The sequence below is a fragment of the Parvibaculum sp. MBR-TMA-1.3b-4.2 genome (assembly GCF_053628815.1).
Map to the genome: position 1 here is coordinate 2,358,839 of NZ_JBRJHC010000001.1, position 222,356 is coordinate 2,581,194.

Here is a 222,356-nt window from a genome sequence, read left to right on the forward strand (position 1 = left end):
TCGACCGCGAGATGCCCGAGGGCAGTCGCGAGACGGCGGACTACGAAAAGGCGGCGCCCTTCCGCGCGCTCTGCGCGAAATGGGGCGAAGACCCGGCTGTGATCGCTCATCGCTATGCGCTTGCCGTTGACGGCGTCGATACGGTGGTGCTCGGCGTCAAGAACCGCGCCGAACTCGACCAGCTCATCGATGCGGCGGAGAAAGGTCCGCTCGACCTCGCGCAGATCGAGGCGATCGAAGCCCTCGGCCTGCGGCGTCAAATTCCCCGGATACCGCTCGATGCGCCTATCTGACCGCGCGCGGTTCCGCGCCCGCCTTACCGGCTTTTTCCTCGTGGTGCTGACGATGGTAGCCATCATGCCCGCAGCGCAGGCACGAGACGGGCGCGTCGATGGCGGCATGGCGCGCTGGCCGGTCGGCGAAATGGCGCGCGCGCTGGACGACTATCTGCCGCGCCGCATGGCGGAGGAGAACGTGCCGGGCCTTGCCGTGGCGGTGGTCCGCAAGGGTGTGCTGGTTTTCGAGAAGGGCTATGGGCTTGCCGATGCGGTGGGCGGCCGCAAGGTGAGCGCCAATACGCTTTTCGAGGCGGGGGCGCTTGGCAAGTCGGTGGCGGCCTATACCGCGATGCGCATGGTGGGCGCGCGCCTTCTGACGCTCGACGAGCCGATTACCGAAGACGGGCAGGACGTTCCGCTCCGGCTGGTGCTGGAAGGAAAGGGCCGGCGCGCCGGTATCCTCTCCGGTATTTGGAAAAGCCGCGGCCGCGTGGCAGGCGCCGATCTGGTGATGGCGGGCGGCTATGGCGGTCTTGCCCGTGTCATGGAAGACAGGGTGGACGCGCCCTTCGAGCGCATCGTCACGGCCTATGTGTTCAAGCCTTTCGACATGCTGTCGTCAGGCTATCGGCTGCCGCAGGCACTGACGCGCTCGGTGGCGCGGGGATACGTGCCGCTCTGGCAGGCGCTTGCCGCCGTCTTCCTGCCCTGGTTCGCCATGCTCGTCATCGCGCTACCGGTTGCCTTCGCGGTCGTTCATTTCGTGCTCGACCGGATCCGGATGGTGCCCCGCGATTTCGTCATCGCGGTGGGCGGGGCCTTTGTGGCGGCGATGGTGCCGACGGGGCTTTTCATCGGCTGGCCTATGCTTGCCGTGGTGCTGGCCTATGCCGTCACTTTTCTGGTCTGTCTCGGGCTTGCGGGATTTCTTTTCTGGCGTTTTTTCGCACTTGTTTACCGGCCCGGCCAGGGCGTTCTTCGCCGCGGTCATCGAGGAGAGGAGCGCGCGCTGGTTTTCGGGCTGCTGCTGGCGCTGTTTGCGGCGTTCCTGTTTCTGGGGCGCAATGTGCCGGTGCCGACGCTTGGCGGAAACGAGCCGCGCGTGGCGCTGTCGCTTCGAACCAGCGCGCATGATCTCGGTCTCTTCGCGGAAGGTTTTCTGGCGTCGAAGGGTCTCGATCCGACGCTGCGCGACATGATGATCGGCGACGGGCGCGAACCGGCGCTGGGCTTTCACACGCGTTCGACGCGGGAAGGTTTTACGTTGTGGCAGTCGGGCGACCGGCCGGGCTTTACGAGCCTCGTCGTCATCCACCCGTTACGTGGCGACGCGGTGGTGCTGCTTGCCAATACGAACAAGGCGGCGGACCTCGTTCAGGAGGCCGCCGCCCAGATCATGGGGATGGAGGCAGGCTGGCGCCTGCCCTGAATAGTCTCGGATATCGTCAGGCCGCCTTGCTGCCGGCCTCGATTGCCTTGACGATCAGCTCGCGTGCCTTGTCGGCATCCTGCCAGCCATCGACCTTCACCCATTTGCCTTCCTCGAGGTCCTTGTAGTGCTCGAAGAAATGGGTGATGCGCTGGAGCAGGATGTCCGGCATGTCGGTGTAGTTGTGCACATCCTTGTAATAGGGATTGAGCTTTTTCACCGGTACGGCGAGGATCTTTTCGTCCTGACCGGCTTCGTCATGCATCATCAAGACGCCGATGGGGCGCGAGCGGATGACAGCGCCCGGCACGACCGGGATGCGGCTGACCACCAGCACGTCGATCGGGTCGCCATCGTCGGAAAGCGTATGCGGCACGAAGCCGTAATTGCACGGATAGTGCATTGCCGTATGCATGAAGCGGTCGACGAAAAGCGTTCCGGACGCCTTGTCGAGTTCATACTTCACCGGGTGGCCGCCATGCGGCACCTCGACGATGACGTTGAGGTCTTCGGGCGGATTTTCCCCGATCTTGATGGCATCGATACGCATCTGACTTCCGTTACTGACTGTTTCTTACGAGTGCTGGTAGGGGGTGGTTACTTGCCGACCCGCTTGTTGCGTGCGGCAAGAAGGCGAAGGCGCAATGCGTTGAGCCTGATGAAGCCCTCCGCGTCCTTCTGGTCATAGGCGCCAGCATCGTCCTCGAAGGTGACGTGCTGCTCCGAATAGAGCGAATAGGGCGATTTGCGGCCGATGACGCTGACGGACCCCTTGTAGAGTTTCAGGCGCACCGTGCCCGTCACCATTTCCTGGCTCTTGTCGATGGCGGCCTGCAGCATTTCGCGTTCGGGCGAGAACCAGAAGCCGTTATAGATGAGCTCCGCATAACGCGGCATCATTTCGTCTTTCAGATGCGCGGCGCCGCGGTCGAGTGTCGCCTGTTCGATGCCGCGATGGGCAGCAAGCAGAACGGTGCCGCCCGGCGTTTCGTAGATACCGCGCGACTTCATGCCGACGAAGCGGTTTTCCAGCAGGTCGAGACGACCGATGCCGTTTGCGCCGCCCAGTTCGTTGAGCTTCGTCAGCAGCGTCGCGGGGCTCATCTTCTCGCCGTCGACGGCGACCGCGTCGCCCTTTTCGAAATCGATCTCGACGATGGTCGGCTTGTCGGGGGCCTGTTCCGGAGAGACGGAGCGGCTATAGACATATTCCGGCGCTTCCTCGAAGGGGTCTTCCAGCACCTTGCCTTCGGCGGAGATGTGCAGAAGGTTCGCATCGACGGAGAAGGGCGCTTCGCCGCGCTTGTCCTTGGCGATCTGGATCTGGTGCTTCTCGGCGAATTCGATCAGCTTCGTGCGGGAATTCAGGTCCCATTCGCGCCAGGGCGCGATGATCTTGATGTCGGGATCGAGCGCGCCGTAGCTCACTTCGTAACGGACCTGGTCGTTGCCTTTGCCGGTCGAGCCGTGGCTGACGGCGTCGGCGCCCGTCTCATGCGCAATCTCGATCTGGCGTTTGGCGATCAGCGGCCGGGCGATGGAGGTGCCCAGCAGATAGACGCCCTCATAGACCGCATTGGCGCGGAACATCGGGAAGACGTAGTCGCGGACGAATTCCTCGCGGAGATCTTCGATATAGATCTCCTTGATGCCCAGCATCTCCGCCTTCTTGCGGGCGGGCTCCAGTTCTTCGCCCTGGCCGAGATCGGCGGTGAAGGTCACCACCTCGCAGCCATAGGTCTCCTGCAGCCATTTCAGGATCACGGATGTGTCCAGCCCGCCGGAATAGGCAAGCACGACCTTTTTCACGTCTTTCACGTCGTTCATCGACGCCGCTCCGATAAATTGGGATTTGCAGCCACCGATCTGACGGGGCCGAGCGGTATCTTTACCGCTTTGCGGCGCACTATAGGCATATTGAGAGACCGCACAACCGGGGCGTTTATTCGTCCTCTCCCCGTCGTCTAGTCCTCCGCGGGGCCTCTGAGAACCCGGCCCATGCGGCGGACCAGCAGATAGATCACCACGATGAAGAGCGGGCCCAGAACGGCCTTCCAGGTGAGCGGGTTGCCGGGCAGGGTCTCTCCGAAGGGGGCCTCATGCAGGGCCTCCAGCGGATAGGCGAGGATGCTCAGCAGATAATAGGCGATGGCGACGGCGGAGAGGCCTTCCACCATCTCCTGCAGGCGGAGCTGGAGCCTCACGCCCCGCTCTACGGAGCCCAGAAGCCGCTGATTTTGCTCCTGAAGGGCGATATCGACCCGCGTCCGCAGCAGTTCGGAGGCACGCCCGATATGCTCCGACAGCGTGTTGAGACGGCGGCTGACCGCCTCCACGGTGCGCATGGCAGGGCGGAGGCGCCGGGTCACGAAGGTCGAAATCTGCTGGTATCCCTCCATTTTCGCCTCGCTGAGTTCGCCGAGGCGGCGCTCCACCAGCTCGTAATAGGCCCGCGAGGCCGAAAAACGGTACTCGGTCTGGGCCGACAGCCTTTCGGCATGGGCGGCCATCTCGGTCAGCCGCGCCAGCTGCTTCTGCTCGCCGTCCAGCCCCCGGATCGTGGCGGTTTCGGCGGCGATTTCGGCCAGAGCCGCTTCCATATCGCCGATTTCGGGCGTGACCTCGCGGGCCAGCGGAAAGCCCAGAAGGGCCGTCATCCGGTAGGTTTCGATTTCGATCAGGCGCTGCAGCATGCGGCCCATCCGGCCGGGGCGCAGGCTTTCATTGGCAATCAGGATGCGGCCGAAACCGTCCTCGTCGAGGCGGAGATCCGTCCAGGCGGTGGCCAGGCCCTGCGCGAGGCGGGAGCCGGTCAGCTTGTTTTCACCGAAAACCGAGGGCAGGAGCGGCTCCATTTCGGCCTCGGCGCGCGGGATGACGGCGATTTTCACCGCGGTCAGGATTTCCCCGTCGAAAAGCCCCGCGGCGCTGTCGGGCAGATCGGAGAGCGGTGCGCAGGCGAAGACCTCCTCGGGCGTCATCCCGCCTGCCAGCGGCTTGAAGAAGGTGTAGGTCGAGAATTCGGTATGCCGCTCCCAGACGAGGCGGACGGGCCCCAGATCGTGCGACAAATGATTGCCGAAATCGCGCGTCAGGGGCGCGTCCATATCCTCGGCCAGTTCGCCGATCCGTTCGCGTTCGGCCTGTGCGCCACGCTCGCCGGTCAGTACGGCGAAATGGGTGCAGAGAATCTGGCCTTCCACATCGGTGGGCGGGCGGCTGTGAACCTCTTCATGGAGGTTGCGGCGAAGCGAATATTCGGTGAGGCTCTTGAGGGAGAGCGGCATGAGGGTCTTTCCGGCCGTTCGTTTGGCGCGATCATAGGCGATAAGCGGCCCTGGCGGAAACGTGGGGTAGAAGCGCTTATGTCAGCGCGCGCCACAGCTCGGCGGCGAGCACGATCATGCTGAGCGCTGCGCCCAGAACGGGGACGATAAGCGGCACCCGGAATGCCGCCGGCGTTTGCTCCCGCAGCCGGAGCGCGATGAGGGAGCCGTTCACCAGCGCGAAGATGGTGAGCACGATATAGGATGTGGTGCGGGCAAGGCCTTCCAGCGGGAAGAAGAGAGCGAGCAGGACGGTGATCGCCGCCACCAGCCCCGTGGCGATGAGCGGCGTGCGGGTTTTCGGATGCACCATGCCGAACAGGGCGGGGATCGCGCCCTTGCCCGCCAGCCCGTAAATCACGCGGGCACCCATCACCATCTGTACCAGTACCGTATTCACCGTGGCGATGACGGCGATGCCGGCGAAAAAGGCTGCGTCATGTCCCGTCGCCCGCTCGAAGACCAGCGCCAGCGGCGCGCTGCTTGCGGCAAGATCGGCGGGTGCCACAGTGTGGAGTGCGACCGCCGCGGTGGCGATATAGAGAAGCGTGGTGATGCAGAGCGTCAGGATGATGGCGCGCGGCATGGTTCGCTCCGGCGCCTCCGTCTCTTCCGCCATGTTCACCATGTCCTCGAAACCGATAAAGGCAAAGAAGGCTAGCATCACGCCCGCCGCGACACCTGCGAGGCCGAAAAAGGGCAGGCCGTCCGATGAGAGGAAGGGCAGGAACATTTCCGTCAGCGTCGCACCCTCGCCGGGCGAGGCGAGCCCCGCCGCAATAATGAGAAGGAGACCGCCTGTTTCCACCAGTGTGAAGAGGATGGCGACGGTAACCGTCTGTACCACGCCCCACATGGCGACGCCCATGAGCAGTGCCACAAAACCGACCTTGATGATGAAGGGCGGCAGGGGAACCATCGCGCCGATATAGCCGGCCGCGCCATTGGTGACGGTTGCGGAGGAAACGATGCCTCCCGCCACCACCATCAGGCCGATCAGAAGCGACAGCCATGAAAGCCTGAAGCCCGCCAGCACATAGGCCGCCTCGCCCGCCGCGAAGGGCATGCGCGAGGACAATTCGCCGAAGCTGAAGGCGGTCGGTGCGATGAGCAGTGCGGCCAGGAGAAACGACAGCGGTGCCGCGGCGCCCGCCGTTCCGGCGACAGCGCCTGTCAGCACGTAAATGCCTGCGCCCACCGTGACGCCGACGCCATAAAGCGCGAGCGGAACGAGACGGATGGAACGGCGAAGGGGGGTGGGCGTGTCGCGCTCGGTCATGCGGTTCTCTGGTGTGGTGCGCCTCTGGCGCCGCAGGGGGGGCGCATGATTGTGCCTCAATCGGGTCTTGTGTTCACGGTCTCTGTGCTAGGCTTTGTGCATATTGGAGAAGGGGCCACACATGTTCACAGTCGGAATCATCGTCCTCATCGTTCTCGTGGCCGGGTATGGCTGGTATGTCAGCCTGATCTCGCGGCGCAACAAGGCGCGGGAGGCGATGTCCTCCATCGATGTGCAGCTCAGAAAGCGTTTCGACCTCGTGCCCAATGTCGTGAAGCTCGCGCAGAATTTCATGACGCATGAGAAGTCGCTGCTGACGGAGCTGACCGCATTGCGTTCGCAGGTGGAGCAGCCCTACAAGCGCGACGACCCCGACGATGTGAAGGCGCATCTCGACGCCTCGAAGAAGCTCGATGCCGGTCTTCGGCAGCTTTTTGCCGTGGCGGAGAATTACCCGCAGCTTCGTTCGTCCGACACGATCGTCCGGGCGCAGGAAACCTTCGAGGAGGTGGAGGCGAATATCGCGGCGGCGCGGCGCTTCTACAATGCCTCGGTCACACAGCTCAACAATGCGGTGGAAATCTTCCCCGGCAGCATCATCGCCAATATGGCGGGTGTGCGCTCCATGCCCTTCTACGAAGTGGAAGAGGCGGCCCGTGCGCCTATCGACGTCGACGATTACATGAAGCCGGCCTGATCCGATGTCGCGGGAGATGCTGGATGCGGTGGCCGACGAGCGGGCGCGCGCGTTTGACGGGTTTCTGACCGCGGAGCTGGAGCCCTGGCTTGTGGTGAAGGAAGGCGAGCGCGCAAAGATCGCGCAGCGCTCCTACATCCTCGCGGGCGCGGCCATTCTCTTCGCCATCGCCATGGCGCTGGCCCTGTCGACATCGATGGAACTTCAATTCGGCCTTTTCGCAGGCGGTTTCATCGGTATCGCGGGAACGGGGCTAGCGCTCTGGCCGCTCAGCTCCTGGGGCAAGAAATTCAAAGCGGACCTTTTCTCCCGCATCTTTCAGTGGTTCGGCTACGAATACAGTCCCGATGCGCCGGTAACGCTGATGGAGCCGCTGCGCCGATGCGGCATTCTTCCCGGATATGACAAGCGGCATCTGGAAGATCATGTCTGGGGTGAGATCGACAAGGCGCGTTTCGAACTTGCCGACTGCAAGCTCATCGAAGAGCATCGCGACAGCAAGGGCCGCACCAGCGAGACCACGGTGTTCCACGGGCTCATCGGCTATTTCACCTTTGCGAAGCCCTTCTCGGGCCGCACCGTGCTTCACAGCGATCACGGTACGATCTTCAATGCGCTGGGCAGCATCGGGCGCGAGGGCGAGCGCGTGGTGCTGGAAGATCCGAAATTCGAGGATACGTTCGAGGTCTATTCCACCGATCAGGTGGAGGCGCGCTACCTGCTGACGCCTGCCTTCATGGAACGACTATTGGCGATGCACGATCGGCTGGGCGGACGCATGCAGGCGGCCTTTATGGACGAGAAGCTCTATCTCTCCGTTCATCTGGGTAAGGACCATTTTCGCAACCCGTCGGTCTTCACCCGGGTGGACGATCCGCAAAAGGTGGAACGTCTCGTTGCGCCCATCCTCTTCATCGCGTCGGCCGTGCGGATATTGAAGCTCAATCAGGAGACGAGAGTGTGAGTGAAACAGTCGATTTCTGGTACGAATTGGCGAGTACCTATTCCTATCCGGCGGCGATGCGGCTGGAGGATGAGGCTCGGAAACTGGGCGTCGCTCTTCGCTGGCGGCCTTTTCTGCTCGGGCCGATTTTCGGCGCGCAGGGGTGGAATGACAGTCCGTTCAACATCTATCCCGCCAAGGGCAAATATATGTGGCGGGATATGGAGCGTATCTGTGCCGCGCAAGGCCTGACGCTGAAGGAGCCGGTGCGTTTCCCGCAGAACGGGCTTCGCGCCGCGCGCATGGTGCTGGCGCTGCCGGAAGCGCTGCGGCCTGCCTTCACGCGAGAAGTCTATGTCGCGAATTTCGCGGGACAGAAGGACATTTCGGACGGGGATGTGCTGGCGCGTATTCTCGTCGCGCTGGAGGTTGAGCCTCAGCCGGTGTTGGAGAAGGCCGGCAGCGACGAGGTGAAGGCCGCACTCAAGGCGCAGACGGACGAAGCCATCACGAAGGGTATTTTCGGCGCGCCGAGTTTCACCGTGGGAGATGAACTCTTCTGGGGGAACGACCGGCTGGAACAGGCGCTGGCATGGGCGGTGCGCTGAGCGCTAGTGAAACCGGTCGGGCAGGTCGGCTTCGGGGATCAGCAGATCGTCCACGATATCGAGCCAGACTTCCTCGATGAGTTCCGCCTTGCCTTCGCCCTGCGGGGTGCGGCCTTCGCGCTTCTTCGTCACCTGCTCGAAAGCCTTGTCGCGGTCTTCCTTGCGAGACCAGCGCGCATAAGCGACCCAGTCGCCGTCCTCGGTCTTGTGAAGACGCGAGCCGCCACCGCCATAATGTTTCATCACGTCTTCGGTGATTTCGTGCCAGCGGCGCTTGAAGTCTTCTTCATGTTCCGGCGCGACGCGCCAGCGATAGATGACGGTGATCATGGGTGCATTCTCTACTTCTTACCCTTCATTTCGTCTCGGACTTAAGAAGCTGGGTCGTCATTTTCCAGTAGGTAAACCCAGCTGCCAAGCCTCCGCCAGTTGCAAAAAACATCTCACATGTCGAGATGTCGGCGGAAGGAGCTGTGCTGACGAGCGATGAGAATATAAATCCGCTGACAGCTCCGTTTGCCATGCCGACCACCAAATAGAAGGCCGGATGGCGAATTACGAGTATTTCGTCCAATGCGATGAACGCGAGTGCACCGGGCAGGGCAAAGGTTGCGACGATCAACCAGGCAGGGACGGTGGAAAGATACGCTAAGAGCAAAATTCCCGGGATTTCGCTATTGCTAGCCGCTACGAGAATGTCGACGACATTCGCTACCGATATGAAAATGGCGGCGGCCGCACAGGCGGCGCCATAGGTCAGAAGTAGGCGCCGGGCTCTAGTCATACTCACTCATGCTTCACTTGCGGCTGTTTCGCTGTGAGGAACGAGTAGCTCCATCCAGCTACAATACCGCCGATGCCAAAGAATGTGGCCACGTATGGAGCGGGTGCCAACGTCATGTTGAGTTTCAGCGCCGATATGAGTCCCGCTGAACCCAACGCGCAGACAAACAAGCCCGTAGCGACGAATATCAACCTGCTTGTGTCGCCGCGCCATTCTGTGATGGGCAGGAGAATGAGCGATGCAGGGAGAGTGATGGCAATAAGCAGGCTAAGGAAAATAAGGCCCATTAACATGTAAGAGATCAATAGGCGCCCAATGTCGGCGGTATGCCAAAGATCGAGACTAAAATTACCAAGGGTGAGTTCGACACCATTGTTGATGTGAAATGAAAAATTGTCGGCCGCCAAAATGAGAGTCATCACCAGAGCAGCGGCCGTGCAGGCGGTCAGATAGGCTCCTGCAATGCGAAGGAGCCGTCTCATGCTCAAGCCTCTTCGGCTTGCTTTGCTTTCAGGCGCTCGCTTGCGCGGCGTTTGACGCTTTCGCTTTTGAGCTGGCCGCAGGCGGCCATGATGTCGCGGCCGCGCGGGGTGCGCACGGGACTGGCATAGCCGGCCCGGTTCACCACATCGGCGAATTTCTCGATCTGACCCCAGTCGGAGCATTCGTAAGGCGAGCCCGGCCAAGGGTTGAACGGAATGAGGTTGATCTTCGCCGGGATGCCTTTCAACAGGCGGACAAGCGCTTTTGCATCTTCCACGCTGTCATTCACATCCTTCAGCATCACATATTCGAAAGTGATGCGCTGCGCATTGCGCAGGCCCGGATATTGCCGACAGGCGTCGAGCAGTTCGGCGATCGGGTATTTCCTGTTGAGCGGCACGAGCTTGTCGCGCACTTCATCGTTCGGTGCGTGGAGTGAGATGGCGAGCATGCAGCCGATCTCTTCGCCCGCGCGCGGAATTTCCGGCACGACACCCGAGGTCGACAGCGTGATGCGGCGCTTGGACAATTGCAGACCTTCGCCGTCGGAGACGATGTTCAGCGCGTCACGCACATTCTCGAAATTATAGAGCGGCTCGCCCATGCCCATCATGACGATGTTCGTCACCATGCGGTCGTCCGAATTGCGGATGCGGGGCTGGTCGGCGCTTTCCGGCCATTCGTTCAGGCTGTCGCGAGCGACGAGGAGCTGGCCGACGATTTCGCCGGGGGTGAGGTTGCGCACCAGCTTCTGCGTGCCGGTATGGCAGAAGGTGCAGGTGAGCGTGCAGCCGACCTGCGAGGAGATGCAGAGCGTGCCGCGGCCTTCTTCGGGAATGTAGACGGTTTCGATTTCGGGGCCGGGCTGGCCGGGTTTTTCCGGCGCCAGCCGCATCAGCCATTTGCGGGTGCCGTCCACCGAGACGAGTTCCTCGACCACTTCCGGCCGGGCGATCTCGTAGCGCTCGTTGAGTTGCGCGCGCAGTTCCTTCGACAGCGAGGTGATGCCCTCGAAGTTTTTCAGGCCGCGATTATAGATGCCGTTCCAGAGCTGGTTGACGCGCATCCGGATCTGCTTTTCCGGCAGGCCGAGCGCTTTCAGCTCGTCGGCAAGCTGCTCGCGGGTGAGGCCGACCATATTGATCCGGCGCGGGCGCGCGGCTTCCGTCCCGCCGGTCTCCTGACCGTCGAGCGAGGGAGCGTTTGGGTTTGAACGCGCAATGTCGAGCTGGGGCGCCATGGCCGATGCCCTGTTTCGTGTCTGTTCCGGAAAATCATATCAGACGGCTGCCCGTTCCGCCCGTGTTGGGGCGAGGTCGCGGGGCTAGCCGCCTTTGGCCGGTCTCATATCACAGATGAGGCCGGAATTCCTATATGGGGCGCCGGCAAACGGTAAACGGCCTATTTCGGGCAGGCGGCGTCGATCTTGCTGAGCGCGTCGGAGCTGCCCTTCAGCGAATAGGTGTCCGTGGTCAGCGTATCGCGCGTGGAGGTGCCCTTGATGACCATTTTGTAGCCCTTCTTCAGGGCGTCCACCATGGCGGAAGACCGCTTCACATTGTCAAGCCATGCCCAGAAGCGGTGCTCGCCGCCTTCCTTCACGCCCGTGAAAAGCTGGAACTTGTCCTTGTCGATGGTCGCAAAGGGATGGCTGGTCGGGGAAAAGGGATAGCCGACGCGCATGCTGATCTCGTTGCGCGTGCCGCGGGCCGGGCGGTGGGTGACCATGAAATAGACATCGCCCCGGTTGGCTCCCCTGGGCAGCATCTGCTTGGGCTCGGTCATCGCATAGCAGATGCGGTTCTTCCCGGTGCCATAGGTATAGGCGGCCCAATCGCCATATTTTCCGAGCAGCTTCAGCTCATCCGCGGCCTTCGCAGGCGCGGTAGAATAGGCAAACAGGGCAAGGGAAAGACTCAGGAATACAAGGCTCCCGGGGAAACGCATCGCTTTTGGCATCATGTTCCACTCAGATTCGTCCGACCGACGGGCGGCGTTCGACCATAACGGGACGGGGGACAGATTTCCAGAGAATCACCCTCAGAGAATCGCCCCCGTATCATTATTGAAAGCCTAGGGAGCAAATCCGGCAAAATTTGGAAGGCGCTTCCGTCGCGTGTTCTCATCCTGTGTCCTCCTTCCTGTGTTCTGGCGGCTTTCGGGGGCCTTGTGATAAACAGGGCCATCGCAACCGATCCAATCCAGTCCAGAGAGACAGATTCAATTACAAGTTCTAAGGGGACGCTCATGAAAGCCGTTTTGTGCAAGGAATACGGACCGCCGGAGACGCTCGTTATCGAGGATGTGCCGAGCCCGGAGCCCGGTAAGGGGCAGGTGGTGCTCGAAGTGCATGCCGCGGCGGTGAATTTCCCCGACGTGCTCATCATCGAAAACAAGTACCAGTTCAAGCCGCCGCTGCCCTTTTCGCCGGGCGGCGAGGTGGCCGGCAAGGTCATCAAGGTCGGCGAGGGCGTGACCCGGGTGAAGGTCGGTGACCGCGTGATCGGCTCTTGCGGCTGGGGCGGTTTTGCCGAAGAAATCGCCATCGACGAGGGCCGGGTGACGCCCATCCCCGATGAGATGGACTACACCACGGCTTCCGCCTTCCTGATGACCTATGGCACCTCGCATCATGCGTTGAAAGACCGGGCCCATATCCAGCCGGGCGAGACGCTTCTCGTGCTGGGCGCGGCGGGCGGCGTTGGTCTTGCCGCCGTCGAACTCGGCAAGGCGATGGGCGCGAAAGTGATCGCGGCGGCGTCCTCCGAGGACAAGCTTGCCGTCTGCAAGGAGCATGGCGCCGACGAGACGCTGCTCTATCCTTCGGGTCCGCTCGACAAGGATGCGCAGAAAAAGCTTTCTGAACAGATCAAGGAACTGACGGGCGGACAGGGCGCCGATGTCGTTTACGATCCGGTCGGTGGCGACTATTCGGAAGCCGCGCTGCGGGCCACCAACTGGGAAGGCCGTTTCCTGGTGGTCGGTTTCGCTTCCGGCCCGATCCCGAAGATCCCGCTCAATCTGGCGCTCCTCAAAGGCTGCCAGATCGTCGGCGTTTTCTGGGGTGCTTTCACGGCGCGCAATCCGGAAGGCAACCAGAAGAACCTTCAGGAGCTGATGGACTGGTTCAAGGCGGGCAAGCTGCGCCCCCATGTCTCGAAGACCTACAAGTTCGAGGAAGTTGCCGAGGCGCTGAACGACATGGCCGCCCGCAAGGTGAAGGGCAAGATCGTGCTGGTGCCGTCGCGCTGACGGCGCGCATTCGAAGTCGAGGCGGGGCGGTAACGCGCCCCGCCCGTTTTGGGCTGGGGGAGAATAGCGTTCCATGAATCGCCTGATCGTCATTCTTGGCGGAGGCTTTCTTCTCCTCCTTCTCGCCCTTTTCGGTTTCCTCATCCACGTGCTGCTCGCCTCGGGCGATGCGACCTATTGGGAAACCGAGATCGCTGCTTTCGAGCGGCGTGACGTGTCCAATCCGCCGCCGCAGGACGCCGTTCTCTTTCTCGGCGGGCGCAGCCTTCGCCGCTGGTCGACGCTCGAGCGCGACATGGCGCCCTATATCACCATCAATCGCGGTTTCGGCGGTGCGCAGGTTGCGCATATCACCCATTACGCATCGCGCATCGCCGCGCCTTACAATCCGGCCGCCGTCGTCATCATCGTGGGCGCGGACGATCTGGCCGATGTACATGGCCGTCGTCCGGAAGACGTGCTGAAGGATTTCGTGGAGCTGTTGCAGACCCTGCGCAAGGACGGGGTCGGGGCGCCGGTCTTCTTCGTTTCCATTCCGCCGCAGCCCATGCGCACCTCGCGCTGGTACGGCATGGCGCGCGCAAACGAACTCGTCGAGAAATATACGAAAAGCGATCCGAGCGTTCATTTCATCGATGTAACGAAGGATCTCCTGCTGCCCAACGGCAAGGTGAATATCGATTATTTCCGCTGGGACGGGCTGACGCTGTCCGGCGCCGGATACCAGGTGCTGTCGCGCCATATCAAACCGGCACTCACGGCCGCGGGGATCGAGCCGCAGAACCGGATGAATGCCCCGGTTGCGGATGGTGAGGCGAGTGACGAAGCGGCGAAAGATGGGGCGGCAAACGATAGCACGCCGCAGGCAAATGCCGCCGCGAATGAAAATGCAGAACAAGGGATACCCGCTTCGACTGAAAACGGGGAAGCGGCTCAATAATCCCGATACGAATTAAAAACAGGGAAGGATGTTTCAGGAAATGACCGGGAATTTTTCGCGCGAGACCAGCGCCGGCAAGGTGGAAGGCATTTGCGACCCGAAGTTCAAGGGTGTCGCGGAGGCGTTTGTCGAGAATTTCGAAAAGCGCGACGAGGTGGGCGGCAATGTCTGCATCACGCTCGAAGGCAAGACGGTGGTCGACCTGTGGGGCGGAAAGAAAGAGCGCAACGGGGATGCATGGGAGAAGGACACGGTTTCCATCGTCTTTTCCTGCACCAAGGGCGCGACGGCGCTCGCCGCCCATATGCTGGCCGATCGCGGCAAGCTCGATCTCGACGCCAAGGTCACCGACTACTGGCCGGAATATGGCGCGAATGGCAAGGAGGAGACGCTTGTCTCCATGATGCTCGACCATTCCGCCGGCGTGCCGCATGTGCGCGAAAAGGTGAAGTCCGGCGGCTATTGGGACCATGACTATATGTGCGGGCTCGTTGCCGGCGAAACGCCCTTTTGGGAACCCGGTACGCGTAATGGCTATCACGGCGTTACCTTCGCCTGGACGGTCGGCGAGATGGTACGGCGCGCGTCCGGCACGTCGCTGGGGGCGTTCTTCCGCGACGAAATCGCCGGGCCGCTCGGTCTCGATTTCTGGATCGGTCTGCCGGAAGACAAGGAACCCCGCGTCGCGAAAATGATTGATGCGGAAATGCCCGCCGATGCGGCGACCTCGCGCTTCACACAAGCCGTGATGAACGATCCGCAATCGGCCTCGCATCTTTTCCTGCTCAACAATGGCGGCGCCAATTTCAATTCGCGCGAGTGTCATGCCGCGGAAGTCGGTTCGGCCAACGGCATCACCAATGGTCGCGGTCTTGCGGGCATGTATCAGCCGCTGGCGAATGGCGGCGGCAAACTCGTCTCGGCCGATACGCTCAATCGCATGGGGCGCGTTGCCATGGCGACGCATGAGGATGCGACGCTGCTCATCCCGTCGCGTTTCGCGCTGGGCTTCATGAAGTCGATGGACAATTCGGCGGTGCCGAACGCGGTCAATTCAAGCTGCGTGCTGTCGGAAGACGCTTTCGGCCATGTCGGCATGGGCGGCTCCATCGGCTTTGCCGATCCGCGCGCGCAGATGAGCTTCGGCTACAACATGAACCGGATGGGCTTCGGCATCCTGCTCAACGATCGCGGTCAGGCGCTGGTCGATGCCGCCTATGAGGCAATCGGTTACAAGCGGTCGGGCGGCGTCTTCGCAGGGTAAGGATCAGTCCTCTTCCTTGAGGTCCTCGCTGGGCGGCATGTGCAAGGCCTCCCGCGCGTGTTTGCGATGGGTCGGTTTGATGTGGCTCGACACGAGCCCCATCGCCGCCATCAGCACGGTGGCATCGTCGGTGAAGCCGAAGCCTGCCACGACATCGGGAATGAGGTCGGCAGGCGTCACGAAATAGGCGAGGGCGGCCAGCAGGATCGCCTTCACGCGCACCGGCGTTGCAGGGTCCCGCACACAGTAATAGGCGGCGCCCGCTTCCTCCGAGAAGGGGATGCGGCCGGCCACTTTCAGGAGCTTCTTCCAGAAGCCCTTGCGGACCTCTTGCTCATTGCGGTGCATCACGGCGGGCAGCATGAGCCGGGAGCTTTCCAGCTCGCGCTCTACGCCGTCCGGGCCGGAATGTGAGCCTTGCGAAGGGGCCATGTCGCTCTCGTCGCCTTTCCTGCTTATGCCATTTCGTGCATGTAATAGAAAAATGGGGGCGGAAAGGGGGCGTTGCAAGCGCAAGGCGCCCCTGCGTCAATCGTGACGCCGCTTTCATTTTGCGTAGTTTCCCTGCATTTTCGGGCATTTAACGCTCGCGTAAAGGGGCCGGAATTTGCTAAATCCCTAATCCGAGCGCCGGTGCCGGGGTCCCCTTACGGGGCCGGTACGGGACATACAAAGCGGGGCGGATGCGCCGAATTACCGGCGGCATCGAAGCTCCGATCCATTTCCCGTAGGGGGAAAAACAGGGAGAGCCTAATGAAACTCGACTCCAATATTTCCGCCGTGATCACGGGCGGTGCGTCCGGCCTCGGCGAAGCGACGGCCCGTGCGCTGGCTGCGCAGGGCGTGAAATGCGCGCTGTTCGACCTGCAGGAAGACAAGGGCGAAGCGGTCGCCAAGGATATCGGCGGCGTGTTCTGCAAGGTGAACGTCACCGACGAAGAGAGCGTCGATGCCGGTTTCGCCAAGGCCCGCGACGCGATCGGTCAGGAGCGCATCCTGGTGAACTGCGCCGGTACCGGCAACGCCATCAAGACCGCTTCCCGCAACAAGGAAACGGGTGCGGCCGAGCACTTCCCGCTCGACAAGTTCAACCTCATCATCCAGATCAACCTCGTCGGCACCTTCCGCTGCATCGCCAAGTCGGCGGCGGGCATGCTGTCGCTCGATCCGCTGGAAGACGGCGACCGTGGCGCCATCGTCAACACGGCGTCGGTTGCGGCTGAAGACGGCCAGATCGGCCAGGCTGCCTATTCCGCGTCCAAGGCCGGTGTCGTCGGTATGACGCTGCCGATCGCGCGCGACCTTTCCCGCGAAGGCATCCGCGTCAACACCATCCTGCCGGGCATTTTCGACACGCCGCTTCTGGCCGGCGCGCCGGAAAAGGTCCGTCAGGCGCTGGGTGCGCAGGTGCCCTATCCGTCCCGTCTCGGCCAGCCGGCCGAATATGCCAACCTGGCCATGACCATGATCCAGAACGGCTATTTCAACGGCGAAGACGTCCGTCTCGACGGCGCGATCCGCATGGCCCCGCGCTAAGCGACAAAGCCTCACGGCAAACAAAAGCCCCGGCGGAAACGCCGGGGCTTTTTCGTTTGCGCTTACACCTATGCCTATTTTTTCTTTGCTGGCTGGGGACGTCCCGCGGCGCCGGCGTAACGGTCCATCGCCTTTGCCATGGCGATGTCCTTTTCGCTCACGCCGCCCGCGTCATGCGTCGTCAGCACGACTTCCACGCGGTTATAGACATTGGCCCATTCGGGGTGATGGTCGGCTTTTTCGGCGACGAGCGCGATGCGGCTCATCCAGCCGAAGGCTTCGTTGAAATCCTTGAAGCGATAGCTTTTCTCGATGGCGTCGCGTCCGCGCACCTTGCTCCAGCCCTTGAGCCCGGCCAGCGCCTTGCGCCGCGCCGCATCGGACAGCTTGTCGGTCATATCCCTATCCTTTGCCTCTGATATCCGCCGCAATATTTCATGTCGATTGGGCGATTGATGCGCGACCTTCGCGCACCTACCTTTGCCATGCAAGTCAGGGAGAGACATTTGGACTGGTCGAGGATGAAAGCGCCGCCCATAGAAGAATTCGAGCGTATCGCACGAGCCGCATTCGACGAGCTGCCGGAAGAGTTCCGCGCGCGCTGCGCGGATGTCGTCATCCGGGTGGAGGATTTTCCGGATGCGGAAGTGATGGCGGAGATGGAACTCGACAGTCCGTTCGACCTGCTCGGCCTCTATCACGGCGTGGCGGAGACGCATCGCAGTGTCTTCGAGACCACGCATATGCCCGACATGGTGTTTCTCTACCGTCGCCCCATCCTCGACTACTGGACCGAGTATGACGAGAAGCTGGCCGACATCATCCGCCATGTGCTCATTCACGAGATCGGCCATCATCTGGGCTTTTCCGACGATGACATGCACGCCATCGAACGCGGTGCGTCATGAGTAAAGGCAAACGCCCTGCCGTGCTTTTCGTGTGTCTCGGCAATATATGCCGTTCGCCGACCGCGGAGGCTGTGTTCCGCACCCGTGCGGCGGCGGCCGGGCTCGATGTGGAAATCGACAGCGCGGGTACGGGCGCATGGCATGTCGGAAAATCGCCGGACCCGCGCGCACAGGCGGCGGGGGAGGCGCGCGGCTACGATCTCTCGTCCCTTCGGGCGCGGCAGGTGAAAGCGGCCGACTTCCAGCGTTTCGATCTCATCCTTGCCATGGATGAGGACAATTACGAGATGCTTTGTCTGAAAGCGCCCGGCGATATGCGCGAGCGGATCGTCATGATGATGGATTTCGCGCCGGACCATCCCGAGCGCTCCGTGCCCGACCCCTATTATGGCGGGGATGACGGGTTCGCCCATGTGCTCGACATGCTGGAAGAAGCATCCGACGGGCTCATTTTGCATCTTGCGGGCTAGTCTTCTTCCGCCCATTCCTCATCGGGTTCGAAGGCGTCTTCCGGATAGGTTTTCTCGATTACATAAGGTCCGCCGCCCTTGCTGGCGCGCGAGGAAAAGAGCGCGAACCGCGTGGCCGTGAAGCCGGGCGTCGCAAACAGGTTATGGGCCTGAATGAACTGTGCGATCTCGGCGGGGTCGGCGCGGCGCGTTCGCGCCAGCGTGATATGAGGCAGGAAAGTCCGTGTTTCGGGTTTCAGGCCGATGCGGCGCATGGCGCTTTCATGCCGCCCCTGCAGGATGCGCAACGGTTCCGACGGTTTCACCCGCGCCCAGACGGCATGAGGCGAAGCGCCGCCGAATTCGCCAAGTCCCTCGATCTCGACGGGGAAGGGCGTCATCGGAATGCGGGAGAGCGCCTCATCCGCGTCGTCGGCCAGGTTTTCGGGAATGTCGCCCAGAAAGCGCAGCGTGATGTGGAAGTCATGCGGCTCGATCCAGCGCGCGCCATCGAGCCCGCGTTGAAGCTGGACGAGTTTCTCCGAAACTTCCGGCGGAATTTCCAGCGCTGTGAAGAGGCGGATCATGGCCTTGTTCCTTGTCTGTCATACCCGGATTTGATCCGGGCATGACAGGGCGGTTTCGTTCTGGATTGCCGGTCACGCCCTGCAATGACATTGCAGAGTGAAGAACCCTTTCACGCTCCTCAAGGGCAGGGGTTGGGCTGGCTCTGGTGAATCTCGTGGATTTCCTTTTCCAGTTCCTCCGTCCACTCCAGATCCTTCGAGGCGATGTTGAGCTTCAACTGCTCCATCGTCGTCGCGCCGATGATGTTCGACGTCACGAAAGGACGCGTGGTGGCGAACTGGTTGGCAAGCTGAGAGGGGTCGAGCCCATGCTTTTTGGCAAGGGCCAGATATTTTTCGATGGCCGCGTCGGCCTGCGGGCTTTCATAGCGCTGCAGGCGGTTGAAGAGCTGTTTGCGCGAGCCTTTGGGAAGCGCCCCGTTCTGGTATTTGCCGGTGAGATAGCCCTGTGCCAGCGGCGAATAGGCAAGAAGCCCGACATCTTCCCGATGGGCGATCTCCGCGCCGCCCAGTTCGAAGGTACGGTTCAGGAGATTGTAGGCGTTCTGGATGGAGGCGACGCGGGCAAGGCCCTTCGTCTCCGAGGCCTGAAGGAATTTCATCGTGCCCCAGGGCGTCTCGTTGGACAGGCCGATATGGCGGACCTTGCCGGATTTCACGATCTCGTCCAGCGTTTCGAGGATTTCCTCGATGGGGTGCGTTTCCGCTTTGACGTGGCGATAGGCAAGGCCGCTGCTGCCGAAAAGGGCGACGGGCCTGTCCGGCCAGTGGAGCTGGTAGAGATCGATATAATCCGTCTGCAGACGCTTCAGGCTCTTGTCGACCGCTTCCATGATCTGGGCGCGGCTTTGTTCGACGGGCGAGCCGTCGTCGCGTAGCCAGTCCATCGGTGCGCGCCCCGCGACCTTCGTGGCAAGGATCACCTTGTCGCGATTGCCGCGTGCCTTGAACCAGCTGCCGATGATCTTCTCGGTCGAGCCTTGCGTTTCCTTGCGCGGCGGCACGGCATACATTTCCGCGGTGTCGAAGAAGTTGATGCCCTGGTCGATGGCGTAGTCCATCTGCTCATGGCCTTCGGCCTCGGTGTTCTGCTCGCCCCAGGTCATGGTGCCGAGGCAGATCGAACTCACCTTGAGGCCGGTTCGGCCCAGTTCACGATATTCCATGCGGTTTCCCCCTCTTTCGTGTCTATGACGGTTTCGTCGTTGCGGGTTCGGAAAATTATTCGGCGGTCGCCGGGGCGGCGCTTTCGCGCGCCTCCTTGCGGGATTCTTCACGTGCCTCAGCAATCAGCTTTTCGACATCGGGCATGATGCGGGTCACGATCTCCGCCACGCCTTTGCGTGTCGGGTGCAGGCCGTCGCCCAGATTGAGGTCGGGGTCGGCGGCGACGCCTTCGAGAAAGAACGGATACAGGATGAGGTCGTATTGTTTGGCCAGTTCCGGATAGATCGGGTTGAAGCGCGCCGCATATTCCTTGCCGAGATTGGGCGGCGCATACATGCCGGCCAGCAGGATGGGGAGGTTCCGCTTTTTCAGCCGGGTGATGATTTCGTCGAGGTTCCGCCGCGCAATCGCCGGGTCGATGCCGCGGAGCGCGTCGTTCGCGCCGAGTTCGAGGATCACCGCGTCCGTCTCCGGTCCGACCGCCCAGTCGAGCCGGGAGAGCCCGCCGGAGGTCGTATCGCCGGAGACGCCTGCGTTCCGCACCGTCACATTCTCATATCCCCGGGCTTTCAGCGCGGCCTCAAGCTGTTCCGGGAAGCCGGCATCGGGCGGCAGCCGGTAGCCCGCCGTCAGGCTGTCGCCAAGCGCCACGATCGTCAGCGGCGTTGCTGGCTGTTCGGCCGTCGCCTTTGTCGACCATGAGGCGAGAAACGCCAGTGCGAGAGCCGCCAACGCAATCCGAAACGGGGCTTTTCCGCGACGGCCTTGCTTGTCTCGCGTCTGGAACATGCCATATCCCTTAATTGTTACGTGATGCGGCGGGCGGGACCCGTCTCTGGCCATACGCAGCCGGACGGGGTGAGGATTTGAACGAGAACATCATCGAACTCGAAAATGTGAGCCTGACCTTGCCCAGCGATGCGGGGCCGGTCAACATTCTGCGCGGGATCGACCTTGCGGTCGCGCGGGGCGAGGCGGCGGGTCTGGTTGGGCCTTCGGGGTCCGGCAAATCCACTCTTCTCATGGTGCTGGCGGGCCTGGAGCGGCCTTCGGGCGGACGGATTTCCGCGGCGGGCGAGGATCTGACGGGGCTTGGCGAAGATGCGCTGGCGCGCTTCCGCCGCGATCACATAGGGATCGTGTTCCAGAGTTTCCACCTCGTTCCCACCATGACGGCTCTGGAAAACGTCGCCATCCCGCTCGAATTCGCCGGACGCGCCGATGCGTTCGAGCGCGCGGAGGCGGAACTTGCCCGTGTCGGGCTCTCCCATCGCCTCAGCCATTATCCGGGCCAGCTTTCCGGTGGCGAGCAGCAGCGTGTGGCGCTGGCGCGCGCCGTGGCCGGCGATCCGGAAGTCCTTCTTGCCGACGAACCGACGGGCAATCTCGACCAGTCCACCGGCTCGGAGATTATCGAGCTCATGTTCGATCTGCATGCGCAGAAGGGCACGACGCTTGTGCTCATCACGCATGACGAGGCGTTGGCCGCGCGCTGCGACCGCGTCATTCGTCTTCAGGACGGACGTATTTCCGCCATCGAAGCCGGGGTGCCCGCATGAACGGCGCCGATCCGGCGCAGGGTCGGGCGGCGCAGGGCTGGAAGCTCGCCTGGGTCTATGCCCGCCGCGAGCTGCGCGGCGGCATGCGCGGGTTTCGTGTGCTGATCGCCTGTCTCGCGCTGGGCGTCGCTGCGATCGCGGCGGTCGGGTCCGTTTCGACGGCACTGACGAGGGGGCTTTCGGAGCGGGGTCAGGAAATTCTCGGCGGCGATGTCGATATCCGTCTCATCCACCGGCAGGCGACACCGGAGGAGCTTGCCTATCTCACCGAGGGAAACCGGGTTTCCGTCAGCGCGGAGATGCGCGCCATGGCGCGAAACGGGGGTGGGGCGCCGGATGAACAACGGCAGAGCCTTGTCGAGCTGAAAGCCGTGGACGGGATCTATCCGCTCTATGGCGTGATGAAGCTCGCGCCGGCGCAGCCTCTTTCATCCGCGCTGGAAAAACGCGATGGCCTGTTCGGCGTGGCGGTGGAGCCCAATCTGCTCGACAGGCTGAAGCTGAAGGTGGGCGACACCCTCGTCATCGGCGACGAGACGTTTCGCATTCGCGCCGCGATCGATCATGAGCCGGACCGGGTGGCGGGCGGCTTCGAGCTGGGGCCGCGTGCGATGATTTCGCAAACGGCGTTGTCCGCGACGGGGCTGGTGCAGCCGGGCAGTCTCGTCAGCTGGCATTACCGCATTCGCCTGCCGGAAAGCGCGCAGGGCGATGTTGCGCTCAAAAGCTGGATCGACGGCTTGCGGGAACGCTTCCCCGATGCGGGCTGGCGGGTGCAGGACCGCACCGACAGCTCGCCGGGTGTGCGCCGTTTCGTGGAGCGTGTGGCGCTGTTCCTGTCGCTTGTCGGGCTGACGGCGCTGCTGGTCGGCGGCGTGGGCGTTGCCAATGCGGTGAAGTCCTATCTCGACGGCAAGCGGAGCGTTATTGCGACCTTCAAATGTCTCGGGGCGCCGGGTTCGCTCATCTTCCGGATCTATCTTCTGCAGGTCATGGCGCTGGCCATGGTCGGCATCGTATTGGGGCTCGCGGTGGGCGCCGTGGCGCCTTTCATCGTCGATGCGGTTGCCGGGAACATGATCCCCGTGCCCGCCGATCTTCGTGTCTATCCGGGTCCCCTCGCACTGGCTGCCGCCTATGGCGTGCTGACGGCGCTGGCCTTTGCCATCTGGCCGCTGGCGCGCGCGCGTGACGTGCCTGCGACAGGGCTTTTCCGTGACATCATCGCCCCGATGCGGCGTTTCCCGCCGCGTCGCTACATTCTCGCGGTGGTGCTTGCGCTGGGTGTGCTCGCCGTGCTGGCGGTGGGGCTCGCGGAAGACCGTTTCTTTGCGATGTGGTTCGTCATCGGTGCCGGTTTCGTGTTTGCGATCTTGTGGCTTGCCGCGCGCGGCATCATGAAACTTGCCGAAAAAAGTCCGCGCGTAAGGCGGCCCGAGCTTCGTCTCGCCATCGCCAATCTGCACCGGCCCGGAGCGCCGACGCCCTCCATCGTGCTGTCGCTGGGGCTCGGGCTCACGCTGCTCGTCACCGTGTCGCTCATCAACGGCAATCTGTCAGGCGAGATCACGGGCAATCTGCCGTCCCGCGCGCCGTCCTTCTTCTTTGTCGATATCCAGCCGGACCAGACGGCGGCGCTGCGCGATCTCGTGACCGCGCATGAAGGCGTCACGGGGTTTCAGGAAGTGCCCATGCTGCGCGGGCGCATCGCGGCGGTGAACGGTGTACCGTCCGACGAGGTGAAAGTCGCCCCCGAGGCGCAATGGGCGCTCAGGGGCGATCGCGGCATCACCTATTCGGCCACCATGCCCGATAATTCGACACTGGTGCGGGGCAAGTGGTGGGCGCCCGATTACCAAGGGCCGCTTCAGGTTTCCTTTGCGGAAGATCTGGCGCAGGGCTTCGGCGTCGGTCCGGGCGACAAGATCACCGTCAATGTGCTGGGCCGCGAAATGACGGCGACCATCGCCAATACGCGGCAAATCGACTGGACCAGCATGGGCATCAATTTCGTGCTGGTGTTTTCGCCCGGCCTGCTCTCTTCCGCGCCGCATACCGATCTTGCGACCGTCACCATGGATAACAGCATTGTGGGTGAAGAAGGGGAGCGCAGGCTGGAAGCCGATGTGACCCGGGCCTTTCCCAATATCACCTCGATCCGGGTGAAGGAGGCGCTTCAGGCGGTGAACGGCCTTCTGGACGATTTCGGGCTCGCCGTGCGGGCAACCGGCATGGTGACGCTCGCCTCGGGCGTGCTGGTGCTGGCGGGCGCCATGGCGGCGGGCTATCGCGCGCGGGTGCGCGACGCGGTCCTGCTCAAGGTGCTGGGCGCGACGAGGGCGCGGGTGCTCGGCATCTTCCTGCGGGAATATGCGGTGCTGGGGCTCGTCACGGCGCTGATCGCAACCCTTGCCGGGTCGCTTGCCGCCTGGATCGTCGTCGTGCGGGTGATGGATCTGCCCTGGCACTTCCTGCCCGGTACGCTGGCGCTGACGGTTGTGCTGGCCGCGCTTGCCACCATGCTGATGGGTCTTTTCGGCACCTGGCGAACGCTTTCGGCGCCTGCCGCGCCGGTCCTCAGGGCGGATTAGGGCTCCGCTGGAGTAACAGCCTGTAAACCCTGAATGAAATCCGGTTCAGAAACGTCCGGAAATGTCCGGTTTTCCTTGAATTTCGATAAGTGTCAGCCAATATACTCACCAACCACTCAGGAGGGTGATTTTTATGTCGAACTATGATCAAGACCGGCTTCAGCAGACGCAGTACGGCGCCAGCGCACGCGCCGGAATTGATGAAGGCCTGCGCAGTTACATGCTGCGGGTCTACAACTACATGGCTGGCGGCCTCGCGCTGACCGGCTTCATTGCCTATTTCACGTTCCAGGCCGCGGTTCAGGAAACCGCGCAGGGGCTGATGCTGACTTCCTTCGGTCAGGTGATTTATCAGAGCCCGCTGGCCTGGGTCATCATGCTGTCTCCGCTGGCCTTCGTGCTGGTGCTGAGCTTCGGCATCAACAAGCTGAGCCTCGGGACGTCGCAGATCCTGTTCTGGGCCTTCGCAGGGGTGATGGGGCTTTCGCTCTCCAGCATTTTCCTGCGATTCACCGGCGAAAGCATCACGACGACCTTCTTCGTGACCGCGGCGGCCTTCGGCAGCCTGAGCCTCTACGGCTACACCACGAAGCGCGACCTCTCGCCCATCGGGTCGTTCCTGTTCATGGGGCTTATCGGCCTCGTCATCGCGATGGTGGTGAACATCTTCCTGCAAAGTTCCGCGCTGCAGTTCGCGATTTCGGCGATTGGCGTGCTGATCTTCGCAGGCCTCACCGCTTGGGATACGCAGCGGATCAAGGAAATGTACTTTGCCGGCGACAGTGCCGTCGTGGCGGGCAAGAAGGCGATCATGGGCGCGTTGTCGCTCTATCTCGACTTCATCAACCTGTTCATGTTCCTGCTGCAGTTCATGGGTAACCAGCGCAGCTGACGCGGACCGGCAGACGAAACGGAAAGCCCCGGTGGAGACACCGGGGCTTTTTTCGTTCGGGCGGAGAGGTTGCTTAGTAGTCCACGACCTTGAGCGAGCGCTTCTCGAAGACCTTCAAGACCTGCTTCAGGTCGTGGCCGCGTTTCAGGATCTGGCCATCGGCGCCGAGCACCGCCCAGGCGCCCTGACGGCGGGCGAGCTTGGGCCGTTTCTCGATGCGATAGAGCGGCATCTCGCTCGTGCGGCGGAAGATGGAGAAGACCGCGGTTTCGCGAAAGCCGCCCATGGCGTAGTCGCGCCATTCGCCCTCGGCCACTTTCCGCCCATAGACGGACAGTATGGCGTCCAGTTCCGCCCGGGTGAAGAAGACATCCGGCTCGCGGTGTTTCGCCGGTTTCGGTGCGTTGGATGAACTGACAAGGGTAAGCCGCGGTTGTGAGTCCTCGGACAGGGCGATGGGCTGGCGACCGTCGATAACGCTGCCGGTGTCTGTCATGGGGCGCGACCACTCCTCTGGACCGAATTCAGTATCAGGCAGTGTAGCTGGCGAAAGCCATGACAGGCCAGTCTTGGTCATGGTTTCGTCATGTAGGACCATGAAAAAATTGTCATGAAAAATGGCAGAAGCCGGCGGAAAATCCGCGAAATGAGAGCAACACAATATTGCCTTTTTTCAGCCCTTGAGCGGCCACACTGGGGGGGCATCTTGTCATCGTTGCCTACATGGCCCGGCTCCTGAAGTTCCGGTTTCATCAGCCCCCCAGCCCCACCGGGATTTAATGGGGGCCGGGCCTCCCTACCCCGGAAGGGCAACACGCCTGACGGCCTTTGGGCCGCAGGCAAAAATCAGAGAGATAACTGCCGTCCAGGACGCCCCCCGCCTGGACGGCTTTTCTTTGGGCGCCCCGCCGCCGTTGCACCGCGCGGCGCAACGTTAAGTGTAAGAGTGGAATGACCTTTTCTTCACTTGATGCGCCGGGATACCTGCCTTACACCCATCATTCGTTTGCGTTGGGAGGCGCGGGCAAAGACGGGCCGCGCAAAGGGTCCGCCTGATCAGGGAGCAGCAGAATTTCGGACATGCAGGGCAAAGCAGGGGCGGGGGATGTCATGGTCTCGATCGAGGCGCTGACCAAGCGTTTCGGTCCGTTCACCGCGGTGGACCATATCGGCTTCGAGGTGCGTCGCGGCGAGGTGCTCGGGTTTCTCGGTCCCAACGGGGCGGGCAAATCCACCACCATGAAAATGGTGACGGGCTTTCTCACGCCCAGTTCCGGGACCGCGAGCATTTGCGGGCATGACGTCGTCAACGACACGCTCAATGCACAGCGGGCGCTCGGCTACCTGCCGGAAGGCGCGCCCGCCTATGGCGACATGACGCCGCTCGGCTTCCTGCGCTTCATCGCGCGTATCCGACGCCTGTTCGGGCGGGATGCGGAGCGCGCCATCGAGGAGGCGGTGGCTGCGACCGAACTCGAAGCGGTACTCGAGCAGCCCATCGATACCCTGTCCAAGGGCTTTCGCCGCCGGGTGGGGCTTGCCCAGGCCATCCTGCATAATCCGCCGGTCCTCATCATGGACGAGCCGACCGACGGTCTCGATCCCAACCAGAAATTCGAGGTGCGCAAGCTCATTGCGCGGATGGCGCCGGAAAAGGCGATCATCATCTCCACTCATATCCTCGAAGAGGTGGATGCGATCTGCTCGCGCGCGCTCATCATCGATCGCGGAGAGATCGTCGCCGACGGGACGCCCGCGGAACTGACGGCGCGCTCACGCTATCACAATGCGGTGTCGCTGACCGTGCCGAGTGCCATTGCCGGCGAGGTGCGCGAGGCGCTTGACGGTGTGCAGGGCGCGGCGAAGCGCGAGGAAGCGCTGCGCGGCGACGATGCGACCTTCACGCTTTTCCCGCGCGACGAAGTAGGACAGCAGGGCATGGAAAGCGATACGACCCTGATCGACGCCGTGGCCACGCTGGCGCGCGCGCGCAACTGGCCGGTGCGGGCGCTGCATGGCGAGCCGGGCCGTCTCGACGAAGTGTTCCGCCATCTCACGCGCAATGACACCGAGCCCGTGGAAGCGGGCGGCCTCAAGGGCAGCCCTTCGGGCCGTCCGGACGGAAGGAGCGCGGCATGAACGAAATGCGCGCCATTTTCCGCCGCGAGCTCGCGGCCTATTTCGCCACGCCCCTGGCATTCGTCTTCATCGTCATCTTCCTGCTGACGATGGGGGCCTTCACCTTCTATCTGGGCGGTTTTTTCGAGAGCGACCAGGCGAACCTGTCGATCTTCTTTTCCTATCATCCCTGGCTTTATCTCTTCCTGATCCCGGCGATTTCGATGCGCCTGTGGGCGGAAGAGCGCCGCACGGGCTCGATCGAGCTGTTGCTGTCGCAGCCGGTGCCGCTCTATGCCGCCGTTCTCGGCAAGTTCCTGGCAGCCTGGGTGTTTTCAGGGCTCGCGCTGGCGCTGACCTTCCCGATGTGGCTGACGGTCAACTATCTCGGCTCGCCGGATAATGGCGTCATCCTTGCCGGCTACATTGGCAGTTTCTTCATGGCGGGCGGTTATCTCGCCATCGGGTCGTGCCTGTCGGCAACCACGCGCAATCAGGTGATCGCCTTTGTGGTGTCGGTGGCGGTCTGCTTCCTCTTTACGGTGTCGGGCCTTCCCATCGTCATCGATTTCTTCAGCGGCTGGGCGCCTCAGACGCTTATCTCCACCATCGCGTCCTTTTCGTTCCTGACGCATTTCAATTCCATCACCCAGGGCGTGATCGACCTGCGCGACATCATCTATTTCGGGTCGCTGATTGCGGTCTGGCTGATCGCCTGCGGTGTGGTAGTCGATATGAAGAAGGCGGGGTAAGCGGATGAACATGCCCATCAGCCGGTCCGCCTACCGGATTCTCACGCTCGTGCTGCTCGCGGTTCTCTTCGTGGCGGTGAACACGTTCTCCAACACGGTGTTCCGTTCGGCCAGGATCGACCTGACGGCGAACCATCTCTACACGCTGTCGGACGGCACGAAGGAAGTGCTCTCCAAAATCGACGAGCCCATCACGCTGCGGTTTTTCTATTCGGAGAAGCTTGCGACCGATTTTCCGCGCATCCGCACCTATGCCAATCAGGTGCGCGATCTGCTGGAGGAAATCCGCGACGAGTCGAACGGCAAGATCATCCTGCGCGTGATCGACCCGGAGCCTTTCTCCGAGCAGGAAGACCTCGCCATGTCGCTGGGGCTCAAGGGCGCGCCGACGACGGAAGGCGATGTCATCTATTTTGGCCTTGTCGGCAACAATCTCGTGGACGGGCTCGAACGCATTCCCTTCTTCACCGATGAACGGCAGGACTATCTCGAATACGACATCATGAAGATGGTGCAGACGCTCTCGCGGCCGAAAAAGCCGGTGCTGGGCATCGTGACCAATCTGCCCCTCGACACCGGCACGGGCGGGCTGATGGCCGCCATGAAAGGCCGGTCGCAGCCCTTCATGATCTATACCGAACTCGTCAACCGCTTCGAGATGGAATTCCTGGAGCAGAAGTTCAATCGCGTACCCGACAATGTGGATGTGCTGATGATCGCGCATCCCAGGGAGCTCGATGAGCAGACGCTTTATGCCATCGACCAGTTCGTGATGCGCGGCGGGCGCGTGCTTGCCTTCGTCGACCCCTTCTCGGAAGTGAGCATGGAGCGCGGCGAAGACGGCAAGCCCGTGCGCGGCTTTACCCAGACCTCCGATCTGCATCGCCTGTTCCAGAGCTGGGGCGTCGATTACGACCCGAGCAAGATTGTCGGCGACAAGGGGCTCGCGCAGCGCGTGCGCACCGGTTTCGATGCGCGCAAGCAGGACAGCGATTATGTGATCTGGCTGAGAGTGCCCAAGGAACACATGAACCAGTCCGATATCGTGACGGCGGATGTGGACCGGATCAATCTGGGGACGGTGGGCTACCTCACGCCGGAAAAGGGCGCGACGACGAGCTTCACGCCGCTCATTACATCGTCGAAGGATTCGCGTCTCTACGACCGCGACTATGTGGCGACCGGGCCGCGTCCCGATCAGCTGTTGGCGGGCTTCAAGCCGGACGACAAGCAATATGTCATTGCCGCGCGCCTGTCCGGGCCGGTCAAGAGCGCTTTCAAGGCCGAGCCGCCCGAGCGGCCCAAGGATGACCAGAAGAGTTCGTCGACCAAGGCGAAGATGCCGGACTACAAGGCCAAGAGCGACAAGCCGGTCAACATCATCGTGGTCGCCGACAGCGACATCTTCGCCGACAGGTTCTGGGTTCAGACCCAGTCCTATAGCGGCGAACGGGTGGCGCAGCCCATTGCCGACAATGCGAACTTCATCATGTCGGCGATCGACAATCTGATGGGGTCCAACGAACTGATTTCGCTGCGCGCACGCGAGCGGGCCGACCGCCGTTTCGAGGTGGTCGAAAAGCTCAAGACGCAGGCCGAGGAGCATTACCTCGCCCGGCAGAAGGCGCTGCAGGCAACCATCGACAAGACCGAGGCGCGTCTTTCCAATCTGCAGACCGGCGAAGACGTAGCGCCGGAAGACAAGGAAAAGGCGGATGCCGAAATCCGCCAGTTCCGCAAGGAGCTGCTGACGGCCCGACAGGAAATGCGCGGCGTGCAGCGCAGCCTGCGCGAGAATGTCGAAACGCTGGGCAGCTATGTGCGTTTCCTCAATGTGCTGGCGATGCCGATTCTCGTGGCCCTTGTCGCGATGGGGCTGGCGGTCTGGCGCTATCGCCGCCGCAAGGCGCGGGTCGCGCACGGTCCTGCAAAGAAGGGAGCCTGACGCATATGGCTGGCAATGGTTCCAACAAGGGGTCCGGGGATTTTCTGACGGCGCTGCGCGAGCAGCGGCCCCTGCGCAATCTCGTCGTGCTGGCGGCGCTGACCGTTATCGTGGTGATTGCCGCGATCGTGGCGGTTGCCGGTGCGCAGCGCAGCGTGGCGACGGATTTCGAGCCGAAGCCGCTGTTCGCGGGTCTCGCCGACCGTCTCGATAAGGTGCAGAGCATCGAATATACGTTCAGCCGGGGGCTTCAGGGCACCGACAAGATCGTGATCACGCGCAAAGGCGACGGCGTCTGGCGCCTGCCCTCGCGCGACGGCTATCCCGCCGATACCAAGCTCGTCAAAAAGGCGCTGCTGGGCCTTTCCGAGATGGAAGCCTATGAGCCGCGCACGGCCAATAAGAAATGGCACCGCAATCTGGGGCTGCTCGCGCCGGAAGATCTCGGTTCCGCGATACGCGTGAGTTTGAAGGATGCGGACGGCAAGTCCATGGCCTCGCTTCTGGTCGGTCATGTGCCGGACCGGACGGTCGACGCGGGCGGACAGGGCGTGATCTATGTGCGGCGCGACGGCGAGGACCAGACTTGGCTCGCTCGTGGCCGGCTGCCGCTTTTCAAGAAAGTGAACGCTTGGCTGGCGCCGGACTTCCTCGGGCTCGACAAGAAGGACATCAAGTCCATGACGCTCTGGTCCGGGACCGACCACCCGGTCGTGCTCAACCGGGAAACGCCGGAGACCGAACATTTCAGTATCGCCAATCTGCCGGAAGGACGCGTCTCGCGTGGCGGACCGGTGCTCGACGGTGTGGCGACTGCGTTGGCGGGGGTGCAGTTCGACGATGTGCTGAAGGCCGATCAGCTGAATTTTCCCGATACGTCGCCGGTGGTGACGCTCACCACCTATGACGGGCTGAAACTGACCCTTGTGATGAGCGGCGCGGGCAGCGGGCTCTGGGCGAAGATCGATGTGGCCACCACCGAGGATGCCGCCGGGGACGATGCCGCCACGGAGCGGGCGAAGGCGCTCAGGGCGCGGGTCGATGGCTGGGCCTACAAGATGCCCTCGAAGGTGACCACGCAGGTGACCCAGACCATGGACCTTCTGACGCGTGCGAACACTGCGCTCGACGATGAGGTGCGGGGTGTCATGGACGGCGCCGGCAGGCCGGGCGGCCAGATCGCCGAATAAAGGCTATTCGTTGGGCTGCATGTCCGGTTCGGCGGCGGCCAGAATGCGGCCCGGGCCGTTTGCCTGCAGCAGGACCACGCAGCGTGCGTTCTTGTCCGGCATGACGTCTTCCTCAGGCAGCATAATACGCATCTTCCGCCCGTCCCACATGCCGATGGGCGCGACACCGCGCACGACATTGGCATAGGTGATCGTCTTGCCCCGGTTTTCGCCGCGCTCGATCTCGACTGTTCTCGATGTCTCGTAGCGGATAAGCCAGATGGTGGCCGGCTTTTCTGGCGCGGGCCCGGCGGCAATCGAGACGGTGAGGCGGCCGTACTCTTCTTCCAGCGACATCGCGACATCATTGGCGGCGGGCGTGCGCGCGGCGATCAGCGCGTCGATCTTGCGGCGGTTGCTGCCGATGCCTTCCGCGTTTCCATCCACCACCATTTGCGGCGTGTAGACGCCGGAGAGCCCGAGGGCGCGGCCGTAGGCGCGCTGACGCGCGGTGTTGTCGGGGCTGGCCAGCGTGTCGCGCCAGCCGAGATAGTCCCAGTAATCGACATTGAAGGAGAGCGGCAGGACGCCTTGCTTGCGGGTGAGGTCGCGCAGATAGGCGTCGGCGGGCGGGCAGCTCGAACAGCCCTGGCTGGTGAAGAGTTCCACGATGACGGGCCGCGTCGTTTCGGCGGCTGCGGCGGGCGCGGTCACGAGCGCGGCGGCGGCAAGCACGGAAAGGGCAGCAAATACGTTATGGAATGGCGTCTTTCTCATGGAAAAAGCATAGGCGGTTGCGCGAACACGGACGAGTCACGATGCGGTGAGCGTTTTGCGGCCCGCGACAAAGCAAAGAAAAAGGGCGGTTCCGAGGAACCGCCCTTTCGCGTTTCGTATGGCGCTTCCGCTTATGCGGCGAGATTGCGCAGCACGTAGCGCAGGATGCCGCCATGCGTGTAGTAGTCGAGCTCGTCCTGCGTATCGATGCGGGCGAGAGCGTCGATCACCTTCTTGGTGCCGTCGGCGAAGGTGATGGTGACCTTGACCGTGTCACGCGGCTTCAGCGTTTCCAGACCGTCGATGCTGACCGTCTCGGAGCCGTCGAGGCCCAGCGTTTCCCAGCTCTCGTCGTTGAGGAACTGAAGCGGGGCGACGCCCATGCCGACCAGGTTGGAGCGGTGGATACGCTCGAAGCTCTGGGCGATCACGGCCTTCACACCAAGGAGTACGGTGCCCTTGGCCGCCCAGTCGCGGCTGGAGCCGGTGCCGTATTCCTTGCCGGCGAAGATCACCAGCGGCGTACCACGGCGCTTGTACTCCATCGCGGCATCGTAGATCGGCATCTGGGTGCCTTCCGGCTGCAGCTTGGTGAAGCCGCCTTCGATACCCTTCAGCATCTGGTTCTTGATGCGGATATTGGCGAAGGTGCCGCGCATCATGACCTGATGGTTGCCGCGCCGGGCGCCATAGGAGTTGAAGTCCTGCTGGCCGACCTGCTTGGAAACCAGATACTCGCCGGCGGGGCTTTGCAGCTTGATGGAGCCGGCGGGCGAGATGTGGTCGGTCGTGATCGAGTCGCCGAAGAGACCCAGCACACGCGCATCGTCCACATTTTCCAGCTTGCCCGGCTTCTTCGTCATGTTTTCGAAGTAGGGCGGGTTCTGGACATAGGTGGAGTTGTCGTCCCAGCTATAGGTGTTGCCGCCGGTGACCTTGATGCTCTGCCACTTGTCGTCGCCGTCGAAGACGTTGGCATAGCGCTCGCGGAACATTTCCGGCGTAACGCAGGCATGGACGATCTCCGCGATCTCCTTGGAGGAGGGCCAGATGTCCTTCAGATAGACCGGCTGACCGTTGGAGCCCGTTCCGATGGGTTCCGTCGTCAGGTTCTTGCGGGTGGAACCGGCCAGCGCATAGGCGACAACGAGCGGGGGCGATGCGAGATAGTTCGTCTTCACATCCTGGCTCACGCGGCCTTCGAAGTTGCGGTTACCCGACAGCACCGACGAGACGACCATGTCGTTCTTGTTGATCGCCTGGCTGATTTCCGTCTGCAGCGGACCGGAGTTGCCGATACAGGTGGTGCAGCCATAGCCGACAAGGTTGAAGCCCATCGCATCGAGGTCTTTCTGCAGCCCCGACTTGGTGAGGTAGTCGGTCACGACCTGCGAGCCGGGGGCGAGAGAGGTTTTCACCCAGGGTTTCACCTTCAGGCCGAGCTTGTGAGCGTTGCGGGCGACGAGGCCGGCCGCGACGAGCACGTTCGGGTTGGAGGTGTTGGTGCAGGAGGTGATGGCGGCGATCATCACGTCGCCATGGCCGATGTCGTAATCCTCGCCTTCGACGGGGACGCGCTTGTCGGCTTCCGACGCCTTGCCGAATTCGCCCGTCAGGGCGTTTTCGAAGTTGTCCTTCACCTTCGACAGGCCGACGCGGTCCTGCGGACGCTTGGGGCCGGCCAGGCTCGGCTCGACGCCGGCAAGGTTCAGCTCCAGCGTATCGGTGAAGAGCGGCTCTTCCATGTCCGGCTCGTGGAACATGCCCTGCGCCTTGAGATAGGCCTCGACCAGCGCGATGCGCTCTTCGGAGCGGCCCGTGGCCTTGAGGTATTTCAGGGTCTCGTTGTCGACCGGGAAGAAGCCGCAGGTCGCGCCATATTCGGGAGCCATGTTGGAGATGGTCGCCCGGTCGGCGAGAGAAAGATGCTGCAGGCCGTCGCCGTAGAATTCGACGAACTTGCCGACCACGCCCTTCTTGCGGAGCATTTCGGTGACGGTGAGCACCATGTCGGTCGCCGTGATGCCTTCGGCAAGCTCACCGGTGAGCTTGAAGCCGATGACTTCCGGAATGAGCATCGAGACCGGCTGGCCGAGCATGGCCGCTTCGGCTTCGATGCCGCCCACGCCCCAGCCGAGAACCGAAAGGCCGTTCACCATGGTGGTGTGGCTGTCGGTGCCGACGCAGGTGTCGGGATAGGCGACTTCCGTGCGGCCTTCCTTCTTCGTCCAGACCGTCTGGGCCAGATATTCGAGGTTCACCTGGTGGCAGATGCCGGTTCCGGGCGGCACGACGCGGAAATTATCGAAGGCCTTGGAACCCCAGCGCAGGAACTCATAGCGTTCGCGGTTGCGCTGATATTCGATTTCCGTGTTCTGCTCGAAGGCGAGCGCGGTGCCGAACTTGTCCACCATCACGGAGTGGTCGATGACGAGGTCCACCGGCACTTGCGGGTTGATCTTGCTCGTCGAGGCGCCAAGCGTCTTCACTGCGTCGCGCATGGCGGCGAGGTCCACCACGGCGGGAACGCCGGTGAAGTCCTGCATCAGCACGCGGGCCGGGCGATAGGCGATTTCGCGGGTAGACGTGCGGTTCACCATCCATTCCTTCACCGCGCGGATGTCGTCGGCGGTGACGGTGCGGCCATCTTCATGGCGCAGCAGGTTTTCCAGCAGCACCTTCAGCGAAAGAGGCAGACGCTCGATACCGTCGAGACCGGCCTTCGCCGCGTCGGGCAGGCTGTAATAGGTGTAGGTGCGCCGTCCGACCTTCAGGGTCTTTTTGGCCCCGAAGCTGCCGCCGCTCTTTGCCGTGCTTTTGGGCGCGGCTTTCTTCGCGGGGGCCTTGCGGGCCGCAGGCTTTGCTGCCGGCTTGGCCGCCGTCTTGCGGGCAGGTGCCGCCTTGCGGGCGGGCGCCGTCTTCGCAGCGGGCTTGCGTGCCGTCGTAGCTTTCTTCGCAGGCGCCGCCTTCCTGGCCGTCGTCGTCTTTTTGGCCGGGGTCGCCTTGCGGGTCGCGGCGGTCTTCTTGGGCGCCGCTTTCTTCGCTACAGGTTTTTTTGCGGCAGGCTTTTTCGCAGCCGCCGTCTTGCGAGCGGCAGGCTTGGCCGTCGCGGTCTTGCGGGTCGTGGCTGCCTTTTTCGGGGCGGCTTTCTTGGGAGCGGCCTTTTTGGGAGCTGCTTTCCGGGCGGCGGGCTTCTTTGCCGCCGTCTTCTTCGCAGGCGCCTTCCTTGCTACCGGCTTCTTGGCGGCGGTCGCTTTTTTCGCCGTGCTCGCCTTTTTGGTGGCCGCGGCTTTTTTCGGTGCGGCTTTCCGGGCGACCGGCTTCCTGGTCGCGGTTGCCTTCTTCGCGGCCGGCTTGGCCGTCGTCTTCTTCGCAGCAGGCTTTTTAGCGGCCGGTTTCTTCGCTGCCGGTTTCTGGGTGGCGGCTGCCTTCTTGGGAGCGGCCTTGCTGGCTACGGTCTTTTTTGCGGGGGTCTTTTTCGCAGGTGCCTTTTTCGCGGGCGCCTTCTTTGCCGTGGTCTTCTTCGCGGTGGCGGTTTTCGCCGCCGCTTTCTTTTTCGCTACGGGCTTCTTTGCGGGGGCCTTTTTACTGGCCTTCGCCACTGCCTTTTTCGCCATCAGTTCGATCCTCGATGCTGCTTGCCGGACCCGGGAATGCGATGCGATACGATGTGGCGCGATGCGTGTTACGCACGCTCTCCAACGCCGCTGTCGATACGCCGCCGATCTGTCGTTGCGGGCCGCTGTTCGTGACGCGGCGGACTATAATGACTTTCATCGGCTAATGCCATGCTTCGCGCGCGGTCTTGAGCCATGATAATGAGCATCACGGAACAGTTCAGGGGAGACGGCGATGAATGCGGTGAGAACGGAGAAAAACGGTGCCGTCACGACGATCGTGCTCAGCCGGCCGGATGTGAAAAATGCGGTGGATCGCGAAACCGCCGATGCACTGGCGCAGGCCTTTCTCGATTTCGAGCGCGACGAGGATGCGCTTGTCGGAGTGTTTCATGGCGAGAACGGAACTTTCTGCGCGGGCGCGGACCTGAAAGCGGTATCCCGGGGCGGTGAAGGCGGCGCCAACCGCATGACGTCGCCGGGGACCGGCCTGGAAGCGGACAGGCTTGCCGCGGACGGGCCGATGGGCCCTTCGCGCATGGTGCTTTCCAAGCCCGTGATCGCGGCGATTTCCGGTTATGCGGTGGCGGGCGGCATGGAACTCGCCTTGTGGTGCGACATGCGCGTCATGGAACGCGACGCCACGATGGGGGTATTCTGCCGACGCTGGGGTGTGCCGCTGATCGACGGGGGCACGGTACGTCTGCCAAGGCTCATCGGTCATTCGCGGGCGATGGATCTTATTCTCACCGGCCGTCCGGTCGATGCGGAGGAAGCACTGCAAATGGGTCTTGCGAACCGGATCGCGGAACCGGGCACGGCGCGGGAGACCGCGGAAGAGCTGGCGCAGCAGATTGCGCGTTTTCCGCAGGGCTGCCTCCGTCACGACAGGATGTCGGCCTATGAGCAATGGGACCTGCCTTACGATCAGGCCCTGGCAAACGAGTTCACACATGGCCGGAAGGTGCTTGCTTCCGGCGAAACGGTCGCAGGCGCCACGCGGTTTGCCGCCGGCAAGGGACGGGGCGGGAATTTTGACGATATTTGAAGATGCGATGGCGGCGCCCGCCGCGCGAGAGATGACATTGCGGGCGTCCGATCTTGCCTGCATCCGGGGCGGACGGCTTGTCTATCAGGGGCTCGGCTTCGAGGTGGCGAGCGGTGAGGCGCTTGTGCTGGTGGGCCCCAACGGGGCGGGAAAGTCGAGCCTGCTGCGCCAGATTGCCGGTCTCGTCGAGCTGGCCGAGGGGCATCTGACGCTCAATGGCGGCAAAGAGGACATATCGGTCGGCGAGCAGGCGCATTATCTCGGCCATCTGGACGCGCTGAAGCCTGCCTTTTCGGTGGAAGAGACGCTTCGCTTCTGGGGCTCGTTTCTGGACGGGGCAGGCGGCGCGCAGGATGTTCTGCCTGCGCTCGATGCCGTGCGGCTCGGCGATCTTGCCGATCTCTCGGTTGCCTATCTATCCGCCGGGCAGCGCAAGCGGCTGGCGCTGGCGCGGCTCCTTGTGGCGCCGCGTCCTCTCTGGCTGCTGGACGAGCCTAGCGTCGCGCTGGACAAGGCCTCGACCGCCATCCTGGCGGAGCTGATGGAGGCGCATCTGGCGCTGGGCGGGCTCATCGTGGCGGCGACGCATCTCGAACTGGGGCTCAAGCGCCAGCTTACGCTCGATCTTTCGCCGCGCCGGCAGGTGGCCTGATGGGACGCGCCATTGCAGCATTGATCGCGCGGGATTTGCGGCTGGCCGTGCGCGCAGGCGGCGGCGGCGGCATGGCCGTCTTCTTTTTCCTGATTACGGTGAGCGTCGTCGCGGTGGGCGTCGGGCCCAACCTGTCGCTGCTGGCGCAGATTGCGCCGGGTATTTTGTGGGTGGCCTTGCTGCTTTCCTCGCTGCTGACGCTGGAACGTTTGTTTCAGGCCGACCTCGAAGACGGAACGCTCGACCTTCTCGCCATGGGACCCTTGCCGCTGGAGGCGATCGCGGCCGCCAAGGCGTTCAGCCATTGGCTGACAACGGGGTTGCCGCTGCTGGTCGCTGCGCCGCTTCTGGGCCTGCTGCTCAACCTGCCGGTGAATGTGTTTCCCCCGCTCATCCTGTCCATGGCCATCGGGACGCCCGCATTGAGCTTTCTGGGCGCTATCGGAGCCGCGCTGACGGTCGGGGTGCGCCGGGGCGGCCTGCTCGCCTCGCTGCTCGTGGTGCCGTTCTATGTCCCGGTGCTGATTTTCGGCGTCGGGGCGGCGGATGAGGCGATTTCGGGCGCGCCGCCCGGCGTTATGATGCAGGCACTCAGCTTTCTCGGGGCCGTGACGCTGGCAAGCCTCGTCATCGGTCCTGTGGCCGCGGCGGCGGGGCTCAGAGCCGCGCTGAAATAGGGAGGGCGTTGGAATGAGGCGCGACCTTATGTCGGGATCACAAATCGCCCCGCTCTCTTGCCGTTTCACGCCCTGCCGGGCTACATCACAGGCATGACCATGCTCACCGCCTCGCAGCGGCTCCAGGCCTTTGCCAATCCCACGCGCTTCATGGCGCTGTCGGGCCGTCTTGTCGCGCCGCTCGGCGCGCTCACGGCTGTGGTCATGGCGGTGGGGCTCTATTTTGCGCTGTTCGCTTCTCCGCCCGACTATCAGCAGGGAGAGACGGTGCGGATCATGTATATCCATGTGCCGTCGGCCTGGCTGTCGCTCTTCGTCTATTCGGTGATGGCGGTGGCAAGCGGCGTGGCGCTGGTGTTCCGCCATCCGATCGCCGATGTCTGCGCCAAGGCGGCAGCGCCCATCGGGGCGGCCTTCACCTTTCTGGCGCTGGTCACGGGCTCGCTCTGGGGCGAACCGATGTGGGGCACCTGGTGGGTCTGGGATGCAAGGCTGACCTCGGTGCTGATCCTGTTCTTCATCTATCTGGGCTATATGGCGCTGCGCGCCACCATCGACGATCCGCATGCGGCGACGCGGCCGGCGGCGGTGCTGGCGCTGGTGGGCTTCGTCAATGTGCCGATCATTCATTATTCGGTGAACTGGTGGAACACGCTGCATCAGCCGGCCAGCGTGTTCCGGATGGACGGGCCGACCGTTGCGTCGTCCATGCTCGTTCCGCTGATGACGCTGGCCATCGGTTTCACGTTGTTCTTCTTCGTGATGCTGCTGGTGCGGATGCGGGCGGAAGTGCTCAGGCGGCGCGTGCGGGCGATGAGCCTGCGCCGGGCCGAAGGGTAGGGCGGACATGAACGAATTTTTCTATATGGGCGGATATGCCGCCTTCGTCTGGCCGAGCTACGGGCTGGCCGCGCTCGTCTTTATCGGCGTGATCTGGCAGAGCGTCGCCGATCTCAGGGCGCAGAAACGTCTTGTGGACAGGCTGGAAACGCGACGCCGGGATCGCAAGCCGGAGGGCGGCGCGTGACCGACGAGCCTTCCACGGGCGGAAGACGGCGGCTGCTGGCGCTGATCCCGGCTGCTGTTTTCTTCGTTCTGGCCGGTTTCTTCCTTGTGGCGTTGTTCAACGGGGATCCGTCCCGTGTGCCCTCGGCGCTGATCGGGCGCGAGGTGCCGGTGTTCGACCTGCCGCCGGTCGAAGGGCTTCCGCACCCGGGACTGGCCGATGGAAATTTGCGCGGGGGCAAGGCGAGCATCGTCAATGTCTGGGCGAGTTGGTGCGTGCCGTGCCGCGAGGAAATGCCGATGCTGGTCGAGTTCCGGCAAAAGCACCCCGAGGTGCCGCTTTACGGGATCGACTACAAGGACGATCCGCGGGCTGCGCGGCGTTTCCTTTCCGAACTGGGTGACCCGTTCGACCGGATCGGCGCCGACGCCAGGGGGCAGGCCTCCATCGACTGGGGCGTTTATGGCGTCCCGGAAACCTATGTGGTCGATGGCGAGGGGCGGATTGCCGTGAAACATGTCGGCCCGCTCACACCGGAAAGTATCGAGAACGATATCCTTCCGGCGCTGCGGGCCGCGAACCCGGCGACTTCAGCCGCCGGGCAGTAGAGGCAGACGGCTTACTTCTTCTTGCGGGGCGTCGTCTTCTTCGCTGCCGGCTTGCGGGCCGGGGCCTTCCGGGCGGCAGGCTTTTTCGCAGCCGGTTTCTTGCGGGCCGGGGCGCGCTTGGCCGGCGCCTTTTTGGCGGGCGTGGCGGCTTCCTCTGCCTTCATGCCTTCCACGGCTTCGTTCAGGTGGCTGAGCGCCTTCATCAGATCCGACTGGACGGTCTTGGGCATGATGTCGAGAAGCGCCTTCTCGGCGGCCAGGGCGCGCGGCATGGCGCTTTTGAGCGAGCGGCGGCCGGCGGCGGTCAGGCGAACGGAATTGGCGCGGGCGTCTTCGGCGGTGCGCTTGCGGGCAAGCAGGCCGTTCTTGATCATGCGGCTGATCATGTCGGCCAGCGTCGAGCGGTCGATGCCTGTGCGGTTCACCAGATCGGTCTGGCTCAGGCCTTCTTCCTCGTTGACGGCGAACAGCACGATGAACTGGCGCGGCGTGAGCGAGCTGTCGCCCATCTGCTGCACGAACTGGTCATAAGCGAACTGCTGCGCCCGGCGCAGCAAATGACTCAGCGAGCTTTCAAGGTCGAAACTTCCGGCAGTCTTCCTCGGGGCCATGCGATTTTTCCTTCAGATGTTTGTCGCCGGAGTGATCCGCGGGAAACGGGCCGCATACGGAAAGCCGACGGCTGGCTTAAGCCATGTTGTGCTTTTGGACGCGTTGCCTCGCCGGATAAACCGAATGCAGACGGCAACGCTGCCCGGCGCGCGATGACCGGCCATGAAAGCACCGCATATATGTATGCCTGCGTGCCGGGATATGGCCTGAACGTCTGCGCCGATCTATCATCATATGCACCTGAGGACCCCTGCCGCGCAAGAGGCAAGGGCGAAAGAATCGTGCTTATGTGTCGCGTATATCTGTAGCCGGAGCAATAAAGCACCGCTCCGGCCAACTATCGCAGCGGAAGTTGTGTAACTCCGTGGGCAGACAGACCATTTTGGGTGCGCGGTAACGATTAGCGGCAATGACGAAAAGTGACATGGCGATGACGAGCGGCAACCAAAACGATAAAGAACATGAACAAACTGCAATGCGCGAAAAAGTGACGCATCGCGTGCCCAAGCCCCAGGAGCCGGGACGGGAAGAGAGCGTCGCCTTTTCCCGCCGCGTGCCGGATGGGGACAATCTCGCGCGCGATGTGTGCGATGCATGCGGTTTCATCGACTACGTGAATCCGCGGATCGTGGTCGGATCGGTGGTCGAACATGAAGGGCAGTTTTTGATGTGCCGCCGTTCCATCGAGCCGCGCCGGGGCTTCTGGACATTGCCGGCTGGCTTTATGGAGCAGGGCGAGACGACCGAAGACGGCGCGAAGCGCGAGGCGCGCGAAGAGGCGAATGCTGAAATCGTCATTCGCGACCTGCTGGCGGTCTACAACATTCCGCGCATTTCGCAGGTGCAGCTCATGTATCGCGCAACGCTGGCGAGGCCCGAATTTTCCGCCGGCGAGGAAAGCCTCGAAGTCGCGCTCTTCGCCTGGGACGATATTCCGTGGCAAGAGCTTGCTTTCCCAAGTGTCTATTGGGCGCTCACGCAATATCGTAGCGTTAAGGACAAATCGGCTATTGCACCCTTCGGCAATCCGGAAGGCGAGAACGGAAATTTCTTCCCCGCCGCCCCCTCCGCGGGCTGAGGGGTTCGTGTTTTCGTCGCTTGGCGATCCTGCCTCGTTTGGGCATGATCTTCGGTGGAGGAGGCCCGTTTCGCGCAGAAGGCGACGGGCCGTTACATCGGGGGAGGAAACGACGTGGCCGAATTGTCGGGCGGTGATCAGGCCTATAAGCACAAGATGACGCGTGAAGAACGGCGGGTGATTTTCGCCTCGTCGCTGGGCACGGTTTTCGAGTGGTACGATTTTTACCTCTACGGGTCGCTTGCCGCGATCATCAGTGTCCAGTTCTTTTCCGGCGTGAATCCGACCGCGGGTTTCATCTTTGCCTTGCTCGCATTCGCCGCGGGCTTCGCGGTCCGGCCTTTCGGGGCGCTGGTGTTCGGCAGGCTGGGCGATCTGGTGGGCCGCAAATACACCTTCCTCGTCACCATTACGATCATGGGGCTGTCGACCTTCATTGTGGGGCTTCTGCCCAATTACGCGACCATCGGCATGGCGGCGCCAATCATCCTGATTGTGTTGCGTTTGGCGCAGGGACTTGCGCTGGGCGGGGAATATGGCGGCGCGGCGATCTATGTCGCGGAACATGCGCCGACGCATAAACGCGGCAATTACACCTCATGGATCCAGACGACGGCGACCATGGGGCTGTTCCTGTCGCTGCTGGTTATTCTGGGTGTGCGGCTCTCCATGGACGGCGCTGCATTCGAAAGCTGGGGGTGGCGTATTCCCTTCATTCTTTCGATCATCCTGCTCGGTATATCCGTCTGGATCCGCGTGCAGCTCAACGAGTCGCCGCTGTTCAAGAAGATGAAGGAGGAGGGCACGCTCTCCAAATCGCCGATCAAGGAGAGTTTCGGCAAATGGCCCAATCTGAAGATCGTGCTGATTGCGCTGCTGGGTCTCACGGCGGGGCAGGCGGTGGTCTGGTATACGGGCCAGTTCTATGCGCTCTTCTTCCTCACGCGGATTTTGAAGGTGGACGGGCAGACGGCCAATCTGCTGATTGCGGGCGCCCTGCTGCTGGCGACGCCCTTCTTCATCGTGTTCGGTTCGCTGTCGGACAGGATCGGCCGCAAGCCGGTCATTCTGGCGGGCTGCCTGATCGCAGCGCTGAGCTATTTCCCGATCTTTACCGCGTTGACCCATTTCGCCAATCCCGCACTTGAAGCGGCGCAGCGCGAAGCGCCCGTGGTGGTCATTGCAGATCCGGCGGAATGCTCATTTCAGTTCAATCCGGTCGGCACGGCGTCTTTCACCTCATCCTGCGATGTGGCGAAGTCGGCGCTGGCGAAAGACGGCATTCCCTACAGCAATGAAGTCGCGCCCGCCGGGACAATTGCGATTGTGAAAGTGGGGGATGCGGAGCTTGCGTCTTTCGACGCCACGCAGGATGGCGCGGCGGACAGGCGCGCGGCTTTTAACGCCACGCTGAAAACCGTGCTGCGCGATGCCGGCTATCCGAAGGCGGCCGACCCGGCGCGTATCAATTATACGATGGTGGTCGCGCTGCTCTTCATGCTCGTGCTGCTGGTGACGATGGTCTATGGCCCGATCGCGGCGGCGCTGGTGGAATTGTTCCCGACGCGGATCCGCTACACCTCCATGTCGCTGCCCTATCACATCGGCAATGGCTGGTTCGGCGGTTTCCTGCCGACGGTTTCCTTCGCCATCGTGGCGGCGACGGGCAATGTCTATTCGGGGCTGTGGTATCCGGTCATCATCGCCGCGATGACATTCGTGATCGGGCTGTTGTTCCTGCCCGAGACGAAAGACCGCGAACTGCATCCGGAAGAGGAGTGAGGCCTACTTCGCGGTCTGGATGGCTTCTGCTGTCTCGTCGTCGGGCTTTTCCGGTGCATGCTTTGTGAGCACGCCCAGCTGCGCCATGCCGAAGACGAGGGTGATGGGCGTCACGCCGAAGAGCTTGAAACTGACCCAGAAGTCGGTCGAGAAATTACGCCAGACGACTTCGTTCACGATGGCGAGAAAGACGAAGAAGAGCCCCCAGCGCACGGAGAGGATCATCCAGCCCGTATCGGTGAGGTCGAACGCGCCGTCGAAGAGCTTCTTCATCAGCGGTTTGCCCATCATCGCAGCGCCCAGCAGCGCGGTTGCGAACAGAAGGTTCACGATGGTGGGCTTCAACTTGATGAACTCGTCATTATGCAGCCAGAGCGTCAGCCCGCCGAAAACCATCACGAAGACGCCGGTGACGAGCGGCATGGTGGGGATATGGCGGAATTTCGCATAGGACACGCCGAGCGAGACGGCCGTCGCGATCATGAACGCGCCGGTGGCCCAGAAAATCGTCTGGTTCTCGGGCACGCCGAACAGATTGTCGGCCTGGGCGTTCATGATGAAGAACACGGCCAGCGGCCCCAGCTCGATGGCCATGCGGCCCCATTGAGAGCCGGTCATGCCCGCATGGGTGTCTTTGGATGTGGTCTTGGCCTTCGTCTCGGTCATTCCGGACTCCGCAGTCATGTATCGAGCCGCCCGTTACTTTCTACGAGACCAATCCGCCTATCGGATCAGTTCGCCCCGGCAATGGCTTTCGCATAGGCGTCCGCCGAGAAGGTCTGCAGGTCTTCCACGCTTTCGCCGACCCCGATCATATGGACCGGCATGCTGAATTTTTCGGCAATGGCAACCAGGATGCCGCCGCGCGCCGTGCCGTCCAGCTTGGTCATCACAAGGCCGGTGACGCCCGCCGTGCTGCCGAAAATTTCCACCTGGTTCACCGCGTTCTGACCTGTGGTGGCGTCGAGCACCAGCAGCGTCGCATGGGGTGCCTCGGGCTCGATCTTCTTGACGACGCGGATCACCTTTTCAAGCTCCGCCATCAAATCGGCCTTGTTCTGGAGGCGGCCCGCCGTGTCGATCAGCACGACATCGGCGCCTTCTTCCTTGGCGCGCGCAATCGCCTCATAGGCAAGGCCCGCCGCGTCGCCGCCGAGCTTGGTGGTGACGACGGGCGCGCCGATGCGCTCGCCCCATACTTTGAGCTGTTCCACGGCCGCCGCGCGGAAGGTGTCGCCCGCCGCCAGGATGACGGATTTTCCTTCCCCGATCAGCTTTGCGCCGATCTTGCCGATGGTGGTGGTCTTGCCCGCGCCGTTCACGCCGACCATGAGAAGCACATAGGGCTTTTTCGCGGCGTCGATCTCGAAGGGCTTTTCCACCGGTTTCAGGATGTCCGCGATCTCGCTGGCCAGCGCCTCGCGTATTTCTTCCGGGCTGACTTCCTTGTCGAAACGGTCCTTGCGGATCTGGGCGGTGATCTTCGAGGCCGCGTCGATGCCGAGATCTGCGGAGATGAGCAGGTCTTCCAGCTCTTCAAGCGTCTCGTCGTCGAGCTTGCGCTTGGTGAAGATGCCGGTGACGCCTTCGGAGATGTTTTTCGCGGAGCGGGAGAGCCCCTCCTTCATGCGGCGAAAGAGGCCCTTTTTCTTTTCTTCCGATCCGGTTTCGCTTCCGGCGTCGTCCTGGGTCTCGCTCTCGCTCATGCAGCCAATAATCCCTTGAAACGCTTGCCGTCATGCCCGGCGAGCTGCACCGGCAGGATGTCGCCTGCCTGCGCCTTGCCGCCTTCGAGCCTGACCGGCGTGAACTGGTGAGTGCGGCCCATCGTGCCGGTTTCCATCAGCACCGGGCAAGTGGCGCCGAGGCCCGATTCCAGATGAGCGCGCAGGCGCTCGGCGCCCTTCTGGCGAAGGCGGGCGGCGCGGGTCTTGATAAGGCCGCGCTCCACCTGCGGCATGCGCGCGGCGGGTGTGCCGGGGCGCGGCGAATAGGGAAAGACATGCAACCAGGTGAGGCCGCATTCATCGACATGCCGCAGCGAGTTCTCGAACATCTCGTCGGTCTCGGTCGGGAAGCCGGCGATGATGTCCGCGCCGAACACGATGTCGGGGCGCAGGCGGCGCGCTTCCTCGCAAAAGGCGATGGCGTCCTCGCGCGAATGGCGGCGCTTCATGCGCTTCAGGATCATGTTGTCGCCGGCCTGCAGCGACAGATGGAGATGCGGCATCAGCCGCTCTTCTTCCGCGATGAGGCGCATCAGTGCGTCGTCGGCCTCGATGCTGTCGATGGAGGAAAGCCGCAGACGCTCCAGTTCCGGCACCAGCTTCAGAATGCGGGTCGCGAGATTGCCGAGCGAGGGCCTGCCGGGCAGGTCCGATCCGTAAGAGGTGATGTCGACGCCCGTCAGCACGATTTCGCGGTAGCCGTTTTCGACGAGGTTCCGGACCTCGGAGACGACTTCGCCGGCGGGCACGGAGCGCGAATTGCCCCGGCCATAGGGAATGATGCAGAAGGTGCAGCGATGGTCGCAGCCGTTCTGCACCTGTACGAAGGCGCGGGCGCGGCCTTCCAGCCCCTGCACGAGGTGTCCGGCGGTTTCGCGCACCGACATGATGTCGTTGACGCGGATCTTTTCATTGGCGTGGAGCGCGCGGGCGGGTGTCCAGCTTGCCGCTTCCATCTTTTCGGCATTGCCGATGACGAGATCGACCTCGCCCATATCGCCGAAGCTTTCCGGGTCCACCTGCGCGGCGCAGCCGGTGACGATGATGCGGGCTTCCGGGTTTTCGCGGCGCGCCTTGCGGATCGCCTGCTTTGCCTGGCGCACCGCCTCGCCCGTGACGGCGCAGGTATTGAAGACGATGGCGCCTTCGAGCCCTGCTTCCGCCGCATGGCCGCGCATCACCTCGGACTCATAGGTGTTGAGGCGGCAGCCGAAGGTCACGATTTCGGTGGGCTTCTTTTCGCTCATGCGGCCCCTCCCGAAAGAAGCGCGGGGTCGAGTTCGCTTTCATAGTCGAGCGTCGCGGGGCCGGTCATATAGATGTGGTTGTCGGCCTCGCGCCATTCCAGCGTCAGGTCGCCGCCGGGCAGGCTTACCGTCATGGTCCGCTCCGTCTTGCGGCGGCGGATCGCGGCGACCGCGCTGGCACAGGCCGCCGTACCGCAGGCGCGGGTGAGCCCTGCGCCGCGCTCCCATGTGCGAATGCGGATATGGGTCGGCGAAAGCACCTGCGCGACGGAGATGTTTGCGCGCTCGGGAAAGAGCGGATGGTGTTCCAGCATCGGGCCGATGCGGCCGAGGTCTATCGCGTCCACGTCGTCGACGAAGAAGATCGCATGCGGGTTGCCGACATTCACCACCGCGGGCGAGTGCATGATCGGGTCGCCCAGCGGGCCGACTTCGAGCTCGATGGCGCGGGTGTCGCGAAATTCTTCGGAGAGCGGGATTTCGTCCCAGCCGAGGCGCGGCTCGCCCATATCGACGGTGATGGTTCCCTCGGGGCCGCGCGTTGCGACCGTGTCGCCGCTCGGGGTCTCGATGGTGACGGCGTCCTTGCCCGTCTCGTCGAGCAGGATCTGGCCGATGCAGCGGGCCGCGTTGCCGCAGGCTTCCACCGCGCCGCCGTCATTGTTGCGGATGCCCATAAAGGCGTCGCCGCCGCTACGCGCCGGTTCGATGGTGATGAACTGGTCGCAGCCCACGCCGTTTTCCCGGTCGGCGATGCGGCGCGCAAGCTCCTCCGTCAGCGCGAGCGGATGCGCGCGCAGATCCAGCACGACGAAGTCGTTGCCGAGGCCGTTCATCTTGCGGAACGGCATGGGAGGGGGTGTTGCGGTCATGGCTGCCATAATGCGCGGATATATGGCGCTTTTGGACCAAAATTGCCAGTGGATTGCAGGCTAGGCCGGCTTGCCCCCATCGCCGGGGCCTCAGGCCTTCTTCAGAAACTCGGTCTTGAGCACCAGTCCCTTGACCTGCTTGGTGCTGCAATCGACCTCGCCGGGATTGGCCGTCAGGCGGATGTTCTTCACCAGCGTGCCGCGCTTGAGGGTCTGGGAGGTGCCTTTGACCTTCAGATCCTTGATGAGGGTGACGGAATCCCCGTCATTGAGTTCCGTGCCGTTGCTGTCGCGCACGATGACGTCGTCGGTCAAAGCCGTGTTCCTTGCCGTTTGGTGGTTGAGGAGGCGTAAAATCGACCCTACCGCGACTAAGGGCAAGCGAATATCCGCGGCAGGCGATAGCCGGGCTCTGAAACTTGACTTAATCGCCTCCAAACCCTAGTTTCCGCCCACGTTTTTCGGGACATTGCCGTTTTCCCGACCGCCCCAGGCGTTTTGCCGGGGTCCCCCTCCGCCGACGATATTCGTTCGCGGAGGCGATTTTGCTTTGTGCCACCGGAACTTGAAGGCTGAAAGGGCCCCATGTTCGAAAACCTGTCAGGCCGTCTGGGCGACGTCTTTACCAAACTCAAGGGCCGCGGCTCGCTGAGCGAGAAGGATGTCGACGAGACGATGCGCGAGGTGCGCCGGGCTCTGTTGGAGGCCGATGTGGCGCTGCCGGTCGCCCGCTCCTTCATCGACAAGGTGAAGGCGCGCGCGGTGGGCGCGGACGTGCTGCGCTCCGTGACGCCCGGCCAGCAGGTCATCAAGATCGTCCATGACGAACTGGTGGAGATGCTGGGCGGCGAGGGGGCCGACAGCTCGATCTCGCTCGCAGCCGCCCCGCCGGTCTGCATCATGATGGTGGGCCTGCAGGGCTCGGGTAAGACGACCTCGACCGGCAAGATCGCCAAACGGCTGACCGAGCGCGACAAGCGCAAGGTGCTGATGGCCTCGCTCGATACGCGCCGCCCCGCCGCGCAGGAACAGCTGAAAGTGCTGGGCGAGCAGACGGGGGTGGCGACGCTGCCCATCGTCGAGGGTCAGCAGCCGGTCGCCATCGCCAAGCGCGCCATGGAGGCGGCCAGGCTCGGCGGCTATGACGTCGTCATGCTCGATACGGCGGGCCGTATCCATATCGATGAAGAGCTGATGGCCGAGGTTGCGCAGGTGCGCGACGCGACCCATCCGCATGAAACGCTGCTCGTCGCCGACAGCCTGACCGGTCAGGACGCGGTCAATGTGGCGGAGAACTTCAAGGACCGGATCGGCGTGACCGGCATCGTCCTCACTCGCGTCGACGGCGACGGGCGCGGCGGCGCGGCGCTTTCCATGCGCGCCGTCACGGGTGTGCCGATCAAGGTGTTGGGCACGGGCGAAAAGCTCGACGCCATCGAGGATTTCAAGGCCGACCGCGTGGCGGGCCGCATTCTCGGCATGGGCGACGTCGTGTCGCTGGTGGAAAAAGCCGCCGAGACGATCGACGCCGACAAGGCGAACAAGATCGCCGAGAAGATGCGGAAAGGTCAGTTCGACCTGGACGACATGGCCGAGCAGCTCAAGCAGATGGGCCGCATGGGCGGCATCAAGGGTGTGCTGGGCATGCTCCCCGGTCTGAGCTCCAAGCAGATGGCCGGCGCCAATATGGACGACAGCGTCTTCAAGCGTCAGGGCGCCATCATCTCCTCCATGACCAAGGCGGAGCGCCGCAATCCCAAGCTCCTCAATGCCAGCCGCAAGAAGCGTGTGGCGAAGGGCTCGGGCACGGATGTCTCGGAAATCAACAAGCTTTTGAAAATGCACCGCCAGATGGCCGATCTGATGAAGCAGATGGGCAAGCAGAAGGGCGGCGGCATGATGAGCAAGCTGTTCGGCGGTGGCGGCGGGATGCCCGAGCTTCCGCCGGAGGCCGCGCAGGATCCGGAAGCGATGAAAAAGCTGATGGATCAGGGTGGTGGCGCGCCCGGTGGCGGTTTGCCGGGGCTTCCCGGCGGCATGGGCGGCGGCATGCCCGGCGGTCTTCCCGGCCTTCCGGGCGGCGGTTTCGGCGCACCGGGCGGTGGGCGCAAGGCGACCAAGAGCCCCAAGAAAAAGCGGCGCAAATAGAATTTCGCGTTTCGGGCCCGCGCATATCGGGCCTTTCAGGATCAACAGGTTATCTGCCGCAGGGTCAATAAAGCGGCGGCAAGGTTCAACGAAGGAAGTAGACATATGGCACTCAAGATCAGGCTTTCCCGTGGCGGCACCAAGAAGCGCCCCATCTACCGTATCGTCGTGGCCGACACCCGGTTCCCGCGCGATGGCCGCTTCATCGAGAAGCTCGGCACCTATAATCCGATGCTCCCCAAGGACGGCGATCAGCGCGTCGTGCTCGACACCGAGCGCGCCAAGCACTGGCTCGACAATGGCGCTCTGCCGACGGATCGCGTCGCGCGCTTCCTGACGGATGCCGGCCTGTGGAACCGCAAGCCGAGCAACAATCCGGAGAAGGCCAAGCCGAAGGCGAAGGCGCAGGAACGCCTCGAAGCTGCCCGTATGGCGGCCGAGGAAGCGGCTGCCGCCGATGCGGCCCCGGCCGAAGAGGCTCCCGCCGAGGAAGCCCCTGCCGAAGAAGCCGCCGGCGAAGAGCAGGCCGAGGCCTGATCTCGTGCCATGTGAGCGCCGCGCGGAGATCGCCTTATGAGCACGGACAAGAGAGTCTGTCTCGGCGTCATCGCCGGCGCGCATGGCGTGCGCGGCCAGGTCCGGGTGAAGTTCTTCACCGAGGCGCCCGACGGCATCGCCGCCTATGGGCCGGTGGAGACGAAGGACGCCAGCCGCAGCTTCGGGATCGACTTCAAAGGCGTCGCCAAGGGCCTTGCCCTGTGCGCGCTTGAGGGCGTCACCGACCGCGACGAGGCCGAGGCGCTCAGGGGCACGGAGCTTTATGTGTCCCGGGAGCGCCTGCCCGAGCCGGATGAGGACGAGGAAGGCTGGTATTACGCCGACCTGGTCGGTCTGGCCGCCATCGGTGCCGACGGGACCCGTTACGGCAAGGTCGCGGCCGTCCAGAATTTCGGCGCGGGCGACCTGCTGGAAATCTCGCCGGAAGGCGGCGGCGCCACGGTGCTGATGCCCTTCACGGCGGAAAATGCGCCGGAAGTGGATATCGAAGGCGGGAAGATCGTGATCGACCCGCCGATCGGCACTTTTGGCGAAGAAGATGATGAGGCGGCGGATGAGTAAGGCCGGCGCCCCCGATCCGGAAAGAGTATGGGAAGCCGATGTGCTGACCCTCTTTCCGGCCATGTTTCCCGGCCCGCTCGGCATTTCGCTGGCGGGGCGGGCGCTGGAAGAGGGCACATGGCGGCTCAGGGCTGTGGACATTCGCGGGTTCGCGAGCGATAAACACCGCAGCGTTGACGATACGCCGGCAGGCGGCGGTCCGGGCATGGTGATGCGGGCCGACGTGGTGGCGGCGGCGGTGGATGCGGTGCATCGGCCGGATAGCGCCAAGCCCTTGATTTATTTGAGCCCTCGGGGTAAGCCGCTGACCCAGAAACGGGTCCGGGAGCTGGCCGCCGGGCCCGGTGTGACGCTTCTGTGCGGGCGTTTCGAAGGGGTGGACCAGCGCGTGATCGAGGCGCGGTCCATGGAAGAGGTAAGCCTCGGGGATTTCGTACTCTCCGGCGGCGAACCGGCGGCGATGGCACTGATCGATGCCTGTGTAAGGCTGCTGCCCGGCGTGATGGGCAGCGGGCTTTCGGGCGAGGACGAGAGTTTCGAGAGCGGGTTGCTTGAATACCCGCACTACACCCGGCCTGCGGTTTTCGAAGGACGGGAAATTCCGGCGGTTCTGACCTCCGGCGACCATGCAAAGGTTAACGCATGGCGCAGAGAGCGGGCCGAGGAGCTGACAAGAACGCGGCGTCCGGACCTTTGGGAAAAATTCCTCACGGAATCGCCCAAAGGTGGTCGCCATACGGATTAAAACGTGATAGTGAACCGCGCTTCCGGAGGCATTTTGCCCGGAAGGCCTTCACATTCGAGGTTGATCGTTATGAATATCATCCAGCAGCTCGAGCAGGAGCAGATGGCATCGCTGGCAGCGACCAAGGACGTCCCGGAATTCGCGCCGGGCGACACGCTGCAGGTCAATGTGAAGGTGGTGGAAGGCTCGCGCGAGCGCCTTCAGGCATTCGAGGGCGTGTGCATTGCACGTTCCGGCTCGGGCCTGCAGGAAAACTTCACCGTCCGCAAGATTTCCTATGGCGAAGGCGTGGAACGCGTCTTCCCGGTCTACAGCCCGCTTGTCGCCTCGATCAAGGTGCTGCGCCGCGGCCGCGTCCGTCGTGCGAAGCTCTATTACCTGCGTGGCCTGCGCGGCAAGGCGGCCCGAATTACCGAGAAACAGGACCATAAAGCCCGTCGCGAAGACAAGAACGGCGCCGCCTGATTTCGGCCGCTCTCACAGAGCAGAAAACCATCTTCGAAAAGCGGGCAGGGCGCCGGAGCGCCCGGGCCCGCTTTTTTCGTTCCGGGGTGCGTCCCATATCCAGCGCATTCCGACATGCCTTTGAAAATAACGGCGCGTAAGTAAACGGCGCCGGAGACGACAGAGAGGATTGGAGCCATGGCGCCCCGCACCATGTACGACAAGATCTGGGATGCCCATCTGGTGGAAGAGCAGAAGGATGGAACCTGCCTGCTCTATATCGACCGGCATCTGGTGCATGAAGTCACCAGCCCGCAGGCGTTCGAAGGCCTGCGTATGGCGCATCGCCAGGTGCACCGCCCCGAGCGCACGCTGGCGGTTGCCGATCACAATGTGCCGACCACCGATCGGGCGCATGGCATTTCCGATCCGGAATCGAAGCTCCAGGTCGAGACGCTGGAACACAATGCCAAGGATTTCGGCGTCGAATATCTGGAGATGTCCGATATCCGCCAGGGCATCGTGCATATCGTCGGGCCGGAGCAGGGCTTCACGCTGCCGGGCACGACCATCGTTTGCGGCGACAGCCACACCTCCACGCATGGCGCCTTCGGCGCGCTGGCGCATGGAATCGGCACGTCGGAGGTCGAGCATGTGCTCGCCACCCAGACGCTGATCCAGTCCAAGGCCAAGAACATGCGCATCAATGTGGTGGGCAAGGCGCCTGAGGGCTTTACGGCGAAGGACATCGTGCTCGCGATCATCGGCGAGATCGGCACGGCGGGCGGCACCGGCTATGTGATTGAGTTCGCCGGCGAGGCGATCCGCGACCTTTCAATGGAAGGCCGCATGACCGTCTGCAACATGACGATCGAAGGCGGCGCCCGCGCCGGCCTCATCGCGCCGGACGAGAAGACGTATGCCTATCTGGAAGGCCGCCCGCGCGCGCCCAAGGGCAAGGCGTGGGAGATGGCGGTCGAGTACTGGAAGACGCTGCCGAGCGACGAGGGCGCGGTCTTCGACAAGGAAATCACCATCGACATCGCCGATCTGCCGCCGCTCGTCACCTGGGGCACCTCGCCTCAGGACGTGGTGAAGATCACCGATGTCGTGCCGGATCCCAAGAGCCAGCCGGACGAGCACCGCGCGCGCGCCATGCAGCGTTCGCTGGACTATATGGGCCTCACGGCAGGTACGCCGATGACGGAAGTGAAGATCGACCGCGCCTTTATCGGCTCGTGCACCAATGGCCGCATCGAAGATCTGCGCGCCGCCGCCGTGATCGCGGAGAAGGCGGTGAAGCAGGGCCGCAAGGTCGCCTCCACCGTCAGCGCGATGGTGGTGCCGGGCTCGGGCCTCGTGAAGGAACAGGCGGAGAAGGAAGGTCTCGACAAGATCTTCATCGAAGCGGGTTTTGAGTGGCGCGAGCCGGGCTGCTCCATGTGCCTGGCGATGAATGCCGACAAGCTGGAGCCGGGCGAGCGTTGCGCCTCCACCTCCAACCGCAACTTCGAAGGCCGTCAGGGCCGCGGCGGGCGCACGCATCTCGTCTCGCCCGCCATGGCGGCGGCGGCGGCGATCGCCGGCCACTTCGTCGATGTGCGCGATTTCGACTGATTGAACGGGAACAGCAGAAGATGGAAAAATTCACCAAACTGGAAGGCGTCGCGGCGCCCTTGGACATGATCAATGTCGATACCGACATGATTATCCCCAAGCAGTTCCTGAAGACGATCAAGCGCACCGGGCTCGGCAAGAACCTGTTCGACGAAATGCGCTATGACGATGACAAGAAGGAAATCCCGGACTTCGTGCTGAACAAGCCGGCCTACCGGAATGCGCAGATCCTTGTGACCGGCGACAATTTCGGCTGCGGCTCGTCGCGCGAACATGCGCCCTGGGCGCTTCTGGATTTCGGTATTCGCTGCATCATCGCGCCGAGCTTTGCCGACATCTTCTATAACAACTGCTTCAAGAACGGCATTCTGCCGATCGTGTTGCCGCAGGAAGAAGTCGACAAGCTGATGGACGATGCCGAGCGCGGGTCCAACGCGGTCGTCACCATCGATCTCGAAGCGCAGGAAATTCGCGGGCCGGATGGCGGCGTCATCAAGTTCGACGTCGATCCCTTCCGCAAGCACTGCCTGATGGAAGGTCTCGACGATGTCGGCCTGACGCTTCAGAAGGAAGGCGAGATCGCCGATTACGAGACGAAGCAGAAAGAAATCCAGCCCTGGGTCTGATCCTGCCGAGCATCGTCCGCACCACGACAAGAAAACGAAAGACCGAGTATGAGCAAGAAGATCCTGATCGTCGCCGGTGACGGTATCGGCCCGGAAGTGATGGGCGAAGTCGAGCGCGTCATCGCCTGGTACAACGACAAGCGCGGTTTCGGTGCCGACATCGAGAACGAGCTTGTCGGCGGCTGCTGCTATGACGCGCATGGCGTGGCGGTGACGGACGAGACGGTCGAAAAGGCGAAAGCGGCGGATGCCGTTCTGCTCGGCGCGGTGGGCGGACCCAAATGGGATAACGTCCCCTATGAGGGGCGCCCCGAGGCGGGTCTGCTGCGTCTACGCAAGGATCTCGAACTTTTCGCCAATCTGCGTCCGGCGCTCTGCTTTTCCGCGCTTGCCGATGCCTCGTCGCTGAAGCGCGAGATCGTCGAAGGTCTCGACATCATGATCGTGCGCGAGCTGACCGGCGGCGTCTATTTCGGCGAGCCGAAGGAAATCACCGATCTCGGCAATGGCGAGCGGCGCGGCGTCGATACGCAGGTCTATACGACGGGCGAAATCCGCCGCATCGCGGAAGTCGCGTTCGATCTTGCCCGCAAGCGCGACAATCGCGTCATGTCGGTCGAGAAGCGCAATGTCATGAAGTCGGGCGTGCTCTGGTATGAAGAAGTCGCGAAGCTCCACAAGGAGAAGTTCTCCGATGTGACGCTCGAAAACATGCTGGCCGACAATTGCGCCATGCAGCTCGTGCGTAACCCGAAGCAGTTCGACGTCATCGTGACCGACAATCTTTTCGGCGACGTGCTGTCCGATATCGCGTCCATGCTCACCGGCTCGCTCGGCATGCTGCCGTCCGCCTCGCTCGGTGCGAAGGATGCGAACGGCAAGGCCTGCGCGATGTACGAACCCGTGCATGGCTCCGCGCCGGATATTGCGGGCACGGGGGCTGCGAACCCGATTGCGTCCATCCTCTCCTTCGCGATGGCGCTGCGCTACACCTTCGAGCTTGGCGCGGATGCCGACCTGCTGGAGAAAGCCGTGGATACCGTGCTGGCCGACGGCTTGCGCACCGGCGACATCATGCAGGACGGCATGAAAAAAGTCGGCACGACCGAGATGGGCGACGCGATCCTCGCGGCGCTCGACAAGCTGAACGGATAATCCAAAAGACAGCCCGACCCGCCGGAAAATCGCCCGGGACGGGCGGTTCTCAGGAAGGAGCCAGATATGGGCTACAAGGTCGCCGTCCTCGGTGCCACGGGTAATGTGGGCCAGGAGATGCTCAACATCCTTGCGGAGCGCGAGTTCCCCGCCGACGAGGTGGTGGCGCTTGCCTCGCGCCGCAGCCAGGGGACGGAAGTCTCTTATGGCGAGCGCACGCTCAAGGTGAAGGCGCTCGATACCTATGATTTCGCGGGCACCGATATCTGCCTGATGGCGACGTCCGGCGAGATGTCGGCGGAATGGGCGCCCAAGATCGCAGCCAAGGGCTGCGTCGTCATCGACAATTCGTCGAAGTGGCGGATGGACCCGGATGTGCCGCTCGTGGTGCCGGAAGTGAATGCCGACGCGATTGCCGGTTACACCAAGAAGAACATCATCGCGAACCCGAATTGTTCCACGGCGCAGATGGTGGTGGCGATGAAGCCGCTGCACGATGCGGCGAAGATCACGCGCTGCGTGGTGTCGACCTATCAGTCGGTTTCCGGCGCGGGCAAGGAGGCGATGGATGAGCTCTTCACCCAGACGCGCTCCATCTTCGTGAACGATCCGAAGGAATCGGAGTTCTTCACCAAGCAGATCGCCTTCAACGTCATTCCTCATATCGACGTCTTCATGGAAGACGGCTCGACCAAGGAGGAATGGAAGATGATGGTCGAAACCAAGAAGATCCTCGATGCGAAGATCAAGGTGACGGCGACCTGCGTGCGCGTGCCGGTTTTCGTGGGGCATGCCGAAGCGCTCAATCTCGAATTCGAGCGGGAGATTTCCGACGATGAGGCGCGCGACATCCTGCGCGAGGCGCCGGGTTGTCTCGTCGTCGACAAGCGCGAGGATGGCGGTTACGTCACGCCGGTCGAATGCGTGGGCGAGTATGCGACCTATATCAGCCGGCTGCGCTCCGACCCCACCGTCGATAACGGTCTCAACCTGTGGGTCGTCTCCGACAATCTGCGCAAGGGCGCGGCGCTCAACGCCGTGCAGATCGCAGAAATTCTCGGGGCGCGCTATCTGAAGAAGGCGGGCTGACACCCCCGCCTTCCGGGTCGCGCAGGCATCGTCTGCACACAAACTGTGCAAATTGCTTTATAAACAGCAGTTTACGGGTGAATTCGGCAGTTTTCGATAAGCGGAAACTTAACGCTTCTCTGCGATGCTCTCTCTGTTGGGACAGTCGGGGGCGTCGAGGTGGAAAGCTTATCTCAGTCGATAGACACGACATGGGTGCTGGTGTGCACCGTGCTCGTGCTGCTGATGCAGGCGGGCTTTACCTGTCTTGAATCCGGTCTCGTCCGGGCCAAGAACTCGATCAATGTGGCGGTCAAGAACGTCGTCGATTTCTGCGTGTCGGGTCTCGGCTTCTGGGCGATCGGCTTCGGGCTGATGTTCGGGGCAAGCCAGAGTGGGCTCATCGGCGCGAGCGAATTCGCGATGGTGGGGCAGGCCGGCAGCAGCGATGTGCTGCCCTGGACCATGGTGTTCTTCTTTTTCCAGCTTGCCTTCTGTTCCACCTCCACCACCATCGTGTCCGGCGCGGTGGCTGAGCGGATGAACTTCCGCGGCTACATCATCACGGCGGCCATTCTGTCCACGCTGATCTACCCGGTCTTCGGTCATTGGGCGTGGGGCGGGCTGTTGTTCGGCGAAAGCGCGGGCTGGCTGGAAAAGCTCGGCTTCATCGATTTTGCCGGTTCGACGGTCGTTCACTCCGTGGGCGGCTGGATCGCGCTTGCCGCGATCGTCGTGATGGGGCCGCGCATCGGGCGCTTCGGCAAGGACGGGCGGCCTATCGAGGCACATGACATGCCGATTGCGACGCTGGGCATGTTCCTGCTCTGGATCGGCTGGTTCGGCTTCAATGGCGGCTCGACACTAGCGCTCAATGCGAGCGTTCCCTTCATTCTCGTGCATACGATGCTGGCCGCCGCCGCGGGCGGTTTTGCCGTGGTGATGGTGACGTGGTGGCGCAACGGGCTTCCCCCCGTCGACCAGACGATCAACGGCGTGCTGGCGGGGCTTGTCGCCATCACCGCCAATTGTCATCTGGTGAACACGCCGTCGGCCATTCTGATCGGCGCGATTGGCGGCATTGTTTCCTATATCGCGTCGGGGGTTCTCGAAGCGCACAAGATCGACGATGCGGTGGATGCGGTGCCGGTGCATCTGGCGGCGGGCGTCTGGGGCACGCTGGCCGTGGCGATTTTCGGCGATCAGGCGCAGTTCCTCGACGGTCACACGCGGCTGGAGCAGTTCGGCGTTCAGCTTCTGGGCGTCTCGGTCGCCGGCGTCTTCGCCTTCGGGGCGGGCTTTGTCGTGCTGAAGATCGTCAATCGCTTCCTGCCGCTCCGCGTCAGCGAGGAAGCGGAGCGGATGGGCCTCAACGTGGCCGAGCACGGCGCCTCTTCCTCGCTGCTCGACGTGCTGGGTGCGATGGAGGCGCAGGCCAAGCGCAGCGACTTCTCGCGGCCGGTGCATGTGGAGCCCTTTACCGAGGCCGGCGAGATTGCCGTGCGTTACAATCAGGTGCTCGAGAAGTTCAACCACGAAGTGATGGAGCGCGAGCGCACGGCGGGTGAGCTGCGCGATGCGCGTGACGCGGCGGAGCTTGCCAATTCCACCAAAAGCCAGTTCCTCGCCAATATGAGCCACGAGCTGCGTACGCCGCTCAATGCGATCATCGGATTTTCCGAGCTTATGAATGGCGAGCTTTTCGGGCCGATGGGCAATGAGCGCTACAAGGAATATGTGGACGACATCCACAAATCCTCAAACCATCTGCTTTCGCTCATCAACGATATTCTCGACCTGTCGAAGGTGGAGGCCGACCGGTACGAGCTCTATGAGGAAGAACTCGAGGTCGACCGGATCGTCGAAAGCTGCAGCCGGATGATCCATCATCGCGCGTCGGATGCGGGCGTTTCGCTCCATGTGGAAGTGGAGGAGGGCCTGCCGATGCTTTTCGCCGACAAGCGGGCCATGCGCCAGATCATTCTCAATCTCGTTTCCAATGCGGTGAAGTTCACGCCGCGTGGCGGCAGGGTGGAACTTGCCGCCTTCCTCGAGCCGGACCGGCGTCTCGCCTTCCGGGTCAGCGATACGGGCGTGGGCATTGCGAAGGAAGATATTCCGCTGGCGCTCGAACCCTTCCGCCAGATCAATCTGGACAGCACGGTTTATGCCGCGGAGGGCACGGGGCTCGGCTTGCCGCTCACCCGCGCGCTGGCCCGCCTGCATGGCGCTTCGCTCGTCATCGAATCGGAACCGAGACAGGGCACCACCATCACGGTCCGCATGCCCTATACGCGCACCGTCGAGGACAACACGATGCTGGCCACCGCCTGAGGCCTTACAGCACGGTCAGGGTCGCCTCTTCATCCGGGCGCTCGATGAATTGCTGGGCTTCCGCCAGCATCAGGTCGCTTCTTTCCCGCGCCACGCTTTCCCGCACGATGGAGGCGGTCGAGGCGGCGGCCTCCCGAGCGGCCTCTGCGAAATTCCCGTGACGGAGCAGTCGGCCTAGCACAAGGGCGCTGAAAAGGTCGCCCGTGCCTTTGGGCGCAGGCTCGAAGCGCGGTGTTTCGACGGCGTGGAAGCTCTCCTCCTCCTTGACGACAATGCCGATCCGCCCTGCCGGAGCGGGCGCGGAGGTCAGGCATATCCGGGCGGGGGCGGCGGCGCGCAGCATCTCCTCCGGCGTGGTCTTGTCCAAGGGGGTGTCGGTCAGAAGGGCGAGTTCGAAGAGATTGGGCGTTGCGATGTCGGCCCGGGCGATGAGCGCTTGCATGGCGTCCACCACGCCCGGGGCGGCATAGAGCCCGGATTCCTCATCGCCCAGCACGGGATCGCACAGAAAAAGCGCCTGCGGGTTGGCGCGTTTCAGCCGGTCATGCGCCTCGAGGATTGCCTCTTTCTGATCCGGCGCGGCGAGATAGCCCGACATCATGGCGTCGCAGCGGCCAAGCCAGCCCTTTTCGTCCAGCGAGCGGATCAGCGCTGAAATCGCCTCTGCGGGCAGAGGGCCGCCCGCCGGGGCCCCGTAGCCTGGATGATGGGAGAGCAGGGTGGTCGGCACCGGCCAGACCTCGTGTTCGAGCCTTTGCAGGGCGAAAACGCCCGCCGAATTGCCGACCGTGCCGTAAACGACCTGGCTCGATATGCTGAGAATGCGTGCCACGCGCTCCTCTCGATCCTTCGTTCCTTTGGCGGGTGAGACCAAATGCGGCTTCACACGTGCCGACAGTCTTTATAGTGTCGCCGCATTCTTCACGCGCTATCAAATGGAAGTTCCCCATGGCAGATTTTACAGCCCGTCCCCGCCGTTCCGTCCTCTATATGCCCGGCTCGAATGCCCGGGCGCTGGAGAAGGCGAAGGAAATTCCCGCCGATGCGCTGATCCTCGACCTGGAGGATGCCGTGGCGCCCGACGCCAAGGAAGAGGCGCGACAGCAGGTTTGCGCCGCCGTGAAGGCGGGCGGTTATGGCAAGCGCGAAATCGCCATTCGTGTGAATGCACTCGATACGGCCTGGGGCAAGGACGATATCGCCGCCGCCGTCGCGGCCGGGCCGGACGCCATTCTGGTGCCCAAGATCAACACGCCCGACGACGTGACGCTGGCCGAAAGCCAGATGGCGGCCGCCGGCGCGCCGGAGACCATGCAGCTCTGGTGCATGATCGAGACGCCGCTTGCCATGCTCAACATCAAGGAGATCGCGGCCAAGACCGAGACCTCGCTGCGCATGAATGTCTGGGTGATGGGCACGAACGACATCGCCAAGGAATTGCGCTGCCAGCATACGCCGGAACGTATGCCGATGATGACCTCGTTGGGGCTTGCGATGCTGGCCGCGCGCGCCTATGGCCTCGTCATTCTCGACGGCGTCTATAACGACATCAAGGATGAGGACGGCTTCTTTGCCATGTGCGAACAGGGCCGCGATCTCGGCATGGACGGCAAGACGCTGATCCACCCAAGCCAGGTCGGCCCCTGCAACAAGGTCTTCTCGCCGGATGAGGAAACGGTCGCGTTTTCCCGCAAGGTGATCGAGGCTTTCGACCAGCCGGAAAATCAGGGCAAGGGCGTTCTCAAGGTCGATGGCAAGATGGTTGAAATCCTGCACGCGGAAATCGCGCGCCGCGTCGTGAACGTGGCCGACCAGATCGCGGAACTGGAAAAGGCAAACGGGTGAGCATGAGCATGACCAAGACGAATGAAGGCAATTATTTCGAGGACTTCTCGATCGGGCAGGTCATCCACCATGCGACGCCGCGCACGGTGACGGAGGGCGATGTCGCGCTTTATCAGGCGCTGTTCGGATCGCGTTTCTCGCTGCAATCTTCCGCGGAGGTCGCGCGCCTTTCGGGCTATGCGACCGCGCCGGTCGATGACCTTCTCGCGTTCCACATCGTGTTCGGCAAGACGGTGCCCGACATTTCGCTCAACGCCGTCGCCAATCTCGGTTATGCGGACTGCAAGTTCCACCGGCCGGTCTTTCCCGGCGATACGCTGAGCGCGGACAGCAAGGTCATCGGGCTCAAGGAAAATTCCAATGGCGAAACCGGCGTCGTCTATGTGCGCTCGACCGGTCGCAACCAGCGCGGCGATATTGTGATCGATTATGTGCGCTGGGTGATGGTGCGCAAACGCGACAAGGCCTCGCCTGCACCGACGCCGGACGTTCCCTCGCTTCCCGACGTGGTGGATCCGCATCACTTGATCCCGCCGTCGGAAACCGATTTCCGTAATTTCGATCTCACCGCCTCCGGCTCCCGGCATCTCTGGGACGATTACGAGGTGGGCGAGAAGATCGACCATGTGGATGGCGTCACCATCGAGGAAGCCGAGCACATGATGGCGACGCGCCTTTACCAGAACACGGCGAAAGTGCATTTCAATCAGTTCACGGAAGGCCAGGGGCGCTTCGGCCGCCGGCTGATCTATGGCGGCCATGTGATTTCGCTGGCCCGTTCGCTTTCCTTCAACGGGCTCGGCAACGCGGTGCTGTTCGGCGCCATCAATGGCGGGCGTCATGTCGCGCCCTGCTTTGCGGGCAATACGGTGTTCGCCTGGACGGAGGTGCTGGAGAAATCGGAACTCGACCGCCGCACCGATCTCGGCGCGCTCAGGCTTCGCACCCTTGCCACCAAGGACGCCCCTTGCACGAACTTCCCCGGTCCGCTGGAGAAGGGCTATGCGGAAGGCGTCATTCTCGATCTCGACTATTGGGTGTTTATGCCGCGGCGCTGATCGCGGTTTGAGGAGGCTGGAATGGCGGAAATCGACGCGGCCGGGCCGAACCCGTTTGACGACGGGATGGGAAATCCGGCGCTTCGCTCCGGGGCGAGCGTGGATTTCGAGGCGGCGTGGCGCGAGGCCTGTCATGGCCGCGCCATTCCCCTGCGCAAGGATATCGGTCTCAAGCCCTTCGCGCGCTTTGCGCCATGGATGGCGATCATCGAGCCGGACAAGGAAAAGCCTGCGCTGCCCTACCGGCTCGTCGGGTCGGGGTTTTTCGATTTCTTCGGCGCGGATCTGACGGGCATGGACTATCTGTCGCTTGTCGACCCGGCGATCGCCAGCGATGCCTATGACAGCGTGCGGGCGCTGATGGCGAAGCCTTGCGGCCTCTGGCAGTTCACGCCGGTGCTGGAAGCGAATGGCCGCCGGACCGATTACGAATATACGATCTTTCCCCTCGCCAGAGGCGAAGGAGAGGCGGACCAGATTCTCGTCTATGTGCATATCGATCTGACGCCCGCAGATGCGATGCCCGAGGTGCGGATGTTCGAGGGAGCCGCTGTCTGGCGCTGGATCGATATCGGGCATGACATCCCGCCCGTGACGTCGCCTTTCTTTTGAACGGCTCTTTCGGGCGGCAAGGTTGTCGCTGCGGTATGCGGTATATGTGAGAATCGTTCGCAAAAAGAATGGGTTACGGCATCACGTGATGTTTGCGTTGCGGCATATCGCGCGGTAAACAACAGCCACGACACACGACTCCACGCCTTGCCCGGGGCCGGACAGTGCGCGGCGCCCGCCGCGCCTCGGCCAGGGAGTTCTAACGAGGACGCGAAGATGGCTGATACGCAACCGGTTTCACGGCCACTTTCCCCGCATCTGCAGATTTATCGCCGCACGATGACCATGATGATGTCGATCGCGCACCGCATCAGCGGGGCGGCGCTCTATATCGGCACGCTGATTCTGGCCTGGTGGCTGCTTTCGGTGGCGGCGGGCCCCAATGCCTATTCGCTCTTCGAGAGCTTCATCTCATGGTGGGTCGGCAAGCTTCTCCTGTTCGTCTTCACCTGGGCGCTGATGCACCACATGCTGGGCGGTATCCGCCACTTCATCTGGGACATGGGCAAGGGCTTCTCGCTGGGCCTGGCGAAGTTCATGGCCTGGATGACGCTGGTCGGCGGCTTCGTGCTGACTATCTTCGTCTGGTGGATCGGCTACAGCATGATGGGAGCCATGTGATGAGCGATATGCGTACCCCTTACAGCCGCGTGCATGGCCTCGGGTCGGCCCGCTCCGGCTCCGGCCATTTCATCCTCCAGCGCGTGACGGCGGTGGCGAACGTCTTCCTGGCGATCTTTCTGATCGCCTCGGTGGTTGCGCTGACGGGCAGCGACTATGAGACGGTTCGCGCCTATCTGGCCAATCCGCTGGTTGTCATCCTCATGCTGGCCCTCATCATTTCCGGCATCCTGCATATGCGGGCCGGGATGCAGGTCATCATCGAAGACTATGTGACCGGTGAGAGCGCAAAGTTCCTCTCGCTGATCGGTAATACGTTCTTTTCCTTCCTGGTCGGTCTCGCCTGCGTTTTCGCGGCGCTGAAGATCGGTTTCGGGGCGTAAAACAAGAGATCGGGCTCATGGCGGCAGCATCCAACGACTACACATTCAACGATCATACTTTCGATGTCGTGGTGGTGGGCGCCGGCGGCGCCGGCCTTCGCGCGACGCTGGGTTGCGTGGAGCGCGGCCTTTCGACGGCCTGCATCTCGAAGGTTTTCCCCACCCGTAGCCACACCGTGGCGGCGCAGGGCGGCGTTGCCGCCTCGCTCGGCAATATGGGTGAGGATAACTGGCGCTGGCACATGTACGACACCGTGAAGGGGTCGGACTGGCTGGGCGACCAGGACGCCATCGAATATCTCTGCCGGCACGCGCCGGATGCGGTGTACGAGCTGGAGCATTTCGGTGTGCCCTTCAGCCGGACCGAGGACGGCAAGATCTATCAGCGTCCCTTCGGCGGCATGACGACCAATTTCGGCGAAGGCATCGCCCAGCGCACCTGCGCGGCGGCCGACCGGACCGGCCATGCCATGCTGCACACGCTTTACGGCCAGTCGGTGCGCCACAAGGCGGATTTCTACATCGAATATTTCGCCATCGACCTCATCATGGACGATGAGGGCGTCTGCCGCGGCGTCGTCGCGCTCGACATGGCGACCGGCGAAATTCACCGCTTCCGCGCCCAGCTCGTCATTCTGGCGACGGGCGGCTATGGCCGCGCCTATTTCTCCTGCACCTCCGCGCATACCTGCACGGGCGACGGCAACGCCATGGTGCTGCGCGCCGGTCTGCCGCTGCAGGACATGGAGTTCGTGCAGTTCCATCCGACCGGCATTTACGGCGCGGGTTGTCTCATCACCGAAGGATCGCGCGGCGAGGGTGGCTACCTCACCAATTCCGAGGGCGAGCGCTTCATGGAGCGCTATGCGCCGAGCGCCAAGGACCTTGCCTCGCGCGACGTGGTTTCGCGGTCGATGACCATCGAAATCCGCGAAGGACGCGGCGTGGGCAAGAACAAGGACCACATTTTCCTGCATCTCGATCATCTCGATCCGGCGGTGCTGAAAGAGCGTCTGCCCGGCATCTCCGAATCGGCCCGCATCTTTGCCGGCGTCGATGTGACGAAGGAGCCGATCCCGGTGCTGCCGACCGTGCATTACAACATGGGCGGCATTCCGACGAACTTCCATGGCGAGGTGCTGACGCTCAAGGATGGCAACCCGGACAGCGTCGTGCCCGGCCTGATGGCGGTGGGCGAAGCGGCCTGCGTGTCGGTCCATGGCGCGAACCGTCTCGGCTCCAACTCGCTGATCGATCTTGTCGTGTTCGGCCGCGCCGCGGGTATCCGCGCTGCAGAGCTCGTAGAGAAGGGCGCCTCGCAGCCGGAACTGCCGGCGGGCGCGGGCGACAATTCGATCGCGCGTCTCGACAAGTTCCGCAATGCGAGCGGCTCCACCCCGACCGCCGAGCTGCGCGACGAGATGCAGCGCGCCATGCAGGAAGACGTTGCCGTGTTCCGCACCGGCGAGACGCTGGAGCAGGGCCGCAAGCGCATTCAGGAGACGGTGGGCAAGCGCGGCGATCTGCGCGTCAGCGACCGCTCGCTGGTGTGGAATTCCGATCTCATCGAGACGCTGGAATTCGACAATCTCATCATTCAGGCGGTCGCCACCGTGGAAGGCGCGGCCAACCGTCAGGAAAGCCGCGGCGCGCATGCGCGTGAGGACTTCCCGGATCGTAATGACGAGACCTGGATGAAGCATACGATGTGCTGGGTGGACGAGAACGGCCAGGCGACGATCGATTATCGCCCCGTGCACACCTACACGCTTTCCAACGACATCGAATACATCAAGCCGAAGGCCCGCGTTTACTGATCGCGGGAAAGGATCGAAAAGATGGTTCAGCTCAGCCTGCCGAAAAATTCCGTCGTCAAGAAGGGCAAGACCTTCAAGGCCCCCAAGGGTACGAAGAAGGTCAAGAAGTTCCGGATCTATCGCTGGAGCCCGGATGACGGCGCCAATCCGCGCATGGACACCTATGAAGTGGACATGTCCGACTGCGGGCCGATGGTTCTGGACGCGCTGATCAAGATCAAGAACGAGATCGACCAGACGCTGACCTTCCGCCGCTCCTGCCGCGAAGGCATTTGCGGGTCCTGCGCGATGAATATCGACGGGCAGAACACGCTGGCCTGTACCAAGGGCATCGACGAGGTCTCCGGCGAGGTGCGCATCTATCCGCTGCCGCATATGCCGGTGGTGAAGGATCTCGTGCCGGACCTGACGAACTTCTATGCGCAGCATGCATCCATCGAGCCCTGGCTGCAGACGGAAACGACCGAGCCTGCCAAGGAATGGCGCCAGAGCCATGAGGATCGCGAAAAGCTCGACGGGCTTTACGAGTGCATCCTCTGCGCCTGCTGCTCCACCTCCTGCCCGAGCTATTGGTGGAACGGCGACCGCTATCTCGGCCCCGCCGCGCTCTTGCAGGCCTATCGCTGGCTGGTGGACAGCCGCGACGAGGCAACCGGCAAGCGTCTCGACGATCTGGAAGATCCGTTCCGTCTCTATCGCTGCCACACCATCATGAACTGCGCGCAGGCCTGCCCGAAGAGTCTGAACCCGGCCAAGGCCATTGCGGAGATCAAGAAGATGATGGTGGAGCGTCAGGTCTGACGGTTCTCGCAATCGACAACGCAAAAGGCCGCTCTTTGGAGCGGCCTTTTTGTTTGGTCAGGTGAGACCCTTGCCCGGTTCACTGTCGCGCCAGCGGAAGAGGAGTGCGCGGTCATCCTGATCCCAGGGATGGAAGCCGGGGCGGTACCAGCGCACATAGTCGCGCAGCATGCGCCGCATGAAGCCCGGATAGACGAGCGTCACGCGCAGCATGACGCGCCAGCTTTTCCAGCGCCACTGGATGCCGTCCGTTTTCAGGAAGCGCCAGGTCACCCAATAGAGGAAAGGCAGCATGAGCCGTGTCGCGGCGAGGATGCCCGCGATGCGCATGCGGTAGCGGCGGAAGCCGCTCACCTGCAGGCAGAAGAGATCGTAGGTCACCGATTTATGCTCGACTTCTTCCGCGCCATGCCAGATCCACATGCGAACGAGCGGCGGGTAGCCGTTGGCGCGGATATGTTCCGGCCGGTCGAGAAGCTGGTGCGCGAGGATCGCCGTGAAGTGCTCGATGGCGGCGGTGAGCGCGAGGTTCTGAAGATCGGTGCGCTGGGCCTCCATCCGCTTCACGCGGTCGCGCAGCACCTGCGTCACCTCTTCGGCGGGAAAGCCCTGTTCCTGCAACTGGTCGTTGTAGCGCCGGTGTTCGCGGGAATGGATCGATTCCTGAAACAGGAAATCCTTCACCTGTGGTTCGAGAGGCGTGTCTTTCGCGGTCTCCGCAAAGCGGCGCACGGAGCGCAGCAGATAGTGCTCCAGCTCCTCGATCGCCAGCGACATGGCGTTGAAGAAAGCCGTCAGGCCCGGATCATCCGCATACCAGGCGCGCGGAATCTCGCCCATATCGTCATGTCGACGATCCCGGCGGATCATTTCCACTGTGGCTGGAGCCTGCGTCACCTGTCGCCCTATCCTCACGCGCCCGAAACTCTGCGCCCAGAATTACACACGGGGCGTGGCTTGGTCACGCATCTATCTTTTTTGGGGGGAGAGGTGCGGCCCGCCTTGTCCTCGCTTCCACACATGGACAGGGCGGACCGCTCGCAGTGTTGAGCTTTCGCGAGCGGCCTTTGGCGATCTTGAGGGATGCTGACCGGCCGGGGGCGAGGGCTCAATGATTCTACGTAGGAATTCCGATATTCCGTCACAAGGGTAAGGTCGGAGGTCTGAAGATCGGGTCAGCGGAACCGTTCGGATTGTGTGATCCGGCTTAACCTTCCCTTCATTATGGAATTTTTCAGGCGCGAGGGATTTCAGGGTTGAAATCATCTTATATTTCTATAATTATCGAAATATGGAAATGAAGCAGACCATAGACGCGCTTTCCGCGCTGGCCCAGGAAACCCGGCTCACCATCTTTCGCGCGCTGGTGCGCGCCCATTCGCCGGAAGACGGCAAGGGCGGGCTCGCCGCGGGTGAGATTGCCGACAGGCTGGGCGTGGCGCCTGCCACGCTCTCCTTCCATCTGAAGGAGCTGGCTCATGCGGGGCTCGTCACCTCGCGGCGTGAAGGCCGCTCGATCATCTACAAGGCCGATCTCGACCGGATGAGCGGCGTGATGGGATTTCTGCTGGAAGATTGCTGTAACGGCGCCTGCGGCACGGTCGCAGCCTGCGCCCCGCAAGAGGAGTGCATCTCGTGAAAAGACTGCATGTGAGCTTCGGCGTCGCCGATCTCGACAAGTCGATTGCCTTCTATACGTCGCTGTTCGGCGAGGCACCCAGCGTGGTGCGGCCGGGTTATGCCAAGTGGATGCTGGACGATCCCCGCGTCAATTTCGTCGTCGAGACAGGGTCGCAGACGCAAGGCTTCAACCATGCGGGCATCCAGGTGGACGAGCAAGGCGAGCTTCACGAAATCTTTGACCGAATGAAACAGGCCGAAGCGCCTTATCTGCCGGAAGGCGTGACCACCTGCTGCTATGCCAAGTCGGAAAAGAGCTGGACGGCGGATCCCGACGGGGTGGCCTGGGAGGCGTTTCATACGCACCGCCAGATGGAAGAATTCGGCAGTGGTCCGGATCTCGCGAAACTCGAGCAGGGCGATGAGCCCCGTCCCGCAGCGCCGCGCGGCGTATGTTGTTCGTAAAGGAGAGGTCGATATGGCCCAGCAAGAACCCCAAGAAAAGTACAATGTCCTGTTTCTCTGCACCGGCAATTCGTGCCGTTCGGTGATGGCCGAAGCCTATATGAATTCGCTTCCAGGCACGCCTTTCCACGCTTACAGCGCGGGCAGCATGCCGACCGGCGAGGTGAACCCCTACGCCATCGAGACGCTGCACTATGCAAAGGTTCCCACCGACGGGCTTCGGTCCAAAAGCTGGGACGAGTTCGCCGAACCGGGTGCGCCGCATATGAGTTTCGTCTTTACCGTCTGCGACAATGCGGCGGGCGAGGTCTGCCCGGTCTGGCCCGGCCAGCCGATGACGGCGCACTGGCCCTTCCCGGACCCGGCGAAGTTCGAGGGGACGGAAACCGAAACGCGGGCGCACTTCCTTGAGGTGTTCCGTCAGATCCGGACCCGGATCGACCTTCTGGTCGCGCTGCCCGTCGCCTCGCTCGACAGGCTGGCGCTCAAGAAGAAGCTCGACGATATGGGCCGCTCTCCGGCGGAGGCCGAGTAATGGCGGCTGGTGACAAGAAGGCGCGGCTCGGCTTTCTCGACCGCTATCTGACCCTCTGGATTTTCGCCGCCATGGCGCTGGGTGCGGCACTGGGCAGCTTCGTACCCGGCCTGCCTGCCGCCATTGAAGGTCTCTCCATCGGGACCACCAATATCCCGATCGCCATCGGCCTCCTGCTCATGATGTATCCGCCGCTGGCGCGCGTGCGGTACGAGGAGCTGCATCTTATTTTCGAGGACAGGAAAGTCCTGGCGCTGTCGCTCGTGCAGAACTGGCTGATCGGGCCGGTTCTCATGTTCGCGCTGGCCGTGATTTTTCTCTATGACGAGCCGGCCTATATGACCGGGCTCATTCTCATCGGGCTGGCGCGTTGTATCGCGATGGTGATCGTCTGGAACCAGCTTGCGCGCGGCAGCAACGAATATGTCGCCGGGTTGGTGGCCTTCAACAGCGTGTTCCAGCTGATCTTCTTCAGCGTCTATGCGTGGTTCTTTCTCTCCGTGCTGCCGCCGCTCTTCGGGCTCGAAGGGCAGGTCATCGATGTGAGCTTCTGGGTGGTGGCGGGCGCCGTGGCGCTCTATCTCGGCGTGCCCTTTGCGGCGGGCTATCTCACGCGGCGGTTCCTGCGTCCGGCCATCGGGGCGGACGCCTATGACAACGGGTTCGTGCCGAAGGTTGCGCCGCTGACGCTCTTTGCGCTTCTTTTCACCATTCTCGTCATGTTCGCCCTGAAGGGCGAGGCGGTATTGGCGCTGCCGCTCGACGCGGTCCGGATCGCGATCCCGCTGGCGATCTATTTCGTCATCATGTTTCTGGTGAGCTTTGCGATGAGCCGCGTGCTGGGCGCGGACTATCCGAAGACGGTCTCGCTGTCCTTCACCGCGGCGAGCAATAATTTCGAACTGGCGATTGCTGTCGCCATCGCCGCGTTCGGCATTGCTTCGCCGGTGGCCTTTGCGACCGTCATTGGCCCGCTGGTGGAAGTGCCGGTGCTGATTGCGCTGGTGGGCGTTGCGCTCAGGCTGAAGGAGCGCTGGTTCCCCGCAGGCGCGGTACGGCCCGCCGACTGACTGACGGTGTTTGGCCGGACAATGAAAAACCCGCGCCCCCGATCGAGGGGCGCGGGTCGTTTCGTTTCAAGCGAAAGCGTTGCAGGCCTTACTCGGCGGGCTTGCTGTCCGGCTTCGGTGCTTCGGTGCCGGCGGGCTCTTCGCTTTCGTCCATGCCCTTGGCGCCCATGGCCTCATTGGCATCTTCGGCGGCGTTCTCCACGGCGTCGCCCGTGGCTTCGGCGGCATCCTTGGCGGCATCCATGGCTTTCTCAGCCCCTTCCTGGATGGCGTCCCCGGTTGCCTTGGCAGCTTCGCCGGCCTGATCCATCATGCTGTCGCCGGATGTTTCTTCCGCTGCGGGTGCGGCTTCATCCGCCGGTGCGGCAGCTTCATCGGCCGGAGCGGCTTCTTCCGCAGGTGCGGCTTCATCGGCCGGAGCCATTTCGCTCGTGCCCTGGTCTTGCGTCATCACATCGTCGGACGGGTTCATCATCTGGTAGCCGATGACGAGAATGATGGCGATCACAATGATCGCGAGTGCGGTCTTTGTGAAATTCGACATGTTTGCGTTCCTCTCGGCGGCGGGGCCGCCCGTTGGTTTCCCCTGGTTGCGGACTCTCCATCGCAACCTCTCAAGGCCCTGTTTCCCCGCTCCAGGGGACCGTTCGGGCGCCAGAACCGAAATCTTAGTAATGATTTGGTGTGGATTGCCACAGGGAAACGATGAATTCCGGAAAAACATGCGGCATGTGTTGCCGCAGGGGCATCGCCGGATAGCGGCGCCTGCGGATCGGGAGGCAATGCAACCGCCCGATATGGCTGTTGAAAATAATCGACGTTGCAGTGCAGCGAGGCGTCCCGCCCCCTTGTGAGCCGGTAACGGGGCGGGCTAAACAAAGGGAGTATCCAAAAATAAGGGAGGCCGTAGCCCTAAGGCATCCCGCATAAGAGGCGCTCATGGCAAAAGAACTGACGCATTTCATCAATGGCGAGCATGTGGCGGGCGCGAGCGGCCGCTTCGGCGATGTGATGAACCCGAATACGGGCGAGGTGACGGGCCGGACGCCTCTCGCCAGCGCGGCGGAGATGGACAAGGCGGTGCAGGCCGCCGCTGCTGCCTTCCCCGGCTGGGCAGCGACCAATCCGCAGCGCCGCGCCCGCGTCATGTTCAATTTCAAGCGCCTGCTCGAAGACAATATGGACGAGCTTGCGGAACTTCTGTCCGCTGAGCATGGCAAGGTGATTGCCGACTCCAAGGGCGATGTGCAGCGTGGCCTGGAAGTCATCGAATTCGCCTGCGGCATTCCGCATCTCCAGAAGGGCGAGTTCACTGAAGGCGCCGGCCCCGGCATCGACATGTATTCCATGCGCCAGCCGCTCGGCGTGGTCGCGGGCATAACGCCGTTCAACTTCCCGGCGATGATCCCGATGTGGATGTTTGGCGTCGCCATTGCCTGCGGCAACAGCTTCATCTGTAAGCCGTCGGAGAAAGACCCGTCCGTGCCGATCCGCCTTGCGGAGCTTTTCATGGAAGCAGGCGCGCCGGCGGGCGTTCTCAATGTCGTCAATGGCGACAAGGAGGCGGTGGACGCAATCCTGACGCATCCGCAGATCCCGGCGGTGAGCTTCGTCGGCTCGTCCGACATCGCGCAATATGTCTATGCAACCGGCGCGGCGCATGGCAAGCGCGTGCAGGCGATGGGCGGTGCGAAGAACCACGCCATCATCATGCCGGACGCCGACATGGATCAGGTCGTGAACGATCTCATCGGCGCAGGCTATGGCTCGGCGGGCGAGCGCTGCATGGCGATCTCGGTCGCGGTGCCGGTGGGCGAGGAAACGGCGGACCGTCTCGTCGCCGCGCTGAAGCCCCGCGTGGAAGGTCTGAAAGTCGGTCTCTCGACCGAGCCCGACAGCGATTACGGCCCCGTGGTTTCCAAGGCGCATCTGGAAAAGGTGCAGGGCTATATCGATCTCGGCCTCAAGGAAGGCGCGGAGCTGGTGGTCGATGGACGCGGCTTCTCGCTGCAGGGCTATGAGAACGGCTATTTCATGGGCGGCTCGCTCTTCGATAATGTGACGCCCGACATGAAGATCTATAATGACGAGATCTTCGGCCCGGTTCTCTCGGTCGTCCGTACCAAGACGTTCGAGGAAGCCGCCGCCTTGCCGACGAAGCATCAATATGGCAATGGCGTCGCAATCTATACGCGCGACGGCGATGCGGCCCGCAGCTTCGCCTCGCAGGTTCAGGTCGGCATGGTCGGCATCAATGTGCCGATCCCGGTGCCGCTCGCCTATCACACCTTCGGCGGCTGGAAGCGGTCCGCCTTCGGCGACACTAACCAGCACGGCACGGAAGGCGTGAAGTTCTGGACCAAGGTCAAGACCGTCACCTCGCGCTGGCCTTCGGGCGTGAAGGAGAACGCCTCCTTCGTCATTCCGACGATGGAGTAAGAGCTGTAAGCTGCGTTGAATCTTCCTTGAAGGGACGCTCATGCAGCCGGACGGTTTCAATCTCGATGCTTACTTCGCGCGGATCGGTTATGCCGGTCCGCGCGATGCGTCTGTGGAGACGCTGCGGGCGCTCCACTGGGCGCAGGCGACGCGTATCCCCTTCGAAAATCTCGATGCGCTTCTGAGGCGGCATGTGCCGCTCGACCCGCCGTCGCGCAACGGCAAACTCGTTGGTGCGATGCGGGGCGGCTATTGCTTCGAGCATAATGCGCTGCTGGCCGAGGCGCTCCGTGCGCTGGGCTTCAAGGTAACGGGCCTCATTGCACGGGTGCGCTGGATGACGCCACCGGAAGATGCCACGCCGCGCAGTCATATGATTTTGAAGGTCGAAACCGACGAGGGGCCTCATATCGCCGATACGGGCTTCGGCGCAGCGACGCTGCCCGTGCCGTTGCGGTTTGTCGGCGACGAAGCGCAGGAAACACCGCTGGAGCCCTTCCGGCTTGCGACCCGGGACGACAGCTATGAGATGCAGGCGCTGCTCGGCGAGGACTGGACGCCGCTTTATCGCTTCACGATGGAGCCGCAGGCGTCGGTCGATTACGAGGCGGCCAACTGGTACACCTCCACCCATCCGCGCTCGCTCTTCACCAATCATCTCGTTGTCTGCCGTCCGGATGAGGGCGTGCGTTATGCGCTGATGAACGACCGGCTGACGGTAAGGCCGCTGGGAGGGGAGCCCGAGACGCGGCGGCTTGGCGATGTCGACGAGCTTGTTGCGGCCTTGCGCGATCTCTTCCTGATCGAGGTGAGCGCGGAGGACCGCGCCGCGCTTGGCGGGTGGATGAAGCTCTGGGCGGCTGCCGGCGACGGCGAGGTTCAGGCGTCAGGCGATGTCGTCCGCGAGCGGATCGAACCGCCACTTGCGGGCGATGGCGGCCGGTAGGTCGATATCGTTGCGCCGGGCGAACAGCAGGATATGGCCGAGCAGGTCCGCCGTTTCATTGGCCAATTCTTCCCGCAATGCGGTATCGTCGAGACCGCGCCGTCTCCCGCGCGCCGTCAGTTTCATCCAGACCTGGGTGAGTTCGCCCAGCTCCTCCTGCATTTTCAGGACGAACCAGTCCTCGTCGCGCGCGATGCCGTTGGAGGACGCATAGTTTTGGGATGCTTGTTCGAAGCGGTCGGCGAGTTTAAGGAGAGGCGGCATTGATCGGGCTCCCGATTGGCGGGCCCGATATTGGCCGATTCTTTTTGTTCACTCAATGTTCCAGTTCTGACGAGATTTCATGAGTTCAGGTCCCCTCAAGGCTTACAAGCAACTGGTCGCGGCGGGGGAGCTCACCGAAGACCGCGCGCAGGCATATGTCGCGCAGCGCCTGCAGCATCTGGCCAATGAATTGAAAAACTGGACGCCGGGCAAGAAGGCCGGGCCGCTTTCCTTCATCGGTATCGGCAAGCCCGTCACCTCGCCGGAGGGGCTCTATATCTGGGGCGCGGTCGGGCGCGGCAAGTCCATGCTGATGGACCTTTTCTATGAGCATGCGCAGATCGCGCCCAAGCGGCGTATCCATTTCCATGCCTTCATGGCGGAAACGCATGACCGCATCTTCAAATGGCGCCAGCTCGAAAAGGAAGGGAAGGTGAAGGGGAGCGATCCGATTCCGCCCGTCGCGAAACAGATCGCGGATGAGGCGGCGCTTCTCTGTTTCGACGAGTTCCAGGTGCATGACATTGCCGACGCCTCGATCCTCGGCCGGCTCTTCACGCAGCTTTTCGATCTCGGCGTGGTCGTCGTCGCGACCTCCAATCGCGAACCGGACGAGCTTTACAAGAACGGCCTCAACCGGCACCGCTTTCTGCCCTTCATCGATCTCGTGAAGCAGCGCATGGACGTGCTGAAACTCGATTCCGATACCGATTACCGCATGGACCGCATCAAGGGCATGCCGGTCTATTATGCGCCGCTGGATGCGCGCGCCGATGCCGCGCTGGCGGAGGCCTTCGAGAAACTGACGGACCGCAAGCAAGGCGATCCCATGGTGCTGGAGGTCAAGGCGCGCGCCGTCTCCGTGCCGGAAGCGGCGCATGGCGTGGCGCGGTTTCATTTCAACGACCTTTGCGCCAAGGCGTTGGGTGCGTCCGACTACATCAAGATCGCGGAAACTTTCCACACGGTCATATTGCGCGATGTACCGAAGCTGACGCCGGACAAGCGCAACGAGGCGAAGCGTTTCGTCACGCTGATCGATGAGCTTTACGAGGCGAAGACACGGCTCTTCATGTCTGCCGAGGCAGAGCCCGACGACCTTTACCCGAAGGGTGACGGCGCGTTCGAGTTCGAGCGCACCGTCTCGCGCCTGATGGAAATGCAGAGCACGGAATATCTGGCGCTCCGCGAAGACATCTGACGGCTATAGAGCGTCAGGCCGCCGGTTTCATTTCTTGCATGCCATCGTCACGCTCTCGCCGATGGAGATGGGAGCTTTCGACGGGGTCGCCAAGCGCCTCCTTTTGGCTTTGTCCGGTCAGCCGTTCTCGATGTCGCGCGCGGCGCGGTCGAGCGTTTCGGCGATGCGCTTGGCTTCGTCGCGGTCGATGGGGCCGCGTTCCCCGCGCATGTAGAGGACGTTGCGCAAATTCTCGATGGCGCGCTGGATTTCCGGCGCGGGCCGGTCGGCCTGTTCGGACGCGACTTCGCGCATCCGCGCTTTCACCGCCTCGGCGGCCGTGCGGTTTTCGGCGAGATAGGCTTCGCCCTCCGCCGTGATGGCGAATTGTTTGCGATTGCCGTCGCCTTCGGTCGCCGCGATCTGGCCCATCTCTTCCAGCAGGGTGAGGGTGGGGTAAATCACGCCCGGGCTCGGGGTATAGGCGCCGCCCGTTTCCTCTTCGATGGCCTTGATGATCTCATAGCCATGGCGCGGCTTTTCCGCGATGAGGCCGAGGATCAGGAAGCGCAGATCACCCTGTTCGAAAATCCGGCCCCGGCGCCGCCTGTGCCGTCGGTCCCAGCCGCGTCCGCCGCCCATTTCCTCGAAGCCCTCGAAGCCGTCGCCCGGGCCTCTTCCGTGCCGATGCCTGTGGGCATGGCCGAACATTTTTCTGTTACGCATTAGATATTCTCCGATACAGTTTAGATATATCGAAAAAGAAGATATGTTTAGATATATCTAAATTCAAGACCGAATTTACCCGGCGCAGCAAAACAGCGAAAAAAGGGGAGAAATCAGCGGCCGCCGACGCGCAGGCCGTATTCGTTCAGCGGCGTGTCGGCCTCCGCCACGCGCTTGCCGTCATAGCGAAGCTCATAGGAGAAGGACTGGCCGAAGCTCGCGGAGAGCATGCCGAAGGACAGCGACTGGTCCTCGGAGCGGGCGTCGCGGGCGATCTCCAGCGAGAACGCCCTGGCGGCGTCGCGGTTCACCGGCATGAAGCCCAGAAGCTGCGGGTCGAGATCCGCGGCGGAGGCGACCTGAACCGGCTCACCTTCATTGTCCTTGTCGGCGCCTTCCAGCAGCGCAATCACGCCATGAAAATCGTCCTGCGTGGCAATGGTGCCCGGCGTCTCGCAGAAATCGCGGGTGTCGTTGAGCAGGGATTCCAGGATGCGGCAGTCCTTGCCGGTCACTTCCGACAGCGCATGTTCGGTGAGGTCGCGGCCTGTAAAGACGGTGGAGACGAGGCCGGCGATGCTCCAGGCCTGTCCGATCGTGACCGCGCCGATCAGTGGCGCGGCGCAGCCGGAAAGCGTGACCGAGAGAGCGGCGATTGCGCCCAGCCGGAGCAGTTTCCTGCCGGATATCAGTGCTGAAAACCTGTTCTCGAATTGCCCGGCCATGTCACGCCCCCCACTTGCGTGATGTGGAGACCGCCCCCTGCGACCTCGAAACGGCCGCGGCCCGGCTGCCCGTTCGGGCGCTGGCCGCATTGCATCCAACCCGTTGAAACACGGCGTGTTTCAGCTTCAAAGGATGCGCCCCCACGCAGCCGAAAGTTTGCGCCCCATTTTGAGACAGAGTCAATCTGCGATCATGGATGTGGTTAATGGGCGGCAAGACGGCAACCTGTTCGTTCGGGGGACGGTGCTCATGTCCGCTGCAAGTATCGTTCCGTGCTCTTAATGTCCCGTAAAAGCGCGTTTTCTGCTTGATGCGTTGCGGAAAGGGCGGATTCAGGCTAGTAGGCTGCCAGAATTTCCCACTTAGACCGCCGGGCCCGTCCGTCTTCAGGACATTCCCTCCCGGCAGCATCTCCGGAGGCATCAACATGGCGCGTAACAAGATCGCTCTTATCGGCGGCGGCCAGATCGGTGGCACGCTCGCCCTTCTCTCGGGCCTGAAGGAACTTGGCGACGTCGTCGTGTTCGACATTGCGGAAGGCCTGCCCCAGGGCAAGGCGCTGGACCTGGCCGAAGCTTCGCCCGTCGAAGGGTTCGACGCGGCGATGTCCGGCACCAACAGCTATGAAGACATCAAGGACGCCGATGTGGTGATCGTCACTGCCGGCGTGCCGCGCAAGCCCGGCATGAGCCGCGACGATCTGCTCGGCATCAATCTGAAGGTGATGGAGCAGGTCGGTCAGGGCATCGCCAAGAATGCGCCGAACGCCTTTGTGATCTGCATCACCAACCCGCTCGACGCGATGGTCTGGGCGCTGCGCCAGTTCTCCGGCCTGCCGCACAACAAGGTCGTGGGCATGGCGGGCGTGCTCGACAGCGCGCGCTTCCGCTATTTCCTTGCCGAAGAGTTCAACGTCTCCGTGGAAGACGTGACGGCCTTCGTGCTGGGCGGCCATGGCGACACGATGGTGCCGCTGCCGCGCTACTCCACCGTTGCCGGTATCCCGCTTCCCGATCTCGTCAAGATGGGCTGGACCACGCAGGAGAAGCTCGACCAGATCATCCAGCGCACGCGCGACGGCGGCGCGGAGATCGTCGGTCTGCTGAAGACCGGCTCCGCCTTCTATGCGCCCGCCTCCTCCGCCATCTCGATGGCCGAGGCCTATCTGAAGGATAAGAAGCGCGTTGTGCCTTGCGCGGCCTATCTCGATGGCCAGTACGGCGTGAAGGACATGTATGTCGGTGTGCCGACCGTGATCGGCGAGGGCGGCATCGAGCGCATCGTCGAAATCGAAATGAATGCGGACGAAAAGGCCCAGTTCCAGAAGTCGGTCGACTCGGTTCAGGGGCTCGTGGATGCCTGCAAGAAGATCAATCCGGAAGTCGCCAAGGGCAAGTAAGCCCTTTCTGCGTTTCGGACGAACTCAGGGCGGCCCCCAAGGGCCGCCCTTTTTCTTTTGCTCTTGCCGTATCCTCTCTCCCGCCCTATTTTAATGATAGTCATTAATTCATGGCTTTTCGGGAGGATGCGGAATGGGGCGAAAGACCGGGATTGCGCTGGCGGGCCTCGCCGGGGTTGTCGTTCTTGCCGGGGGGCTTGCCTGGGCGGTTTTGTGGAACTCGACCGGGCTTCAGGACAGGATCATGAGCAGGGTCATAGGCTCGCGCTTGGCCGATACGAGCGTGGATGCGCTGCTGAGCGACGGGGCGCTGCATATCTATCTGTGCGGCACCGGATCGCCCATGCCGGATCCGAACCGTGCCAATGCCTGCGCCGCCATCATCGCAGGCGGACATATCGTCATCGTCGATACCGGGCCCGGTTCCTGGCGGAATATCGCCCGGGCGAGGCTCCCCGGGAAATACATCGATACGATCCTGCTGACCCATCTCCATTCCGACCATATCGGCGATCTCGGCGAATTCGCCGTGCAGAGCTGGATCGCAGGACGCGACGTGCCGCTCAACATATTCGGCCCCAGCGCGCTTCCGGCCCCTGCGCCCGATGCGGATTCCAGCGGGCATGAATTTGGCACTTCGGGCACGGCGGATGTCGTGAAGGGGTTCGCAGCGGTCTATGACGCGGATGATGCCTACCGCATCCTTCACCATGGCGCGGATCATCTGATCCCCAATGGCGCGGACATGGTTGCGCATGAAATCCCGACACCGGCCAAAGATGAACTCGTGACCGTCTTTGATGGCGACGGGCTGAAGATTTCGGCCTTCCTGGTCGATCATCACCCGGTCGAGCCGGCCTATGGCTACCGGATCGAATATAAGGGGCGGGTAGCCGTCCTGAGCGGCGATACGAAAAAAGTCGAGAGCGTCCAGCGCTTTGCAAAGAATGCCGACCTCCTGGTCCATGAAGGGCTCAATCACAGGATGGTCTCGCTCATCATCGACCAGTTGAGGGCGCGGGGAAATTCGCGGCTGGCTGACATGGCGCATGACACGCTCGACTACCATACCTCGCCGGTCGAAGCGGCCGAGACGGCCCATGCCGCCCATGTGAAGCTTTTGGTCTTCTCCCATGTGGTTCCGCCCCTGCCGAATGCGCTGGCAGAACATATGTTCCTGCGCGGGGTCTCCGCTGCGAGGGGGGATGGGGAGACGGAGATCGGCCATGACGGAATGCTGGTAACGCTCCCGGGCAATTCCAGTGCGATCGAGACGTCTTCCCTCTTCTAACGCAGCGTCTCTCCGCCTCGCGGTGGGGAGATGACTCCCCCGTCAGTTTTTATGCGGGTTTCCAGCGGATTTCCGGCTTCAAAAAGGCTGGAAATCCGCGTGCTTCCGGTTGCGCTGTCATATGCCGGTGCTATAAGTCAATGACAAAGCATTTCGTGAAGCCGGATTCATTGCTTCACGTGCAACCCACTCCCGGCGAGGGGTCCCTCCCGCCGGTCCAAGCTGGACAGGCTTTCCATGAACATTCACGAATATCAGGCCAAGGCCCTTCTGAAGGGGTACGGCGCGCCGGTCGCCGAGGGCGTGCCGATTTTCAAGGCTGAAGAAGCCAAGGCGGCGGCGGAGCAGCTTCCCGGTCCGCTCTATGTGGTCAAGAGCCAGATTCACGCCGGCGGCCGCGGCAAGGGCAAGTTCAAGGAACTCGGCCCGGACGCCAAGGGCGGCGTTCGTCTTGCCAAGACCGTCGACGAAGTCGTTGCCTTCGCCAATGAAATGCTCGGCCATACGCTGGTGACCAAGCAGACCGGCGAGGCCGGCAAGCAGGTCAACCGCCTCTATATCGAGGACGGTGCGGATATCGACCGCGAGCTTTACCTCTCCATCCTCGTTGATCGCACCGTTGGCCAGAATGCCTTCGTGGTGTCGACCGAGGGCGGCATGGACATCGAAGCCGTTGCCGAGGAAACGCCGGAGAAGATCCTCACCCTGCCGATCGATCCGACCGCCGGCGTGACCGACGCCGATGCGAAGAAGCTCTGCGAAGCGCTCAAGCTCGACGGCGAAGCGGCGGAAGACGGCAAGAAGCTCTTCCCGATCCTCTACAAGGCCTATGTCGAAAAGGACATGAGCCTTCTGGAGATCAACCCGCTCATCGTCATGACGAACGGACGCCTTCGCGTTCTCGACGCCAAGGTCTCCTTCGACGGCAATGCGCTGTTCCGTCATGACGACATCGTGGCGCTGCGCGACAAGTCCGAAGAGGACGAGAAGGAAATCGAGGCGTCGAAATACGACCTCGCCTATGTCGCACTCGACGGCAATATCGGCTGCATGGTCAACGGCGCCGGTCTTGCCATGGCGACGATGGACATCATCAAGCTCTACGGCGCCGAGCCTGCCAACTTCCTCGATGTCGGTGGCGGCGCCACCACGGAGAAGGTGACGGCGGCCTTCAAGATCATCACCGCGGACCCCGCGGTCGAAGGCATCCTCGTCAACATCTTCGGCGGCATCATGAAATGCGACGTCATCGCCGAGGGCGTGGTCGCGGCCGTCAAGGAAGTCGGGCTCAGGGTTCCCCTTGTCGTTCGGCTCGAAGGCACCAATGTCGAACTTGGCAAGAAAATCATCAATGAGAGCGGCCTCAACGTGATCGCCGCCGATGATCTCGACGACGCGGCGCAGAAGATCGTCGCCGCCGTGAAGGGAGCCTGATAGATGTCCATTCTGATCAACAAAGACACCAAGGTTCTCGTTCAGGGCCTGACCGGCAAGACCGGCACCTTCCACACCGAGCAGGCGCTGGCCTATCACGGCACCAAGATGGTCGGCGGTATTCATCCGAAGAAGGGTGGAGAGACCTGGGAAGGCGCGAACGGCGAGAAGCTGCCGATTTTCGCGACCGTCGCCGAGGGCAAAAAGGCCACCGGCGCCAACGCCTCCGTGGTCTATGTGCCGCCGGCGGGCGCAGGTGCTGCGATCATCGAGGCGATCGAGGCGGAAATCCCGCTCATCGTCTGCATCACCGAAGGCATTCCGGTGCAGGACATGGTCAAGGTGAAGGCGAGGCTCGACGCCTCCAATTCGCGTCTGATCGGTCCGAATTGCCCCGGCGTTCTGACGCCGGACGAGTGCAAGATCGGCATCATGCCGGGTTCGATCTTCAAGAAGGGCTCCGTCGGCATCCTGTCGCGGTCGGGCACGCTGACCTATGAGGCGGTCTTCCAGACCACCAATGAGGGTCTCGGCCAGTCGACCGCGGTCGGCATCGGCGGCGATCCGGTCAAGGGCACCGAATTCATCGACATGCTGGATATGTTCCTGGACGACCCGGAAACGGAATCCATCATCATGATCGGCGAGATCGGCGGTTCGGCCGAGGAAGACGCCTCTGCCTGGCTGATCGAACAGGCCAAGAAGGGCCGCAAGAAGCCGATGGCCGGTTTCATCGCGGGCCGTACCGCGCCTCCCGGACGCACCATGGGCCATGCCGGTGCCGTGATTTCCGGCGGCAAGGGCGGTGCCGAAGACAAGATCGCCGCCATGGAAGCGGCCGGCATCAAGGTCTCGCCCTCGCCGGCGCGCCTCGGCAAGACGCTGGTCGAGGTCCTCAAGGGCTGAGTTCTGCCGCAAGGCGGAGCCCGTCCGACGAATTAGGCGGCGGCGCTTCATGCGCCGCCGCCGCTCCCGACACCGACAAATATGTCTCTGTCGGGCATCGATCTCACGAGCTGTTGACCGAATAGGGGTCGTTATCAATGGCTTGTTCAGACTTCGCGTGTCACAATTTTAGGGTTAACGGACACGCAAAATGACTGCTTCTGGGGTGCGGGTTCTCCCCGTCCCCATGACAGAAACGGGCCCAGACCATGAGCAATGAAAGCGCCAGGGCGCGCTTGGAACGCACTTCCTTTCTCTACGGAACGAATGCCGGCTTCGTCGAGGAGCTCTATGCGCGTTACCTGAACGACCCGGCGTCGGTCGATGCGGAATGGAAACAGTTTTTCGACGAACTGGACGATGAGCGCGAGAACGTCCTGAAGGAAGTTCGCGGCGCCTCGTGGCAGCGCGACGACTGGCCTGTCTCCGCCAATGGCGAGCTGGTGAGCGCGCTGGACGGCAACTGGCCCGCCGCCGAACAGAAAAAGCTCGCCGAGAAAGTGGCCGCCCGCGCGCCCGCCGGCACGAGCGAGGAAAGTGTGCGCAAGGCCACGCTCGATTCCATCCGCGCCATCATGATGATCCGCGCCTATCGTATCCGCGGTCATCTGGACGCGAATGTCGATCCGCTGAACCTCAGGCCCCAGTCGCTGCATCCCGAATTGCAGCCCGAGACCTATGGTTTCGGTCCGGACGACATGGACCGGCCGATCTTCATCGACTACGTGCTGGGGCTGGAAACGGCGACCGTGCGCGAGATGCTCGACATTCTGCAGCGGACCTATTGCGGAACGCTGGCCGTCGAGTTCATGCATATCGTCGATCCGGAAGAAAAGGCCTGGATCCAGGAGCGCATCGAAGGTCCGGACAAGGAAGTCACCTTCACTGAAATGGGCCGGAGCGCGATCCTCGAAAAGCTGATCGAGGCGGAAGGCTTCGAACGCTTCTGTGCGGTGAAGTACACGGGCACCAAGCGTTTCGGTCTCGACGGTGCGGAGGCGATCATTCCCGCGCTCGAACAGGTCATCAAGCGCGGCGGCGCGCTGGGCGCGCGCGAGGTTGTGTTCGGCATGGCGCATCGCGGCCGTCTGAACGTGCTGACCGGCGTGATGTCGAAGCCCTATCGCGCGGTCTTCCACGAATTCAAGGGCGGGTCCTCGACGCCGGAAGATATCGACGGCTCGGGCGACGTGAAGTATCACCTCGGCGCCTCGTCGGATCGCGAGTTCGACGGCAACAAGGTGCATCTGTCGCTGACTGCCAACCCGTCGCATCTGGAAATCGTCGATCCGGTGGTGCTCGGCAAGGCACGCGCCAAGCAGGACCAGCTTTACGATCGCGACCGCACGACGGTGATCCCGCTGCTCATCCACGGCGACGCGGCCTTTGCGGGCCAGGGCGTGGTGGCGGAGTGCCTCGGACTTTCCGGCCTCAAGGGGCATCGCACCGGCGGCTCGATCCATATCATTATCAATAACCAGATCGGATTCACCACGAGCCCGATCAACAGCCGCTCATCGCCCTATCCGTCGGATGTGGCGAAGATGGTGGGCGCGCCGATCTTCCATGTGAACGGTGACGATCCGGAAGCGGTGGTGCATGCCGCCAAGATTGCGACCGAGTTCCGTCAGCGTTTCAACAAGCCCGTCGTCCTCGACATGTTCTGCTATCGCCGCTTCGGCCATAACGAAGGCGACGATCCGAGCATGACGCAGCCCTTGATGTACAAGAAGATCAAGGACCATCCGACGACCTATGAAATCTATTCCCGGCGTCTGGTCGAAGAAGGCCTGATGACCGAGGAAGAAGTCGATGAAAGGCGCAAGGCGTTCCGCGCCAAGCTCGACGAGGAATATGAAGCGGTCACCGGCTTCCGTCCCAACAAGGCGGACTGGCTGGACGGGCGCTGGTCGGGTCTCAGCAAGGCCGAGGGCGAAGCGCGGCGCGGCGACACCGCGGTGGATATCGAGACGCTCAAGCGTGTCGGCAAGCGCATCGCCTCCGTGCCGGACGATTTCCACATCCACAAGACCATTGGTCGTCTCTTCGATCACCGCAACAAGATGATCGAAACCGGCGAAGGGCTCGACTGGGGCATGGCCGAGCAGCTTGCCTATGGCACGCTGGTGGATGAGGGCATCAAGGTGCGTCTTGTCGGTCAGGACTCCGAGCGCGGCACTTTCGCGCATCGGCATTCGGTGCTGATCGATCAGGAGAACGAAGATCATTTCGTGCCGCTGAACAATATTTCCGAGAACCAGGCGGAGTATGAAGTCGTCAACTCCATGCTGTCGGAAAACGCGGTGCTGGGTTTCGAATATGGCTACAGCCTGGCCGAGCCCAATGCGCTTGTGCTTTGGGAAGCGCAGTTCGGCGATTTCGCCAATGGCGCGCAGGTGGTGATCGACCAGTTCATCTCGTCCGCCGAGCGCAAATGGCTGCGCATGTCGGGTCTGGTGATGCTTCTGCCGCATGGCTATGAAGGTCAGGGGCCGGAGCATTCCTCCGCGCGTCTGGAGCGTTATCTGCAAATGTGTGCGGAAGACAATATGCAGGTGGTGAACATCACCACGCCGATGAACTATTTCCATGCGCTGCGCCGTCAGGTGCACCGCAACTTCCGCAAGCCGCTCATCGTCATGACGCCGAAATCGCTCCTGCGTCACAAGCGCTGCATTTCGCGTCTCGAGGAATTCGGCCCCGGCTCGTCCTTCCATCGCGTGTTGTGGGACGATGCGGAGATGCTGCCGGATCAGAAGATCAAGCTGGTCTCCGACAAGGAAATCAAGCGCGTCGTGATGTGCACGGGAAAGGTCTATTACGACCTTTACGAAGAGCGCGAGCGGCGCGAGATCAACGATATCTACCTGTTGCGTGTGGAGCAGCTGTATCCGTTCCCGGCCAAGTCGCTGATTACGGAACTGTCGCGCTTCCCGCAGGCGGAAATCGTGTGGTGTCAGGAAGAGCCCAAGAATATGGGCTCCTGGACCTTCATGGAGCCGAACATCGAATGGGTGCTCGACCATGTTGGGGCGCGCTACCGGCGTGCGGAATATGCCGGACGTCCGGCATCCGCCTCCACGGCGAGCGGGCTCATGTCCAGACATAATCAGGAACTCAACCAGCTTCTGTCAGAAGCGCTCAAGATCGATTGATGCCGCCCGCCGCTTCTCTGGTTGAAGCGGAACCGGCCGTCCGAGAAAGGCAGTCAGATGTCGACCGAAATTCGCGTGCCCACGCTGGGCGAATCCGTCACCGAAGCCACCGTCGCCCAGTGGTACAAAAAGCCCGGCGACAGCGTGGAAGTGGATGAGCCGCTGGTCGAGCTGGAGACCGACAAGGTGAGCGTGGAAGTGCCCGCGCCGTCTGCGGGTGTGCTGTCCGAAATCAATGTGGCCGATGGCGAGACGGTGGAAGTCGGCGCGCTTCTCGGCATGCTGGGCGAGGCCGGTTCCGAGGCGAAGGCGCAGCCCAAGAAAGACGACAAGAAGGACGAGAAGAAAGAAGAACCGAAAAAGGCCGCCGCCAAGGAAGAGCCGAAGAAGGAAGAACCCAAAAAGGAGGCGCCCAAGAAGGAAGAGGCTGCTTCCGCCAAGGCCGATACGGGTGCGGATGCGCTGTCGCCGGCGGTTCGCCGCATCGTCGATGAAAACAATCTCGACGCCTCGGCGATTGAAGGCACCGGACCGGGCGGCCGCATCACCAAGGAAGATGCGATGCGCGCGGCCGAAGGCGGCGCCTCAAAGCAACCGGAAAAGAAGCCGGAAGCAAAGCAGGCGACAAAGCCTGCCGACGCATCTTCCGTGTCCGCGCCTGCCGATCAGAGCGTGCGCGAAGAGCGCGTGCGCATGACGCGGCTGCGGAAAACCATCGCCTCCCGCCTCAAGGAAGCGCAGAACACGGCGGCCATGCTCACCACCTTCAACGAGGTGGATATGACCGCGATCATGTCGCTCCGGAGCGCGCACAAGGATCTCTTCGAGAAGAAGCATGGCGTGCGGCTCGGTTTCATGGGCTTCTTCGCGAAGGCCTGCATCCATGCGCTGCAGGAAATTCCGGCCGTGAATGCCGAGATCGACGGCGACGACCTGATCTACAAGAACTACTACAATCTCGGCGTGGCGGTCGGCACCGAAAAGGGGCTTGTCGTGCCGGTGGTCCGCGATGCACAGGACCTGACCATTGCGGGTATCGAAAAGACGATCAACGATTTCGGACGCCGCGCGCGCGACGGTGATCTGAAGCTCGACGAGCTCCAGGGCGGCACCTTCACCATCTCCAATGGAGGCGTCTACGGTTCGCTCATGTCCACGCCGATCCTGAATGCGCCGCAGTCGGGCATTCTCGGCATGCACAAGATCCAGGAACGCCCGATGGTGGTGGATGGCGAGATCAAGATCCGTCCGATGATGTATCTGGCGCTTTCCTATGACCACCGGGTCGTGGACGGCAAGGAAGCGGTGACCTTCCTGGTGCGTGTGAAGGAAAGTCTGGAAGACCCGCAGCGCCTGCTGCTGGACCTTTAAGGGCGGAACGCATGATCCAGTTCACCGAGGTTTCTTCCGGCGAAGCCGTCTGGGTAAATCCGCAGATGGTCGCCTATGTGAAATCGGGTATCGGTGGACACACCGTCATCTGCTTTGCGGCGTCGGATGGCGGCGGAGATCTCAGCGGTATTTTCGTCAAGGAAGCGCCGGAAGAAGTGTGCAAGAAGCTTGAGAAGGAATGACCATGGCTGATGCGTATGATCTTGTCGTGATCGGTGCGGGCCCCGGCGGCTATGAATGCGCGATCAAGGCCGCGCAGCTCGGGCAGAAGGTCGGTGTGGTCGAAAAGCGCGACGCGCTGGGCGGCACCTGCCTCAATATCGGTTGCATTCCGTCCAAGGCGCTGTTGCATGCCTCCGAGCTTTTCGAGGAAGCCGGCCACAAGTTTGCCGATATGGGCATCAATGTCGGCACGCCGAAGCTCGACCTGAAAAAGATGCTCGCCTTCAAGGACGAGGCGATTGACGGCAATACCAAGGGCATCGAGTTCCTCTTCAAGAAGAACAAGATCGACTGGCTGAAGGGCGCGGGCAAGATCGTCGCGCCGGGCAAGGTCGAGGTTGCCGGCAAGGACGGCAAGCAGACGGTCGAGGCGAAGAACATCGTCATCGCGACCGGGTCCGACGTGGCGAAGCTGCCGGGTGTCGAGATCGACGAAAAGGGCGTGGTGTCGTCCACCGGCGCGCTTTCCTTCTCCAAGGTGCCGGGCAAGCTCGTCGTGATCGGCGGCGGTGTGATCGGCCTCGAACTCGGCTCCGTCTGGTCGCGTCTCGGCGCGGAGGTGACGGTCGTCGAATTCATGGATGCGATCCTGCCGGGCATGGATGGCGAGGTCTGCAAGACCTTCCAGCGGACGCTCAAGAAGCAGGGCTTCACCTTCAAGCTCGCCACCAAGGTGACGGGCGTGGCCAAGCAGCGTTCCGGCTACAAGGTGAGCGTGGAACCGGCGAAGGGCGGCGACGGCGAGACGCTCGATGCGGATGCCGTGCTCGTCTGTATCGGCCGTGTACCCTACACCGAAGGCCTCGGGCTTGAGGAAGCGGGCGTCGAGACCGATGAGCGCGGACGGGTCAAGGTCGACGGCCATTTCAAGACGAATGTCGACGGTATCTATGCCATCGGCGATGCGATCGCCGGACCGATGCTGGCGCATAAGGCGATGGATGAAGGCTCCGCGCTGGCGGAAATGCTCGCCGGCAAGAGCGGCCATGTGAATTACGACACCATTCCGGGCGTGGTCTATACCGCGCCGGAAGTGGCAAGCGTCGGCAAGACGGAAGAGCAGTTGAAGGCCGACGGCGTCGAATACAATGTCGGCAAGTTCCCCTTCACCGCGAACGGTCGCGCCAAGGCGAACAAGGTGACCGACGGTTTCGTGAAGATCATCGCCGACAAGAAGACCGACCGCGTGCTGGGCGTTCACATCATCGGCGCCAATGCAGGCGAGATGATCGCGGAAGCCGTGATCGCGATGGAGTTCGGCGGATCGTCGGAAGACATTGCGCGGACCTGTTTCGCGCATCCCACCATGTCGGAAGCGGTGAAGGAAGCCGCGCTTGCCGTCACCGGGTCGCCCATTCACATGTGAGGGGCGTCAGCCCTTCGCTCTGGGATGCGCCTTGTCGTAGATGTCGAGCAGGCGCTGGCTTTCCACTTCCGTGTAGATCTGCGTGGTGGAAAGGCTCGCATGGCCGAGCAGTTCCTGGATGGCGCGCAGATCGCCGCCTGCCGCCAGCAGATGCGTGGCAAAGGAGTGCCGCAGCGCATGCGGCGTCACGCTGTCGGGCAGGCCGAGCCGCAATCTCAAATTCTCGATCGAGGCGCGTACCTGCCGCTGGCCGAGTGCGCCGCCGCGTGTGCCGACGAAGAGCGGGTCTTCCGCGCTCAGCGCATGCGGGCAAAGGGCGAGATAGGTGTCTACCGCGTCGCGCGCGACGGGAAGCAGGGGCACGATGCGTTCCTTGTTGCCCTTGCCGGTGACGCGCAGCGTGCTCGCGAAGGGCACGTCGCCGCGTTTCAGCGACAGCGCCTCGGCGATGCGCAGGCCGCAGCCGTAAAGCAGGATCAGGATTGCCGTGTCGCGCGCGCCCTGCCAGGGCAGGCGTCCGGCATCCTGCGCTTCGTCGATCAGCGCGCGGGCATCGTTTTCGCTTAAGGGCTTGGGCAGCGAATGGGGCAGTTTCGGCCCCCGCATCGCCATGACAGGCGTATTGGTGAGGATGCCTGCGCGCTCCAGAAAGCGGAAAAGCGATTTCAGGCTTGAGAGCGTGCGGGCGAGGCTGCGTGGTTTCAGGCCTTCATCGCGGCGTTTCGTGAGAAAGGCGCGCAGGTCGCGTGTTTGCAGGTTTTCAAGCTCCGCCAGGCCGGGCGTGCCGCCCAGATGTTCACACAGGAATTCGAAGAAACGGGTCACGTCCCGATGGTAATTGGCCAGCGTGGCGGTGCTTGCGCGCCGTTCCGAGGCGAGATGCGCATACCAGCTGCGCAAGGCGCGCCGCGCGTCTTCGGACGCAGGGATCGCTCTGGCGGCATCGTCAGGGGAGAGGGCGGGTGTGGCGCCGCCGGTCAGGATTGCGGCGGCAGGTCGAGCCATTGGCGCACGCAGCGCTCCACGATGCGGGCGAGGAACTCAAGCAGGTCCGTACCCTGGTCGGGGTGAAACTGATCCGGGTTGAAGCCGCCAAGCGCGAGCAGGCCGGGCGGTGTTGCCGGCGAAAAGTCGAGGCGTACCAGCGCTTCGGAATGAACTTCCTCGGCGAGATGGCCGTAAAGGCTTCGGCTTCCGGTGACATTGCCCGCGAGACGGTGCATGCAGCCTTCGCCCAGAATGCGGTCCACGCCGTCGGTCTCCAGCACGCGGACGCCGCGAATGCCGATCCCGGCGACACCGTTCGTTGTTTCGATGCAGAGCGCGGCGGCGCGCACACCGAGCATGCGGGCAAGACCGTTCTCGTCGGTGACGAACTCGATCAGATGCTCGAAGCTTTTCGTGTCGAGCAGCGTCAGCGCAACCTGATGGACCTGGTCGCGGGCAAGGCTGTTCAGCGAGGAGGCTTCGATCAGCTCAGCCTGGATCTCGCGCAGTGTGCGGATCCGCTGCTGAAGCCGCGCGATCATGAAATGCTGCATGTCGAGGACGTTGCGCCCCGTCGACTGGGACGGCGGCACAAGGGTCTCGATCAGTTCGGGATCGTTGGCGAGAAGCTCGGGATGCTGACGCAGATAGGTCTTCACCTCGTCCACGTTCAGCGTCGAGGCGCCGATCAATTCCGCTTCTGGTTGGTCGCTGTATTGGCTCATGACGACAGCATCTCTCCACAACCCTACCGACAGGTTACCCGATCAAAGAATTTTTTGTCCCGTCTTTGCCCAATCGGCCAAAAACTGTTCAAGGCCCTTATCCGTAAGCGGGTGTGCCACAAGGCTTTTGAGCACTGCGGGGGGAACGGTCGCCACATCGGCACCGGCCAGGGCGGCGTCTTTCACATGGTTCGGATTGCGAATCGATGCCGCCAGAATCTCCGTCCCGAATTCGGGATAATTGTCGTAGATGGTGCGGATGTCCTGGATCAGTTCCATGCCGTCGAGATGCATATCGTCGAGGCGGCCGATAAAGGGCGAAATGAAGGTGGCGCCGGCCTTGGCGGCCAGCAGCGCCTGGTTGGCGGAGAAGCAGAGCGTCACATTGACCATATGGCCATCATCGGTCAGCGCCTTGCAGGCTTTCAGCCCGTCCCAGGTGAGCGGCACCTTCACCGCGATATTTTCGGCGATGGCGGCGAGCTTGCGGCCTTCCTCGATCATGGTCGGTGCGTCGAGCGCGGTGACTTCCGCGCTGACGGGGCCTTCCACCACGCCGCAGATTTCCGTCACCACGTCGATGAAATCGCGGCCCGATTTGGCGATCAGCGAGGGATTGGTCGTCACGCCGTCCAGAAGCCCGGTTTCGGAAAGTTCCCGAATGGCGTCGATATCGGCCGTATCCACAAAGAATTTCATCGTCTGATCCTGTTGGCGGAAGGTCTGCGAAAGGATTTCTGTTGTGCCGCGTTGGCCCTCCATGCGCAAGAGCGCGCGTTTGCCAAAGAGGTTAACGGAGGCGCCTTTTTTGTCATGTGTTGCTCTCCCTTGCCGCGACTCGCATTCGGCCCTACTGAATTGAGGCATGTCCGCTCCTTCGCATGAAGGGGCCCGCGCCGTCAGCGTGCTGATCCCGCTGGCGCTGCCCGGCCCTTATGATTACGACCTGCCGCCCGGCATGGCGGCGGAGGAGGGCAGCTTCGTGGTCGTGCCGCTTGGTCCCCGCGAGGTGCTGGGCGTGATATGGGGCGAGGCGAGCGGCGAGGTCGATGCAAAGCGGCTGAAGCCCGTGTCGGAGGTTATCGACGATGTGCCGCCCATGCCCGCCGTGCTGCGCCGTTTCATCGACTGGGTGGCGGGCTACACGCTCAATCCGCGCGGTTCGGTCCTCAGGCTGGCCATAAGGGCGCCCGGCGCGCTGGAACCGGCGCGAACCCGCATTGCCTATCAATTGACCGATCGGCGGCCCGCCCGCATGACGTCTGCGCGCGAGCGGGTGATCGCAACCGCTTCCGACGGGTTCCTGCGCACCGTCAGGGAGCTGGCGGAAGAAGCCGGCGTTTCGGACGGGGTGGTGCGCGGGCTTGTCGAGGCGGAGACGCTGGTGCCGGTGGAGCTGCCGGCGGATGCCCCCTTCGAGGATCCCGACCCGGATGCGGAAGGTCTCGAGCTGTCGCCGGAACAGGCCGAGGCGGCAAATTGTCTCGTCACGCGCGTCCGGGAGGGCCGGTTCGCGCCGCTGCTGCTCGACGGGGTGACGGGCTCGGGCAAGACGGAAGTCTATTTCGAGGCCGTGGCGGAGGTGTTGCGGCAGGGCCGTCAGGCGCTTGTGCTGGTGCCCGAAATCGCGCTCACCTCGCAATTCCTCGACCGGTTCGAGCGGCGCTTCGGCTGCCGCCCGGCGGAATGGCATTCGGAACTTTCCACCCGCGAGCGCCGCCGGGTCTGGCGCGGTGTGGCGGAGGGGCGCGTGAAGGCGGTGATCGGCGCGCGCTCGGCGCTTTTTCTGCCTTTTCCCGATCTCGGCCTCATCGTGATCGATGAAGAGCATGAAAGCGCCTTCAAGCAGGAAGAAGGCGTGACCTATCACGCCCGCGACATGGGCGTCGTGCGCGGTTCGCTGGGCAGCTTCCCGGTGATCCTCAGTTCCGCCACGCCGTCGCTGGAAAGCGCCGTCAATGCCGAGCAGGGCCGGTATGAGAGGCTGGTGCTGACGGGGCGGCATGGCGATGCGCAATTGCCGCGAATCGACGCCGTCGATATGCGCACCCATCCGCCGGAGCGGGGCCGCTGGCTCTCGCCGGTGCTGGTGAAGGAAATGGTCGCGACGCTCGAAGCGGGCGAGCAGTCCATGCTGTTCCTCAATCGCCGGGGCTATGCGCCGCTGACACTCTGCCGGACCTGCGGTCATCGCATCCAGTGTCCGGATTGTTCGGCCTGGCTCGTCGAACACCGGTTCCGGCGCGAGTTGCGCTGTCATCATTGCGGCTATACGGCGCCGGTGCCGAAGGCCTGTCCGTCCTGCGGGGCGGAAGATGCGCTCGTCGCCTGCGGGCCGGGCGTGGAGCGTATCGCGGAAGAGGTGGCCGAGCGCTTTCCGGAAGCGAGTGTCGCGCTCGTTTCGAGCGACAATCTGCGCGGCCCGCAAAGTCATGTGGATGTGTTTTCCGCCATCGAGGACCGCGAGATCGATATCGTTATCGGCACGCAGGTCATGGCGAAGGGACATCATTTTCCCTGGCTGACGCTGGTGGGCGTGGTCGATGCCGATCTGGGGCTCGAAAACGGCGATCTGCGCGCGGGCGAACGCACCTTCCAGCTTCTCCAGCAGGTGGCGGGGCGCGCGGGCCGCGCGGAGCGGCCGGGCCGCGTTCTCCTCCAGTCCTATATGCCCGAGCATGGCGTGATGCGGGCGCTTGTGTCCGGCGACCGGGACGCGTTTCTCGAGCGCGAAGCGGAGATGCGCGAACGTATGGAGCTGCCGCCTTATGGACGGCTGGTCGGGGTGGTCGTGTCTTCGACCGATGGCGGGCTTGCCCAGCGTGTGGCGCGCGAGATGGCGCGGCGCGTGCCTGCCGCCGATCATGTTTCCGTGCTGGGCCCCGCGCCCGCGCCGATTGCCTTGCTCCGGGGGCGGACGAGGCTGCGTTTCCTCGTGAAGGCGGGCCGCAACGTCAATGTGCAGGCTTACATGAATGCCTGGCTTGCCGATTTCAAAGTGCCCAATGCTGCGCGCGTCAGCATCGATATCGATCCCTACAGCTTTTTGTGAGCGGGCGGCAGGTGGGCCGGACGCCGTTCCGTTAAGAAGTTGGAAATCATGTTCCCGAACAATGCGGCGAGAGGTGGCGGCCGTTCGGGTCATGCGTCGGGTGGAAACCGCGTGGCCGGAAAACGGCGTGCCGCATGACTGAATTTCGGGCAAGCGGGGCACTCCATCATGAGCATTCAGGAGATCAACAGGCTGGCGGCCGAAAGGGTGCCGGACATCTCGGTTCGGGTGGAAGAAGATTTCCATCGTCATGACGTTATCCGCTCGCTCGAGGGCGGCGACAATATCGGTATCGAGCTGGGTGTCGCCGGTGGGGTGTTTTCCAGACGCATGGTCGAGAGCGGCAAGTTCAAGGCCTTTTACGGTGTTGATCTGTATGCCGACCATCATGATACGGCCGAATATGTTCATGCGCTGAAGCATGTCGGGATTGCGGAGAACTACAAGCTGCTGCGTATGTCGTTCGACGATGCGCTGGCGCTGTTCGACGACGATTATTTCGACTTCATCTATTTCGATGGTTACGCCCATACCGGCGAAGAGGGCGGCAAGTCCTTTGTCGACTGGTTCCAGAAGGTGAAGGTCGGCGGCGTCGTGGCGGGCGACGACTATGATGACGACTGGCCGCTGGTGAAATGGGCGGTCAACAGCTTTGCAAACGAGCTGGGCGTCCAGTTGCATGTGACCGGACGCACCGAGACGACCAACCAGTCACGCTATCCTTCCTGGTTCTTCACCAAGGAGCGGGATTTCGACTTCAAGCGGCCGCTCAGCGAGGAGCTTCTTTCGCTCGGGCAGAAGGCGAAAGAGGAACGCAAGCGCCTGCCGTCCCCGCCGCCCGTGCAGCGCTCCCAGATCACGCTGTCGCCCGAACAGATTCTCCAGATTTGCGACAAGCTCTGCGCCCAGGATCCGTCGAAGGCGCGTGAGATCATGGCCATTGCCAAGCGTCATGCGAAGGCCCTGAGACGATCGGCGTAAGGGCCACCGCGCTCCGGTTGCTTGCCACGTCCCTCCCGACATGCATTGATGGGCAGCTTTCCCCTGCGGAAGGCCTGCTCCTGCATGGCTGAACGTGCTTCCAATTGTCCCGTATGGGCCCTATTCGGTCCGGCTCTTGTTGCACCTGCGCGGAGCTTGTGTTACCTAACGCCCGGCCTCGGGGGCACCGGGTTGCCAGCGGTCTTACTTGGCCGAATTTTTCGAGTTATTTCAATAGCTTGGTTCGCATCTGAAAATTTCGCGTGCCAGCTTCCATGACAAAGACAGGCGAGCGCCGGACGTGTCATCTGAACAACCCGTAACTGGTGTGGCTGGGCGCTATGCGACCGCCCTTTTCGAACTGGCTGAAAGCGAGGGATCGCTTGACGCCGTGGCCAATGATCTGGCCTCGATCGGTCGAATGCTGGACGAGAGCGAAGACCTGCGCCGGCTTGTGCGCAGTCCCGTTTTCGGCGCCGACCTTCAGGGCAAGGCCATTGCCGCCGTGCTGGAAAAGGCCGGGATTGCCGGTCTGACCGCGCAGTTCATCGGTCTTGTCGTCAAGAATCGCAGGCTTTTCGCGCTGCCGGGCATGATGTCGGCGTTTCGCCAGCTGCTCGCGGTCAAGCGCGGCGAGATCACTGCCAGCGTGGTTTCCGCCCACGCGCTTTCCGATGCCCAGGTCGACGGGCTCAAAACCGCGCTCAAATCGGCTACCGGGCGCGACGTGAATATCGATACCACCGTTGATGAATCGCTGCTTGGCGGTCTCATCGTCAAGGTCGGCAGCCGGATGATCGATTCCTCGCTGCGGACCAAACTCAATTCTCTTAAGATTGCCATGAAAGAGGCTTCCTGATGGACATTCAGGCTGCGGAGATCTCCGCGATCCTCAAACAGCAGATCAAGGATTTCGGCGCCGAGGCGCAGGTTTCCGAGGTCGGCCAGGTTCTTTCCGTCGGTGACGGTATCGCCCGCGTTTACGGCCTCGACAATGTCGAAGCCGGTGAAATGGTCGAGTTCCCGGGCGGTATCCGGGGCATGGCGCTCAACCTTGAAGACGACAATGTCGGCGTCGTGATTTTCGGTTCCGACCGAAGGATCAAGGAAGGCGACACGGTCAAGCGCACGGGCGCCATTGTGGACGTTCCCGTCGGCAAGGGCCTGCTGGGCCGCGTCGTGGACCCGCTTGGCAATCCGATCGACGGCAAGGGCCCGATCGAGAGCACCGAACGCCGCCGCGTGGACGTGAAGGCGCCGGGCATCATCCCCCGTAAATCGGTGCATGAGCCGATGCAGACGGGCCTCAAGGCGATCGATGCGCTGATCCCGATCGGCCGCGGTCAGCGCGAGCTGATCATTGGCGACCGCCAGACCGGCAAGACCGCCATCGCCATCGACGCGATCCTCAACCAGAAGCCGCTGAACCAGGGCGACGACGAGAGCCAGAAGCTCTATTGCGTCTATGTCGCCATCGGTCAGAAGCGGTCCACGGTTGCGCAGATCGTGAAGACGCTGGAAGAAAACGGCGCGCTCGAATATTCGATCGTCGTCGCTGCGACGGCGTCCGAGCCGGCCCCGCTGCAGTTCCTGGCACCGTTTGCCGGCTGCGCCATGGCCGAGTTCTTCCGCGATAACGGCATGCATGCCCTGACGATCTATGACGATCTGTCCAAGCAGGCCGTCGCCTATCGTCAGATGTCGCTGCTGCTTCGTCGTCCGCCGGGACGTGAAGCCTATCCGGGCGACGTGTTCTTCCTGCATTCGCGTCTGCTGGAACGCGCTGCGAAGCTCAATGAGGACCATGGTTCGGGTTCCATGACGGCGCTGCCGATCATCGAAACCCAGGCCAACGACGTGTCCGCCTACATTCCGACCAACGTGATTTCGATCACGGACGGTCAGATCTTCCTGGAAACGGACCTGTTCTATCAGGGCGTTCGTCCGGCGGTGAATGTGGGTCTGTCGGTGAGCCGCGTGGGTTCCTCCGCCCAGATCAAGGCGATGAAGCAGGTCGCGGGCAAGATCAAGGGCGAGCTCGCCCAGTACCGCGAAATGGCTGCCTTCGCGCAGTTCGGTTCCGACCTCGATGCCGCGACACAGCGCTTGCTGAACCGCGGCTCGCGTCTGACCGAACTTCTGAAGCAGGGTCAGTTCTCGCCGCTCAAGGTCGAAGAGCAGGTTGTCGTGATCTATGCCGGTGTGAACGGCTATCTCGACAAGCTGGCCGTCGCCGAAGTCGGTCGCTTCGAGCAAGAGCTGCTGCGCAGCTTCCGCTCCAAGCATGCCGATATTCTCGAGACCATCCGGACCGAAAAGCAGCTTTCTTCCGATACGGAAGCGAAGCTTCAGAGCGCGGTCGAGGCTTTCGCCAACGCGTTTGCCTGATCGGCGGAATGGAAGAAGCAGTCACGGGATAGCGCCGAATGGCAAGCCTGAAGGAACTTAGAAACCGGATCTCCAGCGTCCAGTCGACGCAGAAGATCACCAAGGCGATGCAGATGGTCGCCGCCGCGAAGCTGCGCCGTGCGCAGGAAGCGGCCGAGGCTGCGCGTCCCTATGCGGAGCGCATGGACCGCGTGATGGCCAACCTCGCCGCCGGTATGAAGGATCGGGACGATGCGCCCGAGCTTTTGGTCGGCAATGGCAAGGACCAGGTTCATCTGCTGGTCGTCGCAACGGCCGAACGCGGCCTGTGCGGCGGTTTCAACGCCTCCATCGTGCGTCTGGCGCGCGAACGCATCGGCAAGCTGCTCGGCGAAGGCAAGGTCGTGAAGATCCTGTGCGTCGGCCGGAAGGGCCGGGATGCGCTGAGGCGGCTTTACGGCGAGTACATTATCGACACGATCGAGTTTTCCGGTGTGCGCAAGTTCGGGTTCGAACATGCCGATCAGGTCGGGCAGCGCGTGATCGACATGTTCGAGAATGGCGAGTTCGATGTCTGCACGCTGTTCTATTCCCGCTTCCAGAACGTCGTGACGCAGATCCCGACGACGCAGTCGCTGATCCCCGCCTCGGTGGACGGTGCGGAGCCCGAAGAGGAAATCGTGGCGCGTCTCGGCGGTGCGATCTACGAATACGAGCCGGACGAAACGGAGATCCTGAAGGATCTGCTGCCGCGCAATCTGTCGGTCCAGGTTTTCCGGGCACTGCTCGAAAACGGCGCCAGCGAAGAAGGCGCGCGTATGACCGCGATGGACAATGCGACGCGCAATGCGGGCGAGATGATCGACAAGCTGACGATCACCTACAACCGTACGCGCCAGGCGCAGATCACGAAGGAACTGATCGAAATTATTTCCGGTGCGGAAGCGCTCTAAAGGGCGGTGCCGGAAACGAGAAGGGCGAAAATGCCCCGTGAGGATATGAGGGCCGGAAGGCCGGATGATTCCGAAGGGGTACGATGCCCGAGTTAGGTAACAGGCAAGGCTGGCGAAGCCGGCTGCTTGCGAATGTAAGAAGGCTTCTGGCGCGTATCCTTCCGGGGAGTGCGTCCGGGCCGAAGGCGCTACCGGCGCCTGCCAGGCAGGAAGACGCTCCGATTGCGGGCGCCACTGCGACGGAGCAGGCGAAAACGGTCGCGGAAGCAATGGATGCGGTTCCGGCCGCGCCGGATGACGATAACGGGGAAGCGGTTGAGCGCTTTCCGGCATGCGAAGCAGGGATAGACAGTATGAGCAATGTTGTCGGCAAGATCAGTCAGGTGATTGGCGCCGTCGTGGACGTCGAATTCGACGATCACCTGCCGGCCATCATGAACGCGCTGGAGACCGATAATAACGGTACCCGTCTGGTGCTCGAAGTGGCTCAGCATCTGGGTGAAAACACGGTGCGCACGATCGCCATGGACTCGACCGAAGGGCTTACCCGCGGTCAGGAAGTGAACGATACGGGCCACTCGATCCAGGTGCCGGTCGGCGAAGCGACGCTCGGGCGCATCATGAATGTGATCGGCGAGCCGGTGGACGAAGCCGGTCCCATCGAAGGCGAAGCTCTGCGCGAGATTCATCAGGAAGCCCCTGAATTCGTCGAGCAGTCCACGGAAGCCGAGATGCTGGTCACCGGCATCAAGGTGGTGGACCTTCTCGCCCCTTACGCTCGTGGCGGTAAGATCGGCCTGTTCGGCGGCGCCGGCGTGGGCAAGACGGTGCTCATTCAGGAACTCATCAACAACATCGCGAAGGCGCATGGCGGTTATTCCGTGTTCGCCGGCGTGGGCGAGCGCACGCGCGAGGGCAACGATCTCTATTACGAAATGATCGAGTCCGGCGTGAACACGGATCCCAAGGAGAACAACGGTTCGACCGCGGGTTCCAAATGTGCGCTGATCTACGGCCAGATGAACGAGCCGCCCGGAGCGCGTGCCCGTGTGGCGCTGTCGGGTCTGACGGTCGCCGAGCATTTCCGCGACCAGGGCCAGGACGTGCTCTTCTTCGTGGACAACATCTTCCGCTTCACCCAGGCGGGTTCCGAGGTGTCGGCGCTTCTTGGCCGTATCCCCTCCGCCGTGGGTTATCAGCCGACGCTCGCCACCGATATGGGCCAGCTGCAGGAGCGTATTACGACGACCACCAAGGGTTCGATCACCTCGGTGCAGGCCATTTACGTGCCCGCCGACGACTTGACCGACCCGGCGCCTGCCACGTCGTTTGCCCATCTGGATGCGACGACGGTGCTTAACCGCGCCATCTCGGAAAAGGGCATCTATCCGGCCGTGGATCCGCTCGACTCGACCTCGCGTATTCTCGAGCCGCGCGTTGTCGGCGACGAGCATTACGACACGGCCCGCCGCGTGCAGGAAATCCTGCAGCGCTACAAGGGCCTGCAGGACATCATCGCCATTCTCGGCATGGATGAACTGTCGGAAGAAGACAAGCTCGTCGTGGCGCGCGCGCGTAAGATCGAGCGCTTCCTCAGCCAGCCCTTCCATGTGGCCGAAGTGTTCACCGGTTCGCCCGGCGTGCTCGTGGACCTGAAGGACACGATCAAGGGCTTCAAGGGCCTGTGCGAAGGCGAATACGACCATCTGCCGGAGGCGGCTTTCTACATGGTCGGCACCATCGAAGACGCCGTGGCCAAGGCCGAGCGTCTGGCCAAGGAAGCGGCCTAATCCGCCGCTTGCCTGCCAGCCATGTAACAGTGGCACCGAACAGGACTTAGATGATGGCTGACAAGCTGAGTTTCGATCTGGTGAGCCCCGAGCGGCTTCTGCTGTCCGACGACGTCGATATGGTCGTCGTGCCGGGCAAGGAAGGCGATATGGGCATCATGGCCGGCCACGCGCCGATCATGACCGTGCTGCGCCCTGGCGTCATCGACGTCGAGGAAGGCGGCAAGTCCAAGGAACGCTATTTCGTTCGCGGCGGTTTCGCGGAAGTGACGGCGGGCGGCCTGACGCTCCTTGCCGAGCACGCCGTGCCGCTGACCGATCTCAGCGCCGAGCATCTCGACGGCGAAATCAAGAACGCCGAGGACGATGTCGAGGACGCCCGGACGGACGAAAAGCGGCAGCGGGCCCAGGAGCGCCTGGACCACCTTCGCGACCTTCGCAAGATGCTCTAGGCCGCGAGATTGCCGCGTAAGCTACTGGACGGCGCTTCCCCCGGGAGGCGCCGTTTTCGTTTGAGGGCGGGTTTTCAGGGGCGGGCTGTGTCCTTCTGTCCCTTAAAACACTGCCAGGATTGGCTTATATTCAGCCAAGATGGCCTGTTGCCATGTTCCGAGGTGATTGAGATGAGCCGACACTGGACGCTGGACGATATTCGCTGGGAGGATTTCGATGCCTCCAAGGTGGATCCGGATATTCTCAAAGCCGTGAAGGCGGCTGCGCTGGTGGAGTTCAACGCACCGGATTACGTGACCTATCTTTGCAATGTCTTTTCCGATTGCCCGGATGTGAAGGAAGCCATCTACAAATGGGGCACGGAAGAGGTTCAGCACGGTCAGGCGCTGGCCCGCTGGGCGGAGCTGGCGGATCCGGATTTCAGCTTCGAGGAAGCCTTTCGCCGCTTCCGCGAGAATTACTCGATTCCGATCGACGAGGTCGAATCCGTACGCGGCAGCCGGGGCGGCGAACTCATCGCGCGCTGCGTAGTGGAAAGCGGCACATCTTCCTATTACAGCGCCATCCGCGATGCGACCGACGAGCCGGTGCTGAAACAGATCGCGAGCAATGTCGCGGCGGATGAGTTCCGCCACTACAAGCTCTTCTACGATCAGTTTCACAGCCTCGATGAGAAAGTGCCGTCGAAGCTCGGCCGGGCGCGCGTTGCACTTGGCCGCGTTTCGGAAGCGGATGACGACGAGCTGGCCTCCGCCTTCTATGCGGCCAATACGCCGTTCGACGGCTCGGTCGCCTATGACCGGAAAGCCTATGCCAAGGCGTATGAGAAGCGGGCCTTCGCCCTTTATCAGCGCCAGCATGTCGAGCGGCTGGTGTCCATGGTCGCCAAGGCCACCGGCATCAAGCCGCATGGCTGGCTGATGCGTAACCTGTCGAAGCTGGTCTGGGCCTTCTGGGACCGGCGCGCCAAGCAGCTCGCCCGGGTGGCGATTTAAGCCCTAGCCCGCGGGCACGGCGTATTTCCCGAGTTCGGCGATGACCTGCTCATAGACGCCCCGTTTGAACGGGACGATCAGGTCGACAAGCTCGCCGATCGGCAGCCAGGCCCATTCGCTGAATTCCTGATGCGCGTCGGCGGCAATATCGATGTCGTCGTCCTTGCCGGTAAAGCGCATGGCGAACCATTTTTGCGCCTGTCCGCGAAATTTACCCTTCAGGGCGACACCGATCAGATGCTCGGGCAGGTCGTAATTAAGCCAGCCCTCGGTTTCGCCCAGAATCTCCGCCTTGTCGGTCCCGGTTTCTTCCTTCAGTTCGCGCAGCGCGGCGGTGGCGGCGTCCTCGCCCTTGTCGATACCGCCCTGCGGCATCTGCCAGGTGAGCGGCGAGCCGGTATCGACCTCCTGAATGCGGTTTCCGACCCAGATGAGCCCTTCGGCATTGATCAGCATGATGCCGACACAGGGGCGGTAGGGCAGGTCTTCGGCTTTCAGGTCGCGCGGCGTATCGGCATGTCGGGGCATGTGGGTTCCGTCCAAGGTGGTGCGTTCAGGGTGGTCCGCCCGGAGGGCGTTCGGGCCTAAATCAGCGGCTTTCGCGTATCGCCGCCGTGGCGGGCACCAGGGCAAGGCCTCTGGCGCTCAGCCCGGCGGCCCATTTGGTGATCTCGTCGACGGTTGCGGGAAAACCCGATGCGACGCCGAGCGCGGTGCCGGATTGTTTGGCCGTCACTTCCAGATCGTCGAGCGAATTGGAAATCACTTCGGCGCTTTGTTGCGGGTCGACGATGCGGTCGGCAAGCGCAAAAGGCAAGCCCTCCTCCTCGGCGATGGAGGGGGCGAGGCTGCGGCTGGAGGCGCCATTGTCGATATACATGAGCCCGCGCTTGTTGAGCGCGGAGAGCACGGGCGTCAGCGCCGTGGCGGAGGTGGAAAAGCGCGCCCCCTGATAGTTCATCACGCCCGCATAGCCCGCAAAGCGGCTCATCAGCCAGTTGAGGCGGGCCCGGTTTTCCGTCTCCGGGAGCGAGGTCAGGAGCGTGTAGGGACCGGGGTCGCTCTGGGGGTAGCCATAGGGCTCCATCGGCAGTTCGAGCAGGACTTCATGGCCGGCCGCGCGCGCCTTGTCGATCCAGCTCTGGAGGTCCGGGCCGTAGGGCGCAAAGGAAAGGGTCACTTCCGGCGGCAATGTTTCGATCGCATGGCGCGTGGCGCTTTGGGAAATACCCATGCCGCTCACCACGATGGCGATGCGGCCCTTCGCCGGGAGGCCCGGGGGGGCGGGCCGGGCATAAACACGCCAGGGCTTGCGGCCCTGGGGACCGATCTTGGGCAGCGGCCCCTGCGCGGTGCGTTCGACAAGGGCCCTGTCGGGCACCGCGGGAAGCGGGCCTGTGAGCCTGCTTCGCGCGCCGGGGGCGGTTTTCGGCGTGGATATGCCGTCCACGCTTGCCGCGCCGGTGATCTTTACCTGCGAGGCAATCTCGGCGCTGCTTTGGCGGTCGGCAGCGGCGAGTAGTTCCCTTTCGGCGGGGCTCAGATTGTCGTCCGTGTCGTCTTCCGGTGTCTTGTCCACCGGCATGACGCGGCCATTCCTGTCGTCGGCCTTGTCCGGCGTTCCGGTCTGTTGCGCGGTATCGGTGGAAATGCCGTCCACGCCCATATCGGGCGTCCCGTCCGCCTCTTCGGCCGTGCCGTTATCCGTTTCGGGGGCGGGAAGGGAGAGCGTGGCCACGGGTTCGCCAGCCAGATGGTGGTCGCCAAGGACCAGCCAGGCGAGGGTGCCGACATAAAGCAGGGCGACCAGAATGGTTGCGATGGACAGCAGGCCGGGACCGCGCTTGGGCGCGTCATCCCCGTCGCCGGCCGGTGCGGCTTTGGCGGGTGTTTCTTTCGGAGCCTCGCTTGGGGCTTCCTCGATCTGATCCGGTCCCGGGCTTTCCGCCGTCATGTTCCCCACATCAACAAAAAGGGCGGGGCAAAGCTCTCCTTTCCCGCCCTTTTCCGGCGCGTCCGGCCGCCCCGCCGGATCGCATCTCAGGTAGCCGTCTTAGCGGGCCACCTCAGTTTGCCGTCTCAATTCGCCATGGCGCTCTGGCCGGGCACACGGATAAAGGCTTTGTCCTGCTTCTTCCCGTTCAATAGATCAATAGCGTAAAGAAGTTGTGTGTCGTCGGCCTTATTTTGCGGGACGTAGGAATCCGAGCCGGATTCCTCGTCGCCATCCGGATTGGCCAGATGGCCCGGCAGTTCCGCTTCGCCGCGGATCATGGGCAGCTTCTTCTTGTCCTTGGGCGGGTTCTGGCGGACCTGGATGTCCGGCTCGATGCCCTTGGCCTGGATGGAACGGCCCGACGGCGTGTAATAGCGCGCTGTTGTCAGGCGGAGCGCGCCGTCGGAGCCGAGCGGGATGATGGTCTGGACCGATCCCTTGCCGAAGGAGCGCGTGCCCAGAATGGTCGCGCGGCGGTGATCCTGCAGCGCGCCCGCCACGATTTCCGAGGCGGAGGCCGAGCCGCCGTTCACCAGTACGATGATCGGCTTGTTGTCCGTCTCGTCGCCGGAATGGGCGTTGAAGCGCTGCGTGTCCTGCGGATGGCGGCCGCGCGTGGAAACGATCTCGCCGCCATTGATGAAGCTGTCGCTTACCGCCGTCGCCTGATCGAGCAGGCCGCCGGGATTGTTGCGCAGGTCGATGATGTAGCCCTTCAGCTTCGCTTCGCCGATCTGCTTGCGCAAATTGGTAACGGCCTCGTCCAGCAGGTCGGAGGTCTGCTCGTTGAAGGAGGTGATGCGGATATAGGCGATATCGCCCTCGCGGCGGTACTTCACCGATTTGATGGTGATGATGTCGCGCGTGATGCTGACGTCGAAGGGCTCGTCCTTGCCCTTACGCACGATGGTCAGTTTGACCGGCGTGTTGACCGGGCCGCGCATCTTGTCCACCGCATCGCTCAGCGTCATGCCCATGATGGCCTTGCCGTCGATATGGGTGATGTAGTCGTTGGGGCGGATGCCGGCACGGCTGGCCGGCGTGTCGTCGATCGGGGTGACGACCTTCACCACGCCGTTTTCCATGGTGACTTCGATGCCGAGGCCGCCGAATTCGCCGCGCGTCTGGACCTGCATGTCCCGGAAATGTTTCGGGTTCATGTAGCTCGAATGCGGATCGAGCGAGGTGAGCATGCCGTTGATGGCATTCTCCACCAGCTTGCTGTCGTCGACCGGCTCGACATAGTCCGCGCGGACGCGCTCGAATACGTCGGCAAAGAGGTCCAGCTGACGGAAGGTATCGGAGCCTTCCGCATGGGCGGGGATGTCCAGCCCGCCTTGCTGCATACCGAACACGGCCAGCACCGAGAGAAAGGTTCCGACGGCAAAGCCGGCGACAACAGACTTGTTCATTTATCCACGCGCCTTTTTGTCACTCATTAACAGCCAGGGACGCGGGTCGATCGGGTCCCCGTCCTTGCGAAATTCGATATAGAGGGTAGGCCTTGCGCCGGTGGCTGTCTCCCGGCCTGTCTCATCTGGTGACGGGCCCATCATGCCGATGGGTTCGCCGGCAAGTATATCCTGACCGACCTTACCATCGATGCGTTTCATGCCCGCCAGAAGAACATGGTATCCCTCTCCAACCGACAGGATCAAGAGCTGCCCATAGCGGCGGAACGGCCCTGCATACACGATCCTCCCGTCAAAAGGGGCGATCAGCTGGGCATTTGGCCGGGCGGCGACCCGAATACCCTTTGAAACGCCTCCTCCGGGTATTTTGCTCCCAAAAGTCTGAACAATTTCTCCAGTCGCGGGCGGCCTGATTAACCCTTTTGCCTGGGAAAAGCGGCGTTTCGAGGGCGGCAGCACCATGGAGGGGCGCGGCGGGGTGACGGCGGCCAGCCGGGTGTTCCCGGTGTTCTTTGTGCCGGGGGCTGCTGTCGGGGCCTTTTCGGGCGTTCTATCCGGGCGTGACGGGGGCAGCCTCGTTGCCGCATCCGCTTCCAAACGGGCGATCAGGTCCTTCAGGCTGGTCGCCTTGCGCGATAGCGTCCGCGCGCGTTCCGCCTCGGCCTGGGCGCGGGCATCGAGCTTTTGCTGTGCCGTGGTCTTTTCATCGAGCAGGGCCTGAAGTTTCGCCCGCTCGGCGGAAAGTTCGGTCCTGGCCGTGGAAAGCGTGTCGCGTTCCTCCAGGATGGATTTGCGCAAGGCCGCCAGATGTTCCAGCCGGGCCTTGAGGTCGTCCGCCTCGCGCCGGAGTTCGGGCACGATGGAGCCGAGCAGCGCCGCGGAGCGGATGGCGGCCAGCGCGTCGTCGGGCCTGACGGCAAGGGCGGGGGGCGGATGCCGGTCCAGCGTGGTCAGGGCCGCCAGCAGGTCGCCCATATCGGCCTGGCGGCGTGCGAGCTGGGCGGTGACGACGGCCTCGGCGCCCTTCAGGCCTTTCAGCCGGTCTTCGGAGCCTGTGACCTCCTGCTCGCGTTCCTGCACGTTGGCGGCCGTCTCGATCAGCTTTTCGCGCAGCGAAGAGATCTCGCTGGCCATGGCGCGGGATTCCGCCTCGAACTGCTTTTGCCGCTCGCGGGCTTTTTCGAGCTGGGTTTCGATCTTCTTCAGGTCGCCGGGTTCGGCCACGTCGCCGGGTGCCGTTTCGGCCCGGCCGGATATCGGAGCGATCAGGCCCAGGCCGAGAAGGGCGACGCAGGCTGCCCGCGCGGCCTGCCGGGATGCAGGTATGGGACCGGCCTCAGACACCGATCCGGCCTGCCGCGGAGGCCGGATCGGCTGCCTCCTCGTTTTCAGGGACGATCAGCGGGCGGCCGCGCATCGCGGCGGGGATTTCGACATCGAGCAGGCTGAGCAGGGTGGGCGCCACATCGGCGAGCGTCCCCGGCCGCAGCGTGAGCCCGCCCGAGGGCGATGCCAGTACAAAGGGCACGCGCGCCTCGGTGGTGACGCGGCTCTGTTCGCCCGAGCCGGGGTCGGTCATCCGTTCGGCCTTGCCATAGGTGCCGCAGATCAGAAGCGTGCCGCCTCTCTTTTCGATCTGGGCGGCGATCTTGCCGAGCTGCTTGTCCACCGCTTCCACCGCCGCGACCGTCGCTTTCAGATTGCCGGTGCGCCCGAGAAGGGCGGCATTGGGATAATTGGCGACGATCAGGTCGTGGCTTGCCTTCTTGATGGCGTTGACGGTCTCGCTGGTGATCTCGGCGGCGGCCAGGTCGCCCCGGCGCAAGAGTTTCGCAGGCGGCGGCGTGTCGGCGACGAGCACCGTTTCGCCGAACAGAAGCGTGTCGCGGCCTGCCCGGGCGAACGTCCAGAGATTGGCCTCCGCTGCCGTTTCGCACAGGGCGAGCTGCGAGAGGCCCGCGCTGGACAGCGCCTCGGCGAGCGTCGTCGACGCACGCGCGGGCTCGTACATCCATTCGACTTCGGCATCGAGCGGGCCGGACAGGCGCAGCAGCGAATAGACGCCGGACAGGACAGGCCCGTGGGGCCGTGCGTCGGGGCCGGTCAGCGCGGAAATCAGCGAATGGGCGTGGTCGGGCCGCAGATTGACCAGCAGCACGGCGTCGTCGGACCGGATGCCGCGATAGTTTTGCGAGATGGCGGGCGGAATGTCGTCATCGGACAGGTTCTTGTTATAGGCATTGTCCAGATGAACGGAGAGATACTCCGCCCTCGGAGCATCGGTTTCGATCAGCGCCTTCAAGGCCGTTTCCACGCGGGCGGGGTCGCAGCGCGCATCGAACCCGTAGCGGCGGCCCATCACGCTGCCGAGTTCGGCATTTTCGGCGCCTGCGATGTCCTCGGTGAGTTCGGCCAGATGGACGATGCCCTCCTGGGGCGGCGTATCCTGCCCGTCCATCACGGCATGGACCCAGACCTGCATCCCCTCATGACTGAGCAGGGCGGCAAGGACGGCCAGATGGTTCTGATGGCCCGCGACGCCGGCGGGCGAGGCCATGCCGATCAGATGCACCGCGCCGCCCAGCGGGCGGGCTCTGGCGATGAGCTGGCGGATGACGGGGTGATTGGTGATGGCATCGTCGCCGCTCGCCTCGAGCGCCCGGTTGACCTTCAGCAGCGGATGTTCGACGGGGGCGCCTGCGCCAAGCGTCTGATAGGCGGCCTGCGCATTGCCGGGCTGGCCGGGGGCAAGGCCCACCGCTTCGCCGGATGCGACGAGCGAGGTCTCAAGCCCCTTGCCGGCAAGCCGGTCGAAGATCGGCGTGCGCGCCAAGGCGATGGCGTTGGCTTCGCGTTCCGCGCGAAGTCCCCAGCCGTCCAGTGTTACGAGGACAAGGGGTCGGACGCCGTTCATGATCTTTCGGAGTGTGGTGAAAATGGTGCCGCATTCCCGGGCGAATCGTCAGGCCCGCGAGACAACCGAAGGTAATGGAACACCGGTTGTGTGTCCATGACGTGAGAAGGCGCGTGCCTGTTTCTCATGCGCGGTGATAGGGATGGCTGGCGAGAATGGTGACGGCCCTGTAGAGCTGCTCGGCGAGCATGACGCGCGCCAGCATATGGGGCCAGGTCATTTTGCCGAAGCTCATCAGATGGTCGGCGCGCTCGCGGATCTCCGGTGCAAGGCCATTGGCGCCGCCGATCAGGAACACCGCTTCGGGGGCGCCCTCGTCGCGCCAGGCGCCAAGCCGCGCCGCGAAGGCTTCGCTGCCCTCGTTTCCGCCTCGCTCGTCCAGCGCGATCACACGGGCGCCGGCGGGGATGTTGGCAAGCAGCAGCTCCGCCTCGCGGGCCATGAGCGCGCTGCCTTCGAGGCGCTTTTTCTCCTCGACTTCGGCAAGGGAGGCCGACGGGAACCCGATGGCGCGTCCCGTTGCCGAAAGACGAGCCAGATAATCGTCGACGAGTTGTTGCTCGGGGCCGGCACGCAAGCGGCCGACGGCGCAGATCCGCAGCCGCATCGGGGTACAATATCTCCCACCCTGCCTTCACTCAGGCAGCGCTAGCGTGGAGGACGGGCGGCGAGACGGCCGGACGTCAGTGATGCTGGGCGTCAGGCGGAATATCCGCGGCCCACATCTTCTCCAGTTTATAAAACTCGCGCACCTCAGGCCGGAAGATATGAACGACGACGTCTCCGGCATCGATCAAAACCCAGTCCGCCTGGTTGAGGCCTTCCACATCGGCCCTGCCGAAGCCCGCTTCCTTGAGCTTGCGGACAAGATGGTCGGCCACAGCGCTGACATGGCGCTGCGAACGCCCGCTGGCGACCACAAGATGGTCGGCCATGGGGGTCTTGCCTTGCAGGTCGATGGAAACGATGTCTTCGGCCTTGTCGTCATCAAGGCTGGCAAGCACTGCCGCCAGCATGGCCGAACTCTGTTCGCTGTCGGCGGGGTCGGCATGATGCGTCGCCGCCGTCGCGCTGGAGGCGGGAATGTCGCTCCCGTCGTCCGCCCTTTCGGGCATGCGCTGGACCGTCTGGTCCCTAGGTTCAATGCTCAGGAAAATACTCCCTTTGGTCTCCCGAACTTAAGACAAGCAGGCTCTTGCCTGCCCTCCCAAGATAAAGCTCCGTCGATGTCGTTTCAATGAGCGTGATTTTACCGCTCTGTGACAGGGACTTACGGGTATTCGGCCCGGTCATTCAGCCGTTTCCCGCGAAGCGTCCCTTTCTCGGGCGGTGATGGGCCAGCCTTCGCTTTCGCGGATTTGCGTGGCCGACAGCGAGCTGACCGGCCCCTCCAGAAAGCAGAGTGCGGGGGGCTGCGCCGTGGCGAGGCGGCGGGCATCGCCGGTATCGAGGGTCGCCTGCCGCAGCGCCTGCGCCGCGGGCGAAAGACGGGCCTTCAGCGTATAGCCGGGCCGCGGATAGATCGCGATCGGGATCATGCGCGTCAGCTCTTTCCAGCGGTACCAGCGCGGCAGCTGGATCATGTTGTCGGCGCCCATCAGCCAGACGAAATGCACATCCGGGTGGAGGGTGACGAGCGAGGCGATGGTATCGACCGTGTAGCGGGTTTCCAGGCGGCGTTCGATATCGGTGACGCAGATGCGCGGATCGCGCGCCATGGTGCGGGCGGAGGCCAGGCGCTCGGCGAGCGGCGCCATGCCTTTTTCGGGTTTCAGCGGGTTGCCGGGGGAGACCAGCCACCAGACGCGGTCAAGGCCGAGGGCGCGCATCGCCATGCGCGAGACCAGCAGATGGGCTTCATGGGCCGGGTTGAAGGAGCCGCCCAGCAGCCCGACGCGCAGGCCCGGCGTCAGCATTTCGTTTCGCCTGTCGTCGCCTGCACCGGGTGGGGTGATCTCGCTTGTCATCTGCGGTCAGGGCCGGGTCTGGCCGTCGCCGCGCACCAGATATTTGAAGCTGGTGAGCTGTTCGAGCCCGACAGGCCCGCGCGCATGGAAGCGGCCCGTCGCGATGCCGATTTCCGCACCCATACCGAACTCGCCACCATCGGCGAATTGCGTCGAGGCGTTGTGCAGCAGGATGGCGCTGTCGATATCGTGGAAGAAACGCCCTGCCGTCTCGGCATTGTTCGTCACGATGCATTCGGTGTGATGCGAGCCATAGCGCTCGATATGGTCGATGGCGCCTTTGACGCCGTCCACCAGCTTCACCGAAATGATGTTGTCGAGATATTCGGTGAACCAGTCCGCTTCCGTGGCGGGCTTCAGCTGTTTGGCGGCGAGGTGAATTTCGCCGTCGACGCGCACTTCGCAGCCTTCGGCGATCAGCGCCTCCACGATGGGCGCCAGATGGGTATTCGCGCAGGCGCGGTCCACCAGCAGCGTTTCCGCCGCGCCGCAAATGCCGGTGCGGCGCAGCTTGGCGTTCAGCACGATATTGATTGCCATGTCGAGTTCCGCGTCGCGGTCGACATAGACATGGCAGATGCCTTCCAGATGCGCGAAGACCGGCACGCGCGCCTCTTCCTGCACGCGGGCGACGAGGCTCTTGCCGCCGCGCGGCACGATGACATCGATATTGCCGTTGAGGCCGCGCAGCATTTCACCCACGCAGTCGCGATCCTGCACGGGCACGAGCTGGATCGCATCTTCGGGCAGGCCGGCGGCCTGCAAGCCTTCGACAAGCGAGGCGTGGATGGCGTGATTGGAGCGCACCGCTTCGGAGCCGCCGCGCAGGATGGCGGCATTGCCCGCCTTCATGGCGAGCGCGCCCGCATCCGCCGTCACATTGGGACGGCTTTCATAGATGATGCCGATGACGCCGAGCGGGGTGCGGATGCGCTGGATGTGAAGCCCGTTGGGCCGGTCCCATTCGGCAATCGTCGTGCCGACCGGGTCGTGCAGGGCGGCGATGTCTTCCAACGCCTTGGCGATGGCTTCCACGCGCTCGTCGGTCAGGGTCAGCCGGTCCACCAGCGCGCCGGAGAGGCCACGATCCTCGGCGGCCTTCAGGTCGGCGGCGTTGGCTTCCAGAATGTCGCCCGCATTGGCGCGAATGCACATGGCGGCGGACAGAAGCGCGGCGTCCTTCTGCTTGGTCGTTGCCCGGGCAAGGGTGCGGGCGGCTTCTCGCGCGCGCTCGCCGATACCGGTCATCAGGGCGGGAATGTCGGCGTGGTCGCCTTTCATCTTCACGATCGTCACGGCTCTAAACCTCTGAACCCGTTGGTTTTCATCTCAATCGGCCCGTCAAACTAACGCAGAGCGGGCGGGTGGCCAAATCGGCTAATCCGTGCTTCCCGGACGTTTCAGCACCAGATCGTCGCGATGGATCATTTCTGCGCGGCCCGAATAGCCCAGCAGCTCTTCGATCTCATGGCTCGAATGGCCGATGATTTCGCGCGCATCGCGGCTGGAATAGGCGCTGAGGCCGACGGCGATTTCATGACCGGCGTTGTCGCAAACGCTCACGGCGTCGCCCCGGTCGAACTCGCCTTCGATGCGGGTAATGCCCGCCGGGAGAAGGCTGCGCCCGCGTTCCAGCGCGGCCACGGCGCCGTCGTCGATGACGAGGCTGCCAAGCGCCTTCAGCGTGCCGGAGATCCAGCGTTTGCGGGCGGCGCGGGGGCTGGCATGAGCGGCAAACCAGGTGCAGCGCGCTTTTCCTTCACGCAGGGTGCGCAAGGGATGGTCCATGCGGCCATTGGCGATCAGCATGTGGCTGCCGCCCTCGGTGGCGATGCGGGCGGCGGCGACTTTCGTTTTCATGCCGCCGCGCGAAAACTCGCTTGCCGCGTCGCCGGCCATGGCTTCGATGTCGGGCGTGATGGCGGGCACTTCGGCGATATGGTCCGCGCCCGGTGTGCCGGGCTGCGCGGTATAAAGCCCGTCCACATCCGACAGCAGGATGAGCAGGTCGGCGGAGATCATGGCGGCGACGCGGGCAGCGAGGCGGTCATTGTCGCCATAGCGGATTTCGGTGGTCGCGACCGTGTCGTTTTCATTGACGACGGGCACCGCGCCCATGCGCAGAAGCGTGTTCATGGTGGAGCGCGCATTCAGATAGCGGCGTCGTTCTTCCGTCTCGCTCAGCGTGAGCAGGATCTGGGCGCAGGACAATCCGTGGCCGGAGAGAATTTCCTGATAGGCATGGGCGAGCGAGATCTGCCCCACCGCGGCGGCGGCCTGGCTTTCCTCCAGCTTCAGCTTGCCGGAGGGCAGTTTCAGTGCGTGGCGGCCGAGTGCGATGGAGCCCGACGAGACGATCAGCACTTCCTGTCCCGCATGGCGCATGGCGGCGAGGTCGTCGATCAACGCTGCCAGCCATTTCCGGTTCAGCTTGCCGGTCGCGCTTTCGGTGAGGAGCGAGGAGCCGATCTTCACCACGACGCGCTGGGCGGTTTCGAGGCGTCGTGCGATCAAGGATGCCACCCCTCGTCTTCGCCGCTGGCATTTGCGGCTTCCCGTTCGGCCTTTTCCGCCGCGCGGGCTGCATCCACCAGGTCGGCGACCATGTGCAGGATCCTGTCGACGCCCTCGCCGGACACGCCGGAAATGATCTGGACCTTGCCGCCGCTTGCCTCTTCAAGGGCTTTGCGCTTTTCCTCGCGGTCTTCGGGCAGCAGGGCGTCGGCCTTGTTGAGGCAGAGGATTTCGGGTTTTTCCGTCAGGCCTGCGCCATAGGCGTCGAGTTCCTCGCGGATGACGCGATAGGCCTCCGCCACGTCGTCGCTGGTCCCGTCCACGAGGTGGATCAGCGCGCCACAGCGCTCCACATGGCCCAGAAACCGGTCGCCGAGCCCCACGCCTTCATGCGCACCCTCGATGAGGCCGGGAATGTCGGCCAGCACGAAGCTGCGCGCCTCCACCCTCACCACGCCCAGATTGGGGTGGATGGTGGTGAAGGGATAATCGGCGATCTTGGGCTTGGCCGCGCTTACCGCGGCAAGGAAGGTCGATTTGCCCGCATTGGGCAGGCCGACGAGCCCGGCATCGGCGATGAGCTTCAGCCGCAGGATAATCGTCTTTTCGATGCCTTCCTGTCCGGGATTGGCGCGGCGGGGGGCCTGGTTCACCGAGCTTTTGAAATAGGCATTGCCGAAACCGCCATTGCCGCCGCGCGCGATGACGATGCGCTGGCCGACTTTCGTCAGGTCGGCGATCAGCGTTTCGCCGTCTTCCTCGAAGACCTGGGTACCGACGGGCACTTTCAGCACCACATCGGCGCCGCGATGGCCGGTGCGATTGCGCCCCATGCCGTGCATGCCGGTCTTGGCCTTGAAGTGCTGGCGGTAGCGGTAATCGATCAGCGTGTTGAGGCCGTCGACGCATTCGACCACCACATCGCCGCCCTTGCCGCCGTCGCCGCCGTCCGGGCCGCCATATTCGATGAACTTCTCGCGCCGGAAGCTGACGGAGCCCGCCCCGCCGTCGCCGGAGCGGATAAAGACACGGGCTTGATCGAGAAACTTCATCTGTTTTGCCTTCAGGCGGCGTTCCGGCCGGCCTTTGCCTCTTGCTTGAGGACCATGCGCAGCGCATGGACATGCTCGTTGCGGGCCAGCGACCAGCGTTTTTCTTCGCCAGTATAGCGGAAGCCCAGCTTGGTCAGTACACGGCCCGAGGCGTGATTGTCGGCGAAATGGCCGGAAATCAGCGTCCCGGCGCCGAAACGGGCGGCGGCTTCGTTCAGCACGGCGTGCGTCGCTTCTGTCGCGTACCCCCTATTCCAGAACGGTTCGCCGACCCAGTAGCCGATCTCGTTCGTGCCGTCGGCATGGGCCTGAACGCCGCAGGTGCCGATGAAGCCGTCCTCATGCGTGATTGCATAGACGAATTCGGCGCCCTCGGCGCGATCCGTCGCCTGTCTGGCGATCCAGTCTCGAGCCATTGCCCGGGTATAGGGGAAGGGCATGCGCGTGAGCATCCGGGCCACGTCCCAATTGTTGGCGAGTTCCGCGAGTCTTTCCGCGTCGCTCTCGCCCATGGGCCGCAAGATGAGCCGTTCCGTCTTCAACTGTTCCAGCATCGGGTTTCTCCTCCTCCGCTCCCCGCCGGGGAGAGCGCATAGAAAAAGGGAGATGGCGACCCATCTCCCTCTTTGAAACCCTGGATGGACGCCACCGGCGAGGTGGCATCCTCGCCCTTGTCAGTCAGCCGCTTTCGGCATGTCCGCCGGTACGACGGACACATAGGCGCGGCCACCCTTGCGGGTACGGAAGGCGACGACGCCTTCGGACTTCGCGAAAATCGTGTGGTCCTTGCCCATGCCGACATTCTCACCCGGGTGCCACTGCGTGCCACGCTGGCGGATGATGATGTTGCCGGGAATGACCTGCTCGCCGCCGAACTTCTTGACGCCGAGACGACGGCCGGCACTATCGCGACCGTTGCGGGATGAACCGCCTGCCTTTTTATGAGCCATTGTGTCTGCTCCTTGCTGCCGTTCAGCCGGCGATGCCGGTGATCTTCAGGACGGTGAGGTCCTGACGATGGCCGTTCTTGCGGCGCGAGTTCTGACGGCGGCGCTTCTTGAAAATCGTGATCTTGGGACCGCGGGCCTGCTCGACCACCTCGGCGGTGACCTTGGCACCGTCCACAAGCGGGGAGCCCAGCTTGGTCTCGCCTTCGCCGCCAACCATCAGGACCTCGGCCAGTTCGACCGTGGCGCCGGGCTCGGCATCGAGCTTTTCGACCTGCAGGACGTCGTCTTTTGCGACTTTATACTGTTTGCCGCCGGTCCGGATGACTGCGAACATCGGAATACCACCATGTAAACGAAAAAGGCCGGGCAGGCGCTCAAGGAGCGTCCCGGGCCGAATTGGCGGGGAATATACAGGCCGGCCCTTATGTGTCAACCCGAAGACGGGCTGAATCCGGCCCGGTTGGCCGGGAAATCCCGCGCAGAGCAGCCTAGCGGTCCCGCCGGCCCCAGAGCGGGCTTGCCGTCCGCCAGGCGCAGAGGCCCAGAAAATAGAGGGATGCCGCCGTCCAGAGGCCGAAAACCCCGGGAAATGCGTCGGCCGGCGCCGTGACGGCGGGGGTCGCGGCCACCAGCCACAGGGTGAGCGCGGCCCAGAGCGCCGTCACGGCCAGCGTCAGGGGCCTCAGCATGACCACCCGGAAGGGATGGACGAACTTCGCCGGGATGAAGGTGAGGAGCCCCAGAAGGGCGATGATGGCGAGATTGGTCCAGGGGCCTGTCGCGGCCAGCCAGAAACAGAGCACGACGAGGTTCCAGGTCGCGGGGAAGCCGGAGAAATAATTGTCCCAGGTCTTCATTTCGCGGTTGCCGAAGCAATAGAGCGCACTCGTCATGATCCAGCCGGCGGCGGGGATCTCCCAGCCCGGCGGCACCAGGCCGAAGCGATAGATCATGAGGGCGGGGATCACCGCATAGGTCAGGTAATCGATCACATGGTCGAGAATCGCCCCGTCGAAGCGCGGTGCGAACTCGGTGACGCGGAGCTTGCGAGCCATCGGGCCGTCGAAGCCGTCGATGAGGAGGGAGACGCCGAGCCAGATCAGCGTCATGCGCGGATCGCCCGCGATCAGGGCGGCAATGGCCAGCAGCGCGGCAATGACGCCCGACGCGGTAAAGGCGTGGACGGCCCAGGCCGCGGCCACACGTGCCTTGTTCGTCCCTTTCGGGTTTTCAGCTGCGTTGTCGTTCCGGTCCATCCGCCCCTCCGCCATGGGCGCCAGTGTAGCAGGCCGGACGCCATCTCCACAGGCATGTAACGATAGTGCAATGCGGGGTTGTGCGGCAGGGCATCCCCGGTCTACATTCCGCGCCGTTTCCCGGATCGTGGCGGTTTCGTCACATCCGCAGCTGCGTCTGGAGAGGTGGCTGAGTGGTTGAAAGCGCCGCACTCGAAATGCGGTATAGGGGTAACTCTATCGGGGGTTCGAATCCCTCCCTCTCCGCCAGACTTTCAAGGATCGCTCTTTAGCGAGCCTGATCCTCGCTCCCATCCGTTTCGACCTTCCGTTCCAGTTGGGCACGCGCATGGCAAGTGCGCCGTAGGCGGTTGGCTACCGCGGTGCGCAATTCCTCGACCTCACTCGGTGGCATCGGAAATACGCATGTCGTTCCAGCGCTTCATCGCCTGCTGGCGGCGTGCTCTCTCATGCGTTTCTTCGCATGTTTTATTTTTCGCCTTATCTTCCGGACAAAGAATAATTCCCGTGTGTGACCGTTGCGACCGGCGTTTATGAAAGCCGGATTGATGAACAGACGGGCGCCCCTCTCCACGACCTGATCGTGGAGGGTGACATGTTCGCAGATTTCGTCTCCGGCAGCGTCCAGGCCGATATATTCTGCGTCTTCGAAAAGAGCCCTTTTGTAGATAGCCAGCCCGCCAAAGGCCGAATTGACTTCAATCCAGTCGGCATTCTTCGGAATGGTGATCATTCGGGCATGTACGCTGGCAAAAAGATTTCTCTCCCTGCGCTTTGAATATTTGTTCAGAAATTCATATTGCGCCCAACAATCGTTTGGCGACCAGTCGGGGTGTCGTAAGGCCCATATGTCGTAATAGGGGCCGTCCGGGTTCGCAAAACACGCATCCCATTCGTCATGCGTCCAGCAGCTCTCAACTCCCTCTGCGGAAATTTTCGTGTTCAGCCCATCCATGTCCGCGACGACGACATAATCGACATCCCGATAGATCGGGTTTTCGCGGATTTCCTTTACATAGACATTTCGGCAATGGGCCAGCCGCGCCGTTCGCTTGGGCAATTCGTCTCTCAACCTGCCCAGGCTCACATATCTGAGATTTTCGAACGTCCCGGAGATCTTTTCGAGTTCAACGACCGTGCCGTCATCGCTGTCGGATTCGATGAACAGAAAATGCAGCGCCTTGCTGCCCCCAAGCGCGTCGCTGAGCCTCTCCACTTCGCGCCTTATGCTTTTGGCGCCATTCCTTGCCAGCCCAACGCAGAGAAAAACGCTCTCGGCCATCGTCTTGTGCCCGGGAAAGCCGCTAGCCTGATTCATTTTCTGCACTCTTGGCGCCTGTTATCAGCCTTGAGGTTGAAACCTTATCCCCCTTCGAAGGACAAGCAAATCTCGTCGCTGGAAGCCTTGTTCGGCCTATCCAGCGCACGTGGATAGCGGCAGGGCCCCTTTGACGGACCGGGATCGGCACTGAAACTGATTTCGAGCGCGGCGGGCAAAAGCGATGCATCCAGCGGAGAATAATTGTTCGCGTGGATATGTACGATCTGAAGGTTCAGCCTTTCCAGGAACGAGCCGATTTCCTCCAGATGCTGACCGCAATCGTGAAACTCGATGGCCATTCCCGCTATTCTGTTTTGAGCGTCCAGTATCTCGTCGAGTATCTCGTACTCGCTTCCTTCAATATCTATTTTGAGAAATATTTTCTGCGAGGCGGTGCTGTCGAAAATTTCCTTGAGGGAAACCTGGTGCTCGCCCTTCTCCCGGCCAACGAATTTCTCGATATGCCGACGGTGCCCTTTAAAGAAGTTCGTGTAAGAGAAGTATGTCTTCCACGCTCTTTTTGTCAGTGACGGTTTGTCGACGACCCGGCGAAGTTCCTTGATCGCTCGCCACAGAAACTGGCGACCGTTGATTGATCCGTCATATGCGAGAACGGGAACATCATTCTTCTGTGTAAAGTCGGTTTCAAAGGACCAGTCGTCATTGATGCACAGACCGATCAGGAAATCCGCTTCCTGAACATCCTTTCCGCATATGACATAGCCGCCATCATAATCCCGTCCGAGACGAATCAAGTCGCTGACTTCGTCATGCCGGAAAATGCCGGGAAGTTTTGCCGTGATCATTTCCACACCATGACGTTCAAAAAGACTATGACGGCCGACTTGCGCGGCCTCTCACCGGCCAGCGTGACAAGTCGATATTTCCCGGCTGGAGCGTGCAGGCGTCGCCTGCAGACTATGCGCTCATATGTGACTCTGTGTACATGAGCGTCTGGCTATCGGTCAACGCAGGGTCAGCTTTGCGTCAGGCCTTGTCCGCCGGTTTCAGTGACGACAGCAGGTCCATCGGCAGCGGGAACATGATGGTGTTGGTCTTGTCGCCCGCAATGTCGTGCAGCGCCGCGAAATAGCGCAGCTGCATGGCGGCGGGCTCGGTCGCGAGCTGGCGGCCTGCTTCCACGAGCTTCTCGGCGGCCTGCTGTTCGCCTTCGGCATTGATGATCTTGGCGCGGCGATAGCGTTCGGCTTCGGCCTGGCGGGCGATGGCGCGGATCATGCTCTCGTCGATATCGACATGCTTGATCTCGACATTGGCGACCTTGATGCCCCAGGCGTCGGTCTGTTCGTCGAGGATCGCCTGCACATCGGCATTGAGCTTGTCGCGTTCGGCGAGCATCTCGTCGAGCTCGTGTTTGCCGAGCACGGAGCGCAGCGTGGTCTGGGCAAGCTGGCTGACCGCCGCCATGTAATCCTCGACATTCAGGATCGCCTTGTTCGGCTCCAGGATGCGGTAATAGAGGACCGCGTTCACCTTGACCGACACATTGTCGCGCGAGATCACGTCCTGGCTCGGTACGTCCACCACGAAGGTGCGCAGGTCGGTTCGCACCATTTGCTGGATGACGGGGATCAGGATCATGAAGCCGGGGCCGGCGACGCGCGTATAGCGTCCGAGCGTGAAGACGACGCCGCGCTCATACTCGCGCAGGATTCGGATCGCCGAGGCGAGGAAGATCACCAGCGCAAAAAGAATGAAGGCGATGAATGCGAAGTTCATTGGGGGGCTCCTAACCTTGCGGTTCGCCAAGAATGAGGGTGAGGCCGTCGAGGCCGGTCACGGCGATTTCGTCGCCGGGCTTGAGGTCGCGGGGGCCGCGCGCATGCCAGCGTTCGCTCTGGGCGAGAACATATCCCTCGCCCTCGCGCCATTCGACGATGCGCGCCTTGACGCCCGTCATGCCCTCGCGGCCCGTGGTGACGCGGCGGCGCTGTTCGCGCCAGACATAGCCGAGCAGCAGGATGAGCAGGAGGCCGGTCACGATGGTGGTGATGGCGATGACCGACCATGAAAGCTGGAACTCCGGCGCATCGCTGTCCACCAGCATGGTGGCGCCGATGACGAAGGCGACGAGGCCGCCCAGTCCCAGCGCGCCGAATGTGGGCGTTACGGCTTCGGCCACCATCAGCCCGATGCCGAGCGCGATGAGCGCAAGCCCCGCATAGTCGAGCGGCAGCTGGTTCAGCGCATAAAAACCCAGCACGAGGCAGATCGAGCCGATGATGCCGGGGCCGAAGCTGCCCGGATTGGAAAACTCGAAGATCAGGCCGTAAATACCGATCATCATCAGCACAAAGGCGACATTGGGGTGGCTGATGAGGGAGAGCAGTTTCGTCAGGAAATCAGGCTCGATGGTCCGCACGATGAGCCCTTTGGTTTCGAGCGTCACCTTGCCCGCGCCCGTCACCACTTCGCGCCCGTCGGCCTTTTCCAGCAACTCGCCGACATTGCCCGCGAGCAGCTCGACGACATTCTGTTTCACGGCGTCGCTGGCCGTCAGGCTTGCGCCCTCGCGCACGGCCTTTTCCGCCCAGTCGGCATTGCGGCCGTGAAGCTCGGCCAGACCGCGAATGAGCGCGACGGCATCATTGACGATCTTGTGTTCCATCGCCGTGCCGCCGGACGGTGCCTTGCCGCCATCGGCATCTTTCGTCTCGGGCGTCTTGTCGCCTTCTCCCAGTCCGGGCAGGCCGCCGCCGCCCATCTGAACGGGCGTCGCGGCGCCGAGATTGCTGCCCGGCGCCATGGCGGCGAGGCTGGTCGCATACATGATGTAGGTGCCGGCGCTGGCCGCATGGGCGCCCGCGGGCGCGACATAACCGATGACGGGGATATCGGCGGTGGTGATGAGCGAGATGATGTCCCGCGTGGAATCGACCAGACCGCCCGGCGTGTTGATGCGCAGGATGAGGATGTCCGCGCGTTCCGCTTCCGCGGTTTCGATGGCCTCGCCGATCTGCTTCACCGTGGCGGGGCCGATGGCGCCGGTAATGTCGGAAAGGGCGGCGATGCCGCTTCGCTGCTCCTGCCGCTCGGCCGCGCCGGGGGCAGCGGCCCACAGAACGAGCCCTGCCAGCGCCAGAGCGGCGGCTGCGAGGTGGCGCATCTTTGCGGGAACGGTTTTCACCTTTTTATTTCCCTGTATTCCTCCGGGCCCCAAGTCTGCCAGAGGGGCACGGCAAGACCAAGGCTTTCCGGCAAGGCGACGGGGGCTGCCCTCTCTCAGGGAGGCTTTCCGGCAGTTTCGGCCGAGGCGACGATGCCTTTTGCGCTGATCGATGTGGGTGGAAGCCCCGGCTAGGGATATGCTCGGGGCCGGACGCCGGTTTCCTGCCAGGGGAGGCGGCGAACATAAAACCGTCATCCCTCTGTCGATACTGCTGCCTATGAGTGTTCGTAAAAAGTCCGGCGGTGCGCCGCCGCCCGATATCCCGCCCTTTCCGGCGCGTGTGGGCCTGCGCCATGGCGCGGTGCCGGGGCGGGCGCGGTATTGTGTGGACGGTCTTTACCGCTCTGCCGTCACGCGTGCCAAACTCGAATACGGGCTGGCGGGCGATCCGCAGGTGACGCGCGCCCGTATCGACCTGAGGACGGGCAATCTGCTGGTGGAGTTCGACCGGGTGCTGAGCCATGAGGAGATGGCCTGGCGTATCGACGGGCTGCTCGACGGCAAAGCCATGGCGCCGGGCGTCGCGAAAGATCCGGTATCTCCCCGACAGAACAAGCCGGGCCGGAAAAAGCCGGTGCCGGGCACGCATGAGCCGTCACCGGCCTCCGCGCCCTGTGTCGCGGAAGGCTGGCATGCCGTTCCTCTGGAAGAAGCGCTTGCCGCCGTCGCCGCCCGCCGCGAAGGGCTGGGCGTGGAAGAGGCCGCGTCGCGCCTGCGCGAGCAAGGCCCCAATGAATTGCCTGTCGGCGAGCCGCGCTCGGATCTCGCGCTCTTCCTCGATCAGTTCAAGAGCCTGCCCGTCGCCATGCTGGGCGGTTCCGCGATCATGTCGTTTGCAACCGGCAGTCCGCTCGATGCGCTGGTGACGCTGGGCGTCGTCGGGGCCAATGGCGGCGTCGGCTATGCGATGGAGTCGGGTGCGGAAAAGACGATCCGCGACATTACCGGCCATGGCGAACATCGCGTGCTTGTCCGGCGCGAAGGCGCGGTGCGCGACATCGCCTCTCGCGAGGTCGTGCCCGGCGATATTGTGGTGCTCACACCTGGCGCCTTTATCGAGGCCGATGCGCGCATCATCGAGGCGATCGGGTTGACGGTGGACGAATCCTCGCTGACGGGCGAAAGCGTGCCCGTGCCCAAACATGCGGGGACGCTGGACGACCGCGACGCGCCGCTCGGCGAGCGCGCCAATTGTATTTTTCGCGGCACCATCGTCGATGGCGGCAGCGGGCTTGCCGTCGTCATGGCGACAGGCGTCGAAACGGAAATCGGACGTATCCAGGCGCTGACCGGTGAGGCGCGCCCGCCCCAGACCCCCATCGAGCGCGAGCTGGAGCGGATGGGGCGGCATCTCGTCTATCTCTCGCTCGGCGTGTGCGGCGGCGTCTTCGCGCTGGGCGTGGCGCGCGGTCTCGGCACCATGCCGATGCTCAAAAGCGCGGTCGCGCTGGCGGTCGCCGCTGTGCCCGAGGGCCTGCCTGCCATCGCCACCAGCACGCTGGCGCTCGGCCTCGGGGAACTGAAAAAGAAGAATGTGCTGGTGCGCCGTCTGGAAGCGGTCGAAGGGCTCGGTTCCCTCAACGTGCTCTGTTTCGACAAGACGGGCACGCTCACCCAGAACAAGATGACGGTGGAAAGCCTGCTTGTGGGAGCGGAGACGGTTCATCTGGGAGTGGACGGGTTCGGCACGGAAGACGGTCATGCCGATCTCACGCGCCATGAAATGAAGAAGTTTCTGGAAGTCGCGGCGCTCTGTTCGGAGGTCAGGATCGAGCAGAACGGGAACGGTCCCCTGTTTCACGGATCGCCCACGGAAGTGGCGCTTGTCGACCTTGCCGCGCGCGGCGGTGTCGATGTCGCCGCGGTTCGCGACGACAATCCCGCGGATCGTATCGTCTATCGCACCGAGCAGCGCAAATTCATGGTCTCGCGCCATCATCGCATTTCGGAAGAAAAGATCTCTCTGGCGGTGAAGGGCAGTCCCGATCAGGTGTTGCAGCACTGCCGTGTCATGGAAGTGGATGGCGTTCTCGACGTGATCGACGACGCGGCGCGGGCGCGGATCGTTGCGGAGAATGAAAGGCTCGGCGGCGAAGGCCTGCGCGTGCTTGGGCTTGCCTATAGTCATGACCCGGGGAACGATCCGGACGATCCGAAAGACCTCATTTGGCTCGGTCTTGTGGCAATGAAGGATCCGTTGCGGGGCGGCATGGCCGATCTGATGGCCGAGTTCCACAAGGCGGGTATCCGTACCGTGATGATTACGGGCGACCAGCCGGCGACAGCCCATGCCATTGCGCGCGAAGTCGGCCTGGCGGGCGACGCGGCGCCGGTCGTCGTCGATGCGGCGAAGCTCGACGGCCTTTCGCCGGAAGAGTTCCGAAGGACGATCGCGAGCGGCAATGTGTTTGCGCGGGTAAGCCCGGCACGAAAACTGGAAATCATCCGGGCGCTTCAGGAAACGGGCATGCGTGTCGGCATGACGGGCGATGGCATCAATGACGGGCCAGCGCTTCGGGCCGCCGATGTCGGGATCGCCATGGGGCAGGGCGGCGCGCAGTCGGCGCAGGATGTCGCCGATGTCGTCATTCGCGACGACGACCTCACCACGCTGGGGGCGGGCATCGCGCAGGGCCGCGCGACTTACGCGAATATCCGCAAGGCAATTCATTTCCTGCTGGCGACGAACCTTTCGGAGATCGCGGTGATCGCGGCGGAAACGATGTCGCCGGGCGACCAGCTCGAATCGCCCATGGAAATGTTCTGGATCAATCTGGTGACGGATGTGCTGCCCGCGCTGGGTCTTGCGCTGGAAGAGCCGGAACAGGGCATCATGTCAGTGCCGCCGCGCGATCCCGATGCGCCGATGTTCACGCCGGACTATTACAAGATGCTGGCAAGCGAGGCGGGGATTATTTCCGCCTCCGCGCTTGCCGCGCATGGATATGGATTGCTGCGTTACGGGCCGGGCCCGCGCACGCGCAGCCTGACCTTTTCCACGCTGGTCGGCGCCCAGCTTCTTCATGCGCTTTCCTGCCGGCACGACCGGTTCCACGGGCTCACGGGCGGCGAGCTGTTCGGCAACAAATATCTGAACGGTACGCTCGCGGCTGCGGGCGCGCTTCAGGTGCTGCCGCTGGCCTGGCCGCCGCTCCGCCGCCTGCTGGGCCTCGCGCCGATCGGGATTTCCGACGGGCTCGTCATTGGCGGCGGCATGCTCGCCTCGTTCGCGGGCAATGAATATCTGCTGGCGCGGCGCACGATGAAGGATGCAGCGTCGCACCCCGTCTCCTGACTCCGCAATGACGCCGGAAGCTATTCCCCCGGCGCGCCCTTGTCGGTCTCGCCTTCGAAGGATGCCGAGCGAAGAGAGTTCAGTGCGTACCAGAGGGCGGAGAAGGCAGGCATGGCGATGCGCCCGCGCGCGAGCTGCACCACCGCGACCAGAGAGAAAAAGAGAAACATGGCGGTGTTCACATCGAACGAGCCCGACGAATTGCGGCGGAGCATCGTCTCGACATCACGCATCCGTTCGCGCAAACCCGTCATGGCGTCGGGGGCCGGTGCAGGCTCTTCCAGAACGAACAGCCCCGCCTCGATGGCGCCCTTGCCGATTTCGCCGAAATCGCCCTGATAACGGATGAGAAGGCCCGCCGTCAGCGGATTGGCCTCGACCGAATAGACGCCCGGCAGATCGATCATCGCATGGGCGAGCTTCTCGAGCGCCTCGCGTTGGCGCCGCAAGGCGGGCACGCGGATGCGGGCACGCTCTTGCGTCAGATGTTCGAGATTTGCGGATGGCGGCGGCGGGGCGGTGCGTTTCGTCGCACGGCGCTTCGTGGCGGGTTTGCGCGTCGTCGCGCTTTTGGCGGCTGTCTTCTTGCCGGTCTTCTTTTCCGGGCCGTCCTCTTTCTTCGCGGGCATATCAGCCCTCGCCGGACGGGTTGCGGCTTTCGGCGAGTTCGGCTTCCGCCTCGGCATAGGCGTCTTCGACGATTTCCATGAATTCGGCGAAGCTCTCGCCCGCGCGTTCGGCGAGAATGACCGCCGTCTTGGTTGCGGTCTTGGCCGCCGGTTTGGCGGCGCGCAGCAGGGCGGGGGCGATGACGGGGCCGAAGACGAGGGCGCCGGCGGCTGTCGCGCCAAGGGCGGCCAGACCGAATGTGAGGCGTACAGACAAGCTATTCTCCCGCGGTTGCGCTGCGTTCAGTCAAAGTCCGAAAGGCAAGTGTGCTTTGACATTGTGACGGGCACAACCGCAAACGTGCCATGGCGGTCGAGGCGAAAAAGGGAGCGCTCTTGAAAAGAGCGCTCCCCAAATCCTTTGCCGCAAGGCCGGCCGCTGCGATCAGCGTTCGACTTTGTGACCGGCTTTCTTCCAGGCTTCGATGCCGCCTTCCAGATAGAAGCCTTCGCAGCCGCCGGCGCAGCCCGAAAGCTGGTTTCCGAATTTCTGGGTCCGCATGCCGCCCTTGCAGTGGAACACGACCGGTTTGTCGCCGAGATCGGCGATCGGGTCGTTACCGATGCCGGACAGCGGGACGAGTTTGGCGCCGGGAATGCGTTCCGCGGCGGTCTCGTTCGGTTCGCGAATATCCACCAGCACGCAATCGCCATCGGCGAGCCATTTTTCCACGGTCTTCACGTCAACGGGCTTCAAAGACATTGTTCGTTCCTTATTTCTTCACGCCGGGCGGACAGAAGATGCCGACCAGCGTGTTGATAATGGCGAGGGCCGCGGGGGAGGCGAGGTGATAGTAGATGGTCTGCGCTTCGCGCCGCGTCTCGACCAGACCGAGATCGCGCAAAACGGCCAGATGCTGCGACAGGGCCGACTGGCCGATGCCGATCAGATCCTGTATCTGGCCGACCGACAGTTCCCTGTCCGCGATCTGGCACATGATGAGCAGGCGGCGCTCATTTGACATGGCGCGCAATAGTTGAACGGCATCCGCTGCGCTTTGCTCAAGTTCCATGATGGTTGCATCGACCGTTTCGACCATCTTGCTACTCCCGGCTGCCCAGCAGCCTTTCATGAGTTACTTATATAAGAGATATATAATATATTCAAGGCCCGGTTGGATCGGCTTGCGATACCGCGATCGGCACTGCGACCCGGCGGCTTGCCCCGATGCCCGCCCTCAGGCCGGTGGCAAGACATGCGGTCAGCAGATAGCCGCCTGTCGGCGCTTCCCAATCGAGCATCTCCCCGGCGCAGAACGTGCCGGGAAGAGCTTTAAGCATCATATCGCCATCCAGCGCGTTTTGTGCAATGCCACCTGCCACGCTGATAGCGCTTTCCATTGATGTCGGGTTTGCGAGCCGCAGGGGCAGGGCCTTGATCGTATCCGCAAGCGTTTCGGGAGAGGAGAAAGCCTCCTTTGCCGCACATTCCCGCAGCAGGGCGGCCTTGACCCCTGAAATGCCCGCCGCTTTGCGTAGATGATTGGCGAGGGAGGCCTTGTGGTGCGGACGGGAAAGATCGCGGATGAGCCTTTCGCGGGTACGGTCGGGCGCCAGATCGAGCCGGAGCGTCGTCTCTCCCGCCCGTTCGATTTCGTCGCGCAGAAAGCGGGAAAGCGCATAGACGGCGCCGCCCTCGATGCCTGATGACGTGACGACGAACTCGCCCTCCAGCCGTCGCTCGCCGAATGTGAGCGCCACCGATTTCACCGGGGCGCCCCCAAAGCGTTCGCGCATATGATCCGACCATTCCGTTTCGAACCCGCAATTGGCGGGCCGGAAGGGGCGCAGGTCCACGCCCCGCGCCGCCAGCAGGCCGGTCCAGTCGCCGCGTGAGCCGAGGCGCGGCCAGCTCGCGCCGCCCAACGCCAGCACGGTTGCGTCCGGGGCAATACGCACGTCGCCCTCCGGCGTGTCGAAGGTCAGCGCGTCCTGTTCGTCCCAGCCGGTCCAGCGATGCCGCGCATGCAGCGTCACGCCTTTCTCGCCGAGACGTTTCAGCCAGGCGCGCAGGAGCGGCGAGGCCTTGAAGCTTTTGGGAAAGATGCGGCCCGAGGAGCCGATAAAGGTTTCTTGCCCGAGCCCTTCTGCCCAGGCGATCACCTCCTTCGGTCCGAAGGCGTGCAAGGCGGGGGCGAGCCAGTCCGCCGCCTCGCCATAGCGCGCGAGAAAGGTGTCGAAAGCTTCGGAGTGCGTCAGGTTGAGCCCGCCGCGTCCCGCCATCAGCAGCTTCCGGCCGAATGAGGGCATGGCGTCATAGACATGGATCGCGGCGCCGGGCGCCCTGTCGGCTATCGCCTCGGCGGCCATCAGGCCCGCCGGGCCGCCGCCTATGATGATCGCTTTGGGGCTTTCCTTGGTCATGGCGGGGGAACTTAATCGGCTTCCGATTATGATAGAAGCGGATTTCCGATTCAGAACTGCGCGAAGAGCATGACCGACAGGCTTCCTGAAATTTTCGTCGATGCCGATGCCTGCCCCGTCAAGGCGGAGGTGGAGCGGGTGGCGACGCGCCACGGGCTTACCGTCCATATCGTCTCCAATAGCGGGATGCGACCGACCGGCAATCCGCTGCTGAAGCCGGTCGTGGTGCCGGAAGGCCCGGACGCGGCCGATGACTGGATCGTCGAGCATATCGGCGAGGGCGATATTGCGGTCACGGGCGACATTCCGCTTGCCTCGCGCTGCCTTGAAAAACAGGCTGCTGCGATCGGGCATGACGGCAAGCCGTTTACGGCATCCAGCATCGGCATGGCGCTCGCCATGCGCGACCTGATGAAGGATCTGCGCGAGACCGGAGAGGTAAAGGGGAGCGGCCGCGGCTTTACCCGTGACGACCGCTCCCGGTTTCTTCGTGCGCTGGAAAGCGCGGTGCAGGCGCGGTTGCGCGCGCGTTAGCTCGCCTTGGCGTCCTCGACCGTTTCGCCCGGCGCGAAAGTCATCGCCACGCCGTTCATGCAGTAGCGAAGGCCCGTGGGCGGCGGGCCGTCGTCGAAGACATGGCCCAGATGGCCGCCGCAGCGGCGGCAATGCACTTCCGTGCGTGTCATGAAGAAGGAGCTGTCTTCCGACGTGCCGATGGCATTGGGCAGCGGCTCGTAGAAGCTCGGCCAGCCGGTGCCGCTGTCGAATTTCGCCTCGGACGAATAAAGCGCGAGATCGCAGCCGGCGCAGTGATAGATACCGGCGCGCTTTTCCTTGTCGAGGGGGCTCGAATAGGAGCGCTCCGTTCCGTGATCGCGCAGCACGTAATATTGCTGCTTGGTGAGCTGGGCTTTCCATTCCGCGGGCGTTTTCGTGATTTCGAACGCTTCCTTGTTCGCGGGGCTTGCGTCGGCGCTGCTCCGCCACGCCCAGGCGCCTGCGCCGAGAAGGGCCGCGCCACTCACGCCTGCCAGAAAGCCGCGTCGTGTCGTCTTGTTCATGGTCGCCTCCTTTTGCTCGATCATCCGCTCGTTCAGTGTTCCGCGGGTTCGCCGCCCCGCGCCTCGTCGCCCCAGAGCTGGTCGAGGCGCTGATCGCGACCGCAATTCCAGCGGTAGAATTTGTAGCGGAGCGGATTCTTCAGATAGTAGTCCTGATGATAGGTCTCGGCCGGATAGAAGGGCCCGGCGTCCACGATCTCGGTCTCAATGGGCTTTTTGAAACGGCCGGACTTTTCCAGCTCTTCCTTGCTCTCCTCGGCGAGTTTCTTCTGCTCCGGCCCATGGGTGAAGATGGCGGTGCGGTACTGATAACCGACATCGCAGAACTGCGCGTTCTTCCGCAGCGGGTCGGTATTGCGCCAGAAGATGTAGAGCAGCTTCTTGTAGCTGACCTTGGCGGGATCGTAGGTGATCTGCACGGCCTCGGCATGGCCGGTGCCGCCTTCGGACACCTGTTCATAGGTCGGGTTCTTCACATCGCCGCCGGTATAGCCGGAAACGACTTTCTTCACGCCGTCCAGTTTTTCGAAGGGCGGTTCCATGCACCAGAAGCAGCCGCCTGCAAAGGTGGCGACCGCCAGATGCGCGCCTTGATCCGGGTTCGGCGCCATGGCCGCGTCGTCCGCGCTGGCGCCGCGCCCGGTCAGGCTCGCGATCAGCAGCAGCGCCATGAAGCTCAGGGCGGCAAGGCCGAGGGTCTTTGCGGTCTGTAATTTCATGGTCGTTTTTCCCGGGTTTCTGTCTCTCGCGGTTTTGCGGCGGGGCCGCCTCATTCCTGAATGTAGGCCCCCAGGCGCTTCCTTTCCTCACACAAGCGATCACGCTTGCGCGATCAGCTTTGGCAGGTGGGAATGCCGATTGTTGATCTAGGCCATGGACGTCGTGCGACAAATTGACATATCCTTTCTTGAGGTATGGTTTTGTCGGGAGGAGGCGACCATGGGCGTAGCACTCAGCCATGAGGGCCAGAAAGCAGGCGGTGGATCCGGTTCCATCGAAATCGCAAAGATCAGGGCGGACGATCCATGGATCTGGATCCGGCGCGGCTGGGCGGATATGGGCCGCGCACCCCTGGTCAGCTTGAGCTACGGGCTCGGATTTTCCGCCATTTCCGCCGCGCTGGTCGCGGCGATGTTCTGGATGAATGCGAGTTCGCTCGCGCTGGCCGCCGGTGCCGGCTTCATGATCGTGGGGCCGATGCTGGCCGTCGGCATGTATGAGGCGAGCCGCCGGATGGAAAGCGGGCGCCATGTGGCGCTTTTCGACGTGCTGTTCGTTTCCACGCGCAGCCCCGCCCAGCTTGCCTTTATGGGCATCATACTGATGGGCGTGTTCCTGGTGTGGATGCGGGTGGCGACGCTGCTCTTCGCGCTCTTTTTCGGCGATAGCGGGTTTCCGCCGCTTCCGGACTTCATTCCCACATTGCTGCTGACGCCGCATGGGCTGAGCCTGCTTGTGGTGGGCACCATTGTCGGCGCGGTGCTGGCGGTCTTCACCTTCGCCCTCTCCGCGATCTCCGTGCCGCTTCTCATGGCGCGGGATGTGGACGCCGTCACGGCGGTCCTTGCCAGCTTTCAGGCGGTTCGGAAGAATTTCTGGCCGATGATGCTCTGGGGCTGGATCATCGCCTTTGCGATGGGCTTCGGCATCGCCACGCTGTTCATCGGCATGATCTTCACCTTCCCGCTGGTGGGCCACGCCACATGGCATGCCTATCGCGCACTGGTGAAGAACTGAGGCCGATCAGTCTTTCTTTTCAGCGTCTCTTTTCGGCGGCGGCGGGTTTTCCATCTCGTCATCGTCGAAAAGGATGCGCTGGGCGGCCCCTTCCATGTCGTCATACTGTCCGCTTTTAAGCGACCAGAGGAAGGCGGCAAGCCCCAGTCCGCCCAGAATGAGGGCGGCGGGCACGAGATAGATCAGGACAGCCATAATCTCTTCCCTGGCAGGTGTCAGTCGATCCTGCGCCAGTTGAGGCGCACCGCATTGAGCGTGACGGTGATCGACGAGGAGGACATCGCGATTGCGGCGATGAGCGGGGTCACGTAGCCGGCAACGGCCAGCGGCACCGCGATGGCATTATAGACCAGCGCCAGCCCGAAATTCTGCACGACCAGTCGCCGTGCTCCGCGCGCGATACGGATCGTTTCGACGATGGGCTTGAGGTCCGCGCCCTGGAAAATGAAATCGGCGGCGGTTTGGCTCACATCGGCGGCGCTGGAGGGCGACATGGAAACATGCGCCGCCCGCAGCGCGGGCGCATCGTTGAGGCCGTCGCCTACCATCAGCACCTTGCGGCCCTGCGCGCGGAGTTCTTCAAGCCGGGCGATCTTTTCGTCCGGCCGGGCTTCGGCGCGCCAGTCGGCGATGTTCAGCTTGTCTGCCAGCTCGCGGACGACTTCCTCCCGGTCGCCGGACAGGAGTTCGATCGCGAAGCCTTCGCGCGTCAGCCGGTCGATGGTTTCGGCGGCGTCGCTTCGGGGCCTGTCGGCAAAGCGGAACTGTCGCGGTGTCTCCCGGCCTTTGGCGAGCCAGAGTTCGGGACCGGCATGGGAGGAGGCTTCGCCGGCGGTGCCCGTGAAGTTGCGATTGCCGAGCCGTACCGTTTCCCCGTCCAGCACCGCTTCCATGCCCATGCCGGGCACTTCGCGAATATCGGAAAGGGCGGGGGCGGCGATATCGACCTCATGGGCTGCGAGCGCCCTTGCCAGCGGGTGGCGGCTTTGCCGGGCCAGCGCCACGGCAAGCGCGATTTCCGCCGGGCCCGCCTCGCCCGACGAGACGAGTTCCGGCTCGCCCAGCGTCAGCGTGCCGGTCTTGTCGAAGACGATGGTGTCCGCATCGGCCAGCTTTTCCAGCCCGTCCGACGCCTTGACCAGGACGCCATGCTTCAAAAGCCTGCCGGTGGCGACCACCTGCACCACCGGCACGGCAAGGCCGAGCGCGCAGGGACAGGTGACGATGAGGACGGCGATGGCATGGGTGAAGGCCGTTTCCCAGCCCGCGCCGAGCGCAAACCAGAGCGCGAGCGTGGTGGCGGCCAGAATATGCACGGCAGGCGCATAGATACGGGCGGCGCGGTCGGCGAGGCGCACATAGCCGGCCCGGCCCTGTTCGGCGGATTCCATCAGCCGCACGATTTCGGCCAGCAGGGAATCGTCGTCGCGCTTCGTGACGCGCAGGGTGAGCGGCGCGGAAATATTGAGCGTGCCCGCAAAGACCTTCGAGCCCGGCGCCACCGCGGTCGGCACGCTTTCGCCCGTGACGAGGCTCGTATCGATGTCGGCGCGGCCGGTCAGCACCTCGCCGTCGGCGGGGATGCGCGTGCCGGAGGCGACGCTCACCTTCATGCCGGGTTCGAGGTTCTCGACGGGGACGGAATGCTGCGTGCCGTCCGGCCCGATCACGGTGGCCGCCATGGCGCGCAGGCCGAGCAGGTTCTGCGCGGCGGAGCAGGCTTTCGCCCGCGCCTGAACGTCCAGATAGCGACCGATCAGCAGGAAGAAGAGCAGCGTCACGCTGGCGTCGAAATAGACATGGCTCGCATTGACGATGGTCTGGATCAGGCTCATGCCCGTCGCCAGCAGCACGGCCAGCGAAATCGGCACATCCATGTTCATTGTCCGCGCGCGCAGGGCGCGAAGCGCGGAGCGGAAGAAGGGCTGACCCGCATAGGCGATGGCGGGCAGCGCGATCAGCGCCGAGATCCAGTAGAAGAAGGCGCGGGTGGAAAGCTCCATGTCGCTTGCAAGCCCGGCCCAGACACCCACCGAGATGAGCATCACATTGGCCGCGGCAAAGCCGGCCACGCCGAGCGCGCGCAGCAGGCGGCGCTCTTCCGTCTCGTCAAGCGCGCTCAGGAGCTTGGGGTCGAAGGGAACGGCCTCGAAGCCCGTATCGGCGAGCTTTTCCACGATGTCGGCGGGTTTCAGCTGCGCGGGCTGCCAGCGGACGGCGATGCGCTTGGTCGAGAGATTGGCGCGGGCATATTCCACGCCCGGCAATTCGTTCAGGCCCCGCTCGACCTTTCTGAGACAGCCGGCGCAATGCATGTCCTGCACGACGAGATCGATCTGGGCGAGACCTTCGGATGTCTTGCGCACGAAAAGAGACGGGTCGACGCGCCCGGCTTTCGGTCCGGACGCCTTTTCCTTTTCGGTTCCCTGGCCGCTGCCGGCCTCGCTTGCTGCTGTCTCGTTCAACTGGTTGCCCCTTTCCCGAGGCGGGGCCGCCGATATCCGTTCAGCGGCCGATCAGGACGCGTTTTTCCTGTATGAATTTTTCGCCCCGGGGCCCTTCGGCTGAAATGCGCACCAGCCAGTTCCCCGTCCATTGCAGATCCGTGTCGCCTTCGTAGAGACCGGGAGCGGTCTGAACGAGGTCAAGCGTGCGGTCGCCGCCCTGCGCTACGGGCCGCCAGAAGGTGCCGTTGACGCGGAGCCCGGTCAATGGCGCCCCCCCGGCATCGGCGAAGCGGACCTGGAGATGCGTCTTGTTGCCTGCGCCGAGGACGAGCTCTTCCTCGATGTCGGCGGTCCAGCCGAGTTTTTGCTGGGCCTTCATCGCCTCCAGATTATGGTTATAGGCGCGGCCCTTCTGATAGGCGTCGTTGATTTCGATGCCGGAGAAGGTCGAGATCGCCCAATAGGCCATGTAGCCATTGGCGCCGAAAACGATGCCGAAGAAAAGCAGGAAGAAGCCGAGGACGTGCCAGCCGGTCAGGCGACCGAAGAAGCCGGGCTTTTCCATTCGTTCCACGTTGCTCATTTCTCCGGTCCCTTGAAGTTCACTTCCTTGGACGACACTTCGCCCGTCTCCAGATTGGTCGCCTTGAAGGTGAAGGCGGCTTCACCGGACTTGAGCTGGCCGAGGCGGTCGGCCGGCAGCGCCACGAAGAACTTGGCGGAGGCCAGGTCGTCCGGGGCAACGTCGACTTCGGTGTTGTCGGCGTCTGTTGCACCGCCGCGCAGCAGCACGGCGCCCTTGAGGCCGTCGAGGCTCACATCGAAGGCCTGCGGCTTGTGCTCCTTGTTGATGATCTTAACCTCGAAACCGTTGCGGATCGAGCCATCGGAAAGCTGCACGAAGAGCGGGTTTCTGTCGGCCAGCACGCTGATGGTCTGCGTATCCCGGTTGAGGAGCGCGACCAGCATGATGATGCCGACCAGCGCCCAGACCGCCGTATAGAGGATGGTGCGCGGCCGGATGATGCGGAAACGCGGCTTTTCGCCGTTCTTGCGGCGTTCCATGTTCTGGATGGTGTCGTAGCCGATGAGGCCGCGGGGCCGTTCGACGCGATCCATGATTTCGTTGCAGGCGTCGATGCATAGCGCGCACTGGATGCACTCAAGCTGCATGCCGTCGCGAATGTCGATGCCCATGGGGCAGGCGGCTACGCATTGACCGCAATCGATGCAATCGCCGCGGTCGTCCCAGCTTGCGCCTTTCTTGTGGGGGCCGCGCGGTTCGCCGCGATCGATCTCGTAGGAGACCAGCAGGGATTCCTCGTCGAACATGGCGCCCTGAATGCGCGGCCAGGGGCACATATAGATGCAGACCTGTTCGCGCGCGAGGCCGCCCAGCAGATAGGTGGTGAAGGCGAAGAGCGCGACGAAGATATAGGCGACCGGCGCGGCGTCGAAATGCAGGAATTGCTGCGCGAGCGTGGGCGCGTCGTCGAAATAGAAGACGAAGGCGCCGCCCGTTGCGACGGCCACCAGCATCCAGCTCAGATGTTTGCCGAGTTTGCGGGCGAGATTGGCGGGCTTGAACTTCTGCTTGTCGCGGCGGATGCGGGCGGAGCGGTCGCCTTCCCAGAAGCGTTCGATATGGATGAAGAGATCGGTCCAGACCGTTTGCGGGCAGGTGTAACCGCACCAGACGCGCCCCGCGACGGAGGTGAGCAGAAAGAGGCCGAGCGCGGCGAGGATGAGCAGGCCGGTGATGTAATAGAATTCCTGCGGCCAGATCTCGAGGAAGAAGAAATAGAAGCGCCGCGCGGGGAAGTCGAGCAGCACGGCCTGGTCGGGCAGGCCCGGTGCGCGTTCCCAGCGAATCCAGGGCAGCGTGTAATAGACGCCAAGCGTGAGCGCCATCACGATCCATTTCAGCTTTCTGAAATTGCCGTGGACGAGCTTGGGGTAAACCTTCTGGCGTGACTGGTAGAGGGGGCGGTTTTTCTGGGCGTTGACCGGGGTCACCGCTTCTTCTCCGCCGCCTGCATTGGCGGAGGCTTCCGCGACCAGCGCATCGAGACCGCTGTTCACACCATTATTTTCCGGGGACAAGGTTTCGGACATCTGCTTCTGCCAAACTCTGAGTGAGGTACCTGAACTGTAACGAGCTGACCGCGAATGCTCCATGACCTCTGTCAAAACGTATCGGTCAAAGAAGAGCCCGGCGCTGCTTTCGCAGGCCGGGCTGATCTCTCGCTTGCGCTGGTGAGGCGGGTGTTACTCACCGCCGCCCAGCGAATGCACATAGAGCGTCAGCGACTTGATAGTGCCTTCGTCGAGGCGTCCGCCCCAAGCCGGCATAACGCCGCCGCGTCCATGTGTCACGGTTTGCTCGATGGTGGCCTTGTCGCCGCCATAGAGCCAGATCGCGTCCGTCAGATTGGGCGCGCCGAGCTGCTGGTTGCCCTTGCCGTTTTCACCATGACAGGCGACGCAGTTCTGGGCGAAAACGTCCGCGCCCTTCGCCGCCGCCTTGGCGTCGTATTTCTGGCCGGAAATCTCCAGCACATATTCGGCAACATCGTTGACCTGCTGCTTGTCCAGCATGCCCAGATCGCCGAAGGCCATCATGGTGTTCAGGCGGGTATCCTCGTCCCCTTCCCAGCGGATGCCGTGAAGCAGGGTGGTGTGGATATCGTCCAGCGTGCCGCCCCAGAGCCAGTTGTCGTCATTGAGGTTGGGGAAGCCCGGGCCGCCTGCCGCGCCGGAGCCATGGCAGGGTGCGCAGTTGTCGCCGAAAGCGGCTTTACCGGCGGCCAGTGCCACTTCGCTGAGCTTGGGGTTCTGCGCCAGCTCGGCGAGCGGGGCCTTGGCGATTTCCTGCATCACTTCCGAGCGGCCCGCCGCCACGGCGGCGAGTTCGTTTGCGACGCTACCGCGATCGCTATAGCCGATCACGCCTTCGGTGTAGGTCCACTGGCCGTTCCAGATGATCGGCCAGGCGGGCATGACGACCCAGTAGCCGACCGCCCAGAGGCAGCAGGCATAGAAGGTGTAGAGCCACCATTTGGGAAGCGGGTTGTTCAGTTCCCGGATCCCGTCCCAGCTATGGCCGGTGGTCTCGACGCCCGTGATATCGTCCTTGTGCTTTTCGCTCATTTTTCGGACTCCGTCTCGTCCTTGTGTACGGCCGCATCCGCGCCATCGGGCGTGTCGTCATCCTGCATAGGCAGGCTGGCCATGCGGTCGAATGTCCTCTTGTTGGACGGCCAGAGCGCGTAGGCAACGATGCCGAGAAAGAGCACGAAGAAGAAGATCAGACCGCCTGTGGCGAGCCATGTCCTCGAGAAATCGTATGCTTCCTGACCTGTCATGTTCTACGTCTCCGGTCGTCCTGTGATGACGTTGTTCCCGATGATCGGGGGCTATTGCTTGAAATCGGCATTCTCATAGGCGTTGAAGTCCACGAGCGTGCCGAGCATCTGCAGATAGGCGACGAGGGCGTCCAGTTCCGAAATCATCTCCGGATTGCCGTCGAAGTCGCGGGCGACCGCCTTGGGATAGCGCTGCATGAGCCCATCCGTGTCGGCGTCCGGCGTTGCCTGAGCTTCCAGATCGGCCTTGGCATCGGCGATGTCCTCATCCGAATAGGGCACGCCCGTCATGCGAAGAGCCTTCAGATCGCTCTGAATCTCGTCGTATTTGAGAGGCGTCTGCGCCAGGAAGGGATAGCCCGGCATGACCGATTCCGGCACCACGGAGCGCGGATCGTGCATGTGGAGCTTGTGCCATTCGTCGGAATATTTGCCGCCGATACGGGCAAGGTCGGGCCCCGTCCGCTTCGACCCCCACTGGAAGGGGTGGTCGTATTTGCTCTCGGCCGCCAGCGAGTAGTGGCCATAGCGTTCCACTTCCGCGCGCAACGAGCGGATCATCTGGCTGTGGCAGAGATAGCAGCCCTCGCGGATGTAGATGTTGCGGCCTTCCAGTTCCAGCGGGGAGTAGGGGCGAACGCCGTCCACATCCTCGATGGTGCTCTTGATAAGGAAGGTCGGCACGATCTCGACCAGGCCGCCAATGGCAACCGCGATCAGGATCAGGACCAGCAGAAGGATCGAGTTCTTTTCGACCCGTTCGTGAGAGAAAGTGTTGTTTGCCATGATGTATGACCTCCCTTACTCGGCGGGCTGCGCAGCGGGCGCAGCGTTGAGGCCGGAAGCGATAGCGGGGTGCTGCGCCTCTTCACCGACACGTTCGCGCCCCCGCATGGTCATCCAGCAATTGTAGACCATGATCAGCATGCCGCTGAAGTAGAGCAGGCCGCCCAACATGCGGATGACATAGAAGGGATGCATGGCCGCGACCGTTTCCACGAAGGAATATTCGAGGAAGCCCTGCGCATCGTAAGCGCGCCACATCAGGCCCTGCAGGATACCCGACACCCACATCGCGGTGATGTAGAGCACGATGCCGATGGTGGCGATCCAGAAGTGCCAGCTGACAAGCGCCAGCGAGTACAGCCGCTCACGCTTCCACAGCCACGGCACGAGGCAGTAGACCGCGCCGAAGGACACGAAGCCCACCCAGCCCAGCGCACCGGAATGCACATGGCCGATGGTCCAGTCGGTGTAATGGGAGAGAGAGTTCACCGCCTTGATCGACATGACCGGACCTTCGAAGGTGGACATGCCGTAGAAGGCGACGGAGACGACGAGCATGCGGATGACCGGGTCGGTCCGCAGCTTGTCCCAGGCGCCCGACAGCGTCATCAGGCCGTTGATCATGCCACCCCAGCTCGGCATCCAGAGCATGATCGAGAAGGTCATGCCCAGCGTCTGCGCCCAGTCCGGCAGTGCCGTGAAGTGCAGATGGTGGGGGCCGGCCCAGATGTAGATGAAGATCAGCGACCAGAAATGGATGATCGACAGGCGGTAGGAATAGACCGGCCGTTCGGCGCGCTTCGGCACGAAGTAGTACATCATGCCGAGGAAGCCCGCGGTCAGGAAGAAGCCCACCGCGTTATGGCCGTACCACCACTGGATCAGCGCATCCTGTACACCGGCGAACATGGCGTAGCTCTTGGAGGAGAAAGCGCTCTCCGGGATCGCCAGATTGTTGCCGAGATGCAGCATGGCAATCGTGACGATGAAGGCGAGGTAGAACCAGTTGGCCACATAAATGTGGGGTTCCTTGCGCTTGGCGAGCGTGACCAGGAAGACCAGCAGGTAAACCACCCAGACGATGGTGAGCCAGATGTCGGCATACCATTCCGGTTCGGCATATTCGCGGCTCTGGGTCACGCCCATCAGATAGCCGGTGCCGGCGATCACGATGAAGAGGTTGTAGCCCCAGAAGACGAACCACGGTGCGATGTCGCCCGCCAGCCGCGTGCGACAGGTGCGCTGCACGGCATAGAAAGAAGTCGCGATCAGCGCGTTACCGCCGAAGGCGAAGATCACCGCCGAAGTATGCAGCGGGCGCAGGCGCCCGAAATTGATGAAGGAGATGTCGAAGTTCAGGGCCGGCCAGGCGAGTTGGCTGGCGATGATGACGCCCACCAGCATGCCCGCAACGCCCCAGAAGAGGGTTGCGATGACGCCCGCTTTGATGACGCCGTCATTGTAACGGCGCGCCTCGTCCGGCGAACCGTTCTCAAGCGCGTTGAAATGGCGCTGGCCGATCAGAAAGATGCCAGCGATGAAGGCGAAGGCGAAAACCCATGCATGGGTGGCCATCTGCCAGTCTGTTGCCTTTGCCGCCGTGACGACGCTCCAAAGCGCCCCCACGATCAGCGCCCCGATAACCGCGTAGGACGCGGCTGTCATGGTGCCGGGGATGTGGTCCCTCGGTTCACTCGAAACCGCCATGTGACGATCTCCTTTTAAGCTGTGCCTCAAAATCCGGGTGACCCCGGATGAATGTGCTGAATTCCCCTCTGGCGGATGAGTGGTGTTGCCTACGCCCCGCATCGCCAGCTGTACAAGTCCATAACATGATTGTGGGAAAGGCAAGAACAGACCAGCTTGCCGCGCTGCGAAATGTCGCATTCGGACAATTACGTATCGTAGTTGTCTTAAAGATGCCTCACCCGGGGACGGGCTAGCCGTTCAGCAGCGCCTTTCGGAAGCGGGCCAGCGCGATCACGAAAAACGCCACGCTAATGGCTCCCATCATGACCAATTTGGGCCAGACGATGGAAAGTCCTGCCCCGCGGTAGAGAATCGCCTGCGCATAAGACACGAAATGGGTCGACGGCGAGAGCTGCATGACGTCCTGCAACCAGACCGGCATGCTCTCCATCGGCGTCGCGCTGCCCGATAGAAGCTCGAAAATGATGAGCACCGGTATGGCCAGCAGGGCGAATTGCGGCATGGTGGATGCGAAAGTGGCCAGCATGATCCCCAGTCCCGTCGCGGCCGTCAGATAGATCGCGATTCCCACTGCGAAAAGCGTCAGCGAGCCGGCGATCGGTATCCCCAGTATCGTTTGCACGACCAGAACGAGGGAGATGAGAGCGCCTATCAAAATCACCAGGCCGTTCGCCCAGATCTTGGCGACCATGATCTCGGCGGCGCTCACCGGCATGACGAGGAGATGTTCGACGGTGCCGCGTTCGCGTTCGCGAATCAGCGCCGCGCCCGCCAGGATGATCGCCAGCATGGAGACATTGTTGATCACCTGCATGACGGATGTGTAGCGGAGCGATTCGGCATTCGGATTGAAGAGGTATCGGGAGACGAGATTGATCGGCTGGTTGCTCGATACGCCATGCTCCCTCAGCAGGGTCGAGATTTCCTGGGAGATGATGGAGGAAACATAGTTGACCCCGATGCCGGCCAGCGACATGGCGGTCGCATCCGCACTGACCTGAATGGACGGCTTGTCGCCGCGCAGCAGGTCGCGTTCGAAATTCGGCGGAATATCGATCACGAAAACGAACTCGTTCTTGTTCATGCCGGTGATGGCTTCTTCCGCATCGATCTGGCGGGCCTGCTGGAAATAGGGCGGCAGGAGCGCGGCGGCGATCTCACGCGACAGGGGGCTGTGGTCCTCGTCGACAACCGCGATGGCCGCGTTGACCACTTCGGTCTTGGCCCCCGTGGCCACCGAATAGACCGCGATGGTGAAGATGTAGATGACGAGAATCAGCAGGATCGGATCGGCGAAGAATGACCGCAATTCTTTCACGCCGAGGCGCCAGACATTCCGGATGAAATGCATCATGTCACCGCTCCTGCTTTCTGAGCGCGATACGCGCGACGAACAGGTAAGCCAGCGAAAACAGGACCAGCATCCCGAAGGATGGCCAGAGATCCGCAAGGTGGAGGCCCTTGGTCATCGTGCCGACGGAGATGGGCTGATACCAGCCTGAGGGAAAGGACAGGCCGATGATCTGTCCCGCGCCGGAAAGAGAGGAGACGGGAACGAGCAGGCCCGAGAAATTGACCGCGGGAATGATCGAGATGATGGCCGCCCCGAACATGGCCGCCACCTGCGTATTGGTGAAGGACGAGATCAGTACGCCGAACCCGGTGGTGCACGCCACATAGAGGAGCGATCCGAGAAGCAATGCGGGCAAGGAGCCCTTGACCGGCACCCCGAATATGAAGACCGCCATGGCGAGAAGCGTCAGGAAATTGACATAGGCGAGGACGATATAGGGGCCCTGTTTGCCCAGCAGAAACTCCAGCCGGGTGACGGGCGTCGATCGGAAATTGGCGATGGAGCCGTATTCCTTCTCCCGCACGACGCCGACGGCGGTCATCATGGCGGGGATCATCGTCAGAATCAGCGTGAAAACGCTTGGAACGATGGCATAGACGCTCTTGAAGGCCTGATTGTAGCGCATCCGCGTTTCGACCGAGAATATGTTGGTCGCCAGCCCGGCATATCGTTCCGCGAGATATTGTTGCGCGATGCCGCTTACATATCCCGCGGCGGTCTCGCCGCGAAAAGGCGAGGCGGCGTCGACCAGCAGATTGATTTCGGGACGATGGCCGCCGAGTAGGTCGCGGCCGAACCCCGACGGGATTTCGACGCCGATGACGATCTCGCCGCTCTTCAGGCGCTGGATCAGTTCGGCTTCCGAATGGGCCGGCTTCGTCTCGTCGAAATATCGGGACCCCTCGAACCCCTCGATAAGGGTTCGGCTTTCGAGCGACTGGTCCTGGTCGAAAACCGCATAGGGCAAATCCTCGACATCGAATGTGATGCCATAGCCGAAGGCGAGCAGAAGGATGATGGGGCCCGCGAGAGCGAAGGTCAGACGGATGGGGTCGCGCAAAAGTTCCATCGCCTCGCGGCGCATATAGGCCCATAGGCGCTGCGGGCTGAAACGGCGCGCTCCGGCTTTCTGGCGGCCGTCCTGTTCCGGTTCGGGCATGGCCCGCCCGCCGCCGCCGTCGGTTGCCTGGGAGGGCGCCGCCGCTTTTTCGAGATATTCGACGAACGCCTCCTCCAGAGAGCCCCCGCCGCTGCTTTCGGCCAGATCGTGCGGCGCGCCGACGGCGAGGACGCGGCCCGCATGCATCAGCGAGATGCGGTCGCAGCGTTCCGCCTCGTTCATGAAATGGGTGGAAATGAAGATCGTGACGCCGTCATTGCGCGACAGGTCCAGGAGGTACTGCCAGAACTGGTCCCGGGCGATCGGATCGACGCCCGATGTCGGCTCGTCGAGAATCAGAATTTCCGGTCTGTGGATCACCGCGACGGCCAGTTGCAGCCGCTGCTTGATGCCCAGCGGCAAATCGTCCGGGCGGCTGTGCTCGACCTCCTCCAGCTCGAAGCTTTTCAGCATTTCGAGGACGCGCGGCTCGATGTCGTCGTATGGCAGCTCGAAAATATGCGCATGCAGTTCGAGGTTCTGCCGCACGGTCAGTTCGCTGTAGAGCGAGAAGGATTGCGACATGTAGCCGACGCGCCGTCTCGTCGCCATGTCGCGGGCATCGAGCGGTTTGCCGAAGAGTTTGGCCACGCCCTCGCTGGCGGGCAGCAATCCCGTCAGCATCTTCATGGTGGTGGTCTTGCCGCAGCCATTGGAGCCGAGGAAGCCGAAAATCTCGCCGGGCGCGATGCGGAAGCTCACATTGTCCACCGCCACGAACTTGCCGAAGCGCCGCGTCAGCCCCTCCGCCTCGATGGCCGGTGTGCCGCCATCGTCATGGCGCGGCGGCACGGTGACGGCTCGATGGCCTTTGCGTCTTTCTTCGGGCAGGAGCTGGATGAAGGCCTGTTCCAGCGTTTCGTGACCGCCGGCCCGGCGCACATCGTCGGGGGAGCCGGTTGCGAGGATGTGGCCGTCATCCATCGCGGCCAGCCAGTCGAAATGCTCGGCTTCTTCCATATAGGCGGTGGCGACGAGCACGCTCATCTGCCGCCGCCGGGCGCGGATGTGGTCGATCAGGTCCCAGAACTGGCGGCGCGAAAGCGGGTCCACGCCGGTCGTCGGTTCGTCGAGAATGAGAAGATCGGGATCGTGAATGAGCGCGCAGCACAGCCCGAGCTTCTGCTTCATGCCGCCCGAAAGCGCCCCGACCGCGCGGTCTGGAAACGGCGCAAGCCCGGTCGCGGTGAGAAGCTCGTCGATGCGCTCGCGTCTTGCCTCGGCGGACAGGCCGAACAGCCGCCCGAAGAAATCGAGGTTTTCTTCCACGCTCAGCGTCGGATAGAGGTTCTTGCCGAGGCCTTGCGGCATATAGGCGATGCGGATGTGGCAGCGGCTGCGATGGGCGCGGTTGCGCATGTCGCCGTCCAGCACGCTCACCTTTCCCGACTGGATTTGTCGGACGCCCGCCAGAATGGCCAGCAGCGTCGATTTGCCGACGCCGTCCGGCCCGATGAGCCCGGCCATGCAGCCGGCGGGAATGTCGAGAGACACATCCTCCAGCGCGGCATTATCCCCGTATCGATGGGTGAGGGACTGGATCCGTGCGACGTTCGGGGCGACGGTCGGGACGACATCCTTCATGGTGCCGTTCCCCTTATCAGCCCTGATCCGATCCGGCGCCGCCCGCCGGGACGCTCTGCGCGGGCGTGCTTTCGGGAAGCGCGACCTTCAGCCGGTCGGGCCAGGCGGTCGCGGGATCGAGCTTCACATAGCCGACGCCGCGCACACCGGTCTTCACGCGCTTTTCGAAGCGGGCGAGCAGGTCGGGGTCGATGCTGAGTTTGACCCGGAACATCAGATTGTCGCGCTCTTCCTGCGTCTCCACCGATTTCGGCGTGAATTGCGCCTCGCTGGAGACGAAGGTCACCTTTGCGGGGATGACGTAATCGGCGGCCGGATCGAGGATCAGCCGGGCCTCGCCGCCAAGCGAGAGGCGGCCTGCCTCGCGGGCGGGCAGGAAGATCGTCATATAGACGTCGGAGACATCGAGCAGCGTGACGACGGTGCCGCCCGCGGCAAGGACTTCGCCGGGTTCGGCGACACGGTACTGGACGCGGCCTGCGCGCGGCGCGACGAGGTCCATGTCGTCCAGCATGTTCTGCAACTGGTCGAACCGGGCCCTGGCGGCTTCGATGGCGGAGACGGCTTCCGCTTCCGCGGCCTGGGAGGTGGTGAGCGCGGCCTCGGCGGAGCGGAGCCTCGCCCGGCGCTGGTCGAGCGTTTCGGTGGAAAGATGTCCTTTCCGGTTCAGGGTGACCGCGCGCTGATATTCGGCCTTGGCGAGATCGAGTTCCGCCTTGCGCTGGGCGATGGCCGCCACCGCCTGCGCCTTGGCATGTTCGGCGCGGCTGACTTCGGCTTTGGCCGCGGCCACCTGGGCCTTGGTCTGGACGGCGTCCATGGACGCGACCTTCTGGCCGGCCTCCACGAAATCGCCTTCCCGCACATAGATGTCGTCCACGCGTCCGGCATATTTCGTGGCCACATTTACCTGTTCGGCCTCGATCCGCCCGTTCGACATGGCGATCCCGTCGGGAAGGCCGTCCTGCAGGCTGGCATACCAGTAATACCCCGCAGCCGATGCGACGAGGACCGCGATCAGGGCGGCCAGGTATTTTCTGTAACGAGGATCCTGATAGATCGGCAGCTCGGACATGGGGCCTCGCGGATGTATTGAGTTGAACGGACTCACATAGAAGTAGCAGCCATTACCAGCTTTGTCGGCGCGGCACAGAGACCTGGATCAAATTCGGCGAGGAAGACGGGTCGGCGTGTCCCGAACGGACATTGTTTGAATCAACTACGGAGTGCGACACCGCATTAACTAAGCGTAATGAAGTGTAACGCCCCCGTCGCCTATAGAATTGTGCAGTCTGAAGAGTAAGATCCGGCATCAATACAATTTGCCAGCAATTTTGATTGACAATGGGACTGTGCCAATCAGACGTGTCGTGATATGGAGAGCCGCCCGGTCGGGGGCCCTCTTGCAAACGAGACCCCCCGAAAGGCGATCCTTCACCTCCAGCGTCAACTGGGCGATGGAAGGACGTTTGCCGGTCCCGAGGCTGTCGGCCTCGACTGCGTCATAAAAAAACAGATGGTTACGGGCGCAGTGACGATCAAGTGGGAACGGATGTCGGGCAATCGGGTACGCGCCTTTCAGGGCACGTACCTAAAGAACAAAAAGAAGAGCGAACGCTCCAGCGGTTTGATGTGACCTTCGAGGCATCCTCTTGCAAAAGGATGCTCGTCCCAAGGGGAGGTTATTTTGCAGCGTATTGAAAACATCGTGTTTGCCCTGCGTACGGTCATTCTGATCGTGCTCGCTATCATGACGGTGGTGATGGGCTACTTCGCCCTGAACCTGCGGATGGATGCAGGCTTCACGAAGATGCTTCCGATCGATAATCCGTATATCGAGAATTTCTTCAAATATTCCGAAGGCTTCGGCGGCGGTAACCGCATCCTCGTCGTCCTGGAAAACAAGAAGGGTGACATCTTCACCCCGGAGTTTCTGGGTAAGCTGAAGGACGCCACCGATGATGTGTTCTACATCCCCGGCGTTGCTCGTCATACGGTGACCTCTCTTTGGACGCCGAACACGCGCTATATCGCGGTGACGGAGCAGGGCCTGGAAGCCGGCGACGTCATTCCGGCGAACTTCAAGCCGGACGAGGCGAGCATCCAGCGCGTGATGAAGAACGTGCTGCGGGCGAACCTGCCGGGCCGTCTGGTCTCCTCCGACTTCAAGTCGGCGATGATCCGGGCCGAGCTTCTCGATGTGAACCCCGAGACGCAGAAGCCGCTCGACTATTTCGACGTGGCGGCCAAGCTCGAAAAAGACATTCGCGACAAATATGTCGATGCGAACACCGATGTGAAAATCGTCGGCTTCGCGAAGCTCACCGGCGATATCGCGGATGGCGCGAAATCGGTGGTGTACTTCTTCATCGTCGCCTTCCTGCTCACCTGTTTCATGCTCTGGCTCTATTGCCGCTCGCTGCCGCTGACGGTGGTGACGGTGGGCGCCTCGCTGTGTTCGGTGATCTGGCAGTTCGGCTTGCTGCATATTCTCGGTTACGGCCTCGACCCGCTCGCGGTGCTGGTGCCGTTCCTGGTCTTCGCCATCGGCGTTAGCCATGGCGTGCAGCAGGTGAACATGGTGGGCGCGGAAATGGCCGCCGGCCTCGACAAGGAACAGGCCGCGCGCGCGACCTTCTCCTTCCTGCTGCGTCCGGGCTCCGTGGCCCTGCTGACGACGCTGGCCGGTTTCGCGACGCTCTACATCATTCCGATCGGCATGATCAAAGAGCTGTCGGTGACGGCCTCCATCGGTATCGGCTTCAAGATCATTTCCAACCTGATCATGCTGCCGCTGCTCGTGTCCTACATCGCGCCCGGTCCGGAATATGGCGAGAAGGTCCGCAAGGCGATGGCGACGCGTGCCCATCTCTGGCCGTATCTGGCCAGCCTCGCGAAGCCGCGTGTGGCGATGACCTTCGTGGCCATCTGCTTCGTGATCGGCATGGTGGGTCTTTACGAATCCCGCGACAAGCAGATCGGCGACGTGCATGCCGGTGCCGGCGAGCTCTGGCCGGACAGTCGTTATAACCGCGACAGCCGCTACATCGCCGAACATTTCTCTCTCGGTCTCAACGTGCTCGGTGTGATTGCCGAAACGAAGAACCAGGTGATCTGTATCGACTACTCCAAGATGCACTATCTGGAGCGGTTCTCCTGGTACATGCGCAATGTGCCGGGCGTGCAGACGGTGATCTCGCTGCCCATCGTCGGCAAGCAGATCAATGCGCTCTGGCAGGAAGGCAACCTGAAATGGCAGGCGCTGCCGCGGAACCCCGCCGCGCTTGCCCAGGCGACGTCCAGCGTGGGTAGCTCCACGGGTCTGGTGAATGCCGACTGTACGACGGCGGCCATCCAGATCTTCCTGACCGATACGAAGGCGAAGACCGTGAACACGGTCGTCGGCGCGGTCGAGAAGTGGAAGGCCGATCCCAAGAACAAGCGCGACGATCTGGATCTGCTCATCGGTACGGGTAACGTGCCGATCGTGGCGGCGACCAACCATGAAGTGGCGAGTTCGGAACTTCCGATGCTGCTCTATGTGTATCTGGTGGTGATGTCGCTCGTGATCCTTACCTATCGGGAATGGCGCGGCTCGCTGGTTTGCGTGCTGCCGCTGATCCTCTCGACCATCATCGGCGACTGGTTCCTGACGGCCTTCGGTATCGGCCTCAAGATCTCCACGCTGCCGGTGCTGGCCATCGCGGTGGGTATCGGCGTGGACTACGGTATTTACGAATACAACCGTATCCAGCGCTATCTGCGCATGGGGCTGACGCCTTACGAAGCCTATCTGCAGGCGCTGAACGATGTGGGTTCGGCCACCATGTTCACCGGCGGTACGCTGGCGATCGGTGTGTCCACCTGGATCTTCTCCGCGCTCAAGTTCCAGGCGGATATGGGCCTGCTGCTCACCTTCATGTTCATCGTGAACATGGTCGGTGCGGTGACCCTGCTGCCCGCCCTGGTCGCGGTGGTGGAGTATTTCTTCCCGCTGAAGCGCGAGCCGCTTTCGCCGGAAGAGGCCAGTGCCATCAAGCGCGGTCACTGACCCCGCGCTTTACATAAACGCTGAATAAGGGCGGCCCCGGAAACGGGTGCCGCCCTTTTCTTTTGCCCGTTGCGGTGTTGCCGACTCCCTAACTTGACTAATTAGTCATCTTATGACTATATAGTCATATCGAGTTTCGGGAGGAGCCTTGTGGCTGGAGAACGCCTTGTAAAATCCGCGACGGACGGGCCGGTGGTTTCGCGCCGGCGCGAGCGCATGCGGCAGATTCTGGTCGAGGCGGCGATGCGTCTTTTCGCCCGGCAGGGCGTGGACGCCACCACCATCGACGAGATCGTCGAGACGGCGGGCGTCGCCAAAGGCACCTTCTACAATTACTTCACCGACCGATTGGAGATCGCCCGCGAGGTCGCCCGCACCATCCGCGCCGAAATCAACGGTGCGGTCGAGGAACTCAATCAGGGGATTGAGGATCCGGCGGAGCGGATATCGCGCGGCGTCAGGCTCTATTGGGCCATGACCGTGCTCGACCCTGTGAAGGCGCAGATGCTGTCCCGCATCTATGACGGCGGCATCGATATGCATCGCGGGCTGAACCAGCATCTGCTCGGAGATATCGACGACGGCCTTGCCAAAGGCCGTATCGCGGCGGCTGACCGGGAGACAGTTCTTCATTTCGTGCTCGGTGTGGCGACCGCGGGACTGGCGGCGCTCATCCATGGCGGCGCGCCGGAGGAGGTCGCACGCGGCGAGGGCTATGCCCGGAACATGGCGGTCATGCTGCTTCAGGGGTTCGGTCTGTCACCGGCCGAGATCGACAATGTTTTGACGCGCCCTTTCGACGTTTCCCGTCTTTCCGTTTTTCGTAAGGCGTCGTGAGCAGGCCGGATAAGGAGGAGACCATGAGCAGCATCATCAAGGCGACGGACATTGCCTATGTCCGTTTTTCCGCGCCCGACCTCGACCGGATGGAGGCGTTCCTCAAGGATTTCGGCCTGCATGTGGCCGGCCGCAGCGAGGACACGCTTTATATGCGGGCGAACGGTCCGGCACCCTTCTGCCATGTGACGCATAAGGGCGAGGCCGGCTTCGTCGGGCTCGGCTTTTATGCGGCGAACGAAGGCGACCTTCAAAAGCTCGCCGAAGCCGAGGGGCTCGCCGTGGAAGCATCCGATGCGCCGGGCGGCGGTGCCCGCGTGCGGCTGACCGATCTGGACGGTTTCCCCATCGATGTGGTGGCGGGGCAGACGCCTGCCGATCCGCTGCCTTTGCCGGAACCGCTTTCCTTCAATGCCGACGACCGGTATCCGCGGCTCGGCGCGACGAAGCGCATCGCGGCGGGGCCGTCGCATGTCATGCGTCTCGGCCATGCCGTGCTCGACGTCACCGATTTCCGCGCGAGCGAGGCCTGGTACAAGGCCCGGCTCGGCTTCGTCACCTCGGACGAGATCGAACTTGCGCCCGATGCGCCGCTCGGCGCCTTCCTGCGCTGCGATGGCGGCGAGCGTTATGTCGATCACCACACGCTCTTTCTCGTCGGCACGGGCAAGCCGGGCTTCAACCATGCCGCCTGGCAGGTCGCGAATTTCGACGACCTGATGGCCGGTCACAGCCATCTGGAACAGGCGGGCGCGGCCCATGTCTGGGGCGTCGGACGGCACATCCTCGGGAGCCAGATCTTCGACTATTGGCGGGACCCGTGGGGCCACAAGGTCGAGCACTGGACCGACGGCGATCTCTTCAACAATGAAACGCCGCCCGGCAAGGCCGGGATCGATGCGCTGATGGGCGCGCAATGGGGCCCGGACGCTCCGCCCGCCATGGCCGAATAAGGAAACAGGGAAAAGACATGAAACTCGCAACTTTCACCCATCAGGGCAAAACGAGCATCGGCGTGGTCAAGGGCGACGCGATCGTCGATCTTTCCGCCGCCGCGCCGTCCCTGCCGACGGAGATGATCGGTTTTCTGGAAGCCGGCGACGCGGCGATGGACGCCGCGCGCAAGGCCGCCGACGGCGCTGCTGCGATCCCGCTCTCGGATGTGACGCTCGAAGCGCCGGTGCTTCGGCCCGGCAAGGTGCTCGCCTGCGGGCTCAACTATATGGACCATGTCGAAGAATCTGGCATGGAAGTGCCCAAGCACCAGATCTGGTTCACCAAGCAGCACAATTGCATCAATGCGCCCTACGCGCCCATCGAACTGCCCGAGGTTTCCTCGCTGCTCGATTACGAGGCGGAGATGTGTTTCGTGATCGGCAAGCGCTGCAAGGATGTGCCGAAGGAGCGTGCGCATGAGGTGATTGCAGGCTACTTCGTGGGCGACGATGTGAGCGTGCGCGACTGGCAGCTGCGCGCAAATGCCTGGACCATGGGCAAGTCCTTCGACACGCATGGCCCCATCGGCCCGTGGATCACCACAGCGGACGAAGTGCCCGATCCGCATGCGCTCGACATCAAGTGCTGGGTGAATGGCGAGCTGCGTCAGAACTCCAACACCAAGCACCTCATCTTCAACTGCTTCGACCAGATCGTCGAACTAAGCACCGCCTTCACGCTCGATGTGGGCGACGTGATCTTCAGCGGCACGTCGTCGGGCGTGGGCGGGGCGATGAAGCCGCCGCAATTCCTCGTGGAAGGCGACGTGGTGCGTGTGGAGGTGGAAGGCCTCGGCGCCATCGAGAACAAGGTCGTCGCACAGAAAAAGAAAACCATTATCGGCTGACCGATATCGGGAGGAAGCAGATGGACAAGACAGATGTTCTGATTGCGGGCCTTGGGCCCGTGGGTGCTGCGCTGGGCGTCTATCTCGCACGCTCGGGTGTAAAGGTGACGGTCGTCGAAAAGACGGATGAGGTCTATCCGATGCCGCGCGCCGCGCATCTCGATCATGAGACCATGCGCCTTCTGGATCTCGCAGGCGGTGCGGAGGCGGTCGCAGGAAACAGCCAGCCGCTTTCCTCCTATGAATTTCGCAATGCAAAGGGCGAGCTGCTGCTGGGCTTCCGTCCGCGGGCCGCGCTCGCCGATACGGGTTGGCCCTATACCTCCATGTTCCATCAGCCGACGCTGGAGATCGCCTTGCGCGAGGTGCTTTCCGCCGAACCCAGTGCGTCTGTCCGCCTCGGCGTGTCGCTTGTTGGCTATACGGACGGTCCCGACGGCGTGACCGCCGAGATCGAAGGGCCGGACGGCGAAACGCAGATCGCCGCGCGCTATCTCGTCGGGTGCGATGGCGGGCAGAGCACGGTGCGGCGTCTTGCCGGTATCGGTCTCGACGATATGGGGTTCGACGAACCCTGGCTCGTCATCGACACACTGCTGAAAAACGGCACCACGCGGCTTTCCACCATTGGCTTGCAGCATTGCGATCCGGCGCGGCCGGTCACCTCCATGCCGATGGCGCCGGGGCGGCATCGCTGGGAGTTCATGCTGCTGGAGGGCGAGACGCCGGAAGAGGTGATGACGGATGAAGCGATCGACGCGATGATCGCGCCCTTTGCCGATCCGAAGAGCCTGAGCGTGGAGCGCCGGGCGGTTTATCGCTTCCATGCCGTTTTCGCGGAACGCTGGCGCGACGGCCATGTGATCCTGGCGGGCGATGCTGCGCATCAGATGCCGCCCTTCATGGGGCAGGGGCTGTGTTCGGGCGCACGCGATGCGGCAAATCTCGGCTGGAAGCTCGCCGCCGTCATCAAGGGTGAGGCGGATCAGGCGTTGCTCGACAGTTTCCAGCCGGAGCGCGAGCCGCATGTGCGTGACATCACGGAGATGGCGGTTTCCATGGGCAGGATCGTTTGCACGCAGGACGAGGCGGAGGCCGCCGCGCGCGATGCGGGCATGATGCAAAAGCCGGAAGCGGAGCGTTTCGATGCGACGCCGACCCTGCGGGGGATGGCGTCCGGCGTGATCGAGGGCGGCGGCGCGGTGGCGCCCGCTCTTATCGGCAAGGCGGGCGAGCGGCCCGACAGGGCCTTGGGCATGTCGCCTCTCCTCGTCGTGGCGAAACGCGCCGATGCACCGGCCGACACGGGCGATATGCAAATCGTCGCGCTGGACGAGCATGAGGGAGAGGGCGTGGAGCCCTTCCTCGCCCTGATGGGCGATGCGCCGGCCATGCTGGTCCGGCCCGACCGCTATGTGTTCGGCACGGGCGAGCCCGCCTCGCTGCTGACGGCGTGGGCGGCCTATCTCAAGACCGGGCGGGCAGGGATGCAGGCGGCGGCCTGACCGCTCATTCCTGTACGTTTCTGAGCGCGAAGGAGAGGGCGGTTCCGGCCAGCGCGGAGGCGGACAGGAAGATCAGCGCCGCCAGCGTACTGAAGCTCAGGATAGCACCCAGTATCGCGCCATAGACGAGCAGTGCGAACCCCATCAGCGTGTTGGCGAGCGCGGTATATTGCGCGCGGGTTTCCGAGGTCGCCATGTCCACGAGCTGTGTCTTGCGGCCGATGCGGATGCCCGCATGGGCGATGGAGAGGATGAAGAGCGCGGCCACCAGCACCAGCGGGTGCGCCAGTGCCGAATGCATGAAGATCCAGAGCATGGCGATGACGGCGGCAAGGATGCCCGCAATGGCGGAGCCGAGCCCCATGGCCATGCGGCTGGAGCGGTCGGCGAGCGAGCCCCAGATGGAGGAGCTGACCGCACCGGCAACGCCGGTTGCCGCCATCAGCAGGCCGAGGCTCGCCAGTGAGCCTCCTGTTGCTTCATGCGCGATGGAGACATAAATCGGCGCGGCGAGCGCAGAACTCAAAAGCAATATGCGCGCGGTGAGGAAGTGGCGGAATTCGCGGTCCCTGAACAGGATGCCGCGCATTTCGTTCAGGCTGTCCATCAGGCCGACGCCGCCTTCCGTCGCGCCGGGGACTTCCTCCACACCGGCAAAGATGAGACCGCCCCCGATCCAGAACGCGCCGCCCGCTGCGATCAGCGCCAGTATGACGTCCTGACGCTCGCGCAGTTCCGGTATCAGGGCGACGGCGGCGCCCACACAGGCCGTGACGATGCCGCCGATCAGCGTGGCATAGCCGGAAACGCGGCCGCGGCGGTTTTTGGAGACGGTCTTTCCGAGCGTGTCCTTGGAGGCGACGGAGGACACCCCGCGGGCAAGGCTCAGCAGGGTGAGGAGCACGATGATGCCCCAGCCCGTGGCGGTGCCGCCGAAACCGGCGAGCACGATTGCGGCCATGGCCAGCGCCGCCAGCCCTTGCGCAATGGCGCCGCCGACCCAGAACCATTTGCGGACGGCGAAGTGGCGCACCACGCTGCCGACGATCAATTGCGGGAAGAGCGCCAGCGCCTCGCGGATCGGCACCAGCAGGCTCACCATGAAGGTGGGCGCGCCGATGGCGGCGAGCAGCCAGGGCAGCACGGTCTTGGGGTTTACCAGACCGTCGGAAATCTGGCTCATCGCCTGGGACAGCGTGGTACGGACGAAATTGCGGGGCTGTTCGTGGCAGGCGGCTTCGGGAATGTCGCGGCAGAGGCGCGCGGCGTCCTCGCCGATGGCGAGATCGTAGATTTGCTGCGAAAGCGTGGTGTCCTGCTTTGCCATTTCGCGGAAGGGCCCTTTCTCGTGATTGGACGAGAGAATAGGCCCTCCCCGCGTTCAGGCAAGTAGGGCCGTCAGGCCGCTTTCTTCTTCATCGAATAGCGGATCGGCAGGCGTTTCAGCCCGCTCACGAAGGAGGCCTGCACCCAGGCGGGGTCGCCGGCCAGTTCGATATGGTCGAGCCGGCTCAGCAGTTCCTTGTAGAGCGAGCGAATTTCCATCTTGGCCAGATGCTGGCCGAGGCAGAGATGCGCGCCATAGCCGAAAGCGACATGCTTGTTGGGCGAGCGGTCGATGCGGAAGGTGAAGGGATCCTCGAACACGTCCTCGTCCCGATTGGCCGACCAGTAGCACATCATCATGTTTTCGCCCGGCTTGATCTTCTGCCCACGGAGTTCGTATTCCGCGTTCGGCGTGCGGAAGAAGTGCTTCACGGGCGTCGACCAGCGGATGAATTCGTCCACCGCCTTGGGCAGCATCTCTTCCGGGTTGGCGCGGAGCTTGGCGAATTCGCCCGGGTTTTCCAGCAGCGCATGGAGCCCGCCCGCGGTGGAGGAGCTTGTCGTGTCGTGACCCGCCGTGGCGACGATGACGTAATAGGACATCGCTTCCAGATGGCCGATGGGTTCGCCGTCGATGGTCGCATTGGCGATGACGGTCGCCACATCGTCGCGCGGGTTCTTGCGGCGGTCTTCGGTGATGGCGGTGAAGTAATTGAAGAAGTCGGCGACCGTGTTGTTGAAGTCGGTGTTCTCGTCGCGCTTCATGTCCGGGTCGGTGGAGCCGAAAAGTTCCTGCGTCAGCTTCAGCATGAAGGCTTCGTCTTCCGCCGGCACGCCCAGCACCGTCATGATGACGCGCAAGGGATACCAGACCGCGACTTCCGACACGAAGTCGCATTCGCCGCCGAGGGCCTCCATCCGGTCTACATACATGCGGGCGAGATCGCCGATATCGCTTTCGAGCTTTTTGAGGTTCGGCGGCATGAACCATGCCTGTGTGAGCCCGCGATAGTTGCGATGGTCCGGATTGTCCATGTCCACCAGCGAGCGGACGATGTGGTGGTCGCCACCGGTATAGTCGAGCACCGCCTGTTCCGTCTCGATGGTCTGGAGCGTCAGGCGCGGGTCGTTGAGGAAGATGTCGTTCTGCCTCTCGACTTCCATAATGTCGGCATGCTTCGACACCACCCAGAAAGGCCGGTATCCCTCCGGTTCCACCCAGCGCACGGGATCGTTCTTCCTGAGCCAGGTAAAGAGCTCGTGATAGCGGTCCGGATGGGCATAGGTCTTCGGATCGGCAACGGCATTGTCGATCGTTTTGCGATCTGCATTTTCGAACATGGCTGGGGTTTCCTCGGCTTCAGCGTGCCGCAATCGGGACCGGGATTTTTGTTTCGGTTCGTATTCCGGATGGGCGCGGCGGTTACGTTGCGTCAATTCCCTGCGGCGCGTTTTTCAGTGCCGGGAAGGACGATAGGCCAGCCATGCGGGGCTGGACAAGAGCGATTCCATGTACAAGATGGCGCGGAAAAGAATGGCATAGTGCCTGTAAAAACAGACGAAACAGGCGGTGTGGCGCGGGCCTTTGCCGGTGTCACCAAGCACTCGAAGGAGATGAGGAAATGGCTGAAGCATATATCGTAGCAGCCGCGCGCACGGCCGGTGGCCGCAAGGGCGGTCGTCTCAAGGACTGGCATCCGGCCGATCTCGGCGGCGCGGTGATCGACGCGCTCGTGGAGCGGTCCGGTGTCGATGGCGGCGAAGTGGAAGATGTGATCTTCGGCTGCGTGGGCCAGGTCGGCGAACAGGCGATCAACATCGCGCGTAACGCGGTGCTCGCCTCCAAGCTGCCGGAACATGTGCCGGCGACCTCGGTGGACCGCCAGTGCGGGTCGTCGCAACAGGCGCTTCATTTCGCGGCGCAGGCCGTGATGTCGGGCGCGATGGACATGGTGCTCGCGGGCGGCGTCGAAAGCATGACGCGTGTGCCGATGGGCCTGTCCGCCGCGCTTCCGGCCAAGAACGGCTTCGGCAATTACATGAGCCCGAAGATCGTCGAGAAATACCCGAACGTGCAGTTCTCGCAGTTCGCGGGCGCGGAGATGATTGCGAAGAAATACGGCCTGTCCAAGGATCAGCTCGACGAGTTCTCCTTCCAGAGCCACCAGAAGGCCATCAAGGCGACGCAGGCCGGTGCCTTCGACGAGGAAGTCGTGCCGGTGGAAGTGACGCTGGAAGACGGCTCCAAGGAAATGCACAAGGTGGATGAAGGCATCCGCTTCGATGCAAGCCTTGAAGGCATTCAGGGTGTGAAGCTTCTGGTCGAGGGCGGCGCGCTGACGGCTGCCTCCTCCTCGCAGATCTGCGACGGCGCCTCGGGCGTGCTGGTCGTCAGCGAGGAAGCGCTGAAGCGCCACAACCTCACGCCGCTGGCGCGTGTCCATCACATGCATGTGACGGGCGGCGATCCGGTCGTCATGCTCGAAACGCCGATCCCGGCCACCGAGCAGGCGCTGAAGCGCGCGGGCATGAAGATCGATGACATCGACATCTTCGAAGTCAACGAAGCCTTCGCCTCCGTGCCGATGGCCTGGCTGCAGAAGACGGGCGCCGATCCGGAGCGTCTCAACGTCAATGGCGGCGCCATCGCGCTCGGCCATCCGCTGGGCGGGTCGGGCACCAAGCTCATGTCGACGCTGATCTATGCGCTGAAGAACAACAACAAGCGCTACGGCCTGCAGACCATGTGCGAAGGCGGCGGGCTTGCCAATGTGACGATCGTCGAACGCCTCTGATCGCGTTCGCTGTCATCTGAAAGTCGAAGGGCGGAGCAGCCGGGCTGCTCCGCCCTTTTTGTTCGCGCCGCCGTGGAGGGGACACGGTGGGGAGAGGTGCGAACAAAATTCCTCGCGGCGTCAGTGGCCGCCGCCATCCCCGCCGCCGCTGCTGCCGCTGCCACCGATGATTTCGGGCTTCTTCAGGATCGGCATGGTCAGAAGCATGGCGGCAAAGCAGATCGTCAGGACGAAGAAGCAGTCGGCGAAGGCCATCACGGTCGCGTCGCGCGTCATCAGCCCGTAGAGCTCTTTCACGGCCGCAAGCGGGGCGTCGATGCCCGGCGTCTGGCCGATATGGGCCTGAAGCCCGGCCAGCGCCTGATCGGTCGCGGCGCGTCCATGCACGAAGAAGTCGCGCAGCCGGTCCTTGTGAAGGTCGATGCGGTTGATCAGCACCGTGTTGATGACGGCAAGGCCGAGCGCGCCGCCGAGATTGCGCATCAGATTGTAAAGGCCGCTCGCATTCTTGAGCTGTTCGGGCGAGAGCGTGCCGAGCGCCAGCGTATTCACCGGCACGATGCAGAACATGAGGCCGATCCCGCGAATGACCTGCGGCCAGAAGAGCTGGTCGAAGCCCCATTCCCAAGTGATGCCGAGCATCTGGTAGTTGGAAATGGCGAGCATGCCGAAGCCGATGGAAATCAGCACGCGGATATCGACTTTCTGACTCAGAATGCCGGCGAGCGGCGCGGACAAGAACTGGCAGATGCCGGTCACGAACATGATCTGACCGATCTGGCTGGCGCTCAGGCCCCGCACTTCCGACAGGAAGAGCGGATAGAGATAGGTCAGGCCGTAAAGACCGACGCCGAGGAAGAGGCTCAGCAGCGAACCGATCGCGAAATTCGCATTGCGATAGGCCTTGAGGTCGACGATCGGGTCGTCGCGCGTCAGCACATGGGCGATGAAATAGGCGCCGGAGATGACGCAGACGACGCTGAACCACCAGATGGTGTTGTCCTTGAGCCAGTCGTTGCGGGGCCCTTCCTCCAGCACATATTCGAGCGAGCCGAGAAAGAGCGCCATCAGGCCGATGCCGGCCAGGTCGATCTTGTTCAGGAGCGAGAAATCGGGCTTGTCGAGATCGACGAGGAACCATACCGCCGTGGCGACGACGATGCCGGGAATGACATTGATGAGGAACAGCCAGTGCCATGACAGCGCATCGGTGATGTAGCCGCCCAGTGTCGGGCCGATGGTGGGCGCGAGCGTCACGACAAGCCCGATCATCACCGAGACATTGGCGCGCTTTTCCGGCGGGAAGACACTGCCATAGGCGGCGGAGAAGACCGACGGGATCATGGCGCCGCCGATAAAGCCCTGCAGCGCGCGATAGACGATCATCGTCTCGATATTGGTCGCGGTGGCGCAGAGCAGGCTCATGAATGTGAAGCCGCCCGCGGAGATCACGAAGATGTAGCGTGTGGACAGGAGCCGGGACAGCCAGCCCGACATCGGGATCATCACCACTTCGGCGATCAGATAGGAAGTCTGGACCCAGCTGATTTCTTCGGTGCTGGCGGAAAGTCCGGCCTGAATGTCGCCGATGGAGCTTGCGACGATCTGGATGTCCAGGATCGCCATGAACATGCCGACGACCATGAACATGAAGCCCGCCACGCGCCGGGCGGAAAACTCGCCGGCGCCGCCGTCATCGGTTGTGTCGAGACTTGCCATGTCGCGTTCCCCTCAGCATCGCCTAGCGGGATTCCGCCAGCGCGCGATGCTTTTCGGGCGCGGTGCCGAAAACGCCATTTGCGTTGCCGGTTGCACTGGCGGCTTGGCTGCCGTCGCCGGTCCGCGTGTCCACGGTGACGGTGACGGACAGGCCGGGCCGCAGATATCCGGCAAGCTTGTTCCCGTCGGGCAGTGCGATGCGCACAGGCACGCGCTGCACGATCTTGGTGAAATTGCCGGTCGCGTTCTCGGCGGGCAGCAGGCTGAAGACCTGGCCGCTGGCGGGCGAGAAGCTTTCGACGGTGCCCTTGATCTCGGTATCCGGCCAGGCATCGGCGACGATGGTCGCGGTCTGTCCGACCTTCATGTTCTCGATCTGCGTTTCCTTGAAATTCGCATCGACATAGACATGCGGCAGCGCCACGAGGGAGGCGAGCTGGTTGCCGGGCTGCACGAGCTGGCCGACATCCATGTGGCGGTTGCCGATCACACCGTCCACCGGCGCGCGGATGACGGTATAGGCGAGGTTCCGGTTTACCTGGTCGAGATCGGCCTGAACCTGCTTCAGCCGTGCTTCCTGCTGGACTTTCTGTGCCTTCAACACGGCAATCTGCGTGGTGGCGGCGTGGAGCTTTGCCTTTGCGGCGGCGAGCGCGGCGTTGGCGGATTTCATGTCGGCGTTGGCGGAATCGAGCTTCTGGCGGCTGGCGAAGTCCCGCCGGGCGAGCTTTTCGTAGCGCCGGTAATCGGTCCGGGCGCGCAGCGCCTGTGCGTCGGCGGAGGCGACATTGGCCTTCGCGCTTTCCGCATCGGCCCTGGCGGCCTCGACCTGTTCGGCAATGGTGGCGATGGCCGATTTCTGGGTTTCAAGCTGGGCTTCGGCCTCGGCCTTGGCGATTTCGAAGTCGCGCGGCTCGATGGTGGCCAGCACATCGCCCTTATGGACATAGGCGTTGTCGGTCACGTCCACCGAGGCGAGATAGCCGGAGACTTTGGGCGAGATCACCGAGATATCCGCATGCACATAGGCATTATCGGTGCTCTCATAGTAGCGGAAGCTGGTGAACCACAGGATGGTGTAGACAATGGCGGCAAGGGCGAACAGGCCGCCAAGCCCGGCGAAGATGCGCTGGCGCGTACTCATAAAGGACCTCAAAATCGAACCGGTCGGTCAACAGGCTTGAAATATGCACCGACATTGTTCATTTTCAATAGAGAAAATGACTGAACGGTTCGGTCAATATGGGTCTGGAAGGAAAAATGCCGGATTTGGACGCGAGTGAGGACGTTTTGGAGAGCGATGGCGCGCAAGCCGCCGAGGTGGAATCGGCCAAGCGCACCCAGATTCTCGCGGGCGCGCGGCGGGCCTTCCTCGCCAATGGCTATGAGGGCACCAGCATGTCTCTCATCGCGCGCGAGGCGGGCGTCTCCAAGGGCACGCTTTACGTCTATTTTTCCAACAAGGAAGCGCTTTTCGCCGCCGTGACGGAGCGCCAGTGCCATACCCAGGGCGGGACCGCCTTCGAGGTGCTGAACGGGGACGGGCCGGCTGTCGAGATCCTGCCCGCCTTCGGCCGCCATTTCGTGGACTTCATCCTGAGCGAGGCGGCCTGTGCGCTCCGGCGGCTGATTACGGCGGAATCGGGCAAGTTTCCCGAGCTTGGCCATGTCTTTTATGAAAACGGCCCCCGGCGCATGAAAGCGCAGCTTGCCGGCTATCTGAAGCGGCGGGTGGAGGCCGGGGAGCTCGATATTGCCGACACCGAGCTGGCCGCGACGCAGTTCATCATGCTGTGCAAGGGCGAATTCGACATGCTGCGCCAGATCAGCGTGATCGACACGGCAACTCCGCAGCGCATCGGCTATACGGTGGATGCCGCCGTGCGGCTTTTCCTTGACGGATACCGCGCGGAGGGGTGAATTCCCCCCGTCTACGAATTGCGTAGAGAAAGACCACAAAAGGACTGCGCTCATCTGATGAAGATGAAGGAACTCGAGAAGGAGACGGGCGTCGGCCGGGAGACGATCCGCTTTTACATCCGCGAAGGCCTGCTGCACGAGCCCGACCGCCCCAAGCGGAATGTGGCGCGCTACGATCAGGGGCATGTCGAGCGGCTGAAGCTGATCCGCCGCCTGCAGACCGAGCGCTTCCTCCCCCTCAGCGTCATCAAGACCATCGTCAGCGCACAGGATGCGCGGCCCCAGCGCGGCATCGAGCAGCTGATCGGGCTGGAAAACCTGCTCGGGCCGCTGGTCGCCGATCCGCGCAATCTGGAGCCGCGGCGTTTCGCGGAAGTGCGTGACAGTACGGGCCTCAGCGAGGAGGAACTGCGCCGCCTCGTCGAGGTCGGCTTTCTGCATGTGGACGAATATGACGGCGAAGAATGGCTCAACAGCCGCAATGCGCGGCTGGTGGAGCTTGTTGCGCAAGGCCGCCGGGAAGGGTTCACGCCGGAAGTCGGCTATGAAGTCGACACCTATGGCATCTATGCGGAGCTGACCGACGTGCTGGCGCGCCGGGCGGTCGTCACTTTCTATGAGAGTGTGGGCGACAGGCTCGACCAGGAAGAGGCGGCACAGCTCGCCGCGCGGGGCATTCGCCTGCTCGACGAAATCATGCCGCTGCTGCGGATCGAGAAGATCGTGCGCGAGATCAAGCGTCTCAGCGACGAGGGCAAACTGCCCGAGGGCTACAAGCCCGACCGCTAGGCGGCTTATCCAGCCGGCCCAATCCTTGCCGGCTCACGCCCGGAGGCTCAGTCGTCGAGCAGCAGCACGTCTTCCTTGCGCCAGTAGAGCCAGTATTCCTCGCCCGGCGAGAAGGTGAATTCCTCGATGTCGCGGCTGATATTGCCGATATCGGCGAGCAGGCGTTTGCCGTCGCCGATCTCGAAGAAGATGTTGGAATAGCTGCCGTAATAGGCGACTTCGCCGACCTTGCCCTTGATGACGACGGTGTCTTCGGGATTGCGGATTTCTTCGGGCTTGTCGGCCACGAAAATCTTTTCCGGCCGGATCGCCATGGTGAGGTCGCCCTGCACGTCGCCCGCAATTTCGAATTCGTCCAGCGGCGCGGCGTGGACCTTCACGCGGCCTTCGCCGGCCGGCGTCACTTTCGCGTCCAGCATATTGATCGTGCCGATGAAGTCGGCGACGAACTTGTTGTGCGGGTTTTCGTAAAGCTCCTGCGGCGAGGCGATCTGGCGCACCAGGCCGTCGCTCATCACGGCGATGCGGTCGGCCATGGACAGCGCCTCGGACTGATCGTGCGTCACCACGACGAAGGTGATGCCGACGGTCTTCTGCAGGCGGACGAGTTCGAGCTGCATGGCTTCGCGCAGCTTGGCGTCGAGCGCGGAAAGCGGTTCGTCGAGCAGCAGCACGGAGGGCTGTTTCACCAGCGCGCGGGCGAGCGCGACGCGCTGGCGCTGGCCGCCGGACAGTTCGTCGGGCTTGCGCTTGCCGTAGCCGCCGAGTTTCACGAGGTCGAGCGCGTCGGACACGCGCGTTTTGATTTCGCCCGCGGGCCGGCCATCCATTTTGAGGCCGTAGCCCACATTCTGTTCGACCGTCATATGCGGAAAGACCGCGTAGGACTGGAACACCATGTTCACCGGGCGTTTGTTCGGCGCGACATCCGCCATGTTCTGGCCATCGATGAGAACCTCGCCATGGCTGGGCGTCTCGAAACCGGCCAGCATGCGCAAAAGCGTGGTCTTGCCGCAGCCCGACGGCCCCAGAAGGGCGAAGAACTCGCCCCGATCAATGGTGACATTGGCATTGTCGACCGCCTTCACCCCGCCGGGAAAGACCTTGGACACGCTATTGATCTCGATGATCGGTTGCCGGTCTGCCTGGTCGGCAGGCGAGGAAAGGGTCATTGCGGCTTCAGACATGCACATGCTCGAAATGTTGTGCCCGGCAGGCTCGCGATGACCCTGCGGGGCAGGCTTCTACCATGATCGGGTGAGAGGTCGATTGAGAGATAACGGCGCCCGCCCGGTAATCGTCGATATCGAGCCTAGCACCGGAAGCGGGGGGACGGGCAAGCGGAATGCGGCACTGCGGTATGACGGGGGCCGGCGATCGCGCTCAAAAAGGCGCCTCATTCTTCTTGCAAATTAGAATGAGACTAATTATTATCTAGTCCATGAGGCCGGGATATGAGGTCCCGTGCGTCTTACGGATGGAGATAGAGATGCGTTCGCTTGCCAAGACTCTGACCTTCGCCTGCCTGCATTTCAGCGTCGGCTTCGGCGTGACCTATACGCTCACGGGATCGGTCGAAATCGCCACGGGTGTGGCGCTGATCGAGCCGCTGGTGAACACGGTGGTCTTCTATTTCCATGAAAAGGTCTGGGCACGGGCCGAAGCCCGCCCGGCCGGGCTCAAAAACGGCTTCGACCCCGATCTTGGCCACAACGTCATCTGACGGGCATCGCAAACCGTGCATCCTGCGCGCCGCCGGACAGGGTCCCGGCGGCGTTTTCATTTTCACTTCCAGGCCCAGACGGGCTGTTCCAGGCGGGCGACGCGGGTGTCGCGGCCGCGCAGTGCCACTTCGGCGAACTGGTAGAGCATGGCCGCGGTGGGCGCATGAATATGCGACGCGCCGATATGGAGGCGGATGACGGGTCTTTCGCTTTCGGGGATGTCGATGAATTCCGGCGAGCCATCCCGGTCGAATTCGCGCAATCCGAAATGATGGATGGAGGCGACCTCCGAGGGGTTCGCCGCCATGTCCGACAGGTCCGGCGCCCAGATCACCACGGGCGTGATCTCATAGCCCGACCGCGTGGGATAGGCGTCGAGCCGTCCCAGCACATGGTCATGCGGCAGGGCGAGGCCGATCTCCTCGCGCATTTCGCGCAGCGCCGCCGCGACGGCGTCTTCGCCGGGGTCGAGCCGTCCGCCGGGCAGCGCCCATTGGCCCGCATGGGACGAAAGGCGCGGCACGCGGCGGGTGAGCAGGAAGCCCGCCTCGTCTTTCCCGCCGGGCCCGTCTTTTTGCATCGGGGCGACCGCGATGGCGACGGCGGCCTGTTTCAGCTCCGCCGATGCGGGACTTTCGGGACGGAAGGCGGCAAGCCTGTCGGCCATAAGGCGGCGGAGCGTCTCGTCGAAGCGATAGGGCGTTGAAGGCATGGGATCGGAACTCGCAGTGTCGGACCTCGGGGAGCTGACTTCACAGGGTCGATGCGGCTGCCGCCGGGGTGTTTAGTAAATAGGTCCCGGTCGCGCGGAAAGGGCCTGAAAGGGCGCTTAATGTTTAACATCATAAACGCGACGATGAAATTTCGTATTCCCGGCATCTTGGTGGGCCGTGTGCGGGCGCGTAACCTCATCCCTACAGATCAAGGCCGTCTCACCCCAGAGCCCAGAGGTTACGTTCATGCGTATCGGTGTCCCCAAGGAAATCAAGGTCCATGAGTACCGTGTGGGCATGACGCCCGCCGCGGTGCGCGAAGCCGTTCATCACGGGCACCAGGTGATGGTGCAGAAGGATGCCGGGCTCGGCATCGGTCTGTTCGACAGCGACTATGAAACGGCCGGCGCGGAAATCGTCGCGACGCCGGAAGAAATTTTCGAACGCGCCGAGATGATCGTGAAGGTGAAGGAGCCGCAGCCCTCTGAATGGAAGATGCTGCGCGAGGGCCAGATCCTCTTCACCTATCTGCATCTGGCGCCCGATCCCGAGCAGGCCCGCGGTCTGATGGAATCGGGCTGCGTCGCCATCGCCTATGAAACGGTGAGCGATGCGCGCGGCGGTCTCCCTCTCCTTGCGCCCATGTCCGAAGTGGCGGGCCGCATGTCCATTCAGGCCGGTGCCCACTGCCTTGAGATAGCCCAGGGCGGTCGCGGCATGTTGCTGGGCGGCGTGCCGGGCGTGGCCGCCAGCCGCGTCGTCGTGCTGGGCGGCGGCGTGGCTGGTACCAATGCCGCGCGCATGGCGATGGGGCTCGAGGCGCATGTGACGGTAATCGACATCAACCTGCACCGCCTCTACGAGCTCGACATGCAGTTCGGCCCGATGCTCAACACCATCTATTCGACGGTGGATGCCATCGAGGAATATGTGCTGGGCGCCGATCTCGTCATTGGCGCGGTGCTGGTGCCGGGCGCGGCGGCGCCCAAGCTCGTCACCGGGGAGATGGTCAAGAAGATGAAGAAGGGCTCCGTGCTCGTCGACATCGCCATCGACCAGGGCGGCTGCTTCGAGACCTCTCATGCCACCACCCATGCCGATCCCACCTATGTGACGGATGAGGTGGTGCATTACTGCGTCGCCAATATGCCGGGGGCCGTGGCGCGGACCTCCACTTTCGCCCTCAATAACGCCACGCTCCCCTTCACCCTGTCGCTGGCCGACAAGGGGTATAGTCAGGCGCTCGCCGACAACCCGCATCTCAAGGCCGGGCTCAATGTCTATGAGGGCAAGCTCACCTATGCGGCGGTGGCGGAGGCGCTGGGCGCCCCCTTCCACGAGGCGGACAGCCTGCTCAACGCCTGAGGCCGCAAATCGCCGACGTGTGATTCTGTCCTATAAAGATACAGTTTTTATTAACTATATTGACCGAGTCTCCCGCCATGGCCCTTCGGGGCGTATGGGCAATTTGGGGGCTCGATCATGTTTCGGGATAAGGTTCGGCGCGAACGTTTCTGGCTGTTTCTCGGCGCCATGCTGATCGCGATTTTCGTCTGGCAGCGCGAGACCGCCTCGCATGAGGCGGGAGAGCGCTATGACACGGCGGGGATGAACCGCCTTGTGGAGCGCACGGTCGAGGTGCCGGTTCATGTCGCCGATGCCCGTGTTCTGCCGAAGCCGAGGCCCTGGCGGCCCGTTCGGGCGGTAAGCCCGGCGCCCAGGCCGCGCAGCGAACCTGTTCGCCGGGCGCCTGTGCGGGTTGCCGCCGTTCGCAGCGAGCCTGCGGACGCCGACGACCGGCTCATTACCGGTTCCATCAACGCATCGCCGGCCGTGCCCCTGGCGCGTCCCTCGGTGCGCCCGTTCACGGATCGCGGGGTGCAGGTCGCGAGCCTGGAGCCCGCCGCGCCCGCGAGCGCGCGTTCCGGCAAAGCGCGCTTTTATGTGCAGCTCGGTTCCTATCAGTCCATCGGCGCGGCGACCCGGCGCTATCTGGACCTTTCGGGTAAGAAAGCCGACCTCCAGGGCGATGAGCGGATTTTCATCGAAGAAGCGGATGTCGGCGGCGAGCGCTTCCACAGGGTCCGGATGGGCGGTTTCGCCAGCGAGCGGGACGCCCGCGCGGCCTGTGCAAGGGCCGGTATTCCGGGCTCCGATTGCGCGGTGGTGGCCTTCAACTGAGGGCTGCGGCAGGGATTCGCGCAAAATAGCGACGAAGCGTCAGGGGGGCATGGACTTTTGCCCCCTTTTGCCTGTATAAGCCCGTCCAAATTGCCGATTGCCCGGGGGAAGTGGTTTTCCGGGCGGGGCAAGCCGATTTCAAAATCTGGCGGAGGCAGGCAGCCCGCACCGGCCCATCCCGTTTTCGGGCCGGCGCTGAGAGCCGCCTTTGACAGATTTAAACCAACTGGAGCTAGAGCCATGGCCGTTCCGAAGAGGAAAGTAACCCCGTCCAAGCGCGGCATGCGCCGTTCGGCCGATGCGCTGAAGCAGCAGGCCTATGTCGAAAATCCCGACAGCGGCGAGCTGCACCGTCCGCATCATATCGACCTGAAGAGCGGTATGTATCGCGGCCGTCAGGTGCTGAAGCCGAAGGACGATTTCTGATCCATCAGGATCTGAAGAATTCGAAACGCCGGTTCCCGAAAGGGCGCCGGCGTTTTTCGTTCGCGGCTCTTCGTTCATCCGTCATTGCGAGCGCCCGTCAGGGCGCGCGGCAATCCAGAGGCGGCAGGCGTAGAACGGGATAGCTTCGTCGCCTCGCTTCTCGCAATGACGATGTGGTTTGGGACTTCCGCTATTCCAGCCCTTTGAGCCCCTTCACGGCCACTTCCTCGGCGCGTTTGAAGACCTCTTCCTTCCAGTCGTCCTCATCGAGGTAGAACGCGCCCCGGATGATCGCGCCGACTTCCTGCGCGCGCGGGTTCTCCGCGCCGCCATGCTGCCAGAGCCAGTTGTCGGCCTGCAGGGCGAAGGAGACGTCGGTAATGGGCAGCGTGCCGAATTCGAGGCCGCAGGCGGCGAGCGCCTTGCCTTCCAGTTCCTCCGCCAGAAAATCGGTGATCGATCCCGCAATATTGGACGAGACGGAGCCTTCCGCTTTCGTGGAGATAACCTCGTCACCCCAGAGGTCCGTCATGCGCTTGTAGGTCGGGCTGTCGGGCGTCGCCGTGCTGATGATCTCGCCATGTGCGCGGGGACCGAGGCCGGTGTGGAAGTCGATGAAGACGATGCGCTCCGCCGGTGCGAAATGTTTCCGGACGATGTCCTTCAGCGTGAGATGCGACCATGTCGGTCCATTGCCGCCGAACTGTACGCCGCCGGGATGGGCGTATTGCCCGGCGCTCATCGCGTATTGAAGCGCGGGGAAGCCGTTTTTCTCCGCATAGGCGAGAAGTTTCTCCTGCGCCTGCTTGACGGTTCCGGGCTCGAGGTCGGGCAGGTTGATGACGTCTTTCAGTTCCTCATAGCCGGGATTTTCCGGGTACGGCGCATCGTGATCGATGAAATTGCGGTTGAGGTCGACATTGTCCTCATTGACGCGGCGGCTCCAGGCGAAGCCGAACGGGTTGATCGCATGGATGAGAACGAGGGCAGCGCCCTCGGGCAGCCTGTCGGCAAAACCGGTTTCCAGCAGCGCGATCTGAAGCCCCGAACCGCAATAGCCCTCCACGCCATGCGTACCCGCGCCAAGCGCGATGACGGATTCTGCATCCGCCGGGCCGATCCGGGCGACATCGGTGGCCAGCGTTCCGCCGCCGGGGCCCTTTGCCGGGTGTTCATATGTTTCGAGTGTCGCGCCCGCCGCCTTGGCAGCTGAGAGGAATTTCGCGCGGGCTGCGGCATAAGTCTCTGAAAAACAGGCCGGAATTTTTGTCATGGTTGGCTCGCTTTGTCCGGTAACCCTGTTTCGGTTGCCGGTGGGGTTTCACCCTTCTGTTGTGCTAGTGTGGCACAGTCGAGGAATGCGAGGGGCAGAAAGCGCATTCCGGACGGCCACGTTTTTTATGGCTTCGGCAAAGTCACAGGGTTCTAGAGAGGGGATCACATGTTGGGCACTTTTCCGCTGATGGCGCTGGTCATCATCATCTATAACGCGCTCGTTTACCTGACGGGTATCGATCTCGCGGAGCCGGTTTTCAATGTCGCGCTGGTTTCCGGTGCGATCTGGACGATCTCGGTCAATGATATCATCGTCTTTATCGGTCTCGTCCTGCTGTTCCTGGAACTGATCGGCGCAACGCGCACGGGCGCGGCCACCATCGTCAATCATGCGCTTTCCATGCTGGTGCTGCTGGTCGCGTTGATCGAATTCATCGTGCTCCCGCAGTTCGGCCACACCACTTTCTTCCTGCTGGTGCTGCTGACCCTCTTCGATGTGATCGCGGGCTTTACCGTGACGATCACGGCGGCGCGGCGCGACTTCACGGTCGGCGAATAAACGCCTCATAGGCGTCTGACAATCTTTGCGTTTCAGGATGGGCGGGGATTTCCCGCCCATCCATTTTTTTGACCGGCAGCAGCCCTGTCAGGCTGTTGGTGAGGAAGATGCCCTCCGCCCTGAGGAGCCGGTCCGGCGCGATCAGGCCTTCCTCCGTCTCGATGTCGAGTTTGCGGGCAAGGGCCAATACGCTTGCGCGTGTGATGCCGGGCAGGATGGGCCCGTCGGTCGCGGGCGTGACGAGCTTCTTGCCTTCCCAGAAGAAAACATTGCCGACACTGGCGCAGGCGAGATGGCCTTGCGTATCGAGCAGGATGGCTTCATCCGCTCCGGCGAGTTTCGCTTCTTCCTTCGCGAACACATTGTCCAGATAGGGCAGGGCCTTCAACTGCGCGGCGGGCGAGTTCGTGTTGCGCCTGATGGTGCTGATGACGGCGCGCACGCTGTCGGGCGGTTCCGCGCCCGGGGCCGAGGTGATGAGGAGCGTGGGCGATACTTCCGGCGGCACGGCAATGCCGCGCGGGCCGGGGCCACGGGTCAGCGTCACGCGCAGCGACGCGCGGGGCGCTCTGTCGAGCGCATTGGCGGCCAGCAGGTCCGCACAGGCGGTTTTCAGCGCGGCAGGCGAAAGCGGCAGTGGAATGCGGAGTATCTCCGCCGCCGTGGCGAGCCGCGCGATATGCGCGTCGATCAGCACGGGGCGGCCCTCCAGCACCAGCAGCGTTTCGAACAGCCCGTCGCCCAGCAGGAAACCGCGATCGTTGGGCGCGATATGCGCGCCGCCTGCATCGACCAACGCGCGATTGAGCCAGAGTTTCATGCCGTGCTCTCCCGGGACGCGACGACATTGCGCGCAAGGCGGGTGGGGGTCAGTCCGGCGATGTCGAGGAAGTTCGCCAAGAGGTCGTGTCCATGTTCGGTGAGGACCGATTCAGGGTGGAACTGTACGCCGAAAACCGGCGCGGTTTCATGCGCGAGCGCCATGAGTTCGCCGTCGGCGGTATGGGCGGTGGCGCGCAACGGGCCGGTGTCGGGGAGTTCCGCCAGCAGCGAATGATAGCGCGCGGCGGTGAAGTCCTGCGGCAGGCCCTTGAAGAGGCCCGTGCCGTCATGATGGATGCGGGCCGGCTTGCCATGGACGGGCTTTGCCGCGCGCGGCGCGCTGCCGCCAAAGGCGACGGCGATGGCCTGATGGCCGAGGCAGACGCCGAGCAGTGGAATGCCCGCCTCCGCCGCGGCGCGAACCAGCGGCACGGAGATACCGGCGCTTTCCGGGCCGCAGGGGCCGGGTGACAGGATGATGGCGTCGGGGCGGCGGGCGAGGGCGTCTTCCACACTGATTGCGTCGTGGCGGACGACGTCGCGGTCCAGTCCCAGCTCGCCGACATAGCGGGCGAGGTTGTGGACGAAGCTGTCGTAATTGTCGATGAGGAGGATCATGCGGGCGCTTCCTCTTCGGCAAGCGCATCGACGGACAGGCCGAGCGCGCGGGCCATGGCGCGGGCCTTGTCCAGCGTTTCCAGATATTCCTCATGCGGATCGGAATCCGCGACGATGCCGCCGCCCGCCTGGAAGGTGATGCGGCCGTCCTTCGCCGTCATGGTCCGGATGGCGATGGAGCTGTCCATCGCGCCATCCGCGCCGAGCCAGCCGATGGCGCCGCAATAGGGGCCGCGCGTCGTCGGCTCCAGCTCGGCGATGATCTCCATCGCATGTACCTTCGGGGCGCCGGTAATGGACCCGCCGGGGAAGCAGGCCGCGAGAAGGTCCACGGCGCTCTCTCCCTCGCGCAACTCTCCGTATACGGTGGAAACGAGATGGTGGACATTGGAAAAACTTTCCAGCGCGCAGAGCTTTTCCACCACTACCGAATGATCCTTGCAGACGCGCGAAATGTCGTTGCGCAGCAGGTCGACGATCATCACATTTTCCGCGCGGTCCTTTTCGGAGGCCAGAAGTTCGTCGGCAAGGCGACGGTCTTCCTCCGGCGTGTGCCCGCGCGGGCGCGTTCCCTTGATGGGCTGCGTTTCCACATGGGCGCCGTCCACGCGCAGGAAGCGCTCCGGCGAGGAAGAGACGATCTCGCCTTCGCCGAAATTGAAATAGCAGGCAAAGGGGGCGGGGCTTTCGTCTCGCAGGCGCAGATAGAGATCCCAGGACGTGTCGCCGTCGCCCAGCCGCGTCTCGAAGCGTTGCGAGAGATTGGCCTGGAAAATATCGCCCGCATGGATGTAGTCGATCACGCGCTGCACGGCCGTCTCATAGGCGGCGCGGGTGAAATTCGAGGCGAGCGGCAGGGAGGATGCCTTGCGCGGCGGTTGGGGTGGCGCGGCGGTCTCGACGCGGGCGCGCAGGGCGCGGGCGCGGTCCATGGCGCGGGAGGTACGCTTCTCCGGATCGGGCTCGGGCAGGCCGGTGGTGACGAGAAGCAGACGCTCGCTGGTCATGTCGAAGGCGAGCACCGTGTCGTAAAGCCCGAGCGCCAGGTCGGGCAGGTGCTGGTCGTCGGTGGCGAAGGGCGCTTCCTCATGGGGCAGGCGCTCTAGCGTGCGGGCAAGCCCATAGCCGAAAAAGCCCGCCGCACCGCCGGTAAAGGGAGGCAGATGCGGTGCACCCTGCGTTTCGGGCAGGCTTGCGAGTTTTTCTTTCAGCGCGCCGAAAGCGTCGGTTTCCGGTGTGGCGCGCAGCAGAACGGTGTCGAAGGGATCGAGTGCGATATAGCTCCAGCGGCCATGGCGGAGGGCATCCTTGCCGGGCGCGGCGCTTGCCGAATCCAGAAAAAGCGCGAAGGGCTCTGCCGCAAACGCATGAAACAGCTCATGCGGCGCGCGCCAGGGCAACTCCTCGACAATCGGGACCATAAATTCCGCTTTTTAAAGGCTTTCGGGATGCCCTTGTTTTAGGGCCCGCGGCGGGAGGCGGCAAGCCCGCCCTTGGTCTCTCCTCGGTCTCTCCTCAGTCTCTGGGCACCAGCCGCAGCGTCGCGCCGCTGCCGCGCAGGCCCGTCAGGAATTGCGTCGTCAGGCCGGTGACGAGCGGGGCCTGCGAATAGGCGATGTCATGGCCGATATTCGGATAGGAATAGAGCGTCGCCTGCGGCATCAGCCTGACCAGTTCGGGCGCATGGGCAAAAGGCACGGTCTTGTCCGCCTCGCCCCAGATGACGAGGACGGGCCGTCCCGCCGTGCCGGCTGTCGCATAGAATTCGCCGGCGCCGGTCAGCGGATAGTGGCGGATGGTGGAGAGCAGCGCCTCGCCATAGCCGCGATAGGCAAGCTGCCGGCGGAAGGAGGCGATAAAATCGGAGGGCTGCGGCGCGTTGGCCGCTTCCCGCTCGGCGGTCTTTGCAAACATGCGCGGACCGAACACGCGGACCAGCCAGTCGCCGATGACGGGGGCCCTCATAAGAGAGACGGCGCGGCTTGCCTGTGCGACGCCCAGACCGGCGGGGGCGATCAGGGTGAGCGAGGCCACGCGCTCGGGGTGCTGCGCGGCGAAGATCGTCGCCACCGCGCCGCCCATGGAATAGCCGACCAGATGTACCGGCTCTTTCAGGTCGAAGGCGTCGAGCAGGGTGTCGAGCTGGCGGTCGAGAAGTGCAGCGTCATATTCGCGGCGCGGACGCGCGGAAAAGCCCCGGCCGAAATGATCATAGGTCAGGACGCGGAAACCGGCTTGTGTGAGCGGCTCGATATGGTCGCGCCAGACGAAGCTCGGCGTGGAAAATCCGTGGATCAGCACTACGACCGGCGCGTTGGCGCCGCTCGTGCCTTGCGCGCGGTAATAGCTTGCATGGGCGATCCCGTCCGGCAACCAGACGAAACGCTGCGCCTTTCCCTCCGCCAGAAGCTTGCGCCGCGCCGCATCGTCCAGCCTGCGGCGCATGAGCTGCGCGCCCCAATAGGCGATGAGGGATAGCAGGATCAGCGCGGCGGCGATGAAGGCGATTGCGGCGATCGGATTGTCCAGAAGCGGCATGTGTGCGTTTCCGTGAAGGGCGGCCCGGCGGGGCGATCAGTCTATTCGTTTGCTGGCTGTGCACCAAGGCGGCGTATCCAATCGCCAAAAAATGCCCGGAATATGGCCGACGGCCAAGTCTGCCGCTCCGTCAAAGCGGGCGAGGGTTGCGAGGGCGTTCAAATGAAGGCTTGATGCCATTCAAACAAGGCACACGCGCCGTCGCGACGATGCGCAACAGGGAGAAAAATCATGGCAAATGCATTCAAGGAAAAGCCGCTCGAAGGCAAGGTTGCTTTCATCGCAGGCGCATCGAGCGGCATTAATCTGGGCATCGCCCAGCATTTCGCGCGCAACGGCGCGAAGGTGGCGATCGTCAGTCGCAGCGAGGAAAAGATCGCGGCGGCGGCGAAGACCATCACCGATGAAGGATATGAAGCCATCGGCATGGCGGCGGATGTGCGCGATTTCGCAGCCGTGGACGAGGCGCTGAAGACCGCGCATGACAAGCTCGGCAAGATCGACATCGTGGTGTCGGGCGCGGCGGGCAATTTCGTGGCGCCTGCGCTCGGCATGTCGGCCAACGGCTTCCGCACCGTCGTCGATATCGACCTGATCGGCACCTTCCATGTGCTGCGCGCCTGTTTCCAGTATCTCAACCGTCCGGGTGCGTCGCTTATTTCGATCACCGCGCCGCAGGCCGTGAACCCGTCGCTTTACCAGGCGCATGTCTGCGCGGCCAAGGCGGGTATCAACATGCTGACGAAGTGCCTTGCGATGGAATGGGGCCCCGGCGGCGTGCGCGTGAATGCGATTTCGCCCGGTCCCATTGCTGATACCGAGGGCATGGCGCGTCTTGCGCCCACGCCGGAGGCCGAAGCGGGCGTGAAGGCGCGTCTGGCGCTGCGCGATTACGGCACCAAGACCGATATCGCGGATCTCGCGCTTTTCCTGTCCACCGACAATGCCAATTACATCACCGGCACCATCATGGATTGCGATGGCGGCACGGGGCTCGGCAATGCACAGGGCGATGCGCTCGGCGATTTCAAATGATCCGCGAAACGGATGGCTTCGCCGCACCACTTACGGCGACCTTGAAGAAATCGGCGGCTGGGTCAGCGGCACCCTTGGCAAGCTCTTCCAGACGGAAGATCATCGCGAAGGTGTAAAAAGCTTTCTCGAAAAGCGCGAGCCCGTCTTCAAGGGGCGGTGAGGGCGCGTGCCGGGAAAGGGCTGACAGGCGGAGGTCGCATGGCGCTTTTTTTCGATCAGGAATGGTTCGAGGCCCGTCTCGCAGAGGCGGGCCTCAACCGCGACACGGTAGCCGCCGCATTGGGCCTTTCGGGCGAGCAGGTCGAGGAGATATGGAAGGATCAGCGCGAGCTGACGGTGGAAGAGGTTACCGTGCTTGCCGCGCTGCTGGGTCAGCCGATTGAGGATGTGGTGAACCATGCGGGCATCGCCACGCCGCAGCCCGGCGCCGCGCGTCCGCCTGCGCCCGGCGAGGCGTCCGTCCCGGAGGCGGGCCGCATCCTCGAGCGTCTCGACGCGCTGGACGCGCGCATGGCCGGTCTTGAAAAAGCGGTGTCGGAGCTGAGCGCCTTGTTGAAGTCCATGCGCGAGGAGCACAGCGACGATGCAATCCAGCCCTGAGATGCCGCCTGACGCTCAGAGCTTTCGCTGGTAGCGACCGTTGAGCGCCTCGTCTTCCAGCCGGTCCGGCAGGCCGTCGGCTTCCAGATAGGCGGAGGTCGCGCGCTGGCGCAGCACGGCCTTGCGGGCGGCGTCGCGCGGCCAGGGCCAGTGCTGGTCGACATATTGGGCGAGGAAGGGGGCGGCGGCGGCGCGCCGTCCGGCCTCGGGATGGCGGCCGCTTGTGCCTCGTGCCTCGGCGTTGAGATCGAGCGGCGCGGGCGCAAGGCGTCGCGTACCGTCCGACCTTTGCCTTTCGGCGCGGGCGGGAAGGCGGGGATCGGCTCCCGATATGCGTTCGACCTTCGACATGCGTCTTTCGCTAAATGACACGCCACATCCATCCGATGTGTGTGAATGGTCCTTCAGGAGCAAGAAAACGGCCAGTCAATTTGCGTCGATTTTGAGTGTTTCTTTGTCGATCTGTCCCATTCAGGAACAGATCGGGCGCGGTGTCGGCGGGAGTCTCGATGTCGTGCGCCCGGACCCCCGGCCCTTTTCAAAGTTTTAACCCGGTCCCCGCATAGTCGGAGCCATGTGTGGAGTGGCAATGCCTTACATCCGGTACGGGTGATGACATGGCGGGAGTGGGTGACGTGGACTCTGAGACGCAGAATGCGTATGGGCTCATCGATGAAGAGACGGCAGAACGCCGCAGACAGGCGCTGACCGATGCCGTCGCCATTGTGGGCGATGTATCCTATCGCTGGTCGATCCATGAAGAGCGGATCGAGTGGGGCGCGGGTGTCGAAACCGTTCTGGGGTTGCTCAGCTCCGAGCAGCTCTCCGATCACAGCAATTTCGCGTCCCGCATTACCATTCACGAAGGCCGTAGCCGCTTCGAGCGCATTCTCAGCGGTGGCCGCGATACGGGCGAGGGCGTTTCCTACGAACTTGAATATTGCCTGAAAGACGATTTCGGCGGCGAGCGCTGGGTCGAGGATCGCGGCCGCTGGTTTGCCGATGCCGAAGGGCGTCCGGCAACCGCTATCGGCGTGTTGCGTCCGATCGACGAACGGCATCGCCGCGAACAGCGCATGATGCAGCTTTCCACCTATGACGACCTGACGGGGCTTCTCAACCGCGTCGCTGTGAAGGAGCGGCTGGGCGAGGTTCTGAACGAAACCGGGCCGGGCCGGCTGAAAGGCGCCTTCATCCTGCTGGCGATCGACAATCTCGCGCTCATCAACGATGCGTTCGGTTTCGATGTCGCCGACGAAGTGATCCTGGGTGTCGGGCAGCGTCTGCGCGGCATGGCGCGGCGCAGCGATGCGCTGGGCAGGGCCGCGGGCAACAAGTTCGGTCTCGTTCTTACCTCATGCGACGAAGACCGCCTCGACAATATCTGTCAGCGGCTGCTGTCCCGCGTGCGCGAGGAGGTGATCTCCACCACGCATGGGCCGGTCGCGGCCACGATTTCGGCGGGCGCGGTTGCGCTGCCGCGCGATGCGGCGGATGCCGACAAGGCGATGGCGCGCGCGGAGGAGGCCCTGGTGGCCGCCAAGCAGATGCATCGCGACAGCTATGTCATCTACACGCCGTCCAGCGAGCGCGAAAAGGTCCGCCTCAAGAATATCAGTGTCGCCGACGATCTGTTGGGCGCGCTTAACGAGCGGCGCGTGATGCTTGCCTATCAGCCGATCGTGGATACGGCGGGCCGGCCCTTCATTCACGAATGCCTGATCCGCATGCGCGATTCGAACGGCGAGGTCGCGCCGGCCGGCGCCTTCGTGCCGGTGGCTGAAAAACTCGGCCTGATCGGCTTCCTCGATTTCAGGGCCATGGAACTCGCGGTGGAAACGCTGCGCAACTATCCGCAGGCCCAGCTCTCGGTCAATGTGTCGGGCCGGACCATCGGCGATCGGATGTGGCGCGAGACGCTGGAGGCGCAACTGCGTGCCCATCCGGGCATGGCGGAGCGCCTCGTCATCGAAATCACCGAGACCGTCGCCATTCATGAGATGAAGGACACGGCGGCCTTTATCCGCGCCTTCCGCGACATGGGCTGCCGGATCGCCATCGACGATTTCGGCGCTGGCTACACCTCGTTCCGCAACCTCAAGACGCTTGATGTCGATATGGTCAAGATTGACGGCTCCTATGTGGAGGGCGTCGCGCATAATCCCGACAATCAGGTCTTCCTGCGGACGCTGGTGGAGCTGGCGCATAATTTCAACCTGCCCACCATCGCCGAATGGGTGGACAGCGAGGAAGACGCCGCCATTCTGCGCAAGCTCGGCGTCGATTATTTCCAGGGCTTCATGTTCGGCCGTCCCGACATCGACCTTTACGCGGCAGGCATCGCCTCCGCGCCGACCAGATCGGCCGCCGGCGCCGAGGCGATCTAGAGGCGGACGGGCTCAGCTCTGCGAGGAGCCACCTTCGCCGTCATCCTTGCTGCTGATGGCCGCAAGCTGGGCCTGCATGGCCGCGATCTGCTGTTTCAGCTCGTCGAGTTCCTTGTTGCGGGCCTTGCCCTCCGGCGTGTCGCTGGTGGGCTTTTCCGCCTGTCCTTCGTCTGCCTGACCGCTTTCCGGCCCGCCGGGCCGCCCGGTCGGCGAGAAGGGGGTGAACATGCGCATGGCGCTGTCGAAGATCTCGATGTTCTGCCGGATCTGGTCCTCGATCTGCTCGAAGCGTTCGCGTCCGCCAAAGGCGTTCGCCATCCGGTCGCGGATCTTTCCCTGCTCCTTGGTGAAGGTGTTCATGCTCATTTCGAGATAGGACGGCAGGAAGGTCTGCAGGCTGTCGCCGTAAAAGCGGATGACCTGCCGGAGGAAGTTGATCGGCAGCAGGTTCTGTCCCTTGCCTTCTTCCTCGAAAATGATCTGGGCCAGCACGGACCGTGTGATGTCGTCGCCGGTCTTGGCATCGCGAACGACGAATTCGCGCCCTTCCTTCACCATCTCGCAAAGATGGTCGAGCGTCACATAGCTGGACGTTGCGGTGTTGTAGAGACGACGGTTCGCGTATTTCTTGATTATGATGACGTCGTCATCCGTGGAAGCGGTCTTTTTCGCCACGGTTTTTACCACCTTGTTTCTACGAAGGCTTGAAACGCAGACACCGTTTTTTAGGTCGGGCCCCTTCGGGCCGCCAGGCTTTCCTGTCGGTCCCGAACCTCCGTGATTGAACTCTCCTGGCCGTTATCCGGCTCTATTCACCAGTTTTCCGCAAGACGGGCATTTTTACGAAGGCGGCCTTCATGCGGGCGGATTTCCGCCGGCGGACGCGCCTTCATATTAGGGACATAGCCGCATTGTCATATGCAGAGATGATGCCGATGCGGTCTCCCGTCTCCCCCAATCTTGTGTATTCTGACGCGGTAATGTTGCAATGCGCAAGTCCCGCATTGCATATGCGTAGGACGAAGGCTATTGCCGGGCTTGCTTTTTTGCCGTCCCCTGACGGGGCGGCAGGGCGAGCGGGAGAGCATTGCCGGGCAGTGTCAGTCCCCCCGAACCGGACGCAAGCAAGCGATCCGGCCCAAAAAACAGGGAGCTTCAAATGAGCAAATCCGGTACCGAAGTTGTCATCGCGGGGGCCGCGCGAACCCCTGTCGGGTCTTTTAACGGTGCGCTGTCCACCCTTCCGGCCCATGAGCTGGGCCGGGTCGCCATCGAAGCGGCGCTGGAGCGCGCGGGCGTGGAGAAAGACCAGGTTTCCGAGGTCATCATGGGCCAGATCCTGCAAGCCGCCCAGGGGCAGAACCCGGCCCGCCAGGCCTCCATCAATGCCGGTCTGCCGGCGGAAGTGCCGGCCTGGGGCGTGAACCAGCTTTGCGGCTCGGGCCTGCGCTCGGTCGCGCTGGGCTGTCAGGCCATTCTGAATGGCGACAGCGAGATCGTCGTTTCCGGCGGTCAGGAGAGCATGAGCCAGGCTCCCCATGCCGCCTATCTGCGCTCGGGCGCACGCATGGGCGATGTGAAGTTCATCGACACGATGATCAAGGACGGGCTGTGGGATGCCTTCAATGGCTATCACATGGGCCAGACGGCGGAAAACGTCGCCAAGCAGTGGCAGATCACCCGCGAGGAGCAGGACGCTTTCGCCGTCGCCTCGCAGAACAAGGCGGAAGCCGCCCAGACCTCGGGCCGTTTCAAGGACGAGATCGTCCCCGTCACCATCAAGACCCGCAAGGGCGAGACGGTGGTGGACAGCGACGAGTTCATCAAGCACGGCGTGACGATCGACGGCATTTCCGGTCTCAAGCCCGCTTTCCAGAAGGATGGCGGCACGGTGACCGCGGCCAATGCGTCGGGCATCAATGACGGCGCGGCCGCGCTGGTGCTGATGTCGGGCGAGCGCGCCGCCAAGGAAGGCAAGACGCCGCTGGCCCGGATCGTCTCCTGGGCGCAGGCGGGCGTCGATCCCTCCATCATGGGGACGGGCCCGATCCCGGCCTCGCGCGCGGCGCTGGAAAAGGCGGGCTGGACGGTCAACGATCTCGATCTCGTCGAGGCCAATGAGGCCTTCGCCGCCCAGGCGCTCGCCGTGAACAAGGATCTCGGCTGGGATACCTCCAAGGTCAACGTCAATGGCGGCGCTATCGCCATCGGCCATCCGATCGGCGCATCGGGCGGACGCATTCTCGTCACGCTGCTGCATGAAATGCAGAAGCGCGACGCCAAGAAGGGCCTTGCCACGCTGTGCATCGGCGGCGGCATGGGCATCGCGCTCTGCGTCGAGCGGGATTGATCGAACGCAAGGACATCCGGGCAGGCATGATGAAAAGTGCCGCCCGGATCGTCCCATTACCTCAGGAAACGAATTCGGAAGAAAGGGCGCACGGATGACACGTGTAGCAGTTGTGACCGGCGGAACGCGCGGTATCGGCCATGCCATCTCGGTGGAACTGAAGAATGCGGGCTTCGACGTGGCGGCGACCTATGCCGGCAATGACGAGGCGGCGAAGAAGTTCACCGACGAGACCGGCATCAAGACCTATAAATGGGATGTCGGCGATTACGACGCCTGCGTCGAGGGCCTGAAGAAGGTCGAGGCCGAGCACGGCCCCATCGACACGGTGGTGAACAATGCGGGCATCACGCGCGATGCGATGCTGCACAAGCTGACGCCGCAGATGTGGCGCGAAGTGATGAGCGCCGACCTCGACAGCATGTTCAACATGTGCCAGCCGGTGATCGCCGGCATGCGCGATCGCGGCTTCGGGCGCATCGTCAACATCTCGTCGATCAACGGCCAGAAAGGCCAGATGGGTCAGACCAATTACTCCGCGGCCAAGGCGGGCGTGATCGGTTTCACCAAGGCGCTGGCGCAGGAAGTGGCGCGCAAGGGCGTGACGGTGAACTGCATCGCGCCGGGCTATGTCGATACCGATATGGTCGCCGCCGTGCCGGAAAAGGTGCTGGAAGGCATCATTGCCACCATCCCCGTCGGCCGTCTCGGCAAGGCGGAGGAAATCGCGCATTGCGTGAAGTTCCTGGTGGCCGAGGATGCGGGCTTCGTCACCGGCGCCACGATCACGGCAAACGGCGCGCAGTACATTGCGGGCTGATCGGACCAAACGGTTCTGAAATGCGAAACGCCCCGGAGTTTCTCCGGGGCGTTTTTTTAGCTCTTCCGCGCTTTTGCTTTTTCCGCCTGCTGACGGTCATATTCCTTGTCACGGCCCGGTGTCGGCATGGCGGGATAGACCCAGTTGTCGCGCGGGCCGATATCGACATGGACGAAGGGCCGCTTCGTCGGGTAGTAGCCCGCCCCGCCTTTCTTCAGCTTCAGCGCCACGCGATAGACTTCCTCCGGGTCGAGGAAATTCTGCGTGATGTCCACTGCCATGCCGCGCATATGGAAGCTGCCGGGATCGATGCCGTCGGAATGTTTCAACAGCCATTCGTTCGTCTGCGGCGAGCGGTAACCCGACATGGTGTAGATCGGGTTCTTCGAGCGCGTGTTCTGGTCGATTTCCCACATGAGGTCGAGCAGGCCGGGATGGATCTCATGCGTCGTTTCGGTGCGCAGGTCGCGCATGAAGTGCCGCATCCGTTTCAGCGCATGGGGCAGATACTTGCCGTCCGCCCAATAGACCATGTCGAGCTTCTCGCCCGAATTGAGGCTCTGGAGTTTCAGGCGTTTTTTGTAGGGCGCATCTGCGCGGACGATGGATGGCGCGGCGAAAGTGAGTGCGGTGCCGAGGCCGAGCGTGCCCAGGCCGCGCAAGGTGTCGCGGCGGTTTGGCAGTAGAAGTTTCGCGCCCGGTTTTTTCTCGCCCATGCCGAAAGCCTATTGCACCGATCTGGCGGGCTCAAGAAGCTCATCCGCTCTTGCATGTTGCGCGGCGGGCAAGCCTGCCGCTTGTGCATGTTGCGTCCCGCGCAATTCCGGCACGTCCTTCTTCGCGACGGCGACGGGCGAAATCAGCGCATCATGCGCACTTGCCGCCATCTCGCGCGCGCCCGGCGCGGGCGTGAGCTGCACGAAGAGATAACCCTTCTTGCGCAAATCCTTGATGATGCCGGGCAGCGCGGCGGCGGTATGCGGCTTGGTGTCGTGCAGGATGATGACGCCGCGCCCCACCGAGTTGATGTTGCGGACCGCGCGGCGGCGGACCTGCGAGGTGGAGATGCGTTTCCAGTCGTCGGCGCCGAACTCGCAGGAAAGGGTCGCGATGTTGCGCGCGCCGAGCCAGCCCATCAGATGCTTGCTGTCATTGAGGCCGGGAAAGCGGAAGAAGGGGGCAAGCCGCCGCCTGTCCGCAGCGGGCGCGGTGGCGAGCGCCTTTTCGACGGCGGCGAAACCGCGCCGGATCTGGCGGCGCGCCCCGGCCAGCGACAAATGACGCAGATTGTTCGGATGCGACCATGTGTGGGTGCCGATGGTGTGACCGCGCGCGGCGATCTCGCGCACGATTTCCGGATGGCGTTCGGCGTAATAGCCGACCAGAAAAAAGGTCGCCTTGATGCAATTGGCGTCGAGGATATCGAGCACGCGGCGCGTCGTATGCGGGTCCGGCCCGTCATCGAAGGTGAGCGCCACCTCCTTCATCTTCAGCGGCGCCATGCGGTGATATTGCAGCGTGCCATAGGCGGGCCCGCCCCTGGTGGCGATCTCCACCTTGCGTTCCGGCTTGCAGGCCGTGGCGGCCTGCGCCGTCCCGCCCGCAAGAACGAGCAGGCAGACACTGAGCAGGCAAACAGGCAGCAAAAGCAGGGTGGCGGTAAGCCCCCGTTTCATCCTCAAGCCCCCCAAGGCCGATAGCGATGTCTTGAGCTTAGGCGAGGATGGCTGTCGGGCTTGTGTGAAATAGCGATTACCCCTGCCTGGAGACGCATTTTGGCGGGGTTATGTCGCTCTCCTGCAACGCGGGCAGGGCTCAGCGCGGCTCCCAGCCCTTTTCGGCGAGTTCGAAGGCTGCGAAGTCGAAGCCGGGGGCGACGGTGCAGCCCACCAGCGTCCACAGGCCCACCGGTTCGGCTGCCTGCCAGTAATTGCGCGGCACGACGATCTGGGGGCGTTCGCCGGCGGCGAGGTTCTGGCCCAGCAAATGGATCTCCGCCGGGCCTGTCTCCGGCGCGATGCCAAGCTGCAGCGGCCCGCCCGCATACCAGTGCCAGGTCTCCGAGGCATCCTTCACCCGGTGCCAGTGAGAGCGTTCGCCCTCGCGCAGCAGATAATAGATCGCGGTCGAATGGCCCCGTTCGATCTCGGCCGTCGTATCGCGGAAGGTCTCGACGAAATGGCCGCCTTCCGGGTGCGGCTGCATGCCGAGCATCTCGATGATCTGTTCGGGGCTCATATCGGTCACGGAAAGGTCCTTCGTTTTCAGAAATTGTCCTTGCGGTGGCGGGTCTCGGCGAAGACCTCCACATCGCTCGCTGCGTCGAGGCCGATGGCGTGGCGCAGCTTCGGGTCGGCGGCGCGCAGGAAGGGGTTGGTCGCCTTCTCAAGGCCGATGGTCGTCGGCACGGTCCATTCGCCCCTGGCGCGCTTTGCGTCGATCTCCTTCGCGCGGGCGGCGAGCGCGGTGTTTTCCGGATCGACCGTCACGGCGAAGCGGGCATTGGCCTGCGTATATTCATGCGCGCAATAGACAATGGTGTCGTCGGGCAGCGCCATGAGCTTGGAGAGCGAGGTCCACATCTGTTCGGGCGTTCCCTCGAAAAGCCGTCCGCATCCCAGCGCGAAGAGCGTATCGCCCACAAAAGCGACGCCGTCCTCTTCGAAGTAATAGGCGACATGGCCCGCCGTATGGCCGGGCACGTCGAAGACGCGGGCGCGCGCTTCGCCCAGCTCCACCATGTCGCCGTCGCCGACGGCGCGGTCGAGGCCGGGAATTTTCGCCGCCTCGCCCTTGGGGCCGATAATGGTGCAGCCGGTCTTTGCCTTCAGTTCCTCATTGCCGCCCGCATGGTCGTAATGGTGATGCGTGTTGAGGATATGGGTGAGCGTCCAGCCCTTTTCCTTGAGCGCCTTTTCGATGGCCTTGGCGTCCGGCGTGTCGATGGCCGCCGTCGCGCCCGATTTGGGCTCATGGACCAGATAGCCGTAATTGTCGTTCAGGCAGGGAAACTGGTGGATTTCGAGGCTCATCGTTCCGGCTCCGGTGCTGGAGAATGTGTGACGAGACCCTAATGCGCCTTGCGCGGCGATTGAACCCCTTGGGCGCATTTGGAAACGCCAAGGCCGTTACCATCTCGTGAGGGAAACCTTTACACGGAATCTGCTAGGCTTCGCCCCATGCATATGGATGTCATCGATCTTCGCGATTTCTACGGCCGCCCGCTGGGCCAGGTGGCGCGGACGCTGATTACGCGGCGCATCGGCGAGATCTGGCCGGATGTGCGCGGGCTCAACGTCGCCGGGCTCGGTTTCGCCACGCCCTATCTATCGCCCTTTCAGGGGCAGGCGCAGCGCGTCATCGGGCTGATGCCCGCCCAGCAGGGCGTGCTGGCATGGCCGGCCAATGGACGGCATCTCACCTGCCTGGTGGACGAGACCGAAATTCCGCTGCCCGACGAGAGCATGGACCGCGTCCTGCTGGTGCACGGGCTGGAGGGCAGCGAGGCGGTGCGTTCCATGATGCGCCAGATCTGGCGCGTGCTGGCGCCGGGCGGACGGCTTCTCATCGTGGCGCCCAACCGGCGGGGCTTGTGGTCGCGCCGCGAGGGCACGCCGTTCGGCATCGGCCAGCCCTTTTCGCGCTCCCAGCTGACCCAGCTCATGCGCGAGAACATGTTTTCGCCCACGCGCTGGGAGACGGCGCTTTACGTGCCGCCTATCCAGTGGCGTCCCTTCCTGCAATCGGCCGGTGTCTGGGAGCAGGTCGGCCATGCGCTCTGGACGCGCTTTTCCGGGGTGATCATGGTGGAGGCCGGTAAGCAGATCTATGCCGCGACGCCGCAGCCCAAACGCAGGCTTGCCCGGCGCATGCGCGCCTTGTCGCCCGCGCCCATCCCGCAGGGCATGCAGACGCAACATCGGCAGGATGAAAGCTGACGGGTCTCAGCTCGTTCGCGACATCATGAAGACGGCTTCGCTCGCCGTCAGATTGTCGAGCGGGCCGGGCTTGCCGATCCGCTTTGCCCGGGTGCCGTTCACGGCCAGCGCATCGTCGATATGAAGGCCCAGCGTGTCGCACAGCTCGGTGAAGTCGCGCAGCGTGCACAGATGGATGTTGGGCGTGTCGTACCACTGAAAGCCCAGCGAGGGCGTTTCCGGCATGCGGCCCTGCAGCAGGAGTTTCAGCCGGACGCGCCAATGGCCGAAATTGGGGAAGGACACGATGATGTGCTGCCCGATACGGGCCAGTTCCTGCAGCACGATGCTCGGATTATGCGTCGCCTGAATGGTCTGGCTCAGGATCACATAATCGAATGCATCCTTCGGATAGTCGCGCAAATCGGTATCGGCGTCGCCCTGAATGACCGAGAGCCCGCGCGTCACGCTTGCGTTCACGCCTTCCTGGCTCAGTTCCATGCCGCGCCCGTCCACGCCGCGCTCCTTGACCAGGCGCGCCAGCAGTTCGCCGTCGCCGCAGCCCACGTCGAGGACGCGGCTGCCGGGCGCGATTTTCTCGGCGATGAAGTCGAAGTCGGTACGCGGCGTATGCGGCAGGGGCCGCCCGCCCGTCAGGCTGTTGGGGCTCATGTCGTCAGGCCCCGCCTTTGCGCCGCCGATTCCAGGAAGCCCGACAGCGTGTCGAGCATTTCCGGCTCGTCCAGCAGGAAGGCGTCGTGCCCCTTGTCGGTGTCGATCTCGACGAAGCTCACATTGGCCGCCACCGCGTTCAGCGCATGCACCACCTGCTTGCTGTCGGAGGTGGGGAACAGCCAGTCGCTGGTGAAGCTCATGACGCAGAAGCGCGTAGTGGTGCCCCGGAAGGCATTGGCGAGGATGCCGCCATGGTCCTGGGCGAGGTCGAAATAATCCATCGCCCGGGTGATGTAGAGATAGGAATTGGCGTCGAAGCGGTCCACGAAGGTCGAGCCCTGATAGCGCAGATAGGATTCGATCTGGAAATCCGCGTCGAAGCCATAGGTGATTTCTTCGCGATCCTGCAGGTTGCGGCCGAATTTCCGGTGCAGCGCGGTTTCCGACAGATAGGTGATATGGGCGGCCATGCGCGCGACCGCGAGCCCCTTGGCGGGGTTCGTGCCATGCTCCAGATAGCTGCCCTGGCGCCATTCGGGATCGGCCATGATGGCCTGGCGGCCGACCTCGTGAAAGGCGATGTTCTGGGCGGAATGGCGCGCCGCGGTCGCAATCGGGATTGCGGAAAAGACGCGGTCAGGATAGGCGGCGCACCATTGCAGCACCTGCATGCCGCCCATCGAACCGCCGATGGCGCAGAACAGATCCTTGATGCCCAGCCGGTCGAGCAGCATGGCCTGGGCGCGCACCATGTCGGCGATGGTGACGCCGGGAAAGGTCAGCCCGTAGGGCTTGCCGGTTTCCTGGTTGATGTCGCGCGGCCCCGTGGTGCCCATGCAGCCGCCGATGACGTTGGGGCAGATCACGAAATAGCGGTCGGTGTCGATGGGGCGGCCCGGGCCGACCATATTGGACCACCAGCCGGGCTTGCCCGTGACCGGATGGGGGCTTGCGGCGAACTGGTCGCCGGTCAGCGCATGGCAGACCAGCACCACATTCGATTTGTCGGCATTGAGCCGGCCATAGGTCTGGAAGGAGATCGTGAAGGGCGACAGCTCGACCTCGCTGTCGAGCCTCAGGGGCTCGTCGGCGCCGAATGTTTCGGTGCAGCTTCGGGCGTTGACGCGCTCTCCCGCCTCGGCGGCGGCCGCCGCTATTTCCGGCTTTTCGGTGGTAATCATCGCGTGAGCGGCGGTCCTGCGGCGCTTTTTGAGGTCGTTTCGCGTTTTTTCCGGCCCGCGGACGGCCTCATATGTCGCCCCGGGCAGGCAGCATAGCTAGGGTGGGACCCCTTGAAATGTCAATGTTTTCTTTGATTTTGGGCATATCCGCCCTTATGAATACCGCTCCTGCGGCAGGGGCCGGGCAGCGGCTTTTCGCCCCTTTTTCCGTGCGTGAGACACAAGATGACGAGCGAGACACAGAGCCCCGTCAAACAGGCCGGGACAGGCGATGACAGCGCGCCCGCCCTGGCCGATGTGAGGCGTGAGATAGATGCGATCGACGATGCGATCCACGATCTGCTGATGAAGCGGACCGAGCTCGTCGTCGATGTCGCCAATGCCAAGGCGCGCGATGCCAGCGCGGCGGGGGAGGGGAGCTTCATTGCCTTCCGCCCGGGCCGCGAGGCGGAGGTGCTGCGCCGTCTCGCCGGCCGTCATGAAGGGCGGCTGCCGCTGCGCGTCGTCTTCCGGCTCTGGCGCGAGATCATTTCCGCCATGACCCGCATTCAGGGGCCCTTCCGGGTGGAGGTCTATGGCGGCGCGGATACCGATGCGCTCGCCTATTGGGATCTTGCCCGCAATTATTACGGCTCCATCACCGAGATGACGCTGCATGACAGCATGCGCGATCTCACCCGCCGCGTGTCGCAGGACCGCTCCGCCATCGGCATCCTGCCCCGGCCGGGCAATTATCCGGGCGGCGACTGGTGGACGGCGCTGGCCGGGCGCGGCGTGCCGCTTCGCGTGGTGACGCAGCTTCCCTTCGCCCATATCGACGGGCTGGAGGGCGAGGTCGGCGCGCTTGTGGTGGCGCAGGCCGAGTTCGAGCCCACCGGCGACGATACGAGCCTGATTGCCATTTCCGCGCGCGGCAGCGTCAGCGAGACGAAGCTCGCCCAGCTTCTGAACGCGGCCGGGATCGAGGCGGAACGGCTGAGTGTCGCCGTCACGCAGGACGGGGAGCCGCGTCATCTGAGCCTTTATGCCGTGCCGGGTTATCTGGAGGCCGGGGATGCGCGTCTTGCCGCCCTGATCGCGGAGCCGGTCGACGACGTATATGTGCTGGGCGGCTTTGCCAATCCCGTGCGCCGCGATGCCGATACGGACTGAGCATATGACGAAACCGACACCGCAATCCGGCATTGAAGAGATCGAAGCCTATGTGGGCGGCCGCGCCAAGGCAGACCCGGGCGTGCAGACTTACAAGCTGTCGGCGAACGAGACGCCGCTCGGGCCGAGCCCGAAGGCGCGCGAGGCCTATGTCGCCGCGGCGCAGAATCTCGAACATTATCCGGAAGGCTCCGCCGCGCCCTTGCGCGAGGCGATTGCGAAGCGCTTCGGCCTTGCCGCCGACCGCATTGTCTGCGGCGCGGGGTCGGACGAACTGCTGCATCTTCTCGCCCAGTGCTATGTGGGCGAGGGCGACGAAACGATCATGAGCGAGCACGGGTTTCTCGTTTATGAGATCATCACCAAGGCGGCGGGCGGCACCTGCATTCAGGTGCCGGAGAAGGATCTCAAAACCGATGTCGATGCAATCCTTGCCGCGGTGACGGAGAAGACGAAGATCGTCTTCATCGCCAACCCCAACAATCCCACCGGCACCTATCTGCCGTCGGACGAGATGAAGCGTCTGCAGGCGGGGCTTCGCCCCGACATTCTGCTCGTGGTCGACGCGGCATATGCCGAATATGTGAGCCGCAACGATTACGACGCGGGAATCGAGCTTGTCGCGACGAACGAGAATGTCGTGATGACGCGGACCTTTTCGAAGATCTATGGTCTGGCCGCCGCGCGTCTTGGCTGGCTCTACGGGCCTGCCCATGTCTGCGACACGCTCAACCGTGTGCGTGGTCCCTTCAACGTCTCGACGCCCGCCATGATGGCCGGTGTCGCGGCGATGGAAGATATCGCCCATGTAGAAAAGGCCCGCGCGCATAACGACGAATGGCTTCAGTGGCTCACGGAGCGGATTTCGGCGCTGGGCCTTGAGGTGACGCCGAGCGCGGCGAACTTCCTGCTCGTCCGCTTTCCGAATGAACCCGGCAGGACGGCGGCGGAGGCGGATGCCTTCCTGATGAAGCGCGGTCTCATCCTGCGCGCTGTGGCGGCATATGGCCTGCCGGATTGTCTGCGCCTGAGTGTCGGCACGGAAGAGGCGAACCGACTGGTGGTGGATGCGCTCGCCGACTTCGTGAAGGGCGGTGCGTTATGAGCGAACCGCTTTTCGAGCGCATCGCGCTTGTCGGTCTCGGCCTTATCGGCGGTTCCATCGGCCATGCGGTGAAGCGCGGCAATCTCGCAAAACACATTGCGGGTTATGCGCGCTCGGAAGAGACGCGCAAGCGCGCGCATGAAATCGGCTTCATCGACAGCGCGCATGAGACGGCGGCGGACGCGGCGAAGGATGCCGACCTCGTCATCCTCTGCGTGCCCGTCGGCGCGCTCGGGCCGGTGGCCGCGGAAATCGAAAAGGCGTTGAAGCCCGGTGCGATCCTCACCGATGTGGGCTCGGTGAAGATGGCCGTCATTCGCGATGTCGGCCCGCATGTGCCCGAAGGCGTGCATTTCATTCCCGGCCATCCCATCGCCGGTACGGAGCAGTCCGGCCCCGAAGCGGGCTTTGCGGAACTCTTCGACAATCGCTGGTGCATCCTCACGCCGGTGCCCGGGACGGACCGCGAGGCGACCGAGCAGCTCACCGCCTTCTGGCAGGGCTGCGGCTCGACCGTCGATGTGATGGAGCCGCGTCACCACGACATGGTGCTCGCCATCGTCAGCCATCTGCCGCATATCATCGCCTATAACATCGTCGGCACGGCGAACGATCTGGAAACGGTCACGGAATCGGAAGTCATCAAATATTCCGCCTCCGGTTTCCGCGACTTCACGCGTCTTGCCGCATCGGACCCGACCATGTGGCGCGATGTCTGCCTGAATAACCGCGAACCGATCCTCGAGATGCTGGCGCGGTTTTCGGAAGATTTGTCGGCGCTGCAGCGCGCGATCCGCTGGGGTGACGGCGACGCGCTTTTCAGCCTCTTCACGCGCACACGCGATATCCGCCGCTCGATCATCGAAGCCGGTCAGGAAACGCCCGCGCCCAATTTCGGCCGCACGCCGGACAAGACGGGCAAGAAGGACTGACGAGAGATTTTCTCTCTTGTCATCCCGGCCTTGTGCCGGGATCCAGGGGCAACAGGTGTCTTGTCCTTCGCTCTGGAGCCCGGGGTGACAGCCTGTTTTGAAGAAGCAGCTTCAATAAACCGGATCGAGCCGCGCCACGGGCACGGGGCCGAGATAGAGCTTGCCCTTGCTCATCACCACGGGCACGCGCACCCGGCCGGATTTGTTGCCCTGGAACTGCGAGATGAGGCCGAGGCCTGCCAGCGCCATCTTCTCGTTCTTCTGCGGAATGCGGCCTGCCTTCACCAGCGCGGAAACGAGCCCTTCATAATCGGCAATCTGCGCGTCGAGGCGTCCCGCCGGGCGGCCCTGTTCGTCCAGCGTCACTTCGCCCGAGGCGTCCATGTCGAGCGGGCCCCATTTCACTTTCAGATCGGAGACGGCCAGCGTGCCGCCCGCCGCCATCCAGTCGCGTGCGAACTCCACCGGGCTTGCGGCCCGGGTGGCGGGCACGTTGCGCAGGCGCGCCTGCAGGATGACGAGCTTTGCCGTGTTGCCGAGCGCAGGCGGTGTCAGGCGGGCGGGCAGCACCATATTGTCGCCCTGCAGTGCGAGGTCGATGGCGGTCGCAGGCTTCGGCGTGCCGGGCATGAGAGGGGCCGCGCCGCCTTCGATGGTCAGTGGGGCGGGGCGCGTGTGAAGCTGCAGCCGGTCCGCCGTCAGCGTGTCATCGCCGTTCTCGCGTTTCGCATCGAGTTTCTTCACATCGATGGCAAGTCGCCCGAAAGGGGTGCCCTTTTCGGCCACATAGCTCGACCAGGCAGCATCCGCTTTGATGCGCCAATCACGCCGCGGCGCGCTCTTTTGCGTCACGTCGCGAAAGCTCAGACGCTGTTCGCCTTCCACATCGAAGATCACATGGTTGAAATCGTAAGGCAGGAAGCTTGCCGAGAACTCGTCCGCCTGCCAGCGCCATTGTTCGGGTGTGCGGGGCGCGGCGACTTCGGGAGCGGTGAAGCTGGAGGTAAAGCGATAGGGGAAGCCATAGACGCCCAGCTCTTTCCATTTCGTCTCGATGCGCCCGTTGTCGAGCGCGGCGGTTTCGATACGGGTCTTGATTTCGCCGGCCACGGTCCACCAGTAGACGGCATAGACGGCGACCAGCACGCCCAGCACGATGGTGGGGGTCAGGACGCCCCAGCGGATGTTTTTCCGGCGCGGCTGGGCGGGTGCTTTTGCGTTCTCTGTCATGACGATATGGTGTGCGGCCTAAAGCAGGGCGGCAAGTAATGAATGATTTCTGGGTATTTGGCTATGGCTCGCTGATGTGGCGGCCGGGTTTTGCGTTCGAGCATCGCGAGCCCGCCCGTCTGCACGGCTATCATCGCGCTTTCTGCGTCTATAGTCACGTCCATCGCGGCACGCCGGAGCGGCCCGGCCTTGTTTTCGGCCTCGATGCGGGCGGTTCGTGCAAGGGCATGGCGTTCCGCGTCGCGCCGGACCGGGTGGATGAGGTGCGCGACTATCTGCGCGCGCGCGAGCAGGTGACCATGGTCTACCGCGAAGAGGTGAAGCGTGTGCGCCTGCTTCACGCCGGCGGCACGGTCGATGCGCTCTGCTATGTGGTGGACCGCACGCATGGACAATATGCGGGCGCACTTTCCTTCGAGGATCAGGTGCGCCTCATCGCCGAAGGAGAAGGCCAGTCGGGCCGCAATCCGGATTATCTCCACGGCATGGTGCAGCATCTCGACGAGATGGGCACGCATGACGAGGGGCTTACGAGGCTTTGGCGCGCCGTCCAGGAACGGCTCCCTCGATCCGGCTGACGCCTGTAAAGCGCGCAAGCTCCGCCAGCGCATCTTGCGTCGCGGCGATGCGCGCCTTCGTCATCTTCACGCCATCCTCCGGCCAGAAGCCTTTCACTTCCAGGCGGTCGTCGTCGCGATGGGTCTTCAGGTCGGCGCGTCCGATGAAGCGGTCGCCCTCCATCAGCGGCAGCACGTAATAGCCGTATTTGCGTTTCTTCTCCGGCACGAAAATCTCGATCGTATAGTCGAAGCCGAAAAGCTGCCGGGCGCGCTTGCGCTCGCGAATGGCCAGGTCGAAGGGAGAGAGAAAGCGCAGGCCCTCATGCGGGGAGGGGAGCTTTTCGATCTGTTCCTCGATATCGGCGGGGGCGAAGACATGGCGGTGGCTGCCATCTGCGCCGGTCACCGCGATCTCGACGATCTCCTTGCGCTTCGCCGCCCGTTTCGCCCAGTCTTTCGCTTCGGCGATCTCGATCAGGTCGAAATATTTCGCCAGCTCCGTCGGCGTCGCAAAGCCGAGGCGGGCAAGTGCCGTCTCGCAGGCCCAGTCCACGGTTTGCCGTCTTGTCGGGCGTGCCTTGCGGTATTCGTCCGGGATCACGCGCTCGGCGAGGTCATAGATCTTCTCGAAGCCGTCGCGCCGCGCAATGGCGAGTTCGCCCGTGCGCCAGAGAAATTCGAGCGCCGTCTTGGACGGGCCCCAGCCCCACCAGCCGCCTGCGCCCTTGTCGTCGAAATGGCGCGTGCCAACCTCGCCGTCCTTGCGGATGCGGGCGCGCACCTTGCGGATCGTTTTTTGCGGGTCCTCGCCGATGCGCTTTTGCCAGTTGGGATGTTTCAGCCGCTCCTTCGCCTTTTTGAAGCGATGGTGCCAGTGCGGATAGAACTCCATCGGCAGCAGCGAGGCGTCATGCGTCCAGTGCTCGAAGATGTCGCGGCCCTGCTGCAGCTCGTCGAGCCAGCCGCGTTGATGGGTCGGCGCGCGGGAGAACAGGATCATGTGATGCGCGCGTTCGACCGCGTTCACGCTGTCGAGCTGCACGAAGCCGATCCACCGAATGAGCGCGGACAGGTCGTCCGGCGATGTGCAGGTCGCGGGCGCGCTCAGCGCGTGGCGGTCGAGGAAGAGACGTCTTGCCGTCTCATTGTCGAGGGTGAGAACGGCCATGCGTCAGCGCGGCTCGAACACATATTCGAGTTTCAGCCCGTCGGGATCGGCGAAGAAGACCGCGTAATAGCCCGGCCCGTATTCGGGATAATCCGCCGGCGGATCGAGGATGTCGGCGCCGATTTCCAGCAGCAGGCCGTATAGCTTTTCCACGTCTTCGCGGCTTTCCGCGTTCCAGGCCATATGGTGCAGCCCCGGCGCATAGCGGTTGTGCTTATGCGCGCGGCCTTCCGCGCTCGCATTGAAGATGCCGATGGTGGGCAGCAAATCCGGCGTGCCCGCATGCTCCCAGTCGATCCCGTGCTCGTCTTCCTGCCAGCGGCGATAGCCCATGAAACTCAGCACCGCGTCATAAAAGGGCGCGGAGCGGGCAACATCCGTGACGGTGAGATCGATGTGATGAATGAGCCCGCGCATGGACTAGTTTCCGTTGTCGAGATTACGCACGCGGTCCCGGATTTCGAGGAAGCGTTGGCGGAATGTTACGATACCGTTGCTGCAAAGGAATATCAGGATACCGATCAGGAGCTGGGCGCTGTACTCAACTATTTTTTCGTAGTTGAAATCTGAGATTGCCCTCTGAGATTGCGTATCGGACAGAATTTGATGTGCTGATATTCCAATCAACATCTTCATACCGTTGATCGAAAGATAGAGACCCAAAAGAGCGATGCCGATCTGCTCGAGCCGGTGAAAATCAAGCCGGCCGTTTTGTGCACTGTCGCCAGTCAAGGAGACAACGCGGTTTGCAAGTCTGCGGTCACCCAAAAACAGGATCAGACCCACAATGATCGCGAGAATGGAAGGAATGACATAGCCGCCAAGCAATAGGGCCAACCCGTATTGCTGGTAAGAGAAAATGCTGTAGCCGACATTGAGGAAGGTCTGAGTGATTGACCACGCCAGAATGAACAACCCCATGATCTTGATCAGCAGGCGCGTCAGGTCATGGTAGTTCATTCGGCTCTCCCCCTTGAGGTGCTACCTCAACTGCACTTCGAATGCCCGCAGGAGGGACATGTCTCGCAGCCTTCCTGCTTGATCATGCCATAGGCGCCGCAGCGCGGGCAGGGTTTGCCTCGCGGGCGCTCGTCGGTTTCGCCGACGGCCTTCTGCATCGCCTCGGTGATCGGCTTGCCGTCCTTTGCCGCGATGAAGCCGGTGTCGATCATGTGCTGCTCGATGACGCCGCCGATGGCCGCCAGCAGGCTCGGCACATAGCGGCCGCCCATCCAGGCGCCGCCGCGCGGGTCGAACACGGCTTTCAGTTCCTCCACCACGAAGGTCACGTCGCCGCCGCGGCGGAAGACGGCGGAAATCATCCGCGTCAGCGCCACCGTCCAGGCGTAATGTTCCATGTTCTTGGAGTTGATGAAGATCTCGAAGGGCCGCCTGCGTCCGTCCTGCAGGATGTCGTTGATGGTGATGTAGATCGCATGGTCCGATTCCGGCCATTTGATCTTGTAGGTGAAGCCGGGAAGGATTTCGTCGCGCTGCAGCGGCTGCCACATGCGCACCACGCCGTCTTCGGTCACGGGGGCCGGTACCGGTTCGGGCTGCGCCGCCGGTTCCTCGTCCACGGAGAGGACGGAGCCGCGCACATCGCTCGGGCGGTAGGTGGTGCAGCCCTTGAGCCCCTTCTCATAGGCGTCGGTATAGACGCTCTTGAAGGCTTCGAAGGAGATGTCGGCGGGCACGTTGATCGTCTTGGAAATCGAGCTGTCGATATAGTCCTGCACCGCGGCCTGCACGGCGATGTGCTCGGCGGGCGAGAGTGTTTGCGCATTGACGAAATAATCCGGCAGCTCCGCCTTTTCGCCGAAGCGCGCGTGATACTGCTCCACGGCATAGTCCTTCACGCGCTCCTCGCGGCGCGTACCGTCCGGCAGCAGAACTTTCCGCGTATAGGCATAGGCGAAAACCGGCTCGATGCCCGACGACACATTGCCCGCGAAAAGCGAGATGGTGCCGGTCGGCGCGATGGAGGTGACGAGCGCGTTGCGGATGCCATGTTTGGCGATGGCTTCGCGCACATCCTCGTCCAGCGTGGCGATGGTCTCGCCCGCCAGATAGGCGTCCGCGTCGAACAGCGGGAAGGCGCCCTTTTCGGCGGCGAGATCGACCGAGGCGAGATAGGCCGCGCGCGAAAGCCTGTGCATCCATTTGCGGATGAGCGCCACGCTTTCGTCCGAGCCGTAGCGCGTCCGGCACATGATGAGCGCATCGGCAAGCCCCGTCACGCCGAGGCCGATGCGGCGCTTGGCCTTTGCCTCATGCTCCTGCTCGGGCAGGGGGAAGCGCGACACGTCCACCACATTGTCCATGGCGCGCACGGCGGTGCGCACCAGCGCGTCGAGTTCGTCCTCGTCGAGCGCGGCATCGTCGCCGAACGGGTCCTTCACCAGCGCGGCGAGGTTGATCGAGCCCAGCAGGCACGCCCCATAGGGCGGCAGGGGCTGCTCGCCGCAGGGGTTCGTCGCCTGGATCGTCTCGGCGTAATAGAGATTGTTCTTCTTGTTGATGCGGTCGATGAAGATCACGCCCGGTTCGGCATAGGCATAGGTCGCGGCGATGATCTTGTCCCAGAGCGCGCGCGCCTTCAGCGTGCGGAAGACCGTGCCGTTGAAGGTGAGGTCCCAATCGGCGTCCGCCTTCACCGCGTCCATGAAGGGGTCGGTTGCCAGCACCGACAGGTTGAACATGTTGAGGCGGCCCGGCTCGCGCTTGGCGTCGATGAAATCCTCGATGTCCGGGTGGTCGCAGCGCATGGTCGCCATCATCGCGCCCCGGCGCGAACCTGCCGACATGATGGTGCGGCACATCGCGTCCCATACATCCATGAAGGAAAGCGGGCCGGAGGCATCCGCTCCCACGCCGTGCACGGGCGCGCCCTTGGGGCGCAGCGTGGAGAAGTCGTAGCCGATGCCGCCGCCCTGCTGCATGGTCAGCGCGGCTTCCTTCAGATTGTCGAAGATGCCCGCCATGGTGTCGGGCACGGTGCCCATCACGAAGCAGTTGAAGAGCGTCACGTCGCGCGCGGTGCCCGCGCCGGCGAGAATGCGGCCGGCCGGCAGGAAGCGGAACCCTTCCATCGCCTCATGGAACTTTTCCGCCCACAGGCTGCGCTTTTCCGGCGCCTCGGCGGCCGCCAGCGCATTGGCGACGCGCTTCCATGTGTCCTCCACGGTGAGGTCCACGGGCGTGCCGTCTGCCGCATGCAGGCGGTATTTCATGTCCCAGATCTGTTCTGCGATGGGTTTCATATCTTGAGCCTAATTCCGATCCTGTGATCGGTCCATAAATGTTCTTGTATCGTTCTTGGATGTTGAAGAAGTTTGGACCGAAAAAATCAGGCAAAAACTTGGGAGAATTGAGCGCTGCCTGCAACGGCGTTTTCCAAAAATAGGAAATTTCCTATTTTTGGAGAGGAAATATCTGTACGAAATATCGTACGATGCAAAATGCATAACGTTTTTGAATGGTGATTGGGGGTTGCACGGTTCTACCTCTGAAAGCGCCTCAAAAATGAAGGGCGGGAGCTAAAGCCCCCGCCCAGAGAAGTTGAAGAAGACGAAGAATTAGCGCTTCTTCTTGCCGCCGCCGGAATTTTTAGGCGGTGTCTTGATGGTTTCCACTACCGTCGTGCTCGGCCTGCGCTTGGCCTCATCGACGGGAATGAACTGACCGTTGCGGGCGTCACGCCCAATTTTATGTGTCATCGTGTTTTCCTTTCATGATGACAATTGACGAAGCGGCTCGTGGGGTTCTTTGCAGGGACACACCCACGAGCCGTTTCACATTCTATATCTGACACAACCGGAACGCGAGTCCTTGTGGTCCCTTGACCGCAGGGGCTCAAGATATTGAAGTTGTTAGAGTTCTCGCCTGCCGTGGCGGGACGGACCGCAGCTGCATGAGACGTGTCGGCGCAAGTCTAGTCCGCCGCCTCTAGCAGGGCCGTTTCGCCCCGCGCCTCGGCCACCAGTTTCGCGGTGGCCGGTTCGATGCGTTTTTCCAGTTCCGCCATGAAGCTCTTGCGGTCGAGGCCGGGCGGAATGGGGTCGAGGAATTCGATGACGATTGTGCCGGGGCGTTTGGCGAAGCCGCGCCGTGCCCAGTACATACCCGAATTCACCGCCACCGGCACGCAAGCGACGTCGAGCTGGCGGTAAAGCGCGGCCACCCCCGGCTTGTAGTCCGGCGCGGCGTCGGGCGCCATGCGCGTGCCTTCGGGAAAGATCAGGACGGGCCGTCCCAGCCCCAGCGCGGCCTTTGCCTGCGCGATGAGCTTGCGGATGGCGGCCGAGCCCGAGCCCCGGTCGATGGCGATCATGCGCGTCTTCAGCGAGTACCAGCCGTAATAGGGGACCATCAGAAGTTCTTTTTTCATCACGATGGCCGGATCGCGCAGCAGGGCGGTGGCGATGATCGTGTCCCACATGGACTGGTGCTTGGCGGCGATCAGCACCGCGCCCTCCGGTATGCGCCCGCGCACCTCGTAACGGGTCCCTGCGCAGACCCGGAGCAGGAACATGGTGAGGCGGGACCACAGGTTCATGGCCCGGACCGTCCAGCCGCGCGGCATCAGAAAGAGCGGCGTGGCGGCGATGCACATGATGATGGACATCAGCCAGAAGGACAGGTTGAAAAAGGTCGAGCGAAGCCAGAGCAAGGAAGTACGCCCCTTCGTTTTCCTCCCGCTAGCGCGCGCGCAGATGCGTCAGCGTCAGCAGATATTTGGTGTATTCCGATACGAGCAGCCGCGTGGTGCCGGGATAGTTCCACCAGCCGTCGAGATGCAGCTTATCCTGAAATACCGGATGGGACATGATTTCGACACCCGGCATGGCGCGCCTGAGTTCCAGCCGGGCGCGCGGCAGGTGATAGGTGCTCGTCACCAGAATGATCGAGCGGTAGCCTCGTTTATGCACCCAGTTGGCGGTCTCCGCGGCATTGCCGATCGTGTCGATGGCCTGCCAGCCGATATCGATGCAGCAATCGAATTTTCCCCGGTCGTCGCCGACCAGCGCGGCAAGGTCCTTTGCCTTCACTTCCGGGTTCACGCCGCTGATGAGCATGCGTTTCGCACGGCCTTCGACGAGCAGCCGATAGCCTTCCGCGATGCGTTCCGGCCCGCCCGTCAGCACCACGATGCCGTCGGCCTTGCCGTTATTTGCCGCCGGGGTCCGGTCGATCAGCGCGGTGAAGACGAAAAAGCCGCCTGCATAAAGCGCGAGCGCCAGCGCCGCCAGCCCGATCACAAGGCGCAGAACGGGGCGGCGAGGCCCGTCCGATCCGGGCGGCGTCTGCGGTTTCTCGCCTGTTTTCCCTGTGGCGCTGGTCCGGGCCAATGATGACAAGTCCTTGTCAGCTCTGAGAGAATTCTAACGTCGCAGATATTAACATGGAATGCGCGGCCCGCAGGATAGGCGCAAAAAAGCGTAATGCCGCATGGATTTCGGCCTCAGAGCATATGTTCCAGCTCGCGCATCACGGTGATCCGGGCGGTCAGCACCGCGACCAGCGCGGAGGCAATCGGTACGGCCAGCAGGATCGGGTAATGGTTGAGCTGCAATCCCGTCACCGGCATCAGGAAGAGCGCGCCATTGTCGCCGGCGAATGACAGGACGACGAAGGTCAGCACCGACAGGGCGAGCCCCGCAATGCCGCCCCTGAGCCCCAGATGCAGGAAATGGTGCTGCACCTCGCGGGCGATGAAGCGGTCGCGCGCGCCGATCAGGTGGAGGACTTCCACCACTTCCCGGTTGGCGGAAAGGCCCGCCCGCGTCGCAAAGACGACGATGGCGGTGGTGGTCGCGGCCACCAGCCCCAGCACCGCATAGGCCAGCCACAGCACGGCATGGGCGGCGCTGATGATTTCGGCCTGCCATTGCCGGTGCGTGTCGAGCAGCGCGCCGGGCGCCACCGCCGCGACATTGATCGCCAGCGCGGCGAGGTCGGGCGGCGAGGCGGGGTCGATCGTCACATCCACAAGCTGCGGGATGGGCAGGTCGTCGGTCACATTGCCTTTGCCGAGCCAGGGTTCCAGCAGCTTCGCCGTCTCGCCGCGGGTCACGGGGCGGGCGCTCACGATACCGCTCGTCTGGCCCAGAAGGCCCATCACTTCGGAAAGCTGCTTTTTCGGCTTCATCTCGGGTGAGGGTTTGATTTCCACGGTGAGGGCGCCGGACAGCTGCCCCGTCCATTCCGACGCCGCATGGCCGACCGACAGCGCTGCGCCCAGCGTCAGGCTTGCCAGAAAGCACATGGCCGCGATGGCGAGGATGAGGGGCAGGCCGGTTGCGCCGCCCGAGGGCATGATGGAGCGCGTTTCGACAAGCAGCGAGACGAGCCGGCTGCGGCCCGCCTTTTCCTCGTCATGGAAGGTGGGGGCGGGGTCGCGGCCCGGACGACTGCCGGGGCGATCCGGGCGGGTGTGACGCGAAGGGGTATCAGCCACGGATGCTCAGGCCTCCCTCTTTCAGCACAAGCTCCGGAGAGCCCGCCGCTTCCACGAGGCTGCGGTCATGGGTGGCCAGCAGCACGGAGGTGCCCAGCCGGTTCAGTTCCACGAACAGGCGGAGCAGGCGCTGGCCCATTTCCGGGTCCACATTGCCGGTCGGTTCGTCGGCCAGCAGCACGTCGGGCTGGCCCACCACGGCGCGGGCGATGGCGGCGCGCTGCTTTTCGCCGCCCGACAGCGTCGGCGGCTTGGCCTGGATGCGGTCGCCGAGACCGACCCAGTTCAGCAGTTCCATCACATCGGCGCGCCAGGCGCTTTCCGGCTGGCCCTGAATGCGCAGGGGCAGCGCCACATTCTCATAGGTGGTGAGATGGTCGAGCAGCCGGAATTCCTGAAACACCACGCCGATGCGCCGCCGCAGCGCGGGCATCTCCTTGCGGGGCAGGGTGGCGATATCCTGACCGAACATGGTGATGAGCCCGCGCGAGGGGCGGACGGCCAGAAACATGAGCTTGAGGAGCGAGGTCTTGCCCGCGCCGGAGGGGCCGGTGAGGAAATGGAAAGAGCCGGGCGCGAGCTCGAAGCTGACATCCCGGAGCACTTCCGGCCCCATGCCGTATCTCATGCCGACATTTTCGAAGCGAATCATGCAGCAGACGGTATCACGGATCGACGGCGTGTCGGATGCGCGCAATGGAGGACAAACGGCGGTTTCCTTCGGGAAAACGATGATGATTTAACGCCGCTTTAACCATGGAGGGCCATTCAATAGGCTTAAGGCGAAAGGAGGCGTGGCGAGGGTGTTGCCGCGCTTCCGCGTTTCGCCCTTTGGGCAAATCCTTCACAGCAAGATCCGGATGATTATCACCTGTCCGCATTGTTCGACGCGCTACCCCGTCAAGCCCGGCGCTTTCGCCTCGGGCCCGCGCAAGGTGCGGTGCGCCAAATGCGGCCATAGCTGGGATCAGCAGCCGCTGGAAGAGGGCGGGGATGCCGAAGCGCCGTCCGCCACTCCGTCCGCGCCTGCCGATGCTGCGCCGGTCGTCGGGCCGGCCAGGCCCGTTTTCAAGCGGGAACCTGAAAAGGACAAATCCGCCGGGCGAACCCCGCGCCAGATCAATACGACGGTTGCCGGGGCGGGACCCGACAACGCCACGGGCGGGCGCCTGCGCAGTTTCGTCCATGGCGCGGCGGCCATGCGGCGGGTTCGTTTCCTCACCATTCTCGGCTGGATCACGCTTCTCATCTTTCTTGGCGGCACGCTCGGCGCGGGCTGGGTCTTCCGAAACGAGATCGCCTCGCTCTGGCCCGCCACGGCGGATGTCTATGAGCTGGCAGGCGACAAGATCAATCTGCGCGGGGTGGAGTTCCACAAGGTCCGCTACGAAAAGCAGGAGGTGAACGGCCTGCCTGTGCTCGCCATCATGGGCGAGGTGTCGAATGTCAGCGACGAGCCGCGTGCCTTGCCACGGCTTCGGATCGGCCTGCGCGACGAAAAGCAGAAAGAGATCTACCACTGGACCTTTGCCCTGCCGGAGCGGCGGCTGATGCCCGATCAATCGGTTCCTTTCGTGACGCGGCTTTCAAGCCCGCCCCCGGCCACGCGCGACGTGGAGATCCGTTTCGATAACGGCTCGGACCTTTCGCCGGGCGGCAAGGCAGCGGCCGTGAAGGAAGCGCCTGCCGAGGCACAGGATATGAAGGCCGAACCGGATGCCGCGTCTTCCGGCTCCGGACCCGATAGCGAATAGGACCGGCCGGATGAGCGAGCCCCGCGATCTTTCCGCCCGGATCACCGTTCTCATCACGGCAGAGGAGATCGCCGCGCGCAATCATGCGCTGGCGGGCGAGATCGTCGCCGCGCTGGGCCGCACGCCTCTCATCGTTCCCGTGCTCAAGGGCAGTTTCATCTTCGCCGCCGATCTGCTGCGCGCCCTGCATGACGCGGGCGCGGCGCCCGATATGGATTTCATCACCCTGTCGAGCTATGGCGCGGAGACGACCTCGCGCGGCGAGGTGACCATCGTCCGCGACACCGAAGTGCCGGTGGCGGGACGCGACGTTCTGCTGGTGGACGATATTCTCGAAAGCGGCCGAACTCTCGCTTTCGCCAAGGATCTGATGACCGCGCGCGGCGCAAAAAGCGTGGCGGCCTGCGTCCTTCTCCACAAGAGGGGCAAGCAGGTGGTGGACATCGCGCCGGACTTTAAAGGGTTCGACTGTCCCGACCGCTTCGTTATCGGCTATGGTATGGATGTCGGCCATGCCTACAGGCAATTGCCTTTCGTGGGCTATATCGAGGAATAGGGATATGGCGCGGATACTGGTTGCCGAAGACGAACCTTCCGTCCAGTCCTTCATCGCCCGCGCGCTGATGGGTGCCGGCCATGAAGTCGATTCCGTGTCGGACGGGTCGGAAGCGCTCGATGCGCTGGCCCGCGCCATGGACGTGCAAAAGCCCTACGAGCTTCTGCTGACCGACATCATCATGCCGGTGATGGACGGCATTTCGCTGGCGCTCTCCGCCTCGCGCCATGCGCCGGGGATCACCATTCTCCTGATGACGGGCTATTCCGACCAGCGCGAGCGCGCGCATGGGCTGGAGGCGATCATCCACGACATCATGCTGAAGCCCTTCACGCTGGACGAGCTGGTGACGCAGGTCGACGCGGCGCTTGCCTCGCGGGGCTGAGGCGCAGCGCTTTCAAGAATTCAGTGTCATCCCGGCGAAAGCCGGGATCCACTCTCGTCTCCGCTTGTCGAAGGGCTAATGGGTCCCGGCAACAAGTGCCGGGACGACACCGGGCTTTAAGCCTCAATCGTCAAATACAACATGCTTTGTCATTCCGGGGCTTGTCCCCGGGATCCACTCGCAGCGCGGCTTGCCGAAAGGTGGATTGGGTCCCGGCTTTCGCCGGGATGACGCAAAGCGGTTAGTCCATCCCTCAATACCGTTCCAGCAGCCGGTCGAGATAATCGAGTTCTTCCTGCGGGCGGTTGAGTTCGCCCGCGCGGCGGCGCAGCTCCTGCAGGATTTCACGGGCCTGCTGCAGGCTGAATTCGCTGGGGACGCCCACCTCGCCGCTGGGGCTGTTGCTCATGCCCTGGCCGTTCGGGTCGCGCACGCGCCCGAGCGGGTCGGATTTGCCGTCCTTCCTGACATAACCCTTGCCGCGGGCGCCTTCCGCCATCAGCTTGTTCACCAGCCCCTCGACGCCCTTGCGCAGCTTTGAGACGACCTCGCCCTGCGCACCGGCGGCCCGGTCGGCGCGTTGGTCCCTGAGCCAGTTCATCGCCTTTTCCATCTCTCTCTCTGCCTTGACGATGAAGTCGAGCGGCACGTCGTCGCGCATCTGAAGGTCCTTGATGACGCCCTTGAGGTCGGCCTGGAGTTTCTCCTGCTCGTCTTTCAGTCCGCCGAGATCCGGTGCGCCTTCCTTGTCCTTGCCTGCCTCGTCGTCACCGGCCATGCCGCCATGCTGCTGTTGACCGAAGGCGGACATGCCGTGTTGCTCGGGCTGGGCGCGGAAGGTCCGGTCCATCAGGTCGCGCTGGCGGCGGATCAGCTTGTCGAGTGAATCGACGGCATTTTTCATGCTCTGCTGGCGCGGAGAGAGAGAACCCTGAGACTTCGGCAGTTCCATATTTTCCATCATGGAGCGCATTTGCTGCAGCATGGCTTGGGCCTGTTCGCGTGAGCCGGCCTGGGCAAGGCGCTCGATCCGGTCGATCATCTGCTGAAGCTCATCCTCGGTGATGAACTTGGTGTCCGGTTTGAGCTGAAGTTCCTTGCCCAGTTCCTGCGGGGAGTCGTCGCGTAGCGCATTCACTTCGCTCATATAGCGGGCGAAGGCATCTTTCAGCTCGGCCATCAGCTGGGCGATTTCGGCGTCGTCCGCATCCCCTTCCAGCGCTTCGGAGAGCGCTTTCTGCGCGTCGCGCAGGTCGCGTTCGGCAAGCGACAGATCGCCATCCTCGATCCGCAGCGCGATCGACCACAGGAGGTCGTAAATGCCCTTCATCTCTTCGGTGCGCCGCGCCGTCGCCAGCCGCCAATAGGCGGTCCTGAGCCCCATATAGACGGCGGGGTCGGAAATGGTCTTTTCCGGGTCATGCGTGAAGGCGTTGAGGAAGCGGGCGACGCGGGCCGTGCTGCGCGGATTGCGCGCGAGTTGGCGGCGCTGCTCCACGATGGCGCGGGCGAGCGGGTCCTTGAAGCTGCGTTGGGGGATGGTGAAGTCGATGCTGCGCGAGTGCCCCTGCTGCCCGGCATCGTCGGTTGCCACCAGCGTCATCGTTGCTTTCAGCCCGGCCCAGGGATGGCTGCGCAAATCCGTCCATGTCCGGCCGTCGGCTTCCTTCGGGCGTGCGCCGGAGAGCGGCAGGCGGATATCGGGCGGCGCAACGGTCGGGGCGGGGGGCATGAGGGTATCCATGATGGCGTTCAGCTGCGGATCGTCCACCGCGCTCTTTTTCGCCTTGTTCTCGTCCAGGCGGATGTCCGCCTGCGCCGTGGCGATGCCGTAATCGTCCTTCGCGATATAGGAAATCCCGATCGCGCCGGAGGTGGCGGTTTCCGGATCGGCCTTGAAGGCGATATAGGGCGCCTCGTCCGGCGTCACGTCGACGGTCCAGCTATCCATGATGCGGCCCGCCCCGGTCAGCGTGATCTCCGCGCTCTGCATCAGCTTGCGGTCGATGGAATGGCTGCCCGGCGAAATTTCGGTGAGCGGTTCGGGTTCGGCGCGCTTGCCGGTTTCCACGCTGAGCGCGGGATAGGCGCGCATGCCGTTCACCCTGAGCGACAGCACGCTGCCCTGCGGCACGGTGATGGCGGTCATGCCGTTTGCGCCGCCGGTCTGGTCTGCGGGCGTCGCATCGCCGGTCAGATAGATGGGCGGGATGCCGGTATAGGGCGGCGGCGAGATCCAGGCCTCGATCGCGATATCCCGGGAAAGCGATGCGCCGGGCAGAAAGGCGGAGGTGAGGCGCGGTCCGGCGTCGCGTCCGCCCGCCCAGACGGCGACCAGCAGCAGCAGGACGACCGCGGCGCGCAGGCCGAACGGGTCCTGACCGGCAATGCGCGGCGCGGGCAGGCCGATGCGCAGATGGCTCAGACGCCGGGAGAGCCAGTCGCGATGGGCCCGCCACAGCGTCTCGTCGCCCGTGCCGCCCGCCTGCATGTCCTCGAAGGTAGACAGCGGACGATGGGAGAGGCCGGAGGCGGTTTCGATCTGGCGCAGCGCGTCATGGCGTGTCGGCCAGCGGAAATCGCGAAAGCCGCGCCAGATGGCGAGCGCCAGCAGAACGCCGAAAGCGGCGAGCGCCAGCCAGTGCAGCCAGAGCGGGGCGCCTTCGAACAGGCCGAAAAGGGCAAGCGAGACGAAAAAGCTGGTGAGCGCCGCCGCCCGCCAGAGCGCGGGCCAGAGCGCCTCCCAGAGCAGCGTCGCACGGGCCAGCGCGATGCGCCGCTCCACGCGGCGCGGAAGTCTTTCGTGGCTTGCGGATGCTTTTCCGGGCCCGCGGCCATTTTCGGCGTTTTCGGGGCCATCTTCAGGGCGTGCCAAGCTCTCGCCTTTCGCGCGTCGATGGATGAGGCTCCGGCTCTCCGCCACCTCTTTCGGCGCTGCGTTGCGCCTCAGTCGGAGAGCCAGTCCGGTATCATATCCTGTCTCAGCATTGCGTCATAACTGGGGCGCGCGCGCACCTCCGCAAAGCTCGATCCGCGGACCAGAATTTCCGGCACGAGGGGACGGGTATTGTATTCGCTGGCCTGCACCGCGCCATAGGCGCCCGCCGACATGACGGCCACCAGATCGCCCGCCTTCATGCGGGGCAGCCGCCTTTTGCGAGCGAAATAGTCGCCGGTCTCGCAGACCGGGCCCACCACGTCATACTCGATCTCTTCCGCACCGGGGGCGGGTTCGGCCACCGGGCGGATATCGTGATGCGCGTCATAGAGCGTCGGGCGGATCAGATCGTTCATGCCCGCATCGACGATCAGGAAGGTGCGGTCCTCGCCGACCTTCTCATAGATGACGCGGGTGACGAGAATGCCCGCATTGCCCGCGATGAGGCGGCCCGGCTCGAAGGTCAGCTCGCAATCGAGATGGCCCAGCGTGCGCTTCACCATGGCGGCATATTCGTCCGGATGCGGGGGCACGTCATTGTCGCCGCGATAGGGAATACCGAGCCCGCCGCCCAGATCGATCCGGCCGATGGCATGGCCGTCGGCGCGCAGCGCTTCCACCATTTCGCCGACGCGGGTGAAGGCGGTGGAGAAGGGTTCCAGATCGGTGAGCTGGCTGCCGATATGAACGTCGATGCCCGCAATTTCGATACCCGGCAGGGTCCGCGCATGGGCATAGACGGCAGGCGCGCGGCGCCATGAAATGCCGAACTTGTTCTCTGCCTTGCCGGTCGCGATCTTCTCATGCGTCTTCGCGTCGACATCGGGGTTCACGCGCAGCGCCACGCGGGCGCGCTTGCCCATGCCCGCCGCAACGCGCGAAATGGCGTCGAGTTCGGGCTCCGATTCCACGTTGAACTGGTCGATGCCCACGTCCAGTGCGAAGGCGATTTCGGCGTCCGTCTTGGCAACGCCGGAAAAGACGATCTTCGAGGCGGGAACGCCTGCGGCGATGGCGCGGCGCAGCTCGCCTTCCGACACCACATCCGCGCCCGCCCCGAGGCGGGCCAGCGTGCGGATCACGGCGAGATTGGAATTGGCCTTGATCGCATAGCAGATGCGCGCCTTCTGGCCCTTGAACGCCTGCGAGAACACCTCGTAATGGCGTTCCAGCGTGGCGCTCGAATAGCAATAGAAGGGCGTGCCGGTGGCGGCCGCTATGTCGGGGACGGCGACGCCTTCCGCGTGAAGGACACCGTCGCGATACTCGAAATGGTTCATCTGTCTGCCGCTTTGCCCCGGGGCGGCGGGCGCTCAGGGGGACAAGAGTTCGGGGTCGGGGTTCAAGGGGCGGTGTTTGTCCGCCGCTCAGTTGCTCTGCGCCGCCGGATCGTCGGGGTTCGACTTCATGCTCGTATCGGCGGTGATGGGCCGCATGTCGATGGGCTGGTCGCTCTCCGGCGCGTCCAGCGTCATGCTGCTTTCATCCGTCGGCATTTGGGCTTTTTCGCCCGAGGGCAGTTCGAGCGGTCCTCGTTTGCCGCATCCGGCAAGCGCAAGGCCGAGGCCCAGAAAAAGGCCTGCCGTCACCCATGTGCTGCGGTTTTTCATTGCGCTTTCCCCTCGCCCCTTCAGGACTGTTCCAGTTCCTTGCGCCAGAAAGCCGCCATCTGCCGCACATTTTCAGGCGCCGTGCCGCCGAAGCTCGTCCGGCTGGCGACGGAGTTTTCCACGCCCAGCACCGAATATACATCTTTCGTGATGCCGGGTTCCACCGCCTGCATGTCCTCAAGGCTCAAGCCGTCGAGATCGCATCCCCTGGCCTCGGCCTTGGCCACCAGGCTGCCCGTCACGTGATGGGCCTGGCGGAAGGGCAGGTTCAGCTCGCGCACCAGCCAGTCGGCAAGGTCGGTCGCGGTGGAAAAGCCCCGTGCGGCGGCGGCCTTCATGGCGGGTTCGTTGATGGTCAGTGTGCGAACCATGCCGGTCATGGCCGCGAGCGACAGCGACAGCGCGTCCAGCGCATCGAAGGCGGCTTCCTTGTCTTCCTGCATGTCCTTGGAATAGGCGAGCGGCAGGCCCTTCATCACGATGAGCAGCGAGGTCAGCGCGCCGATCACGCGGCCCGATTTCGCGCGGATGAGTTCCGCCGCGTCCGGGTTGCGCTTCTGCGGCATGATGGACGAGCCGGTCGTGAAGCTGTCGGGCAGGCGGATGAAGTCGAAGCCCGGTGTCGACCAGATCACGATCTCTTCGGCGAGCCGGGAAAGATGCATCGCGGCGATGGAGGAGGCCGAGAGCGCTTCCAGCACGAAATCGCGATCCGACACCGCGTCGAGCGAGTTGCGGGTCGGGCCGTCGAAGCCGAGCGCCTTCGCCGTCATCTCCCGGTCGATGGGGAAGGATGTGCCCGCAAGCGCCGCGGAACCCAGCGGGTTGAGGTTCAGGCGCTTCCGCGCATCCTGCATCCGGCCCCGGTCGCGCGCCGCCATTTCCACATAGGCCAGGCAATGGTGGCCGAAGGTCACGGGCTGGGCCGTCTGGAGATGGGTGAAGCCGGGCATGATCGCATCGGCATGGGCCTCGGCCTTTTCCAGCAGGGCAAGCTGGAAATCCTTCAACTGCTCGTCCAGATGGTCGAGCGTGTCGCGTACATAGAGCTTGAAGTCGGTCGCGACCTGGTCGTTGCGCGAGCGTGCGGTGTGAAGCCGTCCCGCCGCGGCGCCGACAAGCTCGGTCAGGCGCGATTCCACATTCATGTGGATGTCCTCAAGCTCGCGGCTGAAGGCGAATTCGCCCGCCTCGATCTCGGCCAGCACCTTGTCCAGACCGTCGATAATTTGATCGGCGTCGGTTCTTGAGATAATTCCCTTCTCGGCCAGCATTGTGCAATGCGCTTTCGAGCCCTGGATATCCTGGGCGAAAAGGCGCTGGTCGAAACCGATGGAGGCGTTAATTTCCTCCATGATCCTGTCGGGGCCTTCGCCAAACCGGCCGCCCCACATCTTGTTGCTCATGCTCGCTTCTCCGGGAGCTGTCCGCCAGACGGTCGGATATTCGGGAAGGGGCGGTCAAAGGCCCGGCAACGCCACGAGGAAGTTCCGAGGAAGATATATGTCCCAGAAATCCCGCAACCTGCCGAAACTCGCCGCCGCCCTTGTTGCCGCCGCGGTTCTTGTCGTTGCCGGGATATACTTGATCGTCGGTCCCTTAGGCAAATCCGGCGGTGGGGACGAGGCCGGGGCGGACGCCGTGCCGAACCCCCATTACGCCGCGCTCCAGGCCGCGGCGACCGGCGATGTCGCCGCCTTCGTGCCTGCAAAGGCGCTGAAGGCGGTGCCGGATGTGGTCTTTCAGGACGCACAGGGCAAACCGGTGAAACTCTCCGATTTCCGGGGCAAGACCCTGCTTCTCAACATCTGGGCGACCTGGTGCGCGCCCTGCCGGGAGGAAATGCCGGAGCTGGACCGGCTGCAGGGCGAAATGGGCAGCGATGCGTTTCAGGTGGTGGCGCTCAGCGTGGACAAGACGGGGCTGGAGCAGGCCCGCGATTTTCTCCAAAACACGGTGAAGGCCCAGCATCTGTCGCTTTTCAACGACCCGAAAGCCAGCGCCAATTTCCAGCTTCGGGCCGTCGGCTTGCCGACCACGCTGCTGGTGGACCCTCAGGGCCGCGAGATGGGCCGGATCGCAGGCCCCGCGCCCTGGGACGGCAAGCAAGCGCAGGCGCTGATCCGCGCGGCGCTCGGCCAATAAGCCGAAAAACCTGAAAAGCCTTATTCCGCGCCGACGGCGGCGAGCTTGGGCGTCGCGTCGCGGAACTGCAGCGAATAGAGCGTGGCATAGAGCCCGCCCTCGGCAAGCAGCTCGTCATGCGAGCCCGACTGGACAACCTCGCCCCGGTCGAGGACGTAGATCCGGTCGGCATTGCGCACGGTGGACAGGCGATGGGCGATCACGATGGTGGTGCGGCCTTCCATCAGCCGGTCCAGCGCTTCCTGCACCTTGGATTCCGACTGGGCGTCGAGCGCCGATGTCGGCTCGTCCATTAGCAGGATGGGTGCGTCGCGCAGCATGGCGCGGGCGATGGCGACGCGCTGGCGTTGCCCGCCGGACAGGCGTCCGCCCGCCTCGCCGACCGGCGCTTCGTATTGGCCGGGGAGTTCCGCGATGAATTCATGGGCATTGGCCATGCGGGCGGCTTCCTCGATCTCGTCGTCCGTCGCGCCGGGGCGGCCATAGGCGATGTTCTCGCGCACGGTGCCGGCAAAGAGGAAGGTCTCCTGCGTCACCAGGGAAAGATTGTCCCGAAGCGAGCTGAAGGTGAGCCCGCGCAGATCCTGCCCGTCAATGCTGACGCTGCCCTCCTGCGGATCGAAAAAGCGTTCGATCAGGCCGAAGATCGTGGTCTTGCCGGCGCCCGACGGGCCGACCAGCGCGGTGACGGTTCCCGCCCGCGCCTCGAAGGTCACGCCCTTCAGGGCGGGCTGGGCGCCGTAGGCGAAAACCACATTGTCGAAATCGATCCGCCCGCCCTCGCGGATTTCGAGTGTCCGGGCATCGGGGCCCTCGGTGACGGAGGGTTCCACATCCAGCAGGGCATAGAGCATTTCCACGCCGACCATATTGGCCTGTAGCTGGACATTGAGCCGGGCGAGACGTTTCGCGGGTTCATAGGCCATCAGTAGCGCGGTGATGAAGGCGAAGAAGCTGCCCGGGTCGGCGCCCTGCGCGATCACGTTCCAGCCGCCATACATAATGATGGCCGCGATCGCAAATCCGCCCAGCGTTTCCATCAGCGGGCTCGTCATCGCATTCATTCGGGCGATTTTGTTGGACCGCTGCTCCACCTGTTCGACCGCGACGCCCATGCGGTTGCGCATGTGCTTTTCAAGGTTGAAGGATTTGACAATCCGGATACCGGCAGCTGTCTCCTGCATGGCGGAGACGATTTCGGCCAGCGATTTCAGTTCCAGGCGCATGATCTTCTTCACGCGCCGGACGAGGCGCGCGACGCCGTAAACGGCCAGCGGCATGATCACGAACATGATGAGCGACATGCGCGGATCCTGAATCACCATCACCGCGCCCAGCGAAATGACGGAGAGGACGTCGCGGCCGAGGCTCTGGATGATGAGGTCGATGGTGGCGCGGGCGGCCTGCGCATTGTAGGACATGCGGGTTGCCAGATCGCCGAGGGCATACTGGTCGAAGAAGCTCAGCGGCTGCTTGAGGATGTGATCGAATATCCGTTTCTGAAGCGTGGCGATGATGTTGTTGCCGATCCGCTCCAGGATCACCTGCTGGCCATAGGTGGACAGGCCCTTGATCGTGAAGATAGCGATCACCGCGCCGGCGATGATCCACACCATCTCTTCTTCCTTGTTCACGAAGATGCGGTTGATCACATCTTTCATGATCCAGGCGCTGGCGCCCGTCGTCGCCGCGACAAAGCCCATCAGGATGAAGGCGACGACATAAGCGGAAATATGCTTGCCTACATTCTCTTCAAACAACCGGCGCACCGTTGCCAGAGAACTTTCCGGGCGGCCGAATAATTTATGCGCGATCCAGGCTTTCACCGTTCGGGGATCGGATGCCATCTCGTTTTCTTCGGCAGCTCCGGCCGCGGGTTTCGCCGCGTCGGAACGCGCCAGATCCGCAAGTGCCTCGATCCGGCCGAACGCTGCGGCCTGCCTGTTTCTGTCGAATTTGACCGATGCCAGAGCCAGGCGTTTCCATGCCTTGCGGCGCTCCCGCTGCAGGTCGTAGGGCTGACCGTGTTTCTTGCGGACATAGATGGAAGAACGGATGCGTTCGTGTTCCTTGAAACGGGTAAGGTCTCTGGATGAACCGCTGGATTTTCCGAAGGCATGGCGGACCGTTGCGGCGGGTTCGTAGATGAGCGACCAGCCGCTCTGCGTGAGTCGCAGGCTGAGATCGTCATCGTCGTGATAGAGGAAGATGTTTTCATCCAGGCCGCCGATGGCCTCGAATACCTCGCGCCGGCAAAGCAGTGCCGCGCCGGTCAGTAGCGGAACGCAACAGCTATATTCGGGTTCAACGGGCGGGCGGGCCTTGCCGTCGACGGGGTGCAGGACCGATTTGTGCCGCCAGACACTGCGGCCGGTCTCATCTATGAGTTTCGGGCCGATAAGCCCCGCATCCGGATAGTGCTCGGCTGCGGCGAGCAACGTGTCCAGCGCGCCCGGTTCCAGGCGCGCATCGGGGTTGAGGAAAAGGAGAAACTCGCCATGAGCGCTTTTCGCCCCGATGTTGTTTGCCTTGCAGAAGCCGAAATTGCCGGCATTGGCGACGCATCGCGCGCCTGAGGCGCGGGCGATCTCCAGCGAATTGTCCTTGCTGGCATTGTCGACGACAATGACTTCCACCTCGTCGGGAAGCGATGCCAGTGCATCCCCCAGAACTCCGGCGCTGTTATGCGTCACAAGTATTACGGAGACAGTGTGAGGGGGCATTTATTTACAATGTTCTCAGTTGAAGGCAGCGAGCGAGATTCGGGGATCATGCCGTTTGCTTCGGTCGTCCACAATGGTTTTGCCGTATGAATTTCGAAGCAGTAGGCGGGAAATGGCGGCCATCTGGCTCTGAGCGTGATCTCCCGGCGGCGACGATACCCGTTGCGGATAACCGTTCCTTTGGATTTGATGTTTATTTGTTTTGGTGTTGCGTCAAAATATACCTATGCGCTTATCCGATCGCTTTTTGGTCCATGCGCTCAATAAATTCAGTGTATAGAACTAAGAATTATAGTGTCATAATTCGACTGAAACTGTTGCTTGAGGACATGAATTATGAGGCCGGCGCTTCTTCCGGTTCCGGGGCATCCGGACGTCAAACTTCTTGAGGTTCGCCGGATCGACGACGAGAGAGGGTTTTTCTCCGAAACCTATAATGAGAATGATTTCGCTTCCGCCGGCGTGGATGCCCGTTTCGTTCAGGACAATCAATCCCTTTCGCGACGCCGCGGGACCTTGCGAGGTTTGCATTTTCAACGCCCGCCGCACGCGCAGGGCAAGCTGGTTCGCGTCACGCGTGGCGCCATTCTCGACGTTGCCGTCGATATTCGCCATGGTTCCCCCACATTCGGGGAGCATGTTGCGTTCGAGATCAATGCGGAAAACTGGCGTCAGCTATATGTTCCTGTCGGTTACGCGCATGGCTTCGTCACCCTCACGGACGATACCGAGGTGCAGTACAAGGTGACAGACTTCTACTCGGCGGAGCATGATGCCGGCATCGCGTGGAACGATCCTGCTCTGGGCATCGACTGGAAACTGGATGCGGCGGACATTACGCTTTCCGGGAAAGACCGGCAGCATCCGGTATTGGCGGAGTTGCCGCGCATTTTTGAGTTTGCATAATCTTGAGACCGGCTGGCTGGGGGTCGGCTTCACGATAGTTGTTTGGGTTGAGGGGGGAGATGCCTATGAAAGTGCTGGTCACAGGTGGCGCGGGATTTATCGGGTCGGCGGTATGCCGCCATCTCGTCATGTCGGCCGGGCATCATGTCGTCAACCTGGACAGTCTGACCTATGCGTCGAACCCGGCTTCTCTCGCGCCGCTCGCGCATGACGAACGCTACAGCTTCGTTCACGGCGATATCTGCGATGCCGTGATGCTCCGTCAGCTGTTTGATCGCGAGCAGCCGGATGCCGTTCTTCACCTTGCCGCCGAATCCCATGTCGATCGTTCCATCGATGGATCGCATGACTTTATCCAGACCAATATCGTCGGGACGCATTGTCTGCTCGAGGCGGCGCGAACTTATTGGGAGCGCTTGCCGGCGGCCCGGCGGGACCTGTTCCGTTTCGTGCATGTCTCGACCGACGAGGTCTATGGCAGTCTCGGGCCGGAAGGGCTGTTTTCCGAAACGACGGCCTATAGTCCCAACTCGCCCTATTCGGCGAGCAAGGCGGCGTCCGACCATCTCGCCAATGCCTGGTACCACACTTACGGCCTGCCGGTGATCGTCACCAATTGTTCCAATAATTACGGGCCGCGCCAGTTTCCGGAAAAGCTCATCCCGCTGATGATCCTGAATGGCCTGGAAGGGAGCACGCTGCCCATCTATGGAAGCGGCGAGAATGTTCGCGACTGGCTTTACGTGGACGATCATGCCGAGGCGCTGGAGCTGGTGCTTGATAAAGGCCGGCCCGGCGAGAAATACAATATCGGCGGCCTCAACGAGCGCACCAATGTCGAGGTCGTCGAAGCGATTTGCGATCTCCTCGACGAGATGCGGCCGGATCGTGGCATCGGAGAGCGGCGCTCCCTTATCCGTTTCGTGACCGACAGGCGCGGCCATGATCAGCGCTATGCCATCGATGCCTCCAGGATCGAAGCCGAGCTTGGCTGGCGGCCGCGGGAGAAATTCGAAACGGGCCTTCGAAAGACGGTCGAATGGTATCTTGCCAATGCCGATTGGTGGATGCCCTTGCGCAATGAAGTCTATGGCGGAGAACGGATCGGTCTCGGCCCCGATAGGGAGAAGGCGGAAAAGGCCGCCGCCGCGAGATGACAACCGTTCCGGCAACAGGTCTGGTCGTCGGAAAATCGGGGCAGCTGGCCCGGTCGATGGCAGCGTGCGAATGGGACGGGTTCGACATCGTCTGTCTCGGCCGCGACGAGCTCGATCTTGCCCGCCCGGAGGATATTCCGTCGCGCCTTGAGGCGCATCGCCCTGCGCTGGTCGTGAATGCTGGCGCCTATACCGCCGTCGATAAAGCCGAGACCGATGCGGCTTCCGCTTTCGCCGTCAATCGCGATGGTCCCGCCGCGCTGGCCGAGGCCTGCGCGCGCGCCGGTATCCCGCTCATTCATGTCTCCACCGATTATGTGTTCGACGGCAGCAAGAAGGGCGCCTATCGGGAAGACGACGCGGTTTCGCCACTCGGCGTCTATGGGGCGTCGAAGCTGGCAGGCGAGGAGGCCGTGCGCGCCGCCGGGCCGCGCCATATGATTTTGCGGACGAGCTGGGTCTATAGCCCCTATGGCACGAACTTCGTGAAGACCATGTTGCGCCTGGCGGAAACGCGCGACGAAGTGTCGGTCGTCTGCGACCAGTTCGGTTGCCCGAGCTATGCGCCCGATATTGCCGACGCCATCGGGGCGCTTGCGACGCGGCTTCTTTCCGGCGAGGAGATTTACGGCACGTTCCACATGGCAGGCCGCGATGCAACGACATGGCATGATTTCGCCGCGGGCATTTTTGCCGAGGCGGGCAAGCGCGGCGTGCGTGTGCCGTCACTGAAAGCCATTCCAACCAGCGATTATCCGACACCGGCCAAGCGCCCGATGAACTCTCGTCTCGATTGCGCGAAGCTCGAGGCGGCGACCGGCTTGCGGCTGCCCGGCTGGGAAAGCGGGATAGGGCGCTGTCTCGACGCGCTCCTTCCTGAGCGCGTGGAAGGAGGCGTATCGTGAAGGGGATCATTCTCGCAGGCGGGTCGGGCACGCGGCTTCATCCGGTCACGCTGGCGGTCAGCAAGCAATTGCTGCCGGTCTATGACAAGCCGATGATCTATTACCCGCTGACGACGCTCATGCTGGCGGGGATCAGGGACATTCTGGTCATCTCGACGCCGCATGACCTGCCGCTGTTTGAGCGCCTGCTGGGCGATGGCAGCCAGTGGGGCATCAACTTGTCCTATGCCGAGCAGCCCCGGCCTGAAGGTCTGGCGCAGGCTTTCATCATCGGCGCGGATTTTGTCGGCGACGACCCTGTCGCGCTGGTCCTGGGAGACAATCTGTTTATCGGAGAGGCCTTGAGAAACAGATTGTCCGCGGCGCAACGGAAGGTCGAAGAAGAGGGCGGCGGCGTGGTCTTTGCCTATCACGTGCCGGATCCGGAACGGTATGGCGTGGTGGCTTTCGACGACCACGGGAAAGCGATCTCGATCGAAGAAAAGCCGGCAGACTTTCTATCGAGCTGGGCGGTCACGGGGCTCTACCTCTACGACAATCATGTACTGGACATCGCGCGCGATGTGCGGCCGTCGGCGCGGGGCGAGCTTGAGATTACTTCCGTGAACAATGCGTATCTGGCGCAAGGGAAGTTGGCTGTGGAGCGGTTGAGCCGCGGGTTCGCCTGGCTCGATACCGGCACTTTCGACAGTCTCATGGAGGCGGGGGAATTCGTGCGGGTGATGCAGCACCGGCAGGGGCTGCAGCATGGCAGTCCCGAAGAGGTGGCGTGGCGGCAGGGGTTTATCGACGATGAAGCGCTGGCGGAGCTGGCGCGGAATCTCGGCAAGTCCCCGTACGGCAAATATCTGGATCTTACTCTCAAATTTCCGGATCGATGGTGAGAGCCGGGCAGGGCAGTCCGGAAGCGACGGAGAATATTGGGCGATGAATAATATTGTGAATCCGAAAATTGTCGAATGCGACCGGCAGGCGCAGCGTGAAATGTTCCGTTCGGCCGAGCCGTTCAATCACATCGTGCTGGATGAGTTCTTTCGGCCGGATCTTGCCGATGCTCTGGCGGCAGACTTCGAAAGTGCCTCGCCGGGCTGGCACGAATACCACAATCCCATCGAGGTCAAGAAGACCTGCAACAACTGGAACGAATTTCCGCCGGACACCTATCGTGTCTTCAGTTACCTCGTTTCGGAGCCTTTTGTAGAGATGCTCCGGGAGCTGACGGGTGAGCCGGCTCTCGTCGCCGATATGGGCCTGCATGGCGGTGGGTGGCACCGGCATGGCGCCGGCGGCAAGCTCAACACACATCTGGATTATTCGATCCATCCCAAGACGGGCCTGCAGCGCAAGCTCAATCTTATCGTCTATATCGGGCGGGATTGGGATCCGGCATGGGGTGGCGGCCTGGGGCTCTGGTCTCAGGAGGAGGAAACGGGAAAACCCGGCGAGATCGAGAAGGTCGTGGACTGCCTTTTCAACCGCGCCGTTCTTTTCGATACGACGCAGAATAGCTGGCATGGTCTGCCCGAACCGATCCGCTGTCCGGAAGGCCGCTACCGCGCCTCGATGGCGGTGTATTACATGATCCCGGCCGAGACGGGTGCGTCGCCGCGCGAGAGAGCGCTCTTTGCGCCGCATAAGGGGCAGGCGAGCGATCCGGAAGTGCTGGATCTCATCCGCAGGCGGAGTTCATCGGCGACGGCGGCCGATGTCTATCGGGCACGTTGAGCATGGCGGAAACGAGAACGAAGAAAAAGCGGTGGCGGGACCGGTTCGACACGATGTTGCACGGACGCACAACGGACAAGCGCAGGGCGCGATTGTCGCAACGGCACAGCACGGGGTCGCTGAGAGTTGTTCGTCCGGGAGAGACCGGGTCGCGGATTGCGTTTATTTCCACCTTCTGGCCAGGCGGACATGCATTACTCACCTCCTTTGCGCTGGCCGAAGCGCTGCAAGAGGTTGGCTTCTCGCCGGTTCATATCGTTACCTCGGACCGGATGCCGGATTTCGAGGCTGTTTTCGACAGGCTGGAAGCGGAGGGTGTTTCTCTCGGCAGGGCAGGTGTCGTCTGGCGTAAAAATGTAGGGAAGGATTTCGGCGGCTACAAGGATGCTTTCCATGCCTTCAGGGAGCCGTTGTCGAAGGCCGAGTGCGTCTTTATCGCGAATGACAGCCTCGTCGGGCCGCTATTCCCATCCGACTACTTTCAGCGGCTACGGGATGCCGGGTCAGGTATATGGGCCCCGACCGAATCGTTCGACCGGTCCTATCATCTGCAAAGTTCGCATGTGCTCTTCTCGGGACGCGACGCGGTTGACGCAGCGCAGCAGTTCTTCGACCGGTATCGTTTCTATCGTAACCGCGACAATATCGTGCGCTGTGGCGAAATGGGCCTCAGCAAATGGTTTCTGCGACGCCATTCCCATATGGAAGCTTTCTATCCGGCCGGAATGTTGGCGACGTATAAGCGCAGCGATGTCGTTCAAGGGCGACGGAAGGAAATGTGGCTGGATCTCAATCCGCAGCACTTCTACTTCGATTCTCTGCTGGAGGCGGGGTTTCCCTTCGTCAAGCGCGAGTTGCTGGTGAGAAATCCGCTGATGCTGCCCAAGGTCTATGAGCGGGTGTTGTCATGCATGGAAAGCAAAGGTCAGCATGCTGATATTCTCTTTCAGCATTTCCGGCCAAGCTGATGTGGCGGAAATGCCTTAAGGGGCATTGGAAAGTTTAGAAATGTATAAAGTCGATTTCCTGGAAAGTGCTCGAATTGAAACGCAATGGCCTTGTCCTGCCTGCGGAGCGGCCTCGGCGAGTGTAGGCGTGAGCGTGGATACCGGCATGGTGGAGCTCGGGGTGCAGGAGCTGGCCCAATGTGGTGTCTGCGGGAGTTGGTTTTTCCTCGGTGAAGATCCTGTGCTCGGCTATCAGGATGATGTGATCGAGCCGAAATACTGGATACACTATGTACAGGTCGGGGCGGGAATCGATGCGATGTTGCGTCCCGTCATGGCGCTTGGTGAGAGGGCGCGCGGCACCTTTCTGGATGTAGGATGTGGGTTTGGCTTCGTGCCGGACTTCTGGTCGAAATCCGGTCGAGGCGAAGCGATCGGACTAGAACTGGCGGCCTATGGCAAAGTCGGGAAAAGACTTCTCGGTGCGGAAATCCATCACGAGTATCTTGCCGAGTGCGAGGCCATCCGGGGGCGGAAGTTCGATTTCGTGTATTCCTCCGAGGTGATCGAACATGTCAGGGATCCGCAGGGGTTCCTCAAGGAACTGGCAGGCGTGCTTGCGCCAGAAGGCATGGTTATGCTCACAACGCCTTCGGCGAGTTGCGTCAGGAAAGATTTCGAGGAGACACGGCTTCATTCCGCGCTTTCGCCGGGCTTTCACTATTTTCTGCTCTCGGCCGAGCGACTGGAGACGCTGCTGGAAGCTGCGGGCTTCGCTTTCCACGTGGTGGAAGACAATGGCGAAAGGCTTACGGCCTGGGCGTCACGTGTGCCGTTCGAGAAGCCCGGTCCGAAACCTTTCGACTGGGAAGAATATCTGGGTTACCTCGAAAAAGTGTCGGAGCGGGGAGATCCCCATTTGAAGGGCGGCATGCTCTACCGTCTGTTCAAGGATGGCATGAATACCGGTCATATGGATGTGGCGAGAAGGGCGTTTCCGCGTCTTGAGGAGCATGCCAAAAATGCCTACGGAATCGACCTGAATTTCCCCAACATTTCGGAAGCTCTTCAGTCTCCGGATTTTCTCGACGGTTCTGAACAGTATCCGGCGTGGCTGGGCGGGGCGCTTTTTATGGCCGGAATCTATGCAGGAAATGAGCTTCACGATGCTCAGCGCAAGTTGAGATTGCTAGAGGCGTCGACTCACATGCTCGAGCATGAAATGGAAACTGGATTCCAGTTTGCTCAGGAAGCAGCGGCTTTTCTCCCTGCGGCGACCTATAATTACCGAATGGCGTTGGTCGAGCTTTTGAGCACGGAGATACCGCGCGGTCTCGACCGGGAAGTGCCGAACGTTTATGCAAGGCCCGATAAAAAACAGATTAAGGCTTTCGAGCGGCGTTTATTGGAGCTTGCCGGAACCATCAACACATTTGCGCGGTCAGGCCTCGCAAAGTGGCTGCAGTAGTGAATGACCGGAGTGGAGCGATTTCCTGACGAGCTGTCCGACGTTGCGGAGAAGCTCGTCGAACTAACACCGGGGCTATACGAGCTTTCTTTTCGGCAGGTGGGGGCACCGCTTCCTGTCGCGCAAATCGGATATCAGGCGCTGAACGGTGCACGGCATCATTTGTCGGTGCCGGCTCTCGATGGAAGCATCGCCTTGCTTCGGGTCAGGGAAAATCCTGTCCGGCTAGCCGTCCCCGATGGACTTGAGATGGTTTGCCGTCCGTTCTCGCTTCCAGACCTTCGCCATCTCCTCTGGCGCCGCAAGAGCGATTACAAGGCGCGGCTGAACGTGCCCGGATTTTTCTCCATCGTGCCGTTGCTGGCGGCCAGGGGGAGAGAGGGGCGGGAACTCAAGAAGAGCTTGAGCATTCTGCGCAAGTTCGGCTTTGCCGTTTCCTCGGCGAACTTTCAGTGCACGCCGGGACTTTTCGACGAATGGCCACCGTCCGGCGCGGTTCTTCCCATGCACCGGTCATTGCAGAAATCCGACACGGCGCTGCCTTCATTTGCCGTCGTTCTTCATCTCTATTACCGCGACCTCTGGCCGGAATTTGCCTGGTGTCTCTCCCGGCTTTCTATGCCCTTCCGGCTCATCCTCACGCTGAATGACAGCGATCCCGACTTGGAGAGCGATGTGAGGCAGCTGTTTCCCGATGCGGAAATCCATGTCATGGAGAACAGGGGACGGGATGTCGGCCCTTTCATGGAGTTGCTGCGGCAGGGCCATCTCGATCGATTCGACACCGTCTGTAAGCTGCACGGCAAACGCTCTGCAGTGGACGGGGCGCGGGCGCTGCTGGGGCATGTCTGGCGCCGGGCCAATCTCATTGATCTCGTGGGCTCGGACGAGCAGGTCGCACATATCCTGCGTCGTTTCGCGGAGGCGCCCGATATCGGCATGATCGGGTCGGCGCGCTTTCACTTTCCCAATGGGCATTTCGACGAGGAAGGCGTGTGGGGGGAGAACAAGGAGGCTGTGCAGGGCCTCATCCGACGGCTGGGCACCGACCCGGAAGGGCGGCAGGCGGAGTATTATGCGGGGACCATGTTCTGGGCTTCGTGCACGACGCTCGCCGCATTGAAGACGCTCGGCCTGTCGCTTCAGGATTTTCCGCCCGAGCATGGCGCACTGGACGGCGATCTCAACCACGCGCTTGAGCGTCTCTTCGGCATGGCGCCGGCCTTGAACGGGCAGAGGTTGGAAGATGCGCCCGTCGTCTATGAGCCGTCCGGCGTATTTCCGCCTAGCCCCGGTCCTTCGCCGGCGCGCTGAAAATCCCGCCGAGGATCTGTTCCACGCCGTCGCCGGTCACGGTCAGCGGCAGGGCGACGATATGGGCGTCGCGGCAGGCGTTTTGCTCGTTCAGCATGATGACGCGGGCATAGACGGGCGCTGCGGTCTCATAGGTGCGGCGGTTGATTTCCATCCAGCGTTCCTGCGTCCGGCGGCGAATATCGTGCGTTTCCGGCGCGCCGCCGATCTCCGAGACGCGCTTGCCGGTCCGCTCCTCGCCCGCGATCTTGATCAGTTCTGTGCCGAAGAGCCGGATCAGGAAGTCGGTGCCATCCTCCAGAACCTGATTGATGACGAGATAGGGCAGCAGGGCGCGGATTTCGGAGGGGCGGATTTCTTCGCGGAGCGGCATCGTCCGGTCGCCGCGTTTGGCGATCCAGTAATTCGCCAGTTCCCGGGCAAGCGGGTGCCCGGGCCAGTCCATATACTCGATCTGGCCTTCGATAAAATGTGGCGTGCCGGAACCTAGTGCCAGCGATCCCATCGAACCTGCCCCCGGGGCCATCGGCCCCTCTCATGAATATCCATATGCTAGATGGGGGCGGGTTAACGAATTGCTGTCATTTCGGCTGGAATGCCCCGGAGGGGGCGGATGCAGGGCGTCCTGACCTGCAAGGCGACCGGGCGTCTGAAGGCGTCGGGCCGAGCGCAAAATTGGGCATTTCCCAGCCGTCCGGCCAGATGTTCACGGTCTTGCTCCCGGCGGCCTGCGCTCTTTCATATTCCCTGCGCCAATCCGGGCCTCCGAGATATTGGTCGACATTATGCATGGAGGAAATCAGCAGCATCAGAACGGCCCCGAGATAGAAGATGTTTCGGTTGAAACGGCTGAGTGCATAGACGGTCAGCAGGACATTCGAGGCAAAGAAATACCGCGCCGAGAATGTGGTGGAGATCAGCTCCGTCTTGTCGCCAAGGGCGGTGGCGGTTCCCAGCACTGATAGCAAGGCCGCGCATAGTATCATGGCCCGGGACGAGTCGGAGCCCGCATTGATTTCGCGCCGGACGATGTAGAAGAACGGGATCGAACAGATGATCCCGAGGAAGATCGCACCGGATCGTTGCGCGAGGGCATCGCGCAGGATGAGAGCGAAGGGTTCCCCGATATCGGGGCCCAGAAGCGGCCCCACGACCTGCTGGCTGATCACGGGAAGCCAGTAGAGAAGCGGGTTGGCCGTGAGGCTCCGATCCCCGGTGTCGAAACCGTGCGTTGCGATGATGGCGAGTTGAAGCAGGCTCGTGGCGGCGAGGATGGAAAACTGGATCCAGCGCTCCCTGTCGCCATTATTCGCGGCCAGATAGAGAAAGGCAGGGACCACGAAGTTTGCCGGAATGCCGCTCAGGCCCGACAGGAGAAGTAATAGTCGGAAGGCGTGTTTCCCTGCGCCCGTCCGGACCGGCAGCACCGCGATCAGGGCGGCCAGCAGCGAGAAATGAAACTGTAGATTCGCCGTATTGGCCCAAACCTCCGGCGATTGGGGCAGGCCGACGATGATGAGGACGAGAATCGGCAGGAGCCAACCCCGGATTCCCAGCGATCTGTGCATCCAGACGATCAGGAAGACGGGGATCGTCTGGAGCGCGAATGACGAATAGGTCGTGACCAGCGGCGCATATCTGAAGTCCACTATCGTCGCAGCCGAGACGACTGCGTTCGCAGCGAATTGGAGATGGTCGTTGAAGACGAAGAAGAACTTTTCGAGCGGCGGAAGGCAGGCGATATGCGTGTAGAAGCGGGAGCCTTCTTCAGCCCAGAAACGCCCGTCCAGCAGATAGGGACGCATTTTGGTGAGGCTGAGCGCGACATATAGGAGAAGGGCGAGAACGACATATCCGTTCTCCCGGATTTTTCGCTCGCCTGTTTGCACAGGCGGTCCTATCGCGTGGGAACGGGGTGTTCGCCGCGATAATCGTAGAAGCCGCGCTGCGCCTTGCGGCCCAGCCAGCCGGCCTCGACATATTTCACCAGCAGCGGGCAGGGGCGGTATTTGCTGTCCGCGAGCCCGTCATAGAGCACCTGCATGATGGAGAGGCAGGTGTCGAGGCCGATGAAATCGGCCAGTTGCAGCGGCCCCATCGGGTGGTTCGCGCCGAGCTTCATGGCCTTGTCGATGCTCTCCACCGAGCCCACGCCCTCGTAAAGCGTATAGACCGCCTCGTTGATCATGGGCAGCAGGATGCGGTTCACGATGAAGGCCGGGAAGTCCTCGGCATTGGCCACTTCCTTGCCCAGCGATTTGGCGAAATCCTGGAAGAAATCGAAGGTTTCGTCATCGGTGGCGATGCCGCGCACCAGCTCCACCAGCTCCATCACCGGCACGGGGTTCATGAAATGGACGCCCATAAAGCGTTCCGGCCGGTCCGTGGAGGCGGCCAGCCGGGTGATGGAGATCGAGGAGGTATTGGTGGCGATAAAGGCGTCTTCGCGCAGATGCGGGCAGAGATCGGCGAAGATGGCGCGTTTGACCTCTTCCTTTTCGGTGGCGGATTCGATCACGACATCCGCGTCCTCGAAGGCGGTGTAGTCGGCGGCGGCGGAGATGCGGTCGAGGGCTGCTTCCTTGTCGGCCTCGCTGATGCGGCCGGAGCTTGCCTGGCGCGTCATGTTGCCGTTGATGGTCGCAAGGCCCGCCTCGATGCGCTCTTCGGTCATATCGTTGAGCGCGACCTCATAGCCCGCCAGGGCGCAGACATGGGCGATGCCGTTGCCCATCTGACCTGCGCCGATCACACCGACTTTCCGAACCTTCATTTCGCATCCGTCCCGCTTGGCCCGGGGGAGGGGCGACAGCCGATCCCCCGCGAATGATACACAAAACGCATAGGGGCGCGGCGCGGTTTTCCTGCCGCGCTATCCGTGCCCCAATCTACAGGTTTTCCATGGATTGCTGCGCTGCGCAATATGGCGGGGGACATATCGGGCATGAAAAAGGCGCTGTTCCCGGGGGAACAGCGCCTGATTTCGTTTCGTGGAACGGTGGAAGGCTCAGCCGAGCGCTTCTTCCAGTTCCGGCACCGCCTGGAAGAGGTCCGCGACCAGGCCGTAATCGGCGACCTGGAAGATCGGGGCTTCCTCGTCCTTGTTGATGGCGACGATGACCTTCGAGTCCTTCATGCCCGCCAGATGCTGGATCGCGCCGGAAATGCCGACGGCGATGTAAAGCTCGGGCGCGACGATCTTGCCGGTCTGGCCGACCTGATAGTCGTTCGGCACGAAGCCCGCATCCACAGCCGCGCGCGAGGCGCCGACCGCGGCGCCGAGCTTGTCGGCGACCTTTTCGAGCATGGCGAAGTTCTCGCCGTTCTGCATGCCGCGGCCACCGGAGATGATGACCTTGGCCGCCGTCAGTTCCGGACGGTCCGACTTCGTCAGCTCTTCGCTCACGAATTCGGAAAGACCCGGGTTCTCGGCCGCCTCGACCTTCTCCACCGAGGCCGAGCCGCCGTCGCCCGCCGCCGGGAAGGCGGTGGTGCGCACGGTGATGACCTTCTTGGCGTCGGTCGATTTCACGGTCTGGATGGCGTTACCGGCATAGATCGGACGCTCGAACGTGTCGGCGCTTTCCACGCCCACGATGTCGGAGATCTGCGCGACATCGAGAAGGGCGGCCACGCGCGGCATGAAGTTCTTGCCGATGGTGGTGGCGGGCGACAGGATCGCGTCGTAGGAGCCGGCGAGCTTCACCAGGAGAGCGGCGAGCGGTTCGGCAACCGGATGCTCGTACTGGGCGTCGTCGGCCACGAGGACCTTGGAGACGCCGTCCAGCTTCGCGGCGGCTTCGGCAACGGCGTCGCAGCCCTTGCCCGCGACGAGCACATGCACGTCGCCGCCGATCTTCGTCGCGGCGGTGACGGTCTTGGCCGTCGCGTCGCCGAGATCGGTGTTGTTGTGGTCTGCAAATACAAGCGTGGTCATCCGATCACTCCCGCTTCCTTGAGCTTCGAAACGAGCTCCTGAACAGATTCAACCTTGATACCGGCTTCGCGCTGCGGCGGCTCGGTCACCTTCAGCACTTCCAGGTGCTGCTTGATGTCCACGCCGAAATCGGCGGGCGCCTTTTCGTCGATCGGCTTCTTCTTCGCCTTCATGATGTTGGGCAGAGACGCATAGCGCGGCTCGTTGAGGCGAAGGTCGGCGGTCACGATGGCCGGCATCTTCAGCTTCAGCGTCTGAAGGCCGCCGTCGATTTCGCGCGTCAGGTTGAGCGTTTCGCCGTCGACCTCGACCTTGGAGGCGAAGGTGCCCTGCGCCCAGCCCAGAAGCGCGGCCAGCATCTGGCCGGTCTGGTTGCAGTCATCGTCGATGGCCTGCTTGCCGAGGATGATGAGGTCCGGCTTTTCTTCTTCCGCGATCCCTTTCAGGATCTTGGCGACGTTGATGGGTTCGACCACATCGTCCGTCTTCACCAGGATGCCGCGGTCGGCGCCCATGGCGAGCGCGGTGCGGATGGTTTCGGTCGACTGTGCGACGCCGATCGATACGGCGACGACTTCAGTGGCCTTGCCCGCTTCCTTCAGACGAACCGCCTCTTCAACGGCGATTTCATCGAACGGGTTCATGGACATCTTCACATTGGCGAGGTCGACGCCGCTGCCATCCGACTTCACACGGATTTTCACGTTGTAGTCGACAACCCGCTTGATCGGAACGAGCACTTTCATTGAGGTGAACTCCCTGCGCGTTGCACCGGTTCTCGGGCGTGGCCGGATTTCCCGGAATCCGGGGCCGGTTCTGCCGTTACCGTTGGCTCCTGACCGGTGGTCCGGTCCTTATCGGTTCCACTCCGCCAGGCCGGCGGAGCGACGGTCTCAAATCCTTCGGCCCAGCCCTCCTCGCATGGCGGACATGCGGCGGAAATCGCTGTTCCTCGGGGGAAACTCCGGCTGTCTGTAAAGAGATAGACAGCTGCTGCGGTGCGGCAACCTAGTGTGAGGATATGGCCCTGTCAACGCGAGGCGGGGTCGCGCGGTCCGGCGGGCGGGACAAGCCCCGCGGGGGGGCGAGGGGCGTCCTACCGGCTTGCGCCCGGGACCCAGAGCACGTCGCCGTCGCCTTCGGCCTTGTTGACGTAACGCGCTGCGACGAAAAGAAAATCCGAGAGCCGGTTGAGATACTGGAGGCAAGGCTCGCCGATTTCTTCGCCGGCTTCGCCTGCCAGCGCGGCGGCGACCCGTTCGGCCCGGCGGCACACCGTCCGTGCGTGGTGCAGATGGGCCGCGGCCTCATGTCCGGCGGGCAGGATGAAGGAGCGCAGCGGCTCCAGCTCGGCGTTCATGCGGTCGATCTCGGTTTCGAGCCGTTCGACCTGGCTTGCGATGATCCTGAGCGGTTCGTAGCCCAGCTCTTCCTGCTCGTTCGGCCCCTTATAGGGCGTTGCAAGGTCGGCCCCGAGGTCGAAGAGGTCGTTCTGGATGCGCGAGAGCATGGCGTCGAGGTCGGGCATATCTCGCGTATGAAGACGCGCGATGCCGAGAACGGCGTTCAGTTCGTCCGTCGTGCCGTAGCTTTCGATCCGGAGTGCGTGTTTGGGCACGCGTTCGCCGGTGGCAAGGGCCGTGTCGCCCTTGTCGCCGGTGCGGGTATAGATCTTGTTCAGCGTGACCATGTCGTCTCCGGCCCAAAAATGGGGGCAGGGGGGAATCGGAAGGCGGGCTCAGGCGTTGCCGGATTTCATCCGGGTCAGCGTTGCGTCCTTCATGATGAAGTGGTGGTAGAGCGCGCCGCCGATATGCAGCACCAGCAGGCCGCAAATGATGAAGGCGTTGATCTCATGCGCCTCGTGGCCGATGTCGTGCAGCGTGTCGTTCTGCACGATATGGAGCGGGATCACCCAGAAGGCGTTGATCGACTTCTCATGGAAGGAGATCATCATCAGGCCGAAAATCGCCTGCAACGTCACGGTGAGCATCAGCAGGTGATGCACGGATGTGGCGAGAATCTGCTGCCAGCGCGGCATGGGCAGGAAATCGGGCCGGGGATGGCCGGCTCTCCAGGCAAGCCAGAGCACCATGAGCGCCAGCACGATGATGCCGACGCCGAAGTGAATGGTCGAGGTCGCCTTGGTCATGGTGAAGCCGCCCAGGATCATGAGCAGAACGAGCACCGCCGCCGCCCAGTGATAGACGCGGCGCCCCTTGTCGAAACTCGTCACTTCGCTTGTGGTCGTGTTCGAAGACATCGCTTCTCCCCCTTTTAGCCAATTTCCATGTCGGGCCTGCCGCCTTGGGCGACGACACAGACTCGCGTGACCGGGCCCGCGAGGCAAGTGCTAATGGCTCGCAATTTCCGGCGGCCATCTTGATCTTTCGGCATCCATGCGCGAATCTTTCCTCAAGGCTCGGCCGAAGCCTCCATGACCCGCGGAAAGGGCAGCGCCCCGGCCTGACGACAAGAAAGACCCATTTTGCGGTTTCCTTTTCTGTCTGATCCGGCGGGCACGGACGCGATGAAGAGGAACCGGCCATGACCGATTCAGACACCGCCGCCTTTGCGGCCAATCCTTTCCGACTCAATCTCGACCAGCAGAAGAAGCGCGCCCGCGAGCTGCAGCGCGCTTTCAATGCAGATAATGCAGATGCCCTGTCGCGCGTGCATGTGTGGCGGGAGACGCTGAGCGCGCCTTTGAAGCTGGCCGATGCGCAATTCGTGATCGCCCGCGAACTCGGCCTGCCGAGCTGGCCGAAACTCAAGGCGCATATCGAGGCGCTCGATGCGTCCACCCGGTTCATTCGCGGCGGAAACATTTCAGACGCGGATAGGCGCACGCTTCACATCCGCTGCGGCAGCGATATCGGCGAGGCGTTGACGCTTGCCGGTTTCGAGGGGCGCTTCCTGGAATATTCCAATCCCTTCTGTCAGGGCCCGGTAACGCCGGATGGCGACTGGCTGGCGCGTCGTGCCGATTTTCTGGCCGAGGCCTATGGCGGCGAGATGGACCGCTCGGAGGGCGATATTCGCGCCGGGCTGATGGCGGAAGAGGAGGGGCTGGCGCAAGCGGCGGATTATGAGCGCGTCGTCCTCTGGTTCGAGCATGACAGCTACGACCAGCTCATTCTGGCGCGTGTGCTCGCCGCCTTCGCTGAGATGCGAGGGCGGCCACGCATCGAGCTTGTCTCCACGGACAGCTTTCCCGGCGCGGAGCGTTTCATCGGGATCGGGCAGTTGCCGCCCGAGGCGCTGCATATGCTCTGGTCTTCGCGTACCGCCGTAACGGAGGCGCAACTGGCGCTGGGCGCGCGCATCTGGGCGGCCTTGCGGGCAGGCGATCCGACCGATCTCTGGACCATTGCCGAAAACGGGGCGGCAGCGCTTCCCTTCATGTCCGGGGCGCTCCTTCGGCATTTGCAGGAGCTGCCGGGCGTGGCGGACGGTCTGTCCCTCACCCAGCGGCTGATCTTGCGCATTCTCCATGACCGGGGCCCGCTCACGGCGGGGCGCATTTTCGCGGCGCTGATGCGGGACTATGAGCCGCTGCCCTGGCTGGGCGATCTCATGTTCTGGCACATCCTTCGGGAGATGACGCGATGCGCCGACCCGCTGCTGGAGATCGCGCCCGGCGAAGACTGGCCGAAGCGCGAGGTCGCGCTCACCGAGGCGGGCCGCGCCTGTCTCGACGGGCGGCTCGACTATATGTCTCTGTCGCCGCCCGAACGCTGGGTTGGCGGTGTCCGGCTTCTGCCCGGCGCGCCGGTCTGGCGATGGGACGAGGAGAGCAGGGCGCTGCGAATGCGCTAGCTGCATCGACGGCGGGCAATGCCGTTTTTTTATTTGTCCGAACCGCTGTCCGGTTCGTAGGCGAGCAGGTCGCCGGGCTGGCAGTCGAGCGCCCGGCAGATCGCCTCAAGCGTGGAAAACCGCACGCCCTTAACCCGTCCGGACTTGAGGAGCGAGAGGTTCGCTTCGGTGATCCCCACGGATTCCGCGAGCTCTCGGCTCTTCATCTTCCGGCGTGCGAGCATCACATCCAGCGTAACTGTTATGGGCATCAGATGATCCGTGCGTTGTCGTCGGCGATCTCGGCGGCTTCAACCATCACCCATGACAGTATGAGCACGGTCGCGCCGATCAGCGTGAGGGCGAGGTCGCTGCTCGACAGGCCGAGGCTGATGAAACGGTGGCCGGGCGCGTTGTCGAGGCTGACGGCGAGGGACGCCAGTGCGTCACCGACGAATTGCGCCGGCACCCAACACAGGAGGGCGATTGCAAGTCCGCGGAAATGACGCGCATTGGCCGGCCCGAAGATCGTGCCGTCGCTGTACTGCGAAAAGAGAGCCCGCAGGTGCCGAAGGCCAATCAGGATCACGGACAGCGGCACGAGGGATGCGAGGAAGCCGAGGACGCGATCCTGCACTGAAAGCGGTCCGTTCCCGGCGATTTCCCGGCTGACGAAATCCGCAAGCAGGCCGTCTCCGCCCGGCCTATCCACCATCGCCCATCCGATGGCGAGGAGGACCGGCAGGGCGAGAATGGTGGCCAGTAGCACCCACTCCATGATGCGGCTCACGCGCCGGATGCGGGCGCGGCGTTTGGTGGCGGTGCTGCTGCGGGACATGGGAGGACTCCATCGGAAAGGACGATGAAGCCTGTATTACAGCAATATTTTATCGTTTTAAAGAAAAATATTTCTGTTTTGAGCTATCGGAGCCCGGAGACGAAACTGGCAATCGCCTCGCCGATCTCATGCGGGCTGTCTTCCTGGATGAAATGGCTGCCCTTCACGGTCTCTTCGGTCTGGTTTTTCCAGCCACGGCAGAACTCGCGCTGGGCGCCGATCAGGATGGCGCCCGGCTCGGCATTGACGAAGAGCTTGGGCAAATCGTTTTCGGCCATCCAGGCCGCATAGTCGGACACGATGTCGGCCACGTCCGCCGGTTCGCCGTCGAGCGGGATCTGGCGCGGCCAGGTGAGCGTCGGGCGTCGGCTTTCGCCGGCCTCGGCGAAGGGACGGCGATAGACCGCCATTTCCGCCTCGCTCAGCCCGCGCAGGACCGAGCCCGGCAGCACGCGCTCGATGAACAGGTTCTTGTCGAGAATCATCTCTTCGCCCGCGGGCGAGCGAAAGGCCTCGAAAATGGGCCGCGCATCCGGGTTCCATTCGTCCCAGCGCATGGGCCGCACGATGGCTTCCATATAGGCGATGCCTTTCATCGCCTCCCTGTGGCGGTTCGCCCAGTCGAAGCCGAGTGCGGAGCCCCAGTCATGGATGACGAGGGTGACGTTTTCCGTCACGCCGAGCGCGTCCATAATGCCGTCGAGATATTTGCGGTGGTCGACGAAGCGATAGCTCTCCGGCCCGCTCTTATCGAGCTTGTCGCTGTCGCCCATGCCGATGAGGTCGGGCGCGATGCAGCGGCCCTGACCTTTCAGATGCGGCATCACATTGCGCCACAGATAGGAGGATGTCGGATTGCCATGCAGGAAGACGATGGGATCGCCGTCGCCCATCTCCACATAGCGCATGGTCTTGCCGTGTACGGTGATGGATTTCTTCGAATGTTCCTCAGGCGAAATTTGTTCTGCCATGGCGTCCTCCCGTTTCGGCTTGAGCTTTTCATATTGGTGCGACGGCGGAAAGAAAAAGGGCTCCCGCAAGGGAGCCCTTTCCATTCCAGCTTTTTGCGTCCCGCCTAGAAGCGATAGCCGTAGCGCACACCGATATTGTTCATGCCGTCATTGGAATCGCACAGATAGGCGTTCGACATGTGCTCGAAGGTGGCCATGAGCGAATGGTGTTCGTTCACGTCGTAGCCGAGCGAGACGGTTTCGTGGAACTGCAGACGGCATCCATAGTCGCGGCTTGAGGTCGTCACCTTGTCCGTCTCGCCATTGTGGATGGCGCCGGCCACGCTTGCGTCGAAGAAGAAGTTGTTGCCGAGATCGAAGTTCCAGCCGAGACCGGCATAGCCAAGGCTGGTGCCGCCGCCGGTGTTGATGGTGGCGCCCACCAGCGGACGGGG

Annotated in this window: 219 protein-coding genes, 1 tRNA gene and 2 pseudogenes (2 of these 222 running past the window's edge); 107 read left to right on the forward strand and 115 right to left on the reverse strand. The window is 63.0% G+C overall.

The genetic code is table 11. From position 1 onward, the window contains the following. Both ACSSVQ_RS11310 and ACSSVQ_RS11315 read left to right on the forward strand, forming a co-directional pair. Window positions 1–293 carry the 3' portion of an aldo/keto reductase gene (locus tag ACSSVQ_RS11310; protein ID WP_454183148.1) on the forward strand. The gene continues 718 nt to the left of window position 1, outside the view, so 293 of the gene's 1,011 nt are visible here — the last part of the coding sequence; its start codon lies off the left edge, out of view; the stop codon is at window positions 291–293. Next, window positions 280–1,707 carry a serine hydrolase domain-containing protein gene (locus ACSSVQ_RS11315; protein WP_454183150.1) on the forward strand — a complete coding sequence of 476 codons (1,428 nt, stop codon included), beginning with the start codon at window positions 280–282 and terminating at the stop codon, window positions 1,705–1,707. Before ACSSVQ_RS11310 ends, ACSSVQ_RS11315 begins: the two co-directional genes overlap by 14 nt. A 16-nt stretch (window positions 1,708–1,723) precedes the next feature. Here the strand turns inward: ACSSVQ_RS11315 and ppa are convergent, their stop codons facing one another. The 4 genes from ppa to ACSSVQ_RS11335 form a co-directional block, all read right to left on the reverse strand. Further along, entirely contained in the window at window positions 1,724–2,257 is a 534-nt protein-coding gene (gene ppa, locus ACSSVQ_RS11320; protein ID WP_454183152.1) for an inorganic diphosphatase, read from the reverse strand. A gap of 47 nt (window positions 2,258–2,304) precedes the next feature. Beyond that, window positions 2,305–3,534: an argininosuccinate synthase gene (locus ACSSVQ_RS11325; RefSeq protein WP_454183153.1), complete on the reverse strand. Its 1,230-nt coding sequence runs from the start codon at window positions 3,532–3,534 to the stop codon at window positions 2,305–2,307. A 137-nt stretch (window positions 3,535–3,671) separates the two neighbouring features. Then, on the reverse strand, window positions 3,672–4,994 hold the full coding sequence (locus ACSSVQ_RS11330; protein WP_454183155.1) for a DUF3422 family protein: 1,323 nt from the start codon (window positions 4,992–4,994) through the stop codon (window positions 3,672–3,674). Window positions 4,995–5,070: 76 nt separating this feature from the next. Further along, window positions 5,071–6,312: an APC family permease gene (locus ACSSVQ_RS11335; protein WP_454183157.1), complete on the reverse strand. Its 1,242-nt coding sequence runs from the start codon at window positions 6,310–6,312 to the stop codon at window positions 5,071–5,073. Between the two features lie 121 nt (window positions 6,313–6,433). Here ACSSVQ_RS11335 and ACSSVQ_RS11340 point away from each other — a divergent pair, with 121 nt between their 5' ends. Genes ACSSVQ_RS11340 through ACSSVQ_RS11350 form a run of 3 tightly spaced genes read left to right on the forward strand, consistent with a single transcriptional unit; the run spans window position 6,434 to window position 8,560 of the window. Continuing rightward, window positions 6,434–7,009: a LemA family protein gene (locus tag ACSSVQ_RS11340; protein WP_454183159.1), complete on the forward strand. Its 576-nt coding sequence runs from the start codon at window positions 6,434–6,436 to the stop codon at window positions 7,007–7,009. Between the two features lie 4 nt (window positions 7,010–7,013). Further along, on the forward strand, window positions 7,014–7,973 hold the full coding sequence (locus tag ACSSVQ_RS11345) for a DUF3137 domain-containing protein (protein WP_454183161.1): 960 nt from the start codon (window positions 7,014–7,016) through the stop codon (window positions 7,971–7,973). Continuing rightward, complete coding sequence (locus ACSSVQ_RS11350) at window positions 7,970–8,560, forward strand: DsbA family protein (protein ID WP_454183163.1); 591 nt, start codon at window positions 7,970–7,972, stop codon at window positions 8,558–8,560. Before ACSSVQ_RS11345 ends, ACSSVQ_RS11350 begins: the two co-directional genes overlap by 4 nt. A 3-nt stretch (window positions 8,561–8,563) precedes the next feature. On the opposite strand, the gene ACSSVQ_RS11355 is transcribed toward ACSSVQ_RS11350, so the two are convergent. The 5 genes from ACSSVQ_RS11355 to ACSSVQ_RS11375 form a co-directional block, all read right to left on the reverse strand. Continuing rightward, the gene (locus ACSSVQ_RS11355; protein WP_454183165.1) at window positions 8,564–8,890 is read right to left on the reverse strand and encodes an antibiotic biosynthesis monooxygenase family protein; all 327 of its coding nucleotides are present in this window, start codon (window positions 8,888–8,890) and stop codon (window positions 8,564–8,566) included. Between the two features lie 25 nt (window positions 8,891–8,915). Further along, window positions 8,916–9,344, reverse strand: a complete 429-nt coding sequence (locus ACSSVQ_RS11360; protein WP_454183167.1) for a hypothetical protein — start codon at window positions 9,342–9,344, stop codon at window positions 8,916–8,918. A gap of 2 nt (window positions 9,345–9,346) precedes the next feature. After that, entirely contained in the window at window positions 9,347–9,826 is a 480-nt protein-coding gene (locus ACSSVQ_RS11365) for a hypothetical protein (protein WP_454183169.1), read from the reverse strand. Window positions 9,827–9,828: 2 nt separating this feature from the next. Next, the gene (gene rlmN / locus ACSSVQ_RS11370) at window positions 9,829–11,067 is read right to left on the reverse strand and encodes a 23S rRNA (adenine(2503)-C(2))-methyltransferase RlmN (RefSeq protein WP_454183171.1); all 1,239 of its coding nucleotides are present in this window, start codon (window positions 11,065–11,067) and stop codon (window positions 9,829–9,831) included. A gap of 161 nt (window positions 11,068–11,228) precedes the next feature. Beyond that, the gene (locus ACSSVQ_RS11375; protein ID WP_293327058.1) at window positions 11,229–11,774 is read right to left on the reverse strand and encodes an invasion associated locus B family protein; all 546 of its coding nucleotides are present in this window, start codon (window positions 11,772–11,774) and stop codon (window positions 11,229–11,231) included. 300 nt (window positions 11,775–12,074) lie between these two features. On the opposite strand from ACSSVQ_RS11375, the gene ACSSVQ_RS11380 reads away from it, so the two are divergent. The 3 genes from ACSSVQ_RS11380 (at window position 12,075) to ACSSVQ_RS11390 (ending at window position 15,283) form a co-directional block, all read left to right on the forward strand. Further along, window positions 12,075–13,079, forward strand: a complete 1,005-nt coding sequence (locus ACSSVQ_RS11380; RefSeq protein WP_293327056.1) for an NADPH:quinone oxidoreductase family protein — start codon at window positions 12,075–12,077, stop codon at window positions 13,077–13,079. A gap of 73 nt (window positions 13,080–13,152) precedes the next feature. Next, a complete protein-coding gene (locus ACSSVQ_RS11385) occupies window positions 13,153–14,019 on the forward strand; it encodes a GDSL-type esterase/lipase family protein (RefSeq protein ID WP_454183174.1) in 867 nt (288 codons plus the stop codon). Window positions 14,020–14,059: 40 nt separating this feature from the next. Continuing rightward, entirely contained in the window at window positions 14,060–15,283 is a 1,224-nt protein-coding gene (locus ACSSVQ_RS11390; protein ID WP_454183176.1) for a serine hydrolase domain-containing protein, read from the forward strand. Between the two features lie 3 nt (window positions 15,284–15,286). On the opposite strand, the gene ACSSVQ_RS11395 is transcribed toward ACSSVQ_RS11390, so the two are convergent. Next, window positions 15,287–15,715: a YkvA family protein gene (locus ACSSVQ_RS11395; protein WP_454183178.1), complete on the reverse strand. Its 429-nt coding sequence runs from the start codon at window positions 15,713–15,715 to the stop codon at window positions 15,287–15,289. Window positions 15,716–16,036: 321 nt separating this feature from the next. Between ACSSVQ_RS11395 and ACSSVQ_RS11400 the strand changes: the two genes are divergently transcribed. Further along, complete coding sequence (locus ACSSVQ_RS11400; protein WP_293327048.1) at window positions 16,037–16,819, forward strand: SDR family NAD(P)-dependent oxidoreductase; 783 nt, start codon at window positions 16,037–16,039, stop codon at window positions 16,817–16,819. A 74-nt stretch (window positions 16,820–16,893) separates the two neighbouring features. On the opposite strand, the gene ACSSVQ_RS11405 is transcribed toward ACSSVQ_RS11400, so the two are convergent. Then, a complete protein-coding gene (locus tag ACSSVQ_RS11405) occupies window positions 16,894–17,241 on the reverse strand; it encodes a 4a-hydroxytetrahydrobiopterin dehydratase (protein WP_454184688.1) in 348 nt (115 codons plus the stop codon). A 63-nt stretch (window positions 17,242–17,304) separates the two neighbouring features. Here ACSSVQ_RS11405 and ACSSVQ_RS11410 point away from each other — a divergent pair, with 63 nt between their 5' ends. After that, a complete protein-coding gene (locus ACSSVQ_RS11410) occupies window positions 17,305–17,727 on the forward strand; it encodes a metallopeptidase family protein (protein ID WP_293327077.1) in 423 nt (140 codons plus the stop codon). Beyond that, on the forward strand, window positions 17,724–18,197 hold the full coding sequence (locus ACSSVQ_RS11415) for a low molecular weight protein-tyrosine-phosphatase (RefSeq protein WP_454183180.1): 474 nt from the start codon (window positions 17,724–17,726) through the stop codon (window positions 18,195–18,197). Before ACSSVQ_RS11410 ends, ACSSVQ_RS11415 begins: the two co-directional genes overlap by 4 nt. Here ACSSVQ_RS11415 and thpR read toward each other — a convergent pair. From thpR to ACSSVQ_RS11430, 3 genes are all read right to left on the reverse strand, one after another. Then, complete coding sequence (thpR, locus tag ACSSVQ_RS11420) at window positions 18,194–18,763, reverse strand: RNA 2',3'-cyclic phosphodiesterase (protein WP_454183182.1); 570 nt, start codon at window positions 18,761–18,763, stop codon at window positions 18,194–18,196. The two genes, ACSSVQ_RS11415 and thpR, sit on opposite strands and share 4 nt — an antisense overlap. 119 nt (window positions 18,764–18,882) lie before the next feature. Beyond that, window positions 18,883–19,929: an aldo/keto reductase gene (locus tag ACSSVQ_RS11425; RefSeq protein WP_454183184.1), complete on the reverse strand. Its 1,047-nt coding sequence runs from the start codon at window positions 19,927–19,929 to the stop codon at window positions 18,883–18,885. Window positions 19,930–19,984: 55 nt separating this feature from the next. Then, window positions 19,985–20,719 (reverse strand): arylesterase, encoded by a 735-nt coding sequence (locus ACSSVQ_RS11430; protein WP_454183186.1) that lies wholly within the window; start codon window positions 20,717–20,719, stop codon window positions 19,985–19,987. Window positions 20,720–20,796: 77 nt separating this feature from the next. Here ACSSVQ_RS11430 and ACSSVQ_RS11435 point away from each other — a divergent pair, with 77 nt between their 5' ends. The 3 genes from ACSSVQ_RS11435 (at window position 20,797) to ACSSVQ_RS11445 (ending at window position 24,972) form a co-directional block, all read left to right on the forward strand. Next, a complete protein-coding gene (locus ACSSVQ_RS11435; RefSeq protein ID WP_293327038.1) occupies window positions 20,797–21,489 on the forward strand; it encodes an ABC transporter ATP-binding protein in 693 nt (230 codons plus the stop codon). Further along, complete coding sequence (locus ACSSVQ_RS11440) at window positions 21,486–24,080, forward strand: ABC transporter permease (protein WP_454183188.1); 2,595 nt, start codon at window positions 21,486–21,488, stop codon at window positions 24,078–24,080. Before ACSSVQ_RS11435 ends, ACSSVQ_RS11440 begins: the two co-directional genes overlap by 4 nt. 133 nt (window positions 24,081–24,213) lie before the next feature. Then, window positions 24,214–24,972: a Bax inhibitor-1/YccA family protein gene (locus tag ACSSVQ_RS11445; RefSeq protein WP_454183189.1), complete on the forward strand. Its 759-nt coding sequence runs from the start codon at window positions 24,214–24,216 to the stop codon at window positions 24,970–24,972. 73 nt (window positions 24,973–25,045) lie between these two features. Here the strand turns inward: ACSSVQ_RS11445 and ACSSVQ_RS11450 are convergent, their stop codons facing one another. Beyond that, entirely contained in the window at window positions 25,046–25,468 is a 423-nt protein-coding gene (locus ACSSVQ_RS11450; RefSeq protein ID WP_454183191.1) for a DUF2794 domain-containing protein, read from the reverse strand. Window positions 25,469–26,052: 584 nt separating this feature from the next. Here ACSSVQ_RS11450 and ACSSVQ_RS11455 point away from each other — a divergent pair. From ACSSVQ_RS11455 to ACSSVQ_RS11470, 4 genes are read left to right on the forward strand one after another with little or no spacing between them, the layout of a single operon-like run. Then, window positions 26,053–27,111 carry an ABC transporter ATP-binding protein gene (locus tag ACSSVQ_RS11455; RefSeq protein WP_339613865.1) on the forward strand — a complete coding sequence of 353 codons (1,059 nt, stop codon included), beginning with the start codon at window positions 26,053–26,055 and terminating at the stop codon, window positions 27,109–27,111. Next, the gene (locus ACSSVQ_RS11460; RefSeq protein WP_339613864.1) at window positions 27,108–27,842 is read left to right on the forward strand and encodes an ABC transporter permease; all 735 of its coding nucleotides are present in this window, start codon (window positions 27,108–27,110) and stop codon (window positions 27,840–27,842) included. Before ACSSVQ_RS11455 ends, ACSSVQ_RS11460 begins: the two co-directional genes overlap by 4 nt. A gap of 4 nt (window positions 27,843–27,846) precedes the next feature. Next, window positions 27,847–29,787: a Gldg family protein gene (locus ACSSVQ_RS11465; protein ID WP_454183193.1), complete on the forward strand. Its 1,941-nt coding sequence runs from the start codon at window positions 27,847–27,849 to the stop codon at window positions 29,785–29,787. Between the two features lie 5 nt (window positions 29,788–29,792). Continuing rightward, a complete protein-coding gene (locus ACSSVQ_RS11470) occupies window positions 29,793–30,977 on the forward strand; it encodes a DUF4340 domain-containing protein (RefSeq protein ID WP_454183195.1) in 1,185 nt (394 codons plus the stop codon). Window positions 30,978–30,980: 3 nt separating this feature from the next. Here the strand turns inward: ACSSVQ_RS11470 and ACSSVQ_RS11475 are convergent, their stop codons facing one another. The 3 genes and pseudogenes from ACSSVQ_RS11475 to ACSSVQ_RS11485 all read right to left on the reverse strand — a co-directional run. Further along, the gene (locus ACSSVQ_RS11475; protein ID WP_454183197.1) at window positions 30,981–31,733 is read right to left on the reverse strand and encodes a DUF1223 domain-containing protein; all 753 of its coding nucleotides are present in this window, start codon (window positions 31,731–31,733) and stop codon (window positions 30,981–30,983) included. Between the two features lie 131 nt (window positions 31,734–31,864). Further along, a pseudogene (gene acnA, locus ACSSVQ_RS11480) lies at window positions 31,865–34,528 on the reverse strand (aconitate hydratase AcnA); the annotation flags it as partial. A 219-nt stretch (window positions 34,529–34,747) separates the two neighbouring features. Further along, a pseudogene (locus ACSSVQ_RS11485) lies at window positions 34,748–35,350 on the reverse strand (histone H1-like repetitive region-containing protein); the annotation flags it as partial. 235 nt (window positions 35,351–35,585) lie between these two features. On the opposite strand from ACSSVQ_RS11485, the gene ACSSVQ_RS11490 reads away from it, so the two are divergent. The 6 genes from ACSSVQ_RS11490 (at window position 35,586) to ACSSVQ_RS11515 (ending at window position 39,341) form a co-directional block, all read left to right on the forward strand. Then, on the forward strand, window positions 35,586–36,398 hold the full coding sequence (locus ACSSVQ_RS11490) for a crotonase/enoyl-CoA hydratase family protein (protein ID WP_293326672.1): 813 nt from the start codon (window positions 35,586–35,588) through the stop codon (window positions 36,396–36,398). A 31-nt stretch (window positions 36,399–36,429) separates the two neighbouring features. Then, a complete protein-coding gene (gene ccmA, locus ACSSVQ_RS11495) occupies window positions 36,430–37,050 on the forward strand; it encodes a heme ABC exporter ATP-binding protein CcmA (RefSeq protein ID WP_454184689.1) in 621 nt (206 codons plus the stop codon). Beyond that, on the forward strand, window positions 37,050–37,727 hold the full coding sequence (ccmB, locus tag ACSSVQ_RS11500; protein ID WP_454183199.1) for a heme exporter protein CcmB: 678 nt from the start codon (window positions 37,050–37,052) through the stop codon (window positions 37,725–37,727). The genes ccmA and ccmB overlap by 1 nt, the downstream gene beginning before the upstream one ends. Before the next feature lie 93 nt (window positions 37,728–37,820). Beyond that, on the forward strand, window positions 37,821–38,567 hold the full coding sequence (locus ACSSVQ_RS11505) for a heme ABC transporter permease (RefSeq protein WP_454183201.1): 747 nt from the start codon (window positions 37,821–37,823) through the stop codon (window positions 38,565–38,567). Between the two features lie 7 nt (window positions 38,568–38,574). Then, on the forward strand, window positions 38,575–38,754 hold the full coding sequence (ccmD, locus tag ACSSVQ_RS11510) for a heme exporter protein CcmD (RefSeq protein ID WP_454183202.1): 180 nt from the start codon (window positions 38,575–38,577) through the stop codon (window positions 38,752–38,754). Next, on the forward strand, window positions 38,751–39,341 hold the full coding sequence (locus ACSSVQ_RS11515) for a DsbE family thiol:disulfide interchange protein (RefSeq protein WP_454183204.1): 591 nt from the start codon (window positions 38,751–38,753) through the stop codon (window positions 39,339–39,341). The genes ccmD and ACSSVQ_RS11515 overlap by 4 nt, the downstream gene beginning before the upstream one ends. A gap of 11 nt (window positions 39,342–39,352) precedes the next feature. Here the strand turns inward: ACSSVQ_RS11515 and ACSSVQ_RS11520 are convergent, their stop codons facing one another. Continuing rightward, a complete protein-coding gene (locus tag ACSSVQ_RS11520) occupies window positions 39,353–39,952 on the reverse strand; it encodes a MarR family winged helix-turn-helix transcriptional regulator (RefSeq protein ID WP_454183206.1) in 600 nt (199 codons plus the stop codon). A gap of 476 nt (window positions 39,953–40,428) precedes the next feature. Between ACSSVQ_RS11520 and ACSSVQ_RS11525 the strand changes: the two genes are divergently transcribed. Beyond that, window positions 40,429–41,031: an NUDIX domain-containing protein gene (locus tag ACSSVQ_RS11525; RefSeq protein ID WP_454183207.1), complete on the forward strand. Its 603-nt coding sequence runs from the start codon at window positions 40,429–40,431 to the stop codon at window positions 41,029–41,031. A 156-nt stretch (window positions 41,032–41,187) separates the two neighbouring features. Next, the gene (locus ACSSVQ_RS11530) at window positions 41,188–42,813 is read left to right on the forward strand and encodes an MFS transporter (RefSeq protein ID WP_454184690.1); all 1,626 of its coding nucleotides are present in this window, start codon (window positions 41,188–41,190) and stop codon (window positions 42,811–42,813) included. A gap of 3 nt (window positions 42,814–42,816) precedes the next feature. Here the strand turns inward: ACSSVQ_RS11530 and ACSSVQ_RS11535 are convergent, their stop codons facing one another. The 5 genes from ACSSVQ_RS11535 to ACSSVQ_RS11555 all read right to left on the reverse strand — a co-directional run bounded on the left by ACSSVQ_RS11535 (window position 42,817) and on the right by ACSSVQ_RS11555 (window position 46,974). Continuing rightward, on the reverse strand, window positions 42,817–43,479 hold the full coding sequence (locus ACSSVQ_RS11535; RefSeq protein ID WP_454183209.1) for a septation protein A: 663 nt from the start codon (window positions 43,477–43,479) through the stop codon (window positions 42,817–42,819). A gap of 65 nt (window positions 43,480–43,544) precedes the next feature. After that, entirely contained in the window at window positions 43,545–44,519 is a 975-nt protein-coding gene (ftsY, locus tag ACSSVQ_RS11540; RefSeq protein ID WP_454183211.1) for a signal recognition particle-docking protein FtsY, read from the reverse strand. After that, window positions 44,516–45,787: a tRNA (N(6)-L-threonylcarbamoyladenosine(37)-C(2))-methylthiotransferase MtaB gene (gene mtaB, locus ACSSVQ_RS11545; protein WP_454183213.1), complete on the reverse strand. Its 1,272-nt coding sequence runs from the start codon at window positions 45,785–45,787 to the stop codon at window positions 44,516–44,518. Before mtaB ends, ftsY begins: the two co-directional genes overlap by 4 nt. Beyond that, on the reverse strand, window positions 45,784–46,659 hold the full coding sequence (gene dapF, locus ACSSVQ_RS11550) for a diaminopimelate epimerase (protein ID WP_454183214.1): 876 nt from the start codon (window positions 46,657–46,659) through the stop codon (window positions 45,784–45,786). The genes mtaB and dapF overlap by 4 nt, the downstream gene beginning before the upstream one ends. 90 nt (window positions 46,660–46,749) lie before the next feature. Further along, window positions 46,750–46,974, reverse strand: a complete 225-nt coding sequence (locus ACSSVQ_RS11555; protein ID WP_293326643.1) for an alkylphosphonate utilization protein — start codon at window positions 46,972–46,974, stop codon at window positions 46,750–46,752. A 270-nt stretch (window positions 46,975–47,244) separates the two neighbouring features. Here ACSSVQ_RS11555 and ffh point away from each other — a divergent pair, with 270 nt between their 5' ends. From ffh to amt, 10 genes are all read left to right on the forward strand, one after another. Next, window positions 47,245–48,807 (forward strand): signal recognition particle protein, encoded by a 1,563-nt coding sequence (ffh, locus tag ACSSVQ_RS11560; RefSeq protein WP_454183216.1) that lies wholly within the window; start codon window positions 47,245–47,247, stop codon window positions 48,805–48,807. A 105-nt stretch (window positions 48,808–48,912) separates the two neighbouring features. Next, complete coding sequence (rpsP, locus tag ACSSVQ_RS11565; protein ID WP_454183218.1) at window positions 48,913–49,344, forward strand: 30S ribosomal protein S16; 432 nt, start codon at window positions 48,913–48,915, stop codon at window positions 49,342–49,344. Between the two features lie 36 nt (window positions 49,345–49,380). After that, on the forward strand, window positions 49,381–49,926 hold the full coding sequence (rimM, locus tag ACSSVQ_RS11570) for a ribosome maturation factor RimM (protein WP_454183220.1): 546 nt from the start codon (window positions 49,381–49,383) through the stop codon (window positions 49,924–49,926). Beyond that, window positions 49,919–50,671 carry a tRNA (guanosine(37)-N1)-methyltransferase TrmD gene (gene trmD / locus ACSSVQ_RS11575; RefSeq protein WP_454183222.1) on the forward strand — a complete coding sequence of 251 codons (753 nt, stop codon included), beginning with the start codon at window positions 49,919–49,921 and terminating at the stop codon, window positions 50,669–50,671. Before rimM ends, trmD begins: the two co-directional genes overlap by 8 nt. Window positions 50,672–50,740: 69 nt before the next feature. Then, window positions 50,741–51,136: a 50S ribosomal protein L19 gene (rplS, locus tag ACSSVQ_RS11580; protein WP_293326628.1), complete on the forward strand. Its 396-nt coding sequence runs from the start codon at window positions 50,741–50,743 to the stop codon at window positions 51,134–51,136. A gap of 177 nt (window positions 51,137–51,313) precedes the next feature. Continuing rightward, complete coding sequence (gene leuC / locus ACSSVQ_RS11585) at window positions 51,314–52,732, forward strand: 3-isopropylmalate dehydratase large subunit (protein ID WP_454183224.1); 1,419 nt, start codon at window positions 51,314–51,316, stop codon at window positions 52,730–52,732. A 20-nt stretch (window positions 52,733–52,752) separates the two neighbouring features. Continuing rightward, on the forward strand, window positions 52,753–53,358 hold the full coding sequence (leuD, locus tag ACSSVQ_RS11590) for a 3-isopropylmalate dehydratase small subunit (protein ID WP_454183226.1): 606 nt from the start codon (window positions 52,753–52,755) through the stop codon (window positions 53,356–53,358). A 48-nt stretch (window positions 53,359–53,406) separates the two neighbouring features. After that, complete coding sequence (gene leuB, locus ACSSVQ_RS11595) at window positions 53,407–54,513, forward strand: 3-isopropylmalate dehydrogenase (protein WP_454183228.1); 1,107 nt, start codon at window positions 53,407–53,409, stop codon at window positions 54,511–54,513. Between the two features lie 66 nt (window positions 54,514–54,579). Next, window positions 54,580–55,602 (forward strand): aspartate-semialdehyde dehydrogenase, encoded by a 1,023-nt coding sequence (locus ACSSVQ_RS11600; protein ID WP_454183230.1) that lies wholly within the window; start codon window positions 54,580–54,582, stop codon window positions 55,600–55,602. A gap of 159 nt (window positions 55,603–55,761) precedes the next feature. After that, window positions 55,762–57,915, forward strand: a complete 2,154-nt coding sequence (gene amt / locus ACSSVQ_RS11605; RefSeq protein ID WP_454183232.1) for an ammonium transporter — start codon at window positions 55,762–55,764, stop codon at window positions 57,913–57,915. A gap of 4 nt (window positions 57,916–57,919) precedes the next feature. On the opposite strand, the gene pdxY is transcribed toward amt, so the two are convergent. Further along, on the reverse strand, window positions 57,920–58,747 hold the full coding sequence (gene pdxY / locus ACSSVQ_RS11610) for a pyridoxal kinase (RefSeq protein ID WP_454183234.1): 828 nt from the start codon (window positions 58,745–58,747) through the stop codon (window positions 57,920–57,922). Between the two features lie 116 nt (window positions 58,748–58,863). Here pdxY and ACSSVQ_RS11615 point away from each other — a divergent pair, with 116 nt between their 5' ends. The 7 genes from ACSSVQ_RS11615 to ACSSVQ_RS11645 all read left to right on the forward strand — a co-directional run bounded on the left by ACSSVQ_RS11615 (window position 58,864) and on the right by ACSSVQ_RS11645 (window position 65,052). Beyond that, on the forward strand, window positions 58,864–59,760 hold the full coding sequence (locus tag ACSSVQ_RS11615; RefSeq protein ID WP_454183236.1) for an HpcH/HpaI aldolase/citrate lyase family protein: 897 nt from the start codon (window positions 58,864–58,866) through the stop codon (window positions 59,758–59,760). Between the two features lie 8 nt (window positions 59,761–59,768). Next, a complete protein-coding gene (locus ACSSVQ_RS11620) occupies window positions 59,769–60,818 on the forward strand; it encodes a MaoC family dehydratase (protein ID WP_454183237.1) in 1,050 nt (349 codons plus the stop codon). Between the two features lie 21 nt (window positions 60,819–60,839). Beyond that, window positions 60,840–61,430: a PAS domain-containing protein gene (locus ACSSVQ_RS11625; RefSeq protein WP_454183238.1), complete on the forward strand. Its 591-nt coding sequence runs from the start codon at window positions 60,840–60,842 to the stop codon at window positions 61,428–61,430. A 216-nt stretch (window positions 61,431–61,646) separates the two neighbouring features. Then, window positions 61,647–62,051, forward strand: coding sequence for a succinate dehydrogenase, cytochrome b556 subunit (gene sdhC / locus ACSSVQ_RS11630; protein WP_454183240.1), 405 nt, complete (start codon window positions 61,647–61,649; stop codon window positions 62,049–62,051). After that, window positions 62,051–62,434: a succinate dehydrogenase, hydrophobic membrane anchor protein gene (sdhD, locus tag ACSSVQ_RS11635; protein WP_339613858.1), complete on the forward strand. Its 384-nt coding sequence runs from the start codon at window positions 62,051–62,053 to the stop codon at window positions 62,432–62,434. The genes sdhC and sdhD overlap by 1 nt, the downstream gene beginning before the upstream one ends. A gap of 17 nt (window positions 62,435–62,451) precedes the next feature. Then, the gene (sdhA, locus tag ACSSVQ_RS11640; protein ID WP_293326593.1) at window positions 62,452–64,251 is read left to right on the forward strand and encodes a succinate dehydrogenase flavoprotein subunit; all 1,800 of its coding nucleotides are present in this window, start codon (window positions 62,452–62,454) and stop codon (window positions 64,249–64,251) included. 21 nt (window positions 64,252–64,272) lie between these two features. Continuing rightward, entirely contained in the window at window positions 64,273–65,052 is a 780-nt protein-coding gene (locus ACSSVQ_RS11645) for a succinate dehydrogenase iron-sulfur subunit (RefSeq protein ID WP_293326590.1), read from the forward strand. 57 nt (window positions 65,053–65,109) lie between these two features. Here ACSSVQ_RS11645 and ACSSVQ_RS11650 read toward each other — a convergent pair whose 3' ends face one another. Beyond that, window positions 65,110–65,949 carry a metal-dependent hydrolase gene (locus ACSSVQ_RS11650; RefSeq protein ID WP_454183242.1) on the reverse strand — a complete coding sequence of 280 codons (840 nt, stop codon included), beginning with the start codon at window positions 65,947–65,949 and terminating at the stop codon, window positions 65,110–65,112. 400 nt (window positions 65,950–66,349) lie between these two features. Here ACSSVQ_RS11650 and ACSSVQ_RS11655 point away from each other — a divergent pair, with 400 nt between their 5' ends. From ACSSVQ_RS11655 to arsB, 4 genes are read left to right on the forward strand one after another with little or no spacing between them, the layout of a single operon-like run. Further along, window positions 66,350–66,691: an ArsR/SmtB family transcription factor gene (locus ACSSVQ_RS11655; RefSeq protein WP_454183244.1), complete on the forward strand. Its 342-nt coding sequence runs from the start codon at window positions 66,350–66,352 to the stop codon at window positions 66,689–66,691. Continuing rightward, window positions 66,688–67,137, forward strand: a complete 450-nt coding sequence (locus ACSSVQ_RS11660) for an ArsI/CadI family heavy metal resistance metalloenzyme (protein ID WP_454183246.1) — start codon at window positions 66,688–66,690, stop codon at window positions 67,135–67,137. The genes ACSSVQ_RS11655 and ACSSVQ_RS11660 overlap by 4 nt, the downstream gene beginning before the upstream one ends. Before the next feature lie 13 nt (window positions 67,138–67,150). Then, window positions 67,151–67,672: an arsenate reductase ArsC gene (locus ACSSVQ_RS11665; RefSeq protein WP_454183248.1), complete on the forward strand. Its 522-nt coding sequence runs from the start codon at window positions 67,151–67,153 to the stop codon at window positions 67,670–67,672. After that, window positions 67,672–68,742: an ACR3 family arsenite efflux transporter gene (gene arsB, locus ACSSVQ_RS11670; protein ID WP_454183250.1), complete on the forward strand. Its 1,071-nt coding sequence runs from the start codon at window positions 67,672–67,674 to the stop codon at window positions 68,740–68,742. Before ACSSVQ_RS11665 ends, arsB begins: the two co-directional genes overlap by 1 nt. Window positions 68,743–68,830: 88 nt before the next feature. Here arsB and ACSSVQ_RS11675 read toward each other — a convergent pair whose 3' ends face one another. After that, window positions 68,831–69,286, reverse strand: a complete 456-nt coding sequence (locus ACSSVQ_RS11675) for a hypothetical protein (RefSeq protein WP_454183252.1) — start codon at window positions 69,284–69,286, stop codon at window positions 68,831–68,833. Between the two features lie 395 nt (window positions 69,287–69,681). On the opposite strand from ACSSVQ_RS11675, the gene ACSSVQ_RS11680 reads away from it, so the two are divergent. Continuing rightward, window positions 69,682–71,181 (forward strand): CoA-acylating methylmalonate-semialdehyde dehydrogenase, encoded by a 1,500-nt coding sequence (locus ACSSVQ_RS11680; RefSeq protein ID WP_454183254.1) that lies wholly within the window; start codon window positions 69,682–69,684, stop codon window positions 71,179–71,181. A gap of 40 nt (window positions 71,182–71,221) precedes the next feature. Next, the gene (locus ACSSVQ_RS11685) at window positions 71,222–72,127 is read left to right on the forward strand and encodes an arylamine N-acetyltransferase family protein (RefSeq protein WP_454183256.1); all 906 of its coding nucleotides are present in this window, start codon (window positions 71,222–71,224) and stop codon (window positions 72,125–72,127) included. On the opposite strand, the gene ACSSVQ_RS11690 is transcribed toward ACSSVQ_RS11685, so the two are convergent. Continuing rightward, window positions 72,068–72,391 (reverse strand): nucleoside triphosphate pyrophosphohydrolase family protein, encoded by a 324-nt coding sequence (locus ACSSVQ_RS11690; protein ID WP_293329067.1) that lies wholly within the window; start codon window positions 72,389–72,391, stop codon window positions 72,068–72,070. The two genes, ACSSVQ_RS11685 and ACSSVQ_RS11690, sit on opposite strands and share 60 nt — an antisense overlap. Window positions 72,392–72,470: 79 nt before the next feature. Here ACSSVQ_RS11690 and zapE point away from each other — a divergent pair, with 79 nt between their 5' ends. Next, a complete protein-coding gene (gene zapE / locus ACSSVQ_RS11695; protein WP_454183258.1) occupies window positions 72,471–73,592 on the forward strand; it encodes a cell division protein ZapE in 1,122 nt (373 codons plus the stop codon). A gap of 117 nt (window positions 73,593–73,709) precedes the next feature. Here the strand turns inward: zapE and ACSSVQ_RS11700 are convergent, their stop codons facing one another. After that, entirely contained in the window at window positions 73,710–74,297 is a 588-nt protein-coding gene (locus tag ACSSVQ_RS11700; RefSeq protein WP_454183260.1) for a PadR family transcriptional regulator, read from the reverse strand. Window positions 74,298–74,410: 113 nt separating this feature from the next. Further along, window positions 74,411–75,022 (reverse strand): hypothetical protein, encoded by a 612-nt coding sequence (locus ACSSVQ_RS11705; protein WP_454183262.1) that lies wholly within the window; start codon window positions 75,020–75,022, stop codon window positions 74,411–74,413. A gap of 428 nt (window positions 75,023–75,450) precedes the next feature. Here ACSSVQ_RS11705 and mdh point away from each other — a divergent pair, with 428 nt between their 5' ends. The 8 genes from mdh (at window position 75,451) to lpdA (ending at window position 86,227) form a co-directional block, all read left to right on the forward strand. Next, a complete protein-coding gene (gene mdh / locus ACSSVQ_RS11710; protein ID WP_454183264.1) occupies window positions 75,451–76,422 on the forward strand; it encodes a malate dehydrogenase in 972 nt (323 codons plus the stop codon). Window positions 76,423–76,555: 133 nt separating this feature from the next. Next, complete coding sequence (locus ACSSVQ_RS11715) at window positions 76,556–77,713, forward strand: MBL fold metallo-hydrolase (protein WP_454183266.1); 1,158 nt, start codon at window positions 76,556–76,558, stop codon at window positions 77,711–77,713. 237 nt (window positions 77,714–77,950) lie between these two features. Then, on the forward strand, window positions 77,951–79,147 hold the full coding sequence (sucC, locus tag ACSSVQ_RS11720; RefSeq protein ID WP_339614206.1) for an ADP-forming succinate--CoA ligase subunit beta: 1,197 nt from the start codon (window positions 77,951–77,953) through the stop codon (window positions 79,145–79,147). A gap of 3 nt (window positions 79,148–79,150) precedes the next feature. After that, window positions 79,151–80,053 (forward strand): succinate--CoA ligase subunit alpha, encoded by a 903-nt coding sequence (gene sucD / locus ACSSVQ_RS11725; RefSeq protein ID WP_339614205.1) that lies wholly within the window; start codon window positions 79,151–79,153, stop codon window positions 80,051–80,053. 248 nt (window positions 80,054–80,301) lie between these two features. Continuing rightward, entirely contained in the window at window positions 80,302–83,247 is a 2,946-nt protein-coding gene (locus ACSSVQ_RS11730) for a 2-oxoglutarate dehydrogenase E1 component (RefSeq protein WP_339614204.1), read from the forward strand. A gap of 57 nt (window positions 83,248–83,304) precedes the next feature. Then, a complete protein-coding gene (gene odhB, locus ACSSVQ_RS11735; protein WP_454183269.1) occupies window positions 83,305–84,618 on the forward strand; it encodes a 2-oxoglutarate dehydrogenase complex dihydrolipoyllysine-residue succinyltransferase in 1,314 nt (437 codons plus the stop codon). 11 nt (window positions 84,619–84,629) lie between these two features. Further along, a complete protein-coding gene (locus ACSSVQ_RS11740; protein ID WP_293328147.1) occupies window positions 84,630–84,821 on the forward strand; it encodes a hypothetical protein in 192 nt (63 codons plus the stop codon). Window positions 84,822–84,823: 2 nt separating this feature from the next. Continuing rightward, a complete protein-coding gene (lpdA, locus tag ACSSVQ_RS11745) occupies window positions 84,824–86,227 on the forward strand; it encodes a dihydrolipoyl dehydrogenase (protein WP_454183271.1) in 1,404 nt (467 codons plus the stop codon). A gap of 6 nt (window positions 86,228–86,233) precedes the next feature. On the opposite strand, the gene ACSSVQ_RS11750 is transcribed toward lpdA, so the two are convergent. Genes ACSSVQ_RS11750 through fsa form a run of 3 tightly spaced genes read right to left on the reverse strand, consistent with a single transcriptional unit; the run spans window position 86,234 to window position 88,638 of the window. Then, window positions 86,234–87,232: a tyrosine recombinase XerC gene (locus ACSSVQ_RS11750; protein ID WP_454183272.1), complete on the reverse strand. Its 999-nt coding sequence runs from the start codon at window positions 87,230–87,232 to the stop codon at window positions 86,234–86,236. Then, window positions 87,205–87,939, reverse strand: coding sequence for a DUF484 family protein (locus tag ACSSVQ_RS11755; protein ID WP_454183274.1), 735 nt, complete (start codon window positions 87,937–87,939; stop codon window positions 87,205–87,207). The genes ACSSVQ_RS11750 and ACSSVQ_RS11755 overlap by 28 nt, the downstream gene beginning before the upstream one ends. Window positions 87,940–87,981: 42 nt before the next feature. Continuing rightward, window positions 87,982–88,638 (reverse strand): fructose-6-phosphate aldolase, encoded by a 657-nt coding sequence (gene fsa / locus ACSSVQ_RS11760; RefSeq protein WP_454183276.1) that lies wholly within the window; start codon window positions 88,636–88,638, stop codon window positions 87,982–87,984. Window positions 88,639–88,804: 166 nt separating this feature from the next. On the opposite strand from fsa, the gene ACSSVQ_RS11765 reads away from it, so the two are divergent. The 8 genes from ACSSVQ_RS11765 to ACSSVQ_RS11800 all read left to right on the forward strand — a co-directional run bounded on the left by ACSSVQ_RS11765 (window position 88,805) and on the right by ACSSVQ_RS11800 (window position 98,530). Next, complete coding sequence (locus ACSSVQ_RS11765) at window positions 88,805–90,991, forward strand: primosomal protein N' (protein WP_454183278.1); 2,187 nt, start codon at window positions 88,805–88,807, stop codon at window positions 90,989–90,991. Between the two features lie 168 nt (window positions 90,992–91,159). Then, window positions 91,160–91,972, forward strand: coding sequence for a class I SAM-dependent methyltransferase (locus ACSSVQ_RS11770; protein ID WP_454183280.1), 813 nt, complete (start codon window positions 91,160–91,162; stop codon window positions 91,970–91,972). A 301-nt stretch (window positions 91,973–92,273) separates the two neighbouring features. Further along, the gene (locus ACSSVQ_RS11775) at window positions 92,274–92,831 is read left to right on the forward strand and encodes a F0F1 ATP synthase subunit delta (RefSeq protein ID WP_293327216.1); all 558 of its coding nucleotides are present in this window, start codon (window positions 92,274–92,276) and stop codon (window positions 92,829–92,831) included. Beyond that, window positions 92,831–94,360: a F0F1 ATP synthase subunit alpha gene (gene atpA, locus ACSSVQ_RS11780; RefSeq protein WP_293327214.1), complete on the forward strand. Its 1,530-nt coding sequence runs from the start codon at window positions 92,831–92,833 to the stop codon at window positions 94,358–94,360. Before ACSSVQ_RS11775 ends, atpA begins: the two co-directional genes overlap by 1 nt. A 38-nt stretch (window positions 94,361–94,398) precedes the next feature. Next, window positions 94,399–95,292, forward strand: coding sequence for a F0F1 ATP synthase subunit gamma (locus ACSSVQ_RS11785; protein ID WP_293327212.1), 894 nt, complete (start codon window positions 94,399–94,401; stop codon window positions 95,290–95,292). A gap of 353 nt (window positions 95,293–95,645) precedes the next feature. Beyond that, window positions 95,646–97,082, forward strand: a complete 1,437-nt coding sequence (gene atpD, locus ACSSVQ_RS11790; protein WP_454183282.1) for a F0F1 ATP synthase subunit beta — start codon at window positions 95,646–95,648, stop codon at window positions 97,080–97,082. Between the two features lie 53 nt (window positions 97,083–97,135). Then, entirely contained in the window at window positions 97,136–97,534 is a 399-nt protein-coding gene (locus ACSSVQ_RS11795) for a F0F1 ATP synthase subunit epsilon (protein ID WP_293327208.1), read from the forward strand. A gap of 171 nt (window positions 97,535–97,705) precedes the next feature. Continuing rightward, window positions 97,706–98,530: a ferritin-like domain-containing protein gene (locus tag ACSSVQ_RS11800; RefSeq protein WP_293327205.1), complete on the forward strand. Its 825-nt coding sequence runs from the start codon at window positions 97,706–97,708 to the stop codon at window positions 98,528–98,530. 3 nt (window positions 98,531–98,533) lie between these two features. Here ACSSVQ_RS11800 and ACSSVQ_RS11805 read toward each other — a convergent pair whose 3' ends face one another. The 15 genes from ACSSVQ_RS11805 to ACSSVQ_RS11875 all read right to left on the reverse strand — a co-directional run bounded on the left by ACSSVQ_RS11805 (window position 98,534) and on the right by ACSSVQ_RS11875 (window position 112,591). Then, window positions 98,534–99,058 carry an RNA pyrophosphohydrolase gene (locus ACSSVQ_RS11805; protein WP_454183285.1) on the reverse strand — a complete coding sequence of 175 codons (525 nt, stop codon included), beginning with the start codon at window positions 99,056–99,058 and terminating at the stop codon, window positions 98,534–98,536. Between the two features lie 61 nt (window positions 99,059–99,119). Beyond that, complete coding sequence (locus ACSSVQ_RS11810) at window positions 99,120–100,484, reverse strand: divergent polysaccharide deacetylase family protein (RefSeq protein ID WP_454183287.1); 1,365 nt, start codon at window positions 100,482–100,484, stop codon at window positions 99,120–99,122. Between the two features lie 125 nt (window positions 100,485–100,609). Further along, window positions 100,610–101,938 (reverse strand): S41 family peptidase, encoded by a 1,329-nt coding sequence (locus ACSSVQ_RS11815; protein WP_454183288.1) that lies wholly within the window; start codon window positions 101,936–101,938, stop codon window positions 100,610–100,612. Then, window positions 101,939–103,282: a murein hydrolase activator EnvC family protein gene (locus ACSSVQ_RS11820; protein ID WP_454183290.1), complete on the reverse strand. Its 1,344-nt coding sequence runs from the start codon at window positions 103,280–103,282 to the stop codon at window positions 101,939–101,941. Then, a complete protein-coding gene (locus ACSSVQ_RS11825) occupies window positions 103,275–104,852 on the reverse strand; it encodes a hypothetical protein (RefSeq protein ID WP_454183292.1) in 1,578 nt (525 codons plus the stop codon). Before ACSSVQ_RS11825 ends, ACSSVQ_RS11820 begins: the two co-directional genes overlap by 8 nt. Window positions 104,853–104,976: 124 nt before the next feature. Continuing rightward, window positions 104,977–105,459 carry a 23S rRNA (pseudouridine(1915)-N(3))-methyltransferase RlmH gene (gene rlmH, locus ACSSVQ_RS11830; protein ID WP_454183293.1) on the reverse strand — a complete coding sequence of 161 codons (483 nt, stop codon included), beginning with the start codon at window positions 105,457–105,459 and terminating at the stop codon, window positions 104,977–104,979. A 76-nt stretch (window positions 105,460–105,535) separates the two neighbouring features. Beyond that, window positions 105,536–105,967, reverse strand: coding sequence for a ribosome silencing factor (gene rsfS / locus ACSSVQ_RS11835; RefSeq protein WP_454183295.1), 432 nt, complete (start codon window positions 105,965–105,967; stop codon window positions 105,536–105,538). A gap of 174 nt (window positions 105,968–106,141) precedes the next feature. Beyond that, window positions 106,142–106,819: a nicotinate-nucleotide adenylyltransferase gene (locus tag ACSSVQ_RS11840; protein ID WP_454183297.1), complete on the reverse strand. Its 678-nt coding sequence runs from the start codon at window positions 106,817–106,819 to the stop codon at window positions 106,142–106,144. Between the two features lie 6 nt (window positions 106,820–106,825). Next, window positions 106,826–108,100 carry a glutamate-5-semialdehyde dehydrogenase gene (locus ACSSVQ_RS11845; RefSeq protein ID WP_454184691.1) on the reverse strand — a complete coding sequence of 425 codons (1,275 nt, stop codon included), beginning with the start codon at window positions 108,098–108,100 and terminating at the stop codon, window positions 106,826–106,828. Window positions 108,101–108,196: 96 nt separating this feature from the next. Next, window positions 108,197–109,333 (reverse strand): glutamate 5-kinase, encoded by a 1,137-nt coding sequence (proB, locus tag ACSSVQ_RS11850; protein WP_454184692.1) that lies wholly within the window; start codon window positions 109,331–109,333, stop codon window positions 108,197–108,199. Beyond that, window positions 109,330–110,385, reverse strand: coding sequence for a GTPase ObgE (obgE, locus tag ACSSVQ_RS11855; RefSeq protein ID WP_454183299.1), 1,056 nt, complete (start codon window positions 110,383–110,385; stop codon window positions 109,330–109,332). The genes proB and obgE overlap by 4 nt, the downstream gene beginning before the upstream one ends. An 11-nt stretch (window positions 110,386–110,396) precedes the next feature. Further along, on the reverse strand, window positions 110,397–110,939 hold the full coding sequence (locus tag ACSSVQ_RS11860; RefSeq protein ID WP_454183301.1) for a GNAT family N-acetyltransferase: 543 nt from the start codon (window positions 110,937–110,939) through the stop codon (window positions 110,397–110,399). Window positions 110,940–111,059: 120 nt separating this feature from the next. Then, window positions 111,060–111,335 carry a 50S ribosomal protein L27 gene (rpmA, locus tag ACSSVQ_RS11865; RefSeq protein WP_167093010.1) on the reverse strand — a complete coding sequence of 92 codons (276 nt, stop codon included), beginning with the start codon at window positions 111,333–111,335 and terminating at the stop codon, window positions 111,060–111,062. A 22-nt stretch (window positions 111,336–111,357) separates the two neighbouring features. Continuing rightward, window positions 111,358–111,669 (reverse strand): 50S ribosomal protein L21, encoded by a 312-nt coding sequence (gene rplU, locus ACSSVQ_RS11870; protein WP_167093012.1) that lies wholly within the window; start codon window positions 111,667–111,669, stop codon window positions 111,358–111,360. 154 nt (window positions 111,670–111,823) lie between these two features. Further along, window positions 111,824–112,591 carry a CDP-alcohol phosphatidyltransferase family protein gene (locus ACSSVQ_RS11875; protein ID WP_454183303.1) on the reverse strand — a complete coding sequence of 256 codons (768 nt, stop codon included), beginning with the start codon at window positions 112,589–112,591 and terminating at the stop codon, window positions 111,824–111,826. Between the two features lie 159 nt (window positions 112,592–112,750). On the opposite strand from ACSSVQ_RS11875, the gene ACSSVQ_RS11880 reads away from it, so the two are divergent. Continuing rightward, window positions 112,751–112,840 (forward strand) — tRNA-Ser (locus ACSSVQ_RS11880). A gap of 172 nt (window positions 112,841–113,012) precedes the next feature. Here ACSSVQ_RS11880 and ACSSVQ_RS11885 read toward each other — a convergent pair. From ACSSVQ_RS11885 to ACSSVQ_RS11900, 4 genes are all read right to left on the reverse strand, one after another. Next, window positions 113,013–113,873, reverse strand: coding sequence for a hypothetical protein (locus ACSSVQ_RS11885; protein WP_454183305.1), 861 nt, complete (start codon window positions 113,871–113,873; stop codon window positions 113,013–113,015). Between the two features lie 80 nt (window positions 113,874–113,953). Continuing rightward, complete coding sequence (locus ACSSVQ_RS11890) at window positions 113,954–114,718, reverse strand: FkbM family methyltransferase (protein ID WP_454183307.1); 765 nt, start codon at window positions 114,716–114,718, stop codon at window positions 113,954–113,956. A gap of 181 nt (window positions 114,719–114,899) precedes the next feature. Further along, complete coding sequence (locus ACSSVQ_RS11895; protein WP_293328647.1) at window positions 114,900–115,652, reverse strand: slipin family protein; 753 nt, start codon at window positions 115,650–115,652, stop codon at window positions 114,900–114,902. Between the two features lie 10 nt (window positions 115,653–115,662). Next, entirely contained in the window at window positions 115,663–117,060 is a 1,398-nt protein-coding gene (locus tag ACSSVQ_RS11900; protein ID WP_454183310.1) for an NfeD family protein, read from the reverse strand. A 259-nt stretch (window positions 117,061–117,319) separates the two neighbouring features. Between ACSSVQ_RS11900 and ACSSVQ_RS11905 the strand changes: the two genes are divergently transcribed. Next, entirely contained in the window at window positions 117,320–120,397 is a 3,078-nt protein-coding gene (locus ACSSVQ_RS11905; RefSeq protein ID WP_454183312.1) for a cation-translocating P-type ATPase, read from the forward strand. A gap of 20 nt (window positions 120,398–120,417) precedes the next feature. On the opposite strand, the gene ACSSVQ_RS11910 is transcribed toward ACSSVQ_RS11905, so the two are convergent. The 5 genes from ACSSVQ_RS11910 to ACSSVQ_RS11930 all read right to left on the reverse strand — a co-directional run bounded on the left by ACSSVQ_RS11910 (window position 120,418) and on the right by ACSSVQ_RS11930 (window position 123,429). Then, window positions 120,418–121,026: an HMA2 domain-containing protein gene (locus ACSSVQ_RS11910; RefSeq protein WP_454183314.1), complete on the reverse strand. Its 609-nt coding sequence runs from the start codon at window positions 121,024–121,026 to the stop codon at window positions 120,418–120,420. 1 nt (window position 121,027) lies between these two features. Further along, window positions 121,028–121,282 carry a DUF5132 domain-containing protein gene (locus tag ACSSVQ_RS11915; protein WP_293328643.1) on the reverse strand — a complete coding sequence of 85 codons (255 nt, stop codon included), beginning with the start codon at window positions 121,280–121,282 and terminating at the stop codon, window positions 121,028–121,030. A 168-nt stretch (window positions 121,283–121,450) separates the two neighbouring features. Continuing rightward, a complete protein-coding gene (locus tag ACSSVQ_RS11920; RefSeq protein ID WP_454183316.1) occupies window positions 121,451–121,768 on the reverse strand; it encodes a rhodanese-like domain-containing protein in 318 nt (105 codons plus the stop codon). A 10-nt stretch (window positions 121,769–121,778) separates the two neighbouring features. Next, window positions 121,779–122,105, reverse strand: a complete 327-nt coding sequence (locus tag ACSSVQ_RS11925) for an ArsR/SmtB family transcription factor (RefSeq protein ID WP_454183318.1) — start codon at window positions 122,103–122,105, stop codon at window positions 121,779–121,781. Between the two features lie 64 nt (window positions 122,106–122,169). After that, on the reverse strand, window positions 122,170–123,429 hold the full coding sequence (locus tag ACSSVQ_RS11930) for a TIGR03862 family flavoprotein (RefSeq protein ID WP_454183320.1): 1,260 nt from the start codon (window positions 123,427–123,429) through the stop codon (window positions 122,170–122,172). 69 nt (window positions 123,430–123,498) lie between these two features. Here ACSSVQ_RS11930 and ACSSVQ_RS11935 point away from each other — a divergent pair, with 69 nt between their 5' ends. Further along, the gene (locus ACSSVQ_RS11935) at window positions 123,499–123,963 is read left to right on the forward strand and encodes a YaiI/YqxD family protein (RefSeq protein ID WP_293328639.1); all 465 of its coding nucleotides are present in this window, start codon (window positions 123,499–123,501) and stop codon (window positions 123,961–123,963) included. Here the strand turns inward: ACSSVQ_RS11935 and msrB are convergent. Continuing rightward, the gene (gene msrB, locus ACSSVQ_RS11940; RefSeq protein WP_454183322.1) at window positions 123,960–124,490 is read right to left on the reverse strand and encodes a peptide-methionine (R)-S-oxide reductase MsrB; all 531 of its coding nucleotides are present in this window, start codon (window positions 124,488–124,490) and stop codon (window positions 123,960–123,962) included. The two genes, ACSSVQ_RS11935 and msrB, sit on opposite strands and share 4 nt — an antisense overlap. Window positions 124,491–124,522: 32 nt before the next feature. Next, a complete protein-coding gene (gene msrA, locus ACSSVQ_RS11945; protein ID WP_454183324.1) occupies window positions 124,523–125,209 on the reverse strand; it encodes a peptide-methionine (S)-S-oxide reductase MsrA in 687 nt (228 codons plus the stop codon). 220 nt (window positions 125,210–125,429) lie between these two features. Here msrA and ACSSVQ_RS11950 point away from each other — a divergent pair, with 220 nt between their 5' ends. Continuing rightward, the gene (locus ACSSVQ_RS11950; RefSeq protein ID WP_454183326.1) at window positions 125,430–126,227 is read left to right on the forward strand and encodes a DUF2189 domain-containing protein; all 798 of its coding nucleotides are present in this window, start codon (window positions 125,430–125,432) and stop codon (window positions 126,225–126,227) included. A gap of 6 nt (window positions 126,228–126,233) precedes the next feature. Here the strand turns inward: ACSSVQ_RS11950 and ccoS are convergent, their stop codons facing one another. From ccoS to ACSSVQ_RS12005, 11 genes are all read right to left on the reverse strand, one after another. Further along, window positions 126,234–126,422 carry a cbb3-type cytochrome oxidase assembly protein CcoS gene (gene ccoS / locus ACSSVQ_RS11955; protein ID WP_293328635.1) on the reverse strand — a complete coding sequence of 63 codons (189 nt, stop codon included), beginning with the start codon at window positions 126,420–126,422 and terminating at the stop codon, window positions 126,234–126,236. Window positions 126,423–126,442: 20 nt separating this feature from the next. After that, the gene (locus ACSSVQ_RS11960) at window positions 126,443–128,692 is read right to left on the reverse strand and encodes a heavy metal translocating P-type ATPase (protein WP_454183328.1); all 2,250 of its coding nucleotides are present in this window, start codon (window positions 128,690–128,692) and stop codon (window positions 126,443–126,445) included. A gap of 40 nt (window positions 128,693–128,732) precedes the next feature. After that, entirely contained in the window at window positions 128,733–129,257 is a 525-nt protein-coding gene (locus ACSSVQ_RS11965) for a FixH family protein (protein WP_454183330.1), read from the reverse strand. Continuing rightward, window positions 129,254–130,789: a cytochrome c oxidase accessory protein CcoG gene (ccoG, locus tag ACSSVQ_RS11970; RefSeq protein WP_454183332.1), complete on the reverse strand. Its 1,536-nt coding sequence runs from the start codon at window positions 130,787–130,789 to the stop codon at window positions 129,254–129,256. Before ccoG ends, ACSSVQ_RS11965 begins: the two co-directional genes overlap by 4 nt. 153 nt (window positions 130,790–130,942) lie before the next feature. Next, a complete protein-coding gene (gene ccoP, locus ACSSVQ_RS11975; RefSeq protein ID WP_454183334.1) occupies window positions 130,943–131,824 on the reverse strand; it encodes a cytochrome-c oxidase, cbb3-type subunit III in 882 nt (293 codons plus the stop codon). After that, complete coding sequence (locus ACSSVQ_RS11980) at window positions 131,821–132,039, reverse strand: cbb3-type cytochrome c oxidase subunit 3 (protein ID WP_293328630.1); 219 nt, start codon at window positions 132,037–132,039, stop codon at window positions 131,821–131,823. Before ACSSVQ_RS11980 ends, ccoP begins: the two co-directional genes overlap by 4 nt. Before the next feature lie 51 nt (window positions 132,040–132,090). Next, entirely contained in the window at window positions 132,091–132,825 is a 735-nt protein-coding gene (ccoO, locus tag ACSSVQ_RS11985; protein ID WP_293328629.1) for a cytochrome-c oxidase, cbb3-type subunit II, read from the reverse strand. A gap of 15 nt (window positions 132,826–132,840) precedes the next feature. Beyond that, window positions 132,841–134,490 (reverse strand): cytochrome-c oxidase, cbb3-type subunit I, encoded by a 1,650-nt coding sequence (ccoN, locus tag ACSSVQ_RS11990; RefSeq protein ID WP_454184693.1) that lies wholly within the window; start codon window positions 134,488–134,490, stop codon window positions 132,841–132,843. Between the two features lie 274 nt (window positions 134,491–134,764). Continuing rightward, a complete protein-coding gene (locus ACSSVQ_RS11995) occupies window positions 134,765–135,889 on the reverse strand; it encodes an ABC transporter permease (RefSeq protein WP_454183337.1) in 1,125 nt (374 codons plus the stop codon). Between the two features lies 1 nt (window position 135,890). Beyond that, window positions 135,891–138,632, reverse strand: a complete 2,742-nt coding sequence (gene rbbA, locus ACSSVQ_RS12000) for a ribosome-associated ATPase/putative transporter RbbA (RefSeq protein WP_454183339.1) — start codon at window positions 138,630–138,632, stop codon at window positions 135,891–135,893. Window positions 138,633–138,648: 16 nt separating this feature from the next. Further along, window positions 138,649–139,707 carry an HlyD family secretion protein gene (locus ACSSVQ_RS12005; RefSeq protein ID WP_454183341.1) on the reverse strand — a complete coding sequence of 353 codons (1,059 nt, stop codon included), beginning with the start codon at window positions 139,705–139,707 and terminating at the stop codon, window positions 138,649–138,651. 612 nt (window positions 139,708–140,319) lie between these two features. Between ACSSVQ_RS12005 and ACSSVQ_RS12010 the strand changes: the two genes are divergently transcribed. The 5 genes from ACSSVQ_RS12010 to ACSSVQ_RS12030 all read left to right on the forward strand — a co-directional run bounded on the left by ACSSVQ_RS12010 (window position 140,320) and on the right by ACSSVQ_RS12030 (window position 146,868). Beyond that, window positions 140,320–142,683 (forward strand): efflux RND transporter permease subunit, encoded by a 2,364-nt coding sequence (locus ACSSVQ_RS12010; RefSeq protein WP_454183343.1) that lies wholly within the window; start codon window positions 140,320–140,322, stop codon window positions 142,681–142,683. Window positions 142,684–142,833: 150 nt separating this feature from the next. After that, window positions 142,834–143,520: a TetR/AcrR family transcriptional regulator gene (locus ACSSVQ_RS12015; protein WP_454183345.1), complete on the forward strand. Its 687-nt coding sequence runs from the start codon at window positions 142,834–142,836 to the stop codon at window positions 143,518–143,520. Window positions 143,521–143,543: 23 nt separating this feature from the next. After that, entirely contained in the window at window positions 143,544–144,473 is a 930-nt protein-coding gene (locus tag ACSSVQ_RS12020; RefSeq protein WP_454183347.1) for a VOC family protein, read from the forward strand. Between the two features lie 17 nt (window positions 144,474–144,490). Beyond that, window positions 144,491–145,363 carry a fumarylacetoacetate hydrolase family protein gene (locus tag ACSSVQ_RS12025; protein ID WP_454183349.1) on the forward strand — a complete coding sequence of 291 codons (873 nt, stop codon included), beginning with the start codon at window positions 144,491–144,493 and terminating at the stop codon, window positions 145,361–145,363. Window positions 145,364–145,383: 20 nt separating this feature from the next. Further along, a complete protein-coding gene (locus ACSSVQ_RS12030) occupies window positions 145,384–146,868 on the forward strand; it encodes a bifunctional 3-(3-hydroxy-phenyl)propionate/3-hydroxycinnamic acid hydroxylase (protein ID WP_454183351.1) in 1,485 nt (494 codons plus the stop codon). Window positions 146,869–146,872: 4 nt separating this feature from the next. Here ACSSVQ_RS12030 and ACSSVQ_RS12035 read toward each other — a convergent pair whose 3' ends face one another. Then, window positions 146,873–148,195, reverse strand: coding sequence for an MFS transporter (locus tag ACSSVQ_RS12035; protein ID WP_454183353.1), 1,323 nt, complete (start codon window positions 148,193–148,195; stop codon window positions 146,873–146,875). A gap of 71 nt (window positions 148,196–148,266) precedes the next feature. Beyond that, window positions 148,267–149,535 carry a cytochrome P450 gene (locus ACSSVQ_RS12040; protein WP_454183355.1) on the reverse strand — a complete coding sequence of 423 codons (1,269 nt, stop codon included), beginning with the start codon at window positions 149,533–149,535 and terminating at the stop codon, window positions 148,267–148,269. 281 nt (window positions 149,536–149,816) lie between these two features. Between ACSSVQ_RS12040 and ACSSVQ_RS12045 the strand changes: the two genes are divergently transcribed. Further along, on the forward strand, window positions 149,817–150,989 hold the full coding sequence (locus ACSSVQ_RS12045; RefSeq protein ID WP_454183357.1) for an acetyl-CoA C-acetyltransferase: 1,173 nt from the start codon (window positions 149,817–149,819) through the stop codon (window positions 150,987–150,989). Between the two features lie 120 nt (window positions 150,990–151,109). Here ACSSVQ_RS12045 and ACSSVQ_RS12050 read toward each other — a convergent pair whose 3' ends face one another. Together ACSSVQ_RS12050 and ACSSVQ_RS12055 are read right to left on the reverse strand one after the other, a co-directional pair. Further along, the gene (locus ACSSVQ_RS12050) at window positions 151,110–152,708 is read right to left on the reverse strand and encodes a DHA2 family efflux MFS transporter permease subunit (protein ID WP_454183359.1); all 1,599 of its coding nucleotides are present in this window, start codon (window positions 152,706–152,708) and stop codon (window positions 151,110–151,112) included. A 22-nt stretch (window positions 152,709–152,730) separates the two neighbouring features. Beyond that, a complete protein-coding gene (locus tag ACSSVQ_RS12055; protein ID WP_454183361.1) occupies window positions 152,731–153,852 on the reverse strand; it encodes an HlyD family secretion protein in 1,122 nt (373 codons plus the stop codon). Window positions 153,853–153,968: 116 nt separating this feature from the next. Between ACSSVQ_RS12055 and ACSSVQ_RS12060 the strand changes: the two genes are divergently transcribed. After that, window positions 153,969–154,628 carry a TetR/AcrR family transcriptional regulator gene (locus tag ACSSVQ_RS12060; protein ID WP_454183363.1) on the forward strand — a complete coding sequence of 220 codons (660 nt, stop codon included), beginning with the start codon at window positions 153,969–153,971 and terminating at the stop codon, window positions 154,626–154,628. 57 nt (window positions 154,629–154,685) lie between these two features. Continuing rightward, window positions 154,686–155,417 carry a MerR family transcriptional regulator gene (locus tag ACSSVQ_RS12065; RefSeq protein WP_454183364.1) on the forward strand — a complete coding sequence of 244 codons (732 nt, stop codon included), beginning with the start codon at window positions 154,686–154,688 and terminating at the stop codon, window positions 155,415–155,417. A gap of 47 nt (window positions 155,418–155,464) precedes the next feature. Here the strand turns inward: ACSSVQ_RS12065 and ACSSVQ_RS12070 are convergent, their stop codons facing one another. Next, complete coding sequence (locus ACSSVQ_RS12070; protein WP_454183366.1) at window positions 155,465–156,604, reverse strand: ABC transporter ATP-binding protein; 1,140 nt, start codon at window positions 156,602–156,604, stop codon at window positions 155,465–155,467. A 302-nt stretch (window positions 156,605–156,906) separates the two neighbouring features. Here ACSSVQ_RS12070 and ACSSVQ_RS12075 point away from each other — a divergent pair, with 302 nt between their 5' ends. Further along, the gene (locus tag ACSSVQ_RS12075) at window positions 156,907–157,140 is read left to right on the forward strand and encodes a DUF2061 domain-containing protein (RefSeq protein WP_293325083.1); all 234 of its coding nucleotides are present in this window, start codon (window positions 156,907–156,909) and stop codon (window positions 157,138–157,140) included. 62 nt (window positions 157,141–157,202) lie between these two features. Here ACSSVQ_RS12075 and ACSSVQ_RS12080 read toward each other — a convergent pair whose 3' ends face one another. Beyond that, complete coding sequence (locus ACSSVQ_RS12080) at window positions 157,203–157,853, reverse strand: NUDIX hydrolase (protein ID WP_454183368.1); 651 nt, start codon at window positions 157,851–157,853, stop codon at window positions 157,203–157,205. A 247-nt stretch (window positions 157,854–158,100) separates the two neighbouring features. Between ACSSVQ_RS12080 and ald the strand changes: the two genes are divergently transcribed. The 3 genes from ald (at window position 158,101) to rpmF (ending at window position 160,461) form a co-directional block, all read left to right on the forward strand. Then, complete coding sequence (gene ald / locus ACSSVQ_RS12085; protein WP_454183370.1) at window positions 158,101–159,219, forward strand: alanine dehydrogenase; 1,119 nt, start codon at window positions 158,101–158,103, stop codon at window positions 159,217–159,219. Window positions 159,220–159,336: 117 nt separating this feature from the next. Continuing rightward, on the forward strand, window positions 159,337–160,035 hold the full coding sequence (locus ACSSVQ_RS12090; protein WP_293325091.1) for an SPOR domain-containing protein: 699 nt from the start codon (window positions 159,337–159,339) through the stop codon (window positions 160,033–160,035). A 240-nt stretch (window positions 160,036–160,275) separates the two neighbouring features. Continuing rightward, window positions 160,276–160,461 (forward strand): 50S ribosomal protein L32, encoded by a 186-nt coding sequence (gene rpmF / locus ACSSVQ_RS12095; RefSeq protein ID WP_293325094.1) that lies wholly within the window; start codon window positions 160,276–160,278, stop codon window positions 160,459–160,461. Between the two features lie 190 nt (window positions 160,462–160,651). Here rpmF and ACSSVQ_RS12100 read toward each other — a convergent pair whose 3' ends face one another. After that, on the reverse strand, window positions 160,652–161,734 hold the full coding sequence (locus ACSSVQ_RS12100) for a M14 family metallopeptidase (protein WP_454183372.1): 1,083 nt from the start codon (window positions 161,732–161,734) through the stop codon (window positions 160,652–160,654). Window positions 161,735–161,902: 168 nt separating this feature from the next. Between ACSSVQ_RS12100 and ACSSVQ_RS12105 the strand changes: the two genes are divergently transcribed. Then, entirely contained in the window at window positions 161,903–162,295 is a 393-nt protein-coding gene (locus ACSSVQ_RS12105; protein WP_293325100.1) for a hypothetical protein, read from the forward strand. Here the strand turns inward: ACSSVQ_RS12105 and ACSSVQ_RS12110 are convergent. The 4 genes from ACSSVQ_RS12110 to ACSSVQ_RS12125 form a co-directional block, all read right to left on the reverse strand. Beyond that, entirely contained in the window at window positions 162,279–163,115 is an 837-nt protein-coding gene (locus ACSSVQ_RS12110) for an aminotransferase class IV (RefSeq protein ID WP_454183374.1), read from the reverse strand. The two genes, ACSSVQ_RS12105 and ACSSVQ_RS12110, sit on opposite strands and share 17 nt — an antisense overlap. Further along, window positions 163,112–163,735, reverse strand: a complete 624-nt coding sequence (locus tag ACSSVQ_RS12115) for an anthranilate synthase component II (RefSeq protein ID WP_454183375.1) — start codon at window positions 163,733–163,735, stop codon at window positions 163,112–163,114. The genes ACSSVQ_RS12110 and ACSSVQ_RS12115 overlap by 4 nt, the downstream gene beginning before the upstream one ends. After that, window positions 163,732–165,156 carry an aminodeoxychorismate synthase, component I gene (gene pabB, locus ACSSVQ_RS12120; RefSeq protein ID WP_454183377.1) on the reverse strand — a complete coding sequence of 475 codons (1,425 nt, stop codon included), beginning with the start codon at window positions 165,154–165,156 and terminating at the stop codon, window positions 163,732–163,734. Before pabB ends, ACSSVQ_RS12115 begins: the two co-directional genes overlap by 4 nt. A gap of 94 nt (window positions 165,157–165,250) precedes the next feature. Then, entirely contained in the window at window positions 165,251–166,273 is a 1,023-nt protein-coding gene (locus ACSSVQ_RS12125; protein WP_454183378.1) for an alpha/beta fold hydrolase, read from the reverse strand. Window positions 166,274–166,504: 231 nt separating this feature from the next. On the opposite strand from ACSSVQ_RS12125, the gene ACSSVQ_RS12130 reads away from it, so the two are divergent. From ACSSVQ_RS12130 to ACSSVQ_RS12140, 3 genes are read left to right on the forward strand one after another with little or no spacing between them, the layout of a single operon-like run. Next, window positions 166,505–167,308 (forward strand): SDR family oxidoreductase, encoded by an 804-nt coding sequence (locus ACSSVQ_RS12130; RefSeq protein ID WP_454183380.1) that lies wholly within the window; start codon window positions 166,505–166,507, stop codon window positions 167,306–167,308. Continuing rightward, on the forward strand, window positions 167,274–167,468 hold the full coding sequence (locus ACSSVQ_RS12135; RefSeq protein ID WP_454183383.1) for a hypothetical protein: 195 nt from the start codon (window positions 167,274–167,276) through the stop codon (window positions 167,466–167,468). Before ACSSVQ_RS12130 ends, ACSSVQ_RS12135 begins: the two co-directional genes overlap by 35 nt. Window positions 167,469–167,506: 38 nt before the next feature. Next, window positions 167,507–167,908 (forward strand): hypothetical protein, encoded by a 402-nt coding sequence (locus ACSSVQ_RS12140; RefSeq protein ID WP_454183385.1) that lies wholly within the window; start codon window positions 167,507–167,509, stop codon window positions 167,906–167,908. A gap of 15 nt (window positions 167,909–167,923) precedes the next feature. On the opposite strand, the gene ACSSVQ_RS12145 is transcribed toward ACSSVQ_RS12140, so the two are convergent. Then, window positions 167,924–168,259 (reverse strand): hypothetical protein, encoded by a 336-nt coding sequence (locus ACSSVQ_RS12145; protein WP_454183387.1) that lies wholly within the window; start codon window positions 168,257–168,259, stop codon window positions 167,924–167,926. A 284-nt stretch (window positions 168,260–168,543) separates the two neighbouring features. Here ACSSVQ_RS12145 and ACSSVQ_RS12150 point away from each other — a divergent pair, with 284 nt between their 5' ends. Next, on the forward strand, window positions 168,544–170,295 hold the full coding sequence (locus tag ACSSVQ_RS12150; protein WP_454183389.1) for a putative bifunctional diguanylate cyclase/phosphodiesterase: 1,752 nt from the start codon (window positions 168,544–168,546) through the stop codon (window positions 170,293–170,295). 12 nt (window positions 170,296–170,307) lie between these two features. Here ACSSVQ_RS12150 and phaR read toward each other — a convergent pair whose 3' ends face one another. Next, entirely contained in the window at window positions 170,308–170,970 is a 663-nt protein-coding gene (gene phaR / locus ACSSVQ_RS12155; protein ID WP_454183391.1) for a polyhydroxyalkanoate synthesis repressor PhaR, read from the reverse strand. A 484-nt stretch (window positions 170,971–171,454) separates the two neighbouring features. On the opposite strand from phaR, the gene ACSSVQ_RS12160 reads away from it, so the two are divergent. Both ACSSVQ_RS12160 and phbB read left to right on the forward strand, forming a co-directional pair. Continuing rightward, window positions 171,455–172,645: an acetyl-CoA C-acetyltransferase gene (locus ACSSVQ_RS12160; RefSeq protein ID WP_454183393.1), complete on the forward strand. Its 1,191-nt coding sequence runs from the start codon at window positions 171,455–171,457 to the stop codon at window positions 172,643–172,645. Between the two features lie 94 nt (window positions 172,646–172,739). Further along, window positions 172,740–173,465, forward strand: a complete 726-nt coding sequence (phbB, locus tag ACSSVQ_RS12165) for an acetoacetyl-CoA reductase (RefSeq protein ID WP_339613972.1) — start codon at window positions 172,740–172,742, stop codon at window positions 173,463–173,465. A 56-nt stretch (window positions 173,466–173,521) separates the two neighbouring features. Here phbB and ACSSVQ_RS12170 read toward each other — a convergent pair whose 3' ends face one another. The 4 genes from ACSSVQ_RS12170 to gloB all read right to left on the reverse strand — a co-directional run bounded on the left by ACSSVQ_RS12170 (window position 173,522) and on the right by gloB (window position 176,497). After that, window positions 173,522–174,181, reverse strand: coding sequence for a DUF882 domain-containing protein (locus ACSSVQ_RS12170; RefSeq protein WP_454183395.1), 660 nt, complete (start codon window positions 174,179–174,181; stop codon window positions 173,522–173,524). A 9-nt stretch (window positions 174,182–174,190) separates the two neighbouring features. Continuing rightward, window positions 174,191–175,141, reverse strand: a complete 951-nt coding sequence (locus ACSSVQ_RS12175) for a polysaccharide deacetylase family protein (RefSeq protein WP_454183397.1) — start codon at window positions 175,139–175,141, stop codon at window positions 174,191–174,193. 139 nt (window positions 175,142–175,280) lie between these two features. Then, a complete protein-coding gene (locus tag ACSSVQ_RS12180; protein WP_454184694.1) occupies window positions 175,281–175,703 on the reverse strand; it encodes a cupin domain-containing protein in 423 nt (140 codons plus the stop codon). Window positions 175,704–175,729: 26 nt separating this feature from the next. Then, complete coding sequence (gloB, locus tag ACSSVQ_RS12185) at window positions 175,730–176,497, reverse strand: hydroxyacylglutathione hydrolase (protein ID WP_454183399.1); 768 nt, start codon at window positions 176,495–176,497, stop codon at window positions 175,730–175,732. A gap of 147 nt (window positions 176,498–176,644) precedes the next feature. Here gloB and ACSSVQ_RS12190 point away from each other — a divergent pair, with 147 nt between their 5' ends. Next, entirely contained in the window at window positions 176,645–177,403 is a 759-nt protein-coding gene (locus ACSSVQ_RS12190) for a class I SAM-dependent methyltransferase (protein WP_454183401.1), read from the forward strand. A gap of 6 nt (window positions 177,404–177,409) precedes the next feature. Here the strand turns inward: ACSSVQ_RS12190 and metW are convergent, their stop codons facing one another. Beyond that, on the reverse strand, window positions 177,410–178,054 hold the full coding sequence (gene metW / locus ACSSVQ_RS12195) for a methionine biosynthesis protein MetW (protein ID WP_454183403.1): 645 nt from the start codon (window positions 178,052–178,054) through the stop codon (window positions 177,410–177,412). After that, window positions 178,051–179,238, reverse strand: coding sequence for a homoserine O-acetyltransferase MetX (metX, locus tag ACSSVQ_RS12200; RefSeq protein WP_454183405.1), 1,188 nt, complete (start codon window positions 179,236–179,238; stop codon window positions 178,051–178,053). Before metX ends, metW begins: the two co-directional genes overlap by 4 nt. Window positions 179,239–179,463: 225 nt before the next feature. On the opposite strand from metX, the gene ACSSVQ_RS12205 reads away from it, so the two are divergent. Genes ACSSVQ_RS12205 through ACSSVQ_RS12215 form a run of 3 tightly spaced genes read left to right on the forward strand, consistent with a single transcriptional unit; the run spans window position 179,464 to window position 182,427 of the window. Then, window positions 179,464–180,390 carry a chorismate mutase gene (locus ACSSVQ_RS12205; RefSeq protein ID WP_454183407.1) on the forward strand — a complete coding sequence of 309 codons (927 nt, stop codon included), beginning with the start codon at window positions 179,464–179,466 and terminating at the stop codon, window positions 180,388–180,390. 4 nt (window positions 180,391–180,394) lie between these two features. Beyond that, a complete protein-coding gene (gene hisC / locus ACSSVQ_RS12210; protein WP_454183409.1) occupies window positions 180,395–181,495 on the forward strand; it encodes a histidinol-phosphate transaminase in 1,101 nt (366 codons plus the stop codon). Next, window positions 181,492–182,427: a prephenate/arogenate dehydrogenase family protein gene (locus ACSSVQ_RS12215; RefSeq protein WP_454183410.1), complete on the forward strand. Its 936-nt coding sequence runs from the start codon at window positions 181,492–181,494 to the stop codon at window positions 182,425–182,427. Before hisC ends, ACSSVQ_RS12215 begins: the two co-directional genes overlap by 4 nt. 111 nt (window positions 182,428–182,538) lie before the next feature. On the opposite strand, the gene ACSSVQ_RS12220 is transcribed toward ACSSVQ_RS12215, so the two are convergent. Further along, window positions 182,539–183,657 (reverse strand): DUF2125 domain-containing protein, encoded by a 1,119-nt coding sequence (locus tag ACSSVQ_RS12220; protein ID WP_454183412.1) that lies wholly within the window; start codon window positions 183,655–183,657, stop codon window positions 182,539–182,541. Window positions 183,658–183,695: 38 nt separating this feature from the next. Here ACSSVQ_RS12220 and ACSSVQ_RS12225 point away from each other — a divergent pair, with 38 nt between their 5' ends. Next, window positions 183,696–184,235 (forward strand): gamma-glutamylcyclotransferase, encoded by a 540-nt coding sequence (locus ACSSVQ_RS12225; RefSeq protein ID WP_454183414.1) that lies wholly within the window; start codon window positions 183,696–183,698, stop codon window positions 184,233–184,235. On the opposite strand, the gene ACSSVQ_RS12230 is transcribed toward ACSSVQ_RS12225, so the two are convergent. From ACSSVQ_RS12230 to ftsE, 9 genes are all read right to left on the reverse strand, one after another. Next, the gene (locus ACSSVQ_RS12230; RefSeq protein ID WP_454183416.1) at window positions 184,186–185,385 is read right to left on the reverse strand and encodes a winged helix-turn-helix domain-containing protein; all 1,200 of its coding nucleotides are present in this window, start codon (window positions 185,383–185,385) and stop codon (window positions 184,186–184,188) included. The two genes, ACSSVQ_RS12225 and ACSSVQ_RS12230, sit on opposite strands and share 50 nt — an antisense overlap. Before the next feature lie 3 nt (window positions 185,386–185,388). Next, window positions 185,389–185,802: a VOC family protein gene (locus tag ACSSVQ_RS12235; protein ID WP_454183418.1), complete on the reverse strand. Its 414-nt coding sequence runs from the start codon at window positions 185,800–185,802 to the stop codon at window positions 185,389–185,391. Between the two features lie 3 nt (window positions 185,803–185,805). Beyond that, the gene (locus tag ACSSVQ_RS12240; protein WP_454183420.1) at window positions 185,806–186,345 is read right to left on the reverse strand and encodes a hypothetical protein; all 540 of its coding nucleotides are present in this window, start codon (window positions 186,343–186,345) and stop codon (window positions 185,806–185,808) included. A 26-nt stretch (window positions 186,346–186,371) separates the two neighbouring features. Next, window positions 186,372–188,648, reverse strand: a complete 2,277-nt coding sequence (locus ACSSVQ_RS12245) for an adenosylcobalamin-dependent ribonucleoside-diphosphate reductase (protein WP_454183422.1) — start codon at window positions 188,646–188,648, stop codon at window positions 186,372–186,374. Between the two features lie 315 nt (window positions 188,649–188,963). Then, a complete protein-coding gene (locus ACSSVQ_RS12250; RefSeq protein ID WP_454183424.1) occupies window positions 188,964–189,104 on the reverse strand; it encodes a hypothetical protein in 141 nt (46 codons plus the stop codon). Window positions 189,105–189,319: 215 nt separating this feature from the next. Beyond that, window positions 189,320–190,057, reverse strand: coding sequence for a lysophospholipid acyltransferase family protein (locus tag ACSSVQ_RS12255; protein WP_454183426.1), 738 nt, complete (start codon window positions 190,055–190,057; stop codon window positions 189,320–189,322). Window positions 190,058–190,085: 28 nt separating this feature from the next. Further along, a complete protein-coding gene (locus tag ACSSVQ_RS12260) occupies window positions 190,086–190,736 on the reverse strand; it encodes a YdcF family protein (protein WP_454183428.1) in 651 nt (216 codons plus the stop codon). Window positions 190,737–190,849: 113 nt separating this feature from the next. Continuing rightward, on the reverse strand, window positions 190,850–191,845 hold the full coding sequence (locus ACSSVQ_RS12265; RefSeq protein ID WP_454183430.1) for a cell division protein FtsX: 996 nt from the start codon (window positions 191,843–191,845) through the stop codon (window positions 190,850–190,852). Then, window positions 191,838–192,497: a cell division ATP-binding protein FtsE gene (gene ftsE / locus ACSSVQ_RS12270; RefSeq protein WP_293328390.1), complete on the reverse strand. Its 660-nt coding sequence runs from the start codon at window positions 192,495–192,497 to the stop codon at window positions 191,838–191,840. Before ftsE ends, ACSSVQ_RS12265 begins: the two co-directional genes overlap by 8 nt. A gap of 208 nt (window positions 192,498–192,705) precedes the next feature. Here ftsE and ACSSVQ_RS12275 point away from each other — a divergent pair, with 208 nt between their 5' ends. The 3 genes from ACSSVQ_RS12275 to ACSSVQ_RS12285 are packed head-to-tail and all read left to right on the forward strand — an operon-like array spanning window position 192,706 to window position 194,540. Next, window positions 192,706–193,599, forward strand: coding sequence for a zinc-ribbon domain-containing protein (locus tag ACSSVQ_RS12275; RefSeq protein WP_454183432.1), 894 nt, complete (start codon window positions 192,706–192,708; stop codon window positions 193,597–193,599). 10 nt (window positions 193,600–193,609) lie between these two features. Beyond that, window positions 193,610–194,155 (forward strand): hypoxanthine phosphoribosyltransferase, encoded by a 546-nt coding sequence (gene hpt / locus ACSSVQ_RS12280; RefSeq protein ID WP_454183434.1) that lies wholly within the window; start codon window positions 193,610–193,612, stop codon window positions 194,153–194,155. Between the two features lie 4 nt (window positions 194,156–194,159). Beyond that, a complete protein-coding gene (locus tag ACSSVQ_RS12285; protein ID WP_293328387.1) occupies window positions 194,160–194,540 on the forward strand; it encodes a response regulator in 381 nt (126 codons plus the stop codon). A gap of 253 nt (window positions 194,541–194,793) precedes the next feature. Here ACSSVQ_RS12285 and ACSSVQ_RS12290 read toward each other — a convergent pair whose 3' ends face one another. The 4 genes from ACSSVQ_RS12290 to argH all read right to left on the reverse strand — a co-directional run bounded on the left by ACSSVQ_RS12290 (window position 194,794) and on the right by argH (window position 200,494). Continuing rightward, window positions 194,794–197,325, reverse strand: coding sequence for a TIGR02302 family protein (locus ACSSVQ_RS12290; protein ID WP_454183436.1), 2,532 nt, complete (start codon window positions 197,323–197,325; stop codon window positions 194,794–194,796). Window positions 197,326–197,486: 161 nt separating this feature from the next. Next, a complete protein-coding gene (gene lysA / locus ACSSVQ_RS12295; RefSeq protein ID WP_454183438.1) occupies window positions 197,487–198,758 on the reverse strand; it encodes a diaminopimelate decarboxylase in 1,272 nt (423 codons plus the stop codon). A gap of 87 nt (window positions 198,759–198,845) precedes the next feature. After that, the gene (gene lptM, locus ACSSVQ_RS12300; protein WP_293328384.1) at window positions 198,846–199,088 is read right to left on the reverse strand and encodes an LPS translocon maturation chaperone LptM; all 243 of its coding nucleotides are present in this window, start codon (window positions 199,086–199,088) and stop codon (window positions 198,846–198,848) included. Window positions 199,089–199,108: 20 nt separating this feature from the next. Next, the gene (gene argH / locus ACSSVQ_RS12305) at window positions 199,109–200,494 is read right to left on the reverse strand and encodes an argininosuccinate lyase (protein ID WP_454183440.1); all 1,386 of its coding nucleotides are present in this window, start codon (window positions 200,492–200,494) and stop codon (window positions 199,109–199,111) included. Between the two features lie 97 nt (window positions 200,495–200,591). Between argH and ACSSVQ_RS12310 the strand changes: the two genes are divergently transcribed. Continuing rightward, a complete protein-coding gene (locus ACSSVQ_RS12310) occupies window positions 200,592–201,233 on the forward strand; it encodes a TlpA family protein disulfide reductase (RefSeq protein WP_454183442.1) in 642 nt (213 codons plus the stop codon). A 20-nt stretch (window positions 201,234–201,253) separates the two neighbouring features. Here ACSSVQ_RS12310 and ACSSVQ_RS12315 read toward each other — a convergent pair whose 3' ends face one another. Then, on the reverse strand, window positions 201,254–203,956 hold the full coding sequence (locus ACSSVQ_RS12315; protein ID WP_454183444.1) for an ABC transporter transmembrane domain-containing protein: 2,703 nt from the start codon (window positions 203,954–203,956) through the stop codon (window positions 201,254–201,256). A 336-nt stretch (window positions 203,957–204,292) separates the two neighbouring features. On the opposite strand from ACSSVQ_RS12315, the gene rfbC reads away from it, so the two are divergent. From rfbC to ACSSVQ_RS12355, 8 genes are all read left to right on the forward strand, one after another. Next, the gene (rfbC, locus tag ACSSVQ_RS12320; protein WP_454183445.1) at window positions 204,293–204,862 is read left to right on the forward strand and encodes a dTDP-4-dehydrorhamnose 3,5-epimerase; all 570 of its coding nucleotides are present in this window, start codon (window positions 204,293–204,295) and stop codon (window positions 204,860–204,862) included. A 65-nt stretch (window positions 204,863–204,927) separates the two neighbouring features. Beyond that, window positions 204,928–206,019, forward strand: a complete 1,092-nt coding sequence (gene rfbB, locus ACSSVQ_RS12325; protein WP_454183447.1) for a dTDP-glucose 4,6-dehydratase — start codon at window positions 204,928–204,930, stop codon at window positions 206,017–206,019. Then, complete coding sequence (gene rfbD / locus ACSSVQ_RS12330) at window positions 206,016–206,924, forward strand: dTDP-4-dehydrorhamnose reductase (protein ID WP_454183449.1); 909 nt, start codon at window positions 206,016–206,018, stop codon at window positions 206,922–206,924. Before rfbB ends, rfbD begins: the two co-directional genes overlap by 4 nt. After that, window positions 206,921–207,808 (forward strand): glucose-1-phosphate thymidylyltransferase RfbA, encoded by an 888-nt coding sequence (gene rfbA / locus ACSSVQ_RS12335; protein ID WP_454183451.1) that lies wholly within the window; start codon window positions 206,921–206,923, stop codon window positions 207,806–207,808. Before rfbD ends, rfbA begins: the two co-directional genes overlap by 4 nt. A 43-nt stretch (window positions 207,809–207,851) precedes the next feature. Next, window positions 207,852–208,649, forward strand: a complete 798-nt coding sequence (locus ACSSVQ_RS12340; protein WP_454183453.1) for a 2OG-Fe(II) oxygenase — start codon at window positions 207,852–207,854, stop codon at window positions 208,647–208,649. 2 nt (window positions 208,650–208,651) lie between these two features. After that, window positions 208,652–209,617: a hypothetical protein gene (locus ACSSVQ_RS12345; protein WP_454183455.1), complete on the forward strand. Its 966-nt coding sequence runs from the start codon at window positions 208,652–208,654 to the stop codon at window positions 209,615–209,617. Window positions 209,618–209,657: 40 nt separating this feature from the next. Continuing rightward, window positions 209,658–211,064 (forward strand): class I SAM-dependent methyltransferase, encoded by a 1,407-nt coding sequence (locus ACSSVQ_RS12350; protein ID WP_454183457.1) that lies wholly within the window; start codon window positions 209,658–209,660, stop codon window positions 211,062–211,064. Window positions 211,065–211,067: 3 nt separating this feature from the next. Continuing rightward, a complete protein-coding gene (locus ACSSVQ_RS12355; RefSeq protein WP_454183459.1) occupies window positions 211,068–212,378 on the forward strand; it encodes a rhamnan synthesis F family protein in 1,311 nt (436 codons plus the stop codon). Here the strand turns inward: ACSSVQ_RS12355 and ACSSVQ_RS12360 are convergent. The 7 genes from ACSSVQ_RS12360 to ACSSVQ_RS12390 form a co-directional block, all read right to left on the reverse strand. Continuing rightward, entirely contained in the window at window positions 212,350–212,904 is a 555-nt protein-coding gene (locus ACSSVQ_RS12360; protein ID WP_454183461.1) for a PAS domain-containing protein, read from the reverse strand. The two genes, ACSSVQ_RS12355 and ACSSVQ_RS12360, sit on opposite strands and share 29 nt — an antisense overlap. A 55-nt stretch (window positions 212,905–212,959) precedes the next feature. After that, window positions 212,960–214,267, reverse strand: coding sequence for a hypothetical protein (locus tag ACSSVQ_RS12365; protein WP_454183463.1), 1,308 nt, complete (start codon window positions 214,265–214,267; stop codon window positions 212,960–212,962). Window positions 214,268–214,275: 8 nt separating this feature from the next. Further along, entirely contained in the window at window positions 214,276–215,151 is an 876-nt protein-coding gene (locus tag ACSSVQ_RS12370; RefSeq protein WP_293327144.1) for a 3-hydroxybutyryl-CoA dehydrogenase, read from the reverse strand. Window positions 215,152–215,385: 234 nt separating this feature from the next. Beyond that, the gene (locus ACSSVQ_RS12375) at window positions 215,386–216,315 is read right to left on the reverse strand and encodes an electron transfer flavoprotein subunit alpha/FixB family protein (RefSeq protein WP_293327142.1); all 930 of its coding nucleotides are present in this window, start codon (window positions 216,313–216,315) and stop codon (window positions 215,386–215,388) included. Next, window positions 216,312–217,061, reverse strand: coding sequence for an electron transfer flavoprotein subunit beta/FixA family protein (locus ACSSVQ_RS12380; RefSeq protein WP_293327140.1), 750 nt, complete (start codon window positions 217,059–217,061; stop codon window positions 216,312–216,314). The genes ACSSVQ_RS12375 and ACSSVQ_RS12380 overlap by 4 nt, the downstream gene beginning before the upstream one ends. Window positions 217,062–217,411: 350 nt before the next feature. Then, the gene (locus ACSSVQ_RS12385; protein WP_454183466.1) at window positions 217,412–218,005 is read right to left on the reverse strand and encodes a cob(I)yrinic acid a,c-diamide adenosyltransferase; all 594 of its coding nucleotides are present in this window, start codon (window positions 218,003–218,005) and stop codon (window positions 217,412–217,414) included. Window positions 218,006–218,053: 48 nt separating this feature from the next. Then, window positions 218,054–218,578, reverse strand: coding sequence for a cytochrome b (locus tag ACSSVQ_RS12390; protein ID WP_454183468.1), 525 nt, complete (start codon window positions 218,576–218,578; stop codon window positions 218,054–218,056). Between the two features lie 284 nt (window positions 218,579–218,862). On the opposite strand from ACSSVQ_RS12390, the gene ACSSVQ_RS12395 reads away from it, so the two are divergent. Continuing rightward, a complete protein-coding gene (locus ACSSVQ_RS12395) occupies window positions 218,863–220,134 on the forward strand; it encodes a DUF1835 domain-containing protein (protein ID WP_454183470.1) in 1,272 nt (423 codons plus the stop codon). 29 nt (window positions 220,135–220,163) lie between these two features. Here ACSSVQ_RS12395 and ACSSVQ_RS12400 read toward each other — a convergent pair whose 3' ends face one another. The 4 genes from ACSSVQ_RS12400 to ACSSVQ_RS12415 form a co-directional block, all read right to left on the reverse strand. Beyond that, complete coding sequence (locus ACSSVQ_RS12400) at window positions 220,164–220,385, reverse strand: helix-turn-helix domain-containing protein (RefSeq protein ID WP_454183472.1); 222 nt, start codon at window positions 220,383–220,385, stop codon at window positions 220,164–220,166. Further along, entirely contained in the window at window positions 220,385–220,951 is a 567-nt protein-coding gene (locus ACSSVQ_RS12405; protein ID WP_454183473.1) for a DUF2975 domain-containing protein, read from the reverse strand. Before ACSSVQ_RS12405 ends, ACSSVQ_RS12400 begins: the two co-directional genes overlap by 1 nt. An 83-nt stretch (window positions 220,952–221,034) precedes the next feature. Continuing rightward, on the reverse strand, window positions 221,035–221,922 hold the full coding sequence (locus ACSSVQ_RS12410) for a haloalkane dehalogenase (protein ID WP_454183475.1): 888 nt from the start codon (window positions 221,920–221,922) through the stop codon (window positions 221,035–221,037). A 104-nt stretch (window positions 221,923–222,026) separates the two neighbouring features. After that, on the reverse strand, window positions 222,027–222,356 hold the 3' portion of the coding sequence (locus ACSSVQ_RS12415) for an acyloxyacyl hydrolase (RefSeq protein ID WP_454183477.1). The gene runs 186 nt beyond the window's last position; only the last 330 of its 516 coding nucleotides appear in the window; its start codon lies beyond the right edge, outside the window; it ends in the stop codon at window positions 222,027–222,029.

Coding starts and splice junctions, on each gene's coding strand:
- ACSSVQ_RS11315 (WP_454183150.1), top strand. CDS start 280: ATGCGCCTATCTGACCGCGCGCGGTTCCGCGCCCGCCTTACCGGCTTT.
- ppa (WP_454183152.1), bottom strand. CDS start 2,257: ATGCGTATCGATGCCATCAAGATCGGGGAAAATCCGCCCGAAGACCTC.
- ACSSVQ_RS11325 (WP_454183153.1), bottom strand. CDS start 3,534: ATGAACGACGTGAAAGACGTGAAAAAGGTCGTGCTTGCCTATTCCGGC.
- ACSSVQ_RS11330 (WP_454183155.1), bottom strand. CDS start 4,994: ATGCCGCTCTCCCTCAAGAGCCTCACCGAATATTCGCTTCGCCGCAAC.
- ACSSVQ_RS11335 (WP_454183157.1), bottom strand. CDS start 6,312: ATGACCGAGCGCGACACGCCCACCCCCCTTCGCCGTTCCATCCGTCTC.
- ACSSVQ_RS11340 (WP_454183159.1), top strand. CDS start 6,434: ATGTTCACAGTCGGAATCATCGTCCTCATCGTTCTCGTGGCCGGGTAT.
- ACSSVQ_RS11345 (WP_454183161.1), top strand. CDS start 7,014: ATGTCGCGGGAGATGCTGGATGCGGTGGCCGACGAGCGGGCGCGCGCG.
- ACSSVQ_RS11355 (WP_454183165.1), bottom strand. CDS start 8,890: ATGATCACCGTCATCTATCGCTGGCGCGTCGCGCCGGAACATGAAGAA.
- ACSSVQ_RS11360 (WP_454183167.1), bottom strand. CDS start 9,344: ATGACTAGAGCCCGGCGCCTACTTCTGACCTATGGCGCCGCCTGTGCG.
- ACSSVQ_RS11365 (WP_454183169.1), bottom strand. CDS start 9,826: ATGAGACGGCTCCTTCGCATTGCAGGAGCCTATCTGACCGCCTGCACG.
- rlmN (WP_454183171.1), bottom strand. CDS start 11,067: ATGGCGCCCCAGCTCGACATTGCGCGTTCAAACCCAAACGCTCCCTCG.
- ACSSVQ_RS11375 (WP_293327058.1), bottom strand. CDS start 11,774: ATGCGTTTCCCCGGGAGCCTTGTATTCCTGAGTCTTTCCCTTGCCCTG.
- ACSSVQ_RS11380 (WP_293327056.1), top strand. CDS start 12,075: ATGAAAGCCGTTTTGTGCAAGGAATACGGACCGCCGGAGACGCTCGTT.
- ACSSVQ_RS11385 (WP_454183174.1), top strand. CDS start 13,153: ATGAATCGCCTGATCGTCATTCTTGGCGGAGGCTTTCTTCTCCTCCTT.
- ACSSVQ_RS11390 (WP_454183176.1), top strand. CDS start 14,060: ATGACCGGGAATTTTTCGCGCGAGACCAGCGCCGGCAAGGTGGAAGGC.
- ACSSVQ_RS11395 (WP_454183178.1), bottom strand. CDS start 15,715: ATGGCCCCTTCGCAAGGCTCACATTCCGGCCCGGACGGCGTAGAGCGC.
- ACSSVQ_RS11400 (WP_293327048.1), top strand. CDS start 16,037: ATGAAACTCGACTCCAATATTTCCGCCGTGATCACGGGCGGTGCGTCC.
- ACSSVQ_RS11410 (WP_293327077.1), top strand. CDS start 17,305: ATGCAAGTCAGGGAGAGACATTTGGACTGGTCGAGGATGAAAGCGCCG.
- ACSSVQ_RS11415 (WP_454183180.1), top strand. CDS start 17,724: ATGAGTAAAGGCAAACGCCCTGCCGTGCTTTTCGTGTGTCTCGGCAAT.
- thpR (WP_454183182.1), bottom strand. CDS start 18,763: ATGATCCGCCTCTTCACAGCGCTGGAAATTCCGCCGGAAGTTTCGGAG.
- ACSSVQ_RS11425 (WP_454183184.1), bottom strand. CDS start 19,929: ATGGAATATCGTGAACTGGGCCGAACCGGCCTCAAGGTGAGTTCGATC.
- ACSSVQ_RS11430 (WP_454183186.1), bottom strand. CDS start 20,719: ATGTTCCAGACGCGAGACAAGCAAGGCCGTCGCGGAAAAGCCCCGTTT.
- ACSSVQ_RS11440 (WP_454183188.1), top strand. CDS start 21,486: ATGAACGGCGCCGATCCGGCGCAGGGTCGGGCGGCGCAGGGCTGGAAG.
- ACSSVQ_RS11445 (WP_454183189.1), top strand. CDS start 24,214: ATGTCGAACTATGATCAAGACCGGCTTCAGCAGACGCAGTACGGCGCC.
- ACSSVQ_RS11450 (WP_454183191.1), bottom strand. CDS start 25,468: ATGACAGACACCGGCAGCGTTATCGACGGTCGCCAGCCCATCGCCCTG.
- ACSSVQ_RS11455 (WP_339613865.1), top strand. CDS start 26,053: ATGCAGGGCAAAGCAGGGGCGGGGGATGTCATGGTCTCGATCGAGGCG.
- ACSSVQ_RS11460 (WP_339613864.1), top strand. CDS start 27,108: ATGAACGAAATGCGCGCCATTTTCCGCCGCGAGCTCGCGGCCTATTTC.
- ACSSVQ_RS11465 (WP_454183193.1), top strand. CDS start 27,847: ATGAACATGCCCATCAGCCGGTCCGCCTACCGGATTCTCACGCTCGTG.
- ACSSVQ_RS11470 (WP_454183195.1), top strand. CDS start 29,793: ATGGCTGGCAATGGTTCCAACAAGGGGTCCGGGGATTTTCTGACGGCG.
- ACSSVQ_RS11475 (WP_454183197.1), bottom strand. CDS start 31,733: ATGAGAAAGACGCCATTCCATAACGTATTTGCTGCCCTTTCCGTGCTT.
- ACSSVQ_RS11490 (WP_293326672.1), top strand. CDS start 35,586: ATGAATGCGGTGAGAACGGAGAAAAACGGTGCCGTCACGACGATCGTG.
- ccmA (WP_454184689.1), top strand. CDS start 36,430: ATGACATTGCGGGCGTCCGATCTTGCCTGCATCCGGGGCGGACGGCTT.
- ccmB (WP_454183199.1), top strand. CDS start 37,050: ATGGGACGCGCCATTGCAGCATTGATCGCGCGGGATTTGCGGCTGGCC.
- ACSSVQ_RS11505 (WP_454183201.1), top strand. CDS start 37,821: ATGACCATGCTCACCGCCTCGCAGCGGCTCCAGGCCTTTGCCAATCCC.
- ccmD (WP_454183202.1), top strand. CDS start 38,575: ATGAACGAATTTTTCTATATGGGCGGATATGCCGCCTTCGTCTGGCCG.
- ACSSVQ_RS11520 (WP_454183206.1), bottom strand. CDS start 39,952: ATGGCCCCGAGGAAGACTGCCGGAAGTTTCGACCTTGAAAGCTCGCTG.
- ACSSVQ_RS11525 (WP_454183207.1), top strand. CDS start 40,429: ATGCGCGAAAAAGTGACGCATCGCGTGCCCAAGCCCCAGGAGCCGGGA.
- ACSSVQ_RS11530 (WP_454184690.1), top strand. CDS start 41,188: ATGACGCGTGAAGAACGGCGGGTGATTTTCGCCTCGTCGCTGGGCACG.
- ACSSVQ_RS11535 (WP_454183209.1), bottom strand. CDS start 43,479: ATGACCGAGACGAAGGCCAAGACCACATCCAAAGACACCCATGCGGGC.
- ftsY (WP_454183211.1), bottom strand. CDS start 44,519: ATGAGCGAGAGCGAGACCCAGGACGACGCCGGAAGCGAAACCGGATCG.
- mtaB (WP_454183213.1), bottom strand. CDS start 45,787: ATGAGCGAAAAGAAGCCCACCGAAATCGTGACCTTCGGCTGCCGCCTC.
- dapF (WP_454183214.1), bottom strand. CDS start 46,659: ATGACCGCAACACCCCCTCCCATGCCGTTCCGCAAGATGAACGGCCTC.
- ffh (WP_454183216.1), top strand. CDS start 47,245: ATGTTCGAAAACCTGTCAGGCCGTCTGGGCGACGTCTTTACCAAACTC.
- rpsP (WP_454183218.1), top strand. CDS start 48,913: ATGGCACTCAAGATCAGGCTTTCCCGTGGCGGCACCAAGAAGCGCCCC.
- rimM (WP_454183220.1), top strand. CDS start 49,381: ATGAGCACGGACAAGAGAGTCTGTCTCGGCGTCATCGCCGGCGCGCAT.
- trmD (WP_454183222.1), top strand. CDS start 49,919: ATGAGTAAGGCCGGCGCCCCCGATCCGGAAAGAGTATGGGAAGCCGAT.
- rplS (WP_293326628.1), top strand. CDS start 50,741: ATGAATATCATCCAGCAGCTCGAGCAGGAGCAGATGGCATCGCTGGCA.
- leuC (WP_454183224.1), top strand. CDS start 51,314: ATGGCGCCCCGCACCATGTACGACAAGATCTGGGATGCCCATCTGGTG.
- leuD (WP_454183226.1), top strand. CDS start 52,753: ATGGAAAAATTCACCAAACTGGAAGGCGTCGCGGCGCCCTTGGACATG.
- leuB (WP_454183228.1), top strand. CDS start 53,407: ATGAGCAAGAAGATCCTGATCGTCGCCGGTGACGGTATCGGCCCGGAA.
- ACSSVQ_RS11600 (WP_454183230.1), top strand. CDS start 54,580: ATGGGCTACAAGGTCGCCGTCCTCGGTGCCACGGGTAATGTGGGCCAG.
- ACSSVQ_RS11615 (WP_454183236.1), top strand. CDS start 58,864: ATGGCAGATTTTACAGCCCGTCCCCGCCGTTCCGTCCTCTATATGCCC.
- ACSSVQ_RS11620 (WP_454183237.1), top strand. CDS start 59,769: ATGACCAAGACGAATGAAGGCAATTATTTCGAGGACTTCTCGATCGGG.
- ACSSVQ_RS11625 (WP_454183238.1), top strand. CDS start 60,840: ATGGCGGAAATCGACGCGGCCGGGCCGAACCCGTTTGACGACGGGATG.
- sdhC (WP_454183240.1), top strand. CDS start 61,647: ATGGCTGATACGCAACCGGTTTCACGGCCACTTTCCCCGCATCTGCAG.
- sdhD (WP_339613858.1), top strand. CDS start 62,051: ATGAGCGATATGCGTACCCCTTACAGCCGCGTGCATGGCCTCGGGTCG.
- sdhA (WP_293326593.1), top strand. CDS start 62,452: ATGGCGGCAGCATCCAACGACTACACATTCAACGATCATACTTTCGAT.
- ACSSVQ_RS11645 (WP_293326590.1), top strand. CDS start 64,273: ATGGTTCAGCTCAGCCTGCCGAAAAATTCCGTCGTCAAGAAGGGCAAG.
- ACSSVQ_RS11655 (WP_454183244.1), top strand. CDS start 66,350: ATGAAGCAGACCATAGACGCGCTTTCCGCGCTGGCCCAGGAAACCCGG.
- ACSSVQ_RS11665 (WP_454183248.1), top strand. CDS start 67,151: ATGGCCCAGCAAGAACCCCAAGAAAAGTACAATGTCCTGTTTCTCTGC.
- arsB (WP_454183250.1), top strand. CDS start 67,672: ATGGCGGCTGGTGACAAGAAGGCGCGGCTCGGCTTTCTCGACCGCTAT.
- ACSSVQ_RS11675 (WP_454183252.1), bottom strand. CDS start 69,286: ATGTCGAATTTCACAAAGACCGCACTCGCGATCATTGTGATCGCCATC.
- ACSSVQ_RS11680 (WP_454183254.1), top strand. CDS start 69,682: ATGGCAAAAGAACTGACGCATTTCATCAATGGCGAGCATGTGGCGGGC.
- ACSSVQ_RS11685 (WP_454183256.1), top strand. CDS start 71,222: ATGCAGCCGGACGGTTTCAATCTCGATGCTTACTTCGCGCGGATCGGT.
- ACSSVQ_RS11690 (WP_293329067.1), bottom strand. CDS start 72,391: ATGCCGCCTCTCCTTAAACTCGCCGACCGCTTCGAACAAGCATCCCAA.
- zapE (WP_454183258.1), top strand. CDS start 72,471: ATGAGTTCAGGTCCCCTCAAGGCTTACAAGCAACTGGTCGCGGCGGGG.
- ACSSVQ_RS11700 (WP_454183260.1), bottom strand. CDS start 74,297: ATGCGTAACAGAAAAATGTTCGGCCATGCCCACAGGCATCGGCACGGA.
- ACSSVQ_RS11705 (WP_454183262.1), bottom strand. CDS start 75,022: ATGGCCGGGCAATTCGAGAACAGGTTTTCAGCACTGATATCCGGCAGG.
- mdh (WP_454183264.1), top strand. CDS start 75,451: ATGGCGCGTAACAAGATCGCTCTTATCGGCGGCGGCCAGATCGGTGGC.
- ACSSVQ_RS11715 (WP_454183266.1), top strand. CDS start 76,556: ATGGGGCGAAAGACCGGGATTGCGCTGGCGGGCCTCGCCGGGGTTGTC.
- sucC (WP_339614206.1), top strand. CDS start 77,951: ATGAACATTCACGAATATCAGGCCAAGGCCCTTCTGAAGGGGTACGGC.
- sucD (WP_339614205.1), top strand. CDS start 79,151: ATGTCCATTCTGATCAACAAAGACACCAAGGTTCTCGTTCAGGGCCTG.
- ACSSVQ_RS11730 (WP_339614204.1), top strand. CDS start 80,302: ATGAGCAATGAAAGCGCCAGGGCGCGCTTGGAACGCACTTCCTTTCTC.
- odhB (WP_454183269.1), top strand. CDS start 83,305: ATGTCGACCGAAATTCGCGTGCCCACGCTGGGCGAATCCGTCACCGAA.
- ACSSVQ_RS11740 (WP_293328147.1), top strand. CDS start 84,630: ATGATCCAGTTCACCGAGGTTTCTTCCGGCGAAGCCGTCTGGGTAAAT.
- lpdA (WP_454183271.1), top strand. CDS start 84,824: ATGGCTGATGCGTATGATCTTGTCGTGATCGGTGCGGGCCCCGGCGGC.
- ACSSVQ_RS11750 (WP_454183272.1), bottom strand. CDS start 87,232: ATGGCTCGACCTGCCGCCGCAATCCTGACCGGCGGCGCCACACCCGCC.
- ACSSVQ_RS11755 (WP_454183274.1), bottom strand. CDS start 87,939: ATGAGCCAATACAGCGACCAACCAGAAGCGGAATTGATCGGCGCCTCG.
- fsa (WP_454183276.1), bottom strand. CDS start 88,638: ATGAAATTCTTTGTGGATACGGCCGATATCGACGCCATTCGGGAACTT.
- ACSSVQ_RS11765 (WP_454183278.1), top strand. CDS start 88,805: ATGTCCGCTCCTTCGCATGAAGGGGCCCGCGCCGTCAGCGTGCTGATC.
- ACSSVQ_RS11770 (WP_454183280.1), top strand. CDS start 91,160: ATGAGCATTCAGGAGATCAACAGGCTGGCGGCCGAAAGGGTGCCGGAC.
- atpA (WP_293327214.1), top strand. CDS start 92,831: ATGGACATTCAGGCTGCGGAGATCTCCGCGATCCTCAAACAGCAGATC.
- ACSSVQ_RS11785 (WP_293327212.1), top strand. CDS start 94,399: ATGGCAAGCCTGAAGGAACTTAGAAACCGGATCTCCAGCGTCCAGTCG.
- atpD (WP_454183282.1), top strand. CDS start 95,646: ATGAGCAATGTTGTCGGCAAGATCAGTCAGGTGATTGGCGCCGTCGTG.
- ACSSVQ_RS11795 (WP_293327208.1), top strand. CDS start 97,136: ATGGCTGACAAGCTGAGTTTCGATCTGGTGAGCCCCGAGCGGCTTCTG.
- ACSSVQ_RS11800 (WP_293327205.1), top strand. CDS start 97,706: ATGAGCCGACACTGGACGCTGGACGATATTCGCTGGGAGGATTTCGAT.
- ACSSVQ_RS11805 (WP_454183285.1), bottom strand. CDS start 99,058: ATGCCCCGACATGCCGATACGCCGCGCGACCTGAAAGCCGAAGACCTG.
- ACSSVQ_RS11810 (WP_454183287.1), bottom strand. CDS start 100,484: ATGACGGCGGAAAGCCCGGGACCGGATCAGATCGAGGAAGCCCCAAGC.
- ACSSVQ_RS11815 (WP_454183288.1), bottom strand. CDS start 101,938: ATGAACAAGTCTGTTGTCGCCGGCTTTGCCGTCGGAACCTTTCTCTCG.
- ACSSVQ_RS11825 (WP_454183292.1), bottom strand. CDS start 104,852: ATGAACGGCGTCCGACCCCTTGTCCTCGTAACACTGGACGGCTGGGGA.
- rlmH (WP_454183293.1), bottom strand. CDS start 105,459: ATGCGGCTGCGGATCTGCGCCGTCGGCCGCTTGCGTGCCGGCCCCGAG.
- rsfS (WP_454183295.1), bottom strand. CDS start 105,967: ATGCCCGAAAGGGCGGACGACGGGAGCGACATTCCCGCCTCCAGCGCG.
- ACSSVQ_RS11840 (WP_454183297.1), bottom strand. CDS start 106,819: ATGACAAGCGAGATCACCCCACCCGGTGCAGGCGACGACAGGCGAAAC.
- ACSSVQ_RS11845 (WP_454184691.1), bottom strand. CDS start 108,100: ATGAAAGGCGACCACGCCGACATTCCCGCCCTGATGACCGGTATCGGC.
- obgE (WP_454183299.1), bottom strand. CDS start 110,385: ATGAAGTTTCTCGATCAAGCCCGTGTCTTTATCCGCTCCGGCGACGGC.
- ACSSVQ_RS11860 (WP_454183301.1), bottom strand. CDS start 110,939: ATGCTGGAACAGTTGAAGACGGAACGGCTCATCTTGCGGCCCATGGGC.
- rpmA (WP_167093010.1), bottom strand. CDS start 111,335: ATGGCTCATAAAAAGGCAGGCGGTTCATCCCGCAACGGTCGCGATAGT.
- rplU (WP_167093012.1), bottom strand. CDS start 111,669: ATGTTCGCAGTCATCCGGACCGGCGGCAAACAGTATAAAGTCGCAAAA.
- ACSSVQ_RS11875 (WP_454183303.1), bottom strand. CDS start 112,591: ATGGACCGGAACGACAACGCAGCTGAAAACCCGAAAGGGACGAACAAG.
- ACSSVQ_RS11885 (WP_454183305.1), bottom strand. CDS start 113,873: ATGGCCGAGAGCGTTTTTCTCTGCGTTGGGCTGGCAAGGAATGGCGCC.
- ACSSVQ_RS11890 (WP_454183307.1), bottom strand. CDS start 114,718: ATGATCACGGCAAAACTTCCCGGCATTTTCCGGCATGACGAAGTCAGC.
- ACSSVQ_RS11895 (WP_293328647.1), bottom strand. CDS start 115,652: ATGAACTTCGCATTCATCGCCTTCATTCTTTTTGCGCTGGTGATCTTC.
- ACSSVQ_RS11905 (WP_454183312.1), top strand. CDS start 117,320: ATGAGTGTTCGTAAAAAGTCCGGCGGTGCGCCGCCGCCCGATATCCCG.
- ACSSVQ_RS11910 (WP_454183314.1), bottom strand. CDS start 121,026: ATGCCCGCGAAGAAAGAGGACGGCCCGGAAAAGAAGACCGGCAAGAAG.
- ACSSVQ_RS11920 (WP_454183316.1), bottom strand. CDS start 121,768: ATGTCTTTGAAGCCCGTTGACGTGAAGACCGTGGAAAAATGGCTCGCC.
- ACSSVQ_RS11925 (WP_454183318.1), bottom strand. CDS start 122,105: ATGGTCGAAACGGTCGATGCAACCATCATGGAACTTGAGCAAAGCGCA.
- ACSSVQ_RS11930 (WP_454183320.1), bottom strand. CDS start 123,429: ATGACCAAGGAAAGCCCCAAAGCGATCATCATAGGCGGCGGCCCGGCG.
- ACSSVQ_RS11935 (WP_293328639.1), top strand. CDS start 123,499: ATGACCGACAGGCTTCCTGAAATTTTCGTCGATGCCGATGCCTGCCCC.
- msrB (WP_454183322.1), bottom strand. CDS start 124,490: ATGAACAAGACGACACGACGCGGCTTTCTGGCAGGCGTGAGTGGCGCG.
- msrA (WP_454183324.1), bottom strand. CDS start 125,209: ATGAAATTACAGACCGCAAAGACCCTCGGCCTTGCCGCCCTGAGCTTC.
- ACSSVQ_RS11950 (WP_454183326.1), top strand. CDS start 125,430: ATGGGCGTAGCACTCAGCCATGAGGGCCAGAAAGCAGGCGGTGGATCC.
- ccoS (WP_293328635.1), bottom strand. CDS start 126,422: ATGGCTGTCCTGATCTATCTCGTGCCCGCCGCCCTCATTCTGGGCGGA.
- ACSSVQ_RS11965 (WP_454183330.1), bottom strand. CDS start 129,257: ATGAGCAACGTGGAACGAATGGAAAAGCCCGGCTTCTTCGGTCGCCTG.
- ccoG (WP_454183332.1), bottom strand. CDS start 130,789: ATGTCCGAAACCTTGTCCCCGGAAAATAATGGTGTGAACAGCGGTCTC.
- ccoP (WP_454183334.1), bottom strand. CDS start 131,824: ATGAGCGAAAAGCACAAGGACGATATCACGGGCGTCGAGACCACCGGC.
- ACSSVQ_RS11980 (WP_293328630.1), bottom strand. CDS start 132,039: ATGACAGGTCAGGAAGCATACGATTTCTCGAGGACATGGCTCGCCACA.
- ccoO (WP_293328629.1), bottom strand. CDS start 132,825: ATGGCAAACAACACTTTCTCTCACGAACGGGTCGAAAAGAACTCGATC.
- ccoN (WP_454184693.1), bottom strand. CDS start 134,490: ATGACAGCCGCGTCCTACGCGGTTATCGGGGCGCTGATCGTGGGGGCG.
- ACSSVQ_RS11995 (WP_454183337.1), bottom strand. CDS start 135,889: ATGATGCATTTCATCCGGAATGTCTGGCGCCTCGGCGTGAAAGAATTG.
- rbbA (WP_454183339.1), bottom strand. CDS start 138,632: ATGAAGGATGTCGTCCCGACCGTCGCCCCGAACGTCGCACGGATCCAG.
- ACSSVQ_RS12005 (WP_454183341.1), bottom strand. CDS start 139,707: ATGTCCGAGCTGCCGATCTATCAGGATCCTCGTTACAGAAAATACCTG.
- ACSSVQ_RS12020 (WP_454183347.1), top strand. CDS start 143,544: ATGAGCAGCATCATCAAGGCGACGGACATTGCCTATGTCCGTTTTTCC.
- ACSSVQ_RS12025 (WP_454183349.1), top strand. CDS start 144,491: ATGAAACTCGCAACTTTCACCCATCAGGGCAAAACGAGCATCGGCGTG.
- ACSSVQ_RS12030 (WP_454183351.1), top strand. CDS start 145,384: ATGGACAAGACAGATGTTCTGATTGCGGGCCTTGGGCCCGTGGGTGCT.
- ACSSVQ_RS12035 (WP_454183353.1), bottom strand. CDS start 148,195: ATGGCAAAGCAGGACACCACGCTTTCGCAGCAAATCTACGATCTCGCC.
- ACSSVQ_RS12040 (WP_454183355.1), bottom strand. CDS start 149,535: ATGTTCGAAAATGCAGATCGCAAAACGATCGACAATGCCGTTGCCGAT.
- ACSSVQ_RS12045 (WP_454183357.1), top strand. CDS start 149,817: ATGGCTGAAGCATATATCGTAGCAGCCGCGCGCACGGCCGGTGGCCGC.
- ACSSVQ_RS12050 (WP_454183359.1), bottom strand. CDS start 152,708: ATGGCAAGTCTCGACACAACCGATGACGGCGGCGCCGGCGAGTTTTCC.
- ACSSVQ_RS12055 (WP_454183361.1), bottom strand. CDS start 153,852: ATGAGTACGCGCCAGCGCATCTTCGCCGGGCTTGGCGGCCTGTTCGCC.
- ACSSVQ_RS12060 (WP_454183363.1), top strand. CDS start 153,969: ATGCCGGATTTGGACGCGAGTGAGGACGTTTTGGAGAGCGATGGCGCG.
- ACSSVQ_RS12065 (WP_454183364.1), top strand. CDS start 154,686: ATGAAGATGAAGGAACTCGAGAAGGAGACGGGCGTCGGCCGGGAGACG.
- ACSSVQ_RS12070 (WP_454183366.1), bottom strand. CDS start 156,604: ATGTCTGAAGCCGCAATGACCCTTTCCTCGCCTGCCGACCAGGCAGAC.
- ACSSVQ_RS12075 (WP_293325083.1), top strand. CDS start 156,907: ATGCGTTCGCTTGCCAAGACTCTGACCTTCGCCTGCCTGCATTTCAGC.
- ACSSVQ_RS12080 (WP_454183368.1), bottom strand. CDS start 157,853: ATGCCTTCAACGCCCTATCGCTTCGACGAGACGCTCCGCCGCCTTATG.
- ald (WP_454183370.1), top strand. CDS start 158,101: ATGCGTATCGGTGTCCCCAAGGAAATCAAGGTCCATGAGTACCGTGTG.
- ACSSVQ_RS12090 (WP_293325091.1), top strand. CDS start 159,337: ATGTTTCGGGATAAGGTTCGGCGCGAACGTTTCTGGCTGTTTCTCGGC.
- rpmF (WP_293325094.1), top strand. CDS start 160,276: ATGGCCGTTCCGAAGAGGAAAGTAACCCCGTCCAAGCGCGGCATGCGC.
- ACSSVQ_RS12100 (WP_454183372.1), bottom strand. CDS start 161,734: ATGACAAAAATTCCGGCCTGTTTTTCAGAGACTTATGCCGCAGCCCGC.
- ACSSVQ_RS12105 (WP_293325100.1), top strand. CDS start 161,903: ATGTTGGGCACTTTTCCGCTGATGGCGCTGGTCATCATCATCTATAAC.
- ACSSVQ_RS12110 (WP_454183374.1), bottom strand. CDS start 163,115: ATGAAACTCTGGCTCAATCGCGCGTTGGTCGATGCAGGCGGCGCGCAT.
- ACSSVQ_RS12115 (WP_454183375.1), bottom strand. CDS start 163,735: ATGATCCTCCTCATCGACAATTACGACAGCTTCGTCCACAACCTCGCC.
- pabB (WP_454183377.1), bottom strand. CDS start 165,156: ATGGTCCCGATTGTCGAGGAGTTGCCCTGGCGCGCGCCGCATGAGCTG.
- ACSSVQ_RS12125 (WP_454183378.1), bottom strand. CDS start 166,273: ATGCCGCTTCTGGACAATCCGATCGCCGCAATCGCCTTCATCGCCGCC.
- ACSSVQ_RS12130 (WP_454183380.1), top strand. CDS start 166,505: ATGGCAAATGCATTCAAGGAAAAGCCGCTCGAAGGCAAGGTTGCTTTC.
- ACSSVQ_RS12135 (WP_454183383.1), top strand. CDS start 167,274: ATGCACAGGGCGATGCGCTCGGCGATTTCAAATGATCCGCGAAACGGA.
- ACSSVQ_RS12140 (WP_454183385.1), top strand. CDS start 167,507: ATGGCGCTTTTTTTCGATCAGGAATGGTTCGAGGCCCGTCTCGCAGAG.
- ACSSVQ_RS12145 (WP_454183387.1), bottom strand. CDS start 168,259: ATGTCGAAGGTCGAACGCATATCGGGAGCCGATCCCCGCCTTCCCGCC.
- ACSSVQ_RS12160 (WP_454183393.1), top strand. CDS start 171,455: ATGAGCAAATCCGGTACCGAAGTTGTCATCGCGGGGGCCGCGCGAACC.
- phbB (WP_339613972.1), top strand. CDS start 172,740: ATGACACGTGTAGCAGTTGTGACCGGCGGAACGCGCGGTATCGGCCAT.
- ACSSVQ_RS12170 (WP_454183395.1), bottom strand. CDS start 174,181: ATGGGCGAGAAAAAACCGGGCGCGAAACTTCTACTGCCAAACCGCCGC.
- ACSSVQ_RS12175 (WP_454183397.1), bottom strand. CDS start 175,141: ATGAAACGGGGGCTTACCGCCACCCTGCTTTTGCTGCCTGTTTGCCTG.
- ACSSVQ_RS12180 (WP_454184694.1), bottom strand. CDS start 175,703: ATGAGCCCCGAACAGATCATCGAGATGCTCGGCATGCAGCCGCACCCG.
- gloB (WP_454183399.1), bottom strand. CDS start 176,497: ATGAGCCTCGAAATCCACCAGTTTCCCTGCCTGAACGACAATTACGGC.
- ACSSVQ_RS12190 (WP_454183401.1), top strand. CDS start 176,645: ATGCATATGGATGTCATCGATCTTCGCGATTTCTACGGCCGCCCGCTG.
- metW (WP_454183403.1), bottom strand. CDS start 178,054: ATGAGCCCCAACAGCCTGACGGGCGGGCGGCCCCTGCCGCATACGCCG.
- metX (WP_454183405.1), bottom strand. CDS start 179,238: ATGATTACCACCGAAAAGCCGGAAATAGCGGCGGCCGCCGCCGAGGCG.
- ACSSVQ_RS12205 (WP_454183407.1), top strand. CDS start 179,464: ATGACGAGCGAGACACAGAGCCCCGTCAAACAGGCCGGGACAGGCGAT.
- hisC (WP_454183409.1), top strand. CDS start 180,395: ATGACGAAACCGACACCGCAATCCGGCATTGAAGAGATCGAAGCCTAT.
- ACSSVQ_RS12215 (WP_454183410.1), top strand. CDS start 181,492: ATGAGCGAACCGCTTTTCGAGCGCATCGCGCTTGTCGGTCTCGGCCTT.
- ACSSVQ_RS12220 (WP_454183412.1), bottom strand. CDS start 183,657: ATGACAGAGAACGCAAAAGCACCCGCCCAGCCGCGCCGGAAAAACATC.
- ACSSVQ_RS12225 (WP_454183414.1), top strand. CDS start 183,696: ATGAATGATTTCTGGGTATTTGGCTATGGCTCGCTGATGTGGCGGCCG.
- ACSSVQ_RS12230 (WP_454183416.1), bottom strand. CDS start 185,385: ATGGCCGTTCTCACCCTCGACAATGAGACGGCAAGACGTCTCTTCCTC.
- ACSSVQ_RS12235 (WP_454183418.1), bottom strand. CDS start 185,802: ATGCGCGGGCTCATTCATCACATCGATCTCACCGTCACGGATGTTGCC.
- ACSSVQ_RS12240 (WP_454183420.1), bottom strand. CDS start 186,345: ATGAACTACCATGACCTGACGCGCCTGCTGATCAAGATCATGGGGTTG.
- ACSSVQ_RS12245 (WP_454183422.1), bottom strand. CDS start 188,648: ATGAAACCCATCGCAGAACAGATCTGGGACATGAAATACCGCCTGCAT.
- ACSSVQ_RS12250 (WP_454183424.1), bottom strand. CDS start 189,104: ATGACACATAAAATTGGGCGTGACGCCCGCAACGGTCAGTTCATTCCC.
- ftsE (WP_293328390.1), bottom strand. CDS start 192,497: ATGATTCGCTTCGAAAATGTCGGCATGAGATACGGCATGGGGCCGGAA.
- ACSSVQ_RS12275 (WP_454183432.1), top strand. CDS start 192,706: ATGATTATCACCTGTCCGCATTGTTCGACGCGCTACCCCGTCAAGCCC.
- hpt (WP_454183434.1), top strand. CDS start 193,610: ATGAGCGAGCCCCGCGATCTTTCCGCCCGGATCACCGTTCTCATCACG.
- ACSSVQ_RS12285 (WP_293328387.1), top strand. CDS start 194,160: ATGGCGCGGATACTGGTTGCCGAAGACGAACCTTCCGTCCAGTCCTTC.
- lysA (WP_454183438.1), bottom strand. CDS start 198,758: ATGAACCATTTCGAGTATCGCGACGGTGTCCTTCACGCGGAAGGCGTC.
- lptM (WP_293328384.1), bottom strand. CDS start 199,088: ATGAAAAACCGCAGCACATGGGTGACGGCAGGCCTTTTTCTGGGCCTC.
- argH (WP_454183440.1), bottom strand. CDS start 200,494: ATGAGCAACAAGATGTGGGGCGGCCGGTTTGGCGAAGGCCCCGACAGG.
- ACSSVQ_RS12310 (WP_454183442.1), top strand. CDS start 200,592: ATGTCCCAGAAATCCCGCAACCTGCCGAAACTCGCCGCCGCCCTTGTT.
- ACSSVQ_RS12315 (WP_454183444.1), bottom strand. CDS start 203,956: ATGCCCCCTCACACTGTCTCCGTAATACTTGTGACGCATAACAGCGCC.
- rfbC (WP_454183445.1), top strand. CDS start 204,293: ATGAGGCCGGCGCTTCTTCCGGTTCCGGGGCATCCGGACGTCAAACTT.
- rfbB (WP_454183447.1), top strand. CDS start 204,928: ATGAAAGTGCTGGTCACAGGTGGCGCGGGATTTATCGGGTCGGCGGTA.
- rfbD (WP_454183449.1), top strand. CDS start 206,016: ATGACAACCGTTCCGGCAACAGGTCTGGTCGTCGGAAAATCGGGGCAG.
- ACSSVQ_RS12340 (WP_454183453.1), top strand. CDS start 207,852: ATGAATAATATTGTGAATCCGAAAATTGTCGAATGCGACCGGCAGGCG.
- ACSSVQ_RS12345 (WP_454183455.1), top strand. CDS start 208,652: ATGGCGGAAACGAGAACGAAGAAAAAGCGGTGGCGGGACCGGTTCGAC.
- ACSSVQ_RS12350 (WP_454183457.1), top strand. CDS start 209,658: ATGTATAAAGTCGATTTCCTGGAAAGTGCTCGAATTGAAACGCAATGG.
- ACSSVQ_RS12355 (WP_454183459.1), top strand. CDS start 211,068: ATGACCGGAGTGGAGCGATTTCCTGACGAGCTGTCCGACGTTGCGGAG.
- ACSSVQ_RS12360 (WP_454183461.1), bottom strand. CDS start 212,904: ATGGCCCCGGGGGCAGGTTCGATGGGATCGCTGGCACTAGGTTCCGGC.
- ACSSVQ_RS12370 (WP_293327144.1), bottom strand. CDS start 215,151: ATGAAGGTTCGGAAAGTCGGTGTGATCGGCGCAGGTCAGATGGGCAAC.
- ACSSVQ_RS12375 (WP_293327142.1), bottom strand. CDS start 216,315: ATGACCACGCTTGTATTTGCAGACCACAACAACACCGATCTCGGCGAC.
- ACSSVQ_RS12380 (WP_293327140.1), bottom strand. CDS start 217,061: ATGAAAGTGCTCGTTCCGATCAAGCGGGTTGTCGACTACAACGTGAAA.
- ACSSVQ_RS12385 (WP_454183466.1), bottom strand. CDS start 218,005: ATGGTCACGCTGAACAAGATCTATACCCGCACCGGCGACAAGGGCGAC.
- ACSSVQ_RS12390 (WP_454183468.1), bottom strand. CDS start 218,578: ATGTCTTCGAACACGACCACAAGCGAAGTGACGAGTTTCGACAAGGGG.
- ACSSVQ_RS12395 (WP_454183470.1), top strand. CDS start 218,863: ATGACCGATTCAGACACCGCCGCCTTTGCGGCCAATCCTTTCCGACTC.
- ACSSVQ_RS12400 (WP_454183472.1), bottom strand. CDS start 220,385: ATGCCCATAACAGTTACGCTGGATGTGATGCTCGCACGCCGGAAGATG.
- ACSSVQ_RS12405 (WP_454183473.1), bottom strand. CDS start 220,951: ATGTCCCGCAGCAGCACCGCCACCAAACGCCGCGCCCGCATCCGGCGC.
- ACSSVQ_RS12410 (WP_454183475.1), bottom strand. CDS start 221,922: ATGGCAGAACAAATTTCGCCTGAGGAACATTCGAAGAAATCCATCACC.